We start from the raw sequence: 230,686 nt of genomic DNA on the forward strand, positions 1-230,686 counted from the left end.
TCCGAAGACATTCAAAAGATTATGAGAAAACAACTAAAAGTGCACAAGCCTGGATTTTATGGGCTAACTGCCAAATTATTCTTAACCGTTTCTAAATTGTTCACAATTTAATTTTTAAACATACTCTTAGCAAATACTCTATGAAACGCATTATTACTATTTTTATATTTTTAGTAATTCAAATACCCTCATTAGTTGCTCAGCAGAATTTTTTTAATGTTCCCTCTTCCGAGATTACCCAAAAAGGAAAGCTATTGTATCAGGGACAAGTCAATATCACCAGTGAGGAAACAGAGATCAACAATACCTTTTCCTATGGACTGGGCAAAGATCTGGAAGTAGGCATTAATATATTTGAATTCACCTTTGATCCCAAGCACCATTTTCATTTTGAACACAACGATACACTCCCTAAATCACCTGTCTATCCGCTTGTACTGCTTAACATTCAAAAGGCATTTGAGCTGCTTCCTGACTTTCAGCTATCTATTGGTACGCAAAATGGTTTAAATCCTGCCCGACATATGCACTGGGTCAATTATACGTATCTTAATCTGGCCTATGAAATTCCTGGCCTTGAAACGAGACTGGTAGCCGGAGCTTATACATTCAATAAAGCTTTTGTAGGCGACTGGAGAGGGAATGAGGAAACATCTGCTGATAACAAGTGGGGAATTGGTTTCCAGGCAGGTATTCAACAACCTATCATAAAGGAAAAGCTACTCTTTACAGCCGATTTTCTCTCACATCGCCATAAATTAGGCGAAAGTGCCTGGGGATTGGCATATTACATAACAAAAAGCTGGGTACTCTCGATGGGGTATCAACTTCCCAATCCGGGAAGTTTATCCAATAAAGGACTTATTTTTGAAATCACGCGTGTACCTGAGTAGACTATATATTTACTCAGTGATGTTAATCTGAGTTAACCCTGCCTAAAGTATCACTGTTGAAAAAGTAAGGTATCATCTTTGTACCCCTCTGTGTACATTTTTTAAACTAAAACGGATGCCTCTTTATGAAAGAATATAACAAAATGTTGTGGTTAGTGTTGGGGATGGTTCTTCTAAATGCTTGTGGAGGTAAAAATACTTCATCCAATGTAGAGTCACCAGGTGATGAGAAAACGGCAAAGGATAAAACCCTGAATACAGGAGCAGATATTCTGCAAAGCAAGACTCCGCTTAAAAAATTCAGCACCTATCTGGATGGTTTCCACTTTTACAATGGCAATATAAATGCTCAGATGGAAGCACATCATTATGTAAGCCAGCTTAATGAAGATCTGTATCAGGCTATTATTTTTGATGGCAATGATGAGAATGCCAAGATTATGGGAGTAGAATATATTATTACAGAAAAGCTTTTTAAAACATTACCCAAAGAAGAAAAGACACTTTGGCATTCGCATCATCATGAAGTAAAATCCGGATCACTTATAGCTCCGGGCATTCCGGATGTAGCAGAACACGAGTTAATGGAAAAGCTTGTCTCCACCTATGGTAAAACAATCCACACCTGGCATACAGATCAGGAACGAACACTGCCTGTAGGCTCTCCTATGGTGATGATGGGCTTTACAAAAGAAGGACAGCTACATCCGCAGTTACTTCAGGAACGGGACAAACGATTTGATATTTCCACAGATAAGATAAAAGCAAAAAGAGCAGACATCCCTATGCCACAAGTTGATCCGATGGCGAATGCATGGGAAAAAGGACAGGTAAGGCAATTTGTCATCAGCCACAAAGCAGACAGTGCCCAGCACAAACACTAGAGCTGTACCCTGTTCCATAACTTTACTGGAAAAAGGGGCTATAAATATAAAGTCACTGGCGTGGGTGTCCAACCGTACCCAATTTGAAACCAGTGCACGGCCAATGCTGTCAGCTTAAGAAAATTTCTCTACTCTTTTTATTTCTTTTTTTGTCCTTCTGAAAGAAACTTTTGACAAATAGAGCCATGTTTGATTTCTGAGAAAATACTCTCCAAAAGGAAAGTCCACCGATAGTACCACACCTGTCTGGATAAAGGAGGGAAAGGTGGGATGATATGGGGGTAACAATGGGGGTAGCTTAACTGTCTGATAATCAGACGGGGTAAGAGGGGCGTCATTTTTTGACAAAAACTCTCCCCGGACAACAGAAATAGCGGGGTAGTAGGGCTATATATATACTTTCTTTTTATATTATATACTTACTATTATATAGAGGAAATCCTACCCCTCTTACCCCGCCTCAATATCAGGCAGTTAAATTTACCCCAAATTCTACCCCTATCATACCCCACCTACCCCGCCAGTAAAAGAATGCTATTTCCGTTATTTAACTATCTGATTAATAGCATGTAAAAAGCCAAATCTCATCTGTAAAGCCTGTGCTCCCAATGAGATTGGAATACTTTCTCTCAATAGATCAATACTGATAAATCAACTTAACATAGTGAAACGCACACCTGCAGGGCCATGCCTTACTAGATTAGCTGCTATCAGAAAAATACACTTCTTACCTACAATCAGGCTCCTATTCAAATTCCTGATATCTTTTTACCTACCGTATCTATTTGGATACAACATAGCGACTTTTGACTACATCCTTCCTTTCCTCCCTGTATAGATTTGCATAAACAAAACAATAACATTATGAACATCGTACTCACAGGCTCTCTTGGTAACATTGGTAAGCCACTCACAAAAACACTGATAGAAAAGGGACATTCCGTAACCGTTATAAGCAGTAATGCCAACCGCCAGAAAGATATTGAAGCACTAGGTGCATCGGCAGCAATTGGTAAAATGCAGGATGCCGATTTCCTGGCCCAAACTTTTCAAGGCGCAGATATCGTTTATCTCATGGAAACGATGGAAGCTGTAGGAGATATGTTTGACCAATCCATTGACTTTATAGGCGGCATCACCCAAATCGGTGAGAACTACAAAAAGGCTGTTGAACGCTCCGGAGTGAAGAGGGTAATCCACCTGAGCAGCATCGGCGCACATACAGACAAGGGCAATGGCATTCTCTTGTTTCACCATAACGTCGAGCAACTTCTGCGGCAACTGCCAGACAATGTGTCTGTCAAGTTTATGCGTCCTGTAGGCTTCTATATCAACTTGTTTTCATTCATTCCGGTTATCAAGTCACAAGGTGCTATCATCTCCAACTACGGCGGTGAAAACAAAGAACCCTGGGTTTCGCCGAAAGATATTGCTGCGACTATAGCAGAAGAAGTAGATAAGCCATTTGCAAGCAAAACAGTGCACTATATTACCAGTGATATGGTATCACCTAATGAAATTGCCAAAGCACTTGGCAACGCTATCGGCAAACCTGATCTGAAATGGAAAGTTATTCCAAGTGAGCAACTCCTGAATAGCTGGCTGAGTATTGGCTTTAATGAACAGGTCGCAAGAGGATTTGTGGAACTACAGGAAAATCAGGGCAACGGCAAACTGTATGAGGACTACAACCAGCACAAGCCAGCACTGGGTAAAATAAAACTGAAAGACTTCGCTAAAGAATTTGCAGAAGCCTATAATCAGGAATAAATACTGACAGGAACGTGTAGCCCAACAGGTGACCTGTGAATTTGATGTATATTTTCTCAGGAACCAAGCATAACTCTCTATTTGGCATCAGATTCTAAAAGAGGTAAATGGGAGTCAGAAGAATTGGATAATTTAGCATCTGATAACGAACTGATTAACTTTCTTATGTATTCCCATTGATAACCTCTACCTTGTAAATGCTTCTAGTATTGATAATACACTAAAAAGGTAAGCGCATGGCAAGCATTCAACGATTAAAAACAATCTCTGAATTTCATCGCACCAGAGGACTAACTCCACCAGAGCACCCCCTGATCAGCATCGTGAATTATGCAGAAGTGCAAATGTTGCCGGAATACAACAATTGTCAATGGGTGTTTGATTTCTACTTTATCTCACTCAAAAAGAACATTGCCGGAAAGATCAGATACGGACAGCAGTCTTACGATTTCGATGAGGGAGTGATGTTCTTCATCGGGCCAGGACAGGTATTTGGACTTGAACGGCCCACAGAAGCGCCATCCAATAAATCCGGCTGGATGTTACTCATACACCCGGATTTTTTTTGGAACACTTCCCTTGCCAAAGAGATAAAAAAGTATGAATATTTCGGTTATGCCATCCATGAGGCCCTGTTTGTGTCTAAAAAGGAAGAAGATACGATGATTGGTATCATCAAAACCATTGAACAGGAATACCGCTCGAACATCGATAAGTTCAGCCAGAGAATCATTATCTCACAGATAGAGACATTGCTCAATTACTCCGAACGATTTTATAACCGTCAATTCATTACCCGACAGCGTGCTGGCCACCAACTCCTAGATAAGTTAGAGGAGTTGTTTGTGGCCTATTTCAAAGATACAGAGCCTTCTAACGGATTGCCTACAGTACAGTATTTCGCCGACCGACTGAATGTATCCCCCAAGTATCTGAGCAATATGTTGAAGGCACTGACGGGCCAAACTGCACAGCAACTCATCCACGAGCAGCTAATTGAACTAGCTAAACAGAAGCTATCAATAACAAACCTCACCGTGAGTGAGATTGCCTACGAATTGGGGTTTGAACATTCTCAATCTTTCAGTAAGCTGTTTAAGAGCAAAACAAATCTCTCTCCATTGGAATTCCGAAAATCGTTTCATCCAAATTAGCACAGTTGTATCATCCTATTACTTCTGCCTACATTTTCCAACCCTATGTTAGAGACAAGGTTTATTCCCTACAGTATGTAAGCTCCAATTCTTTCAAACGCCCATTTTTAATTGCTCTTGCTGCAATATAATTAAACAAGGGTTCGGCTATTTTTTGAAGTCCAACCATTCGTGAGTTGTTTAAGTAAACGAATAAAGCAAGGTCAGATAATTTTGCAGGAACTCCCGATGCACTTGCAAAACCATCTTTCGCAAGCCCTTTTAGTATTAAAAGAGCATTTTCAAAGTTTTTATTGCCTGAGCTTATAGTCACTTTCACTAAACAGTCGGCAGTTGAAATGTTGTGAAAGTAGTGTTTCTCATTGGGCATTATTGTGACACTATCGCCTTGTTTCAACTGATATACCTGATTGTTTTGTCCAACTTCCAATGTTCCTTTGAGTACTTCAAAAGTCTCAGAGAAAAGTGTGTGGTAGTGCCAGGGCGTCTTTTCAGTTGGCACAATAGCATACTCAATCACACTTTCGCTATGTGTATCTGCTGATTGAATGATTTTAGCAAAACCATGGTATCCATTGCTTTGCTCCTTCTTATTTCTCAATAAAAGGATTCCGAATAAAAAACAAACAACAATGGCAGAAATATGGGGAATAGCTTGTGTTATGCCATTATACTCTTTAGTTAAGACGATAAGCATATCCACAACCGGAATAATAGTGCCCAACAACAAAGTTATCGCCAATGCTTTTGTTTGTTTACTTACTAAAAAAGTACAAATGAGTAAACCTGAAAACAAGTCACGTATTCCTTTGATATAGTGAAAGGAGTAGTCACCTTGTTCATTAAAATGTATTCCATATCCAAGTTCTGCTGTTTCTGGTGCTATCAGAAATCTTGCACCAATGAAGATCATTCCTATACCTGTCAGGAAAGCGATTGCAAGAGAGAGTGTCTTTGTCATAAAAGTTTTGTTTAAAATTTATGACACAAAGTTCTATAGCCACCCCATGAAACTTATGCACCTGAGTTAATAAATCATTTGCGGTTAAAAATTCTTTTGGGAATATATCATCGAGTGGTGCATTTGCGTCTGAACAACATGGTAGACAAGTCAGAAGGCAATACAATACACAAGCCAAATTCTGGAAATTCACTTTTATCTTTTACTATCTGCGGTTGTTTACAGATAATCTATAGGCCAGCTTCACTCCCTTATTCAAACATTTGGCTCCCAAAATCCTACGACTCATCCTCCATCACAAATCCATATGCTAAAAAAGTCAGTTGTATACCTGTCTTCACAAAACTATTCAGGAGACAGTTGTACACATTTTTAAAACTATTCAAAAACACAAACCGTATTCGTATGAAAATGATTTTTTTGCCATTCAGAACTGTTCTGATGATTGCATCTTTAACCTTATTTGTAATGAGCTGTAAAGATGATGATGACGATGACAATACTTCAGACGGGCAAACTGTTTTACAGATTGCTGTAGCCAACAATGATTTTGATGTATTGGAAGCAGCTGCCCTGAAAGCAGGTTCCAGTATAACCAATGTTCTTTCTTCTTCATCCAAGATTACTGTTTTTGCGCCTACTGACGCCGCCTTTATTTCTTATCTTGGCGCTACAAATGAGGCCGATGCGATTACCCGTGTAAATGCTTTGACATCAGCACAGGCAGCAGACTTACTAAGCTATCATGTGTTAAACAGCGAAATTAAAGCGGCAGCGGTGCCAGCAGGCCCTAATGCAGAAGTAACTACACTGCGTTCAGGTGCAAATAACAAAGCTTATGTGACAAAATCAGGCAGTACCGTTTCGATAAACGGAGCTACTGTTACTACTGCTGATGTACAGGCAACCAATGGGGTTATCCATATCATTAATCAGGTTCTCTATCCACCAGCAGGAAATCTGGTTGAGACAGCCTCAGCCAATACAAATTTTGAATTGCTGGTTGCGGCAGTAAGTAAAGCAGGTCTGGCAGAAGCTTTAAGCGGAAGCAATCCTCTAACGGTATTTGCCCCAACAGATTCGGCACTTTTAGCTACTCTACGTGCAGTATTAGGCAACCCTAATCTGACAGAAGCTGATGCCAAAGCAGCGATTCCTACCCTGACAGATACATCAGAACCGCTCAATGTACCTACACTGAAAAATATTCTTCTATACCATGTAGTGAGTGGTAGAAACTATTCTGCCCAGTTAACTGCCGGAGCAGTGCCTACATTGCTTACCAATAACTCTGTTACAGTCGCCTTACCTTCCGGTGGTGTTACAGTAACAGGTAGTGGCAATGGCGGGTCGGCTGCCAAGGTAGTGATGGCTAATATCACAACAACGAATGGTGTAATCCATGTGATCGACCGGGTATTACTCCCTGCTCAGTAATCTATAGATAAGGGTTGACAAACATCCGATATTTAAAATAACATGAGTCATCTCAAATTTTGAGTAAAAGGGTGTCATTGAGAAAATAATAAGAATGTTACAAAGAGAGCAAAGATATCTTCAATCGTGGAAGGTAGTGTAGGTGCGTTGGCAATCCTTTTCCCGCGAGGTTGGCCTTTGGCCTGCGGGTGGAAGGATCAGGAAAAGGTGCCCTTTTTTGCTCACGCACAAATCTGGCTCACCAAATTCTCATTTGGTGCCCTGTTTTTTGGGCAAGCAAAAAATGAAGGAGCTACAAGAAGAGTGATGAAAGGGGCAATAAACAAACGCTGGAAGAGAGATTGCTTAAAAATTAACCCAAGCCTATATTTTCAAAAACATAGGCTTGGGTTTTACTCTCATCCAAATTCGGGATCACTCATGTTTCTCAAAAGTTAATCAAGAGAGACAACTACTCATAAGGTTTTCACCAGTTAAAATCTGATTCTCATGGAATGGGTTATGCTTAAGATATACTCTACCTTTGTAAACTAACTTTCTCTTTACTCAAGAATCCAGGATGGATTATGTTTTCACATCCGTACCGTTACCTGTTTATTCTTCTCATTGCTGTTTATTCTTATCTGAATACACTCTATGTAGAGGTATTCGTTTATTATCACATTCCCTTACAGCCTTGGGAGGCTCTGCTCACATTTGTCTTTATCGTTTTATGTATCTGGGAAGGCAATCGTTTGCTGGAAACTAAAGTAGAGACACTGCAAAACTGGCTAAAGGACATTGGCAAAAGGCAGATCCATCCTTTGCTCATACTGTTTGGAGGTAGCATTGTCATTACTACTCTATCAGTTAGTATACCGGTTGTTGTATTTGGGCATTATGAGTTTGATTACAACTGGCAGCAAATGCATATGCCTGTCAAACTAGCCTTTACGCTGGGATTCCGCATAAATTTATTTCTCAATACACTTAATGCCATTTTCTTCTTTCTCCGCCAGCAACGGCAGGCTCAGCTGGAAGCAGAACGTCTCAAGAAAATAAGTATACAAGCCCAGTTTCAATCCCTGAAAAACCAGGTAAATCCACACTTTTTGTTTAACAACCTGAATGTATTATCAACACTGGTCTTCAAAGACCCGGTTATTGCCTCTGAATTTATAGAAGAACTCGCCAGGGTCTACAGGTATGTCCTACAAAACTTTGAAAAGGAGCTAATCGAGCTTAGTACCGAACTAAACTTTATCAGATCTTACAGATACCTTCTCGACAAACGGTTTAACAGTAGTCTACATATTCAGATTAATGTGCCAGAACAGTACCAGCATCATTATATAGTTCCTCTGGCACTCCAGATGCTGATTGAGAATGCCATAAAACACAATATTGGCTCACGCAATCGACCACTACATATTCGAATCTACGTGGATGAAAACCAGTTGCTGGTAGTAGAAAACAATCTGCAACCCAAACTGGAAAAAGAGCTATCTACTCAGATTGGCCTCGAAAACATTGCCCAACGGTATCAGTTTATTAGTCAGCAAACCATCACTATTCAGCAAGATTCCGAATCTTTTATCATTCGATTACCCTTGCTTGCTGTGTTTGACTAATTATTTGTCAATTATTTCAAACAACTTACAAAAAATCTGGTTTATCTAATTTATCTGGATATTCCTTATAGCTGATACAACTGAGGAGTGGAATGAGTATTACATGGCACAAAGGTTATTTTTACTGAATTATAACAAACTTTTTTCTTTCAACCTATGCGTGTATTGATTCTGGAGGATGAATCACTGGCAGCAGAAAGACTGCAGGACCACTTACGGCGTTACGATGCCTCTATTCAGGTAGAACAGGTACTTGATACCGTGGAGGAAGGAGTACAATGGTTGCGTTCGAATCCATCTCCTGATCTGATGTTAATGGATATTCATCTGGCCGACGGATTGAGTTTTTCTATCTTTACACAAACTTTTGTAAATAGTCCTATCATCTTTACCACAGCTTATGATCAGTATGCTCTTCAGGCTTTTAAGGTAAACAGCATTGATTATCTGCTCAAGCCGATTTCCTATCAGCATCTGGTGGAAGCTATGCAGAAATTACGCCGCATCAAGGCTGAGCCGCCTATGATATCGCCACAAATCATCCAACAGCTTATTAACCTTATCCAGAAACAGCGTCCCAACTACAAGTCTCGCTTTCTGGTTAAGTTTGGCGACCGCCTTCAATATAAAACTGTGGAGGATGTATCGTATTTTTATGCAGACGGCAAAGTAGTATATCTGGTTAGTAATGAAAACAAACGCTTCATTGTTGACTATACACTCGAAGAATTGGAAGACCTGCTTGACCCAACCCTGTTTCACCGGATTAACCGAAAAGTAATTGTTCATCTGCAGGCAGTTAAAGACATGCGTTTATACCCCAACAGCCGTCTGAGCTTATCCTTACGGCCATCTATGGACACAGAGGTAGTGGTAAGTCGCGATAAGGTGCCTGCATTCAAAGCCTGGCTGGATCAATAAACCAATGACAGACTTCATCCCGAATTTTAAAAGGCGATTACCTGTCCAAACAATAGATGCTGACTTCACAGCAAACCTTGTTTCATATTTTGTTCCATGTCTTTTCTGGAATAGAGGTTTGTAAATAAAGAAAAAACACTCTCCCTGTCCTCCTGAAAGGAACTCCCCTCGCTGTCCTTCTGAAAGAAACTTGTGACAAATAGAGCCATGTCCGGTTTCTGAGAGAGAAAAATATCTCCAGTCGGAAAGGCCACTAACCTTTTCACAAGGTTCTTTCAGAAGGACAGGTAAGGTAGTTTGAGTGGTTTTCTTAAGTTGACTGCATTGAGAGGATACTGCTTTCATACTGGGCACGGGTGGACACCCGCGCCAGAAATTTTCTTTATTTCCACAAAAAATATGGTACATTATAAGACCTTGCTCTTGCGTTTTATCACGATATAAAAAGGATTGCGCATAGTTCTAGTCAGGCAAAAGTTTTGCGGTGAATTCCGTTCAAATTCTTTTTTGGCGTGAGTTATGCGCAAGAGAAAAAGTGATCGGAGTTCCGGTCAAAATGAGAAATGATCGGAACTCCGATCAAAATAAAATCTGCGGTGAATAACAGGCAATCTGTTCATTGATCAATGAGACTACATTGCCCTTGTTAAAAAATAATCTGCGGTGAAGTGTGCGCAGCCAGAAAAATTTTGCTAAAAGCAATCACAGCCTTACAGTTGGGATAGATACTATTCTGAAGGCTATCTTGTCATGAAGTTGTTCAGTCAGACTAATCTACTATCACAACAGAAACTCATTTGCTCCTTTTAGCTATTTTATTTAGAGAGATAGGTTTTTGCTGCGTACATTTAAACCGACTGCCTTGATGCGCCCCCTTAGCCAGGTGCTTTTGACTTATGGTTGAATTGACACGTTTACGCCATAAATTGAAACTTGTCCGGCTGATTGTCTTACGCATTAGGCGAATAGTTTCTGCTTCTGAAACACCAAACTGGTATTTTATGGCTTCAAATGGTGTTCTGTCCTCCCAAGCCATTTCTATTATTCGATCAATTTCCTTTTCTGTCAACGATTCAATACCGGATATGTTCTTCATACTTTTATATTCTATCGCTTTGTGTTCACGTCTGGTGACATACAGTGTATTATTGGCTGCTCTTCATTCTTCTGCATCGCTCACTACAATATTTTACCGAATCCCAGTCTTTTGCCCATTTCTTTCTCCAACTGAAAGAACGCTGGCAACACGAGCAGATCTTCTCCGGTAATTGAGACTTATTGCCTTTATAGGTTGTCTTTTTTGAAAGAACGGATTTCATTGAGGTTATATAGCAGACTAAATTTTTGCAAGCCCGGTTATTATATGTATCAAGTCAGAAAAGTAACTTCTTTATCTGTTTTGGCATACGACAAACGATGCAATCGTTTGGTCTTGTGGTAGCTATCCAGGCCTGAGCAGCAAAGAGTCTGTGCTTTTTCAACATCCACATAGCCATCAGGATGTAGAGTATTATCGGGAATATAGACCTCTTTGACCTGACCAATCACCATAATAGTACCATTGATGGTAATATCTATCTTCTCTTTCAATTCAAGTCCTACCTGTAGAAAAGACTCCTGGCAGAAGGGAGCCCAAAAACCGTTTTTATATTCGGGCGTCAATCCAACAGCGTCAAACTCTGAGATTTCACGTGCATACCTTGCAGAGGTTTGATGCGCCTGCTGGTAAATATTTTCATGAATATGGTTAAATGTATAAAAACCGGTTTGCAGAATATTAGACAATGTATGTCGCTCCACAGAATCCGGACGAAATATACAAGCCAATAAGGCAGGGTTAGAACCCAAATGTGTAAAAGAGCTAAATATAGCCAGGTTAGTATTTCCTTCATGGCTACGGCTACCCACTAACCCCAAACTTTTAAATCCTGTAATTGAATTGATGAATTGTGCCCGGTAGCGTGTTTCAAAATTTAGTATAGCATCTTCGTTGATTCGCTGCATGGTTACTCCAGATAATTTATCTTTTAAGTATTTTAAACTAGTTATATATTGGAATGAGGTCTGTCACATTGTCGGGCTTATCTATTCAGTAAAGGTCCAGCTATCGTTTTATATTCAAATACTCCACTGTGGGGTAAACAATTGGTTTTCCAAACTCCAACCCTTATTTCAATAACTGATTATGCTACGAATTGTTTAGCCAACGACATTTTTTGTAGCTGTCAGTGCAGAAACAAACTAGGGCCGACATTCATACCTCACGCAGAATAGAATGAGCATTTCTCTTTGTAAAATCCCAATTACTTCCGGAAACTTTGCTTCTGAATGACATAAAAAAAGCCAGCATATCAGCTGGCTCTTTTAATCACACTTGTTATAAACAATCAGGGTTTACAAACATTCTTACTTTTACTTAACTTACTATAGGCTTCTCATTCTGTTGAGAGTCCTGTAATCTGGGCACAGGATACTTTTTCATAATTGCTTCCACTCCCTTGGCAACCTGTTGTTGCAGCCGTTTCACGTTATCCACATTTCCCTGGATAGAACCTCTCCATAGAAGCTCTTTTGTTTTGGCATCGATCATATCAATCACAAGGGTACCTTCAGTGTAGGTATAGCTACGATTATATCCATTTCCATAATAAGGCATCATACCCCATCCGTACATTCTTCCCCATCCAAACGGATAGAAGCCTCCATACGGATAATAGTTATACCCGTTATAGGACTGACGTTTCTTTTCAGTATACGTATGGTATTGCAACAGCAGATCGGGCTGGCTTTCAGTATGTACCATACCCCGCTTTGTTAATTCACTTTCCAGTGCATATTGAATATTACGATCCAGCAGTTTGCTGTTGTAAAGAGGATTAGATCCAACTTTAACATCAGGCTTCAGCCAGCCAAAAGTTTTGTATTGACCTAAACTAGCCTGAGGTGCTACCTGTGTGCTTACCAAAGAAGCACAACCTCCCATTACGAACAAACTCAAAAAAGCAATACATGCAACTACTCTCATTTTTATGGTTTTCATAGCGATTGTAATCTTTGTTTCTGTTATTTATTAATATAACAATTTAAAGACACAAATGTGTTCCTCACTTTACAAAACTATTTCACTAAAAGGCTTAACAATTGAAAACCAATTAAGATAAGCCAAAGATAGCCCCGAGACTTATATAATTATATAAAGAAACTAAATCTGCAGATCCATACTATATGCGTTTACTTATTCTTTTATAGTTGAATAACGCCCCAATTGCGGTAAGTACTTACCTAGCACTCTATTTACGGTAAATACCTATTTGCAAAATCACGTATTTACCGTCTTCCACAATAGAATGCGATCATTGATATTTGTAGAAGCGCAAATTACACTAATAAGTAAAAAATTAGTCTGAGAATACCCTCTTAAAATATGTAGTATACGTATTTTAAGAGAATTATAAAAAGGCATTGCTGAATCAGAAAGGCAATTTTCATTCAGCATTTGTCTTGTACCACTCCTGAGAAGGAATTCACTCTAGTTATCAGTACCCATCCAATTAATTTGTAGTTGCTGCCAAAAGGAGTATCAATATTTTTCTTACTTTTGGGGGCATTTCACGTATCCACATATTCCTCAACCAATTACTAACCGGAATGAAAGTAGACATTTCCAAACTTCTCCAGAAAAAGAAAACCCAGATCCTAGAAAGATGGATGACCAATCAGATGGCAGATGAAATTCTGCGGGAAGATTTGATCAGCAACGAAGGTCTGCGTAACCAATCCGAAGAATTGCTTACTAAACTGGTAAAACTTGTCAATGACAAAAACATTACTGAAGTGCAATCTCCGGATTTTGAACCTATCGTTGAAATCCTTGCAGGCATCTCTCATTCACGGGCACGCCAGGGGTTTTCACCGAGAGAAACAGGGTTCTATATTTTTAGTTTAAAGGATGCGTTGTTAGAAACCTTACAGGAAGAAGTTAAAAATGATCCTTCAGCTTTGTACGAGATCACTTTAAAGGTAAGTAAGCTCCTGGATTCATTTTCCATCTCTACATTCGAAACCTTTATCAAAGGCAGAGAAGAAGTAATTCTTCGTCAAACAGATGAGATAGCAGAGATCTCTACACCAGTTATACGTGTTTGGGATGGTATTCTGGCTCTTCCTATTATCGGTACGCTGGACAGTGCCCGTACACAGGTAGTAATGGAAAATCTGCTTCAGGAAATCGTAGAGTCAGGTAGTGGCATTGCGATTCTGGATATTTCAGGTGTACCGGCAGTAGATTCGTTAGTAGCTCAACACCTGATCAAAACCGTGAGTGCTACCCGATTAATGGGTGCTGAGTGTATCATCAGTGGTATTCGCCCTGAAATAGCTCAGACAGTTGTGCAACTGGGAATCGACCTTTCTAACATTATTACTAAGGCTTCTCTTGCCAGCGCATTAAAACATGCCTTTTCTATGATGCGTCTGGAAGTAAAAAAATCAACCAAAGAAAATTTCAGCTTATAGAATCCTATGGATCGTATTCCTATTCTTCAGATGGGCAAGTTTTTATTAGTCACCATTCAGGTAGACTTATATGACCGCCTTGCCTTAAATCTGGAAACAGATCTTGCCCAAATGGTATATAAAACAGGCGCTAGAGGGGTTCTTATAGATATTTCCGCATTATCTATTGTTGATTCCTTTATGGGAAGAATCATAGGTAACATTGGCACGATGAGCAAAATAATGGATGCAGAAACCGTTTTGGTAGGTATGCAGCCAGCTGTAGCCATTACCTTAGTAGAGTTAGGGTTGGAACTGAAAGGTGTAAGCACTGCACTGAATGTAGAAAAAGGTATGCTACTATTAAGAAACAAAATAGATTCCTTCTCAGAAACCGATATAGAAGAACAGGATGATAGTAGTGCTGAATAAAGATAGCCTACTTGTTGGAAAAGAACAGGACGTAGTTCCTTTTCTCAGCCGGGTAAAAGAGTATGCGACTAAAATAAGCATGGGCCTTGTTAACCAAACCAAGCTGGTCACTGCTTGTTCTGAGCTGGCACGAAATATGTTAAAATACGCAGGTGGTGGCTCTACTCTTATTGAAATAATTAGCAAAGGCAGAGAAAATGGAATCCGTGTAACCTTTACTGATAAAGGACCTGGAATTGAAGATATTCAGAAAGCAATGGAAGACGGCTTCTCTACTGGCAAGAGTCTCGGACTGGGTTTACCTGGTGCGAAAAGGCTAGCCAGCGAATTTGACATTAAAAGTACAGTTGGCGAAGGCACCACTGTCATGATTATAAAATGGAAGAATGGTTAACGATATACATCTCAGATTAAATGCTTCTGAGAGAAGTTATTTTGCTATTTTAAAAAGGGAAGTAGCTCTTCTGGCAACCTCTGCCAACTTTTCCCCAAAACGGTTAGCTGAGATTGATATTGTGGTAGCGGAGATGGTTTCCAACCTGGTTAAACATGCAAATGGAGGAGAAATACTAGTAAAACTTATTGAGGAAAAAGGGGTACAAGGTATAGAAATCATTTGTATTGATAACGGGCCGGGTATATCTGATGTTAGAAACATGATGAAGGATGGAGTCTCTTCTACCAATACGTTAGGTAATGGTTTAGGTGCGATTCAACGACTTTCCAATTTTTTTCAAATCTATACACACAAAGGGTGGGGAACCATTCTTCTCTCCAGAATCTTTGCAAAAGAACTTCCTGTCTCCCGAGTTAGCAACCCAATAGAAATTCGTTCACTGGTAGTCCCCAAACCAGGTGAAACAGAGTGTGGAGACAATTTCTCAGTCAAACAAACCCAAGAACACATCAAACTATTTCTTGGAGATGGATTAGGTCATGGTAAGGATGCCGCTATTGCTGTAAATACAGCTATTGACGCATTTAACCTGTGTGAATCTGACAGTCCTGTTGAAAATATTCGCTTTATTCATAATTCAGTAAAAAAAACCAGAGGATTGGTTGGCACTATTGCTATATTCAGCCTCAAGAATAAACAATGGAAAATTTGTGGAGTGGGCAACATTAGTACACGAATGTTTAGTTCGGCTATAGATAAGACTCTTACTTCCTATAATGGCATTGTAGGATTAAACATACCTAAAACTATGAATGATCATCTGATTGAGTATATTCCTGGTCAGTTGATCATGATGTGCAGTGATGGGATAAAATCAAAATGGGATGTACTGAAGCTTCCGGGTATTATGCGTAATGACTTGTCATTACTCAATGCTGCCTTGTTCAAAGACTTTACCCGAAATACAGATGATTCATCGATTGCAAGTTGTAAAATAAGCCTATGAGAATGCAGGAATTAACAAGAGTCACACTCCAGAATGAAATGGATCTTATCCTGGCCCATAAACGTAGTATGCGGCTTGCAGAACTGGCGGGTCTCTCTCTTTCTGCCCAAACTACCTTTGCAACTGCTGTATCTGAAGTAGCCCGCAATACAATTGATCGTGGAAAGAATGGCCGTCTCATACTCATTGTAAATCCGGACCAACGAGAAAAATATATTATCGCTAAAATTACAGACGAGGAATCGCAGACAAAACACTACGAAGGTCTTACCTATGCACGACGTCTGGTAAATAAATACAATATCTCTTTTGATAGTAAAGAAACAGCCATCGAGCTTTACTTTGAGATACCGATATCTACAAAACTGGATACACAAAAACTCGATGAATGGAAGAGAATTTTCCGGAATGAACCAGCAGTATCACCTTACGAAGAAATTAAGCGTAAAAATGAACAGCTACAGGACCTGGCTCAAAAACTAGAGGAAAGGGAGCAGCAATATAAGATGCTCACAAACGCCTTACCTATTATCATCTTTACACTAAACGAAAAAGGGGAGCTGATCTATGCCAATGAATGGCTAAAAAGATTTACAGGTAGCAGCCTTCAGCAGCTAAATACCACTCAGTGGAAGGACATTGTGCACCCGGACGATTACGATTCCTTTTCTGTTCTTATCAATAATCAGCAACTCTCCGCAACCAGAGCATCTGCCATTAAAACGCAATGTCGGCTAAGACATAGAAATGAAGATGACTACTACTGGCATATGGCATCCATCTCTCCTTTGAATGATGAGAATGGTAAATTACTGTACTGGATAGGTTATATTGTGGATATCAATGCACAGAAACTGGTTGAAGAAACCCTTAAAAACAATCATAAACTGAAAGAGACCCAGCGACAATTAAATGAGAATCAGATTGTACTGGAAACAAATATAAAAGAGCTAAACAGAAGCAATCAGGAATTACAACAATTTGCCTATGTGGCTTCTCATGACTTACAGGAACCGATTCGTAAAATCAGTTTTTATAGTGGGTATCTTCTGGATAAGTACAAGGATGTACTGGATGAAACAGGTTTAAGCTTTCTGACAATTATGTTGTCTGCATCCAAGCGGATGCGTAAGCTTATCAACGACTTACTAGCCTATTCCCGTGTAGAGCGTCAGCAATTGCAGTTCAAACCCGTAAGTCTTACTCAAATAGCACAGGAAGTAGTTAAAGATCTGGAGTTGCTCATAGCTGAAAAAAATGCCACTATACAGGTAGATGAACTGGCAACTGTCGATGCGGATGAGGGACAGATGCATCAGTTGTTTGAAAACCTGATCGGTAATGCCATTAAATATGCCAAGGATGATGTTCCTTCGGTCATACATATCAACTGTAAACCTATTGACGATCAGCTACAGATTCAGGTAAAAGATAATGGGATTGGATTTGATGAAAAATATCTACCCCAAATGTTTGCCCTGTTTCAACGACTTCATTCCTCTGAGAAATATGAAGGAACAGGTCTGGGACTTGCAATTTGCCAAAAAATTGTAAGCCTGCACAATGGCAAAATTACAGCACAAAGTCAGGAAGGAGAAGGAGCTACATTTATTGTAACACTACCTATATCACATTCACCTGCATTCAGTCCGGAGAAAGATTGGCTCGCCAATGGATTGCCTGAATATAAACCTGCTCATAAATAAACACTACAGACATCTCTCCAGACTTGCCTGTATTCATACCTTATAAAAAGCAAACCTAAGGCAGATAAAAAACAGAAATTTGTCACGATATCCTTTCCTCGGGAAAGGAAAAGGTATTTTTCTCAAGAAGATGACCGGATCCTTTTGAAGGATAAATAAAGGTATTGTCTCAGAATATGTATGTAATGCAAAAGCTGGTTGAGTTACATCGTTCCAATGATGTGCGATACTAATATATCACTGATTTATTAATCGTTGAGATTATCTGTAAAATGAGAGGTTATACTTTCTGGAAATAAAGGCAGACTTACTAATTATAAGATTGTAAGTCTGCCTGTGTTCTTTGATTTTCAGACTATCTGATTTTTATGCTATTATTTGTCCATATGCCATTTATTACCCGCATGATAGACAGCGTATTCTCATTTCTTAATTCTACAGGCAAAAAGGCATCCGGGCAATCCTGATAGCTTACCGGACGCACAAACCGGTAGATAGCATCAGTACCTACGGATGTAAATCGGGAGTCTGTAGTAGACGGAAAAGGTCCGCCATGCTGCATGGATTTACAGACTTCTACTCCTGTGGGAACACCATTATAAATCAGTCGGCCACAACGCTGTATCAACAATTCAGCGATATCTGTGTAGTTGCCTAGTTCCTGTTCTGTTCCGAATAAAGTAGCTGTCAGTTGTCCTTTCAGACTGGTAATTACAGCACTCAGCTCCTCTTTGCTTTTACACTTCACAATCAGGGAATAAGGACCAAATACCTCCTCTTTTAATACAGAATTATCAATAAAATCAGATGCTGAAACAGTTGCAATCGCAGGAGTACCAGTAATATCATCTTCCTGCACCGAAACAACAGTCGCCAATGTTGTAATTCCGTCCTGTGATAAAGCTTCTTTCTTTCTGGTTTTGTAACTGGAAGCGATTCCTGTATGCAACATCTTTCCACCTGAACCTGCCAGAATTGTGGTAGACAATCCATCCAGAAACTCATCGAGCCCAGACTCTTCCAGCACCAGTATCAATCCAGGGTTTGTGCAGAATTGCCCAACTCCAAGCATAATAGAAGATGCCAGTGTAGCAGGCAGGTCTTTTTTGGTCTGCAGCACTTCAGGTAACACAACTACAGGATTGATACTTCCCATCTCAGCAAAGAATGGGATAGGTTCTTCCCGCTGATTAGCCAAATCAAACAATGCTTTACCACCTGTATAAGAGCCAGTAAAGGCAGCTGCTTTGGTAACAGGGTGTAAGATTAACGATTGCCCAGCCTGTATACTATGATCTGCTACATGTTGAAACACATGTTCGGGGACGTTGGATTGTGCAATGGCTTTGTTGATAGCTCCCGCTACCAGCAAAGAAGTGCGTGGATGGCCAGGGTGACTCTTTACTACAACAGAACAGCCCGCAGCTAATGCAGAAGCCGTATCACCACCAGCAGTAGAAAACGCCAGCGGAAAATTACTTGCACCAAAGACAACTACGGGTCCTACAGGTTGCATCATTTTACGCAAATCAGGTTTGGCGACAGGTTTTCTGTCAGGATCACCCGTGTCAATACTAGCTTGTACCCAATCTCCAGCCTCAAGCAACTTTGCAAATGCCAGAAGCTGTCCCGTTGTGCGGCCCCTCTCTCCAGTCAATCGTGCCAGCGGTAGATTCGACTCTTCCATAGCGGTCTGGATCAATGTGTCTCCCAGCGCCTCTATCTGAGCAACAATAGCTTTTAGAAAAGCTGCTTTATCGGATGCACTACATTTGCGGTATGCAAGAAAAGCTTCCTGTGCCTGCTGCATTACCAAATCAATATCTTCTGCTATCTGTATCATTCCGGTTTCAGTAATTAGGGTGTATAGGTTCGGTTATAACCAATCGAATAGTAAGGTTTTAGAGGTTGTCTAAAATTAGTATTAAAAAAGCAAATAGATCAGATTTTGTAGCGAGCTAAGTTATTTATCTATAAGTCAATCGCAACATAGCCAGCGGCTATGTCTTCAATATGGGCGAAATCGCGGCCTAAAATCTGCCTTTGAAGCTTTCAATCCCTAAGCTCGTGTTCTCACCAACTTACATGAGGGGAAACAACTCGTTGGTGAGAACACCAACGATGGGAAGAAGGCACAGCACATATATTTTTAGTTTTTATAGAACTTGTATCAAAATCTGCCTTTGAAGCCTTTAAGAATAATTTTAGACTACCTCTTAAAACAAATATCTTCTTTTTGGTGATGATAATCTTTACAGATATTAGCTACCACTAATACTATATTGATCACACTCTTTCATATAACAGAAAAAACACATTAATTTAGTATATATGAAAGTCGTAGCCTTTAAGATACCTAAAACCCACAGAGAAGCTGTTCGTTTGCAAATAGACGACATGCCTCATTTGTATGATAAGCTGCATCAGCATCCTGAAATACAAATTGCTCTGATTGAAGAAAGCGAAGGCACCCTCATTGCTGGGGATTATGTAGGAAGGTTCTCGCCAGGAGACATTGTAGTCATTGGCTCCAATCTTCCTCACGTCTTTAAAAATGATCCGGAATATTATGATTCACCCACTGGAGCGAAGGCACGTATGATCTCTGTGTTCTTCGATGAAGACTCTTGGGGCAAGGAATTCTGGTACCTGGCAGAAACGCAACACATCCGCGAATTTCTGAAATATACGAAACGTGGCTTCCTGCTTCACTCACCATTACAGGAGAAGGCGGCTGTATTTTTACATCAGCTATTGTGCAGCAAAGATATCGAGCGCCTGATTTATTTCTTTCAGCTATTGTCTCTGCTCAGTCAGGAAAGAAAACATATGCAAAGTCTTTCACTACATGAACTGAACTATGACATTAAGCGAGGAGAAGAAAAGCGGATGAGTAATATTATTCAGTTTACGCTGAATGAGTATGGGCGACCGATCACTCTGGAAGAGGTAGCCTCTATTGCCAATATGACAAAAGAGGCCTTCTGCCGTTATTTTAAAGAGCGAACACGCAAAACCTATGTATCCTTTCTGAATGAAATCCGGATCAGCAATGCCTGTCGCCTACTGATGGACCCTCAGAAAACAAAGGCATCCATTGCCTGCGAAGTAGGTTTTAGTAATTTGTCTCACTTTAACCGGATATTTCGAAAGGTAATGGGCCAGACACCTACAGATTATCAGACAAACTTTTAATGAAATAGCAATCTGCCTGCTACTGTTTAGGTGTGATCTGAAAGCTTTTCTCGCTTTTCTGATTCAGAATTGCCTCTATTTCATATAAACCAGATCGGTTTGCCATGAATAATCGTACTTTATCTCCTGACTTACCAGCGGCCAGGAGTTCTTTTAACATAGTAGTAGCCGTCTTTCCATTCTCATCTATTGCTTAGAGGTTATACATATAGACAGATAAACTTCAAGCATTTACACGTTCTTTCTGTTTCTTATTCATGACCAGATAGTAAACCGGTATACCCAACAAAATGATAGCCAATCCGGGTAAGGTAAAGCTGGTCTCAACAATCAGTAACAATACAGCCAAACCTGTTGCCACCAGTATGTATACAGCAGGCAGTACAGGATAGCCGAAAGCCTTATAGGAACGAGGGACATCTGGCTGTTTTTTACGTAAAATGTAAATACCCAGGATGGTCAGCACATAAAAAATAAGTACCCCAAAAATTACCAATGCCAGCAAGTCATTATATTTTCCTGTCAGACATAACAAAGAAGCCCAGATACATTGCAGCCACAGACTATATTCAGGTACCTGGTGTTTATTGAGTGTCCCTGCCTTCGCAAAAAACAACCGATCTTTTGCCATTGTATAATAAACCCTTGCTCCTGCCAGAATCAATCCATTGTTGCATCCAAAGGTGGAGATCATAATCATGACGGCAATGATAATAGTACCTTTCGCACCAAAGATATGTTCGGCAGCTACCACCCCAATCCGATCACTTTTAGCAAAAGCAATTTCCTGCATAGGCACCACAGCCAGATACATGATATTCGTTAGTACATAGACAATAGTTACGATTACTGTACCCAGAAAGAGGCTTAACCCAATATTTCGCTGAGGATTTTTTACTTCTCCCGCAATAAAAGTGATGTTGTGCCAGGAGTCACTGGAAAACAAGGTTCCTTTCATGGCAATGGCTATTACACCCAGCGATGCCACACCTGTTACAGCAGATTGGATCATCTCTCCATTGGTCAACGTCAGTTCAGAGAGCTTCCATGCATTCTGCCAGTTGGCATTCCAAACCTCAGCATCAGCTCCCCAGATAAAGCCGAAAACAATCAACCCAAACAATGAAATAAGTTTTACCATTGTTAGAAAGGTCTGTATGAATACACCATTTTTTACCCCTTTACTATTTAAAAAGGTAAGCAATACAATAACTCCAATAGATGTTAGCTGTGCCGCTGTAATATGTAATCCTCCCAGTTCTATCAGATGATTGTCTTCACTTACTACCGGAATCAGATAGGAAGTAAACTTGGCAAAAGCCACTCCAACTGCAGCAATAGTCCCTGTTTGAATTACTGTAAAAAATGCCCATCCATATAAAAAGCCAACCAGTGGATTATACGCTTCCTTCAAATAAATATATTGCCCGCCAGCCTTGGGAAACATAGCCGAAAGTTCACCATAACTTAGTGCGGCAATGATGGTAACAACTCCGGCAAGCACCCACATGGCAATCAAATAGCCAGCCCCTCCCACATTACGAGCAATTTCGCTGCTAACAATAAAAATCCCGGAACCAATCATGGAGCCTGCTACAATCATAGTAGCATCCAACAGGTCTAATCTGGGCTTAAACCCGTTTTCTAATGGTTTTTCTTTCATATATGTGGTAAGTTTAAGTTGCTTGTTTGTGTTATTCATTGATATCATCTTTGGGTTCCTGATGTAGAAGATGATGAATAAAGAAATTCCAGCGTTTGTGATCAACATAACGGGAATAAGCCTCCGGATAGCCATGATGAGCACTGGGTATGATCAACAGGTCAAAGTTTTTATTTGCCTTGATTAACGCTTCACTCAGCTTGAACGTAGCAGACGGGTTCACATTTTCATCAATACCTCCATGAATCAGCAACAGTTTCCCTTTTAAACGGGGTGCCATAGTCACATTGGATTGCAGATGATAAGCGGAGTCTACAGGCCAGCCCATATACATTTCAGGCCACCAGTCTTTCTCCATCCGGTGGTCATGGTCTGCCGATTGTGAAACAGCTACTTTATAACATTCCGGAAACTGCATCAAGGCATGGGCAGCATCATATCCACCGGCAGAATGACCAAAAATGCCAACCCGTGATGTATCGACCCATTTGTATCGCTGCCCTAACTGCTGAATAGCCAGCACATGATCTGCCAGCCCATACCCCAGCTTGCGATATGACCAGTTATGAAAGGCCTTGGAACGTCCGGCAGAACCCAGTCCATCAACAGACATGACAATAAAGCCCATTTCTGCCAGTGGCTGGTTCCAGGTAAATACAGCTTTCTTAAAGCTATTGGGAAATACATTGGTTTGAGGACCTGTATAGCTATAATCAATAATAGGATATTGAGTCTTTTTGTTAAAATGGGTAGGCTTCCACATGGCTCCATAAATCGGGGTTTTTCCATCCCGGGCTACCGCTTCAAACACCTCCGGAAAATACCAGCCGGTAGCCAGCAAATCTTTGATATCTGCACTATCTATTCTAGACAACAAATTGCCTGTATGTAAATCCCGCAATACAGAAACAGTTGGTTGAGTAGCAGAGGAATAGTTATCTACAAAAAAGTTTTTCTCTGGTGACAGTACTACTTCATGGTGGGCTATTTCGGGTGTAAGCAGCTTGAGGTTGTTGCCATCAAAACTTATCTGATATAAAAAGTCAAAATAAGGATTGGCACCTTTCTCTTTGCCTGCAGCCGTAAAGTAGATTAGCTTTTGTTTTTCATCTACTTCAACAATCTGTTTTACCACAAACGCCCCATTAGTCAATGCACTGAGTTTGCCTGTTGTCCAATCCAGCTTATAGAGTTGATTCCATCCAGTGCGTTCAGAAGTAAGCAAAGCAAATCCATGCTCTTCCAGCAAGCGAAAATCCATACCCTCCACAAAGGTCTCATTGATCTCTGCCCACATCAGAGTCACTTTACCTGTAGCAGGATCAACTTTTATTACATCCATCTGTTTATACCCCCGATGGTGATACAAACCATACAGGTAATCCCCTTTCTGACTCCACCTCAGCGAGTTCCAGATAAAATAAGGCAATGGAGGAACAGCAACCTTAGCCATCTTCCTGGTTGCGACATCAAAGACTACCGGAATCATGTGAACGATATTGGTATCACCCGGAGAGCCACGGTAATACGACAACACCCGAGGTCGATACAGGGAATCAACCGACCAATCCAACAGATGCATTTTCCGGGCATTGCGGACATCCAGAATCTGCGTCATGATTTTCTTACTATCAGGTGACCAGGATGCTGTTAAATGTACAGGACGCGCCTGACATTCGCCTACCAGAATGTCATCCCAGGACAGATATTCACCATAGGCATAATTATCATATCCGTCTTTTGTGAGTGCAATAGGTTCACCACCTTTTGTAGACTGGAGATACATATTATGGTCTTTGGTAAATGTGACCCAGTTGCCATCAGGCGATGTTATTCTGTTTTCTTCTCTGGAGGTTTTTGGAGTAGCAGGAGCAGAAACAATCTGATAGGTTTGCAAGTCTGCCTCATACCGCCTGGATTCAACCTGAAAAATAATCTGAGTAGCAGACTTCCATTCCAGATCTCTGATTGACAAACTTTGTGCTGTTATCGTTTTGCCTGTTATACCAGCTAATCCCTGAGCCAGCTTCTGGTGATCAAATGCCAGTGTACGCTGATATCCGGGAATACTTACTTTGTAATACTGCTCTCCTTCACGGGTATTAGTCTGATACCAGAAGCCTGATCCATCGGTCAACCAATGGGGTTGCACTTCCAGATGGAAAATCTTTTTACTGATGTTTTTACGATAAAAACTTTCTGCACGTGTATAGTCTGCTTTAGTTATCTGGCATGTAGCCGAACTACCAGCTAGCAGGCCATACAAACCAGCAAGTGATAAAATAAAATTCTTCACTGATTAGGATTGATAAGTGGTTGTTAGAGTCATTACAAAAATGCTGAGAGATGAAATCAAAACTCCTGACATTTCACTGATAATCAAGACATGGTTTATTCTTCCTGCCTTTCTCAAAAGGTTCTGGTTTTCTCAAGCCCTGTGATTCGCTATAAATTTCACATTTCAGTGATTCGTACTCTTGTATAATTTCATATAGCTTTATCAAAAGTAAGTTTCAATTCAGAAAAGTTGTGACACTAAAATTAACAAACCCTAATGCAATATTGATAAATAGAACAATCACCAACATATTAGCCCATAAAATCAAGAAAAGACAATCACTTAATTTTACAAAGCTGAAATTTTACAAAATTTTCAACTGACACACCCAATAAAAACCTCCTAAAAACAAGTAATTACCATAGTATCAACAGAAACATATCTCTCTGACTTTTAAACAGATACATTATTTAATTCAACTATTCGATTAGTAATTCTTACGTATAGGCCACTAACTACCCTATCTCTGGAAAATAATAATTCACTCACGTTACTGCTGGCAGGCCCACTTTGTACTTTTTTGATGTAAGTATGTATGCAGATTAAGCATAAAATAGGCGGAGATAATAACAAAACATTTATAGGCTTAAAAAGGAACCATTCTTAGTAAAGAATACTTATCTTTCTGGTGGTTACCTAATAAGTCCAGACATAACTAAGCTATGATATAAATGATTTCTATTTGTTTGATACAACCTTCTGTTTATTAGATTAATCCTAGTGAGGTAAAATAGGATATCAGAGATAATCAAATAGGATAATTTATTTATTACAACGGAATAATACAATAAAATACAATTTATAGTTCTTATTTTTGCTACGTTATCAAGGACCATACATTTTCTACGTAATGAGGTTATGAAAAAGAGTCGTTCTTCAGAAAAATCACCTGACGTTGTATTGATCGGCGCCGGGATTATGAGTGCCACACTAGGCGTATTACTTAAAGAGTTACAACCTAATTTAACTATTGAGATATTTGAGAGGTTGGATGTGGCGGCGGCAGAAAGTTCCGATGCATGGAACAATGCAGGGACGGGACATTCTGCGTTTTGCGAATTAAATTATACACCAGAACTTCCGGATGGATCTGTTGAGATCATAAAAGCAATTAAGATTGCTGAGTCTTTTGAAGTGTCCAAGCAGTTCTGGGCTTATCTGGTTGAAAAAAACTTTCTTCGTTCTGCACCTGAATTTATACGCACTATCCCACATATGAGCTTTGTATGGGGCCAGGATAACGTTAATTACCTCAAAAAACGCTACGACGCACTACAAACCAATCACCTGTTTAAGGGAATGGAATATACTGAAGATCCTCAGCTAATCGAGGAATGGATTCCATTAGCCATGGAAGGTCGTGACCGCTCACAAAAAGTGGCAGCTACCCGGATGGAGATCGGTACAGATGTAAACTTCGGAGCTCTGACACGTTGTATGTTTGAGCAGTTGCAAAAGATGGACGGAGTAAACATGCACTTCAACCATGATGTAAAAGACCTGGATCGTGATAGCGATGGAAGTTGGAAAGTGAAGGTAAAAGATCTGGGTACTGGTCAGAAGAGAACGTTAAAGACTAAGTTTGTATTCATTGGTGCAGGAGGTGGTACATTGCATCTTCTGGAAAAATCAGATATTCCGGAAGGAAAAGGATTCGGAGGTTTCCCTGTGAGTGGACAGTGGCTTAAATGTACCAATCCGGAGATTATTAAGAAACATCATGCCAAAGTATATGGGAAAGCAGCCGTAGGTTCACCTCCTATGTCCGTTCCTCACCTGGATACCCGTATGATTGATGGCAAACAGGCGTTGTTGTTTGGACCCTATGCAGGTTTCTCAACCAAGTTCCTGAAAAACGGTTCATACTTCGATTTGCCACGTTCTATCCGGATCAATAACATCCGTCCAATGCTGGCTGCCGGAATTCATAATATCCCTCTTACCAAGTATTTGATTGATCAGGTACGCCAGTCGCCGGAAGATCGTCTGGAAGCGCTGAAAGAATACTTCCCTGAAGCCAAAATGGAAGACTGGGAACTGGAAATTGCCGGACAACGTGTACAGGTAATTAAGAAAGATGAAAAGAAAGGTGGCGTACTGGAATTCGGAACCGAAATGGTAAGTGCCGCTGACGGAAGTCTTGCAGCACTGCTGGGTGCCTCTCCAGGAGCCTCTACTACAGTATCTATCATGCTTACGATGCTTCAACGTTGTTTCAAACAACAGATCATGAGCGAAGAATGGCAGACTAAGCTGAAACAAATGATTCCATCCTATGGCCTTTCATTGGCAAAAGATGAAGAACTTGCTGAAAGTATTCGGGCTCAAACCAGTGAAGTACTGGATTTAAACAATCCTGAAACTGTAATTAGCTAAATAAGCTATATAGAATATATTTTATTTAAATCAGAGCCTACGCTTTTTCAAAAGTGTAGGCTCTGGTGTTTATAGAGTACCTCTTGTTTTATTCTATCAGATTCCTCTCTTCCAGAAAGTAGCATCTCCCCTTTTTATCCTTCTGGAAAAATTATTTATTTTCTTTCTATCTTACTGCAAGGTCTATTCCCTTTTTCCTCATGAAAAGTCTTTTTCTTATTTATTTTATTGTCCTTCTGAAAGAAACTCGTGACAAATAGAGCTGCGTTCGGTTTCTGAAAAACACATTCTAATGGGAAAGGCCGCCGGTCTTGCCACGAGTTCCTTACAGGAGGACAAAAGGGGAGGAATCGACTGAGAGGAAAGATTCTTTCAGAAAGACAAAAAAGAAGGTGCTTTTCACAGGAGCAAAAAAGGAATGTTCCATTCAGAAGAACAATGAAGAATAAGAATTCCTTTCTTGAGGATAACAAAGTGTAACTACAAAATCCGTTTCTCGGCCAAAAACAACATATGGGTAACCGGAAAATCCAAAGGTTTTAACCCATCAGTAGTTTTGCTGAATAGTTCTGCCTTGCCTGTGAATCTGTTTTTCACAATCCAATCATTTTGATAAGCATGGGATTGAGGAAGAATGGAAAAGCCCGCTTTACTCATTTCCTTTTCCCAGTCAGCATAAGTCCAGAAACAAAACTTCTCATGCATTTCACTTTGCCAGTTGTCAGTATAGTCTTTCTTAAGCAAAAACTCCATAGCATTACGGAGAGACAACTGCAGATTGCTTTTATGTTCTTCAGTCGACAAAAGTTCATAGTGTAAGGCTTCATTCTCTTTATGACGGAAATCTCTGGCAAAACGTAAAAACCGGGCATAGGTAGACAAGCCCTGCAGATAAGCGGATAACTCATCCCGGTTTGTAATCTCTCTTTCCCAATCATCGTTTCGTCCATCTTCTTTTGTAAGGACAAGAACCACTTCCTCATCCGGATTGTCAGGGCCTACTACATCCCGATTGATCCAGATACCGCCAGTAGCCAGTTCTTCATAGCGGTTTCGGATAAATGTAAGCAGGTCTTCTCTGCTGCCATAGGATTCGATTTCATGTGTAAGGGAAGAGGTGTTAATAGTATGCATGGAGTTCTTCTCATAGACCAATCCTGTAACAGCGTTTTTCTGGGCAAAAAATACGAACGGGTTGCCAAACTCTCCATTGTGCTTTCGTTGCTGGCAAATATCAAACAGATGACGGGCCACTTCAATGCCATAAAAATCGGATTCATGCAGCAGGTCCTGCTGGCAAGCCAGTCGTATCCATGAACCTACTGCACACCCAATATCGCCAATTCGGCCAGGCCGGATATAGGGTGCAGTCTCTTTAAACTTTAATTCTGCAATGTCATCCATCTGCCGTACATAGCTGTTATAGTCACGAGTGGTGGTAATATCGCCATCATCACTGATGATCCGATCCCGAAACAACATCTGCACCTTCTCCCCTAGTTTATATTTCTTCCAAAGTGAATAAGATGCCGGATGCATGTGCTCCAATACATACCGATCTGTCAGCCACGCATCCCCAGCCTTCGCAATATATTCTACCAGATCCCACGGCAGCCCTGTTACAAACTGCTGGGTCTGGCGATCTAACAACTCAGCAGGCAAGACTCTGAAATCGAGTTTCTCATACATATTCATCACAGGTGTTGAGCATACGACTACTGTATTTTGTGGAGTGAGATCAAACATTCCATCGCTTTCATGTCGGATCCGTTTGATGGTATAATCTGCAAAGTTTTCCAATACGCCTACTTCGTCTATTCCATACATATAGGCAGGCACAGGCAAATCATCTGAAAAATCTTCCAGTTGCAATACCCGCAAATGAAAAGGCAATGGATTGCGTCGGGTGTGGCTGTGATTGGCTGAGGTTACCGCAAAGATGATGGCATCAATAGGTCCAAAGTCGTTTCCCAGAAGCTGCCCATTGGCATCCGTTTCCTGAGACAGTCCTGCCTGAATAATTCTGTATAGATAATTAAACTGAAAGTTGGTGAGTAGCTGGTGACGGCCAGGAAAAAGTAAATACATAGCAGACAGAGGGATTGAGTAAATGAATCTGCGGAAATATTACTAGCTATTGGTTAAAAAAACAATCGTTTTGAGGAAAAGGTGGATAAGTAAGGATGTAAGTTAGTAGAACGTAACTACTAGTTCGAACGTCCGTTCAAAACAGTCAGCTTAAGGCAACCACTCAGAACACACCCCATTTTGTCCTCCTGAAAGGAACTCGTGGCAAGACCGGCGGCCTTTCCCATTAGAATGTGTTTTTCAGAAACCGAACGCAGCTCTATTTGTCATGAGTTTCTTTCAGAAGGACAATAAAATAAATAAGAATGAATAGAGAAACTTGCTTAAGTTGACAACATTGAACGGATTCTGCGTTCAAATTAGGTCCGAACGGACGTTCGAACCAGTAGGTGCTCACTTTCACTGAAAAAAGAGTATTTTAGCCACTGACATTCCATTATAACCAGTCAAAGTCATGAAAAAATTGCTTCTCTTCCTTTTTATCCTTCTTTATGCAGTTCCTTTTTCCAGCCAGGCGCAAAAGAAGAGCAAAACTACTCAAGCTACTTCTACCGGAAAGTACCAGGCTAACTGGGCTTCGATAGACAGTCGGCCTATTCCTACCTGGTTTGAAGATGCCAAGTTTGGGATTTTTATTCACTGGGGATTGTTTTCAGTTCCATCCTGGGGACCCACTCCGAAAGATGGAGCCAGCATTTATGACTGTTATTCCGAATGGTACTGGTACCGGCTTACTGATCCCAACTCGAAAGTGAATCCATTGTTTGTAAAGTACCACACCAGTACCTATGGCAAAGATTTCCGGTATCAGGATTTTGTTAAAGATTTCAAAGCTGAATTTTTCAAACCTGACGACTGGGCCAGCGTGATTCAGGACGCAGGAGCCAAGTATGTGGTGCTTACCTCCAAACACCATGAAGGCTTTACCCTATGGCCTAGTGCGCAGGCATGGAACTGGAATGCAGTGGATGTAGGCCCTCACCGTGATCTGGCAGGAGATCTGATCAAATCTGTAAAAAGCAAAGGACTGCGAATGGGTTATTATTACTCATTGTATGAATGGTTTAATCCTCTTTATAAGGCAGATGTGAATCGGTATGTAGATGAACACATGCTGCCTCAGTTAAAAGATCTGGTAACCCGTTATAATCCGGATATTGTATGGACAGATGGGGAATGGGACCATCCCAGTGAAACCTGGAAAAGCACTGAGTTTCTGGCTTGGCTATACAACGACTCCCCGGTAAAAAACGATGTAGTAGTTAATGACCGATGGGGCAAAGAAACCCGAAGCAAACATGGGGGCATCTATACAACGGAATATGATCTGGTACATGAGAAGGCGCAAACAGAAGGCTCTCTACCCCGTTACTGGGAAGAATGCCGGGGTATTGGGAGTTCGTTTGGCTATAACCGTAATGAAAATCTGGAAGACTACTCATCAGCGGAACAACTGGTGCATATACTGATCGATAAGGTATCTCGTGGTGGCAGTCTGCTGCTGAACATTGGCCCTACTGCCGATGGCCGCATTCCGGTAATTATGCAACAACGACTCAAAGAAATGGGCCAGTGGCTTAAGGTGAATGGAGAGGCTATCTATGGAACCCGTATGTGGACGGCTGCTCCTGCCAAAAAGATCCCGGATGTATTCTTTACAGCAAAAGGCAAGGACGTATATGTAATCTGTACCAAATGGCCTGAAAACGGTATCGAACTGGAAGGAGTTGCGCTGCCTTCCAAGATTACGATGTTGGGATACACAGGTCCGGTCAAGGCAGCGTTCCAGAATAATAAACTGATGCTTACTCCTCCGGTTGTTTCTCCGGCAACGGTTCCCTGTGACTATGCCTGGACATTTAAATTGGAAAATGCGGTAAAATAGTCAAAGCTTTGTACAGGAATTATTTTTTATCTTTTAGAGATGGTTTAACGCATTTATAAAACAGTGTAGACCACCTCTTCAAACTTTGTGAATACATTAATCCAGAAAACAGCGTTATGCATTGGTTCCAGAAAACGATAAAACTCCCTGTATACAAAAGAGGCTTTCATTTGATTACCAATATAGTACTTCGCGAACTTCCCGAAATACAACAGATTCGTACAGGGTTGTTGCATGTGTTTATCCAGCATACTTCTGCCAGCCTGACCATCAACGAGAATGCAGATTCTACTGTACGATCAGACTTTGAAGCGCACTTTAACCGTGCCGTTCCGGAAGATGCACCTTACCAGCATGACTATGAAGGTCCAGACGATATGCCAGCACATATCAAGGCATCTATGTTAGGTAGCTCGGTCTCTATCCCTATCACGGATGGGCGGTTAAATCTCGGGACATGGCAGGGGATTTACTTATGCGAGCATCGGGATGAAGCAACTCCACGTAAACTGGTAATTACTGTGTATGGAGTGTAACTGCATTTAAAGAGTGTTCAAAAGATCCTTTAAAGTATAAAGTCCTTATCTAACAAGATAAGGACTTTATAAATACGCAACTTCTATAGTTCATTAGTTTTCGTATTTCTAGAACATTTCTACAAACCTCAAAATACTGCTCTGCAAAACATGCCCTTGCATTGGAAACAGGGGCTTAGCACTTTGTAGCATATACAGAATCCACCAAAATATGAAAATTTGTGGTAGGTAATAGGTATATTACCAAACTATATACGCTACTTTTGGATTCTTACTCTGATACAAGACCTTATAATCTTTGCTCTCTATGAACTTTACTTCAGAAGGTAAACTTTGATAACGTTCATACTCTTTACCTTCCACTTGATAAGTGAAGCGAATTGCTTCGTTTATAGAAACTTCTTCAACCATTGTGGTCCAAGTAACAGCAAAATCCTTTTTGTCTAAAATAGCTGGTTTATCGAACAGCATGATAGATTCATCTGCATTTGATGAATCGTACAGAACCTCATATTGCTCACCTGTCTCCAAACTAACTGCAGGCTTGGAAGTAACACGAGTATAAGGCTTTCCATTAACGAAGTAGGTATATTTTATGTTACTACCTTTTATGGAAACCTTTGCTGTCGTTCGCTTACCATACTTGATTAGCCAATCGTGTGCGTTACCTTGCTCTCGAATGGAATAGATAAATAAAGAGATTAAAAAAAAGCTTATTAAATAAATCGTGGTGTTTCTTCTCATATTTCGCTTTTTATTATTTTATAGCGTCTTTCGCTTGTTCTCCAGTGTACGATGAGGTTGCACCAGCCGCCATATTTACCGCAGTTTCTCTGGCTTTCATTTCACTTTCAGCAGCGACTTTTTTTGCCTGTTGTTTTACATAGCTTTTACCACCAATAGGTACTTTTCTCATAGCTTTAGCAGCGGCGGTTATTTCCTTGTTCAAGATATGATTTACAGCTTTACCTGCTTGTTTGCCAGCAAATCCACCACCTGGACCACCTACAACATCCACGACAGCGTTTTTTAAATCTTTCTTTTTACCAACAACTCCACCTACAGTTTCCACCTGTATCCCTTTTTTATCTTTATCATACTTGACATCTACACTTGCTTTTATTATCTCAGGAGCCAAAGCTTTGCCCAATTGCACGGCCTTGGCAATTCGAGTTGACGCAGCGGCTACTTGGACTCCGCCATTTAATCCTGATGTTAAGGCACCTACCGCACCGGCCACCGCTATATCTGCCAAATCTACATCAGTAATAGCTTCTTTCAAACCCTTACCAAGAGCAAAATTAACTATCACTTGTGTGCCATACTCGATAGCCACTGCCTGCAAGGCACCTGTGATTGGATTTCCTGTTTTCCCATCTGGATCATTATGTCTTATAGGGTCACAGTATACATAATGATAAGGCGACCATGACTCTTGATCTTCTTCTTCAGAGGCAGGATCAATCACATGCCATCTACCTAATTGCGCATCATACATTCTGGCTCCATAATCCATCCAGTTCAATCCAAACTCTTCCTGCTTTTCCTTCCCATTGTACTGAAACTTATGATTAGGATTCCCCTGCACTTCAATCCCTGCCAGATTCAATCCCCATGGATCATAATGATTCTCCTGTACAATAATAGGTGGCTCCTGTGTCAGGGTCAAATCATCAAAATAAGCAGATACCCTGGATGAAGAGTTAACCACACTTACTTCTACGATCTGCTCTTCCTTAGGCTGATAGACCAGTTCCAACTTCTCCCAACTACCAATGGCTGACTTACTTAATTTCTGTGTCTGTAAAGATAAAACTTTTCCTGAACTGTCTCTGGCAATTATCTGTAGATACGCTTCTGGCAGTTCAGTCTGTTTTTTTCCAAACTTCAAGGGCAGTGCCAGTCCTGCTTTTAAGGCCAGCTTTTTGTGTACTTTGCCATCGGCTACCGTTGGCTCTTGCCCAATAATGGGAACAGGTATCCAGTTGATGCGTCTGGTTTGTTTTTCTTCCACATACCCATACACACTGGCCCAGAGTGTTTCTCCTGCCTGTAGCTTTACGGTTTTGCCAGGTCCGGTTTTGGCTAGCAGTCTGGCTGCATAGCGTCCACTGTGAGCGGGTCCTGCCACACGACTCAGACTCACTTTCTGGAAAGCCGCTTCTTCCTCAACAGCCATAGTAGGTTCCATTGTCAAACGAGCCGAGGAGGTCTGGCTTCGTTGCTGACGGTATGCTACCCGCAAATTACCCAGATGATCTTTGTAATGGTACTCGTAGGCAAGTTGTCCACTTTGTGGATCTGTAATCACCCGTCCTTCTTCATGGGCAATAAAGCTCAACGCATTCGATGTTCCTTTCACTGGATCGGTTTCAAATACATTCTCTCCATCATAATCGGTCAGAGCAGATTGCTGGGTAGTCACATTCAAGGCTTTCTTTCGCCACTTGCGACCTGTCGCGTCATAGGTATAACTAATCTGAAAAGGAATGGTTGTAGTTCCTACTTTCTGACTACCAATTACTGTTTCTACTAGTCCCAGATAGTTATAGGTAATTGAAGTAATGCCTTTGTTAAGATCTTTGATCAAACTTCCTTCCGCATCATAATCATAATCAACGCCTGTACTTAGATTACGAAAATCACCTACGCCATCCGGAATAGCACTTGTCACGGCATCACTGACCGACTGTAGTCTGTTTCCATTATTCAGATAGGTGTAACTCAGTTTGTCAATCACATTGCCACTTACATTTGTTCCACTAGTAGATCCAAAAGTAGGAAAGATCAGTTTGCCCCCTGTCATGCCATTTCGGGTCAGCGCCTCAATATTGCCGTTTTTGTCATACTTCATACCTGACAGTGAATAATTCTCTCCACTGTATTTGCCACCTGAATAAGCTGCTGCCACAAGTCGATTAGCCGCATCATAGCTGTAATCATACACCCGGTTGGGACGATTACGTACACTGTGACTGATCCAGCTTTGTTTGCTGATATTGCCATTGTAGCTTTCTCCATCCTCCTGGTAATTGAGCCTCATGCCAAACAAATCATTTTCATTGGCATTGAGTGCTCCCTGATTGACACTTGTCAGCCAATTGCGGATATTATAGGTATAATCTATCTTCTGCAAAGCCGTGGTTGTACCTGTGGTAGGAGCCATGGGCTCTGCACTATAGATTGTTCCTGACCCAGCAATGACAAACCCTTTTTTAAAGGTAATCTTTCCAGCCCTGTCTTCGACAATTCCTTCCAGCAGTGCATCACGCACAAGCTGAGACGTAGACTGGGTGGCTTCAATGGTATTATAGGTTCCTGGCTGGATATTTTTGCGCACCAGTCTGCCCAACTCATCATACTCATAGGTTGCCAAGGTCAATGCTTGAGGAGTAGTGCTACCTTGTCCAATGGCATGATTGGTCTGAACCTTGTGCCCCATCTCATCATAGCTATATTCAGTCACTACGGTATAGGAAGGCTTGCCATCATTGTACTGACTTATTACTTTTTTACTCATCACCTCTCCCACAAAGTTGAGCGTTAAGTCTGTTCGGGTCTGTCCGCCAAAGGGATTTTGAGAATAGGTCTGCACCGGACGGTTTTTCTCGTCATAGTACGTAACACTGGTTAACATCTGATTTCCAAACTCAGTTTGTTCCAGCAACCGAGCCATTGAACCGGTAGCCAGGCCGCGGGCAGATTGTTGTATCAAACTGTTGAAGGAGGTAAAAGCCATTGAAGCAGGGACTGTCCAACTGTAGTCATCATAGTAGTTAACTAAATTCACCTGTGTATCTGTTACAGAAGGATAGGCATTATTGGTATAGCCAAACACAGAACCTGTACGAGATTCAAATGGGGTACTGCTCGCAGCCGCAGATCGCAGATCGGTAAGTGCACTGGTAAGTGTCATTTCGCCCGAAAGTACAACACGACTGAAGACATCGTATTTGGTAAAAGTCCATTTATTGGTTGCTGCCTGGCGGGCAGTCTGAGTCAGAACAGGTAGATCCACTTTGTTGTAAATGATCTGTGTCCAGCCACCACCCGGTACCAGCTTTTCAATTACTCTCCCTCTATCATCATAATGATACGCAAATAAAAGTTCACTGTCAACGGCTTCGCTCAAACTCACGGCGGCTGTTGTTATCTCCACTTTGGTAGCATAGAGTTTAGGCGGAATGACAAATACCAGTTGATCCAGATCATTGTACACATAGGAAGTGACCATCCAGGTAGGAGCTGAAGCAGTACCTCCATCCTGTACATTTTTCTGAACAACCTTCCCTTCCTTGTCTTTATACTCAATGACCAGATGCTGATTTTCATCCATAATCTGGGTTTTGAATAATTCTCCACCAGCATAAAAGCCTGCAGAAGCCAGTGAAGCCGTGTTGATACCGCTGGCAGCGGAAGCCGTCCACAAACGCACATTGTCACTGGAAGCAGAGACCAGATACTGTGTCTTTACTGGTCTGTCGGCTGTCCGCCAGGCATCCCCTGCCCCATACTGGCTAAGTACCCGATTGAGAGGAGACGCCTCATAGACAGGTTGTACAAAAGCATTAGTTTCTCCATAAAAGCTAACGGCCTGTGCAGGTTGATCGCTAACCAGTTCTCCGGTAGCAGTTGTAACCGGAGTAGGCAAGTAGGTACGATCCGTCCGGCCAAAGGCATCATAAGTTATCGAAGTAACCACATCTCTTTTAGATACTGACTGCCCTGGTCTGGGCAATGCCCCCTGGTATTGCACCGATTGGATAGGTCGTCCTAGTCCATCCACATAGTCAATAGTAGTGACCGCTTGTGTACCATTGGCTCCTCGAAAGGTGCTTGACTGCACATAGTTCTGAGAAGAACTTGGCGTCTGTGCCCATAATGGTAGGTTGCCAGCTAGCGTAGTCAGAAAGAACAATGCCAGGCATTGAAAATGATTTCGCATATAGTGTTAGATAGAAGATTCGTATGTATGGATATGTCCGATCTAGCCCTCGATCTGAAAAAATCTATTTTCCAGATCGAGGAGATTATCGGATTATAGTACTAGTTTAGTTACAACTCACTCTTTGTAATGATACTGATAGGATTTGAGCAGGTTTCCTGGCTGATTATTCACTCGATCTCTCACTGTCTGCAAACGTTGAAAAGCATCATACTCATAATAGGTTGTTACCCCATTGGGATCAGTCACCGACGTCACACCTACCAGCGGATTATAGGTATAGATGGAAATGAGTGCATTTGTCATACTGGAATGAGTACGAAGGGTGGTTAAGGTAGCACGAATCGCTGCTTCATCACTAAGTGCATTGAGCTGGGCTTCACTAACTCCCTGAGCCGCTAAAGCAGTGAGTACTTCGCTGTAGGTAGCATTCTTGATTTCAGCAATAGGATAGGTTTTATTATATCCCCACAGATATACACTATTAATATCTCCATCTTTGGCCTGTTCAAGCAAATTGCCACTGGCATCATAGCCATTGAAATGGACTTTCGCTTCGAGTGGTCCTGTTCCTAACTGTTGTTCAATCAGGGAAGGCTGTATCAGCTTGCTATCTGAAAACCAATCGGTATAGGTAATACGGGTACGGCTAACCGGGTTACCATTGATTGTTTTGCTAGCCTCTATCACAGAAGCTGTCATATTACGATTGACCATTTTCTGATAAATGGATTCTGTCGCAGCTTTCTCATGTGGATACTGGAATGTTTCTACAATGGTTTGCTGTTTACTATTAGTAGAGGTTTTCTGTGTTAAATTCAGATGGGAAGGACTTTGATAGTCAAAATTTTCTACAATAGTATTTTCATTACCCTGATCGTCAATTGTTTTTTTCTCACTTGAGGTCAAAAACATATAACCACTCTCTATTGGGTAAGTAAAGAAAACAAAATCCGCTGATACAGCACCAGGCGTTTGCGTTAAACAACCACTGTGGCTGTATCTCATCTGAAATTTAGTGTTTGAAAACGAAGTTTGACGATTGAGCACATAGTTGTTCTTTACCTTAGTAATAGGTTTAAAAACATCATTTTCGACTTTGCCACTTTGCTCCTCCAGCAAAAGTCCTGACCTCCATGCATTGGATACGAAAAACTGACCTAATGCATTAAATTCAGCAGGAATAGCAAGTGACTGATCCGGTTCTACCGAAAACTGAGAAACCTGTTTTCCATTTTTACCACCATTTTCCGAAACCTGATATTTAGTGACATAGTCATATACTACAGGACTACCACTCATCTGTGAAATAGGAATTAGATTAGAAGACTGATAAGTTCGAGCAGGCGAGCTCGTAGAGTAATAATCACATAAGCTACTACATAATGCTCCATCTTGAGACCATTCACTTCCCGTTCTAAATTTAACATTAGCATAATTGATATAAATAGCGTAGCTGGTAGTAAGTAATTTACCAATACCATCTTCTTTCTGTCCGTACTTATACAAATCTTTATTAATAAAGTTACCATTATGATCATAATTGGTAATAGATGCAATCCGCAATCCACCTTCAGAGCGTATATCTTTCTGTTTTGTGTCTGAAACATACTGAATAGTAGCATTTACAGTAACAGCTTGAACTTGTGGAGTTGTAGGCCTGCTAGGATCTGTTGATACAGAGGCATGAATCTTATACGTATGTCCAGGTACCAATGGCCACAAAATAGGCCATTGACCAGAGCTAACTGTCTCCGAGGCGTTTGCATGGCCAATAGATTCAACTTCACCAGTTGTTACATCTTCAATTTTTATATAAGGACGCTCTACGATGCCAGTGACATTATAGGGTGAAAGATAATACTGAATGGTTGCATCTTTAGCATAGGGTTCATCTTCAGCAACAGTAAACTCTGTCATACTATAATTAACATTGCCTGGATGCCATCCTGAAGCACCTGCACTAAATGTCTTTTTTTCAACCTTTGGCTCTTCCATCTCAAACTGGTGGGGCTCAAATTCAAAGACAGTTTTTCCTCCTGTAGGATATTTAATTTCTTTAATCATACAAGCCTTCATCATAGTAGGATTGGACGATCTATTCGCGTTGCCAAACTTATAATACCTACCGCCTAGAACCGTCTCAGTAACAGGCATTAAGGTAACATTGTCAGTAGCACCATTATTAAATCCCCATCGGTCTTGACCATTATTATTCACTGGAGCCATTTGTGTGGTTTCATAGGTAAGTGTGTAAGCCTGTGGAGGAGTTGTCTGATCCGAACCATAAATTGTCACCTGATCAAGACGCAATCGATCATAATTGCGGAAAAAGTTAATAGGATCATCACTAGGTTTGGGATAAGAAAAATAAGTATGACTTAAAACTACCTTCTTAATCAGAGTATATCCTGTTGCTGTTTTTTGGAATACCTGTATCTCTTTTAATCTTGCAGCTAAGGAGAAATCAATTCTGTCACATTCATAGAGAAAATCTACTTTTCCAGTTTTGAATACTATCGAACTTACATTCAAAGCTTGAAAGCTGTATCTTTCCATTGAGGAAGTAATAGTATTAGGTTCACCATACATAAGCACTTCCTCCTTTGGATGGCAAGGTCCGGTTACCCGAGCTTTAGCCCCAATGGCTGTAGAATAATTGGTTGTATAATAGAATGACTGACCACAATCAGGTGTATATGAGAATGAGATTTCATCAACACCTGTTGCAGATGTAATTTTGGAAGCGTGCCAGGTACTTACATATGGAAGAATCTGCCTATTATATCCAGCAGCATAAGAATCTTGAGAAACTCTTTCTGTTTGGTCAAAAGTATAGCTTACACCTTGATTAGTTGTGATAAGAAAACCACCTTCTGTTCTTTTGGTAATCTTATTATCACTCAAAGGAATTTGAAAAATACTTTTATCTTTCTGAAACACAAATTTGCCACTACTACCTACTAAATTATAAGAAAACTGATCTGGCTCTATATCTCTATTTCCTCTGTAAACATCATAATACATTGTATAGTATTGATTAATAGTAGCTCCGTTATCTGTTAGATCAGGATTATTTAGAAAACCCCAACTATCCTCATCTGGCAATCCTACCATGTTACGGGAAACCTGAGGATCAGCAGAAAGAGACCATCCTAATCCTACGTTGGAGGCTACTTCATTGACCCTAAAGCCTGCACTATGGTAATTCAAGGAGATAGGCAGATTTATTCCACCCACGTTAATTTCAAAAATAGGAATACTTATATTGGGTACTCCAGTATGTAAGCTCACAGGGATATTACCAAACTTTCCTAAACTACCTGCATTAGGAGGTTGTGGGGCTATGGTTCTTATTCCTGTAGTATATTCTGGTGTCTGCGCCTGCAGTGTTCCAATACATGCACTCAATAATATAAAGTAGATTAAATACCGCATATGAGTAAAGTTCGTTAGCTTTTCGGTTTGATAGGTATATTTTGGATAATAGTATACTAAATAGCTTATTTATTTCCCCACCCTCTGGTGACCCATTCAGGAACTAATGTTTTGGACATATTCAGGCGAAGTTTGCTCAGCTCTGTCTGAGATAAAAGAGAAGTATCCAATCGAAAACTTTCCAACTGCTTTAACTCTCCCAAGCCATCGGGCAGCTTCTCTAACGGATTACCTTCCAGCCCAATGCTTTTCAGATTGGTCAGTTTGCCTACACTTTCAGGTAAGGATGTTAACTGATTTTTATCCAGATGTAATCCCTGTAACTGGCTTAATCCTCCCAGGCTTTCCGGCAAAGAAGCCAGTCCATTCTGATTCAGATTCAACTGCTTGAGCTTACTCAACTCACCTAAACTTTCGGGTAAAGCACTCAGCTTGTTTTGTGACAATTGTAAACTTTCCAGGTTTTTCAACTTGCCTAACTCGGGCAACTGTGTCAGTTTGTTGTCTGTCAGATTCAGCGAAGTAAGCTTATCCATATTACCCAGTTCTTTAGGCAAGGATTCCAGTCTATTGCCGGATGCGGAAAAACGGGTCAACTCTTTCAGATTGCCCAGTGAAGAAGGTAGTCCCTTCAAGGCGTTACTGCCTATATCGAGTGATCCCAGTTTATTTAGATTTCCCAGACTTTCTGGCAGAGCTGAAAGCTGATTGCCATGCAGATTCAACTGCTGAAGACTTTTCAGATTACCTACACTCTCTGGCAGAGACGTTAGTTTAGTTTGCATGGCTGTCAGCTCTTTTAGATTACCCAGCTTCCCAATCTGTTCGGGAAGTCTTTCCATCGGATTCAGACTCAGTGTCAACTCTTGCAAGCTGCTCAGATCGCCAATCTCTGAAGGCAGAGTGGATAGTTGGTTATTGGTCAGATTCAGCGATTGCAAACTTTTTAATTCAGAAATGGAAGAAGGCACCGATTGCAGATAGCCATTGCTCAGATTCAATTCTTTCAGATTGGCAAACGAACCAATCGAAGATGGTACCTCTTTCAATCCACTCAGTTCCAGACGCATCACCTGCGAAGGATTTTTCAGCGCTTCTTCAATCGATGTATACACAGGCAGTTTAGCCAGTTCTTCTTTGCGAAGAGGTATATTGCCTAAGGCATTACCTCTGAGTTCCAATTCTGAAACATGAGAAAACTTTTCCAGGGGTGCTCCCAGAGTTTTGAGCTGGTTATTAGCCAATTTCAACACCTGCAGTTTAGGCAAAGCCATCAGTGAATCAGGCAGGCGGGTGAGTTGATTGGACTCGACATTGAGCACTTGCAAAGATTTAAGTTTGCCCACAGAAGAAGGCAGACTTTTAAGTTGATTGCCTGACAAATGAAGCTCTTCGAGTTGATTGAGATTGCCAATCGAAGCAGGCAGTTGAGTCAGTTTGCTGTTTTTAATCTGAAGTACTTTCAGATTAGTAAGTTTGCCAACGGAAGAGGGCAGTGAATCGATCTGAGACAATACGAGCACTTTCACCTTTTGGGGATGACGCAATGCCTGTTTCAGATCGGTATAGACTCCTTCCTGAACAGACAAACTATCTGTAAGTGTTTTTTCAGCCTGTGGTTGATCCGCAACCTGACTTTTAGTGATCGTTTGTTTTGGTGACTGCTTTGACTGGGCAGAGAGAGTCTGTGGATTTACACAGAACAGACTTGCTCCAAGCAATCCCAGAGGCAGAATGCGTCGAAACATATAAATAGTAGATTTAGAGTGCAATGAGTAGTAAATAGACTTGTGGCTGTTTGGAATACGTTATTGTTGTACCACATCATCTGATACGGTAGCCATGTTGATCTGAGAGCCAGCCGGAGCCTGATTGGTGATCTTCACCTGCTTCCTGAAGATATTACCGCCATTACTTACATCTGTACCACTACCTGTTTTAGTGATCGTCACATCGGAGTTGAAAGTAGAACCATTCAGTTTAATATGTGGAGTTTTGGCTGTAACAGGTCCTATGAAAGAGGTTAGTTTATCGAAAATAAGCGTCCCCGTGTTGGTTTCTGTTCCCCCTGAAGATAGATCTATTGTTGTCATTGCCGTTGTCTGGAATTGACAGTTGGCGAAAGCTAAATTGCCCTTGAGAAATTTCGTAATATTTAATGAAGCAGTTGGCATAAAAATACACGAAACGGGTGACGCATAATCTCCAAAACGAACTTCCACCGGGCTTATATTTGTATTGGAAGTACTATTATTGGAAATAGTAATAGGGCCATAAAATCGGTTATACCGAGTTCCTCCTCCGCTTTTATTATTGTTATCATATCCTAGATAAATGGAACTTCCATACGTGGTTGCGCCTATATTATTAATATTTAAAATCACTGCCTGTTCAAAGGTTGCAGATCCTTTTTGACCATTAGAGATTATGATTGGACCTACAGAATTATGATTTACCACTACATTTCCCTTAAAAAGCAGGTTATCTCCCCCTATCACAAAAAAATCCCATGCATTCTGATTGAAGGTAGCTGTTCCTGTAACAGTAACAAGTGGAATCGGGTTGGCATTGCCATAGCCAAAATAAATCCGATAGGCATTATTCGTAACTGTCAGATTCCCATTAAAGAAATCACTTTCCGAGCTGGCAGTCTGGAGTATACCATTGCCTCCCGGGCTATTGAGAATGGTAGTATTTCCATTAAAGGTATTTCCTCCTGCCCAATTTCCGGTTCCTGATCCGTTTCGCTCCAGTGTAATATCACCGGTTACAGTAGTCCGATAAAGTTGATTGAAAAGCAAAGATGTCAGCCTTCCTCCATTACTGGTAATAGAAGTACTTCTGATTTGCAGATCCCGTAAGGTAGTTAGTGTATAGGTACCAATATCGAACTTAGCCCCTGTATTCAGTGTCAGATTTTTTACAGTTGTAGTGGTAGCCAGTTTAGGACAGGTGGTACAGGAATTGACTACTGCATCATCATAGGTAGAAGGGATACCTGCAGGAGTCCAGTTGGCAGCTGTATTCCAGTCTGTACTGACAGATCCATTCCAGGTGTAAGCTGCAGGAGTACTCGGATAAGCATATAAATTAAAAATGTCTGCTTCACTCAAGGCTCTTTCGTATAATCGTACCTCATCTATTTTACCCCGTATGGCATTGGCCGCTGTAGTGCTTCCTATAAAAAAGCCAGTCCAGGCTACAGGAGCCGTCATCGTTTTACTTACAACTAGATTACTGTTTTTGTACAATTTTCCTGTCCCAGCCGAATAAGTAAACACAAAGTGCTGCCATTGATTTAAGGCTAAGGTTCCTGCTGCTATGTTTGTAGGTGTCCCCATTCGTGTAGCCACATCGGTTCCTACCCACAAACCTCCTGTGGCATCCGAATGAAACAGAAACGCGTTCCATCCATTGATAGCTCCTGCCAGGGTCATATTGGTTCCGTAGGAAGTAGGATTCACCCAAAAAGAAACAGTAAAACCAGTAGTAGCGGGATTCCAGCTCCAGCCACTGGCAGCGGCAGCCCATCCCTGATTGGATACCCACTCCAGAGAAGAATTTACTTTGCCTGCACTTGAAGCAGGGGTAGTTCCGGTTATGGTACCCGAATAAGTACCTGTCTGATCTATAAGTGGGCTATTTACTGGATTGTCATCCATATTCCAGTAAACTTTTAAACCTGTAGTAATATTCTGGGCATTTAGGTTCACAACAATTCCCAGGTTAATAACAAGGCAAATACAAAAACGATAAAAGTACACGTAGTTCATTTTATTATATAACTGATTTAAAATTAAACACATATATTACTAAAAATGATAAAAAAAATAATCATCATTACTGTGCACTCCGCTATCCAGTAAGATACCTCCTATCCAATTATATCTTTAATAACCAAATACGCCCTATCATAAACATTCATCATGAAAAATATTTATAAATATAAATCATACAAAAATACATTTAAATAATACAATACAAGAAATACTAATAAATGGAATATAAGAATTGAATAGAACAGGCGATGAAAACAACAGAGAAAAGAGCTAGTCAGATTACCAACACAGGAATAACCATATACTGGACATTGACAGAACAAGTGATAGGTAAGAACACCAGTTAATCAGGATAACTCAATCTCTTATTCAACGTCAAACCCATTCCTGCAGAATAGGCTAAGAAGAAATCTTACATAGGTGGAGCTTATTGATTTTTTACAGGGATAAATGAGATATACCAGGATTTATCAGTCATTTCTTTCATAGGAAAGAAATAAAATTCAGTAGTGATAAAACCGTTTTTATGGATGTATTTGAGTTATTGGTTATAGGAGAGACAAATTTACAGCAGCTATTCTACACTAAAAACAGATTTTCTCTACAATGTAATATTTGAGATAAACTTATCTGGTGCTTAAAAAGAGAGGACTATTAATTCTAAAATGAAAGAATAGTAAACATTTTTTCTTTTACAGCTGACATTTTTTTCGACAAGAAACCATCACAGTAAAAGGGTAGCTTTGTCACAAAACAACAAAAATCTCATTGCTAGATAGTTAGCCAAACAAAATATGGAACACAAACCAATGGTCTGATTACACTCAACAGAAAATATATTTTTCAACACTGTAATAAATCTGCTCAAAAAATATTGGAGTAAGTAGATCTTCTACTTTCAAAGGTGTTAACCTGGATAGTTATCTTACATAGAGTATGCTGTATAAGTAACTACAATTGGTTACCTCTCAAGGATAATTCTATTGGGATAGTATTCTATAGAAATGAATGAATAAGTTTTGTAAAAGGAATGGGGGTACAAGAAGGCTGTATTTGTACATATAAGTGGATATTCAGCACAAAATTCATAATAGTAGTGAATCATGTCCCTACAAGTATGCTGCATGTATTTATCCAGCATACCTCTGCCAGCCTTATATCAACAAAAACGCAGATTTTACTGTACGATCCGACTTTGAATCGCACTTTAACCGAGCTATCCCTGAAGATGCACTCTACCAACATGAAGGCCCTAATAATATACCTTATCTTGTCCCATAGCTTTTGTGAAAATGAGGTTTTTAGGGAAAAGGTACTTGTTCGAAAAGAAAGACGCTGGTTCGAACCCAGAATGACAGCAACGTTTGTTACGTTGGGACAAATTGAGCCAAGTTCAGCTATGTGATAGTACTCAAACAGGGTCTTACCTACCAACGCAGCGTCCGCTCCATGCTGTCAAGGTAAGGGAGTGTATTTCTTTTTTTCATATTTCTTTATTGTCCTTCTGAAAGAATCTTGTGACAAATAGAGTTGCGTTTGGATTATGAGAGAAAAAATCATCTCTAGTCGGAAAGGCCGCTAACCTTGCCACGAGATCCTTACAAGAGGACAGGAGAGGTAGTTTGAGTGGTTTTCTTAAGGTGACAGCATTGAGTGGACGCTTGCGCCAGAAACTTTCTTTGTTTCCAGAAAAGATATGGGACACGATAAGAATAATATACCAACCCATATCCAAAGCTACAGAGAACTGCTAACTGAATTACCAACCCAATTACGCCATCTATGGTAAATAGATGATATTTCTCTGTTTCATCACTAAACAAAATCTAATCAGTGGAAGTACATTAGACTGATCCAGGAGTTGCGGCATAGTTGTATATTCGCAATGTGTACCAGTTTTTTGCACTGACTGGCACCACTTATATCAATAGAAAATATACCTGTCAGTCAAAGATCTATACAAATATTGCTGGTGATTGTACTCTGACTATGGATTTATCAATACCTTTTCATCCATTGGTTAGCCGCTTCTTTATTTGTATTAATTACATAGGTTATGCTTAATCTTTCACTCTTAAGTCTTATCATACTTTTAGGTTCTATACAGGGTAGCATTCTAACCTTGGTATTATTTCTATCCAAAGAGAAAGGGCCAGTCAGGCAAAAATACCTGGCATGGTTTACATTAATATTAGCCTATAATAGTATTCAGGTATTTTTATATACTACAGAATCTCCTCTGGTCATTTATTGTCCTAATACGTTTTTTCCTGTCTTTCATATCTTTTGTCTGGGACCTTTGTTGTTATTATATATTGTCAGCAATACAATAGGAGTTAGCAACTTACCTTATTCTTTATGGAAATACTTCATTCCTTCTATCATCAGCTTTTTAATTAATCTTATTCACGCCTTATTATTTTTCACCAAAGCGTTGGGACCTTCTACTCCACAAATGCTCTGGCCTGTATTTAGCCGTATTTTACAAGCCGAGCATATTATCCTGATTCTGGCATTTGCCTGGTTCTGGTTTCAATCCTATTCTATTCTGAATAGATGGAATAAAATAAACCAGCAAGACAAAGAAAACCCAGAGACAACAAATCCAATTATATATATCTGGTTAAAACGATTACTATTTGCCTTATTAACTTCCTATGGAATCTGGGCAATCACCATCTTTGCTACCATCCTGTTTGACCTTACTGTCAATCTTGCATTTCCGTTAGAAATTTCCCTGGCATTACTGGTATACTGGATCGCCTTTGTTGGAAATCAGAAAATACAGATCCTACAAATTCAGAAGGAAAAGATCAATTCATCCATACTCGATTTGCTGGAACCTTCAGAGATAAATACTTTGATCAACAAAATGCAACAGATTATGGAACAGCAAAAATGTTACCTGGACCCGGAGCTTAACCTGAGTCGCTTTGCTCAGGTTACAGAACTAAATAGCCGATATATCTCTGCAATATGTAATCAGGTATTAAAACTTGGGTTTGGAGAGTTTGTGAACCAATACAGAATACGGGAGGCCAAAACCCGTTTATCTGATCCGCAATATCAGCATCTCACCATTGCAGGAATTGCACTGGAATCGGGTTTCAATTCCATTCAGACTTTTCAGCGGGTATTCAAGCAGACTGAAGGAATAACTCCTCGGGAATTTCAGAATAATCAACCAAAAACTTTACTCAAAACATGATTTGAGTAGATCAATAGAGGCGCGGATGAGATTATTGCAACGATTTCATATTGCTATAATCTCATTAACTCATGCAGTCTACCCTTACCTGTTTTCTCAGTTATCTTCTCAAGAGATTATTCTCTCTTGTTTTTCCTTTACTATTACTTTCTTTCTGGGCGAAAGGACAACCTCTGCCGAAACCGTTAACACTGGTCGAGTTGAAAACAATATTGCAGAAAGAAATGGCCCAACAGCACATTGCTGGAATGTCAGTCACTCTGGTGACAAAAGATTCAACTCTCTGGTGTGAAGGCTTGGGATTGGCAGATGTGGAAAGAAAAACTCCAGTTACCAATCTGCATCTGTTTCGAATGGGTTCTACTACCAAACTATTCACTGCACTGGGCATATTTAGTCTGATCAATGAAAGAAAGTTGTCTGTGGCGACCTCTCTACGCCAAATAGCCCCGGAAGTACCCTTCCAAAACTCCTGGGAAGATAGCAATCCAATTACGATTCAGCACTTGCTGGAACACTCAACAGGCTTTAGTGACAAATCACCCATAGAAGAATTCAATTATGCGGACACAGATGTAAGTACTCTCCAATCACTACATATTTTTGAGAAATATATGGTATCCAAATGGAAGCCGGGAGAAAGGCATTCATACTCCAATGTAAACTATGCAATTCTGGCATATAGTATTGAAAAGCTATCTGGCCAGCCTTTCAATGAGTATATGAGGAAACATGTTTTTCAGTCTCTTACTATGTTAAATACAAATGTTTATTTACGTTCAGATAACACAAACAACTATGCAAAAGGTTATATCTGGCAAAATGAAAAGTTCAGACAAATTCCATCATTACCTCAATACAATCCCGGAAACGGTTCCTTACATACGAATGCTATGGATCTTTCTCACGTATTACAGGCTTATCTGAATGAATGGCAGACACCACAAGGACAATTTCTTTCCAAGACAATTCTTTCTGATAGTGAAACTCCTCACTCCTATCTGTCTGCCCAGACAGGCTTGCAGAACACGTATGCATACGGCAATGATTTATTGGTAGAATTACCCGATGGATTTCAGTTTAGGGGCCATACAGGGATAATTGGACCATTTTCGTCCACATTTGCTTATAATCGGGAACTGGGTATAGGTTATGCTTATGCAGTTAATTCTCCCTGCAATGCTTTTCCATTAGATAGTATAATCCGACATTATCTGACTCAACATGTTCCCAAACCTCAACCAGTGTCTCATCCACTGGATAAAGAATCTATAGAACCTTATCTGGGATATTATCGGTTTGATAGTCCCAATGATTTGCGTATGGGATTTCTGGAAAGCTTACAGTTTACCTTTTTACTTTCCAGAAAAGGAGAAGAACTGGAGGCTAAACGACTTTTGGGAGGAGGTACATCATGGACATCTGTCAGTCATAAAATTTTTAGAGATTCACACACTCTCATCGCCAGAATTGCATTAGTAAAAAATTCTGAGAATGAACCGGTTGTTATGCAGAGTGGATTGTATTTCAAGAAGATCAATGCTATAGAAGCATGGTTACCTACTATTGTACTAACCCTATGTGTGTGTTTGCTTTTTATCAGTGTCCTTTATGGGATAGTGGTTCTTATCTGGTTTGTCATTCAGCGAATACGTAAACAGTCTCCTTCATTTATCATTATACTTCTTCAGATTCTGCCATCACTAGCAGCAGTCAGTCTGGGAATGGCACTGATTTATTTTTCATCTATCATAAGCTATTTATACGAAGGTATTCCTGTTACACCTGTTGTAACCAAATCAACCATTGCTTTGTATGGATTTGGTTTGTTTACAATAACAATGATTATACTTCTGTTGATCAGGTTTCGTTCGTTAAATACATTTTTAAAAACATATCTCAGTTTAATAACTTTAGCTGGTAGTTATATACTTATTCTACTTTTGATTCATCACTGGTTCTGATGAACCCCTCAAAAATGACAGTATCCTGTGGTGTATAGTTTACACAATACACCACAGGATACTGAAAATCTCAATTAGTAAGCTATTTCTATTCGTATCCAGGATTCTGCTCTAATACAGCATCCTTGTTCAACTGAATTTCTGACAATGGAATAGGCATCAGTAAATGGGTGCTGGTCAAACCTCTAAGTGGATTAACCGGGTTATTGGAGTTAAGTCGGGTAGCCCTGTCTACCAGTGTTTTGGTACGCATCAGTGTCATTCGGCGGTTTTCTTCTCCAATCAACTCACGTACACGCTCATCCAAAATGAAATCCAGCGTGATATCAGAGGCAGACACTTTACCAACAGTTGGGTAATCCGGGAATGCCCGTTCCCGTAATACATTGATACTAGCCGCCGCTTCTTCCAGTTTTCCTTGCTTAAACTGTGCTTCTGCCAGCAACAGGTACGTTTCTCCTAAACGCATCAGAATAAAATCTTTGATCATAGCATAGCCGAAGGTATCATTGGGGTCAAACTGGTACCACTTGGTAGTATGTGGAGCAAGATTGAATAAGGTATCTGTCCCTGTATAAGGTACAGGTTTGCCATATGTGGCAGACTGTTTGGGGTCATTATACACATATCTTCTCCGAATACTATATTGTGAGTTGCGGATGTCACCTGGCTGATATAAGTTATAGATAACCCAATTACTCAATCGCAAACGACCCAATGCGCGACCACCTGTAGAATCAGACAATGCCATACCTTTTACATTGTGATAGGCAGCTCCCCATACGCGGCGTTGTTGAGGGTTATCGGTAATTCCTCCTACTACTGTATTGGGATTTTCCTGCTCCAGCACCCAGATGGCTTCTCTGTTGCCTTGTACACGTCTCTGATTTCCATAAATAAACATATCTGCATAATAATCACCGGGATTACTTGACTTGATACCATAACGACTCTTAATCAAAGAAAACTGGCCACTATTAATGATTGTCTGAAGCTGAGCCTCTGCCAGAGCAGGTTCGCCAATGCGTAAATATACTTCTGCCAGTAATTGCATAGCCATGTATTTATTGGCACGACCATACAACTTACCTTTACTATTCGAACGTACAGCCTCAATATCCGGAAGATGTTGTGCAGCAAAAGTCAGGTCAGCAACAATCTGCTCATTGACTTCATTCAGAGATGCTCTTACAAAATCCGTTTTCGGAGCAGTAAGAGCCTGTGTAATCAAAGGTACTCCCCCAAAGCAAGTAGCAAGATTGTTATAAGCATATCCTCTGAAGAATTTTGCTTCAGCACTGATCAGATCTTTTCCTCCATTGCTAATACCTGTCAATGTAGGAGATTCAATGCTATTGATAATAATATTGGTCAGATTGACCATGATATAATTACGGTTCCAGGTACGTGCAGCAGCGCCATCTGTAGGAGTCAGCACTGTATAGTTATAGTATGGAATTTCTACGCCTTGCTGATTCGCTGTTGCATTGGCAACATCTGTACCAACCTGCCATACACTAGGCCATCCCTGTTGATCAGACCAGGAAAAGATAGTACTGGTATGATTATATAACCCTACCAGAGAAGCTTCAAACCCCAGGGAATCATTTAAGGTAATAGGTGTATAGGAAGAATAGGGCTTTTCATCCAGAAAAGCATCTTTACAGGAAACTGTCAATACCACTACAAATAGAAACAGTATTTTGATATATGTTTTCATGTTACTCATTATAAATCTGAGGTTGCTGACAATTAACGAAGGGTTACATTTATCCCAAATACAAAGGAACGGGTTACAGGATAGTTATTTACCCAGCTATCCCCTGAGGAAGAAGTAACTCCGCGAGGTTGTTGAACAGCTTCAGGGTCCCATCCAATCCAATTAGTGAATGTATGAAGGTTTCTGCCACTCGCATAAGCTGTAAGACTTCCCAAATGCAGCTTATCTACTATCTTCTGTCCAAATACATAACTCAAGGTTACGTCTTTGATTCTGGTATAGCTGGCATCAGAAGCATATCCATAACCACGAGGATTTTTAAATGCCAGCGATGGACGCGTGTTGCTTTGGTTTTCAGCAGTCCAGTAACCTACATCACTGGGTGTATTGCGTTTACCTGTTTCATCTGCATAGGTCAGATCCGGATTGTTTCGGGTAATACCTTGTACCGTTTGGATAAAAATGCTCAAATGCAGATTCTTGTAATGAAACGTATTAGTCAGCCCTCCAGTCCACTTAGGAGCTAATTGTCCCAATATCATTCGGTCGCCATCTGCTGTAATCTTTTTGTCACCATTCAGATCAGCAAATTTTAAATCTCCAGCTACGGCACCAGGATCTTGTGATGAAGCATCTTCTCCTGTTTGCCATACTCCAGCCATTTTGTAATCATATACTACACTAACGGGTTGGCCAATAAACCAGCGATTTCCCAGATCATCTTTCTTATCCCCATACAAATCCACAATACGGTTCTTATTGGAAGTGAAAACGATAGTACTTTCCCATTTGAAATCCCCTTTGTCTATATTGTGTGTGTTTAGTGTAACTTCGATTCCTTTGTTGGAAGTTTCCCCTATGTTATCCCAAACACTTGAATATCCTGTAATGATGGGTAAGCTTCTCAGAAGTAATAAATCTTTGGATGTATTTGAATAAATATCTATACTACCACTGAAACGATTATTAAGAAATCCAAAATCTAAACCCAGATTACGACTCAATGTTGACTCCCAATGCAAGTCTGCATTTCCCAGATTACCAGCTACAGCTCCAATGGTACTCACACCATTAAATGGGGATCGAACAGTGCCATTAGTTGTAATAGTACGATAGACAGGAATTGCTTCATTACCGGTTTTACCATATGAAAGACGTAGTTTCAGATTACTGATGGGGGTAATATTTTTCATGAAAGCTTCATTACTAATGTTCCAGCCTATGGCAGCAGAAGGGAATACTCCATATTTACTTGTATTCCCACCCATCACAGAAGCGCCATCACGACGTGCTGTCAATGTCAATAAGTATCGGCTATCATAAGAATAGTTAATACGTCCCATCTGCGAGTTAAGAGCATACCTGTCTGCACCTGAAGTACTGGTTTGAGTAGCACCAGCTCCCAGATTATTAAAGGACAACTGATCATTCACAAATCCTGTTGCGTTAGCACTGGATGTATTGTATCTCCGCTGCTGGGCACTATACAAGGCGGTTACATCTAAGTGATTCACACCCCAGTCCCTGGTATATGAGAGGATGTTTTCCAACACAAAACTATTAGTCTCAGAATAGGAAGTTCTTGCAGTTCCTAACATATCATTGGCAAGACGTCCTGTATAACTGGCAGTGCGGGTAGGCAAATAGGTATATCCTAAGTTCATGCGGTATTTCAATCCATTCAATGCACCACCAAACTTAATTTGAGCATATGCATTCCCATTCACATTGGTACTACGGTCTACCCGATCTGTAGTTAGTCCAAGCAATGGATTAGTATACAATTGTTCTGGAAACATAGGATAGATTTTATACGATCCATCTGCATTGTACATCTGTCCATACGGGCTCATCGCTGAGGCATTCAACAAATTGGATCTTCCCCCATCATAATTGTTATTTGCAATAAACAAAGATGTCCCAGCTGTTAGATAATTGGTCACATCTACATCCAGATTAGACCGGAAGCTTACCCTTTTGTATTGATAGCCTTTGATTACCCCTTTTTGATCCAGGTATTCACCAGAAATAAAATAACGTGTCTTATCTGAACCTCCGGATATACTCAAGTTATGATCTTGTAGTATACCTGTCTGGCTTGATTCCTTAATCCAGTCTGTTGTGATTCCAGCATTATAGTTAGGCAGCTCATCATAATTTGGTACAGGACTGGTTTGAGTCTGCCCTGTCTGAATCATATAGTCTTTGTATTTCTGAAGATACTCCTCCCCATTTCGTGGTTTTAGAATATGGGAATAATTTTCAATTCCAGTATAGGCATTGTATCGGATAGTAGGTTTGCCACTTGTTCCCCGTTTGGTTGTAATTAGGATAACTCCATTGGAACCATTGACACCATAAATGGCCACAGCAGAGGCATCTTTTAGAATTTCCATTGACTCAATGTCATTGGGATTGATGTCATTCAATGAGCCTCCTGTTTTGCTTAAAGGAATTCCATCCACAACAATAAATGGTGAAGTACTGGCATTAATAGAATTTTGTCCCCGAACAACGGTTGAAGGTGTAGAACCTGGTACTGAAGAGGGTTGAGAGATATTAACCCCGGCTACAGATCCTTGTATGGCCTGCATTACATTGGTGACAGGTAACTGCGAAAGTCTAGCCTTTGGTACAGAAGCTACGGCCCCGGTAATATCCGAACGTTTTTGGGTACCATATCCTACTACCACGACTTCACTTAAAGATTGCAGGTCAGGAAGTAACTTTATATCTACAGCTGTACGGTTTCCAACTGTGACCTCCTCAGTAGTATACCCAATAAAAGAAAAGATCAATACAGGATCTTTAGTACCGTCTGGTATATTGATCGAATATTTTCCTTCACTATTAGTAGTTGTACCAATAGAAGTTCCCTTTAGCAAAATACTTACTCCTGGCAATACTTCTCCTTTATCATCAGTAATAGTTCCTGTTACCTGTATATCCGCTATACTGGTATTGGATTTCGACAAAGGCAACAAAGAGGTAGGTTTTGAAGAGTTTTTATGGCTTTCAGGAGCAAGAGCAAAAACTCTTTCAAACGGAAGCCATATACATAAGAGTAGTAACCATCTGATTTTCATAGGCAACTTTAGATTTAAAATACAGTGATTTTTAAAAAGATTCGCTAACAGGCATACAATTTTGTATTCGAATAATGCAAATCTAAAGAAGCTTATTGGAGGTACTGGGGGGAGTTTTCGCCAAAAAAGGGGGGTAAATTAAAAAGGAGGGGATTTATTTCAAGGAATAAGCCACTCTGAATCAAAATTTTAGAGGCTCAGAGTGGATAAACACATGACTCATCCCGAATTTTGAGTAAAGAATGTCATTGAGAAAGGATAATAAATGTCACAAAGAGAGTAAAGACAATTTAACTAGCGAATGGCCGTGTAGGTGCGTAGGGATAAAAATTCCGCGAGCCTAGCGTTGGCCCTGTGGGGCGAAGCTTTGGAATTTTTTGCCCTTTTTTGCGGCTGGCACACATCCTGGCCCAACAAATTCTCATTTGTTGTCCTTTTTTGGGCAAGCAAAAAATGAAGAAGCTGCAAGTAGAAGAATGTAAGGGAATATAAACCGATTCAGAAAGAAACATCTCTCAAAATAAACCCACACCCACACTTTCAAAAGCATAGGCTTGAGTTTTACTCTCATCTAAAATTCGGGATGAATCATGTAATAAGCCACTCTAAATCAAAACTTTAGATTTCCAGAGTGACTTATTAAGTAGTTTATCTCAAATCGGCACTGTGATCATTATGAAAATCCTCTCCACTCCAGATTTTCTGAGCACTCCATTTGGCAGCCGGACCAGCCCAGAAAGGATCAGATTCAGATAGGCCTAAAGGCAAAAATATATTGGTACAGATGTATAAACTACCCTGATTATTGTAAAAATCAGCAATGTCTGGTTGAGAACCATACAAGCCAATTGTCAGCCATCCATCTTTGTAAGTAGATGGGCTTTCCAGTGTCTTTTTGATAACAGCAGTCAACGCGCAACGCACCTGTGCCGGACTCAACTGCTCAGGCAATGCTTTGCGCCAGGCCATATCTGCCAGGTGGTGAAAAGCAGCTCCACGATATACAATCGAACGGCCTGTAGCAGGATAGGTTCCATCTGTATTGATTAGTCTTTCCTGAATGATAGCATATCGTTCATTACGCTTCTTAATCTTCTCAATCATGTGATTGTAGGCATTCGTCTTCTGGCTAACGATACTGGTAATAGTAGCCAGATAAGGATGTATCACATAACTATTGTAGTAATCAAATGCATAACTCATACCATCTGTATACATCCCGTCTCCCACATACCATTGCTCCAATTGCTGAAGGGCGTAATCTACCCGCATAGGGTCCCATTCATACCCATATTTACAGAAGAAGGCTTCTGTCATAGCCGAAAAGAGTAACCAGTTTGAGAAAACGGGCTTAAATTTCCGGGTTGTTCGGAAAGAAATTACGAGACGTTGTTTATCTGTAACACTCATATTCTCCCATATCCAGGGAGCACGTATAAGAGCATAGGCCAGATACGAAGCATCAACCAACTGCTGACCACCAATATCAAAACGCATATAATCCTTTGATGTAGAATCCAATGCATGCGAAATACCTTCCAGCACCCACTGGCGATATTGGTTCCGCAGAGCAACTTCGTTAGCACTACCCCCTTCCAGTTGCAGCCAGGGAGCAATCCCACTCAATACCCGCCCAAGTACTTCCAGATATTGTACCTGTATCCGGTGATTCCGATTGTCAATCCGGACAGAGGTTACCTGTGGCATAGCTATCCGTAGGCTATCATGAGCCAGGCTGCGCACCATAGGTCTCACCATTTTATCCATTTCCTTCAACCAATACGCACGATCATTTAAGGGTTGAGTTTTTTTTGCATTTTGTTTCTTTTGAGCATATCCTGCAGTACTTATAGTGAGGGTTAGTAAAACAAGAAATAGAGAATAGAAATAGTATTTCTTCATAAGGTGAATTATTTTGAAATAGAATAATAAAGATCTTGCATCGAAAAACTACTTGATATTTTTCCGGTTGAGATAGCGGTACATTTCACATCCAGCCAACAGAAAAGCTCCTACTCCAAAATTGGAGGTTGAGTTCTTGTCAACCACTTGTCTTGGAATAGCCTTTTCTCCAATAGGCTGTACATAGCCTATTTTACCATCCGATTGTAAAGCAAACGTTGAAAGATATTGCCAGCTTTTCTGAACTACAGGTAAATAAGTTTTCTCATCCAGATAGCCATTGTTGATGCCCCATAGAAATCCATAGGTAAAAAAGGCAGTTCCACTGGTTTCAGGACCTGGAGCATGTGTAGGATCAAGCAGACTTCGGGTCCAATATCCTTCGGGTTGCTGACACATACGAATTGCCTCTGCCATACCTTTGTATTTAGTAATGTATTCCTGTCTGTGGGGATCATTTGCAGGAAGATCTTTCAGTACCTTTGCCAAAGCAGCAAATACCCATCCATCGCCCCTTGCCCAAAAATCCTTTACACCATTTACACTCTTGTGTTTGGGATATACATATTTGGCATCCCGATAATACAGCTTAGCCTCTGCATCATACATAATGCTGTTGGCATAGGTGAAGTATTCGTATAGTTTATCCAGGTATTGTTTATTCCCTGTCTCCTTATACAATTTCGTCATCACAGGCATGACCATATACAACCCATCAGCCCACCACCAGTAATCTGATTTTAATGTCGACATTTCATACTCCATCACTTCCTTTGCACGAGCTATTCGGATAGAATCGTGTTTAAGTGTGTACAGGTCAATATAAGTCTGAAAACAGACTTGCCAGTCACCAAACAAAACATAGTCATCCGTTTCACCATAGCTATATTTCCAGGTAGATTTATCGGTAGACTTAGCCCCTTTCCATTCATTATGCTCTGCCCATGCCTGCGAATAGTTTCGGTATGCTTCCTCTCCAAATAAAAAATACGCTTCCATGTTTCCTGTATGATAGGCTGCATTATCCCAGAAAGCTCTCCCATGTGTAGGGTTAGTAGTCTGCCAGTAGTTGTTTACTTTCTGAATAATAGATTTTACTTCTTTTTGGGTAGTAGGCAAAGGATTCCAGCCAGTAGTCAGATTCCAGTCTTCTGTCCATTCAATAACCGGGCTGTTGTTCTCAAATGTAATGGGTAACCAAAGATATCGGCTATCTGTCAGGTTCTTTGGGTTCCATCTGTCTGCCATAAAGATAAACGCATCTTTTTTCCCCTGCACTGTTAGAATGTAGGTTGACTGTCCATCAAATGTTTTCTCTGCCAATACACCTTTCATTGGATCACCTACCATTTGCCAGGGGCCAAACAAAGATTTGGATGTATGAAGACTGGCACGATTGGGAGCCCATCCGGTACAACCACTAGTAATCAAATAATAGTCACCTTTATATTTAAACAAGGCTGGGGCCTCCCGGTGTTCGCTGAATAACAACGTATCTTTCCGGGTAGCACTCAAAAAGTCATCAGATAACTTTACAATACGCAAATCATAATTATCACGGGCAGAATAAATATGATAAGCAGATCCATCCTCATCCACAAACAAAGTCATATCTCTGGACATGTGTCCATTAGGCCGAAAACTATGCAGATATTTATAAGGTCCTGTTACCTTATCACTCACTGCAATACCTACTCTTGCAGCACTATAGCCTTTACCAGGTAGTTCCAGATGGAACCACATCACATATTTCTTTGTCTTGCGGTTGTAAATCACTTTAGGTCGCTCCATCAAACCTGTAGTAGCTATTTCACTGGCAGGATCTGTAGATTTGGCTAATGCTATACCTTCATATCTCCAGTTATATAAGTCCTTAGACGAATATACATTCACACCTTCCGAAGCCTTTGCTCCTCTTTTCTCACCAAACCAGTAATATGTTTTTTTATCATATAACAATCCCCCTCCATGTGCATTGATTAACTTTCCACTTTCATCATACCAGCGTGCTCCTGGTTGAAAACTGATTCTCTTTTTCAACGAATCTTCAGGTAAGCCATCCGGTAAGTGCATAACAGATAGTTCTCCGCCAAAATGTTTCTTTGTATATCCCATACTATGAAATGAGATTACTAAAAGACAAAGCAACAATAAATGGGGCTTCCTTAATTTTATTGGTAATACAATCATGTAAGAATAAAATTTGAGTAGATAACGCAATTGACTACTTGTACTCTGGAAAATAGAAAATACTGAAAATCAAAAATTTTTCAATCTATCATTTGAATTGTGCAAAAATAAAGTCACTAAAAAATCAGGGACGGATAGTTTTCGTCAAAAAAAGGGGGTAATTTAGTCTTATCGTATGAAGTATCTAGTTAATTATATTCTCAATTTTCTCAGTATCTGTTGCATTGTCACAGAAGGTTTACCTCAGAATAGCCCGGAAGAATTTAAGTTTGAACATATTACAGTAAATGAGGGACTGGCACATAGTGATGCCATGGCTGTGACTCAGGATAAACAAGGATTTATCTGGGTTGGAACCAACAAGGGAATCAATCGGTATGATGGGTATGCCCTGAAAAAATATGATCTTCCGCTCAATGACCAGACTGGTCTAGCCAGTAATCGAATTAAAGCGTTGTATGTAAGTAAAGACAGTTCTCTCTGGGTAGGTACAGAACGAGCAGGTTTATTTCGATATGATACAGGTAAAGATACATTTGTCAATATAAAGGACCACCTAAAAGACCCTGTCTATCACAGTCTGGCTAGTATACTCAGTGCCTCTACCATTTCTTCCATTACCTCCGATTCTCAGGGCCGATTATGGGTAGGCTCTGCCCGATATGGAGTATTTATGATTCAGGTCAACAACCAGAACTTCATTACAAATATCCGGCAAATCCATCTGAAAGATCCATCTCTTAAAACTACCTCTCCCTATGATTATTCTATCAGCCGAATTGTAGCAGACAAACACAATACAATTTGGATTGGCACTATCAGTAATGGTTTATGGAAATTTCAGATCACCGACAATTATTCAGCTACAGTCTCTCTTCAGGCAACAAAAGTTAACTCTATCTCTGCCTATACGATCAGAAGTCTGCATATGGACCGACGAGGTGACCTATGGTTAGGCACAGGCAATCAGGTTTTATGGATAAGCAGCAAGCATCTTTCAGATCCTTCTGATCTACAAGCAAAACCATTGCAAAGAACATTTGGAGATATTGAGAGTCTGTATCTTGACTCCTTTAACCGTCTCTGGGTTGGCACTAACTTCGGTTTACTACTGGTAGGCGCAGGAGTATCAGAAAATGATAGACCTCCTGTTAATGAGTCTATGATTCATACATTTCTGCCATTAGACACAGATCCTTATAGTATCAATTCAGTGCGAGTACATGAAATCATGGAAGATTGCTTTCATAATTTATGGCTGGCAACATCTGCTGGTGGACTCAATCAGTTAAAACTAACTACCAAATCTTTCTATCAACTCCGCAGGCAACTATCAGGTCAGGATACGCCTGCCAATAATTATATAAACGCTATTTATCAGGACACTCAAAAAAAGCTGGTATGGATTGGTACACGTAATGGTTTTGCAACATACAATTTTTCACAGAAACGTTATACCAACTACCTCAACCGGGCTCTTTCTGGTGATGTAAATGGAATTGATGTCACAGCATTCTATGAAAGAAAAGATGGTACAATCTGGATAGGTACCCGTTTTCTTGGCGTTTATATACTAAGCAACCAAAATACATTACAAAAACTACCTGCTCTACCCGCCAATGAAACAAACTGGAACAATATAAGTATTGAGAAAATACTGGAAGATAAAAATGGATATATATGGATCGCAACCTTTAATGCCGGGTTGCTTCAGTTTACACCACAGGGTACTTTTCTCAGATCTTATTCTCTGCAAAACAAAAAACTTCCTACAGATCAACTGACAGCCTTGTTGTATGAAAAAGATACCAATATTCTATGGATCAGCACTCGGGATGCGGGATTGTTAAAAACAAAACTAACAGCTGACTCGATAAAGATACTCCACCACTTCCAGCATGAACCCAATAACACAAATAGTTTACAAACTAATTATATATGGCCCTTGCTAAAAGATAAAAAGGGTAACCTTTGGATTGGTACTATAGGCGGAGGATTACATCTGTTAACCACAAATGAGAAAGGAACAGAAGTCATAAAAAGCTACAGTCAATGGGTTCCTGAAACAGATGTAGAAAGCCTGCTGGCTGACGAAGCAGGTGACTTGTGGATTGGAGGAGCAGGTTTGTATCAGTTCAATCCATCCACCAAACGCCTCATTCACTACGATGTATCCGATGGCTTACAGAGCAACTCTTTTAAAGTAGGTGCAGCCTTCCATGCTTCGGATAGTACAATGTATTTTGGAGGCACAAACGGAATCACCTATTTTCGTCCACAGGCCATTCAGGATAATCCTTATCCTCCTTTGGTTCAGATTACAGGGTTACGTATCATGAATCATCTGGTCTCTGTGGGTGATAGTTACAATGACAGAATTGTGGTTACCAAATCTTTTTCCAAATCACAGACTATAGAACTGAAAGCCTCAGAAAACGATTTTTCCATTGAGTTTGCCGGTATAAATTATGACAATCCACAAAAACATCAGTATGCATACATGCTCAAAGGATATAACTCCCGTTGGGTATATGCCCCTCCAGGCCAACGAACTGCCAGCTTTTCCAACCTGCAGGCCGGAACATACCGATTTATAGTCAAAGCCAGCAACGGGGATGGTATATGGTCAAACCAAAATACTACATTAGCTGTTACCATACTTCCCCCCTGGTGGAAAACCTGGTGGGCTTATATACTGTATGCTTGTTGTATCGTTGGTGCACTGGCATTGTATCGTCGCATTACCTTAAAACAACAAGAGCTCAAAAACAAGTTAGCGTTTGAACACTTTCAATACGAGAAAGAAAAAGAAATCAATGATCTGAAATTACGCTTCTTTACCAATGTGTCCCATGAACTCCGGACACCATTAACTCTGATATTAGGTCCAATGGAAGAGCTTGTAACGGCAACAGGTAAATTAACAGGTTTAAAGGATAAAGTGCTCTTAATGCATAAACAAACACGTAAGTTGCTGGACCTGGTAAATCAGTTGCTGGATTTTCGTAAAGTTGAATCTGGCAATATTTCACTTAAGGCTAGCAGACAAGATATTATTGGTTTTCTAACAGAAACATTCCTTATTTTTAAATTAAAAGCGGAAGAATTAAATCTGGATTATCAACTAGCAGTCCCCTCCCAGCCCGCATTTCTGTATTTTGATCGTAGCAAAATGGAGATTATTTTGACTAATCTCCTCTCCAATGCCTTAAAGTATACTCCTTCAGGAGGAAAAATTGTTTGCTCTGCCACAATAGCTGGTAATCCCAATGAAACAGCGATTATAAAAAATGGAGATATTCAGACTAACTATTTACTGATTACTATACAGGACTGGGGTATTGGGATGAAAGAAGAAGAGGTTGATAAAATATTTGATCCTTACTATCAGGCATCTCAAACAGAAACATTGCGTATGATGGGTACCGGGATTGGCCTATCACTGGTAAAGCAGTTGGTAGAACGGCATGCAGGTAAAATCACTGTAAAAAGCCAACCTGGAGCAGGTACACTATTCACAATCAAAATGCCTTTTGGAGAAGACCATTTAGCTCCTGATGATATTCGGAACGAATCTGTTACACCTGAAGCAGAATATGAAATTTCACATTCAGGAGAATTACCAGTAACAGAACAACTACAGACTTCGCTACCAGGATCATTACGCATTCTGTTGGTGGAAGACAATGAAGATGTTCTTCATTATTTGCAGCAAATGTTTGAATCCAACTTCGAAATCCTTACAGCTCCTGATGGGCATGACGGCTGGATCACTGCACTGGATACTTGTCCGGATCTGATCATCAGTGATGTGATGATGCCATGCAGTGATGGTATGGAATTATGCAAAAAGGTGAAACAACATCCTAAAACCATGCATATTCCAGTAATCTTACTTACAGCCCGAGCCTCTGCTGTTCATGAACTGGAAGGCCTGGAAACTGGTGCAGACGATTATATTATTAAGCCGTTTAATCCCAACATTTTATACGCAAAAGCCGATGCAATTCTGAGAAATCGATTTAAGCTTCGCACTTACTATCAACGTCAGATTTTGCTGGAACCCACAGAAGTAGTGATTCCGGATGAAGATAAACTATTTCTTGAGAAAGCAATGAAAATTGTGGAATCCAGATTGAGTGAACAGGAATTTAATGTACAGATTCTGGTACAGGAAATGGGAATGAGTCAATCTGTCTTTTATCGTCGCATCAAAAGTATCACAGGCCAGACAGTCGTTGAATTTATCCGGGACATTCGCATGAAAAGAGCTGCTCAGCTTTTGGCTCATACAACCTTGCGGGTTTCTGAAATTGCATTTGAAGTAGGAATTGAAGACAATAAATATTTCCGGCAGACTTTTCAAAAAATCTACAATATGACACCATCTGAATACGCCAAACTTCATCGTAAAACAGAAAAAGAAGAGTCGAATAAATAAAAGCTCTTCTTTTCTTATCCCATCTATTAATCCTCTCACTATGAAGTATTGCTGGCAAACTTATGGAAAGAGTCTGGCAATCACAATTCCTAGAATAATCCAGTTTTTCTATTGCTAAATTATTTTCCGTCCAATACTCTTGGATATACCTATTGCCTTTATCTATTAACAGAGATACTCTACTCAATTTTGTTTTCATCACCTAACCTGGAATACTTAAATAACTAAATTGGACTTATCTGTAGAAAAAGTGTGATTATACTAAAATCATAACTCTAAATATGTTACTATTTAGTGTATTTTTTGTCATATTTAATGCAATTATTACACAAGCAATAAGAAGTACCTATCCTCTAAAATAATTCTCCCCACACAAACTAACTTTACAGACAACAGTCTGTATATCAACGCAATAAAAACAAAAATAGTATATATAAACTTCCAACGCAGACCCTTGTAAGTACAATTCCCGAGTCCGTTATCTGCATTGACAGACATAATCACAACCTACACATGTGTTTTCCAAAACACTTATCTAATTAAAGAATAGCCTCTCTCTTTTAATCACCTTTTAATGCTACGTTAATTTCCCTTTAATTCAGCTGTTGCACTTTTGTAATAGAGAAGAGAATAAGTATTCCAATTTATGCGTCTTTTTAGTAATAATTTGTTAAGAATGATCTGTCATCTGACAGGCATTGCCTCGGGGAAAACTGCATTATCGGCATCAACTACATTGACAATTTTACTGTCAATAACTCAGCATATATTTCGAGTAAAGAAATATGTACTCCCCGCCCCAAATTACCTAATCAACAACGCTGAATATCAATAGTAAAAATCAGAGCAGCTATAGTTATGTGTATTGGTTACACATCTTTTAACGAAACATAAACCAAACTGTACAAATAGATTATGAGTAGAATTTTCATGTTCATGAGTTTGTGTGCCTTGTTATGTTATACAAGTTGTACATCACACAAAGAAGAAGAAAAGGAGGAAGAAACTGAATTCCTGGTTACCAGTCCTTTGCAAAAAGACACAACAGTTCTCAGAGACTATGTGTGTCAAATCCATGCCATAAGCCACATTGAACTTAGAGCACTGGAAAAGGGCTACTTGCAGAAGATTTTTGTGGACGAAGGAAAGATGGTTAAAAAAGGGCAGATTATGTTCCAGATTATGCCGATGCTTTATCAGGCTGAACTGGAAAAATCGAAAGCAGAAGCCAATTTTGCGGAGATTGAATACCTGAACACAAAAAGACTTGCGGATAGCAATGTAGTAGCTCCTAATGAATTAGCATTGGCTAAGGCTAAGCTGAACAAAGCAAAAGCTGAATTATCCTTATCTCAAGTCCATTTAGGTTTCACAGAGATCAAAGCTCCTTTTGATGGTATCATGGATCACTTTCAGGTGCGGTTAGGTAGTCTTGTAGATGAAGGTGACTTGTTGACTACTCTGTCAGATAACAGCAAAATGTGGGTGTACTTTAACGTTCCGGAAGCTGAATACCTGGATTATAAAACTAAGGTAAAAAAAGACAGTCTGATAAAAGTAAACCTGATGATGGCAAACAATCAACTGTTTGACTATCCAGGTGTAGTAGAAACCATTGAAGCTGATTTTAATAATGAAACTGGTAACATTGCTTTCAGGGCTACCTTCCCTAATCCTAATGGGTTGTTAAGACATGGAGAAACAGGTAACATCCGCATGACCATACCTCTTAAAGGAGCGTTGATTATTCCTCAGAAGTCCACTTTCGAAGTTCTTGAAAAGAAATATGTATTTGTGGTTGGTAAAGATCACGTAGTACATCAGAAGGAAATTACTATTTCTGCTGAAATGCCTGATATCTATATAGTAAAAGATGGCTTAGCAGCAGACGAAAAAATTATGCTGGAAGGTATACGTAAGGTAAAAGAGGGAGATAAGATAGAATTCAAATATGAGGAACCGAAGTCGGTAATTTCTCACCTGAAAGTATATGTCGAATAACATCAACATTTAAAAGCAAGCTAATGTTTAATTTATTTTTAAAGAGGCCAGTATTCGCCATCGTCTTATCGCTTGTGATTATTTTCATGGGCGTCCTGGCTGTCAAGACATTACCAACATCCCAGTTCCCTGAAATTGCGCCTCCGGTTGTAATGGTTTCTGCATCCTATCCGGGAGCTAGTGCCAAAGCATTGGCAGAGTCAGTTATTATTCCGCTGGAACAATCTATCAATGGTGCGTGGGGTATGCGTTACATGACTTCCGATGCAACCAGTGCGGGTGAAGCTAACATTCAGGTTATATTCAACCCAGGTACTGATATAAACCAGGCTCTGGTACAGGTTTCCAACCGTGTTCAGCAGGTGACTAACCGTTTACCTACACTGGTACAACGTGAAGGGGTTGTTATTACGCCTGTAATTCCTAGTATGTTGATGTACGTTAACCTGTATAGTAAGGATAAGAATGCCAACATGAAGTTCCTTTTTAACTATGCTGGTGTTAACATGATTCCTGAAATACAACGGATCAACGGTATAGGACAAGCAAGGATTCTTGGTAGCCGGCAATATGCGATGCGGGTTTGGTTAAAGCCTGACCGTATGCGAGCGTATAATGTTTCTCCGGATGAGGTGATGGAAGCACTGAATGATCAAAGTATCATTGGTAAACCCGGACGGATAGGTAGAGGGGATGGTAGCCGGGCAGAATCATTAGAATACGTTTTAGCTTACAGTGACCGTTTCAGTGAACCGTCTCAATATGAAAATGTAATTATCAGAGCAAATCCCAATGGAGAATTGCTTCGTTTGAAAGATGTAGCATCTGTTGTATTGGGAAGTGAATATTATGACATTTACTCCAACCTGAACGGACATCCATCGGCAGCGATTGTATTAAAACAAACATACGGCAGTAATGCTACAGAGGTAATTGAAAACGTAAAAGCCAAGTTGGAGGATCTTAAAAAATCTTTCCCTCCCGGAATGGACTATGAGATCAGTTATGACGTTTCTAACTTCCTGGATGCCTCTACTGAAAACGTAATCCACACATTAAGAGATGCATTTATTCTGGTGGCGTTAGTAGTATTCGTCTTCCTTGGCGACTGGAGATCTACACTTATTCCAACACTAGCGGTACCTATATCGCTGATTGGTGCATTTATCTTTATGCAGTTGCTTGGGCTTACCATCAACATGATCACCTTATTCGCGGTTGTGTTGGCGATTGGTATTGTGGTGGATGATGCGATTGTCGTCGTCGAGGCAGTCCATGCGGCGATGGAAGAATATCATTTGTCGCCTTATCGAGCGGTACAGAAAGTGCTTAGAGAGATCAGTGGTGCGGTAATTGCCATTACCTTGTTGATGACTGCGGTGTTTATTCCGGTAGCCTTTATGCCTGGTGCTGTAGGTACATTCTACAGACAGTTCTCCATAACAATGGCTAGTTCTATTGTACTCTCTGGTTTTATTGCCTTAACCCTTACCCCTGTTCTTTGTGCTATGATCTTAAAGAATAATCATGGCAAACCAAAGAAATCAAATATTCTAACCAAAGCTCTTGATAGTTTTAACCGGGGATTTGAGAAACTGACGGATAAATATACAAGTGTATTACGGGTAATAGCACACAGAAAGTGGGTGACTGTTGGTATGTGGCTGGCATTTGCAGCCGGGATTGCTATAGTTGCAAACATATTGCCTTCCGGCTTTATTCCTAGTGAAGATCAGGGTATGATTTACGCCATTATCCAGACACCTCCAGGTTCAACTCTTGAGAGAACCAATGATATATCCCGTCAGTTGCAGGAAATTGTTGAAAAAGTAGATGGAATAAAATCTGTTTCTTCCATAGCAGGTTATGAGGTATTGACAGAAGGTCGGGGATCAAATGCAGGTACATGTTTGATTAACCTGAAACCATGGTCTGAACGCAAACATACCATGCAGGAAATTATTTATGAACTGGAAGAGAAAGCAAAAGAGATTCCGGGTGCAACCATAGAATTTTTCGATCCGCCAGCTGTACCTGGATTTGGAGCGGCAGGTGGTTTTGCATTACAGTTACTGGACAAAACCAATAGTGGTGATTACAATCAGCTTGAAAAAGTGAAAAACGATTTCATGGCAGAATTGGGCAAGCGCAAAGAACTTACAGGTCTATTCACTTTCTTCAGTGCCAACTATCCACAATACGAGATTGAGATAGACAATCAGCTGGCCATGCAGAAAGGGGTAACTATCGGTAATGCTATGAATACACTTTCTATTTATGTAGGAAGTACATACGAACTTGGTTTCATTAAATATCAACGTTTCTTTAAGGTGTTTGTTCAGGCTGCACCGGAATACAGAAGACTCCCAAGTGATATCATGGAAATGTATGTAAAAAACGACCATGGTGAAATGGTTCCGTTCTCAGCTTTCATGAAGATTAAAAAGAAACAGGGAGCCAATGAAATCAACCACTACAACATGTATAATACAGCAGCCGTACGCGGTGCTCCTGCCAAAGGATACAGTAGTGGTGAGGCAATCAAAGCAGTACAGGAAGTGGCAGCCAAAACCTTACCTCACGGCTTTGATATTGACTGGGCAGCTCTTTCCTATGATGAGGTAAGACGTGGAAATGAAGCGGTTGTAATTTTCGTCATCGTATTAGTCTTCGTTTACTTTGTACTTGCAGCACAATACGAAAGCTTTATTATTCCATTAGCCGTAGTGTTCTCATTACCTCCAGGTGTATTCGGATCATTTATGTTGATTAAATCCATGGGATTGGCTAACGACATCTATGCTCAGGTAGGACTTGTCATGCTTGTTGGGTTGTTAGGAAAGAACGCTGTATTGATTGTAGAGTTTGCCGTTCAGAAAAACAAGCAGGGTGCAACTATAATCGACGCAGCTATTGAAGGTGCCAAAGTACGTTTCAGACCTATTTTGATGACATCTTTTGCCTTTATTGCAGGGTTAATTCCATTAGTAATCTCTCATGGTGCAGGTGCAATTGGTAACCGTACTATCGGTGGCTCTGCACTGGGTGGTATGCTTTTCGGAACCATTTTCGGGGTACTTATTGTACCTGGGTTGTACTACATATTCGGAAGCCTGGCAGAAGGCCGGAAGATGATTAAAGATGAAGAAGAAGGTTCATTAACTGAAGGCTTCGTACATAGCATAGACACTTTTCCCATAATTGATGACAGCAAAGACGATGAGTAATAAAAGAATATTGAATTGCTTAGCCACAGGCTGTATTCTCTTACTGGTTACAGCTTGTAGTGTACCGACTACATCAGTCAGAACAGAAAATAAGAAAGTCCCTGCGAGTTTTAATAACTCGCAGGACTCTACCAATACTGCAAAGATCAGATGGAGGGACTTCTTTACAGATCCTAATCTGGTCGCTCTGATTGATACTGCGTTGAAAAACAACCAGGAATTAAATATTACATTACAGGAAATTGAAATTTCCAGAAATGAAATAAGAGTCAGAAAAGGAGATTACATGCCATTTGTAGGTTTACGAGGAGCAGCTGGCGTTGAAAAGTCTGGCCGATATACTCTTCAGGGAGCTACTGAGGCAAATACTCAGATCAAACCGGATAAGGAAATGCCAGATCCATTGCCAGATTATCTGGTAGAAGCTTTTGCTACCTGGGAACTGGATATCTGGCATAAATTACGCAATGCGAAAAAGGCAGCAGTAAACCGGTATCTGTCTTCTGTAGAAGGAAGAAACTTCATGGTTACCAACCTGATTGCAGAGATAGCTAACTCTTATTATGAATTACTGGCGTTGGACAATCAGCTAGCTATTGTAAGGCAGAATATTGAGATTCAGAATAATGCGCTGGAAATTGTAAGACTGCAGAAACAATCTGCCCGTGTTACAGAACTAGCAGTACGCAGGTTTGAAGCACAAGTGCTTAACACCCGAAGTATTCAGTATGGTATTCAGCAAAGAATTGTTGAAACAGAAAACCGGATTAACTTTCTGCTTGGTCGGTATCCTCAACCTATCCAGAGAGACTTCCAAGCTTTCAACAACTTAATTCCAAGTACTATATATTCAGGTGTTCCCTCTCAGTTGCTGGCAAATCGCCCGGACATTAAACAAGCTGAACTAGCACTTATGGCAGCGAAGCTGGATGTAAAATCAGCGAAGGCTAACTTCTATCCATCTCTGCGTATTTCAGCAGCTATTGGCTTTGATGCATTCAATCCATCTTATCTGATCAAGACACCTCAATCTTTGCTGTATTCACTGGCAGGAGATTTGATTGTGCCTTTGGTTAACAGAAACGCCATAAAAGCAACATATATCAATGCTAATGCCAGACAATTGCAGGCTGTTTACAATTATGAACGTACTATTCTAAACGCCTATGTTGAGGTAGCCAATCAGGTATCAAAAATCAGTAATCTTGAAAAGAGTTACGATTTGAAAGAGAAAGAAGTGCAGGCATTGACCCAGTCTATCACTATTTCCAACAACCTCTTTAGTTCCGCAAGAGCTGATTATATGGAAGTATTGTTAACTCAACGGGATGCGCAAGAATCTAAGTTTGAACTGGTTGAAACCAAGATGCAACAGATGAATGCTATGGTTAATATTTATCGAGCATTAGGTGGTGGATGGAATTAAGCAGATAGTGCCAATAGATTACGCAATTATCTACGTTAAATAGTTTAGAACTACACATAGTAAACAAAAGGTTCGGGCATATTGGCCGAACCTTTTTTATTTATAGCTATCGAAGTACTGCTAGACAAATCATCTAAGTTCATACTATAAATGTATGAATCAAAAACAGAATCAGGCCAACAATTGCCATTTCCAATGTTATTATAAAAATCTGGTGTAACCTTATCTTCTTTAGCCAGTTTTCAGGATCATTCTTGTTGTCTTTTAAAATCATACCACAATAGTACTACTCAGGCAATGTCTCAGGAGGGGGTATTTTCACCTATTGTAGGGTATTAAATCGTTTGTAAGTAGATACTCAATTTTTCATAGTTATGAAACTACCTCTAAAAGAGGATTTAATGTAACCATCCATTCCAGTAGCCCTTCCTGTACATGTACTTTCACCAATGATCCTTTCTCTACTTCACCAGCCACTATCATGTGTGATATAGGCCTGCGCAGCTTATTTCTGATAACACCTTTTAATTGTCGGGCACCATACTGTGGGGCAAACTCACTTAAGGCAAGATAGCGCTTAGCCTCTTGCGTCAATTCCAGCGTAATACCTTGTTTGTTAAGCAAGTCTGTTAATCCATGCAGATGCAGATCAAAAATCCGCACAGCATTTTCTTCAGAAATAGGACCAAATGGGACAATCTCTGTCAACCGAGCCAGAAATTCAGGTCTGAAATAGCGACTCATAATTTCCATAAGTTCACTGGCAGCAGGAATTTCCTGATGGTTAAATTTATGCGAAATAAAATCACTGCCAATGTTGGAAGTGAAGAGAATCACGGCATTTGAAAAATCTCCTTCCTTACCAAGTCTATCATGCAAGCGACCTTCATCCAAAATCTGCAGAAAGATGTCAAATACAGAACTGTGGGCTTTTTCTATCTCATCAAATAAAACTACAGAGTAAGGCTTCTGACGTATCTTGTTAACCAACAATCCGCCTTCTTCATAGCCCGTATACCCTGGAGGAGCTCCATATAATAAGGCTGCAGAATGTTCTTCCTTAAACTCTGACATATCAAACCGAATCAGAAAAGACTCATCATTAAATAGAAAGTTTGCAAGGGACTTAGCTAATTCTGTTTTTCCTGTGCCAGTAGGACCTAGTAAAAAAAACGACCCAATGGGTTGTCCAGCTTTAGTCAAACCAGAGCGTGCTTCCAGAATAGCATCTGATAAGGCTTTTACTGCATGATCCTGACCAATAACCCGTTTCTTCAATACGCCATCAATTGTCAGTAGCTTATCCCGCTCTTTGCTTTGTATCTTACCTAATGGAATTCCGGTTTTGTGTGATACAATAGCAGCTACATCCTGTTTATCTACGGAACCTTTTGGAAGGTCTGTAAGTGAAAGCAGCTTTTCAAGCTTTTTTTCCAGATGCTCATACAAAGCAGTTGGCAGATCCAGCTCTTCAACCAGAGGATCTTCCTCCAACTGATTTAATAATACAGGACTTACCTTATTTTTTAGTTGCTGATGATACCATTTCAGTTCCTGCAAATCGCCAGAGTCTGAACGTAAGGCAATCAATTGCTGTTGCAACAATTCCAGCTCCAGTTTTGAAGTTTCGCCTACCATGCGAATTGCTGCTAGCGTGCGATCTAGCAGATCAATGGCAGCATCAGGTAATCTCCGATCCTTTATATATCTTTTAGAAAGACGAACCGCCTCACTCACAGCGTCTTTTGTTACCTTCAGTCTATGGTGCTTTTCATAGAACGGGAGTAAATGTTGTAACATACGGGTAGCTGTTTCTACATCAGGCTCCTCTACATGTAACACTTCAAACCGACGACTAAACGCTTCATCGGCTTCAATATATTTCCGATATTCATCAGTGGTAGTAGCTCCAATAACGGTAAGTTCACCCCGTGCTAATTCCGGCTTTAGCAGATTGGCAACGCCTGTTCCCATAGAACCCCTACTATCAAGCAACAGGTGTATTTCATCAATAAACAAAATAGCTTTTTCGAGTTGTTTTAACTCTTTCAGTATCCCCTTTAACCTGTCTTCTACTTCTCCTTTATACGATGCTCCTGCAATCAATGCCCCGTTATCCAGTTCCCATACCTGTGCATTTCGCAGATGTACAGGCACATGACCTGCTACAATAGTCAGCGCAAATCCATCAACCAGAGCCGTTTTTCCCACACCGGGCTCTCCTACCAGAATTACATTGGGTTTGGTGCGTCTGCCTAAAGTTTCGGCAATCATACGGGTTTCCCGATCTCTGCCAATAATAGGATCAAGCAGTCCTTCTTTTGCCAGTTCGGTTTTATTCACACAATATTTTAACAGGTTTGTAAAAGATGTATTAGCAAGGGGAACTGTATTAGCTCTCTCAGTAGAATCAGATGATACAGTCTTAGAGTATACAGCCTGCTCTGTATCTATGTCAGCAAGGGCGGCATCTATAACTTCTTTTTGTATAAGGGGCAATGTCTTAAGCTGATCAGCGGAGAAAGCCAAACCCGGCTTTACTAATGCAGCCAATACAGCCACAGCATCCGTCTGCTCCCTACCTAGCTGCATTCTCACCAGATCAGCTAGTTCCATTACAGATTTTACCTGTTCATCTCCTGAAGGATTTTGTACGCTACGTCCAGATCTGGGATAGCCTTCCATGCGTACTTCTGCCCAATCACGCAGATAATAAATATCTTTTCCTTGTGCAGCAAGCCAGGATGCCAGTCCAACGTCATTGTGTAGTAATCCCATTAGCAGGTGCGCAGGTCCAAACAATTCATTCTGGTATTCCTTACATAACGACTGTGCAATCTGAATAGCACGCCGGACAGATTCAGTATAATTCATACAATTGATTAGTATTTTCAGTAATGAGAAGCAGGAGGGTATATCAATCTGAAATCTTCCGTATCTTCTTATTCAGATCTTCAATCTTATTTCTGGCTTCTGCCTTTGAGCTCTTATTTAATGTTTCGATAGCCAACTCATACATAGGTTTTCGGGCACAAGGTGGTTTCTTGCTATCATCCCCTCTTTGTATGAGCATATCAATAAACTCACTGGTAGTTTTCTCACGAACAGAACTTTCACTGGCAGATCCGGTATTGTTATTACTGCCAGCATTATTTCCAGAATTCACCGCACGTAGTCTTGCAATTTCGTCTTCCGCATTTTTCAATCTGGAAACATACAAAGCACAATCGGCAGTCCTATCATCATTTCTTGCTCTGGAACCTCCTCCCCCACCAGAAGATGGAGCAGAAGATCTAGTAGCAGCAGCCTGTGCTAGCAATACTTCCAGCATATGAATCCTATCATCTTTTGCACTAAGGTCAGCATTCAGTTTATCTACAGCCTGTGTGTTTACGCCATTTTTCTGGAGACTTTCGCGTAAGTATGCAATTGTATTTCTGTATGTCAGAGAGGCATCGACCAGCAGGAGAACATTTTTGGAAAAGATTTTGGTGGAGTCTACTTTGAAAGAGGCAGTATCCCGCTTGAGATCATATACAGCTGATCGTATCATATTTTCACTTTCATCAATAGAACGCTTCAGGTTTCCCCGATCCAGATCATTGGTGGCATTAAGGTAGGCTTTATCATTCTCTTCCAGAATTGTCAACTGTTTTACCATTTTTCCCAGCCGGGTATTGAGTTTCACCTGTTCTGATAATGCAATCCGGAGTTTTTCATTTTCCTGCTCCAATGCATCAGTAGGAGTACTGAAAAAGAAAGCCGCTGCAGCAAAGGGGATAATCATTGAACAACCATAGATGAGGGCAAACTGCCAGATAGCTAATGTACGTTGTTTCTTATTAATCGCGTCCATGACATACTTTAATTTATTACGAATTATAGTTTAATGGCGGAGTCAAAGGCAACAAATAGTATTTAGTATCTGGCAGATTGGCAAGCAATTATGACTTTACATCTAAGAGATTGTCTAAAGACTATCGGTCACTCATTCTCTTTGCAGAGAATATTTTATTAACCAAATCTTGTTTTGCTTCCGCACTAATACGCAAACTTCCCTTTGTTTCAGAAACTCCATCCTTATCTTTAAATACCCGCACAGTACCAACATCCACCAAATCATTATAGGGATCCTCCTTGTCTTTCATATAAAAAGACGTGACAAGGTTCTTAACTCCATTGTCAGTAATCTCTCCGGAATAAATAGACAGCCAGGTATATTTAGCTCCACTAGATGTTTCCCCATGCTCTTCAGAAAACACACTGAAAAAATTCCCATGACCAGATATAAATGATCCTAAACCAGAAGCCTGATCAACCAAACTACCATCATCTGTACTATATCCTTTGTAACTGGTTTTCACAGATAAATCAGTTACGTCCTGATCAAAAAACTGATAACGGTAATCTGCATAGCGCTTTCCTATCTCATCATTCTTATCGGAACTGCCAAATAAGATATGCTCACTTGACAGATAAATACCTTCTATCTGAGGAGGTTTCATGCCCTCGTAAATAGTCATACCATTCTGACGCATAGCATCCATATTTTCTGAAGGCACCAGATCCTTAATATCCTGAGAAAATCCGGTATCGGAATTTTCTTTCTTGCAGCTTGTTATTACACTGATAACAAGCGCAATAAATAGAAATGATAATCGTTTCATACTGTAAATGGTTTGAGAATTATAAAGTAGAAAGTATACTCACAAGCAGACTGATTGACAGACGATTGTTCGCTTCTGCTCTAACTTGTTAGTGTGCCATTACAGGTATTCGTAACCATTAAATTTCCAATTATCATCCTTTTTATCCAGGAATAACTATTCAATCATTTCGGAAAGGACCTGTCCACCACTCCCAATAGTGACTGTCTTTAAGTCACCCCAAAAATGCATCACATGTCCATCAAAAAAGCTTGCAATTCCCAAAGAAGTCCATCCTCTGATAGTTCCTCCACCTGTACGCAGATATATTTGTCCCATTTTTTGTAAAAAGGCAGATCCATCTGTCCCTTCTGCTACATTACATCCATTACACAGAATACGTGAATTGGTGTTGAAAATGCTTTCATAATTCCGATTTGCCAGCCAGATTTCAATATTGCATGCCGTCAATACCTGATTGCCAAGCTTTATTCTTCCAGAATTTCCATGTGTGTCAAACAAAAGACGACTTACATGCACACCTCTTCTGATCAAGCCATCAAAGATGTCCTGAAGCTCACTCAAGCTGCCACAGGAATAATAATAGCCTGCATTTTCTCTAGAGAGAGCATCAGACTCTAACTCCTGTGAATAAATAGAAACCCAGAGCTGATTCTGATCCGGATTTCCCCGTAATAATGGAATTGCCATAGTATATAAAGACAAGGTTTTCAAATGGGACTCCAACGATTTTTAGAAGGCTCAGGGGTCTTTTGTTCATTCACCTGATGCTCTATAATAAAGACATTCTGCCCCTTTCTTTTCCCTATTATCTCCAACTGTGACAGTTTAAAAAACACAGTTACCAATGTCTTATAAAAAGCATCCACCTCCGCAAATACCCTACCCAGTTCTGTATGATCATATTCAATCTGTAACACAGCTCTGACTTGGTTTTCGAAAGCACCAGGTACCAGATCCATCCATTCACTGAGATAAGTCAATACTTCCTCTCTCTCCTTGGCAGGTCGACAGTTCAGAAACGTTTGTACCAGTTGTATTGGCTGCATCATTGTTTCCAGCATATGAATAGGTGCCTGTTGAGGAATACGCCATTTGAACCCAAAACGATATTGACTTACTTCTTTCAGAATCTCTTCTGAAAAACTTCCAATTGAGTCACTTAAATCTGTTCGATTGGTTTTGTCTCTGGTTTTCTGAAACACCTTTGTTGTATAGGTTTCCAGCAGAGTTAGATGATTCTGAAAAGCAGCATACCACTCACGCATCGGAAAAAGACTACTCACCGAAGTACAGGCAGGCAAATAATCGGTTACAGGCTGTAACTCGCCATTTTTATGAATAATCCGTCCAATAGTCAATCCGTTAGAAAGTTCATCTGTATTGACAGCCTCTGATGGCATAATACTCAGCTGCAACTCTGGACGGGTAAACGGATACCGGGGGGGCATTTCATCTACTATAGGTTCTCCAACAGGAATCCGCTTGAACAGATTTACACTTACTATCAGATTAAATTCCTGATTTACAAATGTCTGCATAGAGAACTTCTCTGTAATCTCTTTTAGGGTCGTTTGTAATTGTAAAGGGGTAGCATTGTACAACTCTATCCGACTTCCATTGGGCACAATAGCTCTACAACTCAACACCTTTACCTGTATATTCTGATTGTAGTCACAAATAATCTGTACATTTAAAGCATCTGTCAGAGGCAAAATCCCATAGTTGTAACTGGTAAGGTCCAGTGCTGATACATCACGCAATGCATCATGAAGAAAAAACTCATTCTGTTCAAAATGACGGCGTGAGATCTTCATCCCATCTACCCAGTTTACCGGAAAATATTTCAGTTCAGTAATCATGCGTATCTCTTTTATAAATAGATAGTCTGCTAGCTTTGTCTATTGTCTTGTAAAATTGTGTATAGTGAACTTCTGTCATTACAAATACGTAGTATATCCCAGACGTCCGTTATAAATTTCCTCATCTACTACAAATATCTCATTATCAACTAACAGCTTTACTTCTATCCGATAGTCGGTTTCCATTGGAAACAAATACTGGCTTAGATACCGAATCAACTGTTCTCCAACCCCTCCTGGCAAATAAGCTTGAATGCAGTGGGCATCTGTTGGTAGCACCTGAATCAATACAGAAGAATGTACCTCTACATATTCGTCACCCATAACCCAATCTACCCCCAACCGTATCTCTCCCAGTCCGATGCCTGGTTGTTCAGCACGATAGCGGAGCGGAGGCTTGTGAATAATATTGACAGTATCTTCCAGTAAGGTTTCAAAACTTAATCGTATTTGTTCCCAGTCACCTGCTATCCGATGCACCATTGGCAGTAGATATAACAGATTATGTATCTGAGAAGGAGTTAGAAATGCCGGAAAATTCCAGAACTCTGAAAACAAATCTCCTTCAAAGAATCCTTCTCCCTCAAATAAATATTTACGTTCTTCCAGAATAAGCTTTACCCGTAATCTATAGTACTCCTGTTCCAGAGGCAGAAAAAAGCGTCTAGCAGCATTTTCCCGTTCCTGTTGTTGTTTTATCTCCTTGAGAACTTCTTTTTTGGTTGCAGGAGGTTTATTCTGACTCGGCTGATGAAAAATGCCTTCCGGTAAAGAATCATATAATCCATCTCTGTTTATTTCCAGACAAAGTTTTTTCTTTCCTGACCTTGCCATTTCTTCTACCCTGGCTTTTCCAATATCATTCTGAAAGTTTCGCTTGAACAATCCGATTGGAAGAATTAGCAACTCTTCCATTGACAAACCGTTCTCCAATAGATTGGCAAGCAGTACTTCTGCACGAATGTCGACAGGCAATCGGTTAATCTGCTCAATATATGTGTCAAATGCAGACATCGTCAGTTATGAAAAGATGATTCGAAAAGGCAGATTACCAACTGTCTGTGCTTCCAGTATAGCTTTTAACTGCAATCCACGTTGCTCCCATTCTCTGGCAGTTTGTTCTATACCTCTGGCAGGCTTGACAATGACTTCAATACAGCGTACAAAACCTGCATTAAGTGCATTGCTTATCATAAAACTTCTATGTACTTCTACAGATTGCGCCACATCTCCCAGTTCTTTCAGGCAGCTAGCCCGTACATCTTCCAGCGTCACAATCCGGTTCCGGGATAGCAAAGCTTTCCGATAGTGATTAATTTTTTCGGAAGCCTTTAAACGATCCCTTCCTCCTTGAGTAGTAGTAAGCAGATAAATCCTGTCTTTTTGCACATTCGCATCTGCATAAGCGGATAGTTTGCTCCCTACCGGAATCCGGTTAGCCTGACTTCCATGGCAAGTCCAATATTCTACAAATACATTTTCACTCTGTTGTGCTTGTTTAATTACCAGATAGGGAACTGGCGATTCCAGTATATCTTCTCTACCTACCTTTATTTCCAGACGGGCAATGGTCTGATTCAGCTCCCGGATAACAGAGGAAAGGAAATCTTCACCCAAGGCGGAGAATGATGAACTTTCGTCGCGGATCGTATCCAGCATATTGGTCAGCATCTCACGTGCATTCCGGTCATCAAAGCGGTTTATGCCATATTGCAAAGTGTAAGTTCGGGCTTGCAATTCCAGGAGATTACCTAAAGGAACAGATTGTAAACGAACTGAATTGCTATCTCTTACATCCCGTATTCCAAGAAACAGTCCATTTGCCTCCAAAGGAATGATATTGAAATTTGGCTGAAGTTTATAGGTAAGCTTGTTAAGCTTTCTGTTCATGATTGGGATAGCATTGACCGAACAGAGTAAACTATTCAAAGCCTCTGTAGAAATAGCCTGCGAGAAACGGATCTGTATCCAACACAAAGTCTTTCGAATGGATTTTAGAGCACTTTGCCCAAACCATTGTTCCAACTCCTCCGGATAAAGCTTTTTTTCGATCTCTGATCCACCAGTAATAGTAACAAACTGACTTTCAAACTGCCATTCGGTTTCTTTTTCCAGCTTCTTTACACCGTCCAGCTCTTTTTCCAGTGAGGTCAGAGCAAATTCCGACAGATTTGTCTGAGGTAAACCAACCTGAGTGGTTAATTTATGACGTCCGTTATACCATTCACTAAACGGAAGATATTTGTACCATGTATCTCGTTCCGGATGGCTCTGCCAGTCAAAATAAACAGACAGTTGTTGTAAGCTGGTAATATCTTCATCCAGTTCCAGCCCTATCCAAAGTGTCTGAAAGGAAGCAATATAGCCTGACTTCGCCTGTGCAACAGCTACTTTCTGTACTCCTTCTTCTATCTGAAACAGCGTATGGGAAGAGGCTATATAGGTGATAGACGCATTAAATATGGGTAGCTTACGCAAAGGAGAGAAATACACATCTGCCTCTGTCTGACGCACAGTACGATCAGTATTGCGTAGCCGAAAGGCAAACTGCGAATCGGGGGTTACAAAACTAACAGGCTCAGTAGAACGCATCTGTAAAATTCCATAAGCAGCCTTGGCCGTTTCAACTTCCGGATTCATCAACTGCGCCAACCGATTGAGCAGACGGTTCTGTGTTTCACTGATCTCTGCAGAGATTTTCTCAAACTCCACAGAACATGCTTCTATTAACAATGCAACCAACGGATCAAAAGCTTCCAGTTCTGTTTCAGAGTATCCCCATAACTCTGCAGCACGACGAAGCATTCGGTTTTTGACCTGTGCCCGCATAAAACTTTTGGAAGACAAAATATCTGATTGCATAGAATGTAATGTTTGGAATAGTACTGTGATACGGTGTGCATCGAAAGATTACTTACATCAAAAAGATAAGGGAGAGATATAGAATGCCTTATAAAACTCAAACTTTTCGTTTGTCTGATTCAACACGCCATCAATCCAGATTCCTAATCGACGCTTAATCCTGCGTTTGTGCTCACCCAATGTAAACTCATGATCTTCCATTTCTGCACGTACCCGTACATTTGCAAGTCGCTTTTCATATTCCGCAATGGTCGTTGTGACAGATTTTACAATTTCATCTTTCCAGCGATTGCTTGATTGCAGGCTAAAATCTTCTTCCCAAATACTACAGCCATACTCTCCATCAAAACGTGACTCCCGAAAATGTGTAGTAAGGAGCAGAAACAGATTCTGAGCAACTGACTCCCGCAAACCACATTGTGTATGCATTTTCTTCTGCAAAATCTCGTCGAGTCGCAGAGGTAATGTGTAATAGCTCTTAGGCATAGCAAACCGTCCTTTCAAGTAGTAAGCCTCAAAACCGGAAAGCGATGCCAGCGCCCAGTCCAACAGAAGACACAGGTATTTTCAGATTCAGATTATCTGTCCGACGCTGAGATTCATCTATCTCTATAGGTTGATCAATCTGACTGGTATTAGCATCAACATATGTATATTGTGCTTTGGTCACTTCTGAGCTATTAGACTTAAGCTGTACACTGGAAATAACTAGTTCTACAAAACCCCGTAACTGATCTACAATACGAAACTGGATACCCAAGGCAGCCTGATAGCCAAATCCTACCTTTTTCTCCAATTCATTGGTCATCTCAATTTCGTATCGTGCAGAAGGATTGTCAGGATAGGTAAAGTTAGAGGTATTTACATAGGATAGTTTAGTAGGAATTCCTATACAAACTCCTAATCGGTTATAGATATAATATTCAGGCTTGGATACTGCCTTAAAGGTGATATTAGGAATGATATTTACAATTGTGTAGTCATAGTTCTTTTGCACTCTGGCAATATAACTGGTAGTTGGTTCAGACGAATTGATTCGGTACTCAGAAGTTGTCGTATAACTTTCTGTAGCAGTACCTCCCAGAATATATTCTCCATCTATACCTATATTAATAAAGTCATTGACAACCAACCCTACTCCACCTCCTACCCGCAAGCCAGCCCCAAATGACTTATCTACTTTGTAATCAGAACTTTTGGTTGTATAGGTGGTTGTACCATTGCCTGAGCTATAGGAATACGTACTGGATGGATCTACTCCCTGTCCGCTAAAGCCACCAGGTGTAAGCAAGCCATAAAATCCATAGGCCTTTACATAAAACTTATTTTCAGCAGCAGACTTTTTATTGGCTGACTCGGATGAAAATGGAGCAACTTCCGGAGAAGCAGCCATCTGAGCCATTATCCGGACACTCAATAAGGCCATAAAAACAGTCAGCAATAATGGTTTCGATGTATTCATAATTGAAATAGTAGTAAGAATAGCTTTGGTTATAGGTTGTAGATGACCTTATAGTCTTCAAATCGTGTTTCGTTCTGCTTTGATGATGAAGTTATCCTGTATATTATTCTGCTGGAATGTCAGATCCGGATCGAAGTAACGCCTAGGAAAGAATCGCCCTCTGACTGCATAGAAATGCCATCCATAAGGGTGGTTCTGTGAATCTGTAAACTGAATTCCATTGACACCATTTTGTTCATTGTAGTCATTCAGAAATATCAGAAACAGCTCTCCCAATGGCATCTGTAATGGAGCCTTCGCCTTAAAATTAGTTGTAGCAGCATCTGTAGCCCGTTTGGGAAATTCAAACTGTACAACCAGAATTTTAGACAAGTCAATCAAATCAAGATCAGGCATAGCCCCACCTAATGGATAGTACCATTTTTTGTATTCAGCATCCGGAATAGCCCGATAGGATCTATAAGTCCAGGCAAACAGATAGGGTATAACAAATGGAATTACACAGGTAGCAAATCCGGCATTGCCAGCTTTAAAAACCAGAAGATATAAAAGCCATATGCTTATTCCTCCCAGAATCTGTACAATGAGTGTTAAACCCAGACCATAAAGATCCTGATTCGTCTCTGGTGCAGTAAAAAACCGATACAACAGAAATAAGTGTGCAATACCTAACCCAAACCCAAGCAATTGAGCCAATAAATACCAACCCTGCATTGCCAAAGGGGATAAAAGTCCAAGCAATCCAGTCAGAATCAGTAGCAGGACCATGCCTGCCATATACAAAATACCTTTTGTTGGCTTAACAGAAGTTTTCACCTGTCAATAGGGTTTAGATTAGGAATCAAATAATAGAGTATCAGACCTATGATCAGGCATGATTTTCATGGGCCACGCCACTTACTTCTATTTTGCGGGCGGAAATATTCAGACTGACAGTCATGGCACTGGCAGAGGTAGAATTGAAAGACTCGGAATAGCCTACACAGTAAGCGTCTTCAAACTTGACTTCTTTTAAAGTAGAGTCTTCGTCTATTTTTTTGAAAACGATACTGCCATTGGTCTTTTTATAGGGATCAATCATCCAGCCCAAAAGAGCGGTATCGTCACTGGTAACAATCTGAATAAACAGATTACCTCCTTTTACATTGGATGCCGGACGGCCTTTGTCGTCAGTAGCCTGACCAAATGAGAAGTTACAGCTTAACACATCGTATTCTCCGCCTTCTACTTGTAATGTTGCATTAAATGATGACATAGTGGTAAAGTGATTAGTAAGTGGAACTGAATAATAAATAAGTCTGCTTCTTTTAGTTATTGAGTCAATGCTTTTAACTGAAGTCTATACTCGAGGGTATATACCGCTGATAATTCCAAACCTGTCCCAGCTCCTGGCACATCAAACATAAAAGCCAATGGACCAGAGCCTGAGTAGTTAAGTCCATTAATCACAGCATTGGCAACATTGGTAACGCCATTGTACTGATTCATATTCATTGCCCCTTTCGCCATAGCCTCAAATGCCTTGTATTCATTTTCAGATAAAGGAATTTTTCCGAATCTGTCTTCAAAAGCTATATTAAGTCCGGGACCACCGATATCAAGCCCATGTAGATCCACATAAAACTGCGTGTTCAGAACAAGGATAATGGATACGCCTACAGATGCTCCCAATCCAAGGCCTAACCGTACGCCAGGTGTTGCATAACAATACCACGGCGAACCTGAATTACCGGACTTGAGATCATCTAGTCGTATAATAGACCCATCCAGCGATTCAAGGCCTACTACAGCCAACATACCGCCATATTTTAGGACGGAGCCTACCCAGATTTTATAATCAGGAATACTTAAAGCCATTGTCAGAGCTGTTTTGTGTTACGATTTAATTTAGTTTGATAAGTGCGGCTTCTACTTTTACCAAGGCTCCGCCTGATATATCTGTTGTAGCGGAAGAAGATAATTTTAGTTGTGCACTGGCACTAACCTCTGCTGTGGTATCTGCCTGTGCTTTTATCTCCATTCCTTTCAACTTTAAAGCTGCTGTTGCTTCCTGCTCTATATTTTGTTTGGCACTGAGTTTGAAATTCATAGCCTCCAGATTGATTTTCTCATCTGCCTGCATGCTTATATTCTTTGCTTTCAGAGAGATATCTTTCGCTGCTTCCAATACAATATCTCCCTGTGTTTGCAACTGAATTTTCCCATCATCTTCAAAGGAGATAATCAATGCTGCTTTATCCTGTTTATCTATATTTGAGATGGTGATTCGCTGTATATTAGCATTGGGATCATCTTCGAAATTCAGCATGTTACCTCCTCTGAATAGAATCTGCTTAATCGTATTATCCTTGGTAGTATATTTTTCTCCACTCTTTTGAGGATACAAGCTGGTAATTACATACGGCATATTAGGGCTGTTGCCCTGATACCCAATTACCACCTGTGCATCTATTTCTGGAATAAAAAGCATCCCTTTTCCTTCTCCTGTATAGGGATGCCCTACACGTACCCAGGCAGTTTCCTGTTCGGACGACGCCCATAGGAATTGTACTTTTATCCGTCCCATTTCTTCCGGATCATCATTATCAATTACTTTTGCCAAGTCAGAATGAGCTACAGGGTGTATGATAGTGTGATTGGATGGAGGATACTCAGCCGATTCCGGAATAGCTTTAAACTGATTCACATAGTTTCCATTGCCATCTACTTCATGGATAATCTCTGTTACTCTGTATTTACCAAAACTCTCTGTAGCCTGTCCATCTTTTTGTGGACGCACACTACTCACATCCAGTACAGCTCCTACTGAAAAGTCCGGATATTCACCTGTACCACGAAAATCCACCAGATAATTTGCCTCTACCGCTTTCCGTATTTTTACAGTCTGGTCAACAGCCTGCTGGTTATCAAAAGGATGGTACAAAGTCTGCTCACTACTCTGCTCGAATAACCGTGTAGATTCATCCAAGGCAAAGCTGCTGAACTTGCCCAAACCATCTATCGACTGGTCTGCTGACTTACTCAGATATTGCTCATCTTGCATATAGTCATAGACAGCCATACTAAACTTGGATGGCCGCAGCGAAATCGACATATGACAAGTCTGTACCCCATTCACTTCAAATGCAATGGTATCTGAAGATGAATGGTCTCCTATCAGTAGCTCCTTTCCATTGTAATACATCCACTCACCCTGCTCGGCTGCCAGGCGACTCAGAAAAGCGTAATTGGTCTCTTTGTACTGAACTGCATATGACAGTTTCTCATTATGCTGGGTAGCAATCCGACGTTTGATCAGGTTCCGGGGATATTTGCCCAGAATAGACTCTGCAATCTGCCCAAAGGTCTGATCATGAAAGGTTCGTTGCGTCTGGCAATCTTCCAGCAGAATTGTTGGACTATAGCCTTTCAGCAAAAACACATTGACCAGATCACTTGTATTTTTCAAAGCAATCTCTGTGACGATACCTTTGAACGCAAAAGAGAACGATCCCTTTTCCAGTACGGGTTCAAAAGAAAAGGCAATTGCCTTACCACACACATCCTGATGCGCCTGATGAAAGAACATCTCCTTAGGATCTTCTAATTCTTCAAAAGGCACTTCCAATTCAAATGAATGATGGGTAAACAAACTCTGTTCAATGCGCAACCGGGTATAGTGCGTTATCTTTTTTCCAGTCTCCAGTTCGATAGTTGCTTTTACCTGTTGCATTGTTTGTTTAAAGATTAGTTTGTGTGCTCCACACCATCTATTTTTATCTTCTCAGCAGAAATACGTAACAGCATACAGTAACTTCTGCCGGTTCTTTGCTGACAGCCTAGTAAGTCCCGAAATGAATTTTTCAGACTCTCTCCATCTTTTGTTTCATCAGGCCCAATGTCTGTGTTGATTAATTCTGTCTCAAGCAGTAATGAAGAGGAACTCTCATTATCCAGGGTAAAGCTTTCAATTAACGTCATCAGATATGCTCCTTCAAAAGCCACTTCCTTAAAAACTGTATCTACCTGATCTGTTCGGTAAAATAGTATTTGTCCGTCCTGTTTTTTGGTTGGATCAGCCATCCATGATCCCAAAGCTCCATCAGCCGTTCCATCCAGCATAATTCGTATCCGACCAGAATGCACTCCTGATGAAGGTCGTCCCCGCTGATCATATTTCTGACTAAGTGGCACATGACATTGAATCACCTCATAAGTATTGCCAGCTACTTTAAATTCACCTTTAAAAGACATAAAAACAGGAAATAGATTGTTGTCAATACCTACTTAGACTATCAGAGTCGCTTCACCTATAGAGATCTGTTCTCCAACAATCTGAAGAGAACACTTCATAAAGGAGACGTCTGTATAGAAGTTGTCAATCATGTTTACACAGTATGCTTTCTGAAAAGAAATCACCTTGAGTTTAGCATCTTCATCCGTTTTATATATTTCTATTTCTCCATCTTTCTGCAAATGAGGATTTACCATCCACTCGGTTATTTTGGTATCATCCATTGAGTCCATCACAACAAATATGATCCAGAGTGGTTTGGATGCAGGCTGCCCCTTGACATTGGCTTTACGATGGACGGTCACATGGCATGCTGTGAGTTCATACTGTTCTCCATCGAAAAGAAGATAGGCTTTGAATGACATAAAGATTGAAATCTGATTTATGTAAACTATCGGCAATATGTTTTCAGATGGGAACCACAAGGCCGTTTGGATCTGGCATTCCCATTTTACTATCTGTCTATAAAATATCCTGATTATTGTTGCTGATAGTCAGCCTTCCAGTCAGCAGAATCCGGATCATCTCCTTTTTGACCATCCAGTTTGATTACAAACGTCTTGGCAGGAAAATAAGGAACCATATGAATGTCCAGATAAATACGGTCTTTCTTCTGAGGGTCCTGTTCAAACCGAAGCACCTTAAATTTTTCGATCAGTTTACCAGGCCCTGTTACACTATCCAAGAAGCGGGTAATCTGCTTCTGAATATCCATCCGGGTATTGACATTGAAGTTTTCAAAAGCTCTGCGATTCAGAAAATCAATCAGTACTTTGGTGATGTAATCAAATACTCGCACTACCGAGTAAGTCTGCAAACCAATATTATCCCCACTGAAAAGAGTCTTGGCAGCAAATGGCATTACCTTTCCGTATTCCGCCACCATGGGAATTAGTCCTAACTTTTCAATTTCACTGATTTCACTTTTCTTCAATTGGAATCGTACTCCATCTACTTCAAACAATGACCCATGCTTGCGCCCAGCAGTCACCTGTGACATCAGTGTGCTGTATATCCGACCTGCCAGTGCTGTTGATGGAGGCACATATAAGTCCTCTTCTTCTTGTACTTCCTGGTATCTTCCTCTTCCCACCAACCAGTTACAGGTCATAACCACATTCGACAGATACGCATCTCCTCCTGTAAGCTGAGCTGAGTCAAACAGATCTATCACATCTTCCGGAGCATCGAGGTGCTCAAAGTCTGTCACCAGCATAACTTTATTCTTATTGGCAATACGAGCCCATTTATCTACTACTTTTTTAGATCCCAGATATCCTGGTAATACCAGCAGTGAATAGTTATCCCGCAGGTCCAGCCGATCATAGTTTTTCTCAATCTCCTCTGTAATCGCATCAATGAAGGTAGTGTTTTCCAGATTGGTGACTTGCTCCATGTCAGCGTTCATGATCGACACATTCTTTAACTTGTCCTGATCCGCATTCTTAAAGAAATTAGCCACCGAACGATAAGACCGTTCCAAGTCTCGAACGGATGCAAACGCATTACTTAGATTTTGGGTGAGTAACTGAGTAGCGGTTTCAGATTTTTCGGTTGCTTTTTCGATAAGTTCGGGCACAGTCTCAGCACTGCTAATCAGATCAGAAAGCAGCCTCAGTCTTTTCTTTAATGCTTCTCTTTCTGCCTTTTTAGACTCATCCGTTAAAAAGATGCGTTTACGGGCTTTCTTCTCAGGATTCAGGTTTTGTAATCCATCAATAGTAGTTTCCAGAATACCAAAGCCACCGTATTTAGCTAATTTCTGTCCTGCCTGTTCCAGTGAAATAGCAGGCAACTGTTCCTTTACAGCCAATTGTCCTGCCTGAAGATTTTCTTTTGCCTCAGCCATAGTGATTTGTAGTTAATGAGAGTTAGATTGCTGACTGGTAAATCATTTTAAGTGAGAAAGTAAGGGGCTATTCTCCTTCTTCCAGTTCTTTGATGGCTTGCTGAAGAGCAGCAAGGTAAGCTGCCTTTGCTTCTGGATTTTCCAGCAAAGTCTTCAGAATTTTATTGGATTTGAGCTGTCGAACATATTTCTGGAAATCTTCAAACTGTAGATTCAGATTTTGCAGAAATTCACTCTGACTGAGTAGACCTTGTTTGCCAAAGTCAGCTACACTTCGGAATCGGAGTGTCTCCGTAAATGTACTTCCTTGTTCATCTGTAAATTCAACTTCTTTCTCAGGTTGAAAATGCTCAAATACATCTGTAACATTTTTCAGATCATATACAATCTCCGGTTGGATCGGAGGCTCATCGGTAAGTTTCTCAACAAGCAGTGTCCGGTTTTGCGGAATATCGGTAATACCTTCACTTACATTAATTTTGCGTTCCTGTCCGCCAATGCCATAGTCAAACATGATTGTAAGGGTTAGAGAGTAAAAGAATATATTGTTTTATCCACCTATCAGAACTGTAGGGCAGCCCAGCACAATCAGGCCGCCATGTGCGGTCATGTCACCCATCCGGGCTGCGGGCTTTCCACCTATCAAAACTGTAGCAGATCCAAGTATAATACTATCGGGAGGGCCCACACAAGTACACATATCTCCCATTACAGCAGCGGGCATACTACCAATTAAAACAGTAGGCATTCCCGGACCCATTACAGGTCCTCCTACGTGTGGCACCAGCACCGTTATCATCGGGCAGGTATGCATATCACCAATGCGAGCGGCAGGCTTCGACATAATTATAATTAGCTGGTTGTAAACAATTTCTGGTTTATATACTTTAGTAAGTGTGTATTTTGGCTATGTAACTAACCCTTTATACACACTTTATTTTCAGGATTCTTTTTTTCTTTTTCTTGTGACATATCCTGAAAAAATATACCCTCATCCTATCATTCTGGAAGTATCATTCTCTATTCCTGTCCTGTAAGGTCCTTCTCCCTTCGATGTCCTTCAGAAAGGATTCTCTCCCTCCCGGTCCTCCTGAAAGGATCTCGTGACAAGACCGGCGGCCTTTACTTTTGGAATTATTTTCTCTCAGAAAGTAAACACAACTCTATTTGTCACAGGATTCTTTCAGAAGGACAACGAAGGAATGAACTTTCTAAGAAGATAGAGAGTGAGTGATCCTTTCAGGGAACAGGAAGATATTTTTCTTTATTTCCGGACCTCTAGAAAACTCCTCTAATCTGATCGCTGATTTTTCATCCTTTTTGTATGTACTAAGTACGGGATTGCAGAGAAGGTCTTCAATAACCCTTTATACACATAATTTGACCTGCTTAATGGGGAAAAGAGGAATTATAAGAGGATAAGTAAACATATATACCCTTTTATACACAAGTCAGATAGGCGGAACATATAAAATCAGGCATTTATTTACTATTTTCGTATAAGCAGTTGTACCACTCAGATACAACTTACAAACTCCTTAATGACAAATACATTTTATTATAAAGGCTGGCTATTATTTGTATTCCTCAGTTCGTTGGTTCATGCGCAGCTACCATCTGTCTCATTTGAAACTATTACTATTCAGGACGGACTGCCCAGTAATACAACCTATTTTGCCACCCAAGACAAACAGGGATTTATGTGGTTTGGTACCCGCACATGCCCTACCCGATACGATGGATCTACTTTCCGGTCTTTCCTCACACCGGAAACCAATCTTGTCACAGGCATAGCAGCTGACTCTCAGAATACGATCTGGATTTCCAGTGACCGAAATGGAATCTGCCAGATCAAATCCAACTCTATGAACATGCAATCCTTGTATAAGCCAGGTCATACACCTTCAGGGCCACAATCAGGATCTTTCTTTATTGATTCATATGGTAAAGGATGGTATAGTGATATGCAAGGGATAAATCAGATGGATTTGACTACTCATAAAACCAAGTATTATCCTTTGCGCCAGACAAATTATGTATGGATAAAAGCATCGTTTCTTGAAGACAGCCAGCATACACTATGGGCAATCTGTACAGATAACGGTTTATTCAGATATGATCGTAACAAAGATACATTTGTCTGCGTCCTGGGTGCGGATAGCAAAGTACCTGGAAGAAGTGATCCGATTGTTTTTACCAAAGGATGTGTGGATTCTAAAGGTATGCTGTGGTTAGGGTCAGAGAATCGCGGTCTCATTCAGTATAATCCTCACACAAATACCTATCAGACATTTCAGGATATGAACAGACCTTTGGCCATTACCTGTGTCCGAGAAGGGTTTGATGAGAATAATCAAAGAATTTTGTGGGTTGGTACCCATGAAAGACTATGGGTATATCGCCCTGAACAACAAAAATTCTATGACTTTACTAATCTGTTTCCAGATGCCTATAATGTCTATTATATTTTTCGGGAAAAAACCAATGGCATTGTATGGGTCTGCACATCAGAAGGCATTTTGAAATACCATCCACAAAGTAACCTTATTCATAAAGTTCAGCTACCTGTCAATCTCCTTCAATTTTCAGTAACAGTTAATGTCATTACACCAGACCAACGTGACTCTACTGGTCAAAGCTTCTGGTTGGGGCTATCTCGTCAGGGCTTACTGCATTGGAACCGAAAAAGTGGACAGTTTAAACACATACACTTCCCACAGAATCTGCATCAGGCGGAGATTACCTGGATTGACCAGCGACCAGATGGTATACTTTGGATTGGAGTGAACCGATGGGATTATAAACGGGGAGGACTATTTGTATATGATCCTGGCTCAGATAGATTTCTGGATACACCGCTAGCACGTTCAACCATTCCGTTTTATTCTGTGTCCTTCTTTATGTATGGATTCTTTGACAAATCGCAACGTCTCTGGATCGGCAACTCAGATGAAGGTATTCATGTATTAGATACAAAGACAACCAGGGATGTAACTCCCTGGAGCAAAGTAGCCCAGCAACAGTTTCAACACAATAGTAATCTGATTAATGATCTATATCAGGATAGGCAAGGACGTGTGTGGCTTGCAACCTATCAGGGACTATACCTTGCAGATGAAAAACAAAAACGATTTGTAAGTTTGGATTCTATCGCGATCAAAAATAATCCCGGTTTTGATCAGACTGTTAATTCCATCTATGAGGATCATCAGGGACATATATGGGCTGCCCGCTGGGGTAGTATTACAGAAACTGATTCCAAAGGCAACCTACTTACCCTACTTACCAGCAAAGATGGACTATATGACAGAGAGAACAACGGAATTGCAGAAGACACTTTAGGCAATATCTGGATTGGTAACTTTGAAGGATTACATTGTTATAATCCTTTCACTAAACGAATTATCCGCTTCACTATCAATGACGGGCTCTCACAAAACAATACACTGCGACGTGTCTTTACCACACCCAATAAAAAGGAACTCCTGATTGGACAAAAAAATGGATTTGACATTGTAAATGTCTCCAATCTGATGAAAAAGCCTGTATTACCTACATTGGCAATCAGCAGTTTTCAGGTACATGATAAGGTTTTACAGACAGATTTCACTCAGCCTATCAAACTCGAAAGACATGACAATGCCTTTACTGTCAACTTTGTTGCCTTAAATTACACCAAGCTACAAAACAACCAGTATGCTTATTTACTGGAAGGCTTTGAAGAAAAATGGCATCAAAGTGGTTCGGCACATGTGGCTTATTATACGAATCTAGATCCTGGTTCCTATACACTGCGCCTGAAAGCAGGTGATGCCTTTGGGAACTGGAACCCTCATATTACCAGCATACATATCACGATTTTACCCGCTTTTTACGAAACCTGGTGGTTCCGTATTATGATGGCAGTAGCTATCCTCACACTTCTATATGCACTTTATCATTACAGGGTACAACAGATTTTGCAATTGCAACATGTCAGAAACAGGATTTCTGCCGATCTGCATGATGAAATTGGCTCGTCATTAAGTGGTATTAGCATTATGGGAATGATGGTAAAACAGAACCTTCAAAACCCTGCTGTGTCTTCTCCGTTTCTGGACAAAATGATGGAAGAGGTACATCGTATCAGCAGTTCCATGGATGATATTGTCTGGAGCATAAATCCTCACAATGATGAACTGTCCATACTTGTATCACGAATGGTCCGATATGCGTCAGAATTACTGGAAGCGCGGAATATAAACTATCATATTCAGGTTCCTGATTCAATCGAAAACCTGAAACTTGAAATGGAGAAACGACGGGACTTTTATCTCATATTCAAAGAAGCGATAAATAACCTGGTTAAGTATGCCCATTGCAGTCATGCCCGAATAACCATTACAGTCAACCATCATCAGCTACAAATGCTTATAGAAGATAATGGGATAGGATTTGACCCTGCTAGCCATCAGGACCGGAATGGTTTACGAAATCTGCAAAAACGAGCTGAGAATCTAAAAGGAGCTCTATCTATCCGTTCAGCCTTAGGTCAGGGTACAACTATTCGACTACAATTTCCTGTTATACATTGACCAAAAAGGGTTATTGACATCCTGCATATACTCTGCTTTCTTTGTTAAGAGTTCATTTGTATCTGCGTAGTATTTTACAAATACACGTTCACTTATTGTATCCTTCAAAGACAGACATATAGTCACAGTTGTCTTTCATACATATTGGTTAACTAGTTATATCTTTATTCTTATTCTTCTTATGTATCCGATTCATGTAGCCATTTATGAAGATAACGACAAGTTAAGGTCTTTGCTGGAAATGCTGATAGGCAATACAGAGGGGCTGATACTCAAAGGATCTTATGCAAATTGCAGCAATATTTACTGGGATATACGCCACTACAAACCACATGTAATTGTCATGGATATAGACATGCCGGAAGTAAATGGCATAGAAGGAATCCGGATAGTGAAGGAGTATGATGTAAGCATTCGGGTATTGATGCATACAGTATTTGATGATGATGAAAAATTATTTACCTGTCTGAGCAATGGAGCAGATGGATACTTACTCAAAAAAGATACATCCATGCACCTGATTCAATCTATTATGGATGTATATGAAGGAGGAGGACCTATGTCGCCTGGTGTTGCGAGAAAGGTATTGCAAACCTTTCATCAGCCTTTACGTACATCTAGTGAATACAATGTCACCCCACGAGAACGTCAGGTGTTGGAATTACTAGCTAAAGGATATACCTATCGTATGATTGGAATTGAGTTTTCAATCTCTATTGAAACCGTTCGCCGTCATTTGAAGAACATCTATCAAAAACTACATGTTCAGTGTGGACCAGAGGCAGTTGCCAAAGCGATTCGGGAGAAGATTATTCAGGCTTAACCCCAAATCGCTTTTATATGAACCTGTAATCTTTTTTACAACTCACTCACCCATACATTCTCTGTAAACTTATGAGATACTGTAGTGGATTTTCCGTTGATATTCAGTACCATTGATTGATCGAATTCAATCTTTTCCACTAACGTAACTTTACTCGACAAATCCATTCCTATTTTGGTCAGGTATTGCAGAAAAGCATCTGAGGTATCTTCCATACCTACAATTTTGTATTGTAAACCTTCCTCTATGTGAGTCAGCTTTATTTTCTTTACCTTGGTAATCTTACCATGTTGGTCTGGAATGGGATCTCCATGCGGATCAAATTGGGGAAAGCCTAAAAACTCATCAAGCCGGATAATCAGTTGCTCAGATTCAATATGCTCCAGTTCTTCTGCCAGTTCATGGACTTCATCCCAGGCAAAACTTAGTTTTTCAACCAGAAATACTTCCCATAAACGATGTCGGCGAATCACCCGTAATGCCAGTCTTTCGCCTTCTTCTGTTAAACTAACACCTTGGTATTTTTTATAATCAACTAACTGGCGGTCCGACATTTTTTTGAGCATGTCAGATACCGATGACGGTTTAGTTTGGGTTAATTGAGCAATAGCGTTGGTGGTAGCGCCATTATCACCGGAAGCACAAAGCTTATAGATGATTTTTAGATAGTTTTCTTCTGTAAATGAAACCATTTGCTTCTGTTTTTCTTTGCAGAACTCTGATTAGTAACGGTATATAGGGTTCATTCCGCTTCGTCAGAACTCTGACAAAATTCTTGATAGCAAAGGTAGTCGAAATATATTTTATAATTAAAATTTAGACAAACCTAAAAAATTGTTTTGATAAATGCATTTTCTATTATAGATTTACTTAAAATTAGAAGCGCAATAAAACCATACATAAAAGTGAATACAAAAGTAAAAGAATTTCTTACCTCGGTATCTATGCCCCAAACCATTGCCTCCCAAACTGTTAATACAGTACAGACGTCGCAAGTGGACTCAATGGCATCAGAATGCATCACGATAGACGAAAGTAAAGGGTTCTGGAGTAAGCTAAAAGCTTTTATTGGTCCGGGATTATTGGTTGCAGTAGGATATATGGACCCGGGCAACTGGGCTACCGATATAGCAGGAGGTTCACAGTTTGGCTATTCTCTGCTTTCGGTCATAGGCCTTTCCAGTATTTTTGCTATGATTTTGCAATATCTGGCTCTTAAATTAGGTATTGTAACAGGTCATGACTTAGCTCAGGCCTGCCGGGAATCCTATTCCAAAGGTGTTACGATATTTTTGTGGGTGCTATGTGAGATTGCTATTATTGCGACCGACCTTGCGGAGATCATTGGTGCAGCACTGGCAATTAACCTGCTTTTTAATATTCCTCTTAGTATTGGAGTACTGATCACGATAGCGGATGTGATGCTTTTACTATTATTGCAGCACAAAGGTTTTCAGGCATTGGAACGTACAGTAGGTGGGATCATCTTTATTATCATCCTATGCTTTGGTTACGAGATTTTACTTTCACAGCCAGATATTGCTCAATTAAGTAAAGGATTTATACCAAGTGCACAGATTGTAACAAATCCTAGTATGCTGTATATCGCAATAGGTATTCTGGGAGCTACAGTAATGCCACACAATTTATATCTACACTCCAGTGTAGCCAAAATGCGTAAGTTTTCAGATACAGAAAAAGGAAAAAAGGAAGCCATTCGTTTCGCGAGTATTGACTCAACAGGATCCCTTTTTATTGCCTTTCTGATCAATGCATCTATTCTGATTGTAGCGGCAGCAGCATTTCACTTTTCTGGTAATCACACTGTAGCGGATATTGGAGATGCTTATCATTTGCTTGATCCGTTATTAGGAGCCAAATGGGCAGCTATTGTATTTGGTATTGCGTTGCTAGCAAGTGGATTAAATGCTACACTCACAGGAACATTGGCTGGACAGATTGTAATGGAAGGTTTTCTGAACCTGCGTCTGAAGCCATGGCTACGTCGCTTAGTAACCAGAGGGATTGCGATTATTCCTGCCTTGTGGGTAGCATTCCTTTATGGAGAAAGAGGCACTGCACAACTATTGGTTTTCAGTCAGGTGGTATTGTCACTTCAGTTGAGCTTTGCAGTGGTTCCGTTGGTTATATTTACCAGTAGCAAAGCAAAGATGGGAAAATTTGTTAATAGCCCGCTATTAACCACTATCACATGGATTGTAGCCTCTATCATTATCGTATTAAACCTATACCTGTTGTTTCAGGTATTGTTTGAAATATAACTATGCCGCGTAGCTTACTACAGCTTTTTTGAATCTATGCGTTTCTTGATGCCTGAGCAGTTGCACATACGTGCAACTGCTTTTTTGTTTAGGTGTATCTATTTTGCAAAGGCCACCTGAATAGTAGTAACTTCCCGTACCCAGCGGGCATGTTTCTTCTCTCCTGGCACGACCAACCGATAAGGCCCTTCACCTGTTGCCAGTGGCTTACCATCGGCTTCAAAAACCAGAAACACAGACGCAGTAGTAAACTCGCTATCTAGTTCAGGTAGTGAAAATAAAGCTTCATATCCATCTGCTGCTTTTACCAGAACATACTTAACCAGGTTTTTCCCCCGTAGTTGAGCCCCTACTGTAACCTGAGCCGCCTTCAGTATCTCGCCCAAAGGTACACCTATAAACTTTCTTTCTTTGTCCCCCTTGTCCTTGGCTTTGACTTCTGTTACAGGCATTTTACGCAGGTCTTCGGTAGTCAATTGCAGAGACTTGCCAACTTCCCCTTCAATTTTTAAAGCTACTTGCCCTGTTGCTGATTTAGTAGTAGCGGGGGGTGTTTGTGCCATTACAGACACTAGCACAAAATTTACCAGAAGAGTCATTACAGACGAAATAAGAAGTATGTTCTTCATGGAGCTTTTCAAAAGTTAGAGGAAAGAACAGGAAAGTCATAACTCCTTTCGCAGGCATCTGACTTGATATTACGAATTATTGATAACCAGATTAATAAAATACCTGTGGATTAAAATTGTGGTATCTTTTATGTCTGACATACTTCTGCTATCATGTCGATAATCATTCCATTAATATGTGATCAAACATACTACATCTCTGTATAAAGGATAATAATCCCGTCGTTATTTCCTTGCAAATATACCGATTAATTTATATTCTCCTTTACGAATTGGATGAGAGGTAGATACCCTGTCAATCCGCCTATTTTTCTTCTTTCAGAACACACAAACTTTTAGGATTGCCTCTTCAGATTCACACTGAAGGAATAGCAAAAATATTTTTCAAAAAACACTATAACTTCCTGACAATGAAGTCTGAGCGTTATTCTGATATTTTTGGATGCTAGGTTGGATTCAGGTATATTTAAGGTAAATAATTCACTCAATAAACGACTAACTATTTACAATCTATATGCCTCGTTATCACACTAATACAACCGCTATTCGCAAATACAAATCTGAATATTATGGACTACTAGTTTATGAAGCCCGCCTGAACCATCAACTGTTCCGAATGGCACAACGTATCAAAGCCATTCAAAAAGATGAGGAACAATCTCTTGCCAACCAAGCACTGCTGACAAGTCTATTGGCTCACACGACCCAGCAAAAAGCAGAACTGGAAGCAAAACCAGCTTCTAAAGAAAGAGACAAGCAACTCAAAAAAGCAGAAAAAGAGTATAAAGAAGCCAATGTCAGTTACAAACGCAATGAATACCATTTGGCTGTGCTGGAAAAGAAAAAAGACAAGGATAACGCAGCTAAGTATGTGTTGAAAGAGATGAAACGCGATCAGGTACGTATTCGCATCAAGGCAGCCTATGATATCTGGAAAAAGCTTGAACAGGCAGAGCAATACAAGTTTATAGACTTTGAACTATTCAAGGCATTACACTTTGTGAAGCTCATAAAGCAGATCTCTGCTCAAACTACTACCCTATCTCAAACAATTCAGTCCGTAGAGAAACCTATCTCTCTGACCAGAACTTCATCCTCTATACCTGAAAATATATCACATATTACCATTCAGACATATACCCGTCCACAAAATTCCCCCAACATTCTTACTCAATCAGATCCTTTATTCAGAATCTGTAAAAAACCAACCTCTCATAAAACAAGGCTTTGCTCTTATATGAAAGCATTCATTTCCTATCCATCATATGTTCACTACCGAAATAGTGGGTTAAAAATCCATCAGATCTGATTTACTCTGATTCTTAGAAAAGGATTAGTTGTCTGTAGAAGGAGCATTCTGCAAAAAGTTATTCTTAGGCTCTTTGTCCTTCTTAAATTCCAGTTTGCCAAACTTGTAAGTAAGACTGATACCAAAGGATCGATAGGGAACCTGCACAATTGTCGTGGAGACATAGTTTTCGGTTACTACGGTTGTGACCTGACGTATATATCTCGTGAATGGATTGGTAGCAGTCAGACCAAAGCTAGCATTCTTATGATGAAACTGTTTGCGTATAGCAAGATTATATGTAAGCTGTTGAGGCCTTTTTCCCTGAATCGTATTGATAGCAGACGAAAAGTTTCCAAATCCTTCCATCACCAGATCCCAGGGCAACTGGTAAATGACATTTAGATTAAGACGATAGTTAACTCCATTCGCTACCTGATTGGAAAGCAACGTATTCACCACACGCTTTTGGGTAACTATTGCATTGCCTCTTACACTTAGCTGAGTAGTCAATGGCAACTGTCCGGAAATACTTATACCAGAATTATACTCAATTCCAATATTTTGTCTTTTAGTTATTGAAACGTTCTGGTATGTAGAATCTCCTATTACGTATTCAGGGTAGAAAGTAGTATAAGGCTTAATATCATTGGTATTTATTCGTTCAATCAACGCAATATACAAGCTACCACCATTCTTGAATGGTTTATTATATCCCAATTCTATATTGTTGCCAATTTCAGGTTTTAACAACGGATTGCCAGTAGTGATATTATAGGGATCACTCAAATTCATAAATGGGTTGATTTCACGATAATCAGCTCTCTCAATCCTGCGGGTAAAGGCTAATTTGATATACTGGTCACCTTTAAAATTGTGTGACAACACAATGGAAGGAACCAGATTATTGTAAGAAGGAATAGATGTATTGGGAAAATCAATTGTTACATCTGTATGCTCAAACCGTAAACCCGTCTTTACATTCAAATAATGGAATAACGAAAAAGTACCAGACAAATATCCTGCATAAATTTTCATACTGTAATTCAATAGATACGACTGAGAAGAGTCAGCTGTATATTGATTCAGGGAAGGAGAAAATACCAATACATCTGCCTGACTGTTAATATCCTGCAGGACTGTCTTTACTCCGGTTTCAAGTGTCAAGTCTGTTGTAAGAGGATGCGAATAATCAATGGACAAATTTGTCTGTTTATTATTTCCTGGTGTATGACCCGAGCTACCTGAATAAGGTATATTCTCAGCCAGATACTGTTGTGTCTGACTGTAGTTATTTTGAGGTTTTCCAAAACTGGAACTATAGAGTACATTCAGTTCCTGTCCATCATTCCTGAGCTTTTTACTGTAGCTCAGACTCCATTCAAGAGCTCCTACAGATCCTTTACTGGTCGCATTACGCAGAATATTCTCAGAAGAAAGAAGTGATCCGTTAGTATTAAAAACAGACTCATTTAGTTGAGTAGTACCTCTGCTTTCACTACCAAAATCAGTATAACCTATGGAACCGATGAGATTATCTTTTTTAGTAGGACTCCAATCAAATCCGATTCCTGATTGATAACCACTTCGTTGAAAATCCTGATAACCTTTTTGCAGTAACTGTGTTGTTTGCTCAGTATCTCCTTTTGAGAAGCGATTTTGTGAACTAGGGGTTCTGGAACTAAGCTGTTTATTTCCACTAACAAAGGTGTTGATTCCAAAATTGTTTTTTCTAAAATTCAGATTAACTGATCCATTTTCGAGTCGGGTACCAGCTGTCAAGCTGATTGTTCCATTCATTCCCTGCAAGTGATTTTCTTTTAGTACAATATTAATAATTCCACCAGTACCTTGGGCATCATACCTGGCTCCAGGGCTGGTCAACACCTCAATAGTCTGAATCTGACTGGCAGGAATAGAAGCAAGCGCATCCGTAAGACTGTTTCCAAAAATAGTAGAAGGCTTTCCATTAATCAGAAACCGTACATTTGGGTTACCTTGTAACTCCACATTGCCATCAATATCTACGGAAACCTGAGGTACCTTTCTCAAAACATCAAGAGCAACACCACCCTGCGAAGTGATATCATTTGCTGCATTGTAAACAATCTTATCAATCTTATTCTCTACGATGGCTTTTTTTCCTACTACTGTGACTTCATTGAGCACATTTACAGAGGGAGTCAGTTGAATGGTTTGCAAATCTTTGCCTGTCGTATTCAGCACGATATCTTTTACTACTGCTTTTTGATATCCAATAAAATCGACACTAAGCATGAATGTACCTGTAGTAGGAACAGTTACTTCAAAATCGCCTGTAGTTCCTGTTACAGTGCCATTTACTACCTTATTGGTTAGTTGATCAGTAAGTGCAACTGCTGCAAACTCTACAGGAAGGTTATTGGAAGCGTCAACTATCTTTCCTTTTATCTTCAGATTTGACTTATTCTGACTATATGCGTTTGCATAGATCAAACAAAACAAAAACAAAGTATATAAAAATGATTTCATATCAGAATGAATAATAAGGTGTATTTCTGGAAAATAGCTTTTTAGCTGGACAGTGCTCAAAGCTGGCATACAATTCTGTAGTTTTTTTGGAGAGTGGGGGTCTTCAAACTAATTTTACTAGAGAAATGCTATATATCTGTTTTTACAACTTTTCCATTCGTAAATACATACACTTCATAATAATGCTTATTCACACCAAACACTTCTTCAATCAATACTTTGTCGGCCTCCTTACTCAACCGCGATGCCACAACCCTTTGACTAGCAGGTAAGTCTTCAAAATTAATTTTAGTTTCAAATTCGATTCCTTCCTCATACTCAAATTCAAGAGTGAAAGTACCTTCCTTCCATTGTACTTGTGTTTGAACGCCATCAGATAAGGGTGTCAGGCTTATTTGTGTATGATTGGTATCAATTAGTCGATTGGTGGCCCCTGTCAGCAGGGATATTCCGGAAATAATCATGGCACCATACCCAAGTCGCTTAAACCAGTTATCATTGATTTTAGGTAAAAGCCATTTCATTGCCCAGGAAGAGCCAATAGCTGCACCCCCAATCAAGATGCCCAGTAAAAACACATCATGGGTAAGCAAACCAAAAGAAGCATAGAGAAAAATCTTAATCAGATGCAGTAAAAGCTCGTTAGCAGCACGTGTTGCCAGAATCTGCTCTTTCGTCAATCCATATCGCAGGTAAAACCGATTAAACAATAATCCTACAGCACCTGTAAGGCCAGAAACAAAACCAGCAGCAGCTCCAATGAGTGACAAATAAAAAACAGGCAGAGGCCTTTGAGCTATTGATTCCTTTTTTGATTTAAAAAGCATTGGCAGATTTCCCACCAGAAATAATCCCAGAATTAGTTCCAGATACAATGGATTCAGGTATTTAAGCAACCAAGCTCCAAGCCACACAGCAGGCAAGGCAGCAGGCACAAACCAGGCAACAATCTTCCATTGAATATGGGACTTAAACACTGCCATGCGAGATACAGAACTTGCAGCAGTCCCGATAGATAACGTAGCAGGAACATTAGCAGCAGGTAATATCGTTTTTAGCAAAGGAATTAAAAGCAGACCCGCCCCTCCGCCACAAACTGCAGAAAGTGAAAAAGCAAGCATTGCACAGATTACTAGCCATAAGGCGGAAATAAACATATTGTGTTTGAGTAACCGTTTATAAATAGTTTCACAGATGTAGCTGTCAATAGACCAATGATTAATCTAGTTACTCACTGATTTCAAAGTCAGAGTAGAAGATTACATATAAAGGCTTATATGACAGATAAATCACTCAAACTTAGAAGACAATTCTGTAGATTTTTGGGATAATTGAGCAATTGTTATCAAGGCATACAGAAAAATAATCCATGCAAACAGAATAAAGAGAATGTAGCTTTATTCAATAAGAAGAAAGAATAGAACAATGTTACTAAAGAAAATGAAACCGGGATAAAGTATACCTATGCGAAGATCATCTATGATATCTGGAAAAGACTTGAGCAAGACCTCAAAAAGACAACACTTTACCAGGAATATTTACAAAACTCCAAATAAAGGACCAGTAATATCTTTTAAAAAGTATGCTTTAATATCTTACTAGTTTTTCTCTTTACATTTACATTCAGAAGTCTGTAACTTGGCACTTTCCTGACAAATCTTTTTTACAACCTTTATGCTTTCAGAGTCACAACTTTCGTAGCTTTCTATTGCTGCATTATTTTTCAAAACCTCACATTTCTCACATTTGTTACAAGCTGTAAAACATAAAAAAGAGGCAAAAAGTACGATATATTTCATTATTGAGATTACGTTTGAGAAACATCTTAGCAAATATCACATTCTGTTCTAAAAAAACTATATTATTTTCCCCAACTTCCCCACATAAGTAACTCTATATTACAAAATAAACTATCCTAAAGAACATACTGATAAATACATAATCTGACACTTTATCTGGGCAAAAACTATGACAAAAGAACAATTTACTATATTCTGGTCGTCAACTTTTCCTGATACACTTCCAATTTCTCATTATTTTAAATACGATTATTCTGACAGATGGTTTAGAATTCATAGTCTGCCAGAATCCAAACGATATGCAGATAATGAAGAAGAATGGAATATTTTACTTCACAGACAGAATACTATTATCAGTGATTTGCTTGGGGGAAGGTAATCCGGTATTACTTATAACAGGAGACTATATAGAGAAAGGAACTACCAGCTATATACTGGAAGAAACGGAAGTTTTAAAACCATATAACTTTACATGGCTTGATGATATAGACTTTCACAAGATTGATCCAGCAAATTATCAACCTAATCAAGTCTACAAACCTGCTTTGGCAGAAACAGTTTGGCAATCTGGCCGACACAACACATTACTTCAGGCTATTGCCAATGATGAAATGAGAGCATTTTTTATTTCTATTGAAAGAACCAGTATGGTTGCGCCTTATGATGGAGGAATGGATTTTATCCTAAAAGATATCCAAACCAGGGATTCTTATAAACTAAAATACAAAGCTTGGTTGTCTAAAAGACAAGATGGTTTTTAACGAAAGAATATAAAATATGTTCATATCCTTTCGTTATTCTTATTTTTCTTTTATCACCCAACAATCTCACTCATAAAAGTGATAGCTTCAGGAGAGTGTAGCATAGCAGTTGAATCCAGCGTCATTTGGGCTGCTTCAGAGGCTCTGGTGCACATCTGTTTTTCGTACTGTGCTATAGCAGCCTGAAGGTCGGGAAACTTCTCACTGGTAAGGCATTCACTCAACTCCAACGCATCCAGCATGGCCATATTTACTCCTTCTCCGGCATAAGGAGGCATTAGATGGGCTGCATCTCCCAGCATAGTCAGATTGGATAGAGCCTCCCAGCTTTGGTCTAATGGCATACAATATTGCGGGCGAGGAATAAATACCGAAGCATTGACAAATAACTCTTCCCATACACTATCCCAACCCGCAAACTCTTGTTTAAACCAGGCAAGCACCTGTGCCTTATCTTTAAAATCAATACCACTCTCACGTATCCAAAACTCATCTGTCTTGCAGCCTGTATAAAATGCCAGACTCCCATCCCCTTTTGAACTTACGATTAGCGTTTTATCATCTCCAAACGCAAATATCTTTCCACCTTTTAGTAATTCATGAACGCCTGGTGCAGCAGTTTCTGAGTCATATACATAACCTTCTACAATAGTGATACCTGAGTAAAAAGGTTTGATAGAGGTGATTACCGGACGAATCTTGGAATTGGCTCCATCTGCGGCGATCACAATGTCAGCATAGGCAGATACACCATTATGAAACATCAGTTTCCAGCCACTCTCTTCAGGTGTCATAGAAGCAAAATGACTATCCCAAACTACTGTATCTGGCTGTAAGGATTCAAGCAGAATCTTTCGCAAAGGACCGCGGTCTATTTCAGGTCGGGATTCATTATGATCAGTGAGTGAATGTTGGTCAGCCAGAATAACGGCATGTTTATCTATAATGCGTACCTTATCTGCCCCCGGACGATAGTTTGCCTGAAACGCATCCATTAATCCGGCTTTTTCCAGAGCTTTCAATCCAGACTCTTCATGCAAATCCAGTGTAGCCCCCTGTACACGAGCCTCTTTGTTAAGATCCCGTTCGTATACTTTTACATCAGCTCCTTTTTTTTGTAAAAGTCTGGCTAAGGTTAATCCTCCGGGACCTCCGCCAACAATAGCAATTTTTTTGTTTTCTATCAGCATGATTGAAAATCGTTTAATCATTTAACTGATACAAAACTACTTCTGCTTCAAAACAGAAAATTGAATAAATCGGTCGTTTTTGTTTTGCTTCAACTCTTTTGGGGTAGCACCTGAATATTTTTTCACTTCCCGGATAAAATGAGCCTGATCTGCAAAGTTTTGTTCCGGAAATAACTTGCCATGTGTAATTTGTGGAAACGAGGCTCTGAACCGGAGAATGGTGCAGTATGTTTTTAATGGAAGTCCAAACTGTTGAGAGAAATAGCGATTGATTTGTCGGCTACTCCAATGTACAGTATCGGAAATCTCCTGAATAGTCACGGCTCCCATCGTAGAATACACCATTTCAAACAACTTGCGTTTACGGCTATCTACATCGGGCTTGAGTGCTTTTAGCATTTTAAGGGTTGCTTTTGTACAAAATGCATCAAAATCGGTAAGATCATTGGCAGCTATTCCCCAAAAATTATCTGGTAATACAAGTCTTTCATTCAACAATGAGGATACTGAATTATCAAGCAGATACTCCACAGCAAGCAAATTAAAGCTAATGGCAAACATAACCGAATGGGGTGCAATGCTACTACAGGCAGGTTCGCTATCCAGTCCTGCCAGCATCACATGATAAGGTTCCGTAGCCGAAATTGAAAAGCACAAATCAATTCGTCCATCGGGTACTACAACCACTTCCTTTTCTTCATCAAAAGGATTAGCCAGCATCCAGAAACTTTCCACAAAATCGGCAAGTTCCGGAATGGGTTTATGTACTTTGTAAGCAACTACATTCATGGGATGAAAAATACATATTTTCATCCATACCATCTACAATACCTCTTTGAAAGCACCTTGCACCTGCCTTACCTGAACCTGATGCTGATTTGTACGTTCTTGCTCCAGTTCCTCTATTCGTTGTAGGTATTCGCTTTCCCGACGGCGTACATCCTCCTGAATCGCATATAACTCTTCCATATTCTGACGAACCTCTTCCTCCTGTGATTGCAACGCTTCTTTTTGCTGCAAGGTCATCTCTAACAGATTCCGTGTTTGTATATTTTTATTTTCATTCGAAACATGTAAGCCCAGATTTGTACAAACACGTTCCAGAAACTGAATATGATGCGCAGGAATAATCTGCAAAGAAGCAACCTCCAGAACGCCTACTACCTCTTCGTCTACTTTCATGGGTACAATCAGGATATTTTTCGGAGTAGCCTCTCCTAAACCTGAAGTAATGGCTATATAATCATGCGGAATCTCCTGCAGATAGATAGTCTCTTTTTCAAGCACAACCTGTCCAGCCAGACCTTCCCCTATCTCTATTCGTTTGTTAATATATTTCTTGCGATTATAGGCATAACACGCCTGTATACTTAAATGTAGATCCTGTGGATTGGTAGAATCAACCAAAGAAATACATCCCTGATTGGTTTGCGTGTATTTAATAATAAAGCTTATTACCTGATCAAGAAGTATTGAAAAATTCTCATTCCTGGATCGTAATATCTCATTAACCTGTGTAATACCTGTGTTACCCCAATTCCGTTTATTTTCTTCTTCTGAAATAGTTTTCAGACTTTGTCGCATTGTCGCCAATGCAGTACCTAATTCACCTGAATTATTAAACACACTTACATTGGAATCAAACTTTCCATTACCAACCTCAGTTGCAAAACCCTTAATATTGGATAAGTTATCGACCAATGTATGCAAGGCTTGATTCATTTCGCCAATTTCATCTGTGTATTGAGAATCTGTTATCTGCATTAAATTACCAAGAGATAACTCAGATAAGACATCTTTTGCTTTAAGAATGGGTTCAGAAAGAAGTTTGGCAGTTCGGAATCCGATTCCTCCCATCACACATAAACTTGCAATCAATATACCCACAATTAATAGTTTGTTAAAAGAAACAATACCATTGGCACTGGCATTTTGTTTTTCTGAGTTATCAGATATTAATGCACTTAGGACACTCATTTTTTCAGCCAACAGATCAAAAGAAGCATTAAAAGCTATCAATCCTGCAGCAATTTGAACACTATCCTTCTGAAAAGTAAATGCTATCAATTGTTCGGACTGTACAATATATTTATTCAGTGCAGGCAGGACTTCATGTACAGCAATTTTGACTGAATCATTGATGTCTAGTTCAGATAATACCTCCAAGCTTTTCTGAAAGCTTGCTTTATGCTCATTAAACTCAGTTCTGAACGCCTTTTGTGCGACTTCCCCTTTATCTTCAAGTAACAAGGCTTTGTAGACATCTGCACGTAAAGCATCGTGCATCATATCTGCATTCATCTGATTATAGATAGCACTGGTATTTGTAATAAGCTGCTGCTGAGAATTATCCAATAGTATAAGTGCCCTATAGCAGAAAATACCGGACAAAACAAAGAAAAACATGTTTAACCCTATAATAGACAGGATCTTATGCTTAATTTTTAAATTATTAAAAATACTCATATACCTTTCTCAGAATAAACTGTGGTAAATACAAACTGCAATGAAATAGTAGATTTGAGTTAGACATTATTTTTTAAAACGCCAGGAGCAGCCTACTCCAATAAAAGAATCCGGAGCAGCGGGAGTTAACCCAAAGCCTCCAGAAATATCCAGTTGACAATCATTAGTAACCAGGTAGGTAAACCCTCCATCAAATCTGTGATCAGCAGGTTGATTTTTAGTAATAAAACCATAGCCCTCAATATACATACCCCACTTTTCAGAGAGGCTTCTTCCCAAAGTTAATGTATAGATATGTGTTGGAATGGTAGTAACAGCATTCCATTCAGAACCAATATTATAAGACAAACTAGATTTGTCAGAAAGTGTATGGCTCATCGTAAATCTATAGCGAGGCACAAAAGTATTTACCTGGTTTTCAGGGCATTTAAAAGCAGGCAAATCAACATGACAAATAAGAGAAGTTTTGGGTATGAGTCCACTCTCTTCACAAATATGCAACTTCATACCTAAGGCCACAGGGCTAAAAGAAGCCTCGCGTTCATGTACACTAGTCTCTCTCTTATAAATAGAATTACAACCCATATACTCGACAATGAGTCGAAACTCGGCATATTCAGATAATCCGTATTTAATCAATGAAGTATTATAAGTGATATTTTGAATTCGAGAGGTATCTGATTTATCAAACTCATACTGAAATCCTGATTCAATCTGAAACATCCCTTTGGGAACAATAGAAGGACATTCTGTCTGATCCGGGCGATCTGTAGCAATTGATTCCTGGCCACTGACCGAGCCTATACAAACTAAAAAAATTCCTGTAGCAATAATTCCAATTTGATGTTTTATGAAGTTCATAAAACCGTTGCATTTTAATTCGTTATCACCTGTTCCTCAGAGATAATCATATCTCCTTTTTAAAAATGCAAGTGGTAATAAACACCTTATAGCGTTAAAATATACCTGATTTCAGTTTGTAAATTTAGATACAAGCTATAGACAGAACAAAACACTTTGAAGACCACAAAACACTTCGTAAGATTCACAAACACAACACATTGATTATCAATAGACAAACAATCTAAAAACCATCTTTTTTCCACTTATCATATAATAAACCGCTTTCAATTGCCCTATACAAAAGAAGGAATAAAATAAAGACCAATAGATTTATACCACATTTTCCACAAAAGCAGTTAACACAAAAGTGTAATTTAAACCATTAATTATCAGGCAACTGAATATAACAATAGACATGTATGAAATTTATAAAAACCATCACAATAGAAGAGGAAAACAGAAAACCGCAAAAAATCTTGAGGTTTAAATGATAAGATTCAAAGTTCATTTTATTTAAATCTCAAGATGAAACCAATATTTTTATAGATACACTATCTAAACTTGTAGTAGTTACTCCTTATAAAGATGTCTTACAGATAGAAACCAGAGGCTGCAGACCTGGTTATAGAATAGAATTTCTTTATCTCTAACTCTCATCTGTATGGCAAATCCTGCTAAAACCAAACCTGTTTTGCAGCTAGGTATGACATTTCTTATTATTGGATCTGTACTGCTTGCTTGTGAAAAAAGTGCTGTTACCCCGTCAGAGTCTTCCTCTGCCCGTTCAACAGATAGCACAGATACATCGGCTACAACAAAAGATTCTATGTGTCATAAAAGAGATTCAATCCACCATGACTCTTTGTTTCATCATCCTCATGGTGATAGCCTGCACCATTTTCATGAAGACAGCTTACACCACTTCCATCCAGATAGCTTACATCATCCGGATACTACAGGGATACCACATGACAGTGCACATCACCATCCTCATCATCATGGAAAACACTAGCAGGTATTTCAGTAGTTAGTACACCTGTTAGCGTCATCTACTTTAAAGTGGAGAAATAAAAGGTACAATAAAGGCCTAAGATATGGTTAGTAACCATACCTTAGGCCTTTTCCTACTAAGAAGAATCTCTCACAATCTAGGATCTATGGGTTCGCTTTCCAAAGCTAGTACTCCAAAGACACATTGGTGCACAGTACGCAGGGACTGACGTTCTACAAACTTTTCCAAGGCTTCCATACCCAGTGCAAATTCCCGTAAAGCAAGGGACCTTTTACCTCCCAGACTTCTGGATTTCAAACGTGTAATATTGGTAAAAGACGAATATTCAGGTCCATAGATAATACGCAAATACTCACTTCCCCGGCATTTGATAGCAGGTTGTACCAGACCTTTTTCGTTAGTGACAATAAACTCCATTGGCTTTACGACAAAACCTTCTCCTCCTGCATAGGTTAGTTGTTCCCACCATACAATTGCCTCCTGGATCTCTGCTTCATTCTGAAGATCCACTACTTTATAAGGAGTTTTAAAGAGTAGCTGAGGATCACCATCACATAATTCTGCCAGAGTATCCATATGCCAGCGATGTGTTTTGTCAGTATGAACTTTACCTTCAGTAGCCAGCAAATGAAAAGGAGCCAGTTTATAATCATCCAGGCTGGAAACCGGCCAGCAATAGTGACGATAGGCTGTTACAAACTTTTCAGCCATTTTCTGGCGTTCGGTATAACTTTTCAGCAAGTGCTCTACTTCCAGTCCTCTCCCCTTTGCCTGGGCCAAGACAGTGTTTACCATAGGTAATGCATGTGTTGCCGCAGCTCCTACAGCTGCATACTGATTTTGTAACAATGCCTGCGCTTTGGCCGACCAAGGCATTAATTCACAATCCAATAACACCCAGTTGGTTTCAAACTTATCCCAGAATCCGGTTTTATCACAGGCAACTTTAATACGCTCTAAAAAGGCTTGTTCCAATACACTATCTGTGAAAAAGCTACGTCCTGTACGGGTATAACAGACACCTATTCCTTCACCAGAAACTCCAAACCGTTTCAGAGCCGTTTCCTCATCCCGACAAAGAACGACAATAGCTCTCGACCCCATGTGCTTCTCTTCACAAACTACAGTAGTTACTCCCTGATCGGAATAATACTTGAATGCCTCTGATGGATATTCCAGCAAATCAGGCAGTTTACTAGTTTCTGTAGGAGACATAGTGGGTGGCAGGTAAATCAACCACTTAGGATTGATGGCAAAGCGACTCATTACCTCCAATGCGGCCATGGCATTCTGCTCACGAATGGTCACACTATGGTGCAAACGCGTATGTATAATCTGTTTGCCAATTACATCATCTATGTCCAACACAACATCAGCAGGATTGTGGTTGTCTGTATTACCAGTTCCTTCAAAATCCAGTGGACGAGTAGACTGCGCATATATTTCTTTAGCCTTTACAGCTACCAATTCTTTCTCCGGGTAACGTAGTGCAGTAAGCTTTCCACCAAATACACAGCCTGTATCAATATCAATCGTATTGTTCTGCCACTGTGCTTCTACCACAGGGGTATGTCCATACACTACCATAGCCTTGCCTCGGTATTCAGCAGCCCAATTGATACGCACAGGCAAACCAAATTCATCGATCTCTCCAGTAGTTTCTCCATATAAACAGAATTCACGAACAGCCCCTGACCCACGTCCCTGCATTTCTTCTTTTAAGCCCGCATGAGCTACTACCAACCGGCCATCATCCACCACAAAATGGCTGATGAGTCCATCCAGAAATACTTTTACTTCTTCCAAAAACTCCTGAGATACAGAAGCAAGTTGCTCTACAGTACGGTCTAATCCATGTTTAAGCTGTACGTTTCTACCGTTGAGGTATTTCAGTAGCTTCACATCATGGTTTCCTGGCACACACAATGCCTTATCTTCTTTGACCATCTGCATGACCAATCGCAATACATCAGGGCTGTTTGGTCCGCGATCTACCAGATCACCCACAAAAAAGGCTTTACGCCCAACAGGTGGGGTAACTGAAAAGGGATTTGTGGTATCAAACTGATAGCCCAGCTTTTCCAGCAGTTCTTTCAATTCATCAAAACACCCGTGTACATCTCCAATGATATCGAATGGTCCTGTTTCGTATTTTCTATTATTGTACAGTGGTTGTCGTACAATGGATTCTACGGCATTTACTTCTGCTTCTGAATCCAGAATATATTGCTGACGAAAGCCTTCGCTCTTCAAGGTTTTCAGCGACTTTTTCAGATTCTGATTATGTTGACGCACCACATGGCTGCCAAACTGGCGATCCGGACGCTGGTTATTGCGAGCCAGACAAACGGAATCCGGAAGATTAAATACGATAGCTACTACCAATGCATGATACTCTCTGGCAATCTGCATGAGTGCCTTACGCGATTCAGGTTGTACGTTGGTAGCATCCACAACGGTAAGCAGACCATTCTTTAGCCGTTTGCGAATGATATAGTGTACCAGCTCAAATGCATCTTTGGTAGCTGCCTGGTTATTTTCGTCATCAGAAACGATACCCCGACAGGTATCAGATGAAACGATTTCGGTTGGTTTAAAAAATTTTCGGGCAAAGGATGATTTGCCGGAGCCGGTGGAACCGATTAATACAACTAAGGAAAATTCTGGAATTTTTATCTGCATATTGTTTTCATGTTCTATAGTATAAATTGGGTTGCAAGGAGTTAGTTTAATTTACTTCCTTCTTCTGGCAATGTAGGAGATTCAGGTTCCTATGTTTTTTCCATTATACAATACATATCTCTTCCTACCGCATGTTACTTTCTTTAGGCAAGCAAAGAAAGTAACCAAAGAAAAGGCACTTTTTCCCGATCCTTCCCCTCACAAGGCCAAAGGCCAGCCTCGCGGGAAAAAGACTCCCTACGCACCTATACGCCCACTCACGATTAAAGTGAACACAACGCTCTTTGTAATAGTTTTTCTAGAATTTTATAAGACAATATATCTCTTCTTCAACTTTTCTCTTTCCCATCCTTTCTTTAGAATCTTGTAGCAAAGAGAGTGATCGTTTTTTGAGTAAAATATAAAGTTGGAATTCTTTTCTCTACAGTTTCTGATTACTCAGGTATGAAATCCATATTAATTTACTATCGATTCGTAGGTTGGTACAGGGATTTGGAGTTCGTTGGCTAGTTGTATCCACTTTTCAGGGGTAGTTAGGGTTTGTTGTAGGGTTTGATCGTTCAGGCTACCTTTTCGAGCTGAAAAGATTAGCGAACTGTAAAATAGCTGATGGGTTATCCGGTTTACATTTTCCCTATGTTCATGTTCCAATGCCACAGCTTTTTGCTGAATACTATTCAACATCTCTGGTGTTTTCACTAATAGAGAGGCAATCCACTTATCCATTTTCTGCACAAAGTCTGTTACATCTTCACGTGGTGAATTTCGGAAAGGCTCCAGTTCTTCTTCGATTTTCCTAAACGTAAAACCTGACCATGTTTTGTGCTGCAAGACAGGCAATTGCCATTTGTAACGTTCTACGTCCCAATAATCACGGGAAGCAGGTACTGAATAAATTTTAAACTCTGGCAACAAAATTCCGGTGAGTCTCATGCCATGGCAAGCACCTGTATCTATGCCATATACATTAGTAGGCCATATGTGTGCTTCTTCGCCCACTACATGATGACCAAAGATAATGGGTTTGCTACCTGTATAAAACTCAGGCCAGTACTGTTCTGTACCATAACATTTGGTCAGGTGTTTTTCTCCTGCGGTAGAAGCACATAACACTTCCTGCTTTTGCTCTTCTAGCGGAATACCATTTTCAAATCCACCATGCACTACAATTGCTTCTGGTATTTCATAATAATAATCCAACTGCTCTGCCCAATCCAGAAACTCCTGATACCGGTCGCCAAACTGTAGCTTTACAATCTCCTGTCCGTAATGTAGTACTTTGTTCAGATGTTTTCGTTCATGATTGCCCATGACTACTTTGCTGTTAGGCCTGTTCCGAAAGAAGTCATACACTTTTACAGAATCCGGACCACGATCAATGATATCTCCTACTGCCACAATCTGATCTTCGTCTGTGATACCTGCGATTTTTATCAATTGGAGTAACTCTTCGTAACAACCATGTATATCTCCAATAATTAAATGTTGTTTCATATATATACTGTACTCTTAAAAATTAAAATTCTGATGGTAAGAGATTTCTAAATCTCTCCTCCTATTTCGGCCAGCAAATTATACATTGCCTCACTCTGTGTACCTGCAAAACCAGTTCCGCTATCCTCGTCAATCATTGTTAGTATAGAGTGATTTATCAGATGAAAGTTTGCCTTTATACCTGTCCATACGTGAGGTGCATCCAGCCACAAGGGTTGTATAAGTAAACCTTTCTCATCAAAAAAGGTCAGATCATCAATCTCAAAGAATACATACTCTGAACTCAATGTCAGTTCCTGCAATACAAATGTGGTCAGGAAAGCAGATAAACGTTCATGTACAAGTTTGGTTTCACTCTTATCCTTTTTCAGTTGCTGGTGGTTCACATATATAGCCGGATCTGCCTGATATATTTCTGTTTCACAAGTCCAGCAACCCTGGTTCTCCACCAGAAATACCACGCGGTCTTCATAAAAACGCAGTTCATCTACATCCAGCAGATAATCTTGTTTTTGAAATTTATGTAATATATCCGGCTTACTTTTCGCAATCTGATATACTCTTTTGAGTATATCTGGCAAAGCTTCCGGCAACTGGTTTATTGGAAACAGATCATCTTCTGTGATACTCAGCCATTGCATAGCAAAAGGCATTAATTGCTGAAAAGGATTTTGCAGAGAGATAAGCTGATTGCTTTTAGTATACATTGTGTCTACCTTCGAGTCTGTTTTTTGCCTCTTGTATAAATTGTTTTAGAAAACCTGGTATCTTACTTAGCCGTTTTATTAGTATGTAGATAATAAATCCGAGGATAAGCAGGTTGATAACCACCCAGATATTCATTCCTACCGAGATACCTTTTTGAAAATCGTTCATACTTTCCCAACTCCAGTACTCTCCCTTACTCTCCATATATGAATCATCATAATCCATCATCGCCACTCCAAAGAATATGCCTACGAATAGATCAAAGAGGACAACAACGAGTCCTACAAAAATTTTATTCCGGGTAATCATACCATTTATCTTGATTAGTGTATAGGAAGAAACATGAAATACGCTGTATAGTATTTCTTATAGAATAGTGGTCTATAAAGAATATTGAATCAGGAAAAACTTTTAGTATTACAAATTTTAAACTTTTCGCTTAAACACCACACCTTGTGAAGAGGCGCCAACCTGTTCGTCTACTTCTCCCACTGTAAAGAGTTCAGCTTCATAGCCAAAAACGTCTGTTATGTGTTGGGTCCATGTCTCAAACTCAGTCCGTGTCCACTCGAAGCGGTGGTCTTCATGGCGAAACTTCCCTTCAATCAGTGTTTCGTATTTCTGATTGTATTCAGCATTGGGAGTTGTGAGTAGTACAAGCTTAGGTCGGGCAAATCCAAATACAGATTGTTCCAATGCCTGAAGGCGATTCAAATCCAGGTGTTCAATTACCTCTACTAAAGCCGCTGCGTCAAACCCTTGCAAGCGTTTGTCCTTATAGGTCAGAGAGCCTTGAATCAGAGAAATACGCTGACGAACATGGGCTGGCAATCGGTCAAAACGGAGTCTTTCTGCTGCTATCTCCAGGCTACGATGGGACACATCCATTCCCAGAATTTCTTCAAACTGATTTTCTCTCAATAGCAATTGCAGGAGTTTTCCTTCTCCACATCCCAGATCAAGCACCCGTTTGCTATTGGAAGCCACTAGTTTTTCAAATACTGTCTGCAATCGTTGGTAATGCAGAGATACACGTTTTTGCTTCACTACCTTTACGACTTCGTTTTCTTCTTCCATCTCTTCCTCTTCGTCGGGTAGTTCTTCCCTCATCAAGACTTCAAAAGCCTGTCGGGTCAGATGGTGAATGTTTTTGAGGTATCGTTTGGTAATGAGTTCCTTTTCAGGATGCGCAGATAACCAGTCTTTCCCTTTATCCATCAGCTTTTCAATCTCCTGCTTGTTCACAAAATAATGTTTGTCATTATCCAGAACAGGCATTAGTACATACAAATGTGAAAGCAGATCCTTCAGACGCAGGGTATGTTGCAACTTCAAAAGAAAATACTTACTGTCGCCCCATTCAGGTACTGTTGCATCCAGAAGATAGTTTTCCAGTTCCAGTGTATAGCCAAGAGGTTCGAATAATCGGCGAATCAGTGTCTCACCTCCTCTGACAGAAGCTACAGCCAACGTAACTTCCAGTGGAAACTTCACATCCACCAGTTCGGGTTTGTCCCGACAGGTTCCATTCATGGCTGTACTAAAACCAGTTGCTAATGCCACACTCATAAACGAAGATGCAACATAGGGCCGATCATTGACATAATGTGATAAAGCAAAGCTATCATTTGCCTTTCCGCGTATCAATTCAATCGGATCAATATCAAGTAACAAGGCTACCGTACAACGTTCTTCTGTTGCTTCCGGATAAAAAATGTGGGCTTTTCCAACAGCCAGATCTACAGACTGTAACTTTTGAGGATGTTTATAAAGCAAATATCCCAGATCCGTTGCCGGGGAATGGGTGGTGGTAATTGTTAAAAGCATGATTTATCTTATTTCATAGTTGTTTTTCATGAAAAGTAGTAACTCTCATGAAGTCAGTTCTCGCAATATAGGACTTTTATATGGTTCTTAAAACAGTGTAAAACTGTTATATGATCATAGAAAACCTGCTCTATGTAATCCCATCTATCGAAAACCCACTATTACTTTTCTATAAAATACAGACAAACAAACACATACTTAATACAAACTAGCACTATTAATCAACTTGTAAAAAAGATATTATCTCTACCCGGTTAATGCAAAAAACCCTCAAAGCTGGTAGGAAAACAACTTTGAGGGCCTCTTATTTTTATAAGCTGATTGAAAAAAATTGGGGTATTCAATAGTGAATGTTACAGATAATTCAGACTAAAAAGAAGCTGATATATTATTCACTTCTTCTGTCATAAACTCTCCCCACTCTTGTCTCAGAATAATATACGGAAAACAAGACCAAATAGATTTGTGTTTTGTAAAATTCGTGACATTATTTTCATAATAAGCCTCTTTTATTCAAGCTGAGGCATTTATAAACCCAATCGTAAGCATTCTTCGCATTTATATACAGCATATCCAGTGTTTGTGCTATAACTTATGTATATTCAACCCATTTATAACCTTACTTTGTATTGGTAGTTAATACCCTATGTCTAAAGAATTACTAACATCAGGCCATTCAGTTTCTAATGGAACCGATAAAGATCCTCTTCAGGAATACTATTATCTGATTAGTCAGGCTCCATTTGAAGTTGCAATTCTGCGCGGAAGAGACTTTGTGATTGAGATGGCTAATGATGCAGCACTAGCAGTCTGGAACAGATCAAGAGAAGAAGTAATCGGACTTCCAATCCTCACGGCATTGGCGCATATCAATATTCACGTATTTTATAACATCCTCACTGAAGTATACATAACAGGAAATCCGTTTACTGCCAGTGAAATGCCATTCACTATCACCCAGAATAACCACACAGAAACCCAGTATGTGTCATTTTCGTATACTCCCATGCGTGATCTGAATGGGAATGTGTTTGCGATACTTTGTAGTGGTAGTAATGTGACAGAACTCGTTACTGAACGGCAAAAGAGAGAAGCTAAAGAACAGCAGATACATCAGGAAAGACAAAATTTTTATAAACTCCTGATGCAGTCGCCAGGAATCATGGGTGTACTAAAAGGTCCCGAACACAGATTTGAGCTAGCTAATACATTATTACAACAGGTAGTTGGGTTTAACAGAGATGTTTTGGGAAAAACTATTCGGGAGGCAGTACCCGAATTGGAGGCACAAGGTTTTGTTCAATTGCTGGATCAGGTTTATCAGACCGGAAAACCCGTAGTAGGCGAGGAACAACTGGTACAACTGGACAAACAGGGAAACGGTGAATTGGAAGATCGGTTCTTCAATTTTGTGTATCAGCCAATAAAAGATGAGGAAGGTCTATCAGAAGGCATTCTGGTACATGCAGTGGATGTTACGGAACAGGTAAGAACCCGAAAGGTGATAGAAGAAAGTGAACAACGCTTTCGTACGTTGATAGAAAATGCCAAAGATATCATTACACTGAATGATGCCAGAGGGTACTATACCTATGTTAGCCCGGCAATCAAATCCGTTATGGGTTATACAGAAGAAGAACTACTGGGAAAACCCTGGTTTCATTTCATTCATCCTGATCATATTCCTACACTCATTGCTGACAACTATCTGTTACGGCAACCAGGTCATTCGCTAACTTATCAACTTCGTTTTCAGCACAAAGATACCACATGGCATTGGGTAGAAACACAGATTACCAACATGACACATATTCCTTATATAGGAGCCTATGTGTGCAATTTTCAGGATATTACCTTACAAAGAAATGCACAGGAATTTCTGGAACAAAGCGAAGAACGTCTTCGTCAACTGGCGAATCTGGTACCACAAATTATCTGGACTGCGGCCACAGATGGAACAGTAGACTACTTCAATGATCGATGGTATGAATTCACCGGTTTTGAGCCTGATTCAACAGGAACTAGTTGGATTAACATTCTACATCCGGATGATGTTGAGCATTGCCTGGCTGCCTGGAAATATTCTATACAAACAGGACATTTCTATCAGGTAGAATATCGTTTTAAAGATCGGATACAGGGTGGATATCGTTGGTTTTTGGGTAAGGCCTTACCTATCAAAGATGCAGAAGGCACCATAATTCGTTGGTTTGGTTCCTGTACAGATATTGATGATCAAAAACAATGGACAGAAGAATTGGAGCGCCTGGTACAATTACGTACCGAAGAACTACAACGTTCCAATGACGACCTTCAGCAATTTGCCCACGTAACAAGCCATGATCTGAAAGAACCTTTGCGGAAAATAAGAGTATTCAACAGTTTGCTGATCAAAGAACTTGGAGATAATCTGTCTGATCAGGCAAAGTTATATCTTCAGAAGATGACCAGCGCTTCAGAACGAATGGACAGCATGATTACAGGAGTATTAAACTATTCAGGTTTGAATCAGTTAGAGCACACGCAGAGTGAAATTGATCTTAATCAGATATTGAAGGCAATTGAAAACGACCTGGAAGTAGTTATTTCTCAGAAAAATGCAGTTATTCATTATAGTAATCTCCCTGCTGTACAAGGATATGGAGTGTTATTACATCAGTTGTTTTATAATTTACTGAATAATGCTCTTAAATTTTCCAGGAAGGACACACCTCCCCAAATTGTTATACGATCACAGTATCTCTCACCAGATAAAATGGTCTCATTTTTACGTAGTGAATGTAAGGATATAATTGTACCAGACTCTGATCAGGAATATTATGTAATTGAAATAGAAGACAATGGAATTGGTTTTGAACCAAGTGAAGCCAAACAAATATTCAGAACATTTGCCCGCCTTCATTCACGAGATCAATATGAAGGCACTGGCCTGGGGCTAGCCCTCTGCAAGAAGATTGTTGAAAGACACAACGGCTTTATTACCGCCAATGGAAAATCAGGTCAGGGAGCAGTATTTTATATTTTCCTGCCTTTAGAAAGACGTTAGAAACAGATAATCATTCTTAAACAAATCGTATTTCTTCCACCTTCGCCAATGGAGCTCCAAATGCTTCCAGTCCTTTTATAGGATCAACAGATGAGAGGCTGCCAAAATGCAAACCTGTTCGTCTTTCTATTGATTTGATAGAAACCTGATAGGTCTCGAACTCACCAAATACAAACTCCTGATTACTCAGATGATCTTTTTGAGAGACCGTATAGCCAGTAGCACACAGTTTTCTGGTAGTATCATGAATAAAAACAAGGATCTTGAAAAAATCTACGGGAATTTTAACGCCATATTTTACAGGGTCCTGCTCTGTGAAAATCGGCCCTGTAAAGACAGATATCTTCATCGCATCCTGTCTTGCATTCTCCAATGCATAATCTTCCAGGGCCAGCCAAACAGGAGCATTAAAAGATTGCATCTGGGGAGTTGCATTGGTAACATGAAAACTATCACCTCCGGCAGCTTTGGCTAAAGCCAAATCACCCCAGATAGGATCTTCTTTTCTGGTCATATGCCCTCTCGAAAATTTCGGAGGGTTCCCATAGCATTCATTCTTGATCTGAAATTCTTTTGGAATTCGGCTATCATATTTCCAACCAGTCCTTTTAACACCTCTTTTGCTCAGTAATCCATCAATATTACAGGCACTATAAAAACATTGACGTCGTTCCCGGTTCATCACTACTGTAAAATGGTGATATTTTAGTTCCGACTGAGTTTCTCCATACAATTCAAATGTCAGCACATTATCCTTATCTCTGGTAACCTGGGGCAGAGGTACTCTATAGTTCTTTCCTAAAAAATCAGGTAAGTATCCAGCCCTGTCATTATAGTCCTCTGGTGCACTTTCAGGAAATACATCCTCTTGTTCAGATTCTATTTCTGATGCAAGCCGCAGATCACCTGTCACAAACTTAGGTGATACTTTTCTGAGGTGTTTCAAGATTTCCTCTCCCTTCACAGCATAGTTTTCCTTTTCAACCTCTCCCATAAAATGTAACCCTACAGCCGATCCTGTTTCATTATCAACAACAACCGATCCTGAATTCCCTCCCAATGTTGTACAATCATGATAGAAATACCAGGAATCCGAAACATCCTCCAGTATCTCACCTGGAGAACACCTTTTCACTTCATAAATATTATTGAATACCTCCTTTGCAGCCATCGTACTGATAATAGAGTTAGGATCATAGGCAGGATAGCCAATTACACTAACAAATTGTTTTTCTATTATTTTTCGTGTTGAGATGACTATAGGCTCAGGTAGCTTGTTGTGTTTCTTTATTTTAAAGAATGCAATATCAGGTTGCGTAGTATTATCTTCAGTCATATAGACTATCTTCTCAAGTTCAACCTCAAACTCAGGTACAGCAACATTATCACCCCAATATTCTTCCTTAAAGTCAATTAAAGCTTCCATTGTATCTCCCAAAGGATTTTTTCTGAATACAAAGGACTTTCCTTTCTTCATTGCTACAAGTGAAGCAACATGTCGGTTTGTTACAATAGTATCTTCAGTAATCAACCAGCCTGTACCACCATATTTCTTACCTGCTTTTAAGAATTCAATTCTCCCTACTGAAGGAATCACATGTTCTATCTTTTTTATAAAAGGTCTGATTCTATTCTTTAATTCGACAGAATCAGGTAGAATAACTTTGTTCTTTTTGATGAGTAAAGCCGGCCTAACATGTAGTAATATCATTGCTTCGGCTCGTGGTAACTCCGGAGCAGGTCCGACCATAGCTTTTTCCATTGCATTCTGATTGATATTATTGCGAATAGCAATAGGTAGGTTCTTTCCGGATTCAATCAATTCATGTACTTCTTCCGAAAGTGCTTTATCTGCATTCAGGATTCGACGTATGGGATTCATCTTGATTGTATAAGAAGATAATATACAACAAGTTAAATATCTATAACCTATTCATCAATACCTCATTTAAGGTATTGTAAGAAATTATGAATCTAGAAGTAAGGAAACGCAAAAAAGCTATACGATAATAAACGTATCTCAGATAAAAACTCAGAACAGTTCAGAGTTTTTATCTGAGAGTAATGGAGGAGAATCTACTAGGAACATCTGATAAAACTAAAAATGGTTACTCTCAGAACGAAGATACCTTATTCTGAGAGCTGCTTCAATCGTTCTTTCTCTTTTTCGGATAACTGATCCATCCCTTTCTTGTTAATTTTATCCAGCAAACGATCTATTTCTTTTTCCTTGGCACGTTTGGCTGCATTGTACTTATCTTCTTTTGTCAACAATCCCTGATCTCCTGAAAACCAACCAGGTTGCGCAATCATGTAATAGATAAATATAATAGGAAAGAGAACAAATAAGATATAAAACATATTACTAAACAAAGATTCAATACGACAACTATATACAAAATATTCTTTTCATCTTTTCGCTCTACTAAATGCATACTAGTAGATATCAGGTATACCTGTCCCAAATTTTATAGTAACCACTATAAAACAGTAGTATTTATACCAAAAAGAAAGTAAAAGTAATTTGGATATTGAAGAGCAGCAATGTAGCTGGATATTTTAGTACATGTAAATCTAATTCAAGTGAAAATAGTATGCAAATTCCCAGAAAAAATGTGTAGGTAATTTTATAGAAAGTTGATAATCATTGCTAGTTTAGAAAGACGAATTTCTTCGGCCTATTATATAAAACAGCAAAGAACTTTTGGCCTCAAAATATAACTATATTTATGCACTATCAGGAAATAACACCCTATTCGTCACTTCTCCCCTATATTGACTGTTATTGGAGTATTCGGACAGGAGAGAATGTAGCTAACAGATCTAACAGAGTAATACCAGATATTTGTGCTGATATTATCATCAATGCTGGTGAAGAAGTACAGGTATCTACTAATCAAAGGTATCTTCTCAGACATGGAGCAGCATATCTGACAGGTACAATGACCACCTTTCAGGATACAATCCTAACCAATAATACACATCTTATAGGAATACGATTCAAACCCTTTGGTATGAGTTCCTTGCTAAATATTTTTTTACAAGGAGCAGCAGATACTATTACAGAAACCGAAAAATCTGTTTTTAATCTTTCTGTTCTTTCCACAAGGCAATCTCTGGTATCTATAGAATCGCTAAATAAATATCTGATCAGTAGAGTCAGGAATCAGAATGTAGATCGCTACAATCCTATTATTGGTACTATACTTGAACATAACGGAAATATACCTATTAATGAACTAGCCCATGATCATTGTATTTCTGAAAGACAATTTGAACGTCTATTCCAAACTCATTTGGGAGTGACAGCCAAAGAAATCTGCAACATTGTTCGGTTTCAACATGCGTTCAAACAGATTAAAAACCGAAAACACGAAAGTCTGCTGGACATTGCATATACATCTGGTTATTATGACCATGCCCATTTAACCAAACATATCAAAAAGTATTCAGGGCAATCTCCCTCCTCTTTGTAAAACGTCGGATTTATACAAAGCACCAGTCATATCTCCACTCTACCTTTGTTGTTATATATATCAGTACCACAACTAATAGTTTATAACTATGCAACAACGTGTAAGTGTACTTACAATAGGGGTAGATAATCTGTCAGCTATCCGTGCTTTCTATAGAGAAAAAATAGGCTGGCAACCAATCGCTGAGAATAAAGACATTCTGTTCATTCAGATGAATGGCTTTCTGCTTGGCTTTACCCAACGAAAACCTTTGGCAGATTTTATAGGTATATCATCGGAAGGTACGGGTTTTCGGTCTTTTACTATTGGCTATAATGTTGATACCAAAGAAGAAGTAACAGAATGGTATCATAAATTAAAAAAACAAGGTATTACCATTTTAAAAGAACCAGAAGAAGCTTCTTTTGGAGGACATTTCTTTTATTTCTCAGATATAGAAGGCAACATTCTCGAAATTGCTTACAATCCATATATCGAATTAGATAATGTTGGTAATGTTCTGGGACATGCCTCTATTGATCATCTTTAAATCTTTACTCAAATCATGCGGAAAATAATTCTGGATCTGGCAGTAACACTGGATGGATTTATCGAAGGCCCTAATGGTGAAGTGGACTGGTGTATTATGGACGATGATATGGGTTTCGATAAGTTTGTGGAGGAAATTGATACAATTTTGTATGGACGTATCAGCTATGAATTGTATGGGTACTATACACCTGATGCATCACGTTCACAAACAGAAATTGACTTTGCAAAGGCTACTCAGAAAATGAAGAAATATGTCTTCTCCAAATCATTGAGTACTATACAAGGTAATGCAACGCTTGTAAGCGAAAACATAGCGGAAGAGATTTACAAACTAAAAGAAAGTCCGGGAAAGGATATCTGGCTCTTTGGTGGAGCAAGTTTAATAACTTCATTTATCCAGGCAGGTTTGATTGATGAATACCGGATAGGTGTTCATCCGGTAGCTTTAGGCAATGGGAAACCACTATTCCAACAATTGCAACAACGCCTGGATTTACAGTTGATTGACACAAAAGTATATCGGTCAGGTGTCACACTGTTACGTTATAAACCAAAGCAATCTGAATGATTGCTTTGGTCTTTTATAGTAAATCATTTAACAAATCATCTGGAGTTCAATTTCTTCTCAGCCAGTGCAGTTCCATCCACACGAGCTTTGATCTTCGAGAAAGCTATATTCCGGGCAGTTGAAATATCATCGGCAAAGGGAGAAAAACCACAATCATCTGTAGAACCTAATTGATTCAATGGAATGATTCTCGATGCTTCAACCAGAAGCTCACTGATTTCTTCAGCAGTTTCAATTCGTGGATTCAAGACATCCGTAACACCCAGAAAGACACGTTGGCCAGGTTGCAGGTTTTCCTTAATGGATTTTAGTACAGACTGTTTTTCTTTCTCAGCCGCATACTCCAGATAGAAGTTGCCAGCCTTTATTTTGAAAAGAAGTGGTAGCAATTCTGAATAAGGAATATCAGCACTATGGGTTGAGTCATGATCACCTCCTGGACAGGTATGAACACCAATTCGGCGTCTTTCGTCTTCTGAAAAACGGTTCAGCACTTTGTTGTTTAATTCAATAAACGCATTCAACAGCTGTTTGCTAGGGTCTAGTTTCAAAGCAAGTCTGGCTTCTGTAAAGTCAATCTGAACAGTATAAGCTCCACCTATCAGACATTTACGAATATCTTTTTCTGCTTCGTCCAGCAAATCGGCTATAAATTGGGCTTGCGCATATCCATCTATTCCTTCTGGCGGATACAACAAACTAATAGCAGATACAGCAATAACAGCCTGCTTTACAGGCAATAATGTATACCTTTTAGCTTTCTCCAGATAACTACTGGCAAAAGTCTGATATCGAAAAGGTCCCGCTGTAATCTTTGGCAATTGCCGGGTGTGACCATCCGCAAAAGGTATGATTACACCATCAGCAGCCAAATGTGGATAGCCATGTATAGGATAAGTCACAAAGCTGGGTTTGGACTGTTCTCCATCTGAAATAACAGGCGAACCTGTAGCCTCTAATTCTTTGATAGTCTCAAGTGTCGCTTTTTCAAAGAGTGTATTTAATTCAGATTCTTTGATTTCTGACTTACTAAAGGCTTTCATAGCATCTTGTAAATAAGCTGGACGAGGAATACTGCCAATAGGCTCTGTAGGTATTTGGGGCATACGATTTGTTTGTAAGATGTAAATAATGAAACATATGTATAGGGGATTCGAAAAAGCAGGCTACATAACACTGTTACAAACAGCTATATTCTGAGTTGATTTTTTGTTAAAATCCAGCCTTTGCAGTTTTATCTTTTCGATTACATTACTGCCTTCTTTAATTTTAATAAACTGATTGGGAAGAACATTTTTAAAAGTTTGCATCAAACCACTCCCATGCCATTTGATCTCAATCTGGTCTATCATAGTGGCCTGTCCTATACCTATTTCTCTTTTTAGAGGAGATGAGCCGAAGCTTCCACCAGAATTCACATCACGGTATACAGATCGTGTTTTGCCATTTTCTGTGAAACTCACTTTCACGCTTGTGCCAATAGCCGCCTTGTTGGATTGAGTTCCCTCCAGTGTCAGAGACAACCAGTTATTATTGCTTTGTCCCGGATTCTGAAAAAAAGAGTTGGGGTAAGCATCACCTATATAGGCGCCACCCATCTCTATGAAAATATCCTGATCGCCGTCATTGTCCATATCGGCAAAGGCAACTCCGTGTCCTTTCTGAAGATTGCCCACTTTAGCGGATGTAGTCACATCTGCAAACCGTTCACCTCTTATGTTTTTAAACATCTTATTGGGAACTAACGACTGGTAGTTGGGATTACCAGTTCCCAGATACATATCCAGATAACCGTCATTGTCAATGTCACCAAAGTTAGCTCCCATAGCAAAGGCAGTAGTATATAAGCCCATCGCATGTGTTACATTGGTGAAAGTGCCATTGCGATTGTTATGATACAGACAGGGCTGTCCGGTAAACTTTTCTGGTTTGCCCAGATATTCAGCAGCAGCATAGCTTGCCAATGACTTTGTGAAGGTATAATCACAAACAAATATGTCCAGGTAACCATCATTATCATAGTCCCAGAACCAGGTAGGAAATGTATTATGATCTTCATCTTTTAAACCTGCTTTGTTTGTAACATCTTCAAAGTCAATTATCCCATCTGTTACTCCTTTATTTCTTAAGAGAATACGTTCACCATTCAGCGTTGAAATGAAAATATCCTTAAAGCCATCATTGTCATAATCTCCGGATGTAACTCCTTTTACAAAAGCATTGATGTTACAATGCACTTTGTCTGCCACATTGGTAAAAGTCCCATCTCCATTATTAAGATAAAATTCACAAGTCTGTAAACTCTCAGACCATTTGGAGGTCTCATTACCAATAAATACATCTAGCCACCCATCGTTGTTAAAATCATTCCAGGTTGCAGCCTGTGTAGGATGAAATGATAAAAGGCCACTTTCAATAGTGACATCTGTAAATGTACCATTGCCATTATTTCGTAACAATGAATTGGGCTGCTCACCAAATATAGTTCCCAGCCATGCACCACGAGTCACAAAAATGTCTTTGAACCCATCGTTATTATAATCGGTCTGCATGATATTCAGACCTCCTGTTATCTTAGTTAATCCGCTAGCCTTACTTCGGTCAGTGAATGTCCCATCACCATTATTTTTGAAATAATGCATGGGTTTATTGATATCCCAGCATGAGGTTACAATATCGATAAATCCATCCTCATCAAAATCCTCCAGAATCACTCCACCAGCATGATCTTTCTGATCAAGACCTAAGCCGATAGCCAGATCTTCAAAGGGTTTGACTTCACAGTCATCCTGCCCACCCATGTTTGGAATCAGAAACTGTTTGGGAACATTTTGCGGGTATTCACCCAATGTCATATAGGCAATATTTAAAAGCCACCTCGCTTCCAGATCATCCGGACTGTTCGCCAGCTTTGCTTCGTATTCCTGAATAGCGGCACGAGATCCTGTCATATCCTTATGAATTCCACCATTTTTAATAGGAAATACACACATTTCAACACCATGGTTAGTGACACAGTTTGTCTGTTCACCCTCTCTCAGGTAAGCCAGTGCCAGATTGCTTCGGATAGCATCAAAAAACGAAGCCGGTATTCTTGGATCTTTTAGTAGTGGCTCCAGAACCTGTACAGCTTCGGTAGCCCGACCCAGTTGCAGTAATACATTGGATCGCTCAAAGGCAGCCTGTATAATAACAACGAAATTATTCTGAGGGGTAACTTTTAATATAGAGTCTACAAAGGCAATCTTTGCTTCCGGACAAAAACCATTTTTATAATTATGCAGTTTCTGTTTTGTTTTTTCCAGAACTGCCAGCATCTGTTCTTCTGAAGATGGCTTATGACATGAGAGTAAACCCAGCCATAAAACACCTAACAGCGTAAGGTATAATATAGGTTTCATTTATATAATCAAGGTTTGGGGTCATAAAAAATCGGACTGTCAAGTCGCAGCAAAAAATACCAGACGGATTCAGGCAGAGAAACCATCTATAGACAGAAAAATGAATAGCATGATGAACCAATTGTATGGAGCCATACAACCATTGCTTTTATTGGATTTTCATTTACAATTGCTGATCTGCCTATCTATAAAAATCAACAATGGGCATAGCTTATTCTGCCTTGCAGAAAGCAGAAGAATACACCAAACCACCTGTCTTAGGCTCTGAAATAAAGCCACAAGATACATGCACACTCTGGGTCTATAAGAAAGACCCAGGTATGGGAGCATCCATACATAGACTGTGAAAATCCGATAAAAAACAGTTATACTACTCTGGGAGGAGGAGAAGCGATATCCAGATAATGAGAAGAAAAATCTATTTTAGTCATAGCAGGATATTGGGAAGACAGGCTACAAGCATAAAAGCAGAACGAAGTTTCCCATAAAGGCAGGTATTCTTGTGTCAATGAGAACTTGAGATGTTTTTGTGTTTTCTCAGTTTGTGGCCCTGCCGAATCTGCGATGTGCGTTTTTATGTGATTAGAAAGATCATTCTGTATCTGTTCCTGGGTGTGGTTATTGACACAATAAAGGTATAATGTATCATTCTGTATACTACGCATTACCTTTTCATAAATTCTACCCTGATAGCTAAATTCTCCTTCTACAGGCTCCAGAGAATGGTCCAGTTGGTGATACAAGTCAATGGGAATTGAAAACCGTATCCATTGCTGGTTATGCACCTTCGCATCTACTTCAGCCTGACTAAGAGCTAAACTATTGCTATCCAGAAATAGCCGTAGTTGTGTTCTTGCCATACTTTGGCGATATGTATAATACACATAATACCCCATGGTATTATAGAGCAACAAACCCAGGAGCAATATGGCAATCGCTTTCTTCAAGGTGGCATAAGGATATCTGTCAAAGATACAAACCTTTTAAATTATACCAAGAAAAACATAAACTTTTGCCATAATACATTCATCAGGCTAGAGAGTACCTTCCCTGCTACTAGGTTGTACATATAGTAACAGTTAAATACAATCTAGCCGATTTAAAAAGTTATATAAAACTTAAAACTGAATCAACCGATTCTCAACCGAGGCCTGTTCTTTGGTATAGCTAACCCCATCAATCTTGTTACCTTCCTGGTCCAGCAGAGAAATAATACCGCCTTTATTGCTTAACTGGGCGCCATTGCCACTTAGACGTACTTTCAGACTGGTATGTGCTTCAATAAAAATATTACCCAGCACGTCATATAACTTAGCCTTATCTGCAATGCGCCAGTTATGCAAAGCAATAGCCTCATTGTCAGAATTAAACAACACAACAAATTCTTTCCCAACATCATCTTTTGAGGGATTTACCATAGCAGCAATAATTCTAACAGGTGTTTTACTTTCCGGCTGCTGCGGATGATCTGGTGGCAATGTATTGAGCGGATCTCCGGTTTGATCGTCAGTATGCCATGCCTGTACCTGAAAAGCGATAAAGATAGCAACCCATTTGTTACGGGAAGGAAAGTGCAGCAGTAAGCCACCATCCTGATATACACCATTATCTTTTTTAAACCTACCCGAATTACCCTGATTCATATGTATATCATGAATACCATTTCCAGGAGTAAATCCGAAGTATTGATCCGGTTTATTTTCCTCTGGTCCCCATTTCTCACCAAATGCATAGACAACAGCATCTGTGTCATTGATGGCCTGTTGCACATAAAAGTCCAGCTTCTCATTCAGGTCATTATCGGCTCCCGGTTGATTGTAAGGAATGGGCTTCATTTCTTGTGTTGGAAACAAGTTACCCCGAATGAAGTCTAATGCGATACCTGCAGGTCTTGATGGTATCTTAGTATATCCATCTGGCAGATTGGCTTGCACAATATTATCTGTAATGGGATGTACGAAATTTTCATCCATGTAAAATAATACCTCGGGTGGACTTAACTGTGACATTACGTTGATAGCAATACGGTGGTGCTCTGTTCCAGCCAGAATATGGATCTGGAAATGTTCATGGGAAGGAGACGCCATTTCCCGTTCGATAGCCTTACCTTTTAATACCCCATAGTTCTTTAACATAGTAAATGGTTGATTATCTGTTGCCTACTCTTATATGGCTGTTTTCGGCATCCCAGCTGGTTGTACAACTTTGTGTTTCTTCTTATTAGTATTTCATTACAGGGAAAAAGTAATATCTTTTACCAAAAACTATCCTCCTTATACCCCAGAAATCAAGGCAATACCAACTAATAAATCAATACCTCATTTTAGGTATTCTACCGAATGTAAAAATTAATTGACATACAAATCTATATGTCCGTTTATGAAGCATCTGTGTCCGCAGCCGGACATACACATACACTACAACGTACTCAAATACAGACACATGCATAGAAAAACAGCTTTGGCAGTATATTTGTACGACAAAATAGAAAATAATATATCATACCATATTTATGCGTCGGACATATTTAGGCGAACTGGAAGAAATGATACTCTTAATGGTAGCTATCCTTGATGGAGAAGCGTATGGAGTAACCGTTAGTCAGCAACTCGAACAACACACAGGCAGGCAATTAACCTTTGGCACAGTCCATAATACACTGATTCGCCTGGAAGAGAAAGGGTTTGTAGCATCACATCTGGGAGGAGCTACTACAGAAAGAGGAGGACGAAGAAAACGTTTTTTCACTCTGACTGCCTTAGGTAGCAGAGCCCTGCAGGATGTTCAGGAGTTACGCAATCAGCTTTGGCAAATGGTACCTCCACATGCATTGCAAGTCAATGGACTATGAAACAGCCAACTACTCCACCCCGTTGGGCTTATAAACTACTAACATGGTTTCACCCTGATGATACCCTGGAGGAAGTAGAAGGTGATTTGGATGAAATGTATCAGTACTGGTATCAGCGGGAAGGCAAAACGCGGGCTACTATTCGCTATGTGATAGATGTGATTTCCGTTTTGCCCCCCTTTGTACGAAAAAGACATAAAAAGAATGCCTATCCTCACCCTATATTCAGCCTTTCTATGTTTCGCAACTACTTCAAAATCGCTTTGCGCAATTTGCTTAAACAGAAAGCTTACAGCCTGTTTAACCTGCTTGGTTTATCACTAGGTATTACCTGTGGTTTATTGCTTACACTTCACATCAAAGAAGAGTTAAGTTATGAAAAGAATATACCCAACCATAATCGTATTTTCAGAGTAGCCAATACAGAATGGTCTAAATCATCTCCGCCACTGGCAGGTGAAATGATCAAGTTCTTCCCGGAAATCAAGAGCATTACCCGGTTTGCATCCTTAGGAACACAGGTTGTCAATACAGAAGATGACAAACAAGGTGAGAGTGTCGGATTTTTCGCAGACTCTACAGTAGTAGAGGTGTTTGATCTGCAACCAGTATTGGGAAATCCGGTTAAAGCATTGGCTGAACCTTCTGCGATAATCATTACCCGCAGTATGGCTGAAAAATATTTTGGAAGCAAAGACCCTATTGGTCAGAAACTGACATTTGAGAATAAAGAAGAACTCTGGGTAAGAGCAGTTATAGAAGACAGAACAGGTAATACCCATCTTAAATTTGACTATCTGGCTTCTATGCCAACTTTCTACAACTATGTATCAACTGACTGGCTTACTAATAAAGGGTGGATGTTTGGCTGGACATATGTACTGCTAAATCACCCGGAAGATGTACATAAACTGGAAGCTCGCATGAAAGATTTTTATCTTAGTTTTTATGCAGGAGATAAAAAAGAGGAGATACTCAAGGCTGCGGAATCTGCCAGACTGCAACCTATTACAGATATACATCTGAAGTCCAATCTCATTCAGGAAGTAGGTCCTAACAGCAGTATTTTGTATGTGTATATTTTTATTGCGGTAGAAGTGCTGGTGCTGATTATTGCCTGTGTCAACTTCATTAACCTCTTCACTACTCAGGCCTTGAAACGAATGAAAGAGGTAGGAGTCCGCAAGGTTCTGGGAGCACGTAAAGTACAGTTAGTGATTCAGTTTCTGGGAGAGTCATTTTTACTTACTTGTTTGTCGGGAACAATTGCGATTGTCTTGTATTTGATAGCGTTGCCTTTTTACAATCACATTTCTGGACGACAGATAACAGGCTGGGAAATTATACAACCTGATAATCTTCTGATTGTTGCAGGTATGGTTCTCTTTGTTGGACTTCTGTCAGGCTTATTTCCAGCCTTCTTCATCTCTAACTTTGAGCCGGTTTCTTCACTCAAAGCCAATAAAACACCCCGATCTTCTGCTCAGTTTTTGCGGAAAGGTCTTATTGTTTTTCAGTTTGTGGTAGCTAGCTTTCTGATTATTGCAACAGTACTTATCTACCAGCAAATGTATCTTTTCAATAACAAGCAACTGGGTTTTGATAAAGAGCAGATTGTAGTGGCCAAACTATATGGTAAGTTTAAAGAAAAGCTGATTCTCAATCCTGAGGTTATTCAAAACGAACTCCTCAAAAATCCGAATGTAGTCACAATAGGCAAAGCAACCAATCGGATCGGTGATGATGCGAGTGTCGAGTCGGTAGTACCTAGTCCTCAGGAACCTGATAAGGAATATCCATCATTTAGAGTACTTCGCATTGACGAAAATTATCTCAATGCGATGAGCATCCCCTTAAAAGCAGGTCGTAACTTTTCCCGTGAGTTCAGTGACTCTGCTTCCTTTATTATCAATGAGAAGGCAGCAAAGATACTGGGATTAAAAGATCCCATTGGTGCTACAATTACCAATACAACTATGAACATACAGGGTAAAGTAGTGGGTGTAGTAAAGGATTTCCATTTTGTCTCTTTACACAATCAGATAGAGCCTTTATTACTAGAGTATCGCCCCTGGTGGACAGGTAACATGTTTATCAAGATTAAACCAGGTAATGTACCAGCAACACTGGATTTTCTGAAAAATACGATACAGAAAATAGCTCCCGGAACCTTATTCAAATACGGGTTTCTGGATGATCATGTGGCAGGACTGTATAAAAAAGAAAATACAATGAGCACTCTGTTGAAACTATTTTCGATACTAGCAATTGTCATCTCTTGTCTTGGTTTGTTTGGCCTGGCAGCTCATACAGCTGAAATACGTACCAAAGAGATTGGTATCCGAAAGATACTTGGGGCTACACTCAGCAATCTGGTTAAGATCTTTTCTCAAGAGTTTATTCTATTAGTTTTAATAGGAAATATTATTGCCTGGCCACTGGCATGGTATGCAGTAAACCGCTGGTTACAGGAATTTACCTATCGGATAGATATAAGCTGGGATGTATTTGTTCTTTCAGCAGTCGTAACATTATGCATTGCTTTGGTAACGATTGGTTACCATTGTATCAAAACTGCCTTGTCTAATCCGGTTAATTCGTTACGAACGGAGTAAACACCTTTGGGCAATAGAAAATATGAATCATCTACAATTTTAGATGAGAGTTTGTTTTACAAAATCAGCGTCTATGCTTTTGAAAAGAGTATAGACGCTGATTTATTTTTGAGTAAGCTCTTTTCCTGAAGTTGTTTATTGTCCCTTACATGATTCTACTTGCAGCTCCTTCATTTTTTGCTTGCCCAAAAAAGGACAACAAATGAGAATTTGTTGGGCCAGTATGTGTGCCAGCTGCAAAAAAGGACCCTTTTTCCCGATCCTTCTGCCACAGGCCAAAGGCCAACCTCGCGCAGAAAAGAAGCCCAACACACCTACACGACCATTCGCTATTTAGGTCGACTCTTTTTGTGACATTTATTATCCTTTCTCAATGGCATTTTTTACTCAAAATTCGGGATGACTCATGTATAAGTCAATAGACTATATGGAAAATGAAGGGGATAAGACTCTATTAGATAAAACTTGATATACAATGAAACTCTCTCTCATAATCCACTCAGAACTATCCTCACCAAAAATAGCACCAACAATATATTTAGCATCGTTTCTACTTTGTCTGGTAAGCGGATTGCTCTTTTACTTTACCTCCACTCAAGTAACCATTCAACAAAGTAATAATCACACACTAATTGATTCTACAAACCAAACAAACCATTTATTTACCTATACGAGTGCTAAGGCAATGGCATACTATCCTGTATTTTACATTGGCATTCGTTCTGATACACTCAATCTTCCGCATAATCCTGTTTCAGGATTTGCCTCCTGGAATGAACAAAGTAAATATGAAAAATCATCTTACTGGAGCTTTGCAGATACAACCAAAATGCAGATAAAAGTAGACACGACATTTGATCTTGGCTATAAAAAATATTTTGGAGAGTATACTGAAAATGGAGTATTCATAACAGATTCTATTTGTAACTATAAAGCATTTCCAATATTTATCTATAACACATCGGACTCAATTTTTTCGGTAGGTATCAGAAATGCAGTAGGAAATCTGGTGCGGGAAATTTATACACTAAGTGGACAGTGGGTGCCCCTTGAGAAACCCATCGATTATTTCTGTGCAACTTATAGTCGTGATCTGGTCATTGAACCTAATAATATACTAGTAGCAAAGTTACTACGCTATGAAGGAGAGGTTAAAGCCCTATTTAGACTCAAATACATGTATCACCAATCAATTGTCTATTCAAATACATTTGAAGATTATGTTGATTCTATCACATGGAGACAAATCAACCAATAAGTGAATGTGTTAATATAAGGATATTCTCTACAAAATATGTATATCCGATAAACTGATTAAATAAACTTGTGTTTGTGTATTTAATCTAGGAAGAATATATTTCAGAAAGTATTGTAGCCTCTTACATTTACTAAAATGTATAATTCTTTTAGATTTCTATTTCACCACACAACTCATTATGAAAATTAAATTTTTACTTTTTGTCCTCTCTCTTTTTACTATTTGTGCAGAAGCTCTACTTGCCCAGAAAGCCTATCACCTAAAATCTCCGAATGGTAGCATTGACGTATCCTTAAACATCGCAGATAAGATTTACTATACAGTAAACTATAACCAGGATGTATTATTAAAAAACAATTATCTGGCAATGGAAGTAAATAACGAAGTTCTGGGAAGCCAGCCAAAGCTTGTTAGTGCAAAAACCAGTGCAATCAATACAGTTATTAAACCTTATGTAGCACTGAGATACTCCACAGTTACGAATAGATGTAATTCCCTCCTACTTACCTTTAAAGGAGATTATTCTGTTGAGTTTCGGGCATTTGATGATGGGATTGCCTATCGTTTCATTACCAAAAAGAAGGATTCCATTGAAGTCAAAAATGAACAGGTTGCCTTACAGTTTCCCGAGGACTATGTCCTTCACCTTCAGCAACCCGGAAGTTTTAAAACGGCCTATGAAGAAAACTACTCAACTATCCATTCCAAAGACTGGAAAACAGAAGATAAAATGTCAACCTTACCAGTCTTAATTGATACTCAGAAACCATACAAGATATTAGTCAGTGAATCAGATCTTTCTGATTATCCTTGTTTATTTCTAAAAGGAACAGGACAAAATGGTGTTTCCTCTGTTTTCCCAAAAGCTCCTCTGGAATTTGGTGAAGATGGAGATCGTAGTCTTAAAATCACAAAAGAAGCTCCCTATATTGCTAAAACGATAGGTACACGTACATTTCCCTGGAGATACTTTGTAATCACAACCGATGACAAACAACTTCTGGAAACAACTATGACTCTGAGACTAGCATCCCCAAGTGTGTTAAAAGATCCGAGTTGGGTTAAGCCTGGACAAGCAAGCTGGGAGTGGTGGAATGGAGCGACTCCGTATGGACCGGATGTAAACTTTGTATCTGGCTTTAATCTGCAAACTTACAAGTACTACATTGATTTTGCAGCAAAATATGGCATCAACTATATTATTATGGATGAAGGATGGGCTAAAAGTACCCTCGATCCTTATACTCCGAATCCGGATGTAGATGTACATGAACTGATTCGTTATGGAAAGCAAAAGAATGTAGGAATAGTATTATGGCTAACCTGGTTAACGGTACATAATCATATGGACTTGTTTCAGAAGTTTAAAGAATGGGGAGTAAAAGGTGTCAAAATCGACTTTATGGACCGTAGTGATCAGTGGATGGTAAACTTCTATGAAACAGTGGCTAAAGAAGCTGCCAGAAATGAATTGTTTGTAGACTTTCATGGTGCTTTTAAACCTGCGGGACTGGAATACAAATATCCAAACGTGCTTTCCTACGAAGGAGTGAGAGGTATGGAACAAATGGAAGGTACACTTCCCAACAATAGTCTATTTCTGCCTTTTATGCGCAATGTAGCTGGTCCAATGGACTATACTCCCGGAGCTATGATTAGTATGCAGCCAGAACTCTATAGAGCTGAAAGACCCAATGCAGCCAGTATAGGAACCCGCGCATACCAGTTAGCTCTATTTGTCGTATTTGAAAGCGGTATCCAGATGCTGGCAGATAATCCGACATTGTATTACCGCAATCCTGATTGTACTGAGTTTATCACCTCTGTACCGACTACATGGGATGAAACAAAGGGACTGGTAGCGATAGCAGGTGAAATAGCCGTTGTAGCTAAACGCAAAGAAAACAAATGGTTTATTGGAGGCATTGCCAATGGAAAAGAGAAAGAAAGGAATGTACAGTTTAATCTGGATTTTTTAGATAAAAGCAGAACTTATAAAATGACCTACTTTGAAGATGGTATCAATGCCGATCACCAGGCAATGGATTACCGGACTAAAACCATACCTGTAAAAGCAGGTGACAACATTAAAGTCAAAATGGCACGAAACGGTGGGTATGCAGCAGTTATATTCTAGCAGGCGTATTCAGATTGGTCCTGAAATCGGTAGGCTGTATTTCGCAATCACTACTCTATATTGAAAATAGACACATCGTTCATATCCTATTGTCAATCTATCATTAATGTAAATTGACAATAGGATCAAACAACAAGTATCTTATCCTTACTATTCTTAAATAATTCGATCTGTAATGCAAGTAACTTATGTAATTCGACCAAATCATCCTGAGGTTCTTCCCACCAGGAAACTTTAATTGTTCGAAAGAAATTCTCAAAAATATGTATGCCATACAAAGTTCCATCTAATCCAACTCCATTCATAGGTGTAATACGGAAAGGTATGCTGGTAGCATAGATTTTTTCCAACAATTGGGTTAACTGCACGGCCGGAATGAGAATCTTTTTATAGCCAGGTGCTATCGTCTTCCGACTTATCAGCACATTCTCATAGAGTGAATATGTCTGGATGCCGGTCTCTTCTTCTTGCCGGATATCCCAGATATAATTTATTTCAAAAGGAGGCATATAGAGAATCTGCACTTTTAATTGACCTATACCTCGAATGGACAAATCTTCGTCTATAGGTCTCGGACTGCTTAGAACTTCTTTTCTTTTATTCTCCTCTTCAACTCTTTGAGTCTCCCGTCTGGAATCTCCCACACTTTTAATCTTACGAGCATAGGCTTCAGGATCAATTGGTGGTTTAGGCTTATACACGTCATATCTGGTTTATTGTTGAAATTATTCTATTGAGCAACTTTGAATCCTATCATATATGGATAAATAGTCACTTTTTATGTATTGAGAAACAAGTAAATAATTGCCATACAAAATCTTTTCACTCTTTTTGTAAATAATCTCTTGAATTTCTTTATCTCCATTGCATCTCTCAATCAGTTGAGAATGCTCTTTTAACCATTCTGATTTACTCCACATATTTTCATATAGAGATAGTTCAATTTCCAAAATATGAAACTTATAAGTGGCATCTTTCTTAAGTTGCTCAAAATCTTCCTCAGATAAAGAATAGTAATGTTGTGGCTCTCGTTGTATTGCTTCCAGATACAACGGAAAAACTTCTTGCAATGACTTTATACTATTCCCCCAATATGATTTTGCAAGAGTGAGAAAAGGTATACCTAATTTGGTGTTCTTAGTGAGAACAAACTCCCAGAAATCTATTTCCTGCTCTTTAGTCCAGCCATAATTGCACTGCATAAAATGAGAATGGATTCATGCTCCAAAAACTCATATCTGGAAATAAGAGCTTTGATTTTTTCGTAGCTGTAGTTCTTCTGTACGAAATCTCCGATTTGTGTTCCTTGGACTGTCAAACCGGGTTTTGTATTATATATTCCAAGCTGATGTAGCATCTTATTCTATAGTCTCAGATAAGTTTCTATTCCAAACTTAGAATTTATAAGTAAAGAAACGACTGAAGGCCATTCGAATATAAGGGATGTTTCATTTTTTCGAAAGTGTATAGCTGTAAAATGAAGAAGTCCGGTTATAACCGGACTTCTTGTAGTTGTAGTGTTTCCGTAATATCTTCAAAGACACTATACCCTCTTCCTATTTTATCTGATTTTTCAACGGTTATAAATACATCCTGCCCTCCCTCATCAAACTCATGGTATATGTGTGTTATGACCAGTACGAGCTTGGCATCTTTCTCAATTACATCAACTATTCTATTGCGTATCTCTGCTATTTTATCCGGATGTTTATCTGAGATAACTTCAAATCCTTCTTTGCCTAAAAATATAGCTTCGCCAACTCTTGGCAGATAAGTTAGTTTACCTGTTAGTTTTAATCTAAAAGGTAATCCCAATACTAGTTGAATAGTAGATTCCATGTCTATGAATAAGTGATTATGAAAAAATTTAAAACTACACTGAATGTCCATGTAGATTGGACCTCTCTATTGCATAAATAACAGTGCCTGATTAAATTTTAATGAGGGATAATAGTTATGTAGGTGACTGGAAAATATCACACTTGTTTGTCCAACTATTTTTACAGCTAAAAGTTGTTGAGTACGACAATGGAATTCTTATTGCCACAATTCCAAAAAAATATAAACTTCATTATCTGACAGCCCTCTCACTTTTTCAGTGAACCCTCTTTTAGTATAAAACGCCATTGCCGTTCTATTTTTTTCTAAACACTTAAGCCCTACAGGCAAACCAATTTTATCTATTATCGTGTCCAATAATTTGGACCCAATACCAAGGTTATGATAATTCTTATCCACATACAAATGATGAATGAAATTGTCTGTTAACCAAACCGCAATGAATCCAACGACTTTATTTTTGGCGAGTGCAACTAAGATATACTCCCCTTCTGTTTCCTTATCGAAATCCAACAAAGTAAAAACGCTTGTATCTATCCAGACAAAAGTTTGCTGTCTGACTTCTAAAAACAGAGTTCGCAATTCAGCTATATCCTTTTGCTGCTTTTCTCGTATTTTAATTTCTGAAACTGTGCTGTTCATACATTGAAATAGTGTTTGTAAAGCAACGAAAGTGATAGAAAATACAAAAGGTCTTAGAGAGTATCTAAGACCTTTTGTTAATATAGTGGAGGCTGAGGGATTCGAACCCCCGACCCTCTGCTTGTAAGGCAGATGCTCTGAACCGGCTGAGCTAAGCCTCCTTTTTGCTTTCCATTGTTTGACTTGTTGTCGTTGAATGGGACTGCAAAAGTATGGTCTTTTTTTTATAACGCAATATTTGAGACAAAAAAAAATTAAAAAAATATTCTCACATAGAAAATCAAACTGACTATCAGCATTTTACTATTTTTAAAATTTTCTTCTTGTTTCAGAAAAAATCTTTCTTCATAATTTTTCAAATTCCGATAAAATTATTTTAACTTTGCAGTCCTGTTTTAAAAAGCATTCGATTCATTAAAAATATTTACAAAAATGGCAAAGAAAGGTAACCGTGTGCAGGTAATTCTGGAATGCACCGAACAAAAAGATTCTGGCGTTGCAGGAATGTCTCGTTATATCACTGTTAAAAACCGTAAAAACACAACTCAACGTATCGAGTTGAAAAAATATAATCCGTTCCTGAAAAAAGTAACGGTTCATAAAGAAATCAAGTAATCGTTCGTGTTAGCTGGTTTTTAGAAAAGTTTATCTAAACAATAGCATTCTGATTACTCAATTAACTCTTCATCTTACTAACGTTTACAAAGAAATGGCAAAGAAAGTTGTTGCGACCCTGAAAAAAAATGATGGCAAAGGTTTTGTCAAAATCATTAAAGCTGTAAAGTCACCAAAAACTGGTGCTTATACATTTAAAGAAGAGATGGTATCTACTGAAGAAGTACAAGCCGCTCTGAAACGCTAAGCGCATTTTGATTTCAAATCTAAAAAGTCCCTTGTTGGGACTTTTTTTGTTATTTTAGGCCATTAATTCACCCGGTTCCAAAATTAGCTTATTCTGGCAACCTGAAATTTGAAAAATACACATGGGACTTTTCGATTTTTTAAAACCTAATAAAGAAGAACAAAAAGAGTCATTAGACAAAGGGCTGGAAAAAACAAAAGAAAGCTTCTTTAGCAAGCTAGGTAAAGCAGTTATTGGAAAGTCAAAGGTGGATGAAGAAGTACTCGACGAACTGGAAGAGATACTTCTGACATCAGACGTTGGAGTTGCTACAACCCTCAAAATCATTGAGCGTATAGAGAAAAGAGTTGCAGAGGATAAATATTTAAATGCCAGTGAACTGGATTCAATTTTAAGAGACGAAATCGCAAAGTTACTATCAGAGAATCGTTCACAGGATATCAAAAACTTTGATGTACCGGATACAACCAAACCCTATGTGATTATGGTAGTAGGTGTAAATGGTGTAGGTAAAACTACTACCATTGGTAAACTGGCAGCTCAATTTCATAAAGCTGGAAAAAAGGTGGTATTAGGAGCAGCGGATACCTTCCGGGCAGCAGCAGTAGATCAGCTAAAACTTTGGGGACAACGAGTAGGTATTCCAGTAATTGATCATGGCATGAATACTGATCCGGCATCTGTTGCCTTTGATGCGGTGAAGCAGGGAAACGAACAAAAAGCTGATATTATTATTGTAGATACTGCAGGTCGATTACACACAAAAGTCAACCTAATGCAGGAACTCACAAAAATAAAACGCGTTATGCAGAAGGTAGTACCTGATGCACCCCATGAAGTACTACTGGTACTGGATGGTAGTACAGGGCAGAATGCATTTATTCAGGCTCAGGAGTTTACCAAAGCTACTGATGTAACAGCTCTGGCTATTACCAAACTGGACGGAACGGCCAAAGGAGGTGTGGTAATTGGGATATCAGACCAATTTAAGATTCCGGTAAAATACATTGGGGTAGGAGAGAAAATTGATGATCTTCAGTTGTTTGATAAAGTCGCTTTCGTCAATTCTTTATTTAAGAAATAATCTATTTTATTCATTTTCAAAAGGCACCTGAAAAATAGTACTCATTGAGATCCTATATTATTCTCAGCCTTCTGTTTCTCACCTATAGCTGTTCTCCATTGGAAGAGCAGGAGCAAACAATTGAAATGATGTGGGTAGGCTGGGCATGTGATTGCCCTAACTGAATGAAACCAACAGATCTTTCCCTAGTAGATTCATCTGGATATGATTGCGAAAAGGAAGGAACTTGTATAAATATAGTGCCAGCCTCATCTGACCTTAAGATACCAGAAGAGCATTGGCAACAACCTGATGACTGGCATCGTTTTCGTTTTACAGGGAGATTTTATACAACGAAACGCCCTTCGTTAGGTAATGATCGGATTGTGTGGGCAAAGACGTTTCGTTATACAAAGTATGAATATATTTTATCACCTTGGCAAATAGCCAATCGAACTTTTTTAATCAAAGATAGTGTTGCAGAAAGAATAGTAGAGAATCTTTCTGAGATAAAAGATAGTTTGAACCAAGTTAATGCATACCATGAGAAGTTATATCAGGTAACCTCAGTAGAACCTGCAACCACATCTTATCCATATTATTGTATTGCATTGGAAACAACCACAGGAGACTCAATTGTAAAAAAGTATAGAGTTGATGCCTGTAATGGGTATGTTGAACCACTCACAGAATACTAAAAACCAAATCATATTTCTCTGACAGATAAGCTCACTCTTTCCTTACTGTCATTCTTTTGTCAGAAACATAAATGAAAACCAAAGGATCTGTAAAAAACAAAGTCAACATTGTGACGTTGGGGTGCTCGAAAAATCTCGTGGACTCGGAAGAAATCTTTACCCAACTCAGGGCAAACCAGTTTGATGTAACACACGAGTCGAAAAAAGACGATGCCAATATTGTTATCGTTAACACATGTGGCTTTATAGACAATGCCAAACAAGAATCTATTGATACAATACTACGTTACGCTGACGCCAAGGAACATGGATTAATTGATAAACTCTATGTCACTGGTTGTCTTTCACATCGGTATAAAGACGATCTGGAAAAAGAGATCCCAACTGTTGATGCGTATTTTGGTACCAATGAACTACCTCGCCTTCTCAAAACATTAAAGGCAGATTACAAACATGAACTGGTTGGCGAACGGCTAATTACTACGCCTGCTCACTTTGCCTATCTTAAAATAGCTGAAGGTTGTGATCGCCCATGTTCATTCTGTGCCATTCCACTGATGCGTGGAGGACATATATCCAAGCCGATCGAACAGTTGGTTAGAGAAACACAAAGTCTGGTAAAGCGTGGCACCAAAGAACTTATTCTGATTGCACAGGATCTTACCTATTATGGGTTAGACCTGTACAAAAAACGTCGTCTTGAAGATTTGCTTCGGGCTCTTTCCGATGTAGAAGGGCTGGAGTGGATACGTCTTCAATATGCCTACCCATCTGGCTTTCCAATGGAAATACTGGATGTAATGGCCGAACGTGACAATATCTGCAAATACCTGGATATGCCTCTGCAACATGGATCCAATAAAGTGTTGAAGTCTATGCGTCGTGGGATTACCCGTAAAAAGACAGAAGAACTTATTCAGCAAATTCGTAGTAAAGTTCCAGGTATTGCCTTACGTACTACACTGATCAGCGGTCATCCGGGAGAAACAGAAGAGGACTTTGAAGAAATGTATCGCTTTGTAGAAGAAATGCGTTTTGACCGTCTGGGTGTATTTAATTATTCACATGAAGAGAATACACATTCCTATACAATGGAAGACGATGTACCAGAGGATATCAAACAGGAACGTACAGATGCTATCATGGAACTACAGCAGGGAATCTCCTATGATTTGAATCAGGCAAAGATAGGTCATACATACAAAGTCTTATTTGACCGTAAAGAAAATGGCTACTTTATAGGAAGAACAGAGCATGACTCACCTGAAGTAGATAATGAAGTACTAGTAGAAGCAACATCAGATACGTATATACGACAAGGAGACTTTGCGACTGTTATCATTACGGATGCAACAGAGTTTGACTTATATGGACAGCTAGTAAAAGCCTAGTTGAAAATAGGTTAGAAATAAAGATTAAGCCATGGTTATTCTATGGCTTTTTTTATGTTGCATGTCTAAGTCTTTTTATACAACTTATGATTCAACAGCAGACCTTACAGGATTACCCGTTTCAGTATCTTTCGTCATCCGCTAATCAGTCCAAAGATATCTTTGCTGCCTACTCCATTGAGGACTTTTCCAGAGAAACAGCACAGGTTTCTTCTATCTATTGCCGCAGAGACTTTTATAAAATTACTCTCATCAGTGGAGATGCTACGTATTCATATGGTGACCGACAAGTTATGTTACAAGCAGGGCAGTATGCGCTGTTATTCACCAATCGTGAGATTCCTTATAAATGGGAAATACACAGTGGTACATGTCAAGGATATGGATGTGTCTTTACCGATGATTTTTTGCCCTTACATACATATCTGCGGCCAAGTGACTGGACAGTCTTTGATCCGAATGGACAATCCCTCTTTTACCTGAATACCGAACAGGTAGAACTATTCAGTAACTTATTTAAGAAGATGATTAAAGAATACTCATCATCATATCTACATAAACAGCAACTAATATTCATCTATTTGCTGGAATTCATTCATGAAGCATTGAGAATGGAACCGTCTATACCAGATACTAATTTTTCAGCCGCCAATCGTTTAACAGAATCATTCAGAGAGTTACTTGCTCAACAGTTCCTGGTTATTACATCACATCAAAAATTAAAATACCGGACTGCTCAGGATTTTGCAGATAAGTTAGCTGTTCATGTCAACTATCTGAACCGGACGTTAAAAGCGGTCACTGGCAAAACAACCACTCAGCTAATAAATGAACGCATCATACAGGAAGCACGGATCTTGCTGCTTCATACAAACCTGCCCATAAATCAGATTGGTTATTGTCTGGGTTTTGAAGAAGCTACTCACTTTACCCATTTCTTTCACAAACACACCCAGATGACGCCTTCGTCTCTACGTCAGGTTTGATTTTCGTCATTGTTGGTTTGAATGGTGTCAGTTGTCTTCGAAAGGCATTCTTTACTTTTGTAAATAATCACAATTAAACTTACAAAAGAAATGAGAACATGGTTCATTACTGGTAGTTCAGCAGGATTGGGAAGAACGCTGACAGAGAAATTACTCAAACGAGGAGATCGAGTAGCTGCAACATTGCGAAAAACACATGCTCTTGATGATCTTAAAGCGGAGTATGGTGATCGGCTTTGGATAGCCCAACTGGACGTAACACATATACCTGCTATACATCAGGTTATGCAGGATGCCTTCAATGCTTTGGGTCGAATTGATGTTATTGTAAACAATGCTGGCTATGGACTTTTTGGTTCAGTAGAAGAGGCTAGCGATGACCAGATACGAAAGCAGATAGAAACAAATATTATGGGATCTATTCAGATAATTCGGGCAGCACTTCCCTATCTCCGTGCTCAGGGAGAAGGACGTATTATACAGCTTTCATCAGCCGGTGGGCAAGCTACTTACCCTAATTATGGGTATTATCATATGACTAAATGGGGTATAGAAGGATTTGCAGAAACTGTAGCTAAAGAGATTTCTATATTTAATATCGGTTTGACAATAGTAGAGCCAGGAGCACTTAGAAATGGATTTGTAAGCAACATGGATAGCGCGACTCCTATGGAAGTATATGCACAAACGCCAGCAGGAGAAGTACGCCGTCTGATTCAAAACAATGCATTTCCCATTCCAGGCGATCCGGAAAAGACAGCTCAAGCAATTATTGACTCAGTGGATGTAACTCCAGCGCCATTGCGATTGGCACTAGGCCCAGATGCTTATACAGCGATACGCTCATCTCTTGTATCAAGGCTTGACTCTTTAGATGCTCAAAAGGATATAGCTATGTCAACAAAAGTTGAGGAATAGATCAACACAGAAACGTAAAAGAAAAAGCCTGGAATTGCTTCTAGGCTTTTCATATCTTAATATTACTATTAGTTCAACACAAAGTGAATATACATAGTATAAGGCATATCTACAGGTTCGTCATCTTTTTTACCAGGATTCCATTTAGGCATTACAGTTAACAAGCGAACAGCTTCCTGGTCACATCCTGCTCCTAGTCCACTAATCACTTTAGGAGTAGTAATAGTGCCATCTTTTTTTACCATAAACCGAACAAATACATCTCCCTCTACTTTATCTTTTCTTGCCTCTTCCGGATACTTCATATTCTGAGATAAAAACTCATTCATTTTATCTTTGCCACCTGGAAATTCCGGAGGAACAAATCCTTTAACTTTCACATTTCGTAAGGTATCTTTTTTTACTTCTTTGTACTCAAACGTCAAAGAATCCTTTACTGCTGTAGCTGTACTCTTCGCCTCACTGGTTTTAGTTTTAACTTTTGTAGCAGTGGTTGTTTTCTTTTGCGTTTTAGTGCTTTTCTGCTGTCCTATTGCCAGCCCTGCCACCATTAGAAATAAGCCAATCAAATAAAATATCTTCCGCATAATGTCCTAAGGATAAGTTATATATCATTTACGAACAAAATTAAGTCAAGGTTTCTATAACTCCAGATGAATGTATGATAAATGCTTAAATAACTCTCCTCCTCTCCACAAGTTACTGGCTGTCAACATTCAACTTCAACTCTTATAATAAAAACCTGATTTATAAAGATTTATAAAGCTTAGTGTCTGCCCTCTGATGGATTATCTTCTGATGATCTCTGAGCCTGCATCTCTGCCAATTTCTTCTTACCATAAGCAAGCTTTGTAATGGTGACATACAATACCGGCACGAAAAAGATAGCCAGCAAAGTTGCAGACAACATACCCCCAAACACAGTCCATCCAATAGTACGGCGAGCCATTGCCCCTGCCCCTGATGAGAATGCCAGTGGCAATACCCCCAGAATAAAAGCCAGAGAGGTCATCACAATAGGGCGTAACCGCAATCGTGCTGCTTCTAAAGTAGCTTTAACAACTTCCATGCCTGCATCTACCCTTTCTTTCGCAAACTCCACAATAAGAATGGCATTTTTGGCAGCCAGGCCAATCAGGGTAATCAATCCAATCTGTGCATACACATTGTTGGTAAGTTGCGAAGAGAAAGTAAGAGTCAATATAGCGCCAAATGCACCAATAGGTACTGCCAGCAAGACGGAAAAGGGAACAGACCAGCTTTCATACAAGGCAGTTAAAAACAGGAATACAAACAAGATAGATAAACCAAATATATAAATGGTGCTTGATCCTGCAGCGATTTCTTCCCGGCTTAAAGCAGAAAATTCATATCCATATCCAACAGGCAATACTTCGGCAGCTACTTCTCTTAGTGCTTCAATAGCTTGTCCACTACTAAATCCAGGAGCAGATTCACCATTGATTTCCGCAGACCGGAACAAATTAAAATGGGAAATGAGAGGTGCGCTTTCTACAACTTTATAGGAGGTCAATGTACTTAGTGGCACCATCTCTCCACTCTGGCTACGCACATAATATCTTCCTAACTCTTCGATGGTACCTCTGTAGGATGTATCTGCCTGTGCGACTACCCGGAAGTTACGCCCATATAATGTAAAGTCGTTGACATAGGCACTTCCCATAAACGTTTGCATAGTGCTAAATACATCTGAAACTGCGACTCCCAACTTTTTACATTTTTCCCGATCTACAGTTACCTGATAACCAGGTGTACGGGCAGTGAAAAAAGTAAATGCCCGACTGATTTCCGGACGCTGATTTGCTTTTGCCAGAAACTGCTGCAGCACTCGTTCAAACTCTTTGATATCCTGTGTAGCTTGTCGTTGCTCTAATACAAAAGTAAAACCAGCGGTCTGCCCTAACCCAGGGATAGGAGGTGGTGGAATTACAACAATGTTTGCCTCCTGAATAGCAGCAAATTTCTTCCGTAACGTACCAATTAAAGCACCTGCCTGTAATGAGTCGGCTTTTCGATCGGCCCAAGGCTTCAGCTGGCAGAACACAGTACCACTACTGGATTTAGATGAGAAGTTTACTACGTTCAATCCACCCAGACCAGCAAAGTGAGCAATGCCTTCTGTCTCTTTCAAGATTCCCATCATCTGTTTCAATATAGCCACCGTGCGGGAAGAAGAGGAAGCATCAGGTAATTCAAACGTAATAATAATCCTTCCTTCGTCTTCTACAGGAATAAAACCTGTTGGCTTATTTACAAATAAAACTCCTGTACCCACAAACAGACATAGTAACAAGATAAGTGCATAGCGTCCATACTGAATGGTTTTCTGTACACCTTGCCCATATCGATTGGTAGTACGTCCAAACCATTGGTTAAACTTATAGAAGAACTTATTTAACCCACGAGAGTTTTGATCTAACTTCATGGGTTTTAGGAATAATGAACAAAGGGCAGGTGTTAGTGATAATGCGACAAATGCAGAAATCAATACAGAGACAGCAATAGTTATCGCAAACTGCTGATACAATCGGCCCACGATACCAGGTATAAATCCAACAGGGACAAATACAGCGGCCAGAATCAATGCAATGGCAATAACAGGTGCTGAAATATCTTTCATGGCCTTTACTGTAGCCTCTTTAGGTGAAAGTCCCTCCTCATCAATATAATGCTGCACAGCCTCTACCACCACAATAGCATCATCCACCACAATACCAATTGCCAGTACCAGACCGAATAGCGTTAGTGTATTGATTGTGAATCCCAATGGAATAAACATGGCAAACGTAGCTACAATAGATACTGGAATAGCCAATATAGGAATCAAGGTTGCTCGCCAGCTTTGCAGGAACAGAAATACCACAATTACCACCAGAATCAATGCTTCTACCAGTGTATGTACTACTTCGTCAATTGAAACTTCTACCACAGACACTGCTTCAAAAGGCACTACGTAATCTACATCTGCAGGAAAAGATTTCTTTAATTCTTCCATAGCTGCGTATACACCCTTGGCGGTCTCCAATGAGTTACTTCCAGGAGCCTGATATACCAGCAGGTAAGAAGCAGGACGACCATCTACAAATGAGTTACTGGCATAGTTAAACTTTCCTAGTTGTACACGTGCAATGTCTTTCAGATAAACCAAAGCTCCTCTCTGAGGATCACTCTTCACAATAATCTTCTCAAACTCTTCAGACCGAGCCAGACGTCCATTCACATAAATTGTATATTCAAAAGTTTGTGTATTTTTCTGAGGTGGCACACCCACTGATCCGGCTGCTACCTGTACGTTTTGCTCTCTCAACGCATTAAGTACATCTGTAGCTGTCATATTTACCTGAGCCAGCTTGTCTGGCTGTAACCAGATACGCATACTGAAATCATCAGCTCGTGTAAAGATATCCCCCACCCCTTTTACCCGTAACAAGGCATCTTTTATATAAATATTAGTATAATTATCTGTAAAGGGCACATTATGGCTCCCTTTGGGAGAATACAATGCAACTAGCATCAAAATACTTGGATTCCGTTTCCGAACAGTCAAACCTAACCGACGTACTTCATCTGGTAATTGAGGCGTCGCTACACTTACCCGGTTCTGTATATCCAAAGTGGCAATGTCTATATTCGTACCAACTTCAAAGGTAACGTTCATCGTCATCCGTCCGTCACTGGTACTGTTGGTAGACAGATAAGCCATACCTGGCGAACCATTCACCTGAGATTCTATAGGTGTAGCCACAGTTTGTTCAACAGTTTGAGCATCGGCCCCTGTAAATGTACCCGTCACCTGTACTACAGGTGGAGTAATTTCCGGATACTGGCTCACTGGCAAATTGATCAAAGCCAGTATCCCAACCAATAAAAGAACAATAGAAGCAACTATAGCTGTTTGGGGGCGTCTTATAAATACATCAGCAATCATATAAATCGTGACTTAGGCGTTAATGTTTGTCCATAAAATCTTCTTTCTACTTTATCAGCAGAACAAAAGAGGCTAAAAAATGAAAGGATACCCTTTGAAAGAAGTATCCTAAATATATATCTTATCGGGAGGCTGTTTTAGCAGGCTGCGTCTGGACAGGGGCCTCATTTTTAAGTTTCTGAATTCCTTCCACAGCTATCTGTTCTCCTGCATTCAATCCGGTGGTAATAATTGTCTGATCCTGTAATACTGCCCCCAAAGAGACTTTACGTTGCTCAGCCTTATTATCCTTAATCACATAGACAAAATATTCACCCATCTGCTCTATAACCGATTTAGAAGGAACCAGCAGTTGGCGTTTACCTGATTTGTTGAGCACCTGTACAGTTGAACTCATTCCCGTTCTCAACAGGTGTTTAGTATTCGGAAACTGTAAACGGATTCGAATAGTCCCTGTTTGTGGATTAACAGCTCTGTCTATAACTGACAACTGTCCTGGCGTATCATATTTTATACCTCCAGGCAATACCAGCCGGAATGTAGAATCACTGGCAGTCTTTTGTTTAGGCAAGTTGTAGAAACGCACCATTGTTTTTTCATCTACTTCAAAGTCAACGGCCATCGGGTCATCAGAGGATATTGTATTCAACAATGTTTGTCCCTGATTCACTAATGCTCCCATCTTTACCTGAGAAATTCCAATGGTACCTGTAAATGGAGCAAGGATAACAGAATAGGAAAGATTAGTACGGGCAGTGGTCAGATTAGCTTGTGCAGACGTTACCTGTAATTGTGCATTTCGTAAATCAGTTTCAGCATTTTCAGCAATCTGACGTGCTACAGCATCCTGTTTTAATAATCGGTTATAGCGATCTGCATCACGCTGAGCTTTTTCCACATTGGCTTCTGCAATTCGTAAGTTGGCTAATGCCTGATCATAAGCTGCCTGATAACGGATACGATCAATTTCATAGAGCTTTTGTCCTTTCTTAACTACTTCTCCTTCTTTAAAAAAGATACCTGTCACATACCCATTTACCTGTGCTAGTAAAGTTACCTCATTAAGTGCGACAATTGTGCCTGGAAAATTATCATAGTAGATTGGATCTCCTTCCTGTACAACCTGAACAGTTACAGGTATGGCAGCATCTGGTTTAGCTCCCTCTGTGGCTGCTTTTTTCCCACATGAGAAAAGTCCTACTAAAAATATATTAAAAAAAAGAATGGATAAACGTTTCATGAATAGTAGATAGATTTTGAATCATGTAACAGATAGTATTTATTCGTTGTATGGGACACTACCCATAGCACGTAAAAGATCGTATTTGCTGGAAATGACCCGCAACAACGCATTTCTGGCGTCTAACTGTGCACTACGCAAGTCTGTTTCTGCCACAATAACCTCCAGATATTGTTTTATTCCTTCCTTATACTGAAGATTAACAGTATTGTAAACATCCCGGGCGATCTCTTCATTTTCTTCAAGCACCTTCCAATCACTTACTGCACTTTTATAATTGGCTAGGGCTAATCTATACTCTGAATTGATTTGATTTTTCAAACCTTTCTGCTGCCAGTCAAAACTGCGGATCTGCAATTCAGCCTTTTGTACATTACGAAGCCGTTTAAAACCCTGAAATAAGGGAACAGAAAGTCGAAGCCCATAATAAGTGTATGGATAGGACCTATTGTATAAATCAGATATATTATCATTAAGATATAGAAAATCATGCGTAAATATGGCTGACAGAGTAGGTAAGAAGGCCCAGCGGTAATATGATAGATTGGTCTCCTGTAGCTTAAGAGCAGTTTGTAGTTGTTGATATTCAATCCGGTTCACAGGTTCCAATGTTTGAAGTGTATCAACAATGGCCGCTTGCCGTAAACTAGCTGTATCAAATGCTACCACCAAATCATTTTCAGCAGGGTATCCGATGGTTTGTTTTAATACAGCTGTCTTATAAATAATACTTTCCTGGGCAGCTTTCTTTTGTGAACGAGCACTGTTTAAAGCAATAGTAGCTCTTTTATAGTCTATCTTATCTGTGATACCGCTTTCGTATTGATTATAGGTATCTCTCAAATTTCTTTCCAGCCGTACAATATCCTCATCCAGGATAGAAAGTTGATCCATTGTGATGAACAGATCAAAGAATGCCTTACTCACATTAACTACTACATCTATTTTGGATGCGGTAACATTCTGAGAAGCCTGCTGTCGAAGTACTGGTGCAGTTCGTGAAGCTAATCTCAGATTATTGTTAAATATTGTTTGTGTAGCAGAAAAGATAAGATTGGAATTATTTTTCAGACCAAATTGTACTGCCCGCCTTTGGCCAGTAGCTGCATCGGGAATAATATTCGTTTGCAGCTTAATATAATGGGTAATGTCATAATTGAAGTTTATTTGTGGATACCAATCTGCCAGATTAATCTGTACATCTTTCTGGGTGATTTGTTCTGCTATTTTTTGTTGCTGAAGAGTTGGTTCATTCTGCAATGCATACTTAATACATTCATCTAACGTCATATTTTGGTTATTCGATTGCGAATAACCCAGATCAGGTAGTAAACAAAAAGAGCATAATAGAATCCAACCAGATACTAAAAATCTTTTCATAAATCGATGATAAGTGGAGAGAATATGAATAAAGCTATATCTGTATGATTTACGCAAACAATCTTTCTTACAAAAAAGTGCAATTAGTGTTGGACTTATAGTAACCTTTTCTGCTCCGAGGATAAAAAGAATAATAATTCATCAAAAATAAATACTAGTTTAATAAAAGTTGATAGTTTTATTAAACTCATTTTCAGCAAATTAATCATCTTATAGAAGACCACAATACATTTTCACTTATTTGTAAATTTTTATATCTATAATAAAAAAACCTGTCCGTTAGAGACAGGTTCTTTTATTATCTTCCTACTACATATTTAATAATACATCTGATAAGTGACTCTCTCACCGGAAGGGTCTAATCCTTCAATAATCAAACGACCTCTTACATTTCCCATCATGTCAACCACATCTTTCGGTGCGTTTACGGGCTGACGGTTAATGGAAGTGATGATAAATCCTTCATCAAACTGACTCAACACGCCACGTCCTGTAATTTTCACAATCCGTACCCCATTTTGTAATCGAAACTTATCCTTCTCAACTTTAGACAAAGCTTCCAACTCTGCACCCAGCGATTCTGCTTTATAGGTTTCATGTTTCAATAAACCTGTAGTACCTTCCCGATTTGTTAGCGTCAGTTGTCCTTCTTTGGTATCATTACCTCTACGATACGTCACCGTTATTTTATCTCCCGGACGATAGAAACTCAACTGTTCATCAAACTCAGCCTTACTATTTATAGTCTGTCCATTTACTTTCAGAATCACATCACCCTTACGTAATCCCAGCTTTTCTGCTGCAGAACCAGTTTCAAGATATGTCACGACGGCACCAGAGTAATCATTCAGAGCATACTTTTCAGCTGTTTGGCTATTGATGTCTGAGACTTCTGCTCCCAGGAAGCCAGTCTGCACTTCTCCGTATTTCACAAGGTCATTAAATATCTTGTTTACAATATCTACAGGAACAGCAAAACCATAACCTGTGTAGCTACCTGTACGTGATAAAATTGCACTATTAATACCAATTAATTCTCCTTTGATATTCACTAATGCCCCCCCACTATTACCAGGATTAATGGCCGCATCTGTCTGAATAAAAGACTCAATAGGAAACTGACTACCCAAAATACCAATATTACGACCTTTTGCACTTACAATACCAGCTGTTACCGTAGAAGTAAGGTTAAACGGATTACCAACAGCCAGTACCCATTCTCCTACCTGTACATCCCGGCTATGGGCTAACTTAATAGCAGGTAATCCTTTTCCTTCGATTTTTAACACAGCAATATCTGTAGACGGGTCAGTACCAATCATCTTGGCTTTGTAAGATCGTTTATTATGTACTACCTCAATAGAGTTCGCATTTTCAATTACGTGGTTATTGGTTACTACATATCCATCTGCTGTAAAAATTACTCCAGACCCGGAACCAGAAACTTTTTGTTCGCGACCTCCGCCACCAAAAAACCAGTCAAACATATCATACTGATTGGCAATGGTTGAAGTGGTTTTAATAAATACTACACTGGATGTACTGGCAGCAGATGCTGCCACAAAGTCAGCATTTATCGGTGAATTAGTATAGGCCTGACTGACAGTTCGCATTACAGAAGTAGTATTTTCTGGTAGAACCGGAGTAGGAGAAGTTCCCAAGTGCTGAAACAAAAAGGCTCCAAATACTCCCGAGCCTAAGCTTAACAAAACTGTTTTTAATGTTTTCATTAGGGTTCAGACAAAACAAACATACTGTAAACTAACTCTTTTCTGACATAGAATCAAAAATTATGCAATAGAAAGAAAGACGGAAAAACTATAAGCTAGATTTTGGTTGGATTATCCCCTATTCCGAATCATCTCGCATATCCTCTCTTTCCTGATTTTTTCAATTAAACATAGGTTACCTACTAATCTCAAAGGTATTAAAATTTGAAAATGTATATCTTTTGCTACAACGCTAACTACCTATGAAAACGTCATTAATAGCTTTTGTATTACTTACAATCTTTAGCAGTTGCGGAGAACTCGAATCGTCACAAACGCAAACACTCTTTGACCAGCCACAACCAGCAGATGTCAAAAACACAACGGAGTTTGGCAAAAAAATTCAAGGTACTTATATGAATCAGAAGATTCATATTTCTCAGGATTCTTCAGGCTTTTATTCGGATACTACTTTTTTGCAAGTATATTCCAATTCAATCCTTTCAGTATCCCGATTCTTTCTAAAACAGCATCGCAGGGATTTGGATCTTCCTGATTCGGTAAAAAATTTAAATAACACAGCTTTACTTTCCTATATTACCAAAGAAGAAGGTTTGACCAAAGCATATTTTGTTGCAGATACTCTATTTTGTTTTACACAAATCTCTGACACAATTCTTAAACTTTCTGCACCTACTGTACTTCGCTACTACAAAGGTTCCTACTTTATCAATACTCCAGTTGAACCATCTGGTTGGGAAGTAATGCGACTGACACCTAAAAAGGATTATCTTCTTGTGAGCTACTTATATGCAGAAGATTCCATCACCACAGATATTGAACAAATCACACCCGTGAAAGTGACAACATACGAACAGGATAGCTCCAGCTATACTTTCACATCTATCAATCCAAGTCGAAAGGAATTTAAGAAACTAATCAAAGAAGATTTATTTACAACAGAAAAAGTCTACAGGAAAATCCGATAATCTTTTCAATCTTCTGTAATAGCCACTATACTCCTATCATAAAACCGGACCAGTTCATAGTTTTTTTCATTTACCCAAAAACTACGAACCCTTGTCAAATGCTGTTTTTCATCCTGCTTTAGATTCCAACACAATTTTCGCAAACATTCCGGACAAAAATAAGTAGGACGCCCATCCATCTCAAACTTGTTATTACTCCCATTCATACAACATTCATATTTGACACAATGTCTAATAGAAAACATATGTCCAATTTCATGATGCAGTCCGGATTGTACGCTGAAACACCTGATCAAATTCTTTAGGATTATCAGCACATCCAAAGCGATTAATAGACCATACACCCACACGTTTTTTCAAAGATGCTAAACCAAAGACATAGTTCCAATCTGGTCGGGGATACAAATCATAGGTTGTAAATGCGATTAAAACAGCGGCATCACCAGGTAGCACAGGAGCTAACACGTCATTGAGAATCAGACTGGCACTTAGTTGTATACCTGTATCTTCCCGTTCTCTTGAGTCTTTCAGAAAGTTGGCATTCTCAGGCACAGACACATACTTTACTTGAAGTCCATAAAATAACCAGAGATATTGGGCTGTTTTTGAAACGATTTGTAATTCTGTGGGAGAAAATGTCCCAATACGCATAATATAGATCTTGTCCCGCCCACCATCCAGACGAGTGGGCTTTTTGTTCACATAGGTTTCAAAAGACTGATAGGTTTCTTTGTGTTCTGCCAGCCATTCTCCTGGCATAGGCTGTTCTTTTAACTTATGTAAAGGAGTTAATTTCTGTTGTATAACGACTCGACTGTCTTTCTTTTCTTTACACGAAATCATTAACAAACATAAAATTCCTCCCACTAAGAGAGTTCTTACATACTTATGATTTAACATACAATGCAGACTGATGGCTTACAGATAAAATTGTATCTAAATGTAGAAATATAAAACAGTAATTGAAAAAGGTGTATTTTTACCGCATGGGAATTCGTTCATTTTTAGCAAAGCCATTTGCCTCATCCGTTGTAAAAGCACAAAATCGGTGGGCAGCGGCACCAGTAGAATCACAGAATGCAGTTTTTCAGTCACTGCTTGCAGGAGGAAAAGATACACTTTTTGGAAAAGAACATGGGTTTTCTTCCATTCGTACGTATGAAGATTTTAAACGTCAGGTCCCTGTACGGGATTATGAAGATATTAAATCTTATATTCAGCAAGTAAAAGAAGGTAAGTCAGATATTCTCTGGAGGGGTAAACCTCTGTATTTTGCCAAAACATCAGGTACAACTTCTGGGGTGAAGTATATTCCCATATCAAAGGAATCTATTCCCAATCATATTAACTCTGCCAGAAATGCATTATTGACCTATGTGCATGAAACTGGTAAAGCAGACTTTCTGGATCGCAAACTGATATTTTTGTCAGGTAGTCCAATTCTGGATATGTCAGGTGCTATCCCAACAGGTAGGCTTTCAGGTATAGTTAACCATCATGTTCCAGGCTATCTGCGTACCAATCAACTCCCTAGTTATAAAACCAATTGTATTGAGGATTGGGAAATAAAACTCGATACAATTATTGGAGAAACGTTATCAGAAGATATGTCATTGATATCTGGTATTCCACCTTGGGTACAGATGTATTTTGATCGTATCATAGCCAAAACAGGCAAACCTATCAAAGATATCTTTCCTAACTTCTCTTTGTTTGTATATGGTGGTGTAAATTTTGAGCCCTATCGGGCTAAGATTTTTGAATCTATTGGAAAGAAAATAGATTCCATAGAAATGTTCCCTGCCTCAGAAGGCTTTTTTGCTTACCAGGATAAACAAGTACATGAGGGGCTATTATTGTTATTGAATAGTGGAATCTTCTATGAATTTATACCAGCAGAAGAGTTTTTCAATACAAATCCCACTCGTCTAAGCATTGCAGATGTTGAACTAGGTAAAAACTATGTATTGATTGTAAACAATAATGCAGGTTTATGGGGATACAATGTAGGTGATACGATCAAGTTTGTCTCCAAAAATCCATACCGTATTATCGTATCTGGCCGTATCAAACATTTTATCTCAGCATTTGGAGAACATGTGATAGGAGAAGAAGTAGAAAAAGCAATGCAATATGCAATGCAAAAACATCCGGAAGTAGAGCTGATTGAATTTACAGTAGCCCCAATGGTAACACCTGATGGAGATCAATTACCTTATCATGAATGGTTTGTAGAATTTGCTAAACCACCACAGGATATGAATGCGTTTGCCAGAGATATAGATCAGAAATTAGTTCAACTAAACGTATATTACAAAGATCTGATTTCAGGTAGTATATTACAAACCCTAAAAATTACTGCCTTACAACCAGATGCATTCCGTAATTACATGAAATCCCAGGGTAAACTGGGTGGACAGAATAAAGTTCCCCGATTATCCAATGATCGGAAACTGGCTGATGAACTGGTAAAATTCAGAATCAATTAAGCATTAGGAAATACAGGAGTAAAAGAAATCATATATATTACTGAGCAATTACATCCCTAAAAGCTCGGTTCCCTATTATGGATATTCAAAAAAAACGGGTTGCTATCTTGGGTTCAACAGGATCTATTGGCACACAGGCATTGGAGGTAATTCAGGCCAATCCAGAATCATTTGAAGTAGAAGTATTAACAGCACAGAATAATGCAGATTTACTGATTCAACAAGCGATACAGTTTCAGCCTAATGTAGTTGTTATCTGTAATGAAGACTTTTACGAGAAAGTAGCTGCAGCCTTAATTAACCATCCGGTTAAGGTATATGCAGGTGCCAAATCTATGGCGTCTGTAGTTCAGATGGAAAGTGTTGACATTGTATTAACAGCCTTGGTAGGTTATGCAGGATTGATCCCAACCATAAAAGCTATTGAAGCAGGCAAACCTATTGCTCTTGCCAATAAAGAAACTTTGGTTGTAGCAGGTGAACTGGTTACTCAGCTAGCACGTGAAAAAGGAGTGAGTATTTATCCAGTTGATTCTGAACACTCAGCCATTTTTCAATGTCTGGCTGGTGAATGGCACAATCCCATTGAGAAGATTATTTTAACAGCGTCAGGAGGACCGTTTCGAGGCAAAGACAGAGACTTCCTACGTACAGTAACCAAAGCTCAGGCACTCAAACATCCTAACTGGGATATGGGAGCTAAAATAACCATTGATTCAGCAACTCTTATGAACAAGGGACTTGAGGTTATTGAAGCTAAATGGTTATTTGGTATAGCTGCATCTCAGATAGATGTGGTAGTTCATCCGCAATCCATTATTCACTCATTGGTACAGTTTCAGGATGGTAGCCTCAAGGCACAAATGGGCTTACCGGATATGAAACTTCCTATTCAATACGCATTAGGTTATCCTAAACGACTTTCTGCGGATTTTCCACGGTTTAACTTTGCCAGCTATCCGACTCTTTCCTTCGAAGAGCCTGACAAAAAGACATTTATAAATCTTCAACTAGCTTTTGACGCATTAGATAAAGGTGGTAATATGCCTTGTATCGTGAATGCAGCTAATGAAGTGGCCGTGGCAGCATTTTTGAGAGAGGAAATAGGATTTCTGGAAATATCTGACTGGATTATTCGTTGTATGGCTAAAGTACCGTATATTGGCAATCCGACATTGGACGACTATATCCATACAGATAAAGAAGCCAGACGGATAGCATCTGAACCTCTTACAGTGTAAAGTTTTACAATCTTTCTGATTATCATTCGTCTTCAATATAGAAAGATATAGAATAGAAGAACTGATATGAATCTTACAGATGCGCATTCTCAAATAAAAAACGAGTATTTATTTCTAATTCAATATAGTAATTTCACATATCAAATTTAGCACTGAAATTTAAATGGATGTAGTAGTAATGATTGCCCAGCTATTGTTGGGTTTATCCATTCTGGTAGGCGTACATGAGTTGGGGCATTTCTTGACTGCCAAATGGTTTAAAATGCGTGTGGAGCAATTTGCCTTAGGCTTACCTCCTCAAATGTTTGGTTTGAAATTCTTACCTGCTAAAATATTTAGTGTTCGTCATGGTGAAACAGAATACCTGTTATCACCCCTGCCTTTAGGTGGTTATGTTAAGATTGCAGGTATGATGGATGAGTCGATGGATACAGAGCAGATGGCAAGTGAACCCCAACCTTGGGAGTTTCGTAGCAAGCCAGCATGGCAGCGCTTGATTGTTATGATGGGTGGAATTATTGTCAATGTCATCACCGGCATTGTAATCTTTGGCTTCCTGTTATTAATTTATGGAGAGCAATATATTCCAACAAAAGCATTGAAATATGGCATTGTGGCAGGTCCTGTTGCTCAGAACATGGGACTACGTACAGGTGATAAAATAGTAAAGTTAAATGGACAGACATTTGAAGACTTCTCTGATATTTCCAAATCGCTTTTAAACTCAGGAAGTTACTATACTGTTGAACGTAAGGGACAATTAATTGACCTTCAGGTTCCAGATAAACTGTTAAATGATCTATCCAATAAGAAGAGTCCTCAGAATTTCATCTTCCCTCGGATGACTTTCACTGTGGATACAGTTCCTCCCGTTGAGCAACCAGGTTTTCTTGCTCGTCTGATTCTTCAGATGAAAGGCAAAGATCCTGTAGCAAAAGAAAGCCCTGCTCAGAAAATCGGATTGCAGTCAGGAGATAAGATCGAAAAAGTAAATGGTACTCCTATCCGTTTCTTTGATGAACTTCAGGAAACGCTGAAGGCTAATAAAGGTAAAACCGTTACATTTACCATTAACCATAAAGGTACAATAAGAGAGTCTACTACTCAACTGGATACAACTGGCGTATTAGGGTTTATCCCAAAACAAGATATTGAAACTGCTACTATAGATTATAGCTTTGGGGAAGCTTTTGCCAAAGCCCCAGCCAGAGCATTCGAAGTAATCGGAAATCAACTGAAAGCGTTTGGAAAGATCTTTAGAGGCGAGTTATCTCCTACCAACTCTTTAGGTAGCTTTATCTCTATTGGTAAATTATATGGAGGTATCTGGGACTGGGAAAAATTCTGGAGTCTGACAGCAACTCTTTCGATGGTACTTGCATTTATGAACTTCCTTCCAATCCCGGTACTTGATGGAGGACATGTGGTATTCTTGTTATATGAAATGATAGCAGGACGCGCTCCATCTCAGAAATTCATGGAGGTAGCTCTTCGCTTTGGCATGGTACTCCTCTTTGGCTTAATGGCTTTTGCAATTGGCTTGGATTTCTATCGATTAGTACGATAAAGAATACTTTTATAAAATAAAGAAGCCTTCAAGTGATTGAAGGCTTTTTTATTTTATAGATCGTAAGAATGACAGTGTCTTCAATATATACCTTGTTTTAATCAAATAAATCTTCAGTACGCTCTAACATTAGAATAGAAGATTGAGGTACAATTACATATTTATCATCCTGATATACAACTTCAATAGCGTTGCGCTGCAGATAAATAGCTACATCTCCTTCCTGAGCCTGTAAAGGAAGATATTTGATTTTCTCATCTGTTTGTTTCCATGGCTCATCTTCTGCAACAGCCGGAATTGGATAACCAGGACCTACTTTTACAACATAGCCACTCTGTACATCTTCTTTTTCCTGAACAGTCGGAGGTAAATATAATCCACTTGTGGTTCTGTCTGTTGGGCTTTTGGGCTTAATTAATACCCGATCTCCAACAATTATAAGTTTTTTCAATTGATTACTGGCAGTTACTTCCATCATAGACAATAGCAAGAGATTAATAAAAACAGTTTGCTTGGTTATTCAATGCAATCACAAAAATCAGACAACGCTGATAGCTGTGTCATAATGGCAGAAAAACAATCGGGCTTATCTGCATGCAGATAAGCCCGATTAAAGAGATACTATCTTATAACTTATAGATTATATTACTCGTGGTAGTTCAATACACGATGACCTTCAGAAGCTAATAGCTGATCGCGTTTGAACAATGCAATATCAGCATCCATCATATCTTTTACCAATGCAGGTAAATCATATTTCAGTTTCCAGCCTAATTTTTCTTTTGCTTTTGTAGGATCTCCCAATAACAGATCTACTTCTGTAGGACGGAAATATTTAGCATCAATGGCAACTATTTCTTTGCCAATTGGCAGTTGATATTCAGGATTAGAGCAAGACGCTACATAGGCTTTCTCATCAATACCTTCTCCTTTGAAATCCAGTTCAATACCCACTTCTGCAAATGCCATACGTACGAAATCGCGAATGCGGGTAGTAACACCAGTTGCGATAACAAAATCTTCAGGCTTTTCTTGTTGTAATATCAACCACATTGCCTCAACGTAGTCTTTGGCATGTCCCCAGTCACGTTGTGCATCCAGGTTTCCTAAATATAATTTATCCTGAAATCCTAAAGCAATACGAGCAGCTGCACGTGTAATCTTACGTGTTACGAATGTTTCACCACGTAATGGTGATTCGTGGTTAAATAAAATACCATTACAAGCATACATATCATATGCTTCACGATAGTTTACTGTAATCCAGTAACCATACAACTTTGCTACAGCATAAGGAGAACGAGGATAGAAAGGTGTAGCCTCAGATTGCGCATGTCCTTGTACACCACCATATAGTTCGGAGGTAGATGCCTGATAAATCTTAGTCTTTTTAGTCAGACCCAACAACCGCACCGCTTCCAGGATACGTAATGTACCAATTCCATCTACTTGAGCTGTGTATTCAGGTTCGTCAAAACTTACACGTACGTGAGACATAGCTCCCAAGTTATAGATCTCATCTGGCTGAATTTCCTGGATGATACGGATTACGTTGGTTGAATCACTAAGGTCTCCGTAATGCAGTTTAAAACGTACACCTTTCTCATGTGGATCCTGATACAAATGATCAATACGTTCCGTATTAAAAAGAGAACTTCTTCTTTTAATACCATGAACCTCATACCCCTTGCTTAGCAATAACTCGGCTAGGTAAGCGCCGTCTTGTCCTGTAATACCTGTAATAAGAGCTTTTTTCATAGAAATTGATAAATTACTACCGATTGAAGAGTACAAATATGATAATTAAAATATTGACATTCAATTTTATGGACAAAATCTTCCAAAACATTACACCGTTTCCTCCACGATCACATGCTTATTAATCAGCAAAGAATAAGAAAGGTAAATGCTCATTCTGAATTTTGTCAAAATAAATTAAGTACAATCTGAAAAAACATGCACAGTTTAATTTCCTGACACTTCCTCATTTAGTGTGTCTGTGGAATTTTTTGGACAAATCCATCCTGATTGATACACCACAGGATTTTATCTCGTCCCTGAATTGTACCCATAAACTGATGAGTAGTAGCTTCTATATGCAGTTTATTAGTTTGCTTATCGATTATCACCTGACTGGATGTAAACTGTAAATCAGATACATGAGTAGCATATTTTCCATATTTCTCATGATATTGTTTTTGCCGATAGTATATCAGCCACAGATAACGCTTTTGTTGTTCAGCATATGGTAAAACAATCGAACCAGATGATGTTATTGTACGTACGAACTGCAAATAGCCCCATCTTTCCGGATAATGCATATTGATCACTCCTTGTGGCGACCATACCCAATTATGTTCTGGAAGGTTTCGTCCATTAGCATCCTTACGTTTTACATATTTTCCATTCTGAATATCTGTATCCCACTCAACACGTGAAAAATTTATACGCCACAAAGTACCATCTGCAGGTACAGTTAGATTATTGCCAATTGTAAGAGCCCAAAAAGGAATAGCCATTTCTACTGTCCATCCTTTATCTATATCTGAAGGATTATTTAACGTTCCGTTTACTTTCACAGCCGAACGCAACTTGTCTACATGCCATGAAATCATGGCATCCCCTCCATTACGATAAGGTTTTGGCAAAAGTAAATCAAAAATTGTATTTATTGCATTTACCTCTATCTCAAAATATTGATGTGTATTCTGGTCTGGATCAATAAATACCTCAAAATCATTGTCCTGATAGATAATTTCGTCGTGTTGCTTTAAGGTTGCCCATACATGTGGCTCGTCTAGTTCTGCGGCAATGAATAAAGCAGAATCCGACCATATCAATTTTACGCGGGTTGCCCAAGTAGGTTTGGGCTGTTTGTCACCTTCGATATCTGTAAACTGTTCTGTCCATGGTACTGATTGCCATACAGGATCATTGATATCTCCATCAATCACAGGTTTACCAGCGGTATAAATAGCCTGATACTGTTTGGGCTTAGTAAAAAGATGTTCCAGTCCAGCAAATGTAGTTTGCCCATACAAGTAGCTCACTTTAAGTCCACTAACGAGAAATACGGCTAAAAGTTTCTTAATCATATATTTATGTTGCTCGATTTATGTATATAGGAACGAAAAAAAGAAAGAGTGAAATCTTTTCAGAGATCACTCTTTCTTTCTATTGTACCAACTTGAATTATTTTATTTTAACGGTTACAGACAGTTTATCATCCTGTGAGTGGCTACCTAATACAATTTTATAATTACCACTATAAACTTTCCATTGTCCTTTTTGCAAATCCCACTTACGCAATTCATTTACAGGTATCTTGAATGTCACATTTTGTTCTCCGTTTTTTTTCACTGTAACCCGCTGAAAACCTTTCAGTTCTTTCAATGGCATCCGCTCAATACCTGGATATTGGATATATGCCTGTACCACTTCATCTGCATCTATTGTCCCAGTATTCTTTACAGTAACTGTAAATTCCAGTACATCCTTTGCAGAGTAAACAGCTTTAGGCACTTTACCCCAACTATAAGCAAAAGAAGTATAACTCAATCCAAAGCCAAATGGGTATTGTACCTCTCCATTAAAATACCGATATGTTTTCCCTTTCATTATATAGCTGTCATAGGCAGTAAGGTCAGAAAGTGATTTGTAGAAAGTAACTGGTAAATGGCCGGAGGGAGAAATCTTTCCGAATAGTATATCAGCCAATGCGTTTCCTCCCTGTTCACCAGGATACCACGCCAGAACAATAGCATCTGCATATGGCTCAATAGCTGCAATATCTATTGCACTACCTGCTGTAATTACAGCAACTATTGGTTTATTGTGACGTTTGCGGAGCGCTTTCAGAAAAGCAATATGACTGGCAGGCAAACTCATATTTACTCGATCTCCACCACTAGCCGCAAGGAAAGCGTCTCCTTCTTCACCTTCTAATACAGGTGTTAATCCAAGTACGGCAATAGATAAATCACTATTTTCCGCTGCCCAAAGTCCACCAAAACGTGTTGTATCCGTATAGTCACATCCCTGATCATATTGTACACCTACTCCAGGACCAGCAGCATCTGTAATTCCTTCTACAAAAGTCACTGTATTTTTAGATACCCCATGATAATTGGCAACCAATGCATCCAATGATGCAGCATTAGGTCCCAGAATCATAATACTATTATACTGTGATTGTTTTAATGGAAGAATACCTTTACTATTCTTCAAAAGTACCATACTCTGTTGTGCCATCTTTCTTGCCAGAGCTACATGCTCTGGAGAACGAACGCTTTCAGCGCCTAGCTTGCTATAAGGAACCAGAGAGGGATCATCAAAGAAACCCAATTTAAATTGTGTACGTAAAGCAGGTGCCAGAGCTGAATCAATATCGGCAGCAGTAAGCAATCCCTCTTTAATTGCCTGTAATGCATCCTTTTGCAGGATATTAGAACAATCCAGATTGATACCTGCTTTGATTGCAGCAGCAGCTACTTCTACAGGGCCTTTCATAACCTTATGTCTCGACCAAATATCATCTAAAGCACCACAATCTGTTACCTTATGTCCCTGAAAATGCCATTCCTTTGTAAGGATGTCGTTTAGTAAGGTATTACTTGTACAGCAAGGTTCATTATTCACTCTGTTGTAACCACACATAATAGATTCAACCTTTGCATCAACCAGTTTATTAAACGCATACAAATACGTTTCACGTAAGTCTTTTTCATCTACCACAGCATTAAATGAATGTCTGCCAGCTTCCGGACCGCTATGCACTGCAAAGTGTTTGGCGCAGGCTGAGGTTTTCAGATAATGAGGATCATTCCCCTGCAATCCTTTGATAAAGGCAACTCCCATCTGTGAAGTCAAGAAAGGATCTTCACCATATGTTTCCTGCCCTCTTCCCCAACGCGGATCACGGAATATGTTGATATTAGGAGACCAGAACGTCAGTCCCATATATTGAATACGACGATTCTGTTGCAAAGACAAGTTATACTTGGCTCTTGCTTCTGTTGAAATAGCAGCAGAAATATCTTTTAACAACTGATCATTAAAAGATGCCGCCATACCAATAGCCTGAGGAAATATAGTAGCTTCACCAGCCCGTGCAACTCCATGCAATGCTTCATTCCACCAGTTATAGGCAGGAATATTTAAACGGGTTATTTCCGGACTACGATATCCTAGAAGAGAAATCTTTTCTTCCAGAGTCAGTTGTTTTAACAAATCTTGAGTACGAACAACTAATGTTTGTTTACTATCTCTGAAAAGGGGTGTCTGCTGTGCATAAGACATTGAAGTCATACAACACAGTAGAAGCAACAGCTTGTAAGCCTGATGTTTAATAAAAAGCATTTGTAATATAATTTGAAAGAAAATAGAAGAATACTATGCGATGTGGTATATCCGGAATGCTACTTAGTATTCTCCATAATTAGTGGTTCGTAAACCACTAATTATGGAGAATTTTCTGTAACGAATAATCTTCATTCAGGCAGTGAACGAGCCCAGCTTTCCTTAGCAACACCCCATGTCTTGCTAGGTTTGCTGCCCATCTCAATAACTAATTCACCCCCTTTTATAATATCTTTATGTAAAAGATACGATTGAGGATAAGGCGTGCCATTCAGAGTCATACGCTGAATGTACAGATTCTGTGGACTATTGTTTTTGATCTGTATATGAAATGTTTTATTCTCTCCAACAGTTAAACGGACATCATCAAATACTGGGCTCCCCATCACGTAGGCTCCATTTGCAGGGTTGGCAGAGTAAAATCCCAGGGAAGACAATACATACCAGGCAGACATCTGGCCCACATCTTCATTACCTGATAATCCATCAGGCTTTTCAGTGTATAAGTTATCCAGGATATACCGAACTTTCTCAGCGGTCTTCCAGGGTTGGCCTACATAAGCATACATATAGGTAATATGATGACTAGGCTCATTGCCATGTGCATATAAACCAATCAATCCGGTAATATCATTAGAAGCTTCATTTCCCATATCACCTTTGATCACAAATAACGAGTCCAGCTTATCAGTGAATTTTTTTTCGCCACCCATTAACTGAACCAGTCCTTCTACATCGTGTGGCACCAACCATGTATATTGCCAGGAATTACCTTCTGCAAAATCATCTTTCATGTGTCGGGTAATAAAAGGACTAAAAGGAGTACGCCATTCAGTCTCCGAGATACGACCTCTTACAAAGCGGATTGCAGGATCAAAATAGTTTTTGTAGTTAGCACCTCGTTTGCTAAAATACTGATAATCTTCTTCCTTACCCAACATTTTAGCAACCTGTGCAATACTCCAGTCATCAATAGAATACTCCATTCCTTTGGACACACTTTCCAACTCAGCGTTGGCTGGTATATACCCTTGTTTTTTTACATAATTTAGTCCACGTTCATCTAACATAGCAGAAGCTTTCATCGCTTCAAAGGCCAGATTTACATCAAATCCATTAAATCCTTTCAGACAGGCATCCGCAATTACAGGAATGGCACTATTACCAGGCATGGTATTGGTTTCATTTCCCATCAAATGCCATACAGGTAATTTTCCCTGTTGTTGATAAATAGCCAACATGCTATTCACCATATCATTTACCCGCTGATGTTGTACAAGAGTGAATAGAGGATTGGCTCCGCGATATGTATCCCAGAGAGAAAAGGTTGTCAGATTGGTAAATGGTGCATTCCTATAAATCTGTTTATCTGTGCCTCTGTAGTCCCCATTGTGGTCATTAAAGGTAGAAGGAGCTATCATAGTGTGATACAATGCTGTGTAAAATATCTTCAGTCGTTTGGTATCGTTTGACTGGACAGCAACTTTATTTAATTCTTTATTCCAAGCAGCTTTTGCATTATTTACTACTTTTGTAAAATTCCAGTGTGGCAATTCGGTTTGAATATTAGCCAGTGCATTGTCTGCACTTACAGGAGAAATACCGACCTTCACATGTACTACTTCATTTTCAGTAGTAGCAAAGCTAACCACACCTTTGATTCGATTGCCATCAGCCATAGTCCCTTTAACAGGTATCTGATCGTTATATAAATCAAATTTCTTAATTGGCTTAGAAAATACTATAGTGAAAAACAAACGTTGATCGGGTGCCCAGCCTTTGGAATTTCGAAAACCAATCAAAGTAGAGTCATTCAACTTTTCTAGTCGTGTAACAGTAGCCAGATCCCAACCAATACCTTCTTTCAAGTCAATTACCAAGTGTGCATCTGAAGATTTTGGAAAAGTGTATTGATGAAAACCAACTCGTTCTGTAGCAGTTAGTTCAGCCTTGATACCATATCTTTTCAGTAGGACAGAATAATATCCCGGTTTAGCAACTTCATCACTGTGAGAAAACAAAGAAGAATATCCACTATTTAAATCTTTGGGTGTACCTTTGGTAACTTTTACATTTCCGGTGGTAGGCATAATTAGTATATCTCCCAGATCACCAATTCCAGTACCACTCAGGTGAGTATGAGCAAAACCAATAATAACTGAATCTGAATAGTGATATCCGGAACACCAATCCCAACCTTCAGAAATCTGCGTAGGGCCTAATTGTACAGCCCCGAAAGGCACATTGGCGCCCAGAAATACATGCCCATGGAAACCAGTACCAATGTAAGGGTCAACATATACGGTGAGATCGTTTTGTTCTGCAGAAGAAGCAGAAGAGTTCTTGACGTGAGCACTTTTGCATGCTACAATCATCCCCAGGCAAATACACCATAGGGTAACTTTAAGAGAAGAGCAGGTCATACACGAAAGTCAAACAATGAGAATTTATGAAGCGATAAAAATAATAAAATATTTTACGAAGAGATTCCGCAATAAAAAATATTTTACTTTTAGATAAAACTCCCAATAATAATTGGTGACATGCTGAATATAAAAAATAGAAGCCCTGTCATATAACAAGGCTTCTATTTTTTGTACTATCCTATTAGTATTTATCGTACTTATAAGAACAATTTCTACTTTCTGTGTATTTTATCTGATCTCAATGCGCTCCGGTACAATCAGTGCTGTTGGAAATTCAGCTTTCAAGGCTACATATACACGTTGCGCTTCCAGCCGATCAATAAAATCACCTACTTTTACCCTAAAGTTGGGTTGCACATAGACAATGTGAGGGGTAATATCCGGAAATAATGTATAGGATCGATCTCTGGCCCGGTTTGCCTCTTCGCTACTATTGCCTGAATAGATCTGCACCCGGTAACCCTGTGCAAACCGAATATTCTTGTTTGTATTGGCAATAGTATCCAGAATCACATCCAGTTTTTGTGTGATGTCTCCAACAGGCTTACCCTTTGTCATAGGCTTACTTGGTTCGGAAACAGGAGTAGTCTCAGTACTCTTTGTTTCGTTACTTACTGTATAAACAGGCCGATAGGCTGATACATCGTCCTTAAACGATCCTACATTACTAGTTGTTTTACTGGCTGCTTTTCCTGACACACAACTTTCAAGAATACCCAAAAAAATACAAAGTATACCCAGTAAAATCACACGATATGTTATCATAACAAATTGCTTAAAGGCCTATTCTATATTATCAGAACTATCAATGAAGACTACAAAGAAAACACTATCTTTTCAAACGAAAAAACCTGACAGAAGTTACCTATAACTGCCAGGTTTTTATTTTTAGCTATAAAAGTGATGCTTAGTCAATCAACACACATAGATTATTACGCAGATCATCTTCCACCTTCTTAAACTTCACATCCCGCTTAATGCTTCCATCATTGTATTTGACACTGACTATATCATTCCGGTTTGGAAGTTTCTGAACCCGAATAGGATTGATCTTCTCGACAGGCAGAGGTTCTTCTACGATAGGACCGCCGTTATATTCAGGATTTATCGGAGAATGAAACTCTTCTTTGCTTACCTGTAGCTTAGGCTGTTGCTTACGCACAGGCTGACGAGCCTCCTGTACTTCACTGCTATCTTCCACAGGAATTTCAGCTTTCATCAGGAATGATATCACATCCCCATTTACACGCGCTACAAATTTGCGGAATAATTCAACTGCTTCAAACTTATAGATCAACAAAGGATCTTTTTGTTCAAACACTGCATTCTGAACGGATTGTTTCAAATCGTCCATATCGCGCAGGTGCTCTTTCCACTCCTGATCAATAAGAGCCAGAGTAGTAATCTTTTCCATAGCACGAATCAGTTCACGACCATCGCTCTCCACCACTTTTTTCAGATCAGCAGATACTGCAATCTGGCGGACTCCATCGGTAAATGGCACTACCACATCCTGGATATGTTGACCCCGGGTTTGATATACATCCCGTAACACAGGCATTGCTTTCTCAGCAATACGCGCTTCTTTGCTGAAATAATGCTTTTCAGCCTCAATATATAATTTATTTGCCAGTAACTCTGCTTTCAAACGGCGGAATTCGTCGTCTGCAATAGTAGTTTCAAAGCCTAAGGTACGCAATACTTCCAGGCGGAAGTTGTCTGTATTACCAGCAGTATTTTCTACGATATTCTCACAAATAAAGTGTAAGCTATCCAGAATATCCAATTGCACCCGGTCACCAAATAAGGCATTGCGACGACGACGGTAAATAGCTTCCCGCTGATAGTTCATCACGTCATCATATTCCAGCAAACGCTTACGAATACCAAAGTTATTTTCCTCTACTTTGCGTTGTGCTCTTTCAATGGATTTAGTAATCATAGAGTGCTGAATCACTTCTCCTTCTTCCAGTCCCATCCGATCCATCAGTTTAGCAATCCGGTCAGAACCAAACAAACGCATTAGGTTATCTTCTAATGACACAAAGAATTGTGATGTACCTGGATCACCCTGACGACCAGCCCGACCACGTAACTGACGGTCTACCCGACGAGCTTCGTGACGTTCTGTACCTACAATCGCTAGTCCACCAGCAGCTTTGGACTCAGGAGTCAGTTTTATATCGGTACCACGACCAGCCATGTTAGTTGCAATGGTAACAGTACCTGGCTTACCTGCTTCAGCTACAATTTCTGCTTCGCGTTGATGTTGCTTAGCATTTAATACCTGATGTTTGATTTTTCGGAAAGTAAGCAAACGACTCAGAATCTCAGAATTCTCAACAGAAGTAGTACCTACAAGCACAGGACGCCCTTTTTCAACGAGCCCAACAATTTCATCTACAACTGCATTGTATTTCTCACGAACACTTCGGTATACTTTATCTTCACGATCTTCACGGGTGATAGCACGGTTAGTTGGAATAACAACTACATCCAGTTTATAGATTTGCCAGAATTCACCTGCTTCTGTTTCCGCGGTACCTGTCATACCAGCCAATTTATGGTACATCCGGAAGTAGTTCTGTAAAGTTACAGTTGCGTATGTCTGAGTTGCTTCTTCAATCTTCACATTTTCTTTTGCTTCAATCGCCTGATGCAATCCATCAGAATAACGACGACCTTCCATGATACGACCAGTCTGCTCGTCTACGATTTTCACTTTACCTTCCTGGATAATGTACTCTACCTCATTTTCGAAAAGAGTATATGCTTTCAGCAATTGGCTAATAACGTGAATACGTTCAGATTTGGCAGAATAATCAGAAATCAATGCCTCTTTCTGCTGTAACTTCTCACTATCAGTTAAGCTGGTATTTTTCTCAATCTTACCTAACTCAATAGATAAATCGGGTAGTATAAAAAAGTGAGGATCTTCTCCTGAGCGGGTAATATAATCAATACCTTTCTCAGTAAGCTCTACCTGATTGTTTTTCTCATCAATAGTAAATAACAACGGTTCGTCCGCTTCAGGCATCAAACGCTGGTTATCCTGTAAATAGTAGTTTTCTGTCTTTTGTAATACAGCTTTTGTTCCTTGTTCACCCAAATAGCGAATTAATGGTTTATTCTTAGGCAAACCACGAAATGCCCGGAACAACGATACTCCACCTTCTTTATCATCTCCGGCAGCAATCTTTTTCTTTGCATCATTCAGGAAATCAAGAGTAATTTTTTTCTGAGCTTCTACCAGAGAATGTACACGAGGTTTCAGATCATAAAAAATCTGTTCATCACTACGACTTACAGGACCTGCAATAATCAATGGAGTACGGGCATCATCAATCAAAACGGAGTCAACCTCATCGACCATTGCATAGTGATGTTTCCGTTGTACCAGTTCTCCTACTTCACGTGCCATGTTGTCACGCAGATAGTCAAAACCAAATTCGTTATTAGTACCATAGGTAATATCTGCAGCATATGCATTGCGACGAGCCTCTGTATTTGGCTGATGCTTATCTATACAATCAATAGTTAAGCCATGAAACTCAAACAAAGGAGCCATCCACTCCGAGTCACGCTTAGCCAGATAATCGTTAACCGTTACAATATGTACACCTTTTCCAGCTAAGGCATTGAGGAATGCAGGAAATGTAGCAACCAACGTTTTACCTTCACCGGTAGCCATCTCTGAGATTTTGCCCTGATGCAATACCACACCACCTATAATCTGCACATCATAATGTACCATATTCCACACAATCTCACTTCCGGCTGCCAGCCAACGATTTTTCCATACAGCCTTATCTCCATTTTCAATACTTACATGAGCCTTTTTTGCTGCAATCTCGCGATCATAAGGTAGTGCCGTAACAACAAGTTCTTCATTATTTGTAAAACGACGGGCAGTCTCTTTAATTACAGCAAATGCACGTGGTAAAATTTCCAGCAAAACAACTTCCAGCTGCTTATTAACATCTTTCGCTAACTCATCTATTTTACCAAAAATAGCTTCTTTTTCATCCAGTCCCATAGTAAAATCCTCAGCCACTCTCTGACGCAAAGATTGAATCTCATCTTCGGTAGACTTCAGTCTTTCACGGATTATATTCTTAAGCTCAAAAGTCTGCTCGCGAAGTTGATCATTCGTAAGGGAGCTAAGCTTCTCAAATTCTGCATTCACTTTTCCTATGTAAGGTGTTAGCTCCTTTACATCCCGCTCCGACTTGGTACCAAAAAATTTGGTAACGGATTTAGTTAGAAAATTTAACATATTTTATAATGTGATATGTAATTGATTCTGATTTACTGACAATAGCTGTGCCAACAACCAAATATCTGACAGGTCGACAGATATATTTTCAATAGACACTACTGCTTATCGTTATGAATACAACAAAGGTAAAGCTTTTTTCGAAAGATTAAGAGGTAGAATGTATTGTGATTAAAATAGTAAGAATCGAGTTTTCTGTCATAATACAAAATGAAAATCGTAATTCAAATGATTTGGCCCAACACAGATAACTGCAAAGTTGCCAGGAAAGACAGTTTACTTACACAGTCTCGTTCCAGTCATAGTGTTTTTCCAACCATTTGTGAAATATACCTGGCAATCTGTTTCATAGTTTTATCAAAAAATCTAACTTTATCTCAAAATCTCTCACAATTGAGAGCTGGTCTCAGGCACTCTTGCCATTTATATATTAGTATATCGCAACTCATTATCAGAAAGATAACTACAAACAAATTAATTAGTTAAGATAACATAAAACCTCTTTTCATATGGCATCATTCACACTTTCTATCAACAACCAATCGCATACGGTTGATGTAGATCCTCAAATGCCTTTATTATGGGTAATCAGAGATTTTGTTGGACTCACCGGAACAAAATTTGGATGTGGTATGGCACTATGTGGTGCCTGCACAGTCCATTTGGATGGAAATCCTATTCGGTCATGCTCTACTCCTATATCTGTAGTTCAATCCGGTCAAAAGATTACAACCATTGAGGGTATCTCTACCAACACAGATCATCCTGTGCAACTAGCCTGGATAGAAGAGCAGGTTCCTCAATGTGGTTATTGCCAATCCGGCCAAATTATGTCAGCAGTAGCATTACTTAAAAGTAATCCCAATCCCACAGACGATGATATTGATGCCGCTATGAGCGGTAATATCTGTCGGTGTGGAACATATCCACGTATACGCAAAGCAATAAAACGAGCAGCTAAACAAGCTCAGGATAAGTCAGGCCAAACAACACCTGTTCAAAAAACGTCTTATAAATAAGATGTAGTATTTGCTTTCCACCTTAACATTTTACGCCTATGGATACTCTCACTGTTGATACATCCCGCCGCCAGTTTTTGAAACTTACAGGCTTGCTAGCCATTGGGTTTTCCCTTCCGGGACAAGCAAGTTCATTAGTGAATAAAGTTGAGCCTGTCGCAGCAGAACTTGAACTGACTCCGTTTATTCTGCTAACCAAAGAAGGCAAAATTACCATCTTTAATACTAGTCCGGATATGGGACAAGGAACATGGCAGTCTGTTCCTTCTTTATTAGCAGAAGAACTAGAAGTAAGTCTTACAGATGTTGAAATACGTCAGACAGCAGGTTTGGCTAAACACAGAATGCAGTTTTCTGGTGGCTCCAGTTCTATCAGAGGGCAGTGGGAACCTCTGCGTAAAGCAGGAGCGGCGGCTCGTGAGATGTTGACTCAGGCAGCAGCCAATACTTGGAAAGTACCAGTGAGTGAATGTTATGCAAAAGAAGGAAAAATTTACCATAAACCTTCCAATAAAAGCCTGAGTTATGGAGAATTAGTTGAGCAAGCGTCCAAACTGGAAGTTCCGAAAGAGCCCAAACTTAAAGATCCGAAAGATTTTAAAATATTAGGCAAGGTGTTGCCACGGCCCGATGTTCCATCCAAAACAAATGGAACTGCCCTGTTTGGCTTAGATGCGAAGGTGCCAGGTATGTTATATGCAAGTATTCAACGATGTCCGGTTATACATGGCAAAGTAGTGTCCGTTGATGATGCAGAAACTAAAAAGATTCCAGGTGTCAAAAAAGTACTGCGAGCTGAACGGAAAATGCCACACAAAACAGTTGAAACAGTAGCTGTGCTGGCAGAGAATTACTGGGCAGCCCTGCAAGGTAGAAAAGCACTTAAAATTCAGTGGGACAATACTGGTTACGACAAAATCTCCACAGATAATTACTATGCTAAATTACGTCAGGCAGTGAAAGAACCAGGTAATGAACTGAAAGGAAAAAAAGGTGATGTAGATAAAGCATTGGCTACAGCTTCTAAAAAACTGGAAGCACACTACGAAACTCCCTTTGCCGCCCATGCCATGATAGAACCCGAGAATGCAATAGCATGGGTTCAGGGAGATAAAGTAGAAATATGGGCACCCAATCAATCACCTGACTGGCTGATTGGACAAGCATCCGAATATCTTAAAATTCCTAAAGACAATGTAAAGGTAAATACATACTTTATGGGTGGCTCCTTTGGAAGGAAAGCTTACTTTGATTTTATCATGGAAGCCATTAATCTTTCCAAACAAGCCAATGCACCTGTAAAAGTGATCTGGACTCGGGAAGATGATATCACACAAGGCCCTTATCGTCCAGGTATGCTGGATGCATTACGTGGTGGGCTGGATGCCAATGGCAAAGTTGTTGCGTTTGAACACAAGGTAATTGGAGAATCCATTCAAGGCCAAACCAATAAAAAAGATTTGTCACAAACTGCTGACGACTGGATGCATGAAGTAATCAGCGAAGAAGACAGTCCTTACGCAATTCCTAATCGTAGAGAAGCGACTAAAGTTATTTCCACAGATATTCCAATTGTCTGGTGGAGATCAGTATACAGTTCAACCAATGCATTTGGACATGAATGTTTTGTTGATGAACTAGCCCATGCAGCCCAAAAAGACCCTCTCGCATTCCGACAGGAAATGCTTCATGAAGCTCCACGCTTTGTCAATGTTCTAAAGTATCTGGCAGAAAAAGCACAATATAAACTCAAGCCAAACCCTAATCAAGCTATGGGTATTGCAATGGCACGTTCATTTGGCTCTATTGCGGCCTACGCCATTACAGTGTCAAAAGCAGGAAAAGGTATTAAAATAAATAAAGTAGTAGGTGTCATTGATTTAGGTATGACAGTAAATCCGGATAATGTCAAAGCACAAACAGAAGGAAATGTTGTAATGGGATTGTCTGCAGCTTTAAAACCAGGGATCACATTTAAAGATGGACAATGTGAGCAAACCAACTATCATCAATATTCTGTACTTCGTATGAATGAAGTCCCTCCTATTGAGATTCATGTTATGCCAAGTACAGAAAAACCGAGCGGTGCTGGAGAGCCAGGTCTGCCTCCTGTAGCTCCTGCTCTATGTAATGCCATTTTTAATCTTACAGGAAAGCGGATCCGTAAACTACCTTTTGATATTGATATGATATAAAACACTATGCGCTTTGTGGGTTAAGAAACCATCCATAAAGCGCATATTTTATTTTATGAATCTCCCCTATTCTAATTGAGATCTCAATATATATTCAGTTACATTAACTATTTAGAACTTTATACGATACCATCTACTATTCAGAAAAGTAAAGTTCAGACTATACAACAAAAGAAAGCTTACTAAAAGACACTTCTTTTTTAACTACTCCCAAGTTTCATCTCTACTTCAGTCCTACACAGTATCTAAGGAGTATTCTTAGTGATATCTATTCCTATGGAATATCAGATCAAAACTCAAAACTTTTAATCCTATCAGCTTGCTCAATCAATAAGGCTCACTATTTGTTAATAAGTTTCAGATTGTATAGATGACCATCATCCAGTACTAAAACTGCACAAAAATAAGGAGCCATTATATTAATCAAATAATTTAACCAATTGATTAAATTATTTGATTAATACTTTTGCTTAAACCAAAAAACACTTTTACATTTGTTTCATCAATTGATTAAAATTATGAAAGAGACAGCCACAGCGGAAGAACGGATCAAGGACGCAGCACAAAAAGTTTTCCTTGAGAAAGGATTTGATGGCACAACAACGCGAGATATAGCCAAAGAAGCAGGAGTAAATAGTGCGTTGATGAATTATTACTTTCGGAGTAAAGAAAAGTTATTTTGCTCTGTATTCTCTGATATGTGCCAGCTATTTTTCCAGGGAATGCAGGATATACTTACCAAACCTCTGGAACTAAAAGAAAAAATAGCAGAGATTATTGACCATGATTTTAAAATGTTCAAAAACCATCCGGACCTGTCACTATTTATTTTGAACGAAATCCATAGAAATCCGGAAAGAGTAATGGAAGCAATTCCAATTGCCAAACATATAGTTCATGGCATATTTGAAGAACAATTGAGAGATGCAATAACCCATAAGCAGGTGCGTAATGTCGATGTCAAAAGCATATTTCTTATGATTATTGCCAATACACAGTTTATTTTTCAATGTAAGGCAATGCACATGCACATGTGGCAGGTGAGCGAAGAAGAATACTATGAGTTTGCAGAAAAGCACAAGAAGCTCATTTGCGACATGATTATATCCTATTTATTTATCTAGTTTATTTATCTAGACCTATTTTGTAGTGAGTCATATAGCATGACTCATTTTTTTACCACTAATTTAATCAAACGATTAAACCAAATCATTAAATCAAAGTATTAAACAAAATCAATCTAACCATGCAATTTTCACGTTGGTTTTTATTTTTTATTCTGGGTTTATCGGGAGGACTCGCCTATGCTCAGGAGCTTACGCTAAATCAATTAATTGATAAGGCGCTACAAAGCAATCAAAATGTACAGATCTCTCAGATAAGTGAACAACAGACAGCAGCACAGATCAAATCTGTAAAAGCAGGTGCACGGCCTCAGGTAAACGTAAGTGGTGATTACAAACGTTACATAAAAATTCCTGGACAGGTAGTTCCTGCTTCAGCATTCGGTGGCCCAGATGGTACATACACAACATTAGCATTTGGATTACCTTACAATTTATCGACTTCCTTACAAGTCAGTCAGGCAATCTTCAATCCATCTATTGGTATAGGCCTTAAAGCAGCTAATCTGAGTCTGGATCTTTCTAAGCTTCAGACTACTAAAACAAAAGAAGATGTTGCTTATAATGTATCTGTGACTTACTATAATCTACAGAGTGTTACTCAGCAAATCGTTTTCTTACGCAGCAACCTGGCATCTACAGAAAAACTTATTAAGGTAACAGACCTGCTATACAAAAATCAACTCTCACAAGGTATTGATGTAGATCGTCTGCGTATTACTCATACACAAACTAAAACCCAGTTACAATCACTTCAGGCATCAGAAGAAGAACTCATCAACATGCTCAAATTCCTGACAGGTACACCACAAACTGACTCATTAAAAGTACAGGTAGCTATTGACGAACAAGCTATTCAGCAAGCTTTACTACAACAGGAAACTGTAAATCGTACAGATCTGCTTTTACTAGATCGCCAGAAAGCATTAAATGAACTTAATCAACGCAATACCAAAGCAGGCTTTATTCCTACTTTATCAGCCTATGGAGTAGCCAACTCTACATTTTACGGACAAGGAGGAGAAGATGGAGTGTTCAAACATGTGCCTGGTTATTGGGTGGGTCTGCAATTAAACTGGAATATTTATGATGGATCGGCCAGACGAGCAAAGCTAAGCAGTCAGCGTGCGGAGAACAATACACTGAATCTGCAAATGCAACAAGCGCGTGAATCAATTTTGATGGAAATGAAAAATGCCCAGAATAAGTTTCTGGTAGAGCAGCAAAATCTGGCATCCAGTCATGAACAGGTAACACTAGCCGACAAAGTATACACCCAATCTCAACTTCAATTCAAAGAAGGTACCAGTTCTCTTACGGATGTAATCCAGGCAGAGAACTCTTTGCGGGAAGCTCAAAATAACTATCTGAATGCACTTATAAATTTGCGATCTGCAGAGCTAGACTGGAAAAAAGCATCGGGAAATCTTATTGCCAAATAATCCTACTCAAACATATACAAAGCAACAACATATGAAACGCATTATCACAAGTATAGCTATTATTGCTCTTTTAGGTCTTACTGCATGGAAGTTGATCAACAACAAGGAGACCGTCGCAGACAAAGTATACCGTCCAGATCCCAATCTGAAGGTAGGGGTAAAAACTGTAAAAGCAGAGTTACACAATCTAACGGAAGAAGCACAATTTTTAGGTGCATTCTCTCCAAACCGTAAAATAGAAATTCGCCCACAGGCTGGTGGAGAAGTACTTCAGTTGCCAATTGAAGAAGGTCAAATTGTACGTACAGGCCAACTGATTGCCAAACTGGATGACGCTCAGTTACGCTATCAACTGGAAGGTGCTCAGGTTAGTCTGGAAGGATATCAGAATGACTTGAAACGTTATGAAGTCTTGGTAAAGGGAGATGCTGTTCCTGCTATTAATCTGGAGAGAACACAACTGAGTATCCGTTCCACACAAGCCCAGATCAAGCAATTAAAGAAACAGCTTGATAACACAACCATTACAGCTCCTTTTGCAGGTATTATTACTTCCAAAACAGTAGAAAAAGGCTCTGTAGTATCGGTAGGAAGTCCTATCGCTACACTGGTAGATATATCTCAGTTAAAACTGGTAGTGAATATTCCAGAAAATGCAGTTAATCAGTTTCATACAGGCCAAACAATCTCAGTAAATACAGAAGTATATTCAGCAGTTGAATTCAAAGGTCGCATTACCATGATCGGAGCGGAAGGAGATGCTGCACACAATTACCCTGTAGAAATCATTGTTCCCAATTCTGCTCAAAACCCATTGAAAGCAGGAATGTATGGTACCATATCCAATGCTGATAAACGTAAAGCACAGGCACTAGCTGTTCCGCGTCAGGCAATTGTAGGTTCAGCAAAGAAGCCACAACTGTATGTGGTTGAAAATGGTAAAGCAGTTTTACGCTCTGTTGAAATTGGTGCTACCACCAATGAGTATTTTGAGATTACCAAAGGTTTGAAAGAAGGTGAACAAGTAGTTACCAGTGGCCAGATCAACCTTCGTAATGGAGTACCTGTTATAGCTCAATAATTTTTTCCGCTTCAAAAAGCAACACTATGAAATTTGTAGAATCCCTTATCAAACGTCCATCCATTATTATAGTATTGTTTGCTATACTAACCTTGGGTGGGTTATTCTCATACAACATGCTTAGTTATGAACTGATGCCTGAGTTTTCAGTTCCTGTAGTTACCGTCACTACGGTGTATCCTGGTGCAGCTCCTTCGGAGGTAGAATCTGAAATTAGTAAGAAAATAGAAGATGCAGTATCAGGACTAGACAATATCGATGATGTAACTTCTAAATCGATGGAAAATGCATCAATTGTCATCATTCAGTTTAAAGCAGGGACAGATATAGATATGGCACTGGATGAAACACAACGTAAGATCAACAATATGGTCAGCGATTTGCCGGATGATGCGGAAACACCTTCGCTTTCTAAAATATCTCCAAGTGATCAACCTATCATGCAGTTACTTGCTACATCAAATCTTCCCAATGAGGTATTCTATCAACAGGTTGAAGATCGTTACTTACCTGTCTTACAACAGATTCCAGGGGTAGCAGAAATTACTATGGTTGGGGGTGATCAGCGTCAGATCCGTGTCAATGTAGATGATGACAAGCTTAATTATTATGGTTTGTCCCTGTTGCAGGTGACACAAGCTATTGGTCAGGCAAACATGGACTTCCCTACTGGAAAAGTAAAAAATGCTAGCGAAAATATTACGTTACGTCTGGCTGGGAAATTTACTTCACTGGATCAGATCCGTGATCTTGTTATCACAACGCCTCCACAAGGAAGCCCTATTCGTGTAAAGGATGTAGCAACTATCACAGATGGTCTGGCAGATCCGGAAAGTATAAGCCGATACAACGGTCAGAATGGTATTGGTTTATTTGTTAAGAAACAATCAGACGCCAACGCTGTAGAAATTAGCCGATTAATGCAGGAAAAACTGACACTGATCGAAAAAGAACACGCAAATGAAAAAGTGCATTTCACCATTGCCTATGACAGTAGTACTTTCACTTTGGAATCTGTAGAAGCTGTAACACATGATTTGATTTTAGCTGTTGTACTAGTAGCTGTTGTCATGTTGCTTTTCCTGCACAGTTTCCGAAATGCATTTATTGTTATGGTTTCTGTTCCTGCTTCACTGATATCAGCATTCTTGTTCATGTTTGTGATGGGATATTCCCTGAACCTGATGACATTGCTGGCCTTATCCCTGGTAATTGGTATCCTGGTTGACGACTCGATTGTAGTTCTGGAAAATATTCAACGCCACCTGGAAATGGGCAAGAATCGTTGGCAGGCAACAATTGACGGTATTAATGAGATTGGTTTTGCTGCAGTAGCTATTACACTGGTGATTGTGGTTGTGTTTGTTCCTATTACACTTGTTAACTCGGTAATTGCAGATTTGTTACGCCAGTTTTCATTGACTGTAGCTTTTGCCACTATGGTTAGTCTCTTAGTCAGCTTTACACTCACTCCTTGGCTGACCTCTATGCTGGGAAAGCTGGAACATCTGGACCCTAAAAATCCGTTTCAAGCCTTTTTACTTTGGTTTGAAGGTATCCTGACAGGTCTCACCAAATGGTATCATGGAAGTTTGGATTGGGTACTGTCTCATAAACTAGTTTTTACAAGTATTCTGCTTGCTTTATTTATCGCAACAGGTTGGGTAGTGGGCTTAGGTATCATTGGAAGCGAGTTTGTGGCTCAAGGTGATCAGGGCAAATTTCTTTTAACCATGAAACTGGATAAAAGTACATCGTTGGAACAAAACAACCTGACAGCTCGCACTATTGAAGAATATCTGCGCAAAAAAGTAGAAGTAAAAGCCATCTTCGCTAATGTAGGTGGCGCCAGCACAGGTATGAATAGTACAGGACAAGGAGAAACCAACCGTACAGAGTTAACAGTAGAATTGATTCCTGTTGACGAACGAGTAGGTCATATTGGTACTGAGAAATACATGATAGAGGTTCGAAAAGAGTTACAGGAAAAGTTTGCAGGGATTGAATTCAAATCAGCAATTGTCGGTATGGTAAATACAGGTTCCTCTCCTATTGAGATTTTCTTAAGTGGTGATAATGTAGAGCGCAATCTGGACGCAGCCAATAAACTAGCAAATAACTTGCGTAGTATGCCGGGTGCTAATGATATAAATATATCCGTAGAGGCAGGAAATCCAGAAGTTCAGGTTGAAATTGACAGAGAAAAAATGGCAAAGCTGGGATTGAATATCCAGACAGTGGGAGCCGTACTTCAAAATGCATTTGCAGGTAACGACGATTCCAAATTCCGGGATGGTGGAGAAGATTACGAAATCGAGGTTATGCTTGATGCTTTTGATCGTAAAAATCCTGAAGATGTCAAAAATATCAACTTCTTTAGCCCGTTGGCAGGCCGTCCGGTTCGCCTGGGAGAATTTGCCAAAGTATCTTTGAGCAATGGGCCATCCATTCTTGAAAGAAAGAACCGTCGTTCATCTGTAACTGTAACAGCTAATACATTAGGTATAGGATCAGGTACATTGATTCAGAAGATACAGGAAGATCTTGCTAAAAACCCACTTCCGGCAGAGGTAACCGTAACATGGGGAGGTGATGCCAAAAACCAGAGTGAAGGGTTTGGTTCGTTGGGGATTGCCATGATAGCAGCATTATTACTAGTTTATTTTATCATGGTGCTTCTGTATGATAGCTTTATTTATCCTCTTGTAGTATTATTCTCTATTCCGGTAGCTGTGATTGGTGCATTGCTGGCTTTGGCACTCTCATCTTCTAATATTAGTATTTTCGCTATGTTGGGTATGTTAATGTTAATTGGTCTGGTAGTAAAAAATGCGATCTTGATTGTAGACTTTGCCAATCAGCAGAAAGCCAATGGAACGCCGTATCGGGATGCCATTCTACATGCAGGAGAAGAACGTTTACGCCCTATTCTGATGACAACTATCGCCATGGTAATTGGTATGATTCCTATCGCGGTTGCCAGTGGCGCAGGTGCAGAATGGAAAAATTCACTGGCGTGGGTACTTATTGGTGGGTTAACCAGTTCTATGCTACTTACAGTATATCTGGTACCTATGATTTATTATGGAGTAGATCGCTTTAAAGAAAAATTTCTTTCTTCTAAAGAATCTGAATCAGCTATTTCGGCTAGTCCATCTGTATCTAACGTCTAATTCACTCAACACCTGGAGTATGTCAATTAAGTCATGCTCCAGGCATTTAAAGAATACTATAAACTATTTGGAAATCAAACACCAGATAAAATACGAGCAACCTAATTAATATAATTCAGCCTTAAAGCTGATGACAAAAGTGATTACAATCTTTGCCATACTATTGTAATCTTTTCTATGAGCATTAAGGAGGTTAAAATACAATATGCAAGTCTATCTGTTAGATCAATGGAAAACGGTTTGTAAGAACTATTTACAAGATTTGAATAATGGCTTTCCTGAGGCCTTTACATTATACAACAAACAGATAGAAGAAACCATCAAAAAAATCTTGATACGAGGAATAAAAGAAGTTTTTTTCTGACCCCAGCTAGAAATAGACATTATTTGTAAACTAGCTCTTAACCAATATACACAAGCATTTAAAGCAGCTTGCCAACTGGGAAAAGACAAATCATTAACCCAAATTCTGCTTTACCATTACCGGCACTTCTTTCTGAGAATCTGTACACAATATAGGACATCAGCAACTAATGTCCGTATTATCGTATGTAGAAAAATAAGAGAAATTAAAATATTGTTTGAAAGTAAACGTCATCGCAAACAATAGGCAGAAATTACAGTTTCTGTTTATTGATGGCACCAACACCTTACCATGCATAGATTGTACGAAAGATTTGTATCCTTAGAATTGTTCTTTACTTTCTGAAAGAATAGTATCTTTGATTACCAATACACTATCACTACAGACATCTATGCAGATTACAGAAGAAACGTTAACAACTGAGCAGAAGATTTTACAAGCCGCTCGTAAGCTTTTTATTCAAAAAGGCCTAACGGGTACCCGAATGGATGATATAGCGAAGGAAGCGGGTATCAATAAAGCATTACTACATTATTACTTTAGAAGCAAAGAAAAATTATTTGAACTGGTATTTGAGGAAGAGTCCAAGCATTTTCTCGGAAAGATATTAGATGCAATAGAGTCAGATAAGTCCCTGTTTGAAAAGATTGCACAGTTGGTAGAGATTGATACAGAGCATTATCTGCATAACAGTTGTGGAGCGTCAGTTCCTATGTTTGTTTTTTATGAGATGGCGCGTGATCCGGAATTGGCAGCCAGGCAGATGCGTTTTAAAACAGGTTTGACCAGACGCATTATGGATGTATTTGGACAACAAATTAAAATAGAGATAGAGAAAGGAACTATCCGTCCCATAGATCCAAGTGACTTGTTTATCAATATTATGGGACTGGTTCTTATGCCTTTTATGGCAAAGCCAATGCTTCAGATTATGCATGATTGGGATGAAGAAGCTTTCCGTCAGATAGCGGAAAAAAGAAAGAAAGAAATAACAGAATTTATTATAAATGCCATCAAAGTCTGATTTTTTTTGCAATTCATTTAATCATCTGGTTAAACTAAGAAGTTAACAAAGATTAATCAGACTTTGAAAGTATACCAAACCTTATTGTTAGCCTTGGTTAACCAAAAAGTTAAACCATACAATTAAATTCACTTTTATTTACTTTTATTCACATATCATATGCGGGGTCTTGTTAACCACAAGGCTTTTTCCTGTAAAAAAAGCCTTGATCTGTCCAATCCAGATTGTTTGCTGCTCATTCATACTGAGAATATTCTCAGTGCATTATCTATTGTCTCATTAGTTATTAGCCAATCAGTCTTAAACACTTCTACTCATTTTTATCTTATTCAGGATTCATTTCTACTAAACTCGCTATATGCAGCGATAAACAATCCTCTGGCTGTTACATAGTTTTCAATCCTCTATACTATACAAAATCAACTAACCAAACCTTATAACCTGTAGATGTGAGCCAATCTACCATACAAAACTTTTTTCGTTATGAAACATTATCTGATTACCGGAGGTGCTGGATTTATAGGTAGTCATCTGATTGAAAAACTCCTTACCCAGGCGGATATACATATTACCTGCATTGACAATTTTGACTCCTATTACCCTGTTTTGCAGAAATTAAATAACATTGAATCATTTATAGATGACCCTCGTGTTGTTTTACTTGATGAAGACATATCACAACATGATATAGTAGTAAAGCGTATTGAAGAAAGTCGTTTTTCTCATATGCCTTTTGATGCTATTATCCATCTGGCAGCAAAAGCAGGGGTCAGAGGCAGCCTTCAGACTACCCAAGAATATTACCAGACCAATGTAATGGGTACACTCAGTATGCTGGAGATTGCCCGGAACTTTGATATACCCCAGTTTATTTTTGCTTCTTCGAGCAGTGTCTATGGTACAAACCCACGAATCCCATGGGCAGAAGAAGATCTGGAAACTATGCCGATCAGCCCTTATGCATCCAGCAAGCTGTCTGGAGAGGTAATCGGACAAGTTTATGCACACTTATATGGCATCCGATTCGTAGCCTTACGTTTCTTTACAGTATATGGACCACGTCAGCGTCCAGACCTGGCTATTCATAAGTTTACCGAGTTGATTCAACAACATCAACCTGTTCCATTATATGGTACAGGCGATACATCCCGTGATTATACCTATGTAGAAGATATCGTAGAAGGAATCAGACTGGCAATAGATTATCAGGACAGCCCCTACGAAATATTTAATTTAGGCAGTGGACAACCCATCTCTTTAAAACATATGGTTACCCATTTGGAACAGGCACTTCATATGGAAGCCATGATTGATTATCTGCCAGAACAACCTGGAGATGTACCTCAGACATTTGCAGATATAGCCAAAGCGCGTACTAAACTGGGTTACCGTGCTCATACCAGTATTGCAGAAGGTATTCAACGTTTTGTTGACTGGAAGCTAGGTCATAATCATATTCAGGAACACGACTCCTTCAACCTTACATTTTGATAGTATAAAAGTGATAACTCTGTAAGATAAAGGTTTCGGTAATCTTATGTATAGCCAAACTTCTATCTTACAGAGTTAAAAATGCATGCGTTATGAAAAGAATACTATCTACACAAATACAGAATCCCTATTGGATAGTATTGCTGCTATCTATAGTGGTCTTTGGTTTCAATGCTGGTGAGTTAATGCTATATGGGCTGGACGAAACAAAAAATGCAGAGTGTGCACGTGAAATGTTGCAGAGAAACGATTGGATTGTGCCAACATTTAACGGAGAACTACGCACAGATAAGCCTCCTCTTCATTATTATGGAATGATGATAGCGTATAAAGTACTGGGAGTAAATGAGTTTGCTGCGCGTTTCTTTTCGCTGGCATGTGGTGTTATTACTATACTATTCACCTATCGATTCACGCAGAAATATTTCAACACACGTACTGCCTGGATTGCAGCGACCATACTTCTCGCTTCAGTCCATGTATCTATCCAGTTCCGGATGTCAGTGCCTGATCCTTATCTGATTATGCTAATGAGCTTTTCGCTGATGAGTTTCTTTTATGGCTATTCACAGACACATCACAGCAAAAGCAGAAATGGATTTTTGTTATTTTATATAGGTATTGGATTAAGCATCCTATCCAAAGGTCCTGTAGGGATGCTATTACCAGGATTAATCATTTTGTTTTTTCTGATCCTGAAAGGTGACATTCATTTTTCAGATCGAAAACTGCAGTTATCTATTCTCAGCAAATTTCATATTATCCCAGGTTTGTTGCTTGTTTTGCTGATTGCTTTACCTTGGTACATTGCTGTTCATATTCAGACACAAGGAGAATGGACTGAAGGATTTTTTCTGAAACACAACCTATCCAGATATACCGCTTCGATGGAAGGCCATGGAGGCATCTTTTTGATAACTATTCTATATGTACTGGTAGGATTGCTGCCTTTTTCTGTATTTCTGCCTCAGAGCTTTCTGCTTGCCTGGAAGCAACGCAAAAACAATGATGTATTACTGTTCTCTTTGTTAGTAGTAAGTGTTATTACAGGGTTCTTTATGATCTCCAGCACTAAATTACCTAATTACACAGTTCCGGCTTATCCCTTTGCAGCTATTCTGATAGCCTATTTTCTGGATTCTGTAGTATCTACCAGACAATATCAAAAGCTTAAAGCAGGTTTGATTGTTTATCTCATACTCATGTTCATTCTGCCTATAGGTGTATATATTGCTCTGCAACAGGATGCATCTTTAAAACATCTGGCATGGTTAGCATTCTTGTTTCTTACTTTCCCACTGGGAGCAGCCACAGCATGGGTCTATTATAATCGACACAATCTTTTGATAGCTTATCATGCAGTTGTTATTTCTTTTCTGGTTACCATTGGAGTCTTATTTGGATATGCCTATCCTAAAGTAGACAAAGAAAACCCTGTAGCTCAAACACTCAGACTATTACCTAACCAACAAGTAGTTGTGGGATTTAAGCTATTCAATCCAGCCTATGTCTATTATCTGAAACGTTCAATACCTGTAATGCATGATCCAAAAGAACTCAGTCTTTTCTTACGACAGCATCCCAATGCGATTGTCATTAGCAGAGAAGAGTTTATGAATGAACTGACAGACATTGCTCATTGGAAAGTCCTTAAAAAACGCAGAGATACATTTGAATCTCCCACTACTGTACTACTACAGAAAGAACAAAGAGAGATAACACCCGAACAACTAAATCTGCCTCAGTTAACAACCAATCAAGGTAGATAATAACATATTCACATATGTCACAAATTAAACTATCATTAGTCATTACACTTCTCAATGAAGAAGACAATATAGAGCCTTTGCTCAAAAGTATTTATCAGAATCTGGAAGGAATTAACTATGAGGTGATTCTAGTGGATGATGGTTCAACGGATGCTACCGTACGAAGAATACAACAATTCGCCAGTGAAAGAGTACAAGCCTTGGTGCTACAACGCAATTATGGACAGTCCACAGCTATGGCAGCAGGTATTCACCAAGCTCAGGGAGAATATATAGTTACGCTTGATGGAGATCTGCAAAATGATCCTTCGGATATTCCAATGCTTCTACAAATGGCAGAAGACGAAGGTTGGGAATTGATTGCTGGTTATCGTAAAAACAGACAGGATGGAGCTTTATTACGCAAGATTCCCAGTAAAATTGCCAATGCACTGATTCGCAAGCTGACTGGAGTATATCTTCAGGACTATGGATGTACGCTAAAACTATTCAGAAAGGAAATTGCCAAAAACCTGGGACTATATGGCGAGTTGCATCGGTTTATACCTGTGCTGGCCAAAATGCAGGGTGCTTATATGCGGGAAGTAGCAGTAAAGCATCATCCTCGTATTCATGGTAAATCCAAGTATGGATTAGGTCGTACATTTAAAGTGATGAGTGACCTTTTGCTGATTCTGTTTTTTCAGAAATATTTTTCCAGACCAATGCACTTGTTTGGTCCTCCTGGTATTCTTTCATTCTTTTCAGGCATAGGCTTGGGATTATATCTGTTGTTTGTAAAGCTTATGGGTAATGATATTGGTGGTAGACCTTTGCTTACACTAACAGTTGTACTTCTGCTTGGTGGATTACAATTGATCACTTTTGGATTTATGGCAGAGATACAAATGCGAACGTATTATGAATCTCAACATAAACCTAATTACACAATCAAGAGAATTTATAACATTCAACAGACAGATGGAGCCAGCAAAGAAAGAAGAAACGCCAGTGAAAGCATGGCTCAAGTTACTGCTTAAGGTCAGTCTAACAGGGACTGCACTCTATCTGGTATCTTTAAAAATATCCTGGCAGCAAATCTGGCAGATCGTTCAAACAGTCCATTCTGGCTGGATGTTTGGGGCATTTGTGCTTTTTAACGCCTCAAAGATTGTTAGTGCCTTGCGTTTGCAGTATTACTGGGATGCCATAGGGTTGCGACTTTCATCAACTTATAATCTGAAACTCTATTATACAGGCATGTTTTACAACCTGTTGCTTCCCGGAGGTATAGGTGGCGATGGATATAAAGTATGGTTGTTGGGAAAGGATCAGTCGATTTCTTACAAGAAGCTAATCTCTGCCACAATTCTTGATAGAATAAGCGGATTATTTCCGCTTCAACTGCTACTTTGTCTGCTTCTGATAAAAATGGGTTTTATAGATTCCTGGTATCTGTTACTATTGGTAGTAGGCCAGATAGCTTTTTATCTGGGAGGGCAAACGCTGGTACAATTCTTTTTCAAGGATTTTACCAAAGTATATCATATTACCAATTTACTGGGAATGTTGGTTCAGATTTTGCAGGTCACATGTGCGCTCTTTATTGTTCAGGCACTGGATATTCATTCATATTATGTAGAGTATGTATTTTTATTTCTGTTATCATCAATTATGGCAGTATTACCAATTACCATTGCAGGTATAGGGGCTCGGGAAGTTGTGGGTATGCTGGGAAGTCAGTATCTGCCAGTCGACTCAGAAAAAATGATATCTCTAACACTTTTATTCTTTGCTATTACAACTATCAGTTCGCTAACAGGTATATTCCTAAAAACAGGTTTCCCCATTCAAACAATGAAAAACAATCCTTTACATAATACATTGTCCACTGAGCAAATTATTTCTGATAAATAACCGTATAAAATTAACTTTTAATTGTCTAATAGAATTAACAGTAATACCTAACTTATAAAACTATGATACAAGTGATTAAAGATCGGGTTGAGTATAACCTACAGCATCATTTTCTTATTCGCCAAACACGTGTTAATCCAGAGTATAATTTCAATAAATTGGGATTAAGTCCAATGGAAAAACTGGAACTACTATTATATATTGAAAGGGAGTTTGGCATCGAATTCTCTGAAGAGGAGATTCATTCTATTGGAACTGTATCAGACTTAATTAAACATACAGACTGGCATTACTCTCAGCAACATCATTTTCATGAGTGGTCTAATTAAACCTACCTTCATTTATATATGCCCAGCACAGATTTGTATCTGTGCTTTTTTTCTATCCAATAAAATTAATTCACTTTATATAATGCCTGGCAAATAGAGAAATGTATGTTATATACAACACAGGAAAAAGAAAATGTGCTTCGATTACTACAATCTGGACAAAATTCAGCTATAGAGCTAGGCATTGAGATAGCTCTATAGCTGGAAATCCACATTAGTGAACTTATAGTAGATACGGAGATAATTTATGAATGGATAATGACAGGAGTAGGTTATCAGGCTTGGAAAATGTCATTGGTTAATCAGTCCAAAATTACATACTCAACTCATATACTAAGTCTCTCATCATTGTACATTTCTGAAATACCTGTTCAGATCAGATATATAAATAAGCTTACAGAACTATATCTGCCAGATAATTATATCAAAGATCTTCCCTATGAAATTACAAGTATTAACCAATCTAAAACCACTAGCTAGGTCTAGCTAAGAATCAGTTAAATGGCTTACCTAACCCTCTTTTCAAACTTATTAGGTTGGAAGATTTAAATATGGAAGGAAATAAATTATAGGAAGTATCCTCTGAGATTGCAAAGCTCCAATATATGCAGACACTTAATTTACAAAAGAATCAACTCAGGTATTTGCCAGAAGCGATCAAATAACTTACTCAATTGACAGCTCTAGAACTCTCAGGCACTCCTTTCAGTATAGAGGCAATTGTGCAAATCAGAATATGGCTTCCAAAATACAACATTATCTTTCTCAAATAGAATTATAATAATCCAATACATGATTATAATATTTAACTGCTTTACAGATACATTACTAAACCAATGATTATCTTAATCCAATCACATTGATCATCTGATGACCACAAAAATTCCGGTTAATTGCCAGTTTGTATAATTGTAGTAATTATTTCGTGTCTCTACATAAATTTCAATAAAACTATCTTCTTAGTCAAGAAGCTATATACTCACTACTATTTGTCAAAGACAAATAACATTTATCCTTATTACAGCATTTTCAGGTTTCCGTTTGCAGTCACTTACATTTCTTATATATTAGCCACCTTGTATTGAAACCACCCTTTATAAAACATACAATCAGAAGCTGATAATAAATCTATGAATACACTGGATTACAATTTATCTACCAGTTATCTGGTCTGCTTCTGAATGAGTCAATTGTATTGTATAGTGTTGATTTTGCATCTATCCGGCAAACTTTTTTATGAACCACAGCCAGGAAGAACCTTCCATGCCACACATGGAGAGTAGATATGATGGTATCTCCAGTAATACTGTTTCTCAGCAGGTATTGGCTTATGCCCGTGCATTTGGAAATATCTCCTCTCAGATGGTTCATTTACATAATGCAGCTACTTTCGAATTTCTATATGTCAGTGATCACATTTCATCTCTTTTAGGTTATACATTTCAAGAACTTCACAAAGAGAAAAAGACACTTCTTTCGCTTCTTACGCCTGCTACTCCCAGAGAGTACATCTTGCCTCTTATCCAACTCTCCATACGAGATGGAATAGACCATAAACCTCAACCCTTAAACTTAAGGATTAGGCATAAAAATGGTTCGGAAAAAATACTGCAAACACAATTTACTGTATTTGAAACAGATGCCAATGGCAATCCTCATATCTTGCTATGCCTTTCTCAGGAAATAACACAGGAAGTCCAAAGTATTACGTACACTCAAGTCAGTGACGGTTATGAAATTCAGTGGGATAGTGAAATATTGATGGCGGAGGCAGAACGTATGCGCCATTTTGGAACCTGGCAGATGCATTTGCCTACAGGCCGCATTGGCTGGACAGAAGGTATGTATCATATTTTTGGTTACTCGGATCCTGCAACACGCCCAAATATTATTACGCTGGAACTGATTTTCTCTCATGTGCGTCCGGAAGAACGTCAAAAGCTTTGGGATGAAGCCCATACCAATCTGGCTAAAGGAGAAGATTATCAGGGAGAATGGATTATGGTACGAAGAAATGGAGAACAAAGAGTTTTGCTGGAACAGGTCCGTATTCTTAAGGATGCAGATAATAGGCCTGTTGTTGTGTTGGGTAGTACCTCTGATATAACAGAAGAACGTCAAATGGCCAACAACCTAAATAAGATTGAAAAATTACTTCATGAAAATGAACGGACGTTTGGCTTTGGGAGCTGGGAGTGGAGTGCAGTGACCAATAAAATAATGTGGTCGGATGGTACTCTATTGCTATTTGGGTTGGATCCAGAAGAATGGAGATACAAACTAACCTATAAGCATTCGCTGACACTTGTTGATCCCAGAGATACTGCACACACCTTACAAGTAATGGAAAAAGCTATTCTAAACAGGCAAACGTATGAGATCGAGTTTCGTCCGAGACATGGCACTCCTGAACGATGGTTACGAAGTCGTGGCGTACCAGTATATGATACAGAAGGGAAGCTGGAAAGAATTTATGGCACTACTGTTGATATTACAGCCGAACGTAAAGTACTACAGAAATTACGGGAGAACGAAGAATTACTTTCTACAGCTGAACATCTTACACGTTCAGGTAGCTGGTTATGGGATATACGAAAAAACGAAGTAACCTGGTCAAACGGGCTTTGGGAATTACTGGAATATCCGCCTGAGGAAAGAACACCTAGCGTTGCATCTCAGTTTTACTATGAACATATTCATCCCCAAGATAAAGCAGCTTTAGAACAGTCTTCCACCCATTTTCAGGAAACAGGTATACGTACTGCCTCACCCATATACCGATTGATTACAAGATCTGGACAAACCATCTATGTAAATAATAAATTACAAATAGTAGAGCAAGACACAAAAGGTAAACCCTTACGTGTAATAGGAGGAACCGCAGATGTGACCCATTTAAAAAATATTCAGATGGAATTGGAGAAAAAGGTTGAGCAACTCAATCACTCCAATGCAGAACTAGAGCAATTTGCCTATATCGCTAGTCACGACCTTCAGGAGCCCCTGCGCAAGATCGTTGCATTCTGTAATCTTCTTGTCCGCACATATCAACCCCTTTTTGATGAAACAGGTCTTATGTACCTGGATCGGATTGAATCTGCTGTTCGGCGAATGCAGCACCTGATTAGTGATCTGCTCGATTTTTCACGCATAAGTAATCGAATCAATCCCACAGAATATTCTTTTGAGCGCACAGACCTGAATCAGATAGTCCGAAATGCGCTACAGGATCTTGAGTTGGCAATTCAGCAAAAAGGTGCTCATATTACGCTGGCTGAATTACCGACTGTAGAGGTGATTCCTTCTCAGCTTGAAAGGTTGTTTCTAAACCTGATTGGCAATTCGCTTAAATTCAGCCGTCCTGAAGTAAGCCCTCAAATACATATATATACCAAACCTGTTGATGATTCCAGTATAAAAAAATACTCCCTGAATAAGGAGCAGAATTATGTTTCTATAGTGGTAGAAGACAATGGCATTGGCTTCGAACCAGAATATACAGAACAAATCTTTGCTATTTTCCGTCGCCTACATAGCAAAACAGAATACGAAGGTACAGGCATCGGCTTGGCTACCTGCCGAAAAATTGTAGAAACACATCAGGGATATATCAAAGCAGATGGAACGCTAGGTAGAGGTGCTTGCTTTTCCATTATTCTCCCAATCAGGCAAGAATAAGACTATTTATTACTCTTCTTACCAGATCCGAATACAATCTGTATTTTCTCTCATCCAATAAATCGTTGCAAACTTACAAAAATGTGAGTTACCTGTTCTCCTTTTTCAGACAGATGGTACTCTATATGCAAAGGTTTTTCCTTTACTACAGTCTTTGTCAGAAGTCCAGCTTCTTCCAACTCTCTTAAAGCGACAGCCACAGACTGCTTGCTGGAACCAGGTAGTTGACGCAACAGGCTATTGAACCGCAGTGGCCCTTGTATAGCCAAACGAAAAATCTGAGGTTTCCACTTCCCTGAAATTATCTTTAGAATGCCTTCAGCAGGACAATGTTCCGAATTTTCTTTTAAATGTAGAGTAGTCATCTTTTGTTGACTTATTGTACCTGGAATGAATTTGTTACAGCTTTGCAAAAACAAATTTACTTATCCAATTTCATAAAACTATGACAAGCTTAAGCATGCAACATCTGTTTGAACCGATATCGTTCCATGGTATCACATTATCTAATCGTATTGTAATGGCTCCTATGACTCGTTCCCGTGCAATTGGTTCCATACCTAACGACTTAATGGCTACTTACTATACCCAGCGAGTGTCTGCTGGTCTGATTATCACAGAAGGCGTCTCTCCCTCACCTAATGGATTAGGTTATGCTCGTATACCAGGCATCTATACAAATGAACAAATTGAAGGGTGGAAAAAGACCACAAAAAGTGTGCATCAACAGAATGGAAAGATTTTTATTCAGTTTATGCATGTGGGCAGAATCGCTCATCCAGCCAACATGCCTGAGAAATCAAAAATACTTGCTCCTTCAGCGATAGCAGCTCAGGGACAAATGTGGACAGACACTCAAGGTATGCAACCTTTTCCAGTACCTATTGCCATGAGTCAATCAGAGGTTGCCGAAACTATTCAAGAGTTCGCTCAAGCGGCAGAAAATGCGATCCGGGCAGGATTTGATGGTGTGGAATTACATGGAGCGAATGGGTATCTGCTTGAACAATTTTTAAACCCATATACCAACACACGTAATGACTCCTATGGTGGTAGTATTGAAAATAGATGTCGCTTTGTACTGGAAGTAACGCAAGCTGTAATTAGCCGCGTTGGAAAAGACAAAGTTGGTGTACGGATTTCTCCTTTCAGCACGTTCAATGACATGCCAGCTTATTCAGAAACTGTTGCTACGTATGATTATCTGTCACAAGAATTCAATAAACTGGATATAGCCTATCTGCATGTAGTAGAGTATGCAGCACGAGCAACGGAAGAAGGCCAGCAACTTAGTAAGACTATTCGCAACAATTTTAAAGGAACTTTAGTACTCAATGGTGGGTATACAGGCACCAAAGCAGAAGAAGCGATAACAACCAAACAGGCAGATCTGGTATCTTTTGGATCAGCCTTTATAGCAAACCCTGATCTCCCCTATAGGTTGCAACATGGTATTCCATTGGCACAGCCAGATTCCAACACATTCTATACAGCAGATGAAAAAGGCTACACAGACTATCCTGTTAGCGAAGCTTCTGCTTATACAGCTTAGAGAATAAGTGGCAGTGCATTTTAATAATAGAGTGTACTGCTTTACTATTTCTTTTTCTGGGCATCTTTCCAGATTGGAACATAATCGTATGTAGGATAAAACTCTGTTTCAAATGCACCCCATGCACCTCTTTCAATAGAAAGATTGAGTGTACGTAATTCATGCGCAGGTATTTTTACGGTTACCACCTGTCCTATACCCATCATCACATACCAGGATACAACCCGTGCACATTTTGGAGGGAATTGCTCTGCAAACTTGTTCTTTCGCTGAATAGCTTGCAAAGAATCCAGATTTTTATCCTGCTGGTGTTTGAGAAAGATAGTAATCATGATACTATCACTTACAGACTTGGTTTGTTGTCCAAAGGCCGCCAGCGACAAAAACACAACAAAAAGGAAAATCAGCATTGATTTCATATAGTATAGTGATTTGTGTTATACATAACCTTAGCGCATTGTGCACTATAAACGACCCGCTTTCAATACATCATCTATGATAATCAGATATTCACCTGATGTTCCCAGTGTATCAGCAAAAGCTACCTTATCTATTATGGCTAGAGACGTTTGTGTTGTGTGCCCAACAATCTGTATATATCCGTCCAGTTTATCTGCAAGCAGGCTAGCTGGCCGCACCCATGTAGGAGGTTGTGTTATATCATCTCCTGAAAAGTCACAATTAGGACCAACTGTAAACCGAAATGCATCAGGCTGTTTTCTAAATAGTTTATTCACAAAGTCACACACCATATCACTTTGTACATACTCTTCCCCAAACTGACTTTGGTACCATGTCTTGGTTACTCCAGAATGACTGAACAAAAATGAGTGCATAGAAAAACACATTTGCATCAGATTTTTTTGCAAAGCATTATGAATTATCTCCTGAATAGGCTTCTGACAAGAGTACCGAAATCCCGAATATTGTTCATTTATAATATAATGTAGATCATGATTTCCAAAAAGAAGTACTACCTTTTCAGAAAATCGCTCTTTAAAAGATAGAATTGATTCAAAGTTTCGAAGTTCTTCAGAACACGTTATATCCTCTCGTGAATCAAAATAATCACCCAGAAAGATAATTCTGTCTGCCCTCTCTTTAGCAACTATCTTTTTCCAGATAGTGCGTCCGTGTATATCTCCGATTGCCAGTAGTTTCATCTGATTGAAGTTGTCATTTGATTCACCTGGAGTTTCAGGAATTTCTGGCGTATTCAGCAAGTGTAATCTCCGGCTTACCTAACAGGTCCCAGGTTCTCTGAGCTTCAAATTTCTCAGGATACTGATTAAGTGCCTCTATAATATTTGCTCCATAATTCAGCGTATTGGAAAATTTCCCTAAAAAACGAAGAACTTTCATTGGTAACTTCAAAATATATATTTTGGCTTTGGAATAATTATCAGCAACTATCCGGGCAGCTTCATCCGCTGTAAATCCTTCAAGTCCCTGCACAATGTAATCCTGACTGCCATTATTTATTGTGAAAGCTTTTACCACTTGTCGGGCGTAATCCTTGCCAGCAATCAGATACATTGGAAACAACGAATTACCTGCCAAGTTGATACGATTACCTTGACGGTATGCTCCTTTGTCGAAACTTTCCATAAAAGTAGAAGGATAAAAAATAGAATAGCTTAATCCGCTTTCTTTGATAGATTGCACCGCTTTTTCTTTAATCTCAAAAACCCACCAATTAAATCCATTGTGCCCTTGGTAGAAGTGCACCAGAGAAGATAAATAACCTATATGGGAAACAGAAGACTGTTTTGCAACCGCAAGAATAGTTTGTAAACCTTCTCGTTCTGGCTGGAAGTCTTTTTTTCTACTTTTGGGAGTAACAGAAAGATTCAAATACAAGGCATCTTGTCCTTCTTGTAATAACTCTTTTATACTGTCCGCATTCTTTATATCTCCTTCAACAAGTCGTACAGCAGACCCAAAGATGTTGCTGGCTTTTCTACTATTACGTACCAGGAGAGACACTTCAAATCCTTGTTCAATAAATGCCTTTGTGACAGGTTGTCCCAACATTCCAGTCGAGCCTATAATCGCAACTTTGTGCATCGAAGTAATAAATTATCTCTTCTATCAAAAATAGAAATTTTATCCTGAGACATGGTACTCTCTTCACAAATACATTGCTTTATATAGTAACAACTTAGATTTATTCTCATATATGGTAACTTATTAACATCCAATTATTTCCTTTTTGTAAACAATCGGCCTGGCTCTTGACACAGGAAATAAAAATCTCTATTTTGCCATCGTTCATCAATCTCAACCCATTTTTGCTATGAATATCAATCTTGCTGTTGACAAAAGCTACGAAGGAAAAACTTTCAACGAAGTAGCAAATGCACCTGTATCAGCTCTGTCTGGTGTAACTGAAAAAGATGCCCAACTTTTAGAACAAGCCTTTGGCGTTAAAACAGTAAGCGATCTTGCTAAATTGAAGTATGTTCGCTGGGCACAAGCCATTGTGACACTTGCTGAAACAGAACAATAATTAGCAAAGAAGACTTTTTCCTAAAAATAAAATCACCTGTCAGTTACTATCCTACTAGTTCTATCCTACTAGATTTTAGCTGACAGGTGATTTTATTTTTTTATTCCCGGTATATTTTATAAACTCATCGAATCTCGAACTGATAATTACCAGACTGCAGTTGATAATTGGCTTGATTTTCGGATAGATTTACAATTGTGATATCCTGAGAATTTACTTTTATCTGTGTCCTACCTTCGTATATCTTGTTCCCCTTCTTTATAGGAAGTGTCAATGTAGCAGTTGCATTAGGTGGTACAACAACCTGATAAGTAATCTTTTTTCCTGATCGTTTCCAGGAAGACGCAATCTTTCCATAGGGACTTTCATGTGTTGCTTCAAACTGATTCAATCCTTCTGTGAAATGAGGTTCCAATAGTATATTTTTAAAACCTGGTTGCTTAGGATCTGGCTTTATACCTCCTAAACCTTTATACAACCAGGCTCCAATCTCTCCAAACATAATATGATTCAGTGAAATGTCTGACTGAGCATCAATAGCCCAGTTTTCGTATAGTGTAGTAGCGCCATTTACAATCCACCAACCCCAGGAAGGATAACTTTCCTGAGCAGCAACTTTATAGGCAATATCTGCATATCCATTTTCACTCAAGGCATTTAATAATGTCTTTGTACCCAGCAAGCCTACATCCAGATGGAAATTATCAGCCTCAACCCGTTTTGCCAGATTAGCAGCTACTTTGCTTTTGAGTGACTCCGGAACTATTCCCCATTGCAGAGGAGCACTTAGCTCGGTTTGTAGTCCACTGCCATAGATTCCGGTTTCCTTATTCAGATACTTGGCATTGATCGCATTCTGGATTTTTGTTGCCAGTGCCTGATAGTATAGTGCATCATCAGACTTACCCAATATATTGGCAGCTTTAGCCAGGATAGAAGCATCTACATAATAATAAATGGAGGATGTTAACTCTACCGGAGACTGTGACTTCACAGGCACCCAATCTCCTAATCCCCAGGAGGTAAGTCCGGAAGGGCTCATCTGCTCAATGTGATTGACATATCGTTTAATATTGTCATAGCAATCGTTTAGCAACCGGGGATCACCATAGAACAAATAAATATTCCAGGGAATAATAGCAATAGTACTGGTCCAGTCGGGTCCGTTGGCCCATTGATATCCCCAGCCACTGGTAGGAATAATGGCAGGTAATACGCCATTGGCTTGTTGTTCATCGCGATGGTCAGCCAGCCATTTTTCATAAATCGTAATTCCATCAAATCCATATAATCCGGTTTCGATAGCAATGTGTGCATCTCCAGTCCAGCCATTTTTTTCGCGTTGCGGACAGTCTGTAGGATAGCCAAACAGGTTAGATAAATAAGCATTATTGGTAGCCCAGCTAATTTTGTCTATTACCGGGTTTGAAGATTTGATAGTACCTACCACAGGTACATCACTATGCATAAAATATCCTGTCAGGCTGGATTGTGTCAGTGTAACAGGAGTGGTACTGGTTACTTCTACATACTGAAATCCTTTGTAGTTGAAGTAAGGCATAAACGATTCTTCACCTGAACCTTTTAATGTAAAAATATCAGTCTGAAAAGGATCAGACTGATCTGTTGGACGATAGTGTACATCAATATTTGACATGTCTACATGTCCATTAGGATATAAGCGTTCACCATGTTTCAGTCGTAGCACAGTACCAGATGGGCCTTTTACTTGTATTCGACTTACTCCGGCAATGTTACGTCCCAGATCAAAGACATAGGTAGTATCATTCAGCCGTTTGACACTTTTTGCAGGGATGGTTTCTACATTTCGGATAGGATGCAATACCTGTGCAACGATATTTTGTGAAGGTGCAGCCCGAAGTTCTATTTCGTTCCATTTTGAATCGTCAAAAGCAGCAGTATTCCAGCTTGGTTGTTCGAGACGAGCATCATAGTGTTCAGCGGTATAAATGCTATTAAATATCAAAGGACTCAACGAAGTTTTCCAGTCTGCACCTGAGGATACGGTTTCAACCGATCCATCTTCATAGGTAATCCGCATATCCAGACAGAAGGTAGGTCTACCACGCCAAGGGGCCTGATGAAAATACCATACAGCTGTAGACTGATGGTTATACCAACCATTACCTAATAATACACCTACTGCATTTTTCCCATTCTGCAGATGAGAGGTTACATCATAGGTAACATACAAAGTCCGGCGGTCAAATCGTGTATACATGGGGTCTAGTCGATGGTTTCCAACTTTTTTGCCATTGATAGAGAGTTCATATAATCCTCCAACCGCAATGTAAGCTCGTGCAGATTTTATTTTCTTAATGATCTCAAATGTCTTTCTGAAATACGGAGCAGGTTTTCGTGTTACATCATGTCCATCACTAATCCATGCACCCTGCCAGTTTTTGGAATCCATTATGCCTGTTTCAAAAGAAGTAACAGCAGAAGAGCCTATTTTCTCATGGTTTCTGCCCCACACTTCCACCAACCAAAAATATTTAGTAAAAGGAGTTAAGGATTTCCCACTGTATGCTACCAATTGTACATCGCCCTTGCTCTCACCTGAATCCCATATACTTCCCTCACCTTTGCTAACAGCAACCGAATCTGTCCCAACCAGAATACGATACGCTGTTTGCTGAACACCTCGCTTATCAGTATTCAATTGCCAGGTTAATCGGGGATGTATAGCATCAATCCCAATTGGATTAATCAGATATTCACATTTTAAAGAGACTGCTCCTGGAAAATTTGCAGCTCTGGACAATAGTGGAAACCAGGAAAAAACTACAATAAGAACACAAATTGCCAAAATAGGTTTGTTATACTTTTTCATTAATAATAAATAGATGATAGAACGTAGACTATTAAAATGCACAGACTTTTATCAAATGTTATTGCTATATAGGTACCACGACACCCAAAACGCACCTGATTTGTTCCTAAATCGCAAACAATAACTTAAAAGGCAGTATTGCACAACCTTTTAGATCACATATACAACGTTTATCCCACATAATATATAACAGTATTCTATACATAGCTTTTAGCTATCTTCCGAGTATTATTGTCAAACTTTCACTCAAAAGCACTATCAGTGCTAAGATTTAGTAAAACTCCATCTATCGACAAAATATGATAAAAAATTTTACGCTACTATCCTGTTGTGTAGGTACTCTTCTTTGTCCTCCTGTAAGGATCTTGTGAAAAGACCAGCGGACGCTGGATTTAGAGTGCATTTTTTCTCACAGAAAGCAAACATAACTTTGTTTGTCAAAAGATTCTTCCAGAAGGACAACAACGCAGGGGCCTTTCAGAAGACAAAAAAAAGGTGAAGAAAAAGACTAGATAGTAGTGAACAACTACATTTTACCAAATTCATTTATATATAAATCAACTATGGGATTATTTTCAAAATTATTTGGTACTAAAGAAAATACACCAAAACGACAAGTATTGGAAAAAGAATCTGGTGAAAAGGAAAAAGATTCAGGCACGTCTTGTATGCTACTGTATGAATCTATTCCACAATTTGATGCAAAATCACTGGAATCTCGCATTCAGAAACGATTAGGAGGTGTTGTCTCTGCTATTTCTTGCTCTGCAGATCTGGAAGGAATGACAGCCTTACTAAGTTTGGAAGAAGACCAGATTATACTGGCAGGATTATACTTTTCTTATCCCAAAGATGTTCTGGATACAGTATTGCAGGTCTGTCACTTTTCACAAGAAGCCAAACAAACATTTTACCAGAGCCAGGCACATATTTTCCTTACTTACCGTAGCACCACTGTATCTCCACATCTTCAGTATGACCGCCTCTATCAGAGTATAGGCTGTCTGCAGGAAGAAGACAATCAGGCTATTGGCGTTATACAGGAATCTGCTATGACTGCCCATCCGATAGATTTTCTTTCGGCTATCGAATCGGAGCGAAAGGATCTGCTGGCTGGTAAATCCATGCCTTTCATGTCATGGATTGCCTGGACAGGAGGTTGTGTCAAATATATTCTGGACCAAAACACCATCTGGTTTGTAACGAAAGGAAACCACAATTTTGGGCTACCCGAGTTTGCCTTCAAAGGACGTCCGGACCAGGGTAACTCTACTATGCAGATCTTTAATGCACTTTTTGCGTATATGTATTTTTATAAAGCAGTACTAGCTCCCGGACATACAGCAGACCTAGCAGGGTTGTCGCTGAAATTCTCAGCAGTTGAAGAATACAAAGATCTATTTACTGGTAAATATGGCACTTTAGTCGTATCATTCAGATAATACTATTCTTTTACAAACTTTCTCAGCTTCTTCAGGAATAGGAGACATCTCTTCTATTCCTATCTATGTTCCCTCTGTTTACGCGCAGATTCCTTCCCTATACGTATTATATTCCCCATCTTTTGTGTATTTTCCAATCTCAAGCTACTTATATTATCCATTTGCCATTATTTTATAATGAAACACGCATCTTTTTTACTTATTCTCAGCTGCATTCTAATTGCTACTGTGTTTTTCTCATTTCAGCAGAATACATCTTTTATAGCTGCCAAACAAACCGAAAAACTGCAATCAGAGAAAGGTCGTGCAAAAGCATTACCACGTATTGCTATTGCTGGCCTAGGGATTGAATCAAGTACTTTTTCTCCCGCACTTACGCATGAAGAAGCATTTCATGCCAGATATGGAGCTGCTATTTTTGCCTACTATCCGTTTTTTACTACAGATTCTCCTCTCAGACAACGAGCAGTCTGGATACCTACATTACTCGGTAAATCATTGCCAGGAGGTGCTGTTACCCGAGAAGCCTATGAGTCACTTGTACAAAAGACATTGGATTCCTTACAGAAAAATGGCCCTTATGATGGTCTCTTTCTGGATATACATGGCGCCATGAGTGTAGTAGGTCTCGATGATCCGGAAGGAGACTTTATTACCCGAATCCGAAAAGTTATTGGCACCAAAACACTAATTTCTACCTCTATGGACTTGCATGGCAATGTGTCATGGCGGTTAGCACAGAATACAGACCTTATCACCTGTTATCGTATGGCGCCACATGAAGATGCTATGGAGACAAAACAACGTGCAGTGGAAAATCTCCTGAAGCGACTAGAAAGTGGCAAAGGAAAACCTACCTATAAAGCCTGGATACCTATTCCAGTTTTACTACCCGGAGAGAAAACAAGTACCCGCATTGAACCAGCCAAAACTATTTACAAAGCAGTTGCACCAGCTGCAGCCCAAGAAGGTATTATTGATGCCGCGATATGGGTAGGGTATGCATGGGCAGACGAACCACGTAACCATGCTGTTGTAATGGTAACAGGTGATGATAAAGAGAAAGTTACACATACAGCAGAACAGCTGGCTAAAAGTTTCTGGGATGCCCGATCCGGTTTTGCCTTTGTAGCACCCACAGGTTCTTTAAAAGAAAGTCTGGACAAAGCAGTAAAAAGTCCCAAGCATCCCTTTTTTATCAGTGATTCAGGTGATAATCCGACAGCAGGTGGTGCAGGAGATGTAACCTGGACATTACAGGAAATTCTGAAAAGACCAGAATTCAAAACCGAAAAAGGACCTTCTCTGATTTATGCCTCTATTCCCGGACCTGAATTGGTAAAAAAAGCCATTGAAGCAGGTGTGGGGGGAAAAGTAGATGGATATGCAGGAGCAGTAGTAGACGCCCGGTACGCACCACCTGTACATCTTGTCGGAACAGTAACTGCAATCGAACGCGGCGATGTCAATGCAGAGGTGGAGGTAGTAGTAAAAGTAGGTAGTGTCTCTATTATTGTAACCCAAAAGCGCAAGCCTTACCACAAAGAGATTGATTTTACCCGGTTGGGTCTTGCACCTCGCCAATCCGATATCGTAGTAGTGAAAATTGGCTACCTGGAACCAGAGCTATATGCCATGCGTGCAGACTGGATACTGGCTCTTACACCAGGAGGTGTAGATCAGAATCTGGAACGTTTACCTTATAAACGCATCCAACGTCCAATGTTCCCACTGGATAAAAATATGAAAACACCAGATCTTTCTGCAAAACTGGTACCTGCTTCTGATAAGTTATAATCACCTTATTAGTTTACTATTCCTGCAAAGCTCTGTATAATGCAGAGCTTTGTTCATTTATATGTATCCCTCCCCTCTTATTGACCCAAACAACTCATCTCACAAAACACACATTTCATACAGATTACTCACCTATCTCTGGTATTAGTTTTCTTAGATTTGATAATAAGATCACTACATTTATGCGATACTTTTCATTCCCAGGTATTTTTTCACTTTGCTGTGCTACCTTGTTGACAGCCTGTAAACTCTACTATCCTGTAGAACAGATAACTTATAAACCCGCTCAAGTGTCCATTACAGAAGGAAAGAGGTTGACTATGCTGATGTGTGGTCCTTGCCACTATAATGCCTCTACCAAAGATTATAGTGGTAAGAAACTCGAAGACTCTCCCGAAATGCTCGGACATATATATGCCAGTAACATTACCAGACATACCGAAGCAGGTATAGGTAGCTACAAAGCCAGCGAACTTGCGTACCTGATACGAACCGGCATTTCCAGAACAGGTAAACTGATGCCTTACATGAAACGTCCCAATATATCAGATGAAGATCTGAATACTATCATTACCTACCTCCAGTCAGATGATACACTGGTTAAAGCTTCTGCCCGAAATCCTGGTAAAACAAAATATACACCCATAGGACGATTCGGTATCAGTATGTCCAAACCACTTCCTTATCCTACTCAAGCCAGTATGAAGTTATCAGCAAACAAAATAAGCAGAGGGAGGTATCTGGTAGATAATCTGGCCTGTTTTCATTGTCACTCCAAAAGCTATCCGTCTCTGAACATTGCTGAGCCTGAAAAATCAAAAGGATACATGGGAGGAGGAAACAGAATGAAAGGTGCTGACAATAAAACTATTCAGTCACCTAACCTTACCTTTCATGCAACAGGTATCGCGAATTGGACAGAGGAAGATCTCAGAAAGGCATTACAGGAAGGTATCTCGAAAAACAATCAGGCTCTTGCGTTTCCAATGCCATTGTATTCAGAGCTTACAAAGGATGAAGTGTCTTCAATATATGCCTACCTCAAATCAATCCCCCCTATTGATAATAACGTAAAACGGAAAGATACCAACCTACGAGATGGTTATTCAGGAAAAGAACTATATACAAACTATTCCTGTAAGTCATGTCATGGTACTGATGGTAAAAGTCCTTTTGACCTCACACAAGCATTCAACAAATATGATAATGAAACACTAAAGAAATATATTCAGAATCCCAAAGCCTTTGGTAATACCCAAATGCCAGCTTTTGAAAATATCATTCCGGAAGAGCAATATCCAGTACTTATACAGTATTTGGAAATGCTTGGTCAAACCCATGCACCTGAATAATCTATTCAGATGCATGAGAGATAAAATTATTCACTGCGTAACGCACGTACAGGGTTAATTAATGCGGCTTTGATAGACTGAAAACTTACGGTCAGGATTGTAAGTAATAAGGCACCTGCACCAGTAACAACAAAAATCCACCAGGAAATAGAGGTACGGTATTCATAGTATTGCAACCACTTGCTAAGAAAATACCAGCTAATTGGCGTGGCAATGACAAATGAAATGAGCACCAACACGACAAACTCTTTGGTTAATAACTGCCAGAGACTACCCATTGTAGCTCCTAATATTTTTCGGATACCAATTTCTTTGGTACGTTGTTCAGCTACAAACGAAGCTAGGCCAAATAAGCCCAATACACTAATTAGCACAGCCAGACTGGCAAATATCCCAGCTAGTTTACCAATACGTTCTTCATGCGAAAACTTCCGGGCATACTCTTCATCTACAAACTTGTATTCAAAGGGAGCAGACGGATTATATTTTCGAAAAACATCTTCTATTTTTGGAAGTGCATCTGCAGCATTTGATCCAGGGGCTAGTTTAATGGTAACAATACTAGCTGCCCGGTAATTCAGTATAAAAACTGAAGGATCAGGCGACTCAAAAGGAGATTGTTTAATCAGATTTTTAATTACTCCGATCACAATAAATTCCTTCCCACTTGATTTCACCCTCTCCCCTATCGGATGTTTAAAATTCATGAGTTTTGCTGCTTCCTCATTCAAAATAACAGCCGACGAATCTGTAGAATATTCTCTGGAAAAATCACGGCCTTCCTTGATTTGCCAATCAATGGTTTTTCCATATTCATGTGTTACCTGGTTCACCATTACCAACGGATGCATATCCGGGGTTTTCCCATTCCATGATATATCTGTTGTGCCTCCATATTGTACAGTAATAGGCGCATTTGCTTCAGCCATTTCAGCAACCACACCTGTATTTTTCAGATCAGTTCGCAAAGCATCATAATGCCCTTTCAGATCAGGTGTATTCATACTCACTTCAATAAGTCCATTGCGGGTATATCCTACAGGACGATCTTTTGCATGTTCGATCTGACGAAAAACAATAATCGTCCCAATGATTAATAGTATGGAAACCGTAAACTGAAAGGAAACCAATACCTGACGAGGAATAGCAGACCAGCGCCCAGCCCGAAACGTTCCTTTTAAGACCTTAACTGGATTAAAGGAAGACAGATATAAAGCTGGATAGCTTCCTGCTATCAATCCGGTAAATACGCTAAATCCAATTCCCACTAACCAGAACCAGGGATTCAGCCAGAGAATAGCCATCTGTTTGTCTGCGATCTGATTAAACAATGGCAATGCAAACAATACAATCGCCAATGCTAATACAAAGGCCAGTAAGGATAGTAACAAAGATTCACAGAAAAACTGGACAATAAGCTGTCCCCGAACAGAACCAATAGCTTTCCGAATACCCACCTCTCTTGCTCGCTTCTCACTACGGGCAGTGGAGAGATTCATAAAATTGATACAGGCTAGTAGCAAAACAAAGGCTCCGATAATACCAAACAACCACACAAATTCAATGAGTCCACCCACAATTACACCATCTTCAAAGTCAGAATAGAGATGCCATTTATCCATAGGATACAGATAAAACTCAGGTTTATATGCTGGAGGATCCTCTTTTCGCATGCGAATGTCTTTTATTTTAGCAGACACCTGATCAAAATCTGCTCCGGGTTTCAGTTGGGCATAGATCAGATAGGAATTTTCGTCCCATTGATCTTTTGCTTGCTTTGCCCCTTCATCTGTTGACAGAAACAGATTCCAGGGAGCCAGAAACGATGCCTCATAAAAATCACTGTTATAAGGAAAGTCTTTGTATACACCAATCACCTTTACCGTTTCTTTGTTGCTTATCTTCACAACTTGATTAATAGGATCTTCTGTACCGAACATCGCCTGTGCAGTAGACTCAGACAGCAAGATAACATGCACATCTTTAGCGGTAAAGCTTGTACCTTTCACAACCGGAACAGACATCATCTGTATAAAATCAGGCTCTGTATATCTCCCCTGTCTGGCTATTTGATTCTCCCCAGAGGCTAAGATGGCCCCTCGTCTAACAGCCAGACTCACTGCTTCAAAATCTGAATATTTCTCACGTAATTCGTTCCCTAACGGAATGGGCATTACATCATAGGCAGATTTTTCCGCTGAGAACGAAACAAACTGCCAGACCTGAGCAATCCGTTCATGGTTCTTGAACTGTTTATTAAAAGAAAGTTCATCATATATCCAGAGTCCGATCAATATCGCGACTGCCATGCCTGTTGCCAGACCTGTAATATTAATGAAGGAGTAACCTTTTTGTTTGGTGAGATTACGAAAAGCAATAGTCAGGTAATTTCGAAGCATATTGGTATAGAGTATAGTGGAACGTTCTTTAGATTGTTTAATGACAGATGGTCTCATCAGGCTAAGTACATCTGTCACATATCGTAACCTGGCCTGCGTCTGTCCCATGTATTGAATGCGTTGCTCAAACAATTCTTCCAGATCGCCTTCTACCTCCTCAAGCAGGTGAGTAGGACAAAAAACATGTAATAAGCGGGTAGCCCACCGTGGTGGCTGCACAACAGACTTCGGTTTCATGTTATAGTGAGATAAAAATCAGAGTGCACTTGTTAAGGTTATAGCCTGGAGTTAAACAACTATCCAACAAAACCAGATACTAAACTACTCTCCCCAGGCAATACCATTAGTTATGTAAATGTATAACAAATGGTCTGCCAAAAAGGAAAAGCGTCCAAATAGAACTAGAAAGAAGGTTTTTCAAAATACAAGACACTATACTCTGTCCGGTATTGGACAGTAAATGTCCGTTTTAAAACAGGAGTAATCAGCTATTATATCACAAAGGCCTCACTGAAACAGTGAGGCCTTTAGGTTGTATAACTATGATTAACAAAGACGAAATTATCTTTACTAAAAACAATCAGGAATAATCAAGCTAATAAGTATTCCACCTACAAAAAATGTTTGTTTATTCCTGATTGGCAGGTGTTAGGCTACATATAAATAATCTTTCATGAGACCGTTGAATAGCACCATGATGATAGGCAAATTTATAAAGCCTGCAATCCAGATGAAAGAGTGTAAATACGCATTTTAGAAAACAGGTATTTGACGCAATATCCAACCCCTGAAATAGATCTATTTACAAGACTCAACAAGTGCTAAGTTATTCTTTCAGTGAAACGCTTACACCTTTTCGCAATGTATTATGTATTTCAGCCACTTTATCCACATGCAAAATCAAGTCTTTAATTTTCTCAGCAGAACTATTGGATGATTGAATAGAGGCAGTGTATGTGATATTTGAGCCAGCTTCTCCTTCCTTACCAAACTCTCCGGAAACCGTTACTTCCACCAGCTCTATCTGCATTTCTCTTCGGGCAGCTTCTCTGTAAACATCATTGCAAAAACAAGTGGCCAGAGCTAGAAACAAAAGTTCTCCCCCATTGACAGAAGAACCACGACCGTCTGTCTTGCCTGGAATAGAAACCTCTTTGGTATTAGTGTTTGTAGAAACTGTAATATCATTTTCCTGATTACTGTTCCTGATAGTAGCAGAAATGATCATAGGGCAGGATTTAATTTGGCGTACTCGCAAAATACCCATAACCATCTAACTATCAAACAAATACTAACAACTTTAACTAAAGCTAATATGTCTCATAGGTATATCTCTCTATAAATAGAAGTTTTCCTTTCTTATCAGAGGTTTTTCGTTCGGTTAAAATGCCTTCCCTATACCTATAATCTACATGAGTATGGTTATCAAAGTTTGAGGTGGTGTTCATATAAACAATGGTACCCGTTTCTGAATAGTGAATGTCGTTTGTAATATGATCAGGAAAACCTATTCTATACTCTTTAATTAGTTGGTTCTGATTATTATATTCACCTTTCCACTCCGTTATTCGATTTCCACAAGCGACTGTACCAGGTAGTAAATTAAAGTTGATATGAACCAGATTGCCATTCTCATCATACTTATACTTCTCTATTTCACTTTTATCTTCTATACTTTTTACTAAACCATTCGCATAGTACTCTAACTTATAATCGCCAATCTTTCGCAATTTTCCTTGTTTGTCATAGGTATACTTAATCTCTCCTAACATATTATCAGTTGAGTCAATTAGTGCTACAGATAAAAGTTTGTTGTCACCATCCGACTCATATTTATAGTTAGGCCCTCCATTCCAAGCAGACCATTGTTCATAGATTTTATGCCCATTTTCATCAAATTTCTCTATGAACGAAAAAATAACATTTTCTTTACCCCCATCAATGGATACCCTTTCCTGAGTGACAGATTTGATTTTATGTTTTCGGATAATTGTTAGTGGGATTTTATCTAGTAATAATCGCTCACTAAATTTAAATTCATCTGCAGGCGGATTAAAAGAAATAGCTTTCGATTTGAAAGGAATAGAAGTGGACCTATCCAGTGAAGAACAGGAGATAAACTGTCCTAGTAGCAATAAGACAAAACAGCTTCGTATCATTATCACATTAGCCTTTTCAGAACGTTTACACATATTTACTTACTTTTCTGAATAAATTAAAGCCCAAGTGTGACTTTTTGATCATCCAAACGACTAATCAGATAAACCATTACCAAGTAGCAACGTGGCTCAAGACAAATTGCAAAAAGAGTTTATCGAGTTGATCTCTTCTCAGCAGAAACTGATTCACAGTATTTGCTCACTTTACTTTGCCTCTACGGATGATAGGAAAGATGTATTTCAGGAGATTGTGCTACAACTCTGGAAGTCTTACCCTGCATTTAAATTTCAGTCCAAAGCTTCTACCTGGATCTATCGGATTGCCCTTAACACTATATTTTCCAGATTACGCAAAGAAAAAAATAAACCTGGCAGACAATCTTTATCAGAGGCAGTTTTTCAGATTCCAGAATCGGAAACCTCTGGCTTAGAAACATCCATTGAGAATTTGTATCAGGCAATTAATCAACTATCAGAAGTGGACAAAGCGGTTATCATGTTATATCTTGATGAACATAGCTATGATGAAATGGCACATCTGCTAAAAATGAGCAGGACCAACGTCAGCACACGCATCAACAGAATCAAAGTTCGCCTGTTTAAACTATTAAAATTATCAACTACATGAATCTTGAAGAGCTAAAACCCCTGTGGGAATCCTATAAAGACCAAACAGGTCAACAATTACATTGGACAGATAATGAAATCGCCAGGATTATTCAACAAAATACAACAGCCTATCCCTGGCTACTCAACTTCTGTATGACAATTCTTTTGATAACTGTTACAGGCTGTTAACATTCTTTATACTATCATTTATGTATTCATTTATTGAGTGGAATATCTCTCCTGAAATCTACACACTTACGGTTGGAGATCTGACATTACCCATTGCCTGGTATGGATTATTGTTTGCGTCAGGGTTTATATTGGGTCAGCAGATTCTGTTTTATATTTTCAAAAAGGAGCAGAAGCCTGCCACTGATGTGCAGTCTCTGACTATTTATATCAGTATTGCCACAATTATCGGAGCTCGGTTAGGACACTTTCTGTTCTATGAATGGCCTTTACTGCTATCTAATCCCACAGAATGGCTATTGGTTTTACTTATTCCACCCTTCCGGGGACTTGCCAGCCATGGAGCCACCCTTGCGATAATCGTAGCCATTTATCTATATGCAAAGAAAAAACCGGAGCAGCCCTTCTTATGGGTAATGGACAGATTAATTATTCCTGTCACATTAGGATGTACTTTCATTCGAATTGGAAATTTGTTTAACTCTGAAATCTATGGTATTCCTACTACACTTCCCTGGGGATTTGTATTTATACGAGAAACCGAGCCATCCTTATTACCACTTGTCCCACGTCATCCTACACAGATATACGAAGCACTATTTTATCTATCTCTGTTTGCAGGTACCTTTCTATTGTGGAGATACAAACGTCATGTATTGCCTTATGGCTTCATCTCAGGTCTGACATTGATACTGCTTTTTGGATTCCGATTCTTTATTGAGTTCTTAAAAAACAACCAGACAGATTTTGAAAATAACCATATCCTGAACATGGGACAGATTTTAAGCATCCCTGCTATTATTACGGGTATTGTTATTCTTTTTCTGATAAATCGTCATAAATCCTCTGTTTCTACTTAAGTTTCTGACTTGAATCATGGGTTCACGTCCTTTCGTATAAGATCTGTTTGACATACTTTCATTTTTAGCTATCTTTCCTCTTTCAGATCTAACGTTGCTCACCATGAAGACCTCCGAATCGATCAACCGACGCGCTTTTTTACAGCTTACAGGAAGTACAGGCGCTATGCTAGCGCTTGGTTTTTCATTAACCGATTGTAAAGGCAAAGAAGCACAGGCAGCTTCCCAACTTACAAACCTGAGTGAAGATGTTATAACAGGCAGAGAGTTAAATCCATTTATTATCATCAATTCAGATGGTAAAATAATTCTGATGGCACATAAACCGGAGATGGGCCAGGGTACCTGGCAATCCATGCCTTTAATTATAGCAGAAGAGCTGGAAGTTACCTTAGATCAGGTGCAGATTCGCATGGCAAAGGTTGAGAAAAAGTACGGTGATATGTCTGTAGGTGGTAGTTATAGTGTGCGGGGTTCATGGATGGATCTGCGTAAGGCAGGTGCAGCCGCTCGTGAAATGCTGACTCAGGCAGCGGCCAACACCTGGAAAGTACCAGTAAGTGAATGTTATGCGAAAGAGGCCAAGATTTATCATAAGTCTTCCAATAAAAGCTTACCTTATGGAGAGTTGGTGGAAGAAGCTTCCAAACTGACGGTTCCGAAAGAACCCAAACTCAAAGATCCGAAAGATTTTAAACTGGTAGGTCAAAAGATTGCCCGTCCGGATATACCATTGAAAGTGAATGGCACAGCTCAGTTTGGGATTGATGTCAAGATTCCGGGTATGCTGTATGTATCTGTATTGCGTTCTCCTGTATTTCACGGCACAGTAAAGAACATAGATGATACAGAAACCAAAAAAATTGCAGGAGTAAAACAAGTGATTCAGGCAGAGCGAAAACTCAATAATCATAAACTATATGGGGTTGCTGTACTGGCAGACAGCTATTGGGCAGCCCTGCAGGGTAAGAAAGCGCTTAAGGTAGAGTGGAATATAAAAGATGTAGACAAAGTCAATACAGACCAGCAATATACTCAGCTTCGTGAACTGACAAAAACAGAAGGAGTAACAGCACGAAAAGAGGGAGACTTTGCAGCAGGTTTTGCCAAAGCGTCTAAAAAAGTAGAAGCTATTTACGAGCTTCCCTTTGCAGCTCATGCACCAATGGAACCACAGAACTGTGTGGCTTGGGTACAGGGAAACAAAATAGATATATGGGCTCCAACCCAGATTCCGGACTCCGCTAAGAAAGAACTGGCAGAGTATCTGAAAATTCCGGAAGAGAATATTTCACTCAATATCACATTTCTTGGTGGAGGATTTGGCCGTCGGTTGTTCGCAGATGCAATCATGGAAGCAGCCTATATTTCCAAACAGGCCAACGCTCCTGTTAAAGTATTATGGACAAGAGAGGATGATATGACAGGAGGCCCATTTCGCCCGGGAACTGTTAGTAGTTTCAAAGGAGGACTGGATGCCAGTGGCAAGGTGATTGCCTTGCAGCATAAAGTAGTAGCCCCTTCTATTATGGACAACATGTTTGGTAGCAAAGATCCCAAACAGCGACAAGACGATGGAGCGATGGAAGGCATTAAGGAGAGTAGTTATGAAATACCCAATAGTAGTTATCAGAACATTTTTGCAGAAACGACTCTTCCTATTGGCTGGTGGCGGGCAGTGTACTCTACTACTACCGCGTTTGCTCACGAATGTTTTATTGACGAGCTAGCTCACACAGCAAAAAAAGATCCGTTGGATTTTCGTGTTGGTATGATTCAGAAAAACCTTCGGATGAAATCTCTTTATACTTTTCTTCGGGATAAAAGTGGTTGGGACAAACCTCTTCCTAAGGGATGGGGCAAAGGTGTAGCAGCCTGGGAGTTTTTTGCAGGAAGAGCAGGCCATGTAGTTTTTGTCTCCAAAAAACCTACAGGTGGCCTTCAGATAGAAAAAGTTGTGGTAGCTATTGATTGTGGTACAGCAGTCAATCCGGATAATGTTAAGTCACAAGTAGAAGGAGCAACTGTCATGGCATTGATGGCTGCTCTCCGGGATTCCATTACATTTAAAGATGGAGTACCACAACAAACAAACTTTGATAATTATCGTATGATGCGTATGAGTGAAATACCTTCTATTGAGGTACATCTTGTTCCAAGTGTCGAGAAACCTGATGGTGTGGGTGAGCCGGGCTTACCTCCGCTTGCACCTGCTCTAGCCAATGCAGTATTTGCTGCCACAGGTAAACGCATCCGCAAACTGCCTTTCGATCTGGATACTGTCTAGAAAATACCCAAAAGCTATTCATGATTTTCTGGCTTGTGTCTTCAAAAGAAGACACAAGCCATTTATTTTGGCTGTCAGATTATCTATTTATACATTCTATTCTTTTTATACATATGATTCGCCTTATTGATCGGGATATAATACTTCGTCAACCTACTATAGGATATACGATCAGTTCTGTACAGCAACTATATTATACCAATTTTTTAGAAGATGAACTCACACCAGAAGAACTTGCGTCCAGAATAGAACCTCTGGATCATAGAAAGTCATCTATCAAACCTATATTTAGCCATACCACTCTACTTTATCATCCGTCTACCAACGAAGCTGAGTATCCTGCACTTTTCAGCGAGGCCTTCAGACAGGCTCTCGAAAAGACAAATATTCAGTCGCTGTATTGTCTGACTGATACTAAACGTTCTGTTTTCGGAAATCTCTCCAATACGTATGCGCCTCTGAAAAAAGCCTATAAGGCACTCAAGCAGATTACAGGAAATGATAGTACATATCAGGGAGGATTTGAAATAACGTTGGACTCGATTAATGAATTTATATCTATTCTGTTCTGGATAGCTCGCTGTGATACTCTCTCCTTTTCTCTAACCTCTGATGATGATTCTTTTGTAGCAGAATTTTGTAAGTATGGCAATCTGCATATTACTTTCTATCAGGAGACGGCCTTTACTAATCTATTATCCCATTTTCTAGCTTATGGATTACAGGAGTGGAATGAGCAAGAATATAACAGGTTTGGCTCATCCAGTGCTATTAAAGGACGCAGAATTAAAATATAGTAGAAAGCAGGCAATTAATTCCTTTCTCCAATTTTAATTTGTCTAGGTGCCACAATATAAATAGGTAAAGATAAATTTCTCCCCATGATATTATATCTCACACTTCCGCCCGTTTATACACTATAAATCCAAACCTTCCTTATTATAACTCTATTTTTGACATAACCCATGAACAAACCTCTATTCATTATTTTCTATTTTCTGCTCTCTTTGCCCTTATATTCTCAGGCAAAGCTCGATACTCTTCTGCCTGTAAGAGGTTTTTGTATTGGAGCCCCTCAACCCAAAGATGTGGATCGGTTTATAAAATTTATCAATGAAGAACTAGCTCCCCGAAAAGTTAACACACTCATTCTACGAGTTGACTTCAACTACCAATATGAAAGTCATCCGGAGCTCAGAGATAGCATTGCACTTTCAAAGAAAGAGGTAAAGAAACTGGTAGCTGCCTGCCGAAAGAACAGCATTAATATTATTCCTCAGATCAATTTATTAGGTCATCAGTCATGGGCAAACACAACGCATAATCTGCTAAAGAAATATCCTGAGTTTGACGAAACACCACATGTTCAGATGCCAGCAAAATACCAATGGCCTAATCCAGATGGATTGTATTGCAAAAGCTATTGCCCGTTACATCCAACAGTTCATAATGTAGTGTTTGATATAGTAGATGAAATGTGTGATGTATTTGGCTCCAATGCCTTTCATGCAGGTATGGATGAAGTGTTCTACCTGGGAGATGACAAATGTCCTCGTTGTGCAGGTCGTGACAAGGCAGAACTCTTCGCAGGAGAGGTACGAACCATACGGGATCATTTGGCACAGAAAAACCGTAAGCTCTGGATCTGGGGAGATCGTTTACTGGATGGCAAAACTACCGGACTGGGAATGTGGGAAGCCAGTTACAATAACACCTACCGGGCTATCGATTTGATACCAAAAGATGTTATGATCTGCGACTGGCATTATGAACGCCCGGATCAAACACCCGTATTGTTTGCAATGAAAGGGCTTCAGGTTATTACCTGCCCATGGAGAATGCCTAAGTTTGCCGTATTGCAGACACAGGATATGGTACGGTTCCGGGCATCCTCTACACCGGAAATGAAAGATCGGTATCAGGGCATGATGCAAACTGTATGGTCAAGTGCGGGCCAGTTTCTGGATGAATATTACGGACAAGCTACCAACTCCAATGCTAATGGAAATACAGCTTCCAATTGTTTCAGAACTATGTACAACGAAATCACGCAACTAGGAAAATGAAAGTAACAAACATGCGTGTATTATCTATTGACGTATTCAGAGCACTAACCATGCTGCTTATGATCTTTGTCAATGACTTCTGGACTTTAAAAGACATTCCTCAATGGTTGGAACATTCACAGGCAGATGTAGATTTCTTGGGGCTATCCGATGTTGTATTTCCTTGTTTTCTGGTAATTGTCGGTATGTCCATCCCTTTTGCAATTCAGAACCGGATAAGCAAAGGGGATTCCAACTTTCAATTGATTAAACACATTGTGATCCGTTCTATTGCCTTGCTTGTAATGGGTGTATTCACAGTCAATAGCCCTGATCTGAATCCGGAAGCTACAGGTATGCGTCAGGAATATTATATCATTCTGATGATTCTGGGTTTCTTTCTGATCTGGAATGTATATCCCAAATCAACAGACTGGAAAAAATACCTGTTCATAGCCTTACAGGTTATCGGAGTTTGTCTGCTGGTCTGGTTAGCAATAATTTTTCGGGGCAACGCAGATAATCAGATTGTTGGGTTTCGGACTCAATGGTGGGGCATTCTGGGATTAATTGGCTGGGCCTATCTAGGTAGTGCTATTATTTATGTATTCATATGGCGCAAACCTATACTCATTCCTGTAGTATGGGGATTGTTTACATTACTGAATATTGCCGATCATGCACACTGGCTGGAAGCAGCACATCTGAGTGATGTATTTGGCTGGATACCTGGAACTGGTGCTTTCCATTGCTTTACCTTTGCAGGTATAACTGCAACCCTTCTGCTTGAAAAATATTATTCCAGTGCAGAAAATAAAAAATTATTGATTATTTATCCAATAATCGGAGCTGTACTTATTGTTCTGGGACTTATTTTCAGACAATTTTCTATTATCATCTCCAAAATTCACGCAACTCCTACCTGGATCTTCCTATGTAGTGGTATTGCTTTTCTTTTTTACACTATAATCTATTGGCTGGTAGACTTAAAGAAGAAAGCTAATTGGTTTGATATTATTAAACCAGCAGGAACGAGTACCCTAACCTGCTATCTGATTCCCTATTGGTACTATGCCATAGCAGCACTATACGGCTTTGTGATTCCAATTGCCTTCAAAACAGGAGCCTTAGGTTTGATCAAATCCATGATTTATGCATTTATTATCATTGGAATTACTGCATTACTGGGCAAACTAAAAATAAAGCTGAAGATTTAATTCTCACACAATGCCGGACCGCCATAAAGTCCAGTCCGGCATTACTTATTTTTCCGCTTCTATAGGTTTATTCAAATCTATATGCTGCAGTATAGCAGGATCTGCCAGATCGGCTGTAAAACTTCTGGTATAGTCCAGTTCAATCTCAACATTCCCAATCACACAATCCTGTACATGTCCACCCGTTGTGCGGGCCTGATCGATAAAATGAAAGTGATAGGTCGGGCTATTTAATACAGCTGCTGATTCTGGTGTAAAAAAGCCAACAATAGTACCTTTCATTTTCGTATGTGTAAACTCACTTACAGGTACTTGTTCAATAGGTTTATAGGGTTTTTCCTGTTTGTGATAACTGGTAAAGGTAATAGAGGCAAACTCTCCACTTATTTTTATAGCAGCAAACGTATTCTTTACAATCAGCGAGTCCAAATACTGTTCCAGCTCCTTTAGCGAAAATGCCTTATTTATCTTTACTTGTTTGTCTGTTTTGAAAAACTTGATAGCAGAAAAAGCAATTTTAGCCTGATCAGGCATTACCTTCGCTTTGCCATCAGCAGGAATGGAATAAGCTACTCCATCCAGAATAACCAATTCACTAGCTACCTTTTCTTCGCTTCCCAAGCCAAAATCACCATAAGATTTTAACTCTTTGGCAGTAGTCACACCATCATACTGCCCCAAACGAATGGCCCGATTCAATGAAATATAATGTATGCTATCAGGCTTATCTGCAGAAATAGTTGCTGAGATCATAGTGATCAGAAGTAAAGGGATGATTCGAATCATAATACATAAGTTTTATACCGTAGTGCATCCAAACCAACTAAAAAACCAGACCAGCTAATTCACTTTTCCATAATAAATAGCAGAAGTATTCTACACCCGATAAGGAATGATATATTTGTGATACGCCTATGAAAACTCAAAACTCACTATACAAACGAATCAGACTCTCAACACTGGATAATCTGGAGTTATTGATAGCAAAAGAATATACAGATAGTTTTCCAGCCCACAGCCATAATACCTTCTGTCTGTCTTTGATTGATCAGGGCACTTTCAGTGAAAACAATATATTGGCAACACCCGGCACTATTCATCTCACACCTCCGGATAAGTTACATACGAATGAACTTGTACATGAATCAGGTTATTCATTCAAAACTTTTTACATAAGTCCGGATCTGTTAAAATCACTCCATGCATCTCAACCCATTTATTTTGAGATGTCTGTAATATCAGATCCGGAGCTATACAATTCATTCCAAGAAATCGTACAAGATTTTGGGAATCAATCACCTGCACCTATAGGTGCACTACAGGAAATAGTAAAAAAGCTCCTTATCAGATACGCAGTGGACAAACCAGAAGAAGAAAAGTATGAATCTGCCACAATAGTCAGAGAATTACAGATGTATATCCATGAACATCTTGAGGAAAAAATTTCTCTGGAGCTTTTAGCTTGTAGGGCAAGGCTTGGGAAATTCAAGCTGTTACGCTTATTTCAGAAATATACAGGTCTGTCCCTATTGCTTATATTATTCTTCAGCGTATTGAAAAAGCCAAATCACTGTTAAAAAGTGGCTACCCTGTGGTAGAAGCTGCATTGGAAACAGGATTCTATGATCAGAGTCATTTCACCAGTTATTTCAAATACTATGTTGGCGTCCCTCCTGTGACATATCAGAATGCCTGCAATATTTTACAAGACCAGAAATAGAAAGATTTATTTCTTTGTACAAATTTCTATTTCTATGCGAATAAACTTTCTGACACTGTTTTTTTCTGCTTTTATAGTAGTATGCTGTAAATCAGCAAAGAAAACTTCTGTTCCTACTATTGCCCAGCTTGAAGCACAGCTCAAGAATATAGAATCGCACTCTGCTCTACCAGGATTTGCTGTAGCTATCGTAAATCAGGATGGTGTTGTCTATCAAAAAGGATTTGGCTATGCCAATCTGGAGAAGAAGATTCCTTATACTCCAGAGACTATTCAACCAGTTGGTTCTGTGAGCAAAACATTTATTGCGCTAGCAATACAGAAAGCCATTGAACAAGGGCACTTTACACTGGAAACAAAGATCAATGATATTCTTCCCTTCCCTGTCAACCATCCTAAATTCCCTGAGAAAGCTATTACAATCAGGCAATTGGTGACCCATACTTCCGGAATTCTGGATAACGAAGCCGGATACCAGAAAGCCTATCAAAATGAAAAAAAGCCTACTATTTCCTTAAAAGAATATCTGATTAGTTATCTTACTCCAAAAGGCACTTTATACACATCTGAAAACTTCAGTAATCAGGAACCTGGTATAGAGTACAACTACACTAATATTGGTTCAGCGCTAGGAGCTTATCTGATAGAGGCCAAAACCAATATCTCCTATGCAGAGTATGTAAGGCAATACATTTTACAACCCTTACATATGCAGGACTCCCATTGGTTTTATGACCCCATCAAAGCAGATCAGTATGCATTGTTATATAACCATGTAAATAAACCCTATGACTTTTACTCATTAGTAACTTATCCGGACGGAGGTTTACGAACATCCTGTCACGATCTGTCTTTGTATCTGATTGAAATGATCAAAGGATATACCCAACAAGGTTCGCTGCTAACAGGAAAATCATACCAGTATATGTTTAGCCCCCAATTTGAACCAACTAACATACCAGCAGGATTTCCTGAAAAGTACACCAATCAAAGTATGTTCTGGACGATCAATCGTGCTGGGAGAATTATGCATACGGGAGGAGATCCGGGTTTATCCGCTTTCATATCTTTTGATCCTCAAAAACAAACAGGACGGATTTTATTGATAAATACAGAAGTGGAAGAGAATGAGAAAGCTGTGCAGCAAATCAAGGAGATTACAGAGATTCTGCAAAATGTTGAATCCCATCTTAACTAATCATTTTAACACAAAGTATCTGTTTCTGGCTTTATCAGAACTTCAGCACAACATATAAGACAAATGCATCACTGAAAAATTAATATTCTCATAATACCAGACTATGTAGATTTGGCTATTCATTGTTAACATTTATTTTGTTATGAAAGCCACTTTACTTACTCTCTTAGGAATACTCTGGCCGGTAACCTTTCTGGTAGAGATAGATCAGCTCCCTTTAAACCAGATTCAGATTATTGGCTCACACAATAGTTATAAACAAGCTATCGAACCGGCCTTGTTTCAGACATTGAAAAAAGCGGATTCTTCTCTGGCTAATCATATTGACTATAGCCACCTAAGTCTTGAAGATCAGTTGAACATGGGATTGCTTAACCTGGAAATAGATATCTATGCAGATAGTCAGGGAGGAAAATATAGCCATCCAAAAGGACTTGACTGGGCAAAACAAACAGCTCCTTATGACCCAAAAGAAGAGATGAAAGAACCTGGATTTAAAGTCTTTCACATACAGGAGATTGATTTTCGCAGCCATTGTCTTACGTTCAAAAATTGCCTCCAGACCTTAAAGAGTTGGTCTGATACTCACAAAGGTCATTACCCTATATTTATTACAATCAATACCAAGGACGAGACTATCAATAAACCAGGATTTACGGTTCCAGAAAAATTTACTGCCGAAGTATTTGATCAGTTGGATAAAGTACTTGTAGAAACACTTGGCCGGGATAAACTACTTATACCAGATGATATACGAGGAAACCACAAAACACTGGAAGAAGCTGTAAAGAAAAAGAACTGGCCTAAAGTACAGAAGGCCAAAGGGAAGTTTATCTTTATTCTGGATGAGACTGGAGCAAAGCGAGCTTCCTATATTCAGAATCATTCGTCACTAAAAGGACGTATCTTATTTACCAATTCAGACGCAGATACACCAGAAGCAGCAATCCTTATTAAAAACAACCCAGAAAGAGATTTTGCAGAAATACAAAAACTGGTAAAACAGGGCTATATAGTTCGTACTCGTGCCGATTCCGATACAGAAGAAGCCAGACATAATGACTACAGTCATTTTACGAAAGCACAACAATCTGGTGCACAAATCATCACTACCGATTATTATGTACCCAGTACTCATTTCAAGTCTGATTACCAGATTAGTTTTAAAGACAAAAAATATATCAGGGTAAATTCGGTAAAACCATAATGCCTGCTTTTACCGAATTTACAAAAAGGAGTATTTTTAATTTTATCTAAAATATCCTTTCCTCTATTTTTTCTTCCTAAAATCTAGTAAAAATAGTCGGTTATCTTCTATATACAGTAACGATAGAAGATAATCTTTATGAAAACTCAATCCCAACACGTAAGCCGCAGAAGTTTTCTGGCAGCAACCGGAGCAACACTCACGGGTAGCTTGCTGGTAAACCCATTTTCCCTACAAGCTATACCTATTACGAAACCAGCTAAAAAAGTTCGACTAGCTATGGTTGGTACCGGAAGCCGAGGTAGTAGTATGTGGGGTACCGATGTACAGAAAAACTACAGTGAACATATTGAATTTGTTGGTCTGTGTGATATCAATCCGGGTAGATTGGAATACGTCAAAAAAAGAATGGGTGTAACTTGCCCTACGTATACTGACTTTGACAAAATGATGAAAGAGGCAAAACCAGATACTCTTATTGTCACTACAGTCGATGCTACTCACCATGAATTTATAATCAAAGGTTTGGAAATGGGTGCTAATGTACTCACAGAAAAACCTATGACTACTGATGAAACTAAATGTCAGGCTATTCTGGATGCAGAAAAACGTAGTGGTAAAAAAGTAACTGTTACATTCAATTATCGGTATTCGCCTCATCGCGCCAAAATGTATGAACTTCTCCGGCAGGGAGCCATTGGTAAACTTACTTCTGTAGATTTCCATTGGTATCTGGATACTAGTCATGGAGCCGATTATTTTCGTCGCTGGCACAGACTGGTAGAGAAAAGTGGTTCATTGTGGGTACATAAAGCTTCACACCATTTTGACCTGCTCAACTGGTGGATAGATAGTGATCCAACAGAAGTATATGCATCTGCATCACTCGATCATTATGGAAAAAACAATTCATTCCGTCATACCAATTGTCGCCCATGTCCGCATAAAGACAAGTGCAAATATTATTGGGACATCACCAAAAATGAATCGTATGTGAATCTGTATGTTAACAACGAAAAACACGACGGATATCTACGAGATGGATGTGTATGGAAAGAAGATATCAATATTTATGATAAAATGGCAGCAACCATTAAGTATGCCAATGGAGTACAGGTTAGCTATTCCTTAACTACGTATTCACCTTATGAAGGATATCGTATTGCATTCAATGGTACAGAAGGCAGGTTGGAAGCTTGGATTCAGGAAAGTAATCCAACTGAGAAACGCGATTATGATGAGCTAATGCTGACAAAGAATTTTGGAGAAAGAGAATATATTAAGGTATCTCATGGCACCAGTGGTCATGGAGGAGGAGATAAATTACTAAAAGATCGCATTTTTATTCCAGGCACCTCTGATCCATTACGGCAGTCTGCAGGAACTAGAGATGGGGCATTGGCCATTCTGATTGGTATTGCAGCCCGTAAAAGCACACAAACAGGACAAATAGTTAAGATTGGCGATCTGACAACAATAAAACCTCAAGCACAAAAGGCCTGAGAGACTAAACCAAAAAGCCTATAGACTTATCTATAGGCTTTTTACTCTCTGCAGATTTTCGATATTCCTATTGCTTATTTTAACAGATAGCTGCTTATATGCTATCATAACATCCTATTTTTATCAATATATTTTTCAACTATAGTGAAGTATGTATTGCATTATTAAAAAAAGCTTCTACCTTTGCACTCCCATTCGACAACAAGTCAACATGGATAATAAAAAGGAGGCTTAGCTCAGCCGGTTCAGAGCATCTGCCTTACAAGCAGAGGGTCGGGGGTTCGAATCCCTCAGCCTCCACTACAAAAAGGTCTTAGATTGTTATCTAAGATCTTTTTATTTATCCCTTTATCTGAGAATAATCACACTTATAGGTTGCATCATTGGGAGCTACTCTCTTTTTTATTCTGCTACTTTGCATACATGGACAGCATTTTGAAGCTGGTTTTCCAGCGATTGCCCATCTATCAATGCCCAATGTTCTATAATTTTTCCATCGGCTAACCGATATAATCTATATCCTACCGTTTCTACCTCCTTGTAGGTTGCAGGTATATCTCTCCATAATCCAACGTGTTTCATTTTCATACGAACTTTGATCACACTTTTATCATTCTCTGTAACATGATCATCAATAATTGTAGTATGCTCAAAAGAAAAGCTGATAGCTTGTATCCATTTTAGCATTCCTTCTTTTCCTGTAGGCAGGTGGTCAGGTAAAGAGTGATCAATAAAATCAGGATGAAGAAATTCCTGTATGGTATCAAATCTGCGTAGATTCCAGATCTGTTCAATAAAATCATTAATAAGTGTTTTGTTAGACCTTTGCATAGGAGTACGTTTAGTTTACTATCCTATACAAAAGTAAAAGGGTTACAAGAGAAGCACCTGTGATAAAGGTCACATAAATGCTAGGAATTTTTCACCTTGTTCCGGATTCGGCTTAGAGTTTCTCTGGCTATACCCAGATATGATGCGATTTGAGTTAGAGATATTCGTTGGACCACTTGAGGCTGGTATTGTAACAGATGTTCGTAACGTTCCTGCGCATTCAAGAGTTGAAATAAGGCTATTTGTTCTTCCTGACGAGAAGCAAGTATTTCCAGTAACTGACGACCAAAGGATTCTATCTCTGGCGAATGATTATAGGCAGCCAGCAACTTGGCTCTGTCAAATTGGACTGCAATCAACGGCTCGCATGCCTGAATAGCATACTCAGATTTCAAGTTCTTTGTCAGACTTTTGAGATTGGTAGCAAATTCCTGTTCAAAATAAAAGGCAGTATTGATTTCATTCCCTTCTTTATCATAAAAGCCTCTTGCATAACCTTTAGTTATAAAAAAGATAGATTGACAGATTTCACCCAAAGCAATTATATAGTCGCCTTTGGAAAAATGGCAGACAGTTAGTGTATCCTGTAACATCAGCCAGCTGTCTTCTGATAGGTTGCTAATAGTATGGATATAAACCTTCAATTCATGCAATGCATCAGTCCATCTTTTATCAGTTTTTTCATCCGTTCCAACAACTATAGTTTTCATAGAGGAGATGTATATCTGTATCCCTCTTTAATAACTTTAAACGTGTGTCCGTCTTCCTGTATATAAGAACTGTTGTATCCTTCTGCGCCAACCCAGTCAGTGATTAATTCTATTTTTCCTTCATATTCCAGTACAGCCAGGATTTTGTAATACTCCCATCCAAATTGTCCGCCATCATCTACACTCCATGTGCTTGTCTCATCGTATTTGGCCGGAAAATCTTTATAGAGGAGTTTATCTGAACTGACAAAGACCAATGATGCTAGTGCAGAATTACCTTTTAATTCAAATTCGATCAGAAAAATACTTCTTTCATCTGGCAACTTTACCAGACTATGCGCGTCCTTTATCTTTCGCCCCTTAGCTGATTCTATCGTTGTTTTTACATCAACAGGAAGTTGTGCCTTTTTGAAGGGTGTTGTCGGAATCAGTTTGTGAGTTTCAAGAAATGGTTTTGTGAACAGTAGTGTAGTTTCTTCTTCACTTACAGTTCCAGATGTCACTGTGTACAGGTTTCCTCCACTTCGATCAAAGTTTTCAGCCCATTGACGGCCATTGCTTTGCTCTGATTCTTTTTTTGCTTCACGAAAAATAATGTCGACAATCTTTCCTTCTTTTGAAAGAGCCTTAGTAAAACTCTCAGGCATAACCACTGTATCTTCCTGCATTAATATCCTTTTGCCAGTCTGATCACAAAATCCAAATCCAATAGAAGAAACACTTGTTTCAGTAGCATTGGAAGCGGATTCCATTATTGTCTCTGATTGAACAGCTATAGAATCATTATTCTTTTCACTCTGTTTAGAATCAGTGGAGCATCCAATCTGTCCAAATACAAATAGAAAAACAACACAGGTATTTATAAGAAGGGAAGAAATATATCTGATAGACATGTAGTTTGAGAGTTATATACTAACCGCAAGTCTACCAACTTTGCTTTTGTTTTTCAAGATTCTTGTTTTGTATATAAATTTATTGACATACTAAACGTATTCAAAAAAATCGGAAGGCAAGAATGTACTTGCCTAAAAGTTTGTGTGAGGGCAGAAAAAAGGGAGTAACCAATGTCGCTCCCTTTTCTTTGTCGTAATAAGCTTTTATTCTGCATCTTCCTCCTCATCTGTACTCAACAACGATCTTAATTTGTCAAATTTGGGGTCTACGGTGAACTGACCACTTTTATCAATAATTCCCCATTTACTGTTAACCTTCACAATAGCACTACCATTTACAAACTTTTCAGCAGATTGGAATTTAGGTTCAACAATCCAGTTTCCTTCCATGTCCATATATCCCCAAAGTCCAGACTTTTGTACTCGTGCAATTCCCTCTGAAGCTCCCAATATATTATCATACTGTGGCTTAACCACCCACTTACCAGACTTATCGATCATACCCCATTTATTATTTTCACGTGCTCTTCCCAGGCCTCCTGTAAAAGGACTAAGAAAGCCAAAAGTTGGCTGTACTAACCAATTCCCCTGTTTGTCTACTACACCCCATTTTGAATTTCTTACTACAGCCACTCCATCTGAAAATGCTTTTACAACAGAAAATGACAGATTGCCTAGACGCTGCCCTGTCTTGTCAATCACTATCCAACCTTCTTTTGACAGGACAAAAGCAACACCATCTCTGAAAGGAATGATGTGATCATATTTTGGTTCAATGGCCCATTGTCCTTTTGTATCCAGATAACCCCACATACTATTTGACCTGGCCATAGCCAAACCACTCGTAAAATCACGTAACCCACCATATGCAGGCTGTATCACCCAATTACCTGTTCTATCTATAAATCCCCACTCTCCACTTTCAGACTTTGCCATAGCTAATCCTTCAGCAGAAAACTTTCGGATAGCATTGAATACAGGTTTGCCAATAGGGCTTCCCGTTGTATCAATTAATCCATGTTTGCCTGGTGTATCACTAAATTCAACGACAGCTACAGTACCATCAAAGTTGCGAGCTGACGAAAAACGATACGAAGTGATTAACTTTCCTTTTTTATCAATGTAGCTCCAAAGCCCCTTACTTTTAACAGCCGCGAATCCGTAAGAAAATGGATCAGCATCATCAAAGGTGGGTTCGATTACCCACTTTCCATTAGCATCAATATATCCATATAATTTATTCTCTTTAGCAACAAATAGCTTTTGAGCAAATGATTGGGTAAACGCTGTAAGGATAAGCGCAACAAAAAACAATTTTTTCATAGGGAAGATTACATTTTTACGACGGTAGAGACCACATTGAGTGGTAACATGTACATTGGAATGAAACTTACAGATTTTTATTACAAAATCTGCTGCAAGATAGCTGGAAACGCAAAGACTGGTTATTATAATACAAATATTTTTCTTTATATACAAAATCAATCATATAAGTAACTCTGTATCTATTCTCTATATAAAAAAGTTAGGCATAATAGCTGTCTGGTATAAACAAAATATAATTAGATTATAATTCCTATTTTTTTAGGATTCCCAACTTCGTATCTAGTATCTAACACCAACTTGTCTTACACATAAATATTCAGCTTTTCTTTTGACTGTCAGACAGAGTGCAAGTTTGTACTTGATCGTTGCCTGTTTATAGTTTAGTTTACAGGAAGCCTTATTTTGCATGATAGACCATTCATCTCAAAGGTATACGTATTCAAGTCCCGCATATGAAGCCAGCAGAATCATACAACGAAACATCCTTACCCAGCCATCATAGATGGTTATGGGCATTTGTCCCTACAAAAGTTAGTTCGTTACACCGTTACTCATCATACTAAATATTGTCATTTTTGTGCCAATGGCACTGGCGGGTGTAGCCATCTTTGAGCCAGACGCTGATAGTCTTATACAATGGGGCCCAATTTTAAACTCAAAACATTGGATCCTGAGTGGTAGTGGCTGATTACTTGTGTATCTATTCATATTGGTATCTTTCATCTATTTATGAATATGTATGCACTCATGTCTATTGGAGTCTTCTAGAACCTTTTCTGGGGAAACTTCGCTTTATAATAGTCTATCTACTTTGTGGCCTCATAGCCAGTATAACAAGCTTGTGGTGGCATGGGCAAACAGCAAGTGCAGGGGCATCTGGGGCAATAGTTGGGGTGTATGATGTATTTCTGGCTATGCTTACGAAAAAGAAACAAGAAAATCCCTACTAGGCAGTATTTCTGTCCTTGTGATTTATAGTCTTTCAGGAAGTTTTCATGATGAAGTTAACAATGTTGCACATATAGGAGGTCTAGCTGGAGGAACTATACTCGGCTATGCACTTTCTCCAAGTCTTCTCAAACCTACGCGAAAACAACTAAATCATATTAGTCTGGCAGGTATAAGTATATTGATCCTTAACCTGTCTTTTGTTGTCTATATCTATATTCCCGATCCTATTGGAGAATAGGATACATATATGCAAGCCTTTTATGAACGTCAGGATGTAGCACTTAAAATCTACAAAATGCCAGAGGAAACACCAAGAGAACAACTGCTTGTATCAGTCAGAGACACAGGACTTGTATATTGGAAGCAGAACCTAAAACTGGTGAAATATGTAGACAAACTAAATCTGTCAGAAAATGTACATGCCAAAAATCAAAAACTAATTGAGTATTCCAATTTCCATATTAAAAGCTATGAGCTGATGTACAAAGCCCTTCTGGAAAATACAAATATGTATGAAAATTAACTTGATGCTTATTATAAAAAACCTGTAACAGTGCTGGAAGATATCAATGGTAAATCCTCAAAGTAATTAGTACTTCATCTGATTATCTACTCCTTTACAATTCTAAAACTTCCTTTAATAAAATTTATAAAATAATTTTGTACTAAATAGTACATTAACTACTTTCGTTCATTCATTTATCATGACAATGGCAGGCAGACCTAAAGTATTTGATACAGAAGCTGTAATAAACAAAGCAATAGAAGTATTTTGGACCAAAGGATATGAGGCATCCTCAACCGAAGATTTGCTTATGGCTATGGGAATAGGCAAAGGCAGCTTTTATCTGGCTTTTGAAGGAGGAAAACGAGAATTATTTGAGAAAGCATTGGAGCAGTTCAGCAAACAATCTCTTCAACGATTCAGAAACGATCTCGCTACCAGTAAAGATCCGATTGAACTACTCAGAGATTTTTTTAGAAGCATTGCTATGCACTCTGAAGAAATACATCAGAAGGGATGTTTTTTAGGAAACAGTATTGCAGAACTATCCACAATAGACAAACCTTTACAGCAGAAACCCATAACCTTGCTCAAAGAATTGGAAAAAGTATTTGAGGAAACGATCTGGGAAGCTCAGCAATCTGGTAACTTGCAGACAAAGGAAGAAGCCACAAAATTGGCTAAATACCTCATTAATGTATGGAACGGTTTGAATATCAGCCGACGTATGTATTCAGACCCAACAATACTCAAATCTCTGATCGAGATGCATTTGAAAGTGTTGGTATAAGTATTTATACAAATCTTTTTTATCCATTTTTAATACATAGACCTATGAGAATTGCCATCATTGGAGCTTCCGGATTTGTTGGCTCACATTTGCTGACAGAAGCCCTGCAACGGGATCATTATGTAACAGCAATTGTGCGGCATCCTGAAAAAATTACAACCCACCATCCGCATTTGATTGTCAAAACATGTGATATTATGGACACTGATGCTTTAGTGCCTTTGTTAGCTGATAACGATGCAGTACTTAGTGCCTATAATCCAGGCTGGACCAATCCTAATATCTACGATGATTTTCTGAAAGGTTCCAAATCCATCCAAGAAGCTACCAAAAAAGCAGGAGTTAAACGCCTTCTTACAATAGGTGGTGCAGGTAGTCTATACGTAGCGCCTGATACCCAACTGATTGATACTCCTCAGTTTCCAGCTGAGTGGAAGCCAGGTGCGCTGGCAGCAAGAGATTACTTGAACATCCTTAAAGAAGAAAAGGATATTGAGTGGACATTTTTAAGTCCAGCAATAGAAATGCACGCTGGTACGTCTGGCAAACGTACAGGTCGATACCGTACTGGAAAAGATGAGCCTGTATTTGATGCCAATGGAGCATGCCGTATTTCGGCAGAGGACTTAGCAGTAGCATTGATTGATGAACTGGAAAATAAACAGTTTCCCAAACAACGTTTTACAGTAGCTTATTAAAGCTATTCTAAGCTACTTTCTTTATTCCTGCTTTTGAGTTTTTTTAATTTTTCTCAATAAATTTTATCAGATTTAATTTTGTACCAAAAAGTACAGAATAAATTATTTCTATTCTATGAAAAAATATAATTATACTACCATCTATTTTAAAACCACTAAGGTTGATAACCTGAATATTTTTTATCGTGAAGCAGGTGTAGGAAATCCACAGACAATACTCATGTTGCATGGATTTCCATCTTCATCCCATATGTATCGCAATCTGATAAAGGAACTGGCAAGTCGTTATCATGTTGTTGCACCTGACTATCCTGGTTTTGGAATGAGTAGTTGTCCTTCTCCATCTGAGTTTAGCTATAATTTTGATCATCTGGCAGAGGTAATGGAAAAATTCACTGTAAGACTTAACTTGTCAGCATTCAATCTCTATATGCATGATTATGGCGGACCAGTTGGTTTTCGCATTGCGGTCAAACATCCTGAATGGATTCAATCTCTTATTATTCAGAACGCAAATGTGTACGAAGATGGACTGGGTCCAGACGTACAGTTTATAGGCCAGTTGGAGCAATCGGGTGATACAGAAGGCTTAAAAAAGGCAGTCGAGTTTATGCTTTCACAGGAAGGTATTAAACAACAATATACATATGGTGCTCTCAATCCAGAGATAATCAGCCCTGATGCTTACCTGATGGATCATTTCTTTATGGAAAGACATGGCATAAAAGCTATACAATCTATTTTGTTCCAGAATTATTCTACCAATTTCCCACAGTATCCCTTATGGCAAAACTATCTCAGAACCTATCAGCCTCATGCCTTGGTACTTTGGGGAAAGAATGACAAGATTTTTATAGCGCCAGGAGCAGAGGCATATCGGAAAGACTTAAAAGAAGTAGAAATACATCTTTTAGATGGTGGACACTTTGTACAGGAAGAACAATTTGAATTAATGGCTATACAAATCGATGAGTTTTTAACTCGCAAATATGCTAAACAAGCATACTAGAAAAATGTATTACTGTCAGGCAAGTTAATTATGAAAATTTTAATTTGTCTGACAATTTCTTTTTTATCCATCAATAGCTTCCTTGTTGTTCGCACAACAAACAATCCTTAGTAATCCATATCATTATATGTTTGTATTTTCTTTAAAAAAGTTGCTTCTTGAGTCATGTTTATGGGTTAAGATCACAAACTATGACACCTATACTACCATCTGTAACTCCCCAATATCTGTTTTACGAACATACCCGGAGAATTGAGACGCTCTCTTCCTGTGGTTTAGCAGAGGAGATCAGCACTTTGATATTACCATATGGTAAGGCAGAGTTGAAATACTGGCAGTGGGATGATATAGCCATTCATTACACCAAACACTATTTTGATGATTATTTCTTTTTTGAAAAGAAAAACAATGACAACAAAGTATGTATGGAATTTAATATGAAAGGAAGCTATCTCATCCGGCATGCGGGTCAGGTGTATAATGTAAAAGCTGCCCAGCATAATATAATTTATACACCTCAGGTTCATAACACATTTCAGAATGGAGATTTGATTGGAGAAACCTTTAAAATACATTTTTCTCCAGAACGATTTCTGAGTATTGCAGAAGATGGAAACGATATACTCAAACGCTTTGCAGGTCGAATGATGGAAGGAAACCCTGTTGTATTATCTCCTAATTCTCAATCTATCTCTCCCGAATTAAAAAAAGCTATTCATGATATTCTGCACTGTCATTATACAGGTGGACTCAAAAAACTGTTTATGCTTTCCAAAAGCATCGAGATTCTGGTTCTGCAGGCCGAATCCTATGATAAAGCAGATCAGCAGTTCCGACAAACAATTTATTGTAAACACACCCAAGAGCAGGATAAGGTCCACCATGCGCGTAACTATCTGGAACAGCACATGGATACACCTCCCAGCCTTTCAGAGCTTGCTCGGATTGTAGGACTCAATGAATATAAACTCAAACGAGGATTCAAGGAAATATATCAGACAACTGTTTTTGGTTATCTTGCGGATCATCGGTTGATTCAGGCCAGACAACTGTTGTTAGACACTACTAAAACAGCCAGTGAAATAGCCTATGAACTAGGCTATTCTTCTCCTCAGCATTTTAATAATGCCTTCCGCAAAAAATTCGGCATCACCCCACAAAAGCTACGAAATAAATAACTGCTTCAGGACTATATTGAATAGAACATTCTCTAGTCCCTCAAGATAATAGCACCCTATCCAAGGAAGACCTTATCCTAACACAGAATACATTCCCGCATATATTAGTTTTTATCCGTTTGATGCAATCTCAAGATCATACTCTGAGGTATTTTTGCTTTATAATTAAACAATAAAGACCATGACACAAGTCACAACAGTTCAGAAATCCGTTCTGATCAATACATCTGCTGCCAAAGTATGGCATGCCATTACAGATCCCGACATGATCAAACAACTTTTCTTCGGTACAACAGTTGAATCTGAATGGAAAGTCGGAGGACCCATTGTTTATCATGGCGAATGGGAGGGAAATTCATATATTGATAAAGGTACTATCCTACAACTAGAACCAGAGAAAAGATTTCAGCATACTTATTGGAGTTCTGTTGCAGGAACAACAGATGCTCCAGAAAATTACGCTACGATCACCTATGAAATTACACAAGAAGGTAATCAAAGTCGGCTTGCTATAACCCAGGATAATGTAATCTCTGAAAAAACAGGAGATGGCTGGCAGCAACTATTGGAAAATATGAAAAAGATACTAGAGACAAATTCGTAATGTTAGTATATTCGTTTTCATCAGATGATCTGTTCAATAAAATACACCATCAGAAATTACCCATGAAAACGTTTTATGCAGAAGACCGGACTCAATGGAGAACATGGCTGGAAACCAATTACCAGTTAGAGAAAGAGATCTATTTGGTTTTTTACAAGAAAGGTACAGGTAAGCCTACTCTGTCTTATGATGAGTCCGTAGAAGAAGCACTTTGTTTTGGCTGGATCGATGGTGTACGTAAAACGTTGGATGAACAAAGTTATACTCTTCGGTTTACACCGCGACGTTTGGGTAGTATCTGGTCATTGGTCAATCGTAACCGATGTGAAAAGTTGATTGCAGATGGTAAAATGACAGAAGCTGGAATAAAGTTTATTGAAGATGCAAAAAAAACAGGGCAATGGGACGCTGCTTATAGCTTAAAAGCAGAAACTGCTCTCCCATCAGATCTTCAGGAAGCATTACAGGCTTATCCCAAGGCATGGGAGTTCTTCCAAAAGCTAAGCAACTCCAACAAATTTACTTACGTCCGCCATATGGATCTCAAAAGTCCTGAATTGCGAAAGGCTCGTATCCAGAAAATAGTAGAGCTATGTGAAGCTAATATTAAACCTTATGTGGATGGTAAACCATCTGTCAGAAATCAGTAAAACCCAGGTCTTATTTTCCTTATCTCAGACTTATTGCTAACAGAATCTGAGATAAGGAAACTCTAAAAAGCTATCTTTGCATAGCAATGGCTTCCACTTTTTCAATCCACCGATTACGTTGCTGCGGTGTAAGCTTCCTCATTTGATCGATAGTGACTACTTTAGTTTTATTTATCCCACAGAAAGCCAGTACACCTTGCTTCATTACCCAATGTCCGGCATTTTTCATCCACCATCGATAATACCATTTAGGACTATCCATAGTGACCAGTAAGGTAGCAGTTTTGTGTTTTAGCAATTTCTCAGGTAGGGGCTTATCTGATTCATACTTAAAAGCAAAGCCAGGCACAAATACTCTATCAATAAAACCTTTCAGCAAAGCAGGCATTGTCCACCACCAGGTTGGGTATACAAATACAATGTGATCACTCCATGTAATTAGTTCCTGCGCCCGAAGCAAATCCGGTTCCAGTAGATTTCCAGAATATCCTTCTTTTAGGCTTACATCAAAATGTAGTTCATACAGATGCAATAGATGGGCTTCACTATTTCTTTTTTGTGCTCCACTATAATAGGCAGCAGCTAATTGTGAACAATAGCTATTTTTATTGGGATGGCCATTGATAATGAGTGTCTTCATATATTGTTTATTCTTGATATGAAGCAAAAGTAAAGGTAGGCCCAAAGGTATCTTTTGACAAAAGTCAAAAACTAGCTTGTGTCAGTCGTTTTCGAATGCGACTTAGCGTTTCCTGTGTAATACCCAGGTAAGAAGCAATGTATCCCAATTGTGCTTTCTGTAAAATAATAGGATGTCCATTCTGAATCAGTAAATCATAGCGCTTACCCGCAGGAAGCATCTGAAGAATATAGTTTCGTTCTTCCATACAGGCATAGGCATCTTCTATAACTTTTCTGTAGATAGATTCCCATTTAGGCATTTGCTTAAACAGGTCTTGTACCTTTTTGTACTCTATTACCAGCAATTGACAATCTGTTAAAGCTCTAATATATTCAAAGGAAGCTCGTTGGTTTCTAAAACTTGGAAATGAAACTACAAATGAATCATCATAACCAAAGTGGGTAGTAATTTCACTACCACTCTCATCCAAGCTATATGTTCTGAGTAAACCTGTACCCACAAAACTCAAAGAATGACACACTTGCCCTTCTTTCAACAGAAAATCAGATTTTGCTATGGCCTTATAAGAGAATTTTGCTTTTATTAATTCCCATTCTTCTTCTGTTAACGACTCATGTCGTACTAACTCTTTTCTTAGCTGTTTATATAAATCGTCCATTGGATTGAAATATTTACGATAAAGGAACGCAAAAAGGCATTATGAATAAACATAATGCCTTTTTGCGTTCCCTATTGTGATCTAACTTCAGGGTCTCTTTAATAATTCTTCCAGGGAATATACTTCGCCATTCTTAATTACAGTCTCAACATTCCAAGCATCCCTGATTTGTGTGAGGGGATCACCTGTCACAATGACCAGATCGGCAAGCTTACCAGGCTCTACCGATCCCAGGTCCTTACTAACGCCAACAGCTTCTGCCGCCCATAAAGTTGCAGACCGAAGTGCTTCAAATGGGGTAACACCTCCATCTACCCAGCATTGTAGTTCGGTATGTAAGCTGGTACCATAGGGAACAAAAGGGCTATCTGTTCCGGTTGTCACATGGGCACCAGCCGCAATCAAGCGTTTTACAGTACTCTGAAGACTGGCAAAATTTGTCAGGAAACCGGGATACAACTTAGCAATCTGTCCTGTACTGGCTTTCATACTGGCAGTGAATTCAGGAGAATAAAAGGTTGTATACTGGCGATTCTCATATAATGCAGGATATTTGGCCGCCATAGCATGAAAACCACCTTGCAAAGCAGCTGTAGGAGTAATATTCATTTCTGACTTTGCCAATAGTTCAATTACATCCTGATAGGTACGATTTACAGCTGAGATCTTAGGGGAGTATCCCCTGCGGCTAGTTCCGCCGATATGCTCCACTGCATCAACAGCATAGCCCATTGCCGGATAAATTTCATGGGACGAAACCGGAATCCCATGTGCATGTGCAAAGGTTGTGATCCGTTGCTGCATCAAATCAGGCATACGTACATAGGTTTTAATCAGATCATATTCTAAACGAATAGATCTCTTTAATTCCAGTTCCAGATGAGCTTCCGAATGAATACTGGTGGCTAAGCCATAGTAGATCCGGCTACCATCCGTAAGTCCTCCTGTAAAAAATTGCCGGGGGCCTTTTCGTGCGCCACTCGCCCACGATTCTTTTCGCTCCAATGCGTCATAAGGATCTGCTCCAGGCTCTCGTATAGATGTAATACCATAGGATAACCAAAGTCTGCCTTGCTTCTCTCCTGTCATTGCATATTGATGAGTATGCATCTCAAACAACCCAGGAATTACCGTTTTGTCAGACGCATCAATTATCTTCCCTATTCGTCCTGTCTGATGGGGAACTATTTCTTTAATTCGATTGCCTTCAATTACAATGTCTACATTTTTCTGATAAGTAGCTGAAAGCCCATTAAATAACTGCCCGGCATGAACTATAATACTTTCTGAGGCCTGTTTGTACTGCCAGGTAAGATGCATAGGAATAACCTCTATTTTACCATCTGCAACAGATACCTGTTTCAGTGTATCAGTCGCCAGAAAAACAATACGCTGAGAGTCTCCTGTCCAGCTAGGTACTTCTGCCAATTCATTAGTCAGGCGCTTAGGAGGTCCGACCAGATTTCCGGATAGATCTACAGGTACCATCCATAACAGTCCATCCAGTGTATAAGCCATTTTACTCCCATCAGGAGACCATACAGGACCATTCTTTCCCCGCATTGCCAATGTATTGTCAGGTACAGGCGAAACATACCGATCAGGCTTTCCATCCAGAGATACCAGCAAAATTTCACTAATACCTTCACGATACCGGGATGAATATACCTGTAGTGATGAAATAGCAATCGTCTTATTATCAGCAGACCAGCTTGGCTGACTGGGAACGAACAATGACTCATGCACTTTCTCAATCTTTCCAGAAGATAAATTAATCACACTCAATGTCCCTCTCCCCCATGCATTGCGTGGATCACCTTGATAAAAGGCAATTTTAGTACCATCTGGCGACCAAGCAGGAAAGTTGAGATCATCTGGTAAATCAACCAGGCAACTATCTTTTTCAGTTTTCA

179 protein-coding genes and 2 tRNA genes (1 of these 181 cut by a window edge) are annotated in these 230,686 nt (G+C 39.4%); 90 read left to right on the top strand and 91 right to left on the bottom strand.

Going from position 1 to position 230,686, the window contains the following annotated elements:
* The first annotated feature begins 140 nt into the window (after nt 1–140).
* From QNI22_RS19815 to QNI22_RS19830, 4 genes are all read left to right on the top strand, one after another.
* Nucleotides 141–893 (top strand): hypothetical protein, encoded by a 753-nt coding sequence (locus QNI22_RS19815; RefSeq protein WP_314513340.1) that lies wholly within the window; start codon nt 141–143, stop codon nt 891–893.
* Between the two features lie 125 nt (nt 894–1,018).
* Nucleotides 1,019–1,777 carry an OBAP family protein gene (locus QNI22_RS19820; protein ID WP_314513342.1) on the top strand — a complete coding sequence of 253 codons (759 nt, stop codon included), beginning with the start codon at nt 1,019–1,021 and terminating at the stop codon, nt 1,775–1,777.
* A gap of 864 nt (nt 1,778–2,641) precedes the next feature.
* Nucleotides 2,642–3,547, top strand: coding sequence for an NmrA family NAD(P)-binding protein (locus tag QNI22_RS19825; RefSeq protein WP_314513344.1), 906 nt, complete (start codon nt 2,642–2,644; stop codon nt 3,545–3,547).
* Nucleotides 3,548–3,783: 236 nt separating this feature from the next.
* Nucleotides 3,784–4,701 carry a helix-turn-helix domain-containing protein gene (locus QNI22_RS19830; RefSeq protein ID WP_314513345.1) on the top strand — a complete coding sequence of 306 codons (918 nt, stop codon included), beginning with the start codon at nt 3,784–3,786 and terminating at the stop codon, nt 4,699–4,701.
* 61 nt (nt 4,702–4,762) lie between these two features.
* Here the strand turns inward: QNI22_RS19830 and QNI22_RS19835 are convergent, their stop codons facing one another.
* Entirely contained in the window at nt 4,763–5,662 is a 900-nt protein-coding gene (locus QNI22_RS19835; RefSeq protein ID WP_314513346.1) for a DUF4267 domain-containing protein, read from the bottom strand.
* A 405-nt stretch (nt 5,663–6,067) separates the two neighbouring features.
* On the opposite strand from QNI22_RS19835, the gene QNI22_RS19840 reads away from it, so the two are divergent.
* The 3 genes from QNI22_RS19840 to QNI22_RS19850 all read left to right on the top strand — a co-directional run bounded on the left by QNI22_RS19840 (nt 6,068) and on the right by QNI22_RS19850 (nt 9,630).
* Nucleotides 6,068–7,099 carry a fasciclin domain-containing protein gene (locus QNI22_RS19840; RefSeq protein WP_314030784.1) on the top strand — a complete coding sequence of 344 codons (1,032 nt, stop codon included), beginning with the start codon at nt 6,068–6,070 and terminating at the stop codon, nt 7,097–7,099.
* A gap of 566 nt (nt 7,100–7,665) precedes the next feature.
* On the top strand, nt 7,666–8,709 hold the full coding sequence (locus tag QNI22_RS19845) for a sensor histidine kinase (protein WP_313986622.1): 1,044 nt from the start codon (nt 7,666–7,668) through the stop codon (nt 8,707–8,709).
* Nucleotides 8,710–8,865: 156 nt separating this feature from the next.
* Nucleotides 8,866–9,630, top strand: a complete 765-nt coding sequence (locus QNI22_RS19850; RefSeq protein WP_314030786.1) for a LytR/AlgR family response regulator transcription factor — start codon at nt 8,866–8,868, stop codon at nt 9,628–9,630.
* A gap of 793 nt (nt 9,631–10,423) precedes the next feature.
* Here QNI22_RS19850 and QNI22_RS19855 read toward each other — a convergent pair.
* The 4 genes from QNI22_RS19855 to QNI22_RS19870 all read right to left on the bottom strand — a co-directional run bounded on the left by QNI22_RS19855 (nt 10,424) and on the right by QNI22_RS19870 (nt 12,670).
* Nucleotides 10,424–10,726, bottom strand: a complete 303-nt coding sequence (locus tag QNI22_RS19855; RefSeq protein ID WP_314513348.1) for a TIGR03643 family protein — start codon at nt 10,724–10,726, stop codon at nt 10,424–10,426.
* 49 nt (nt 10,727–10,775) lie between these two features.
* The gene (locus QNI22_RS19860) at nt 10,776–10,949 is read right to left on the bottom strand and encodes a DUF2256 domain-containing protein (RefSeq protein ID WP_314513350.1); all 174 of its coding nucleotides are present in this window, start codon (nt 10,947–10,949) and stop codon (nt 10,776–10,778) included.
* A 49-nt stretch (nt 10,950–10,998) separates the two neighbouring features.
* Nucleotides 10,999–11,634: a flavin reductase family protein gene (locus tag QNI22_RS19865; protein ID WP_314513351.1), complete on the bottom strand. Its 636-nt coding sequence runs from the start codon at nt 11,632–11,634 to the stop codon at nt 10,999–11,001.
* A gap of 412 nt (nt 11,635–12,046) precedes the next feature.
* Entirely contained in the window at nt 12,047–12,670 is a 624-nt protein-coding gene (locus QNI22_RS19870; RefSeq protein WP_314513352.1) for a DUF4136 domain-containing protein, read from the bottom strand.
* 608 nt (nt 12,671–13,278) lie between these two features.
* On the opposite strand from QNI22_RS19870, the gene QNI22_RS19875 reads away from it, so the two are divergent.
* The 5 genes from QNI22_RS19875 to QNI22_RS19895 are packed head-to-tail and all read left to right on the top strand — an operon-like array spanning nt 13,279 to nt 17,665.
* On the top strand, nt 13,279–14,145 hold the full coding sequence (locus QNI22_RS19875; RefSeq protein ID WP_314513354.1) for an STAS domain-containing protein: 867 nt from the start codon (nt 13,279–13,281) through the stop codon (nt 14,143–14,145).
* Between the two features lie 6 nt (nt 14,146–14,151).
* Nucleotides 14,152–14,556 carry an STAS domain-containing protein gene (locus QNI22_RS19880; RefSeq protein WP_313986602.1) on the top strand — a complete coding sequence of 135 codons (405 nt, stop codon included), beginning with the start codon at nt 14,152–14,154 and terminating at the stop codon, nt 14,554–14,556.
* Nucleotides 14,537–14,950, top strand: a complete 414-nt coding sequence (locus tag QNI22_RS19885; RefSeq protein WP_313986599.1) for an anti-sigma regulatory factor — start codon at nt 14,537–14,539, stop codon at nt 14,948–14,950. Before QNI22_RS19880 ends, QNI22_RS19885 begins: the two co-directional genes overlap by 20 nt.
* Nucleotides 14,943–15,959, top strand: coding sequence for an ATP-binding SpoIIE family protein phosphatase (locus tag QNI22_RS19890; RefSeq protein WP_314513355.1), 1,017 nt, complete (start codon nt 14,943–14,945; stop codon nt 15,957–15,959). Before QNI22_RS19885 ends, QNI22_RS19890 begins: the two co-directional genes overlap by 8 nt.
* Nucleotides 15,956–17,665, top strand: a complete 1,710-nt coding sequence (locus QNI22_RS19895) for a sensor histidine kinase (RefSeq protein ID WP_314513357.1) — start codon at nt 15,956–15,958, stop codon at nt 17,663–17,665. The genes QNI22_RS19890 and QNI22_RS19895 overlap by 4 nt, the downstream gene beginning before the upstream one ends.
* Nucleotides 17,666–18,020: 355 nt before the next feature.
* Here QNI22_RS19895 and QNI22_RS19900 read toward each other — a convergent pair whose 3' ends face one another.
* On the bottom strand, nt 18,021–19,508 hold the full coding sequence (locus tag QNI22_RS19900; protein ID WP_314513359.1) for an aldehyde dehydrogenase (NADP(+)): 1,488 nt from the start codon (nt 19,506–19,508) through the stop codon (nt 18,021–18,023).
* 488 nt (nt 19,509–19,996) lie between these two features.
* Here QNI22_RS19900 and QNI22_RS19905 point away from each other — a divergent pair, with 488 nt between their 5' ends.
* Complete coding sequence (locus QNI22_RS19905; RefSeq protein WP_313999090.1) at nt 19,997–20,860, top strand: AraC family transcriptional regulator; 864 nt, start codon at nt 19,997–19,999, stop codon at nt 20,858–20,860.
* A 19-nt stretch (nt 20,861–20,879) separates the two neighbouring features.
* Here the strand turns inward: QNI22_RS19905 and QNI22_RS19910 are convergent, their stop codons facing one another.
* The 3 genes from QNI22_RS19910 to QNI22_RS19920 all read right to left on the bottom strand — a co-directional run bounded on the left by QNI22_RS19910 (nt 20,880) and on the right by QNI22_RS19920 (nt 24,819).
* A complete protein-coding gene (locus QNI22_RS19910; protein ID WP_314513361.1) occupies nt 20,880–21,020 on the bottom strand; it encodes a hypothetical protein in 141 nt (46 codons plus the stop codon).
* Between the two features lie 63 nt (nt 21,021–21,083).
* On the bottom strand, nt 21,084–22,523 hold the full coding sequence (locus tag QNI22_RS19915; RefSeq protein ID WP_314513363.1) for an APC family permease: 1,440 nt from the start codon (nt 22,521–22,523) through the stop codon (nt 21,084–21,086).
* 31 nt (nt 22,524–22,554) lie between these two features.
* Nucleotides 22,555–24,819, bottom strand: a complete 2,265-nt coding sequence (locus tag QNI22_RS19920) for a S9 family peptidase (RefSeq protein ID WP_314513365.1) — start codon at nt 24,817–24,819, stop codon at nt 22,555–22,557.
* A 900-nt stretch (nt 24,820–25,719) separates the two neighbouring features.
* Here QNI22_RS19920 and QNI22_RS19925 point away from each other — a divergent pair.
* Complete coding sequence (locus QNI22_RS19925; protein ID WP_313986582.1) at nt 25,720–27,237, top strand: malate:quinone oxidoreductase; 1,518 nt, start codon at nt 25,720–25,722, stop codon at nt 27,235–27,237.
* 480 nt (nt 27,238–27,717) lie between these two features.
* Here the strand turns inward: QNI22_RS19925 and QNI22_RS19930 are convergent, their stop codons facing one another.
* Nucleotides 27,718–29,325 (bottom strand): class I SAM-dependent methyltransferase, encoded by a 1,608-nt coding sequence (locus QNI22_RS19930; RefSeq protein WP_314513366.1) that lies wholly within the window; start codon nt 29,323–29,325, stop codon nt 27,718–27,720.
* 454 nt (nt 29,326–29,779) lie between these two features.
* Here QNI22_RS19930 and QNI22_RS19935 point away from each other — a divergent pair, with 454 nt between their 5' ends.
* Complete coding sequence (locus tag QNI22_RS19935; RefSeq protein ID WP_314513367.1) at nt 29,780–31,210, top strand: alpha-L-fucosidase; 1,431 nt, start codon at nt 29,780–29,782, stop codon at nt 31,208–31,210.
* A 116-nt stretch (nt 31,211–31,326) separates the two neighbouring features.
* Nucleotides 31,327–31,746, top strand: a complete 420-nt coding sequence (locus tag QNI22_RS19940; RefSeq protein ID WP_314513369.1) for a secondary thiamine-phosphate synthase enzyme YjbQ — start codon at nt 31,327–31,329, stop codon at nt 31,744–31,746.
* A gap of 240 nt (nt 31,747–31,986) precedes the next feature.
* Here QNI22_RS19940 and QNI22_RS19945 read toward each other — a convergent pair whose 3' ends face one another.
* The 5 genes from QNI22_RS19945 to QNI22_RS19965 form a co-directional block, all read right to left on the bottom strand.
* Nucleotides 31,987–32,490, bottom strand: a complete 504-nt coding sequence (locus tag QNI22_RS19945) for a hypothetical protein (RefSeq protein ID WP_314513370.1) — start codon at nt 32,488–32,490, stop codon at nt 31,987–31,989.
* 13 nt (nt 32,491–32,503) lie between these two features.
* On the bottom strand, nt 32,504–36,691 hold the full coding sequence (locus QNI22_RS19950; RefSeq protein WP_314513372.1) for a DUF6443 domain-containing protein: 4,188 nt from the start codon (nt 36,689–36,691) through the stop codon (nt 32,504–32,506).
* A gap of 117 nt (nt 36,692–36,808) precedes the next feature.
* Nucleotides 36,809–40,129: an RHS repeat domain-containing protein gene (locus QNI22_RS19955; protein WP_314513374.1), complete on the bottom strand. Its 3,321-nt coding sequence runs from the start codon at nt 40,127–40,129 to the stop codon at nt 36,809–36,811.
* A 65-nt stretch (nt 40,130–40,194) separates the two neighbouring features.
* Nucleotides 40,195–41,877: a leucine-rich repeat domain-containing protein gene (locus tag QNI22_RS19960; RefSeq protein WP_314513376.1), complete on the bottom strand. Its 1,683-nt coding sequence runs from the start codon at nt 41,875–41,877 to the stop codon at nt 40,195–40,197.
* Nucleotides 41,878–41,937: 60 nt separating this feature from the next.
* On the bottom strand, nt 41,938–43,902 hold the full coding sequence (locus QNI22_RS19965; protein ID WP_314513377.1) for a LamG domain-containing protein: 1,965 nt from the start codon (nt 43,900–43,902) through the stop codon (nt 41,938–41,940).
* Between the two features lie 2,062 nt (nt 43,903–45,964).
* On the opposite strand from QNI22_RS19965, the gene QNI22_RS19975 reads away from it, so the two are divergent.
* Together QNI22_RS19975 and QNI22_RS19980 are read left to right on the top strand one after the other, a co-directional pair.
* The gene (locus QNI22_RS19975; RefSeq protein WP_314513378.1) at nt 45,965–47,116 is read left to right on the top strand and encodes an AraC family transcriptional regulator; all 1,152 of its coding nucleotides are present in this window, start codon (nt 45,965–45,967) and stop codon (nt 47,114–47,116) included.
* 71 nt (nt 47,117–47,187) lie between these two features.
* Nucleotides 47,188–49,080 (top strand): serine hydrolase, encoded by a 1,893-nt coding sequence (locus QNI22_RS19980; protein WP_314513380.1) that lies wholly within the window; start codon nt 47,188–47,190, stop codon nt 49,078–49,080.
* An 88-nt stretch (nt 49,081–49,168) separates the two neighbouring features.
* Here the strand turns inward: QNI22_RS19980 and QNI22_RS19985 are convergent, their stop codons facing one another.
* The 4 genes from QNI22_RS19985 to QNI22_RS20000 all read right to left on the bottom strand — a co-directional run bounded on the left by QNI22_RS19985 (nt 49,169) and on the right by QNI22_RS20000 (nt 57,903).
* Nucleotides 49,169–50,800, bottom strand: a complete 1,632-nt coding sequence (locus QNI22_RS19985; protein ID WP_314513382.1) for a RagB/SusD family nutrient uptake outer membrane protein — start codon at nt 50,798–50,800, stop codon at nt 49,169–49,171.
* Between the two features lie 32 nt (nt 50,801–50,832).
* Nucleotides 50,833–53,886, bottom strand: a complete 3,054-nt coding sequence (locus tag QNI22_RS19990; RefSeq protein ID WP_314513383.1) for a SusC/RagA family TonB-linked outer membrane protein — start codon at nt 53,884–53,886, stop codon at nt 50,833–50,835.
* Nucleotides 53,887–54,534: 648 nt separating this feature from the next.
* Nucleotides 54,535–55,788 (bottom strand): DUF2264 domain-containing protein, encoded by a 1,254-nt coding sequence (locus QNI22_RS19995; RefSeq protein WP_314513384.1) that lies wholly within the window; start codon nt 55,786–55,788, stop codon nt 54,535–54,537.
* Nucleotides 55,789–55,836: 48 nt separating this feature from the next.
* Nucleotides 55,837–57,903, bottom strand: coding sequence for a glycoside hydrolase family 88 protein (locus QNI22_RS20000; RefSeq protein WP_314513386.1), 2,067 nt, complete (start codon nt 57,901–57,903; stop codon nt 55,837–55,839).
* Nucleotides 57,904–58,153: 250 nt separating this feature from the next.
* On the opposite strand from QNI22_RS20000, the gene QNI22_RS20005 reads away from it, so the two are divergent.
* The 4 genes from QNI22_RS20005 (at nt 58,154) to QNI22_RS20020 (ending at nt 69,073) form a co-directional block, all read left to right on the top strand.
* On the top strand, nt 58,154–62,419 hold the full coding sequence (locus tag QNI22_RS20005) for a two-component regulator propeller domain-containing protein (protein WP_314513388.1): 4,266 nt from the start codon (nt 58,154–58,156) through the stop codon (nt 62,417–62,419).
* A 915-nt stretch (nt 62,420–63,334) separates the two neighbouring features.
* On the top strand, nt 63,335–64,420 hold the full coding sequence (locus tag QNI22_RS20010; protein ID WP_313989509.1) for an efflux RND transporter periplasmic adaptor subunit: 1,086 nt from the start codon (nt 63,335–63,337) through the stop codon (nt 64,418–64,420).
* A gap of 23 nt (nt 64,421–64,443) precedes the next feature.
* Entirely contained in the window at nt 64,444–67,647 is a 3,204-nt protein-coding gene (locus QNI22_RS20015; protein WP_314513390.1) for an efflux RND transporter permease subunit, read from the top strand.
* Entirely contained in the window at nt 67,640–69,073 is a 1,434-nt protein-coding gene (locus tag QNI22_RS20020; protein ID WP_314513392.1) for a TolC family protein, read from the top strand. The genes QNI22_RS20015 and QNI22_RS20020 overlap by 8 nt, the downstream gene beginning before the upstream one ends.
* A gap of 372 nt (nt 69,074–69,445) precedes the next feature.
* Here the strand turns inward: QNI22_RS20020 and QNI22_RS20025 are convergent, their stop codons facing one another.
* From QNI22_RS20025 to QNI22_RS20110, 18 genes are all read right to left on the bottom strand, one after another.
* Complete coding sequence (locus tag QNI22_RS20025; protein WP_314513393.1) at nt 69,446–71,947, bottom strand: ATP-dependent Clp protease ATP-binding subunit; 2,502 nt, start codon at nt 71,945–71,947, stop codon at nt 69,446–69,448.
* Nucleotides 71,948–71,990: 43 nt separating this feature from the next.
* On the bottom strand, nt 71,991–72,929 hold the full coding sequence (locus tag QNI22_RS20030) for a hypothetical protein (RefSeq protein ID WP_314513395.1): 939 nt from the start codon (nt 72,927–72,929) through the stop codon (nt 71,991–71,993).
* Between the two features lie 121 nt (nt 72,930–73,050).
* On the bottom strand, nt 73,051–73,740 hold the full coding sequence (locus QNI22_RS20035) for a hypothetical protein (RefSeq protein WP_314513397.1): 690 nt from the start codon (nt 73,738–73,740) through the stop codon (nt 73,051–73,053).
* A 156-nt stretch (nt 73,741–73,896) separates the two neighbouring features.
* Complete coding sequence (locus QNI22_RS20040; protein ID WP_314513399.1) at nt 73,897–74,430, bottom strand: DUF4347 domain-containing protein; 534 nt, start codon at nt 74,428–74,430, stop codon at nt 73,897–73,899.
* Between the two features lie 20 nt (nt 74,431–74,450).
* On the bottom strand, nt 74,451–75,602 hold the full coding sequence (locus QNI22_RS20045; RefSeq protein ID WP_314513401.1) for a hypothetical protein: 1,152 nt from the start codon (nt 75,600–75,602) through the stop codon (nt 74,451–74,453).
* 78 nt (nt 75,603–75,680) lie between these two features.
* Nucleotides 75,681–76,616: a type VI secretion system baseplate subunit TssG gene (locus QNI22_RS20050; protein ID WP_314513403.1), complete on the bottom strand. Its 936-nt coding sequence runs from the start codon at nt 76,614–76,616 to the stop codon at nt 75,681–75,683.
* Nucleotides 76,617–76,622: 6 nt separating this feature from the next.
* Entirely contained in the window at nt 76,623–78,464 is a 1,842-nt protein-coding gene (locus QNI22_RS20055; protein WP_314513405.1) for a hypothetical protein, read from the bottom strand.
* Between the two features lie 57 nt (nt 78,465–78,521).
* The gene (locus QNI22_RS20060) at nt 78,522–79,013 is read right to left on the bottom strand and encodes a GPW/gp25 family protein (protein WP_314513407.1); all 492 of its coding nucleotides are present in this window, start codon (nt 79,011–79,013) and stop codon (nt 78,522–78,524) included.
* Nucleotides 78,979–79,926: a hypothetical protein gene (locus QNI22_RS20065; protein WP_314513409.1), complete on the bottom strand. Its 948-nt coding sequence runs from the start codon at nt 79,924–79,926 to the stop codon at nt 78,979–78,981. Before QNI22_RS20065 ends, QNI22_RS20060 begins: the two co-directional genes overlap by 35 nt.
* Before the next feature lie 57 nt (nt 79,927–79,983).
* Nucleotides 79,984–80,742 carry a TssN family type VI secretion system protein gene (locus QNI22_RS20070; protein WP_314513411.1) on the bottom strand — a complete coding sequence of 253 codons (759 nt, stop codon included), beginning with the start codon at nt 80,740–80,742 and terminating at the stop codon, nt 79,984–79,986.
* A gap of 52 nt (nt 80,743–80,794) precedes the next feature.
* Nucleotides 80,795–81,181: a type VI secretion system tube protein TssD gene (gene tssD, locus QNI22_RS20075; protein ID WP_313989489.1), complete on the bottom strand. Its 387-nt coding sequence runs from the start codon at nt 81,179–81,181 to the stop codon at nt 80,795–80,797.
* 56 nt (nt 81,182–81,237) lie between these two features.
* Nucleotides 81,238–81,783, bottom strand: a complete 546-nt coding sequence (locus QNI22_RS20080) for a hypothetical protein (RefSeq protein ID WP_313989487.1) — start codon at nt 81,781–81,783, stop codon at nt 81,238–81,240.
* A gap of 25 nt (nt 81,784–81,808) precedes the next feature.
* On the bottom strand, nt 81,809–83,638 hold the full coding sequence (locus QNI22_RS20085) for a type VI secretion system Vgr family protein (protein ID WP_314513412.1): 1,830 nt from the start codon (nt 83,636–83,638) through the stop codon (nt 81,809–81,811).
* Nucleotides 83,639–83,652: 14 nt separating this feature from the next.
* Nucleotides 83,653–84,159 (bottom strand): type VI secretion system tube protein TssD, encoded by a 507-nt coding sequence (tssD, locus tag QNI22_RS20090; protein ID WP_314513414.1) that lies wholly within the window; start codon nt 84,157–84,159, stop codon nt 83,653–83,655.
* 33 nt (nt 84,160–84,192) lie between these two features.
* Complete coding sequence (tssD, locus tag QNI22_RS20095; protein ID WP_313989484.1) at nt 84,193–84,564, bottom strand: type VI secretion system tube protein TssD; 372 nt, start codon at nt 84,562–84,564, stop codon at nt 84,193–84,195.
* A 113-nt stretch (nt 84,565–84,677) separates the two neighbouring features.
* A complete protein-coding gene (locus QNI22_RS20100) occupies nt 84,678–86,048 on the bottom strand; it encodes a DUF5458 family protein (protein WP_313989482.1) in 1,371 nt (456 codons plus the stop codon).
* A 67-nt stretch (nt 86,049–86,115) separates the two neighbouring features.
* Complete coding sequence (locus tag QNI22_RS20105) at nt 86,116–86,562, bottom strand: hypothetical protein (RefSeq protein ID WP_313989480.1); 447 nt, start codon at nt 86,560–86,562, stop codon at nt 86,116–86,118.
* 36 nt (nt 86,563–86,598) lie between these two features.
* Complete coding sequence (locus QNI22_RS20110; protein ID WP_313989479.1) at nt 86,599–86,892, bottom strand: PAAR domain-containing protein; 294 nt, start codon at nt 86,890–86,892, stop codon at nt 86,599–86,601.
* Nucleotides 86,893–87,589: 697 nt separating this feature from the next.
* Between QNI22_RS20110 and QNI22_RS20115 the strand changes: the two genes are divergently transcribed.
* Complete coding sequence (locus tag QNI22_RS20115; RefSeq protein WP_314513418.1) at nt 87,590–90,622, top strand: sensor histidine kinase; 3,033 nt, start codon at nt 87,590–87,592, stop codon at nt 90,620–90,622.
* A gap of 181 nt (nt 90,623–90,803) precedes the next feature.
* Nucleotides 90,804–91,445, top strand: coding sequence for a response regulator (locus tag QNI22_RS20120; RefSeq protein ID WP_313989476.1), 642 nt, complete (start codon nt 90,804–90,806; stop codon nt 91,443–91,445).
* A 35-nt stretch (nt 91,446–91,480) separates the two neighbouring features.
* Here QNI22_RS20120 and QNI22_RS20125 read toward each other — a convergent pair whose 3' ends face one another.
* Entirely contained in the window at nt 91,481–92,137 is a 657-nt protein-coding gene (locus QNI22_RS20125) for a metal-dependent transcriptional regulator (protein WP_313989475.1), read from the bottom strand.
* A 312-nt stretch (nt 92,138–92,449) separates the two neighbouring features.
* On the opposite strand from QNI22_RS20125, the gene QNI22_RS20130 reads away from it, so the two are divergent.
* Nucleotides 92,450–93,727, top strand: a complete 1,278-nt coding sequence (locus QNI22_RS20130; RefSeq protein ID WP_390904958.1) for an Nramp family divalent metal transporter — start codon at nt 92,450–92,452, stop codon at nt 93,725–93,727.
* Between the two features lie 98 nt (nt 93,728–93,825).
* Here the strand turns inward: QNI22_RS20130 and QNI22_RS20135 are convergent, their stop codons facing one another.
* Entirely contained in the window at nt 93,826–94,356 is a 531-nt protein-coding gene (locus QNI22_RS20135) for a molybdopterin-dependent oxidoreductase (RefSeq protein WP_314513423.1), read from the bottom strand.
* Between the two features lie 514 nt (nt 94,357–94,870).
* Between QNI22_RS20135 and QNI22_RS20140 the strand changes: the two genes are divergently transcribed.
* Nucleotides 94,871–95,665, top strand: a complete 795-nt coding sequence (locus QNI22_RS20140; RefSeq protein ID WP_314513425.1) for a hypothetical protein — start codon at nt 94,871–94,873, stop codon at nt 95,663–95,665.
* A 24-nt stretch (nt 95,666–95,689) separates the two neighbouring features.
* Here the strand turns inward: QNI22_RS20140 and QNI22_RS20145 are convergent, their stop codons facing one another.
* A complete protein-coding gene (locus QNI22_RS20145; protein ID WP_314513427.1) occupies nt 95,690–98,155 on the bottom strand; it encodes a TonB-dependent receptor in 2,466 nt (821 codons plus the stop codon).
* A 128-nt stretch (nt 98,156–98,283) separates the two neighbouring features.
* Complete coding sequence (locus tag QNI22_RS20150) at nt 98,284–99,312, bottom strand: sulfite exporter TauE/SafE family protein (RefSeq protein WP_314513429.1); 1,029 nt, start codon at nt 99,310–99,312, stop codon at nt 98,284–98,286.
* 811 nt (nt 99,313–100,123) lie between these two features.
* Here QNI22_RS20150 and QNI22_RS20155 point away from each other — a divergent pair.
* Both QNI22_RS20155 and QNI22_RS20160 read left to right on the top strand, forming a co-directional pair.
* Nucleotides 100,124–100,333 (top strand): DUF3885 domain-containing protein, encoded by a 210-nt coding sequence (locus QNI22_RS20155; RefSeq protein WP_314513432.1) that lies wholly within the window; start codon nt 100,124–100,126, stop codon nt 100,331–100,333.
* Nucleotides 100,311–100,715, top strand: a complete 405-nt coding sequence (locus QNI22_RS20160) for a DUF3885 domain-containing protein (RefSeq protein WP_314513433.1) — start codon at nt 100,311–100,313, stop codon at nt 100,713–100,715. The genes QNI22_RS20155 and QNI22_RS20160 overlap by 23 nt, the downstream gene beginning before the upstream one ends.
* Nucleotides 100,716–100,768: 53 nt before the next feature.
* Here the strand turns inward: QNI22_RS20160 and QNI22_RS20165 are convergent, their stop codons facing one another.
* The 4 genes from QNI22_RS20165 to QNI22_RS20180 form a co-directional block, all read right to left on the bottom strand.
* A complete protein-coding gene (locus QNI22_RS20165; RefSeq protein WP_314513434.1) occupies nt 100,769–101,905 on the bottom strand; it encodes an FAD-dependent oxidoreductase in 1,137 nt (378 codons plus the stop codon).
* A gap of 36 nt (nt 101,906–101,941) precedes the next feature.
* Complete coding sequence (locus tag QNI22_RS20170; protein WP_314513436.1) at nt 101,942–102,694, bottom strand: helix-turn-helix domain-containing protein; 753 nt, start codon at nt 102,692–102,694, stop codon at nt 101,942–101,944.
* Nucleotides 102,695–102,727: 33 nt separating this feature from the next.
* Nucleotides 102,728–104,311, bottom strand: coding sequence for a GAF domain-containing protein (locus tag QNI22_RS20175; RefSeq protein WP_314513438.1), 1,584 nt, complete (start codon nt 104,309–104,311; stop codon nt 102,728–102,730).
* 126 nt (nt 104,312–104,437) lie between these two features.
* The gene (locus QNI22_RS20180; protein WP_314513440.1) at nt 104,438–105,232 is read right to left on the bottom strand and encodes a transporter; all 795 of its coding nucleotides are present in this window, start codon (nt 105,230–105,232) and stop codon (nt 104,438–104,440) included.
* Between the two features lie 643 nt (nt 105,233–105,875).
* Between QNI22_RS20180 and QNI22_RS20185 the strand changes: the two genes are divergently transcribed.
* On the top strand, nt 105,876–106,226 hold the full coding sequence (locus QNI22_RS20185; RefSeq protein ID WP_314513442.1) for a hypothetical protein: 351 nt from the start codon (nt 105,876–105,878) through the stop codon (nt 106,224–106,226).
* A gap of 129 nt (nt 106,227–106,355) precedes the next feature.
* Here QNI22_RS20185 and QNI22_RS20190 read toward each other — a convergent pair whose 3' ends face one another.
* The 5 genes from QNI22_RS20190 to QNI22_RS20210 form a co-directional block, all read right to left on the bottom strand.
* Nucleotides 106,356–108,908, bottom strand: coding sequence for a polynucleotide kinase-phosphatase (locus QNI22_RS20190; protein WP_314513443.1), 2,553 nt, complete (start codon nt 108,906–108,908; stop codon nt 106,356–106,358).
* A gap of 456 nt (nt 108,909–109,364) precedes the next feature.
* A complete protein-coding gene (locus QNI22_RS20195) occupies nt 109,365–110,402 on the bottom strand; it encodes a metallophosphoesterase (protein ID WP_314513444.1) in 1,038 nt (345 codons plus the stop codon).
* Between the two features lie 47 nt (nt 110,403–110,449).
* A complete protein-coding gene (locus QNI22_RS20200) occupies nt 110,450–111,109 on the bottom strand; it encodes a hypothetical protein (RefSeq protein WP_314513445.1) in 660 nt (219 codons plus the stop codon).
* Nucleotides 111,099–111,419, bottom strand: coding sequence for a hypothetical protein (locus QNI22_RS20205; RefSeq protein WP_314513447.1), 321 nt, complete (start codon nt 111,417–111,419; stop codon nt 111,099–111,101). The genes QNI22_RS20200 and QNI22_RS20205 overlap by 11 nt, the downstream gene beginning before the upstream one ends.
* Nucleotides 111,420–111,536: 117 nt before the next feature.
* Nucleotides 111,537–112,937, bottom strand: coding sequence for a 3' terminal RNA ribose 2'-O-methyltransferase Hen1 (locus QNI22_RS20210; protein WP_314513448.1), 1,401 nt, complete (start codon nt 112,935–112,937; stop codon nt 111,537–111,539).
* Between the two features lie 646 nt (nt 112,938–113,583).
* Between QNI22_RS20210 and QNI22_RS20215 the strand changes: the two genes are divergently transcribed.
* Nucleotides 113,584–115,983, top strand: a complete 2,400-nt coding sequence (locus QNI22_RS20215; RefSeq protein ID WP_314513449.1) for a PAS domain S-box protein — start codon at nt 113,584–113,586, stop codon at nt 115,981–115,983.
* 16 nt (nt 115,984–115,999) lie between these two features.
* Here QNI22_RS20215 and QNI22_RS40500 read toward each other — a convergent pair whose 3' ends face one another.
* Both QNI22_RS40500 and QNI22_RS20225 read right to left on the bottom strand, forming a co-directional pair.
* Complete coding sequence (locus QNI22_RS40500; RefSeq protein ID WP_314513450.1) at nt 116,000–117,865, bottom strand: DNA/RNA non-specific endonuclease; 1,866 nt, start codon at nt 117,863–117,865, stop codon at nt 116,000–116,002.
* A gap of 248 nt (nt 117,866–118,113) precedes the next feature.
* A complete protein-coding gene (locus QNI22_RS20225) occupies nt 118,114–118,296 on the bottom strand; it encodes a DUF6576 domain-containing protein (RefSeq protein WP_314513452.1) in 183 nt (60 codons plus the stop codon).
* Nucleotides 118,297–118,712: 416 nt separating this feature from the next.
* Between QNI22_RS20225 and QNI22_RS20230 the strand changes: the two genes are divergently transcribed.
* From QNI22_RS20230 to QNI22_RS20240, 3 genes are all read left to right on the top strand, one after another.
* Nucleotides 118,713–119,459 (top strand): DUF6597 domain-containing transcriptional factor, encoded by a 747-nt coding sequence (locus tag QNI22_RS20230; RefSeq protein ID WP_314513454.1) that lies wholly within the window; start codon nt 118,713–118,715, stop codon nt 119,457–119,459.
* An 88-nt stretch (nt 119,460–119,547) separates the two neighbouring features.
* Complete coding sequence (locus tag QNI22_RS20235; protein WP_314513456.1) at nt 119,548–119,988, top strand: VOC family protein; 441 nt, start codon at nt 119,548–119,550, stop codon at nt 119,986–119,988.
* A 15-nt stretch (nt 119,989–120,003) separates the two neighbouring features.
* A complete protein-coding gene (locus QNI22_RS20240) occupies nt 120,004–120,558 on the top strand; it encodes a dihydrofolate reductase family protein (RefSeq protein WP_314513458.1) in 555 nt (184 codons plus the stop codon).
* A gap of 35 nt (nt 120,559–120,593) precedes the next feature.
* On the opposite strand, the gene QNI22_RS20245 is transcribed toward QNI22_RS20240, so the two are convergent.
* Together QNI22_RS20245 and QNI22_RS20250 are read right to left on the bottom strand one after the other, a co-directional pair.
* A complete protein-coding gene (locus QNI22_RS20245; RefSeq protein ID WP_314513463.1) occupies nt 120,594–121,664 on the bottom strand; it encodes a cobalamin-independent methionine synthase II family protein in 1,071 nt (356 codons plus the stop codon).
* A gap of 60 nt (nt 121,665–121,724) precedes the next feature.
* A complete protein-coding gene (locus QNI22_RS20250) occupies nt 121,725–123,959 on the bottom strand; it encodes an FG-GAP-like repeat-containing protein (protein ID WP_314513465.1) in 2,235 nt (744 codons plus the stop codon).
* A 200-nt stretch (nt 123,960–124,159) separates the two neighbouring features.
* On the opposite strand from QNI22_RS20250, the gene QNI22_RS20255 reads away from it, so the two are divergent.
* Entirely contained in the window at nt 124,160–124,306 is a 147-nt protein-coding gene (locus QNI22_RS20255; protein WP_314513466.1) for a hypothetical protein, read from the top strand.
* An 18-nt stretch (nt 124,307–124,324) separates the two neighbouring features.
* Here QNI22_RS20255 and QNI22_RS20260 read toward each other — a convergent pair whose 3' ends face one another.
* Both QNI22_RS20260 and QNI22_RS20265 read right to left on the bottom strand, forming a co-directional pair.
* Nucleotides 124,325–124,819 (bottom strand): hypothetical protein, encoded by a 495-nt coding sequence (locus QNI22_RS20260; protein ID WP_314513467.1) that lies wholly within the window; start codon nt 124,817–124,819, stop codon nt 124,325–124,327.
* A 258-nt stretch (nt 124,820–125,077) separates the two neighbouring features.
* The gene (locus QNI22_RS20265) at nt 125,078–126,094 is read right to left on the bottom strand and encodes a DUF2278 family protein (protein ID WP_314513468.1); all 1,017 of its coding nucleotides are present in this window, start codon (nt 126,092–126,094) and stop codon (nt 125,078–125,080) included.
* A gap of 377 nt (nt 126,095–126,471) precedes the next feature.
* On the opposite strand from QNI22_RS20265, the gene QNI22_RS20270 reads away from it, so the two are divergent.
* The 4 genes from QNI22_RS20270 to QNI22_RS20285 all read left to right on the top strand — a co-directional run bounded on the left by QNI22_RS20270 (nt 126,472) and on the right by QNI22_RS20285 (nt 132,820).
* Complete coding sequence (locus tag QNI22_RS20270; protein WP_313988156.1) at nt 126,472–126,810, top strand: PadR family transcriptional regulator; 339 nt, start codon at nt 126,472–126,474, stop codon at nt 126,808–126,810.
* Entirely contained in the window at nt 126,807–129,425 is a 2,619-nt protein-coding gene (locus tag QNI22_RS20275; RefSeq protein ID WP_314513469.1) for an FtsX-like permease family protein, read from the top strand. The genes QNI22_RS20270 and QNI22_RS20275 overlap by 4 nt, the downstream gene beginning before the upstream one ends.
* A 475-nt stretch (nt 129,426–129,900) precedes the next feature.
* The gene (locus QNI22_RS20280; RefSeq protein ID WP_314513470.1) at nt 129,901–130,683 is read left to right on the top strand and encodes a hypothetical protein; all 783 of its coding nucleotides are present in this window, start codon (nt 129,901–129,903) and stop codon (nt 130,681–130,683) included.
* Nucleotides 130,684–130,861: 178 nt separating this feature from the next.
* Nucleotides 130,862–132,820 (top strand): glycoside hydrolase family 97 protein, encoded by a 1,959-nt coding sequence (locus QNI22_RS20285; RefSeq protein ID WP_314513472.1) that lies wholly within the window; start codon nt 130,862–130,864, stop codon nt 132,818–132,820.
* 125 nt (nt 132,821–132,945) lie between these two features.
* On the opposite strand, the gene QNI22_RS20290 is transcribed toward QNI22_RS20285, so the two are convergent.
* From QNI22_RS20290 to QNI22_RS20310, 5 genes are all read right to left on the bottom strand, one after another.
* Entirely contained in the window at nt 132,946–133,521 is a 576-nt protein-coding gene (locus QNI22_RS20290; RefSeq protein ID WP_314513474.1) for a hypothetical protein, read from the bottom strand.
* Between the two features lie 24 nt (nt 133,522–133,545).
* A complete protein-coding gene (locus tag QNI22_RS20295; RefSeq protein ID WP_314513476.1) occupies nt 133,546–134,022 on the bottom strand; it encodes a hypothetical protein in 477 nt (158 codons plus the stop codon).
* A 289-nt stretch (nt 134,023–134,311) separates the two neighbouring features.
* Nucleotides 134,312–134,659, bottom strand: coding sequence for a hypothetical protein (locus QNI22_RS20300; RefSeq protein WP_314513478.1), 348 nt, complete (start codon nt 134,657–134,659; stop codon nt 134,312–134,314).
* A gap of 198 nt (nt 134,660–134,857) precedes the next feature.
* The gene (locus QNI22_RS20305; protein WP_314513480.1) at nt 134,858–135,301 is read right to left on the bottom strand and encodes a GNAT family N-acetyltransferase; all 444 of its coding nucleotides are present in this window, start codon (nt 135,299–135,301) and stop codon (nt 134,858–134,860) included.
* Nucleotides 135,302–135,387: 86 nt separating this feature from the next.
* Nucleotides 135,388–135,462, bottom strand: a tRNA-Val gene (locus QNI22_RS20310).
* A 271-nt stretch (nt 135,463–135,733) separates the two neighbouring features.
* Here QNI22_RS20310 and rpmG point away from each other — a divergent pair.
* The 7 genes from rpmG to QNI22_RS20345 all read left to right on the top strand — a co-directional run bounded on the left by rpmG (nt 135,734) and on the right by QNI22_RS20345 (nt 141,219).
* A complete protein-coding gene (gene rpmG / locus QNI22_RS20315) occupies nt 135,734–135,916 on the top strand; it encodes a 50S ribosomal protein L33 (RefSeq protein WP_313988081.1) in 183 nt (60 codons plus the stop codon).
* A gap of 94 nt (nt 135,917–136,010) precedes the next feature.
* A complete protein-coding gene (locus tag QNI22_RS20320) occupies nt 136,011–136,163 on the top strand; it encodes a DUF4295 domain-containing protein (RefSeq protein ID WP_313988078.1) in 153 nt (50 codons plus the stop codon).
* Nucleotides 136,164–136,284: 121 nt separating this feature from the next.
* Entirely contained in the window at nt 136,285–137,247 is a 963-nt protein-coding gene (gene ftsY, locus QNI22_RS20325) for a signal recognition particle-docking protein FtsY (protein ID WP_314513486.1), read from the top strand.
* A 164-nt stretch (nt 137,248–137,411) separates the two neighbouring features.
* Entirely contained in the window at nt 137,412–137,924 is a 513-nt protein-coding gene (locus QNI22_RS20330) for a hypothetical protein (protein ID WP_314513488.1), read from the top strand.
* 71 nt (nt 137,925–137,995) lie between these two features.
* The gene (gene rimO, locus QNI22_RS20335; RefSeq protein ID WP_314513490.1) at nt 137,996–139,315 is read left to right on the top strand and encodes a 30S ribosomal protein S12 methylthiotransferase RimO; all 1,320 of its coding nucleotides are present in this window, start codon (nt 137,996–137,998) and stop codon (nt 139,313–139,315) included.
* 86 nt (nt 139,316–139,401) lie between these two features.
* Nucleotides 139,402–140,301, top strand: coding sequence for a helix-turn-helix domain-containing protein (locus tag QNI22_RS20340; RefSeq protein WP_314513492.1), 900 nt, complete (start codon nt 139,402–139,404; stop codon nt 140,299–140,301).
* 90 nt (nt 140,302–140,391) lie between these two features.
* Nucleotides 140,392–141,219 (top strand): SDR family oxidoreductase, encoded by an 828-nt coding sequence (locus QNI22_RS20345; RefSeq protein ID WP_314513494.1) that lies wholly within the window; start codon nt 140,392–140,394, stop codon nt 141,217–141,219.
* A gap of 68 nt (nt 141,220–141,287) precedes the next feature.
* Here the strand turns inward: QNI22_RS20345 and QNI22_RS20350 are convergent, their stop codons facing one another.
* The 5 genes from QNI22_RS20350 to QNI22_RS20370 all read right to left on the bottom strand — a co-directional run bounded on the left by QNI22_RS20350 (nt 141,288) and on the right by QNI22_RS20370 (nt 149,518).
* Entirely contained in the window at nt 141,288–141,806 is a 519-nt protein-coding gene (locus QNI22_RS20350) for an energy transducer TonB (RefSeq protein ID WP_314513496.1), read from the bottom strand.
* Nucleotides 141,807–141,985: 179 nt separating this feature from the next.
* A complete protein-coding gene (locus tag QNI22_RS20355) occupies nt 141,986–145,168 on the bottom strand; it encodes an efflux RND transporter permease subunit (RefSeq protein ID WP_314513498.1) in 3,183 nt (1,060 codons plus the stop codon).
* Nucleotides 145,169–145,289: 121 nt separating this feature from the next.
* Nucleotides 145,290–146,408, bottom strand: a complete 1,119-nt coding sequence (locus QNI22_RS20360) for an efflux RND transporter periplasmic adaptor subunit (protein ID WP_314513501.1) — start codon at nt 146,406–146,408, stop codon at nt 145,290–145,292.
* A gap of 39 nt (nt 146,409–146,447) precedes the next feature.
* Nucleotides 146,448–147,788, bottom strand: coding sequence for a TolC family protein (locus tag QNI22_RS20365; protein ID WP_314513503.1), 1,341 nt, complete (start codon nt 147,786–147,788; stop codon nt 146,448–146,450).
* 317 nt (nt 147,789–148,105) lie between these two features.
* Entirely contained in the window at nt 148,106–149,518 is a 1,413-nt protein-coding gene (locus tag QNI22_RS20370) for a trypsin-like peptidase domain-containing protein (protein ID WP_314513504.1), read from the bottom strand.
* A gap of 242 nt (nt 149,519–149,760) precedes the next feature.
* Here QNI22_RS20370 and QNI22_RS20375 point away from each other — a divergent pair, with 242 nt between their 5' ends.
* Entirely contained in the window at nt 149,761–150,486 is a 726-nt protein-coding gene (locus QNI22_RS20375) for a hypothetical protein (protein WP_314513505.1), read from the top strand.
* Between the two features lie 5 nt (nt 150,487–150,491).
* On the opposite strand, the gene QNI22_RS20380 is transcribed toward QNI22_RS20375, so the two are convergent.
* On the bottom strand, nt 150,492–150,731 hold the full coding sequence (locus QNI22_RS20380; RefSeq protein WP_314513507.1) for a zinc metalloprotease: 240 nt from the start codon (nt 150,729–150,731) through the stop codon (nt 150,492–150,494).
* Between the two features lie 10 nt (nt 150,732–150,741).
* Nucleotides 150,742–151,329, bottom strand: a complete 588-nt coding sequence (locus QNI22_RS20385) for a zinc metalloprotease (protein WP_314513508.1) — start codon at nt 151,327–151,329, stop codon at nt 150,742–150,744.
* A gap of 143 nt (nt 151,330–151,472) precedes the next feature.
* Between QNI22_RS20385 and QNI22_RS20390 the strand changes: the two genes are divergently transcribed.
* The 3 genes from QNI22_RS20390 to rseP all read left to right on the top strand — a co-directional run bounded on the left by QNI22_RS20390 (nt 151,473) and on the right by rseP (nt 155,783).
* Complete coding sequence (locus QNI22_RS20390) at nt 151,473–152,975, top strand: GH3 auxin-responsive promoter family protein (RefSeq protein ID WP_314513510.1); 1,503 nt, start codon at nt 151,473–151,475, stop codon at nt 152,973–152,975.
* Nucleotides 152,976–153,052: 77 nt separating this feature from the next.
* Nucleotides 153,053–154,216 (top strand): 1-deoxy-D-xylulose-5-phosphate reductoisomerase, encoded by a 1,164-nt coding sequence (locus tag QNI22_RS20395; RefSeq protein ID WP_314513512.1) that lies wholly within the window; start codon nt 153,053–153,055, stop codon nt 154,214–154,216.
* A 163-nt stretch (nt 154,217–154,379) separates the two neighbouring features.
* On the top strand, nt 154,380–155,783 hold the full coding sequence (gene rseP / locus QNI22_RS20400; protein ID WP_314513514.1) for an RIP metalloprotease RseP: 1,404 nt from the start codon (nt 154,380–154,382) through the stop codon (nt 155,781–155,783).
* A gap of 97 nt (nt 155,784–155,880) precedes the next feature.
* Here the strand turns inward: rseP and QNI22_RS20405 are convergent, their stop codons facing one another.
* From QNI22_RS20405 to secA, 7 genes are all read right to left on the bottom strand, one after another.
* Nucleotides 155,881–156,261, bottom strand: a complete 381-nt coding sequence (locus QNI22_RS20405; RefSeq protein ID WP_314513518.1) for a co-chaperone GroES — start codon at nt 156,259–156,261, stop codon at nt 155,881–155,883.
* A 167-nt stretch (nt 156,262–156,428) separates the two neighbouring features.
* On the bottom strand, nt 156,429–157,541 hold the full coding sequence (gene gmd, locus QNI22_RS20410; RefSeq protein ID WP_314513520.1) for a GDP-mannose 4,6-dehydratase: 1,113 nt from the start codon (nt 157,539–157,541) through the stop codon (nt 156,429–156,431).
* Nucleotides 157,542–157,771: 230 nt separating this feature from the next.
* Entirely contained in the window at nt 157,772–158,878 is a 1,107-nt protein-coding gene (locus tag QNI22_RS20415) for a carbohydrate-binding family 9-like protein (RefSeq protein ID WP_314513524.1), read from the bottom strand.
* 97 nt (nt 158,879–158,975) lie between these two features.
* The gene (locus tag QNI22_RS20420) at nt 158,976–161,090 is read right to left on the bottom strand and encodes a glycoside hydrolase family 3 N-terminal domain-containing protein (RefSeq protein ID WP_314513526.1); all 2,115 of its coding nucleotides are present in this window, start codon (nt 161,088–161,090) and stop codon (nt 158,976–158,978) included.
* Between the two features lie 182 nt (nt 161,091–161,272).
* A complete protein-coding gene (locus QNI22_RS20425) occupies nt 161,273–163,564 on the bottom strand; it encodes a GH92 family glycosyl hydrolase (protein WP_314513527.1) in 2,292 nt (763 codons plus the stop codon).
* Between the two features lie 231 nt (nt 163,565–163,795).
* The gene (locus QNI22_RS20430) at nt 163,796–164,332 is read right to left on the bottom strand and encodes an SPOR domain-containing protein (protein WP_314513530.1); all 537 of its coding nucleotides are present in this window, start codon (nt 164,330–164,332) and stop codon (nt 163,796–163,798) included.
* Between the two features lie 142 nt (nt 164,333–164,474).
* Entirely contained in the window at nt 164,475–167,843 is a 3,369-nt protein-coding gene (secA, locus tag QNI22_RS20435) for a preprotein translocase subunit SecA (RefSeq protein ID WP_314513531.1), read from the bottom strand.
* Nucleotides 167,844–168,352: 509 nt separating this feature from the next.
* Between secA and QNI22_RS20440 the strand changes: the two genes are divergently transcribed.
* The 13 genes from QNI22_RS20440 to QNI22_RS20500 all read left to right on the top strand — a co-directional run bounded on the left by QNI22_RS20440 (nt 168,353) and on the right by QNI22_RS20500 (nt 188,428).
* Nucleotides 168,353–168,862, top strand: a complete 510-nt coding sequence (locus tag QNI22_RS20440) for a (2Fe-2S)-binding protein (protein ID WP_313988010.1) — start codon at nt 168,353–168,355, stop codon at nt 168,860–168,862.
* Between the two features lie 38 nt (nt 168,863–168,900).
* Nucleotides 168,901–171,057: a xanthine dehydrogenase family protein molybdopterin-binding subunit gene (locus tag QNI22_RS20445; RefSeq protein ID WP_314513533.1), complete on the top strand. Its 2,157-nt coding sequence runs from the start codon at nt 168,901–168,903 to the stop codon at nt 171,055–171,057.
* Nucleotides 171,058–171,575: 518 nt separating this feature from the next.
* Complete coding sequence (locus QNI22_RS20450) at nt 171,576–172,181, top strand: TetR/AcrR family transcriptional regulator (RefSeq protein ID WP_314513534.1); 606 nt, start codon at nt 171,576–171,578, stop codon at nt 172,179–172,181.
* A gap of 122 nt (nt 172,182–172,303) precedes the next feature.
* Complete coding sequence (locus tag QNI22_RS20455; protein WP_314513536.1) at nt 172,304–173,623, top strand: TolC family protein; 1,320 nt, start codon at nt 172,304–172,306, stop codon at nt 173,621–173,623.
* A 31-nt stretch (nt 173,624–173,654) separates the two neighbouring features.
* Entirely contained in the window at nt 173,655–174,704 is a 1,050-nt protein-coding gene (locus QNI22_RS20460; protein WP_314513538.1) for an efflux RND transporter periplasmic adaptor subunit, read from the top strand.
* A gap of 26 nt (nt 174,705–174,730) precedes the next feature.
* Nucleotides 174,731–177,877 carry an efflux RND transporter permease subunit gene (locus QNI22_RS20465; RefSeq protein WP_314513541.1) on the top strand — a complete coding sequence of 1,049 codons (3,147 nt, stop codon included), beginning with the start codon at nt 174,731–174,733 and terminating at the stop codon, nt 177,875–177,877.
* A 755-nt stretch (nt 177,878–178,632) separates the two neighbouring features.
* The gene (locus tag QNI22_RS20470; protein WP_314513542.1) at nt 178,633–179,265 is read left to right on the top strand and encodes a TetR/AcrR family transcriptional regulator; all 633 of its coding nucleotides are present in this window, start codon (nt 178,633–178,635) and stop codon (nt 179,263–179,265) included.
* Nucleotides 179,266–179,748: 483 nt separating this feature from the next.
* Nucleotides 179,749–180,756, top strand: coding sequence for a GDP-mannose 4,6-dehydratase (locus tag QNI22_RS20475; RefSeq protein WP_314513544.1), 1,008 nt, complete (start codon nt 179,749–179,751; stop codon nt 180,754–180,756).
* Nucleotides 180,757–180,848: 92 nt separating this feature from the next.
* Entirely contained in the window at nt 180,849–182,525 is a 1,677-nt protein-coding gene (locus QNI22_RS20480; RefSeq protein ID WP_314513546.1) for an ArnT family glycosyltransferase, read from the top strand.
* A 14-nt stretch (nt 182,526–182,539) separates the two neighbouring features.
* Nucleotides 182,540–183,544 (top strand): glycosyltransferase family 2 protein, encoded by a 1,005-nt coding sequence (locus QNI22_RS20485; RefSeq protein WP_314513548.1) that lies wholly within the window; start codon nt 182,540–182,542, stop codon nt 183,542–183,544.
* Nucleotides 183,486–184,421 carry a lysylphosphatidylglycerol synthase transmembrane domain-containing protein gene (locus tag QNI22_RS20490; protein WP_314513550.1) on the top strand — a complete coding sequence of 312 codons (936 nt, stop codon included), beginning with the start codon at nt 183,486–183,488 and terminating at the stop codon, nt 184,419–184,421. The genes QNI22_RS20485 and QNI22_RS20490 overlap by 59 nt, the downstream gene beginning before the upstream one ends.
* 62 nt (nt 184,422–184,483) lie before the next feature.
* Entirely contained in the window at nt 184,484–184,750 is a 267-nt protein-coding gene (locus QNI22_RS20495; RefSeq protein ID WP_313987985.1) for an acyl carrier protein, read from the top strand.
* 1,236 nt (nt 184,751–185,986) lie between these two features.
* On the top strand, nt 185,987–188,428 hold the full coding sequence (locus QNI22_RS20500; RefSeq protein ID WP_314513553.1) for a PAS domain-containing protein: 2,442 nt from the start codon (nt 185,987–185,989) through the stop codon (nt 188,426–188,428).
* Nucleotides 188,429–188,478: 50 nt separating this feature from the next.
* Here the strand turns inward: QNI22_RS20500 and QNI22_RS20505 are convergent, their stop codons facing one another.
* On the bottom strand, nt 188,479–188,793 hold the full coding sequence (locus QNI22_RS20505; RefSeq protein ID WP_313987979.1) for a winged helix-turn-helix transcriptional regulator: 315 nt from the start codon (nt 188,791–188,793) through the stop codon (nt 188,479–188,481).
* An 80-nt stretch (nt 188,794–188,873) separates the two neighbouring features.
* Here QNI22_RS20505 and QNI22_RS20510 point away from each other — a divergent pair, with 80 nt between their 5' ends.
* The gene (locus tag QNI22_RS20510; RefSeq protein WP_314513555.1) at nt 188,874–189,980 is read left to right on the top strand and encodes an alkene reductase; all 1,107 of its coding nucleotides are present in this window, start codon (nt 188,874–188,876) and stop codon (nt 189,978–189,980) included.
* 44 nt (nt 189,981–190,024) lie between these two features.
* Here the strand turns inward: QNI22_RS20510 and QNI22_RS20515 are convergent, their stop codons facing one another.
* From QNI22_RS20515 to QNI22_RS20525, 3 genes are read right to left on the bottom strand one after another with little or no spacing between them, the layout of a single operon-like run.
* The gene (locus QNI22_RS20515) at nt 190,025–190,399 is read right to left on the bottom strand and encodes a hypothetical protein (RefSeq protein ID WP_314513557.1); all 375 of its coding nucleotides are present in this window, start codon (nt 190,397–190,399) and stop codon (nt 190,025–190,027) included.
* A gap of 45 nt (nt 190,400–190,444) precedes the next feature.
* Nucleotides 190,445–191,203: a metallophosphoesterase gene (locus QNI22_RS20520; RefSeq protein WP_314513559.1), complete on the bottom strand. Its 759-nt coding sequence runs from the start codon at nt 191,201–191,203 to the stop codon at nt 190,445–190,447.
* Nucleotides 191,178–192,047 carry an SDR family oxidoreductase gene (locus QNI22_RS20525; protein WP_314513561.1) on the bottom strand — a complete coding sequence of 290 codons (870 nt, stop codon included), beginning with the start codon at nt 192,045–192,047 and terminating at the stop codon, nt 191,178–191,180. The genes QNI22_RS20520 and QNI22_RS20525 overlap by 26 nt, the downstream gene beginning before the upstream one ends.
* A gap of 229 nt (nt 192,048–192,276) precedes the next feature.
* Between QNI22_RS20525 and QNI22_RS20530 the strand changes: the two genes are divergently transcribed.
* Nucleotides 192,277–192,489 carry a hypothetical protein gene (locus tag QNI22_RS20530; RefSeq protein WP_313987964.1) on the top strand — a complete coding sequence of 71 codons (213 nt, stop codon included), beginning with the start codon at nt 192,277–192,279 and terminating at the stop codon, nt 192,487–192,489.
* Between the two features lie 124 nt (nt 192,490–192,613).
* Here the strand turns inward: QNI22_RS20530 and QNI22_RS20535 are convergent, their stop codons facing one another.
* A complete protein-coding gene (locus tag QNI22_RS20535; RefSeq protein WP_314513563.1) occupies nt 192,614–195,343 on the bottom strand; it encodes a glycoside hydrolase family 78 protein in 2,730 nt (909 codons plus the stop codon).
* 563 nt (nt 195,344–195,906) lie between these two features.
* Here QNI22_RS20535 and QNI22_RS20540 point away from each other — a divergent pair.
* The 3 genes from QNI22_RS20540 to QNI22_RS20550 all read left to right on the top strand — a co-directional run bounded on the left by QNI22_RS20540 (nt 195,907) and on the right by QNI22_RS20550 (nt 199,934).
* Nucleotides 195,907–196,785, top strand: coding sequence for a hypothetical protein (locus tag QNI22_RS20540; RefSeq protein ID WP_314513565.1), 879 nt, complete (start codon nt 195,907–195,909; stop codon nt 196,783–196,785).
* A gap of 177 nt (nt 196,786–196,962) precedes the next feature.
* Nucleotides 196,963–198,582: a M81 family metallopeptidase gene (locus QNI22_RS20545; RefSeq protein WP_314513567.1), complete on the top strand. Its 1,620-nt coding sequence runs from the start codon at nt 196,963–196,965 to the stop codon at nt 198,580–198,582.
* Nucleotides 198,583–198,764: 182 nt separating this feature from the next.
* Entirely contained in the window at nt 198,765–199,934 is a 1,170-nt protein-coding gene (locus QNI22_RS20550) for a cytochrome c (protein ID WP_314513569.1), read from the top strand.
* A 26-nt stretch (nt 199,935–199,960) separates the two neighbouring features.
* Here QNI22_RS20550 and QNI22_RS20555 read toward each other — a convergent pair whose 3' ends face one another.
* The 3 genes from QNI22_RS20555 to QNI22_RS20565 form a co-directional block, all read right to left on the bottom strand.
* Nucleotides 199,961–202,570 carry an ABC transporter permease gene (locus QNI22_RS20555; protein ID WP_314513571.1) on the bottom strand — a complete coding sequence of 870 codons (2,610 nt, stop codon included), beginning with the start codon at nt 202,568–202,570 and terminating at the stop codon, nt 199,961–199,963.
* A gap of 589 nt (nt 202,571–203,159) precedes the next feature.
* On the bottom strand, nt 203,160–203,561 hold the full coding sequence (locus QNI22_RS20560) for an OsmC family protein (RefSeq protein ID WP_314513572.1): 402 nt from the start codon (nt 203,559–203,561) through the stop codon (nt 203,160–203,162).
* An 82-nt stretch (nt 203,562–203,643) separates the two neighbouring features.
* Nucleotides 203,644–204,525 carry a hypothetical protein gene (locus QNI22_RS20565; RefSeq protein WP_314513573.1) on the bottom strand — a complete coding sequence of 294 codons (882 nt, stop codon included), beginning with the start codon at nt 204,523–204,525 and terminating at the stop codon, nt 203,644–203,646.
* 91 nt (nt 204,526–204,616) lie between these two features.
* On the opposite strand from QNI22_RS20565, the gene QNI22_RS20570 reads away from it, so the two are divergent.
* The 7 genes from QNI22_RS20570 to QNI22_RS20600 all read left to right on the top strand — a co-directional run bounded on the left by QNI22_RS20570 (nt 204,617) and on the right by QNI22_RS20600 (nt 211,699).
* Nucleotides 204,617–205,120 carry an RNA polymerase sigma factor gene (locus QNI22_RS20570; RefSeq protein WP_314513574.1) on the top strand — a complete coding sequence of 168 codons (504 nt, stop codon included), beginning with the start codon at nt 204,617–204,619 and terminating at the stop codon, nt 205,118–205,120.
* Nucleotides 205,117–205,290, top strand: a complete 174-nt coding sequence (locus QNI22_RS20575; RefSeq protein WP_313987949.1) for a hypothetical protein — start codon at nt 205,117–205,119, stop codon at nt 205,288–205,290. The genes QNI22_RS20570 and QNI22_RS20575 overlap by 4 nt, the downstream gene beginning before the upstream one ends.
* Before the next feature lie 20 nt (nt 205,291–205,310).
* Complete coding sequence (lgt, locus tag QNI22_RS20580) at nt 205,311–206,150, top strand: prolipoprotein diacylglyceryl transferase (protein WP_314513576.1); 840 nt, start codon at nt 205,311–205,313, stop codon at nt 206,148–206,150.
* 103 nt (nt 206,151–206,253) lie between these two features.
* Nucleotides 206,254–208,437 (top strand): xanthine dehydrogenase family protein molybdopterin-binding subunit, encoded by a 2,184-nt coding sequence (locus QNI22_RS20585; RefSeq protein WP_314513577.1) that lies wholly within the window; start codon nt 206,254–206,256, stop codon nt 208,435–208,437.
* 113 nt (nt 208,438–208,550) lie between these two features.
* A complete protein-coding gene (locus QNI22_RS20590) occupies nt 208,551–209,234 on the top strand; it encodes a hypothetical protein (RefSeq protein WP_314513578.1) in 684 nt (227 codons plus the stop codon).
* A gap of 168 nt (nt 209,235–209,402) precedes the next feature.
* Nucleotides 209,403–210,503 (top strand): family 20 glycosylhydrolase, encoded by a 1,101-nt coding sequence (locus QNI22_RS20595; protein WP_314513579.1) that lies wholly within the window; start codon nt 209,403–209,405, stop codon nt 210,501–210,503.
* On the top strand, nt 210,500–211,699 hold the full coding sequence (locus tag QNI22_RS20600; protein WP_314513581.1) for a DUF5009 domain-containing protein: 1,200 nt from the start codon (nt 210,500–210,502) through the stop codon (nt 211,697–211,699). Before QNI22_RS20595 ends, QNI22_RS20600 begins: the two co-directional genes overlap by 4 nt.
* Nucleotides 211,700–211,744: 45 nt before the next feature.
* Here QNI22_RS20600 and QNI22_RS20605 read toward each other — a convergent pair whose 3' ends face one another.
* Nucleotides 211,745–212,485: an acetolactate decarboxylase gene (locus QNI22_RS20605; RefSeq protein WP_314513583.1), complete on the bottom strand. Its 741-nt coding sequence runs from the start codon at nt 212,483–212,485 to the stop codon at nt 211,745–211,747.
* A gap of 128 nt (nt 212,486–212,613) precedes the next feature.
* Between QNI22_RS20605 and QNI22_RS20610 the strand changes: the two genes are divergently transcribed.
* From QNI22_RS20610 to QNI22_RS20630, 6 genes are all read left to right on the top strand, one after another.
* Nucleotides 212,614–213,276: an AraC family ligand binding domain-containing protein gene (locus QNI22_RS20610; protein WP_314513585.1), complete on the top strand. Its 663-nt coding sequence runs from the start codon at nt 212,614–212,616 to the stop codon at nt 213,274–213,276.
* Nucleotides 213,270–213,419: a helix-turn-helix domain-containing protein gene (locus QNI22_RS40320; protein WP_419836236.1), complete on the top strand. Its 150-nt coding sequence runs from the start codon at nt 213,270–213,272 to the stop codon at nt 213,417–213,419. Before QNI22_RS20610 ends, QNI22_RS40320 begins: the two co-directional genes overlap by 7 nt.
* Nucleotides 213,420–213,453: 34 nt before the next feature.
* Nucleotides 213,454–214,617, top strand: coding sequence for a serine hydrolase domain-containing protein (locus QNI22_RS20615; RefSeq protein WP_314513586.1), 1,164 nt, complete (start codon nt 213,454–213,456; stop codon nt 214,615–214,617).
* Nucleotides 214,618–214,759: 142 nt separating this feature from the next.
* On the top strand, nt 214,760–215,824 hold the full coding sequence (locus QNI22_RS20620) for a phosphatidylinositol-specific phospholipase C1-like protein (RefSeq protein WP_314513587.1): 1,065 nt from the start codon (nt 214,760–214,762) through the stop codon (nt 215,822–215,824).
* 138 nt (nt 215,825–215,962) lie between these two features.
* Nucleotides 215,963–217,327 carry a Gfo/Idh/MocA family protein gene (locus QNI22_RS20625; protein ID WP_314513588.1) on the top strand — a complete coding sequence of 455 codons (1,365 nt, stop codon included), beginning with the start codon at nt 215,963–215,965 and terminating at the stop codon, nt 217,325–217,327.
* A 225-nt stretch (nt 217,328–217,552) separates the two neighbouring features.
* Nucleotides 217,553–217,627, top strand: a tRNA-Val gene (locus QNI22_RS20630).
* A gap of 102 nt (nt 217,628–217,729) precedes the next feature.
* On the opposite strand, the gene QNI22_RS20635 is transcribed toward QNI22_RS20630, so the two are convergent.
* The 4 genes from QNI22_RS20635 to QNI22_RS20650 form a co-directional block, all read right to left on the bottom strand.
* Nucleotides 217,730–218,158, bottom strand: a complete 429-nt coding sequence (locus QNI22_RS20635) for an ester cyclase (protein WP_314513589.1) — start codon at nt 218,156–218,158, stop codon at nt 217,730–217,732.
* Nucleotides 218,159–218,238: 80 nt separating this feature from the next.
* The gene (locus QNI22_RS20640) at nt 218,239–218,868 is read right to left on the bottom strand and encodes a Crp/Fnr family transcriptional regulator (RefSeq protein WP_314513591.1); all 630 of its coding nucleotides are present in this window, start codon (nt 218,866–218,868) and stop codon (nt 218,239–218,241) included.
* Nucleotides 218,865–219,761: a hypothetical protein gene (locus QNI22_RS20645; RefSeq protein WP_314513593.1), complete on the bottom strand. Its 897-nt coding sequence runs from the start codon at nt 219,759–219,761 to the stop codon at nt 218,865–218,867. Before QNI22_RS20645 ends, QNI22_RS20640 begins: the two co-directional genes overlap by 4 nt.
* A 204-nt stretch (nt 219,762–219,965) precedes the next feature.
* Nucleotides 219,966–221,084: a WG repeat-containing protein gene (locus QNI22_RS20650; RefSeq protein WP_314513595.1), complete on the bottom strand. Its 1,119-nt coding sequence runs from the start codon at nt 221,082–221,084 to the stop codon at nt 219,966–219,968.
* Nucleotides 221,085–221,774: 690 nt separating this feature from the next.
* Between QNI22_RS20650 and QNI22_RS40510 the strand changes: the two genes are divergently transcribed.
* The 10 genes from QNI22_RS40510 (at nt 221,775) to QNI22_RS20690 (ending at nt 227,472) form a co-directional block, all read left to right on the top strand.
* On the top strand, nt 221,775–221,855 hold the full coding sequence (locus tag QNI22_RS40510; RefSeq protein ID WP_474004533.1) for a hypothetical protein: 81 nt from the start codon (nt 221,775–221,777) through the stop codon (nt 221,853–221,855).
* A gap of 8 nt (nt 221,856–221,863) precedes the next feature.
* Nucleotides 221,864–222,037: a rhomboid family intramembrane serine protease gene (locus QNI22_RS40325; RefSeq protein WP_474004534.1), complete on the top strand. Its 174-nt coding sequence runs from the start codon at nt 221,864–221,866 to the stop codon at nt 222,035–222,037.
* Between the two features lie 17 nt (nt 222,038–222,054).
* A complete protein-coding gene (locus QNI22_RS20655; protein ID WP_314513596.1) occupies nt 222,055–222,276 on the top strand; it encodes a hypothetical protein in 222 nt (73 codons plus the stop codon).
* A 9-nt stretch (nt 222,277–222,285) separates the two neighbouring features.
* Nucleotides 222,286–222,561 carry a hypothetical protein gene (locus tag QNI22_RS20660; protein ID WP_314513597.1) on the top strand — a complete coding sequence of 92 codons (276 nt, stop codon included), beginning with the start codon at nt 222,286–222,288 and terminating at the stop codon, nt 222,559–222,561.
* 187 nt (nt 222,562–222,748) lie between these two features.
* Nucleotides 222,749–223,333, top strand: coding sequence for a TetR/AcrR family transcriptional regulator (locus QNI22_RS20665; protein ID WP_314513600.1), 585 nt, complete (start codon nt 222,749–222,751; stop codon nt 223,331–223,333).
* Nucleotides 223,334–223,377: 44 nt separating this feature from the next.
* Nucleotides 223,378–224,031, top strand: a complete 654-nt coding sequence (locus QNI22_RS20670) for an NAD(P)-dependent oxidoreductase (RefSeq protein ID WP_314513602.1) — start codon at nt 223,378–223,380, stop codon at nt 224,029–224,031.
* 115 nt (nt 224,032–224,146) lie between these two features.
* Nucleotides 224,147–225,040, top strand: a complete 894-nt coding sequence (locus tag QNI22_RS20675; protein WP_314513604.1) for an alpha/beta fold hydrolase — start codon at nt 224,147–224,149, stop codon at nt 225,038–225,040.
* Nucleotides 225,041–225,231: 191 nt separating this feature from the next.
* Nucleotides 225,232–226,218, top strand: a complete 987-nt coding sequence (locus QNI22_RS20680) for a helix-turn-helix transcriptional regulator (protein WP_314513606.1) — start codon at nt 225,232–225,234, stop codon at nt 226,216–226,218.
* 181 nt (nt 226,219–226,399) lie between these two features.
* Nucleotides 226,400–226,822, top strand: a complete 423-nt coding sequence (locus tag QNI22_RS20685; RefSeq protein WP_314513609.1) for an SRPBCC domain-containing protein — start codon at nt 226,400–226,402, stop codon at nt 226,820–226,822.
* 62 nt (nt 226,823–226,884) lie between these two features.
* Entirely contained in the window at nt 226,885–227,472 is a 588-nt protein-coding gene (locus QNI22_RS20690) for a YdeI/OmpD-associated family protein (protein ID WP_314513611.1), read from the top strand.
* A gap of 70 nt (nt 227,473–227,542) precedes the next feature.
* Here QNI22_RS20690 and QNI22_RS20695 read toward each other — a convergent pair whose 3' ends face one another.
* From QNI22_RS20695 to QNI22_RS20705, 3 genes are all read right to left on the bottom strand, one after another.
* A complete protein-coding gene (locus tag QNI22_RS20695; protein WP_314513613.1) occupies nt 227,543–228,112 on the bottom strand; it encodes an NAD(P)H-dependent oxidoreductase in 570 nt (189 codons plus the stop codon).
* Nucleotides 228,113–228,176: 64 nt separating this feature from the next.
* Entirely contained in the window at nt 228,177–228,773 is a 597-nt protein-coding gene (locus QNI22_RS20700) for a Crp/Fnr family transcriptional regulator (protein WP_314513614.1), read from the bottom strand.
* A gap of 87 nt (nt 228,774–228,860) precedes the next feature.
* A protein-coding gene (locus QNI22_RS20705; RefSeq protein WP_314513616.1) for an amidohydrolase family protein crosses the window boundary here: on the bottom strand, nt 228,861–230,686 show its 3' portion. It continues 1,189 nt past the right edge of the window; the window shows 1,826 of its 3,015 coding nt (coding positions 1,190–3,015); its start codon lies beyond the right edge, outside the window; its stop codon occupies nt 228,861–228,863.

This window comes from Xanthocytophaga agilis, from assembly GCF_030068605.1.
Classification (GTDB): Bacteria; Bacteroidota; Bacteroidia; order Cytophagales; family 172606-1; genus Xanthocytophaga; species Xanthocytophaga agilis.

Excerpts from the sequence above, each read along its gene's own strand:
- QNI22_RS20375 (WP_314513505.1), top strand. The coding sequence starts at position 149,761 with ATGAAAACGTCATTAATAGCTTTTGTATTACTTACAATCTTTAGCAGT.
- QNI22_RS20370 (WP_314513504.1), bottom strand. The coding sequence starts at position 149,518 with ATGAAAACATTAAAAACAGTTTTGTTAAGCTTAGGCTCGGGAGTATTT.
- rpmG (WP_313988081.1), top strand. The coding sequence starts at position 135,734 with ATGGCAAAGAAAGGTAACCGTGTGCAGGTAATTCTGGAATGCACCGAA.
- QNI22_RS19995 (WP_314513384.1), bottom strand. The coding sequence starts at position 55,788 with ATGAAGAAATACTATTTCTATTCTCTATTTCTTGTTTTACTAACCCTC.
- QNI22_RS20600 (WP_314513581.1), top strand. The coding sequence starts at position 210,500 with ATGAAAGTAACAAACATGCGTGTATTATCTATTGACGTATTCAGAGCA.
- tssD (WP_314513414.1), bottom strand. The coding sequence starts at position 84,159 with ATGTCTTTTAAAGGTGAATTTAAAGTAGCTGGCAATACTTATGAGGTG.
- QNI22_RS20225 (WP_314513452.1), bottom strand. The coding sequence starts at position 118,296 with ATGATTGCGCAACCTGGTTGGTTTTCAGGAGATCAGGGATTGTTGACA.
- QNI22_RS20535 (WP_314513563.1), bottom strand. The coding sequence starts at position 195,343 with ATGAAAAAGTATAACAAACCTATTTTGGCAATTTGTGTTCTTATTGTA.
- QNI22_RS20540 (WP_314513565.1), top strand. The coding sequence starts at position 195,907 with ATGGGATTATTTTCAAAATTATTTGGTACTAAAGAAAATACACCAAAA.
- QNI22_RS20005 (WP_314513388.1), top strand. The coding sequence starts at position 58,154 with ATGAAGTATCTAGTTAATTATATTCTCAATTTTCTCAGTATCTGTTGC.
- QNI22_RS20650 (WP_314513595.1), bottom strand. The coding sequence starts at position 221,084 with ATGAAAAAATTGTTTTTTGTTGCGCTTATCCTTACAGCGTTTACCCAA.
- QNI22_RS20610 (WP_314513585.1), top strand. The coding sequence starts at position 212,614 with ATGAAAACTCAAAACTCACTATACAAACGAATCAGACTCTCAACACTG.
- QNI22_RS20430 (WP_314513530.1), bottom strand. The coding sequence starts at position 164,332 with ATGATAACATATCGTGTGATTTTACTGGGTATACTTTGTATTTTTTTG.
- QNI22_RS20635 (WP_314513589.1), bottom strand. The coding sequence starts at position 218,158 with ATGCAAAGGTCTAACAAAACACTTATTAATGATTTTATTGAACAGATC.
- QNI22_RS20640 (WP_314513591.1), bottom strand. The coding sequence starts at position 218,868 with ATGAAAACTATAGTTGTTGGAACGGATGAAAAAACTGATAAAAGATGG.
- QNI22_RS20380 (WP_314513507.1), bottom strand. The coding sequence starts at position 150,731 with ATGTTTTCTATTAGACATTGTGTCAAATATGAATGTTGTATGAATGGG.
- QNI22_RS20605 (WP_314513583.1), bottom strand. The coding sequence starts at position 212,485 with ATGATTCGAATCATCCCTTTACTTCTGATCACTATGATCTCAGCAACT.
- QNI22_RS20015 (WP_314513390.1), top strand. The coding sequence starts at position 64,444 with ATGTTTAATTTATTTTTAAAGAGGCCAGTATTCGCCATCGTCTTATCG.
- QNI22_RS19825 (WP_314513344.1), top strand. The coding sequence starts at position 2,642 with ATGAACATCGTACTCACAGGCTCTCTTGGTAACATTGGTAAGCCACTC.
- QNI22_RS20350 (WP_314513496.1), bottom strand. The coding sequence starts at position 141,806 with ATGCGGAAGATATTTTATTTGATTGGCTTATTTCTAATGGTGGCAGGG.
- QNI22_RS20255 (WP_314513466.1), top strand. The coding sequence starts at position 124,160 with ATGGGCATAGCTTATTCTGCCTTGCAGAAAGCAGAAGAATACACCAAA.
- QNI22_RS19885 (WP_313986599.1), top strand. The coding sequence starts at position 14,537 with ATGATAGTAGTGCTGAATAAAGATAGCCTACTTGTTGGAAAAGAACAG.
- QNI22_RS19820 (WP_314513342.1), top strand. The coding sequence starts at position 1,019 with ATGAAAGAATATAACAAAATGTTGTGGTTAGTGTTGGGGATGGTTCTT.
- QNI22_RS20485 (WP_314513548.1), top strand. The coding sequence starts at position 182,540 with ATGTCACAAATTAAACTATCATTAGTCATTACACTTCTCAATGAAGAA.
- QNI22_RS20140 (WP_314513425.1), top strand. The coding sequence starts at position 94,871 with ATGCCTCGTTATCACACTAATACAACCGCTATTCGCAAATACAAATCT.
- QNI22_RS20215 (WP_314513449.1), top strand. The coding sequence starts at position 113,584 with ATGTCTAAAGAATTACTAACATCAGGCCATTCAGTTTCTAATGGAACC.
- QNI22_RS20235 (WP_314513456.1), top strand. The coding sequence starts at position 119,548 with ATGCAACAACGTGTAAGTGTACTTACAATAGGGGTAGATAATCTGTCA.
- QNI22_RS20295 (WP_314513476.1), bottom strand. The coding sequence starts at position 134,022 with ATGCAGTGCAATTATGGCTGGACTAAAGAGCAGGAAATAGATTTCTGG.
- QNI22_RS20560 (WP_314513572.1), bottom strand. The coding sequence starts at position 203,561 with ATGATCATTTCTGCTACTATCAGGAACAGTAATCAGGAAAATGATATT.
- QNI22_RS20355 (WP_314513498.1), bottom strand. The coding sequence starts at position 145,168 with ATGATTGCTGATGTATTTATAAGACGCCCCCAAACAGCTATAGTTGCT.
- QNI22_RS19900 (WP_314513359.1), bottom strand. The coding sequence starts at position 19,508 with ATGATACAGATAGCAGAAGATATTGATTTGGTAATGCAGCAGGCACAG.
- QNI22_RS20085 (WP_314513412.1), bottom strand. The coding sequence starts at position 83,638 with ATGCAACAGGTAAAAGCAACTATCGAACTGGAGACTGGAAAAAAGATA.
- QNI22_RS20120 (WP_313989476.1), top strand. The coding sequence starts at position 90,804 with ATGTATCCGATTCATGTAGCCATTTATGAAGATAACGACAAGTTAAGG.
- QNI22_RS20280 (WP_314513470.1), top strand. The coding sequence starts at position 129,901 with ATGAAACTCTCTCTCATAATCCACTCAGAACTATCCTCACCAAAAATA.
- QNI22_RS20460 (WP_314513538.1), top strand. The coding sequence starts at position 173,655 with ATGAAACGCATTATCACAAGTATAGCTATTATTGCTCTTTTAGGTCTT.
- QNI22_RS19855 (WP_314513348.1), bottom strand. The coding sequence starts at position 10,726 with ATGAAGAACATATCCGGTATTGAATCGTTGACAGAAAAGGAAATTGAT.
- QNI22_RS20265 (WP_314513468.1), bottom strand. The coding sequence starts at position 126,094 with ATGTTAAAGAACTATGGGGTATTAAAAGGTAAGGCTATCGAACGGGAA.
- QNI22_RS20530 (WP_313987964.1), top strand. The coding sequence starts at position 192,277 with ATGAATATCAATCTTGCTGTTGACAAAAGCTACGAAGGAAAAACTTTC.
- QNI22_RS20645 (WP_314513593.1), bottom strand. The coding sequence starts at position 219,761 with ATGTCTATCAGATATATTTCTTCCCTTCTTATAAATACCTGTGTTGTT.
- QNI22_RS19990 (WP_314513383.1), bottom strand. The coding sequence starts at position 53,886 with ATGAAAATCAGATGGTTACTACTCTTATGTATATGGCTTCCGTTTGAA.
- QNI22_RS20575 (WP_313987949.1), top strand. The coding sequence starts at position 205,117 with ATGAATCTTGAAGAGCTAAAACCCCTGTGGGAATCCTATAAAGACCAA.
- QNI22_RS20180 (WP_314513440.1), bottom strand. The coding sequence starts at position 105,232 with ATGAACTTCATAAAACATCAAATTGGAATTATTGCTACAGGAATTTTT.
- QNI22_RS40500 (WP_314513450.1), bottom strand. The coding sequence starts at position 117,865 with ATGAATCCCATACGTCGAATCCTGAATGCAGATAAAGCACTTTCGGAA.
- QNI22_RS19860 (WP_314513350.1), bottom strand. The coding sequence starts at position 10,949 with ATGAAATCCGTTCTTTCAAAAAAGACAACCTATAAAGGCAATAAGTCT.
- QNI22_RS20465 (WP_314513541.1), top strand. The coding sequence starts at position 174,731 with ATGAAATTTGTAGAATCCCTTATCAAACGTCCATCCATTATTATAGTA.
- QNI22_RS20395 (WP_314513512.1), top strand. The coding sequence starts at position 153,053 with ATGGATATTCAAAAAAAACGGGTTGCTATCTTGGGTTCAACAGGATCT.
- QNI22_RS20590 (WP_314513578.1), top strand. The coding sequence starts at position 208,551 with ATGATTCGCCTTATTGATCGGGATATAATACTTCGTCAACCTACTATA.
- QNI22_RS20175 (WP_314513438.1), bottom strand. The coding sequence starts at position 104,311 with ATGTTTTTCTTTGTTTTGTCCGGTATTTTCTGCTATAGGGCACTTATA.
- QNI22_RS20365 (WP_314513503.1), bottom strand. The coding sequence starts at position 147,788 with ATGAAAAGATTTTTAGTATCTGGTTGGATTCTATTATGCTCTTTTTGT.
- QNI22_RS20550 (WP_314513569.1), top strand. The coding sequence starts at position 198,765 with ATGCGATACTTTTCATTCCCAGGTATTTTTTCACTTTGCTGTGCTACC.
- QNI22_RS20195 (WP_314513444.1), bottom strand. The coding sequence starts at position 110,402 with ATGAAACAACATTTAATTATTGGAGATATACATGGTTGTTACGAAGAG.
- QNI22_RS19985 (WP_314513382.1), bottom strand. The coding sequence starts at position 50,800 with ATGAAAACATATATCAAAATACTGTTTCTATTTGTAGTGGTATTGACA.
- QNI22_RS20390 (WP_314513510.1), top strand. The coding sequence starts at position 151,473 with ATGGGAATTCGTTCATTTTTAGCAAAGCCATTTGCCTCATCCGTTGTA.
- QNI22_RS20150 (WP_314513429.1), bottom strand. The coding sequence starts at position 99,312 with ATGTTTATTTCCGCCTTATGGCTAGTAATCTGTGCAATGCTTGCTTTT.
- QNI22_RS19915 (WP_314513363.1), bottom strand. The coding sequence starts at position 22,523 with ATGAAAGAAAAACCATTAGAAAACGGGTTTAAGCCCAGATTAGACCTG.
- QNI22_RS20030 (WP_314513395.1), bottom strand. The coding sequence starts at position 72,929 with ATGGACGCGATTAATAAGAAACAACGTACATTAGCTATCTGGCAGTTT.
- QNI22_RS20620 (WP_314513587.1), top strand. The coding sequence starts at position 214,760 with ATGAAAGCCACTTTACTTACTCTCTTAGGAATACTCTGGCCGGTAACC.
- QNI22_RS20675 (WP_314513604.1), top strand. The coding sequence starts at position 224,147 with ATGAAAAAATATAATTATACTACCATCTATTTTAAAACCACTAAGGTT.
- QNI22_RS19955 (WP_314513374.1), bottom strand. The coding sequence starts at position 40,129 with ATGCGGTATTTAATCTACTTTATATTATTGAGTGCATGTATTGGAACA.
- QNI22_RS20665 (WP_314513600.1), top strand. The coding sequence starts at position 222,749 with ATGGCAGGCAGACCTAAAGTATTTGATACAGAAGCTGTAATAAACAAA.
- QNI22_RS20230 (WP_314513454.1), top strand. The coding sequence starts at position 118,713 with ATGCACTATCAGGAAATAACACCCTATTCGTCACTTCTCCCCTATATT.
- QNI22_RS20685 (WP_314513609.1), top strand. The coding sequence starts at position 226,400 with ATGACACAAGTCACAACAGTTCAGAAATCCGTTCTGATCAATACATCT.
- QNI22_RS20210 (WP_314513448.1), bottom strand. The coding sequence starts at position 112,937 with ATGCTTTTAACAATTACCACCACCCATTCCCCGGCAACGGATCTGGGA.
- QNI22_RS19890 (WP_314513355.1), top strand. The coding sequence starts at position 14,943 with ATGGTTAACGATATACATCTCAGATTAAATGCTTCTGAGAGAAGTTAT.
- QNI22_RS19935 (WP_314513367.1), top strand. The coding sequence starts at position 29,780 with ATGAAAAAATTGCTTCTCTTCCTTTTTATCCTTCTTTATGCAGTTCCT.
- QNI22_RS20000 (WP_314513386.1), bottom strand. The coding sequence starts at position 57,903 with ATGGGATATACAAAGAAACATTTTGGCGGAGAACTATCTGTTATGCAC.
- QNI22_RS19950 (WP_314513372.1), bottom strand. The coding sequence starts at position 36,691 with ATGCGAAATCATTTTCAATGCCTGGCATTGTTCTTTCTGACTACGCTA.
- QNI22_RS20340 (WP_314513492.1), top strand. The coding sequence starts at position 139,402 with ATGATTCAACAGCAGACCTTACAGGATTACCCGTTTCAGTATCTTTCG.
- QNI22_RS20345 (WP_314513494.1), top strand. The coding sequence starts at position 140,392 with ATGAGAACATGGTTCATTACTGGTAGTTCAGCAGGATTGGGAAGAACG.
- QNI22_RS20065 (WP_314513409.1), bottom strand. The coding sequence starts at position 79,926 with ATGAATACATCGAAACCATTATTGCTGACTGTTTTTATGGCCTTATTG.
- QNI22_RS20100 (WP_313989482.1), bottom strand. The coding sequence starts at position 86,048 with ATGGCTGAGGCAAAAGAAAATCTTCAGGCAGGACAATTGGCTGTAAAG.
- QNI22_RS20450 (WP_314513534.1), top strand. The coding sequence starts at position 171,576 with ATGAAAGAGACAGCCACAGCGGAAGAACGGATCAAGGACGCAGCACAA.
- QNI22_RS20080 (WP_313989487.1), bottom strand. The coding sequence starts at position 81,783 with ATGGCTTTAAGTATTCCTGATTATAAAATCTGGGTAGGCTCCGTCCTA.
- QNI22_RS19845 (WP_313986622.1), top strand. The coding sequence starts at position 7,666 with ATGTTTTCACATCCGTACCGTTACCTGTTTATTCTTCTCATTGCTGTT.
- QNI22_RS20190 (WP_314513443.1), bottom strand. The coding sequence starts at position 108,908 with ATGCAGATAAAAATTCCAGAATTTTCCTTAGTTGTATTAATCGGTTCC.
- QNI22_RS19945 (WP_314513370.1), bottom strand. The coding sequence starts at position 32,490 with ATGAGAAGAAACACCACGATTTATTTAATAAGCTTTTTTTTAATCTCT.
- QNI22_RS19960 (WP_314513376.1), bottom strand. The coding sequence starts at position 41,877 with ATGTTTCGACGCATTCTGCCTCTGGGATTGCTTGGAGCAAGTCTGTTC.
- QNI22_RS20495 (WP_313987985.1), top strand. The coding sequence starts at position 184,484 with ATGATACAAGTGATTAAAGATCGGGTTGAGTATAACCTACAGCATCAT.
- QNI22_RS20020 (WP_314513392.1), top strand. The coding sequence starts at position 67,640 with ATGAGTAATAAAAGAATATTGAATTGCTTAGCCACAGGCTGTATTCTC.
- QNI22_RS20500 (WP_314513553.1), top strand. The coding sequence starts at position 185,987 with ATGAACCACAGCCAGGAAGAACCTTCCATGCCACACATGGAGAGTAGA.
- QNI22_RS19850 (WP_314030786.1), top strand. The coding sequence starts at position 8,866 with ATGCGTGTATTGATTCTGGAGGATGAATCACTGGCAGCAGAAAGACTG.
- QNI22_RS20055 (WP_314513405.1), bottom strand. The coding sequence starts at position 78,464 with ATGCAATCAGATATTTTGTCTTCCAAAAGTTTTATGCGGGCACAGGTC.
- QNI22_RS19925 (WP_313986582.1), top strand. The coding sequence starts at position 25,720 with ATGAAAAAGAGTCGTTCTTCAGAAAAATCACCTGACGTTGTATTGATC.
- QNI22_RS20250 (WP_314513465.1), bottom strand. The coding sequence starts at position 123,959 with ATGAAACCTATATTATACCTTACGCTGTTAGGTGTTTTATGGCTGGGT.
- QNI22_RS19880 (WP_313986602.1), top strand. The coding sequence starts at position 14,152 with ATGGATCGTATTCCTATTCTTCAGATGGGCAAGTTTTTATTAGTCACC.
- QNI22_RS20595 (WP_314513579.1), top strand. The coding sequence starts at position 209,403 with ATGAACAAACCTCTATTCATTATTTTCTATTTTCTGCTCTCTTTGCCC.
- QNI22_RS20525 (WP_314513561.1), bottom strand. The coding sequence starts at position 192,047 with ATGCACAAAGTTGCGATTATAGGCTCGACTGGAATGTTGGGACAACCT.
- QNI22_RS20130 (WP_390904958.1), top strand. The coding sequence starts at position 92,450 with ATGGCATCAGAATGCATCACGATAGACGAAAGTAAAGGGTTCTGGAGT.
- QNI22_RS19865 (WP_314513351.1), bottom strand. The coding sequence starts at position 11,634 with ATGCAGCGAATCAACGAAGATGCTATACTAAATTTTGAAACACGCTAC.
- QNI22_RS20125 (WP_313989475.1), bottom strand. The coding sequence starts at position 92,137 with ATGGTTTCATTTACAGAAGAAAACTATCTAAAAATCATCTATAAGCTT.
- QNI22_RS20275 (WP_314513469.1), top strand. The coding sequence starts at position 126,807 with ATGAAACAGCCAACTACTCCACCCCGTTGGGCTTATAAACTACTAACA.
- QNI22_RS20245 (WP_314513463.1), bottom strand. The coding sequence starts at position 121,664 with ATGCCCCAAATACCTACAGAGCCTATTGGCAGTATTCCTCGTCCAGCT.
- QNI22_RS20165 (WP_314513434.1), bottom strand. The coding sequence starts at position 101,905 with ATGCTGATAGAAAACAAAAAAATTGCTATTGTTGGCGGAGGTCCCGGA.
- QNI22_RS20425 (WP_314513527.1), bottom strand. The coding sequence starts at position 163,564 with ATGACCTGCTCTTCTCTTAAAGTTACCCTATGGTGTATTTGCCTGGGG.
- QNI22_RS19815 (WP_314513340.1), top strand. The coding sequence starts at position 141 with ATGAAACGCATTATTACTATTTTTATATTTTTAGTAATTCAAATACCC.
- gmd (WP_314513520.1), bottom strand. The coding sequence starts at position 157,541 with ATGAAAAAAGCTCTTATTACAGGTATTACAGGACAAGACGGCGCTTAC.
- QNI22_RS20110 (WP_313989479.1), bottom strand. The coding sequence starts at position 86,892 with ATGTCGAAGCCTGCCGCTCGCATTGGTGATATGCATACCTGCCCGATG.
- QNI22_RS20035 (WP_314513397.1), bottom strand. The coding sequence starts at position 73,740 with ATGAAACGATTATCATTTCTATTTATTGCGCTTGTTATCAGTGTAATA.
- QNI22_RS19870 (WP_314513352.1), bottom strand. The coding sequence starts at position 12,670 with ATGAAAACCATAAAAATGAGAGTAGTTGCATGTATTGCTTTTTTGAGT.
- QNI22_RS19965 (WP_314513377.1), bottom strand. The coding sequence starts at position 43,902 with ATGAACTACGTGTACTTTTATCGTTTTTGTATTTGCCTTGTTATTAAC.
- QNI22_RS20440 (WP_313988010.1), top strand. The coding sequence starts at position 168,353 with ATGGCATCATTCACACTTTCTATCAACAACCAATCGCATACGGTTGAT.
- QNI22_RS20385 (WP_314513508.1), bottom strand. The coding sequence starts at position 151,329 with ATGATTTCGTGTAAAGAAAAGAAAGACAGTCGAGTCGTTATACAACAG.
- QNI22_RS20415 (WP_314513524.1), bottom strand. The coding sequence starts at position 158,878 with ATGATTAAGAAACTTTTAGCCGTATTTCTCGTTAGTGGACTTAAAGTG.
- QNI22_RS20205 (WP_314513447.1), bottom strand. The coding sequence starts at position 111,419 with ATGATTACCCGGAATAAAATTTTTGTAGGACTCGTTGTTGTCCTCTTT.
- QNI22_RS19975 (WP_314513378.1), top strand. The coding sequence starts at position 45,965 with ATGCTTAATCTTTCACTCTTAAGTCTTATCATACTTTTAGGTTCTATA.
- QNI22_RS20155 (WP_314513432.1), top strand. The coding sequence starts at position 100,124 with ATGACAAAAGAACAATTTACTATATTCTGGTCGTCAACTTTTCCTGAT.
- QNI22_RS19905 (WP_313999090.1), top strand. The coding sequence starts at position 19,997 with ATGAAAGTCGTAGCCTTTAAGATACCTAAAACCCACAGAGAAGCTGTT.
- QNI22_RS20200 (WP_314513445.1), bottom strand. The coding sequence starts at position 111,109 with ATGTATACTAAAAGCAATCAGCTTATCTCTCTGCAAAATCCTTTTCAG.
- QNI22_RS20690 (WP_314513611.1), top strand. The coding sequence starts at position 226,885 with ATGAAAACGTTTTATGCAGAAGACCGGACTCAATGGAGAACATGGCTG.
- QNI22_RS20680 (WP_314513606.1), top strand. The coding sequence starts at position 225,232 with ATGACACCTATACTACCATCTGTAACTCCCCAATATCTGTTTTACGAA.
- QNI22_RS20270 (WP_313988156.1), top strand. The coding sequence starts at position 126,472 with ATGCGTCGGACATATTTAGGCGAACTGGAAGAAATGATACTCTTAATG.
- QNI22_RS19830 (WP_314513345.1), top strand. The coding sequence starts at position 3,784 with ATGGCAAGCATTCAACGATTAAAAACAATCTCTGAATTTCATCGCACC.
- QNI22_RS20625 (WP_314513588.1), top strand. The coding sequence starts at position 215,963 with ATGAAAACTCAATCCCAACACGTAAGCCGCAGAAGTTTTCTGGCAGCA.
- QNI22_RS20320 (WP_313988078.1), top strand. The coding sequence starts at position 136,011 with ATGGCAAAGAAAGTTGTTGCGACCCTGAAAAAAAATGATGGCAAAGGT.
- QNI22_RS20360 (WP_314513501.1), bottom strand. The coding sequence starts at position 146,408 with ATGAAACGTTTATCCATTCTTTTTTTTAATATATTTTTAGTAGGACTT.
- QNI22_RS20545 (WP_314513567.1), top strand. The coding sequence starts at position 196,963 with ATGAAACACGCATCTTTTTTACTTATTCTCAGCTGCATTCTAATTGCT.
- rimO (WP_314513490.1), top strand. The coding sequence starts at position 137,996 with ATGAAAACCAAAGGATCTGTAAAAAACAAAGTCAACATTGTGACGTTG.
- QNI22_RS19875 (WP_314513354.1), top strand. The coding sequence starts at position 13,279 with ATGAAAGTAGACATTTCCAAACTTCTCCAGAAAAAGAAAACCCAGATC.
- tssD (WP_313989489.1), bottom strand. The coding sequence starts at position 81,181 with ATGTCATCATTTAATGCAACATTACAAGTAGAAGGCGGAGAATACGAT.
- QNI22_RS20445 (WP_314513533.1), top strand. The coding sequence starts at position 168,901 with ATGGATACTCTCACTGTTGATACATCCCGCCGCCAGTTTTTGAAACTT.
- QNI22_RS20695 (WP_314513613.1), bottom strand. The coding sequence starts at position 228,112 with ATGAAGACACTCATTATCAATGGCCATCCCAATAAAAATAGCTATTGT.
- QNI22_RS20105 (WP_313989480.1), bottom strand. The coding sequence starts at position 86,562 with ATGTTTGACTATGGCATTGGCGGACAGGAACGCAAAATTAATGTAAGT.
- QNI22_RS19980 (WP_314513380.1), top strand. The coding sequence starts at position 47,188 with ATGCAGTCTACCCTTACCTGTTTTCTCAGTTATCTTCTCAAGAGATTA.
- QNI22_RS19835 (WP_314513346.1), bottom strand. The coding sequence starts at position 5,662 with ATGACAAAGACACTCTCTCTTGCAATCGCTTTCCTGACAGGTATAGGA.
- QNI22_RS20135 (WP_314513423.1), bottom strand. The coding sequence starts at position 94,356 with ATGAAGAACATACTTCTTATTTCGTCTGTAATGACTCTTCTGGTAAAT.
- tssD (WP_313989484.1), bottom strand. The coding sequence starts at position 84,564 with ATGTCATTCAAAGCCTATCTTCTTTTCGATGGAGAACAGTATGAACTC.
- rseP (WP_314513514.1), top strand. The coding sequence starts at position 154,380 with ATGGATGTAGTAGTAATGATTGCCCAGCTATTGTTGGGTTTATCCATT.
- QNI22_RS20700 (WP_314513614.1), bottom strand. The coding sequence starts at position 228,773 with ATGGACGATTTATATAAACAGCTAAGAAAAGAGTTAGTACGACATGAG.
- QNI22_RS20510 (WP_314513555.1), top strand. The coding sequence starts at position 188,874 with ATGACAAGCTTAAGCATGCAACATCTGTTTGAACCGATATCGTTCCAT.
- QNI22_RS20240 (WP_314513458.1), top strand. The coding sequence starts at position 120,004 with ATGCGGAAAATAATTCTGGATCTGGCAGTAACACTGGATGGATTTATC.
- QNI22_RS20305 (WP_314513480.1), bottom strand. The coding sequence starts at position 135,301 with ATGAACAGCACAGTTTCAGAAATTAAAATACGAGAAAAGCAGCAAAAG.
- QNI22_RS20115 (WP_314513418.1), top strand. The coding sequence starts at position 87,590 with ATGACAAATACATTTTATTATAAAGGCTGGCTATTATTTGTATTCCTC.
- QNI22_RS20285 (WP_314513472.1), top strand. The coding sequence starts at position 130,862 with ATGAAAATTAAATTTTTACTTTTTGTCCTCTCTCTTTTTACTATTTGT.
- QNI22_RS20615 (WP_314513586.1), top strand. The coding sequence starts at position 213,454 with ATGCGAATAAACTTTCTGACACTGTTTTTTTCTGCTTTTATAGTAGTA.
- QNI22_RS19940 (WP_314513369.1), top strand. The coding sequence starts at position 31,327 with ATGCATTGGTTCCAGAAAACGATAAAACTCCCTGTATACAAAAGAGGC.
- QNI22_RS20025 (WP_314513393.1), bottom strand. The coding sequence starts at position 71,947 with ATGAATTATACTGAATCTGTCCGGCGTGCTATTCAGATTGCACAGTCG.
- QNI22_RS20585 (WP_314513577.1), top strand. The coding sequence starts at position 206,254 with ATGAAGACCTCCGAATCGATCAACCGACGCGCTTTTTTACAGCTTACA.
- QNI22_RS20405 (WP_314513518.1), bottom strand. The coding sequence starts at position 156,261 with ATGATGGAAGTAACTGCCAGTAATCAATTGAAAAAACTTATAATTGTT.
- QNI22_RS19895 (WP_314513357.1), top strand. The coding sequence starts at position 15,956 with ATGAGAATGCAGGAATTAACAAGAGTCACACTCCAGAATGAAATGGAT.
- QNI22_RS20480 (WP_314513546.1), top strand. The coding sequence starts at position 180,849 with ATGAAAAGAATACTATCTACACAAATACAGAATCCCTATTGGATAGTA.
- QNI22_RS20330 (WP_314513488.1), top strand. The coding sequence starts at position 137,412 with ATGAAACCAACAGATCTTTCCCTAGTAGATTCATCTGGATATGATTGC.
- secA (WP_314513531.1), bottom strand. The coding sequence starts at position 167,843 with ATGTTAAATTTTCTAACTAAATCCGTTACCAAATTTTTTGGTACCAAG.
- QNI22_RS20185 (WP_314513442.1), top strand. The coding sequence starts at position 105,876 with ATGGCAAATCCTGCTAAAACCAAACCTGTTTTGCAGCTAGGTATGACA.
- QNI22_RS20505 (WP_313987979.1), bottom strand. The coding sequence starts at position 188,793 with ATGACTACTCTACATTTAAAAGAAAATTCGGAACATTGTCCTGCTGAA.
- QNI22_RS20490 (WP_314513550.1), top strand. The coding sequence starts at position 183,486 with ATGGAGCCAGCAAAGAAAGAAGAAACGCCAGTGAAAGCATGGCTCAAG.
- QNI22_RS20670 (WP_314513602.1), top strand. The coding sequence starts at position 223,378 with ATGAGAATTGCCATCATTGGAGCTTCCGGATTTGTTGGCTCACATTTG.
- QNI22_RS20300 (WP_314513478.1), bottom strand. The coding sequence starts at position 134,659 with ATGGAATCTACTATTCAACTAGTATTGGGATTACCTTTTAGATTAAAA.
- QNI22_RS20145 (WP_314513427.1), bottom strand. The coding sequence starts at position 98,155 with ATGAAATCATTTTTATATACTTTGTTTTTGTTTTGTTTGATCTATGCA.
- QNI22_RS20260 (WP_314513467.1), bottom strand. The coding sequence starts at position 124,819 with ATGGCAAGAACACAACTACGGCTATTTCTGGATAGCAATAGTTTAGCT.
- QNI22_RS19910 (WP_314513361.1), bottom strand. The coding sequence starts at position 21,020 with ATGTTAAAAGAACTCCTGGCCGCTGGTAAGTCAGGAGATAAAGTACGA.
- QNI22_RS20475 (WP_314513544.1), top strand. The coding sequence starts at position 179,749 with ATGAAACATTATCTGATTACCGGAGGTGCTGGATTTATAGGTAGTCAT.
- QNI22_RS20515 (WP_314513557.1), bottom strand. The coding sequence starts at position 190,399 with ATGAAATCAATGCTGATTTTCCTTTTTGTTGTGTTTTTGTCGCTGGCG.
- QNI22_RS20565 (WP_314513573.1), bottom strand. The coding sequence starts at position 204,525 with ATGTGTAAACGTTCTGAAAAGGCTAATGTGATAATGATACGAAGCTGT.
- QNI22_RS20045 (WP_314513401.1), bottom strand. The coding sequence starts at position 75,602 with ATGATTACTGAACTGAAATATTTTCCGGTAAACTGGGTAGATGGGATG.
- QNI22_RS20170 (WP_314513436.1), bottom strand. The coding sequence starts at position 102,694 with ATGAATGTAGTTGCTTACAAAGTACATAAACCCATTCCGGAACTTGCC.
- QNI22_RS19930 (WP_314513366.1), bottom strand. The coding sequence starts at position 29,325 with ATGTATTTACTTTTTCCTGGCCGTCACCAGCTACTCACCAACTTTCAG.
- ftsY (WP_314513486.1), top strand. The coding sequence starts at position 136,285 with ATGGGACTTTTCGATTTTTTAAAACCTAATAAAGAAGAACAAAAAGAG.
- QNI22_RS20010 (WP_313989509.1), top strand. The coding sequence starts at position 63,335 with ATGAGTAGAATTTTCATGTTCATGAGTTTGTGTGCCTTGTTATGTTAT.
- QNI22_RS20555 (WP_314513571.1), bottom strand. The coding sequence starts at position 202,570 with ATGAAACCGAAGTCTGTTGTGCAGCCACCACGGTGGGCTACCCGCTTA.
- QNI22_RS20050 (WP_314513403.1), bottom strand. The coding sequence starts at position 76,616 with ATGTCTGCATTTGACACATATATTGAGCAGATTAACCGATTGCCTGTC.
- QNI22_RS20420 (WP_314513526.1), bottom strand. The coding sequence starts at position 161,090 with ATGACTTCAATGTCTTATGCACAGCAGACACCCCTTTTCAGAGATAGT.
- QNI22_RS20455 (WP_314513536.1), top strand. The coding sequence starts at position 172,304 with ATGCAATTTTCACGTTGGTTTTTATTTTTTATTCTGGGTTTATCGGGA.
- QNI22_RS20660 (WP_314513597.1), top strand. The coding sequence starts at position 222,286 with ATGCAAGCCTTTTATGAACGTCAGGATGTAGCACTTAAAATCTACAAA.
- QNI22_RS19840 (WP_314030784.1), top strand. The coding sequence starts at position 6,068 with ATGAAAATGATTTTTTTGCCATTCAGAACTGTTCTGATGATTGCATCT.
- QNI22_RS20040 (WP_314513399.1), bottom strand. The coding sequence starts at position 74,430 with ATGGCAATTCCATTATTACGGGGAAATCCGGATCAGAATCAGCTCTGG.
- QNI22_RS20470 (WP_314513542.1), top strand. The coding sequence starts at position 178,633 with ATGCAGATTACAGAAGAAACGTTAACAACTGAGCAGAAGATTTTACAA.
- lgt (WP_314513576.1), top strand. The coding sequence starts at position 205,311 with ATGTATTCATTTATTGAGTGGAATATCTCTCCTGAAATCTACACACTT.